Genomic DNA, 228,008 nt, shown 5'->3' on the forward strand with positions numbered 1-228,008 from the left:
AACGGTCTCCGTGAGGCCTGAAGCCATCGCTGAGGGCGGGCTTGGCGATCTGTTGTCGCCCGAGCCGGCGCGTGCCCGCGCTGCCCTCTCGCCTGCAGCCGAGCCCCCCGGGCCGTCCCTGGAGCGGATGATGGGCAAGGCCATGGACATCCTGACCATGATGCAGGCCGATCGCACAGGTGATGCGGATGCTCCCGAACCCGCCTTCGAAGTTGCGGAAGGCGATGCGGACATGGAGATGCTGTTTCAGACGCTTGGAATTCAGGGCAGCGAATCTGCCACGCGCGCCGATCTCGAAGCGGCCCGGCAGGAGCTCCCACCGGTGGGTGACAGTGCAGCCGAGTTGCTGCGTCTTCTCGGCGGCAGGGACGGGCCGGAGGAAGTCTGACCGCCTAGGGTCGTGCGCCCCGCGGTGGAAGCATCAGCAGTTCCGCCGCCACGAGCGCTGCGATGACGGCAGGCCGCTTGTCCTTGACGGCGTTGCCTCCGACCGGAAGGGTCAGATGGTCGAGAAGGGCGGGGTCACCACCCTCTCGCCGCCAGAATCCGGCAAAGCTCGCGCGCTTTGTCGCCGATCCGATCATGCCGACATAGGCAAGGTCCTGCCGCTCGAGCGCTTCCTTCGCTATCAGGAAATCCAGCGCATGGTCGTGGGTGAGGATGACCACCGCCGCGCCGGCCGGAACATCCCTCAGCACGGCTTCCGGCATGGGCGTCAGAACGGTGTCGACGCCATCGGGTAGCCCCTGCAACTCGTCGCTGCGGGTCTCGACGACGGTCACGCGGAAGGGAAGGGGTGCCAGCGCGCGCGCAAGCGCCTTGCCGACATGGCCCGCGCCGAACAGGACGACGGCGCGGTTCTCCGCTTCGGCCGCCTTCTCCTCCCGTATGAGTCGAGCCGCAAGATCCCCGTCCACCGGCCGGAAGTCGAGGGTGAGGCGTCCTCCGCAGCACTGGCCGGTATCAGGGCCGAGGATGATGATCTTCTGCCATGCGGTCTCGTTGCCGGACAGCAATGCCCGGGCATGGGCGATGGCATCGAATTCCGCGAACCCTCCGCCGATCGTGCCGAACAGCGCCTGCGGGCGCACCAGCATGAAGGTGCCCTCCTCGCGGGGAGCCGACCCCTCGACCCTGGCAAGGCGCACGAGCATCGTGTCTTCCGGCGTCTCCAGGAAGGCGCAGAGTGCGCTTGCCCTGCCGCCCGTGCCGCTGTCGGAGGGCCCCGCCAAGGCTCAGGTCCTCGCGGCCTTCAGCCGCTCCACGGCCATGAGGATGCGCTCCGGCGTCGCCGGTGCGTCGAGACGCGGGCAGATGCGGTAATCGGCAACGCTTGCCACGGCCATGGACAGCGCCTCAAGCACCGAGATTGCCAGCATGAAGGGCGGTTCGCCCACTGCCTTCGACTTGCCGATCGTCGCCTCGGTGTTTTCCGACCACTCCGCGAGACTGACGTTGAAGATCTTCGGGCGGTCCGACGCGAGGGGGATCTTGTAGGTCGAGGGCGCGTGCGTCCTGAGGCGGCCCTTGTTGTCCCACCACAGCTCCTCCGTGGTGAGCCAGCCCATGCCCTGCACATAGGCCCCTTCCACCTGGCCGATATCGAGGGCGGGGTTCAGCGACTTCCCGACATCGTGGAGGATATCCGCACGGTCGATGAGATATTCGCCGGTCAGCGTGTCGATGGACACCTCCGTGACCGACGCCCCATAGGCAAAATAGTAGAAGGGCGTGCCGCGGCCGGCGGCGCGGTCCCAGTGGATCTTCGGTGTCTTGTAGAACCCGGCGGCCGAGAGCTGCACCCGGGCGAAATAGGCAAGCCGGATGAAATCGGGGAAGGGGATGGTTTCCTTGTTGCCGATTTCCACCCGGTTGGGCGCAAAGCGGATGCTCTCGGGCGCGACGTTCCACCGCTCCGCAGCAAAGGCGATCAGCCGGGTCTTGATCTGGCGGGCGGCATCGTAGGCCGCTGCGCCGTTGAGGTCCGTGCCGGAGGAGGCGGCCGTTGCGGAGGTGTTCGGTACCTTGGCGGTGGTGGTGGCGGTGATCTTCACCTTGTCGATATCCACCTGGAAGGCATCCGCCAGCACCTGGGCCACCTTGGTGTAGAGCCCCTGGCCCATCTCCGTGCCACCGTGGTTCAGGTGGATCGAACCGTCCGAATAGACATGCACCAGGGCTCCTGCCTGGTTGAAGGCGGTCATGGTGAAGGAGATGCCGAACTTCACCGGTGTAAGGGCTATGCCCTTCCGGATCACGCGGCTGTTGCGGTTGAAGTCGATGATCGCGCGGCGGCGTTCCTGATAGTCGGAGGAGGCTTCCAGCTCCGAGACGACCCGGTCGATGATGTTGTCTTCCACCTGCTGATGGTAGGGCGTGACGTCGCGCCCGGAGCCCTTCGGCCCATAGAAATTCGCCTTGCGGATCTCCAGCGGATCCTTGCCGAGCGCATAGGCGATTTCCTCGATGATCCGCTCGCAGCCCACCATGCCCTGCGGTCCGCCAAAGCCGCGGAAGGCGGTGTTCGAGACCGTGTGGGTCTTGAGCGGCTTCGAGGTCAGGTGAACGTTCGGATAGAAGTAGCTGTTGTCGGCATGGAAAAGGGCGCGATCCGTCACGGGGCCGGAAAGGTCTGCGGAATAGCCGCAGCGCGCCGCATAGGTCGCGTCGACCGCGTGGATGCGCCCCTCGTCGTCGAAGCCGACATCGTAGGAGACGAGGAAGTCGTGCCGCTTGCCCGTCGCGGTCATGTCCTCGTCGCGGTCTGGGCGGAATTTCACCGCCCGCTTCAGCTTCTTGGCCGCCAGCGCGGCAAGGGCGGCAAACTGGTTGCCCTGGGTTTCCTTGCCGCCGAAGCCGCCGCCCATGCGGCGCGTGTTCACCGTCACCGCGTTCGAGGCAATGCCGAGCACATGGCCGACCATATGCTGCACCTCGCTCGGATGCTGTGTGGAGGACCAGACGGTCACGTCCTCGTCCTCTCCGGGAATGGCAAGGGCGATATGGCCTTCCAGATAGAAATGCTCCTGACCGCCGATCCGCATCTCGCCCTTCAGCCGGCGGGGTGCGTCCTCGAGCGCCGCCCTGGCATCGCCGCGCGACAGGGTCATGCCATCGGTGACGACGGGTGCTCCATTGGCGAGCGCTCCGTCGATGTCGGTCCAGAAGGGCAGGTCACGATAGGTAATCTTCGCGAGACGCGCGGCCCGCCGCGCGGCATCCCGGGTCTCGGCAATCACGGCAAAGACGGGCTGGCCGTGGAACTGTACCAGCCGGTCGGCCAGAAGCGGTTCGTCGTGCTTGCCGGAAGGGCTGACGTCGTTTTCCCCCGGAACATCGGCGCCGGTGAGAACGGCGACGACACCGGGATAGGCCGTAACGGCGGAAAGATCCATCGACAGGATCTCGGCATGGGCCCGGTCGGACAGGCCGAGTGCGCCATGCAGCAGGCCCGCCGGCTCCGGCATGTCGTCGATATATTCGGCGGTGCCGCTCACATGCTTGTGGGCGCTGTCGTGGCGAAGCGTCGAATGCATGGGGCCGCGAATTTCCAGGGGTGCGATGTCCAGGGCCTTGTTGTCCATGTCTCAGGCCTCCCCGGCCGCAAAGCGTTTCAGTTCCTGCGGCTCGCCGGTCGTTTCCAGATAGAAGCGGGTCAGCAGGTTTCTGGCCGTCAGCTGGCGATAGTCCGCGGTGGCGCGCCAGTCGGTCAGCGGCTGGTAGTCCTGATCGAAGGCGGCCTTGGCGGCTTCGATCGTCTCGACTGTCCAGGGCTTGCCCAGAAGCGCCTTCTCCACCGCGCGGGCCCGCTTGGGTGTCGCGGCCATGCCGCCGAAGGCGATGACCGCGTGCGAGACGCGACCGCCTTCACCGAGCACCACATGGAAGGCGCCGCAGAGGGCGGAGATGTCCTCGTCACGCCGCTTGGAGATCTTGTAGACCGCGAAATGCGCGTCGCGGGCGGGCCGCGGCACGGTGACCGCCTCGACGAACTCGCCCGGCTCGCGCGCCTGCTTCCCGTAGGCGATGAAATAGTTTTCGAGCGGCATGCTCCGCTGGCCGCCGGCAGCGGAGCGCAGATGCACGGTGGCGCCAAGCGCGATCAGCGGCGGGGGCATGTCTCCGATGGGCGAGCCGTTGGCGATGTTGCCTCCGATGGTGCCCATGTTGCGCACCTGCTCGCCACCGAGCCGCCAGAGAAGCGGCTGAAGGCCGGGGATGTTCCGGGCGAGCACTTCCATCGCCTGGCTGTAGGTGACGCCGGCGCCGATGCGGATGCCGTCCGACGAGAGATCGACCGCCTGCAGCTCTGCCAGATGATTGATGAAGACGACCGGATTGATCTGCCGCATCTGCTTCGTCACCCATAGCCCCACATCGGTGGAGCCGGCGACGACGGTGGCCTGCGGATTGTCTGCCAGCACCTCCGCGAGATCCTGTGCGGAGGAGGGGACGATCAGGCTCAGACCGTCCTTCGAGATGGTGACCCGTTCGTTCACCTGCATGGTCCACAGCCGTGCCATGATTTCCGTCCGCGTCTTTTCCAGCGGATCGAAAAGCACGCTCGGCCGGTCGCGCGTGACGGCCAGTGCCGCCTTCACGATCGGCTCGTAGCCGGTGCAGCGACAGAGATTGCCCTGAAGCGCACGCTCGATCTCCGGCCGGCCCGGGTTCTCGTGCGAAAGCCAGAGGCCGTAGAGCGACATCACGAAGCCGGGCGTGCAGAAGCCGCATTGGGAGCCGTGATAGTCGACCATCGCCTGCTGGATGGGGTGCAGCGCGCCATCGCTGCCGGCCAGATGCTCCACGGTCACCACATGGGTGCCGGAGAGCGAGCCGAGGAAGCGGATGCAGGCGTTCACTCCCTCATAGGCGAGCGCTCCGTCGACCAGCCGCCCGACCAGAACCGTGCAGGCGCCGCAATCGCCCTCGGCACAGCCTTCCTTGGTTCCCGTCAGGCGCTTCCTCAGTCTCAGATAGTCGAGAAGCGTATCGGTCGGCGCGATGTCGGACAGCGCGACTTCTTCGCCGTTCAGCAGAAACCGGATGATGGATGCCATGACGTTCCCTTGTTGTCGTTCCTGCTTGAGAGTGATCAAATCGCAAGGCAGATGCAATGGGCAGTGTGGGCCAGATTTCGGGGCAAATGAACCTGAAAAGACGATTAGCGGTATAAATTCTGGTGCAAAAGGAGGGGGGCGGGAGCCGGAAACGGGTCCCGTCGCCCGGTTTTTCGCGTTATTGCGCGGTCCACCCGCCATCGATGGAAAAGTGCGTTCCGGTGATCTGGCGGGCTTCGTCGGAGGCGAGGAAAAGCGCCGTTGCAGCCACCTCTTCCACGGAAACGAAGTCCTTTGTCGGCTGGAACTTCAGCATCACGTCCGATTTCACCTGCGCTTCGGTGATGCCGCGGGTGCGTGCCGTATCCGGGATCTGCTTTTCCACCAGCGGCGTCAGCACATAGCCGGGGCAGATGGCGTTGACGGTGATGCCGAATTCGGCAAGCTCCAGGGCTGCAGTCTTGGTGAGGCCCATGATGCCGTGCTTGGCCGCCACATAGGCGGCCTTGAAGGGCGAGGCGACCAGCCCGTGCGCCGAGGCGATGTTGATGATGCGGCCCTTGCCCTTCGCCTTCATCAAAGGAATGGCGGCCCGCATGGTGTGGAAGGAGGAGGAGAGGTTGATCGCGATGATCTGGTCCCACTTCGCCACCGGGAAGTCCTCGATCTTCTCCACATGCTGGATGCCGGCATTGTTCACCAGCACGTCGAGCGAGCCGAAATCCCTGTGGGTCCGGGCGATCAGGTCCTCGATCTCCTCCGGCTTCGTCATGTCGGCGCCGTGATAGGCCACGCGGCCGCCATGCGCCTTCAGCCGCGCCACGATGGCGTCGATCTCCTCGGCCGGGCCGAAGCCGTTCAGCATCACGTCCGCGCCGGATCTGGCCAGTGCCGTCGCGATGGCGAGGCCGATGCCGCTCGTCGAACCGGTGATGACTGCCGCTCTCTTCATCCTCGAACTCCTCTTCCTGCATCCGTTGTTGCCGGGCGCTTGCATCCCCGGTCCCATGATGGAAACTATGCGCAAAGCGGCGGAAGTGTCCATTGTCCAAACGTCCGGGCACGCAGGCGAGAGAACAACAGAGGTTTCGTTTCGTTTTCGTTTGACATTCGTTTTCGCAATTTGTTGAGTTAGGCGAAAATCAAGCCATTTGCATTCACGGGGGGAGGACCATGGCGAAATATGTGCTGGCAATCGATCAGGGCACCACGTCCAGCCGGGCGATCCTGTTCGACGACAAGATGAAGATCGTGGCCACCGGCCAGAAGGAATTCACCCAGATCTTCCCGAAATCCGGTTGGGTGGAGCACGATCCGGAGGAGATCTGGGAAAGCGTGGTCTGGTCCGTGAAGGAGGCGATGCGCAAGGCGGACATTGCCGCAGCCGAGATCGCGGCCATCGGCATCACGAATCAGCGGGAGACGGTGGTCGTGTGGGAGCGCGACAGCGGCAAGCCCATCCACAACGCCATCGTCTGGCAGGACAGGCGCACCGCGAGCTATTGCGAGAAGCTGAAGGGGCAGGGGCTCGAGAAGACCTTTACCCGGAAGACGGGCCTGCTGCTCGATCCCTATTTCTCGGGCACCAAGCTGTCCTGGATGCTGGCCAACGTGAAGGGGACCCGCTCGCGCGCGGCCAAGGGCGCGCTGTGCTTCGGAACCATCGATACCTTCCTCATCTGGCGCCTGACGGGCGGCCGGAGCTTCGTGACCGATGCCACCAATGCCTCGCGCACGCTGATGTTCAACATCGCAACCCAGGAATGGGACGACGAGCTGATCGAGATCCTGCGGGTACCGCGCGAGATGCTGCCGGAGGTCAAGGACTGCTCGGCGGATTTCGGGGTAACGGAGAAGGCGCTCTTCGGCGCGGAAATCCCGATCCTCGGGGTTGCCGGCGACCAGCAGGCCGCCACCATCGGCCAGGCCTGCTTCGAGCCGGGCATGATGAAGTCCACCTATGGCACCGGCTGCTTTGCACTGCTGAACACCGGCAAGGACATGGCGCGCTCGCGCAACAGGCTTCTCACCACCATTGCCTATCGGCTGGACGGCGAGGTGACCTATGCGCTGGAGGGCTCGATCTTCGTGGCGGGTGCTGCGGTCCAGTGGCTGCGCGACGGGCTGAAGGTGATCGGCAAGGCATCCGAAACGGGTGACCTTGCGGCCAGGGCCGATCCGACCCAGGAGGTCTATCTGGTTCCTGCCTTCACCGGTCTCGGCGCTCCCCATTGGGACCCGGATGCCCGCGGCGCCATTTATGGCATGACCCGCAATACGGGCCCCGCGGAATTTGCCCGCGCGGCGCTGGAGGCCGTCTGCTACCAGACCCGCGATCTTCTCGAAGCCATGCGCAAGGACTGGAAGAGCGAGGGCGAGGGCACGGTGCTGCGCGTCGATGGCGGCATGGTTGCCTCCGACTGGACCATGCAGCGGCTCGCCGACATTCTGGATGCTCCGGTCGACCGGCCGCAGATCCTCGAGACGACCGCGCTCGGCGCCGCCTGGCTTGCCGCCTGCCGCGCCGGCCTCTGGCCAGACCGGAAGGGCTTCTCGAAGCAGTGGGCGCTCGACCGTCAGTTCAAGCCCGAGATGGACGAGAAGGTCCGCCGCCAGAAAATCAAGGGCTGGAGCCAAGCGGTGAAACGCACGCTGAGCCAGGGCTGATCCCGGTTCCGGCCTTCGGTTGAACACAGCGTTTCGGGGGCGGGGCTTTGCCTTTCGCCCCCGTCCTGCTTATGTCCGTTGCGAACGAACAACGGAGAACGCCCGCCATGGAACTCGGCCTTTACACCTTCGCCGACGTCAATCCCGATCCCTCGGTGCCGAAGGGGCCGGAAGGGGCGCGTCGTCTGAAGGAACTGCTGGAAGAGATCGAACTGGCCGATCAGGTGGGCCTCGATGTCTTCGGGCTGGGCGAGCACCACCGTCCCGACTATGCGGCCTCGGCGCCGGCGGTCATTCTGGCGGCTGCGGCAGCCCGGACCAAGCGCATCCGCCTGACGAGTGCCGTCAGCGTGCTATCCTCGGACGATCCGATCCGCGTCTTCCAGCAATATGCCACGCTCGACCTTCTGTCCGAAGGCAGGGCCGAACTCATGGTGGGGCGCGGCTCCTTCATCGAGTCCTTTCCGCTTTTCGGCTACGATCTCGGCGATTACGACATGCTGTTCACCGAGAAGCTGGACATGCTTCTGAAGATCCGGGACAGCGAGAAGCTGACCTGGTCCGGCGAGACGCGTCCTCCGGTCAACGGCCTCGGCATCTATCCCCGCCCGCTCCAGGAGAAGCTGCCCGTCTGGATCGCCGTCGGCGGCACGCCGCAGTCGGTGGCCCGCGCCGGTTATCTCGGTATTCCGCTTGCCATCGCCATCATCGGCGGCGAGCCGCGCCGCTTCCAGCCGCTCTTCGACCTCTACCGCGAGGCGGGCAAGAAGGGCGGACACGATCCTGCGACGCTCAAGGCCTCCATCAACGTTCACGGTTTCATTGCCGATACGACGGAGAAGGCCGCGGACATCTATTACGGGCCGCATACGGAAGTGATGAATCGCATCGGCCGCGAGCGCGGCTGGGGCCCCTCCGGCCGCCGGGAATTCGATGCACAGCGGGGCCCTCACGGAGCCTACTTCGTCGGGGATCCCGAGAGCATCGCCGAGAAGATCGTTGCCCATCACCGTCTCTTCCGCAACGACCGCTTCCTGCTGCAGATGGCGATCGGTCCGATGCCGCACCGGGACATCCTCCGGGGCATCGAGCTTTTCGGTACGAAAGTGGCGCCGCTCGTCAGAAAGGCATTGACGGACGCGGCCTGACGGACCAAATCGCCCATTTTGGCAAGCGCGGCTTCCGCCCGCTGCAAGAGTGGGTATGCGCAATGATCGTGAAGACGGACGACGAACTCGAGAAGCTGAAGGCCATCGGCCGCATCTGTGCCGATGCGCTGAAGGCGATGAGCGAGGCGCTTCGCCCGGGGATCACGACCGCCGAGCTCGATCTCATCGGCCGGCGCGTTCTCGAGGGCCGGGGCGCACAGTCGGCGCCGGAATTCTGCTACCAGTTCCCGGGCGCGACCTGCATCAGTGTCAACGAGGAGGTGGCGCATGGGATTCCGGGACCGCGTGTGATCCAGCCGGGCGACCTCGTCAACATCGATGTCTCCGCAGTCAAGGATGGCTTCTTTTCCGATACGGGAGCATCCTTTGCGGTGCCGCCCGTGGCGGCGAAGACCTCCCGCCTCGTGCGCGACGGCAAGCGGGCGCTCTGGATCGGCCTCAACCAGGTGAAGGCCGGCCAGCCGCTGGCGCAGATCGGGCAGGCGATCGGCGCCTTTGCGAGCAAGAACCGCTACAGCCTGATCCAGAATCTCGCCAGCCACGGCATCGGCCGGTCCCTGCATGAGGAGCCGTCCGAGCTTTCCACCTGGCCGGACCCGGACGAGGACCGGATCATGGAAGATGGCCTCGTCTTCACCATCGAACCCTTCCTGTCGCTGGGCGGCCATTTCGCCGAAGATGGCGGCGGCGATGACCATTGGACGCTCTACAGCGCGCCGAAGGCGCTGACGGTGCAGTTCGAGCATACGATCGTCGCCACCCGCAACGGCCCGATCGTCCTGACGCTCGCCGACTGACAACCATCAAATTTCCTGAGAGCGGGTTCATCGAAAGGCGTTTGCCAGACGCGCTCCGAGAGCGCAGGGATAGGCCATGAACCGCGCAGACGCTCCACCCTTTCCCTTCAGCCTCGGGCTTGCCGGCGCGCTGTCGCTTGCCTGCTTCATGGGGTTCGGTCGCTTCTCCTTCACGCCGATCCTGCCGGGAATGATGGCGGACCTCGGTCTGTCGGCGGGCGATGCGGGACTGATCGCGGCCGCCAATTTCGCGGGCTATCTTGCCGGTGCCTTTCTTGCCGCCGGAACCTGGGCGCAGGGCATGGAGCGCCGAATCGTCATGGCTGCCCTTACTTTGACCGCCGCACTTCTCGGGGCAATGGCGCTTGTCTCCTCCCTTTCCGCCTTCATGGCGATCCGCTTTCTCGCGGGGCTGGCAAGCGCCTTCGGCCTCGTCTTCACCTCGGCACTCGTGCTGTCTGCCGCACGCGGCGATGCGCGCGTGCAGGCCATGCATTTCGGCGGGGTCGGCTTCGGCATTGCGCTGTCGGCCTTCGTCAGCTTCGTCGCGGTGCCTCTCCTCGGAGCAGAGCCGCCGCACTGGCGTTCTGAGTGGCTGGCGGGGGCGGGACTGGTCCTTGCGGCGGGTGCAGCGATCCTCTTCCTCTTGCCGAAGGGGCAGGGCACGGCAGGGCGGGGCGGCGCGGAACCGCCGATGCTCTGGACGGGGGCCATGCTGCGGCTCATCCTCTCCTATGCCTTCTTCGGCTTCGGCTATGTGGTCGCGGGCACCTTCCTGGTGGTGATGGCGCGCGAGGGTGCGTCCGGCCATTCGGTGGAGTTCCTCTGCTGGCTGATCTCGGGGCTTGCAGGCATGGTATCGCTCTTCCTGTGGCAGCCGATGCTTTCCACCCGGGGCGTCAACACCACCTACCGGCTGGCGCTGGCTCTGGAAGCGCTGGGCAGCGTCGCGATGGTGCTGCTGCCCGCAGCCATCGCGCCCGTCATCGGCGGGCTGCTCTTCGGCGGCACCTTCATCGTGGTGACGGCCTATGCGCTTCAGATCGGGCGCGCCCTTTCGCCCGAGAGCCCGCGCCGGGTCATGGCGCTGATGACGGCGGGTTTCGGCATCGGCCAGATCGTGGGTCCCGTCGCTGCCGGCCATCTCGTCGATCTGACGGGAGATTATCTCCTTGCCAGCCTCATTGCCGCGGCCGTGCTGGGGCTGGGTGCGCTGGTGGCGCCGGGGCGAGGCTCCCATTAAAAAACCGAAAGGTACGGCCGGGCAATATTGCTGAAACCGGGGCGTTTCTCTAGGGTCTGCGGCCAAACGCCGGAAGTCATCCGGCCAAGAGCAAACCATAGCTGGGCCGCCCCGTGTTCAAATCCTTCTTTCCCAATCCCCGCCTGTTCTTCACCTCCGCCGTTGTCTGGGCAATCCTGTCGATCGGGCTCTGGTACGGGCTCGTCGCCGAATGGGGTGCCGCGCTCGGCATGGGGGCACCGGCGCCCGATGCCCCGCCCGTCATCGGCGTCACCACCTTCGTGCAGCCGGATTTCCTCTGGTTCTATCTGTATTTTGCCCTCATGGCGGGCGCGTTCTACCTGGCCTGGGCAAGGCTCTCGCCCCATCCCTGGCAGCGCTGGTCGGTACTCGGCTCGATCGCTATCCTCTTCGTCACCTATTTCCAGGTTCAGGTGAGTGTGGCCATCAACAACTGGTACGGTCCCTTCTGGGACATGATCCAGGCTGCCGTTTCAAAGGCGCGGGTGGTGACGGACGGTGAATTCTACGGCCAGATCTGGATCTTCCTGTCGATCGCCCTCATCGCCGTCGCGGTTTCGGTGGTGACCCGCTTCTTCGTCAGCCACTACGTGTTCCGCTGGCGGACCGCCATGAACGACTACTACATGTCCTACTGGCCGAAACTGCGCAGCGTGGAAGGTGCCTCGCAGCGTGTGCAGGAAGACACCATGCGCTTTGCGCGCACCACAGAAGACCTCGGCGTCAGCCTGATCGACAGCGTCATGACGCTGATTGCCTTCACCCCGGTTCTGATCCGGCTTTCGGCAAACGTGACCGAACTGCCGCTGGTGGGTGCCATTCCCTATCCGCTGCTCTCGGCTGCGATCTTCTGGTCGCTTTTCGGAACCGTTCTCCTGGCCGTCGTCGGCATAAGGCTTCCCGGCCTGGAATTCCGCAACCAGCGGGTCGAGGCGGCCTACCGCAAGGAGCTGGTCTATGGAGAAGACAGGGCGGACAGGGCCGATCCCATGACGGTCGCCGAGCTCTTCGACGATGTCAGGAAAAACTATTTCCGCCTCTACTTCCACTATCTCTATTTCAACGTCGCCCGCAGCTTCTACCTGCAGATCAACAACGTGTTCTCGATCCTGGTGCTGGCGCCCTCGATCATTGCGGGCAAGATCTCGCTCGGCGCGCTGAACCAGATTTCGGGCGCCTTCGGTCAGGTCGCCTCGTCCTTCCAGTACCTGGTAAGCGTCTGGCCGACGATCATCGAGCTGCTGTCCATCTACAAGCGTCTGCGCGCCTTCGAGGCGCAGATCGAGGACAAGCCGCTCGATGCCATCGAAGACGAGCCGGTAAACGCCTGACGTTCAAACAGGATCAGAGCGGGGAGGCGGCGCGGACATCCGTGCCGCCTTCCGCCTTTTCGACCGGAAGACGGGCATTCAGCCGCTCGAGGGCTTCCCGGTAGGACACGCAGGCCACGCCCGGCTTGCGGCAGGTTTCGGCGAGGAAACGGTCGAGCGCGCGCCAGTAGGCGCCGCCATTCATCTCCACGAAATGGAAGCCGAGTTCCAGCGGACGGCGGCCGCCCTGAAACTCCCGGTCGAAGGCCGCGCGGTAGGCGGCCAGCGTCCGTTCCTCGAATTCCGAAGAGCGTGCCGGCTCCTCGCGAAGGCCGGAATGACGGGCATAGAGATTGTAATCCATGGCAATGACCGGCTTGCCCCTGGGGCCTTCCGGGATCAGCGGCAGTGCGAAGCGCGGCAGGCCGCGGTCCATCACCGGAAGGGATGGTTTCTTGGCGATGAGGCTCGCGTCATAGGCAAAGCCCGCGGCACGCACCGCTTCCGGCAGGGCCTCGCCCGGCGCAAGATAAGGGGCGCGAAAGCCGACGATTTGCCTCGACACGAAATCGCGCCATTCCTTCGGCTCCCATTGCGGGATGCCGGCCACCTTCCAGCCATCGAGGAGCGCCTGCCGGAAGCTTGCAAATTCATTCAGCCAGTCGGCCTTCGTCCAGGTGCTGCCGTCGAAATGGCCGCAGACATGGCTTGCGATCTCATGCCCTTCGAGATGGGCGTTCCAGAGGTGATCCAGGCGAATCCGGATTTCGCGGTCCGTCTGGGCAAACCCCGTTGCCGATTTGCCGGCCGAGTGATGCGGCGCACGATAGGACAGCTGCTCGGGCGAACCCCAGCGCTTGAGGAAGGTGCAGGAGAAGAAATAGGTGAAATGGGCACCGGTGCGCTTCGCCATCGCGCGGCTCTTCACCCACAGCGCATTGTCGTGGGCACCATCGAAGGACACGATGACGAGCTGCTCGGGCCGCTCAGAAGACAGGGCCGGCGAGGCCAGCGCCAGGAGGGGAACGGCATACTTGACGAAACGCAACGGAAAAACCTTTCAAATGACAAGCGGACAATGCCGCTTGATTGCGGCAAAGCTTTGATCAGGCTTTCCTTCCCTGCCCGGAGAAGGTACGAAACGAAGTGAATGGCGTGGCGCCGCCCGCCCTGTCGCAGGATCAGGAAAACATGGCTCTCCTCATAATCGGACTCATCGCATTCTTGGGCTTTCACATGCTGCGCGTCGTGGCGCCCGGCCTTCGTCAATCGCTGATCGCCTCGATGGGCCGCCCTGCCTACATGGGCCTCTATTCGGTCTTGTCGATCGCCACGCTGGCATTGCTGGTCTACGGCTTCGGGCAGGCGCGCCTGGAAAGCGGCGAGCCGCTCTATGTCGCGCCGGCATGGATGGTGCACCTCACGGTAACGCTCATGCTGATCGCGCTGATCCTGGCGGTGTCGAGCGTTCTGCCGGCCGGTTACATTGCCACGAAGACGCGCCATCCGCTCATTACCTCGGTCAAGGTCTGGGCGCTTGCCCACCTGCTGGTGAACGGCGAGGCCTATTCCGTCGTCACCTTCGCGGCCTTCCTTGCCTGGGCGGTCGTGCTGCGCATAGCCGTGAAGCGGCGGGCCCGTGCCGGCGAGGTCACCGAGCGAGCCTATGTGGGCTGGATCTGGGATCTCGTCGCCGTGGTGATCGGTCTCGGCCTTGCGATTGCGCTGATCAAGGGCCTGCATCTCTGGCTGATCGGCGTGCCGATTCCGATGGCTGGCTGAAGGCCTCAGGAAAAGGGCTTACAAAGCCGGGAAAATATGGGTAGAACGCGCCAAGGACTTTGGCCCGACACGGGCATGCGGAGACAGGAATGGCATTCAACGACGATAGTTTTATTCGCGAAGTAAACGAGGAGCTCCGGTCGGACCAGTTCAAGACCGCCTGGCAGCGCTATGGTCGTTTCGTCATCGCCCTTGCCGCCGTCATCGTGATCGGTACGGCCGGCGAGCGCATCTATGCCTATTGGCAGTCCAGCCAGGCATCCGCCTCCGGCGATGCATTCCTCGCCGCCAACGATCTTGCCAAGGCCAACAAGCAGGATGAGGCGCTGGCTGCTCTCTCCAAGCTCGAGCAGGACGGTTTTGCCTCCTATCCGGTGCTGGCGCGCATGCGCGCTGCCGCACTGAAATCCGAGAAGGGCGACACCGCCGGTGCGATTGCCGATTTCCAGGCGATCGCCAAGGACAGCGGCATCCAGCCCGCCATCCAGGATGTCGCCCATCTGCGTGCCGCCTGGCTGCTGGCCGATACGGGGACCTACGAGCAGGTTTCGGCAGAGGCCGAGGCGCTGACCGCCACCACCAATCCACTGCGCCATTCGGCCCGCGAGGTTCTGGGGGTGACCGCCTACCGGCTCGGCGACTACAAGCGTGCCAAGGAGTGGTTCACGGCCATTGCCGACGATCAGGAAACGCCGCGCAATGTCGGCCGCCGGGCGCAGATGCTGCTCGACGTGATTGCCGCTTCCGGCAAGGCCCAGTAACCGCCGGTCATCGACGCCGCCGTTCCGTCCGGAAACGCCGGGCGGGCGGCCAAGAACAAGAAGAGCCCTCGCGGCCAAACACGAAAGAAATCCGATGAGCTTTACCGTTGCCATTGTCGGGCGCCCGAATGTCGGAAAATCCACGCTTTTCAACCGGCTGGTTGGAAAGAAGCTTGCGCTGGTGGATGACACGCCCGGCGTTACCCGCGACCGCCGCCCGGGCCAGGCAAAGCTTGTCGACCTTCGGTTCGAGATCATCGATACGGCCGGTCTTGAAATCGCCGCCCCCGACACGCTGCAGGGCCGCATGCGCCAGCAGACGGAAACGGCCATAGACGAGGCTGATCTGACGCTGTTCGTGGTCGATGCCAAGAGCGGCCTGACGCCGGTCGATTCCATGCTGGCCGAAATGCTGCGCAAGCGCGGCAAGCCGGTGGTGCTCGTTGCCAACAAGTCTGAAGCCCGCGGCTCCGACGGTGGCTTCTACGATGCCTTCACGCTCGGCCTCGGCGACCCCGTTCCGATTTCTGCCGAACACGGACAGGGCATGCTCGACCTTCGCGATGCGATCGTCGAGGCAGTGGGCGAGGAGGTTGCCTTCCCGGAGCCCGAGGACGTGGCAGAGACCGATGTGGTCATTCCCCGCCCGGAAGAGGGCGAGGAGGAGGCTGAGGAAGAACCCGCCTATGACGAGACGAAACCGCTGCGCGTCGCCATCGTCGGCCGCCCGAATGCGGGCAAGTCCACGCTGATCAACCGGTTCCTCGGGGAAGACCGGCTGCTCACCGGCCCGGAAGCGGGCATCACCCGCGATTCCATTTCGGTCGAATGGGACTGGCGCGGCCGCACCATCAAGATGTTCGACACCGCCGGCATGCGCCGCAAGGCGAAGGTGACCGAAAAGCTGGAAAAGCTTTCCGTCGCCGATGGCCTTCGCGCCATCCGCTTTGCCGAGACGGTCGTGATCGTCTTCGACGCCACCATCCCCTTCGAGAAGCAGGACCTGCAGATCGTCGACCTCGTGCTGCGCGAGGGGCGCGCGGCAGTGCTTGCCTTCAACAAGTGGGACATGATCGAGGATCGCCAGGCGGTGCTTGCCGATCTTCGCGAAAAGACGGAACGCCTTCTGCCGCAGGCGCGCGGCATCCGCGCCGTGCCGATTTCCGGCCAGACGGGCGAGGGCCTCGACAGGCTGATGCAGAGCGTCATCGATACGGACCGGGTGTGGAACAAGCGCATCTCCACCGCCCGTCTCAACCGGTGGCTGGAACAGCAGCAGATCCAGCATCCGCCGCCGGCCGTTTCCGGCCGTCGCCTCAAGCTCAAGTACATGACGCAGGTCAAGGCGCGCCCGCCGGCCTTCATGATTTCCTGCACGCGGCCCGAAGCCCTGCCGGACAGTTATACGCGCTTCCTGATCAACGGTCTGCGCAACGATTTCCAGATGCCGGGCGTGCCGATCCGCATCCATTATCGCGCCTCGGACAACCCGTTCGAGAACCGCAAGAAGAAGCGTTGATCCTCAGCGGCCCGCCGTGCCGGACCGCTTGCGGATGACCCGCGACACGACCCGCTTCAGACCCGTCCGGTTGCGCGGCATGACATCGTTCGCCTCGAGGATATTGTCGAGAAACTGCCGGCTTGCGGCTTCCCAGCTGTAGGTTTCCGCCACGCGGCGAGCGGCTTCCGGCGCGCAGGAGAGCGCCCGGAGGCAGGCCTGGCGAAGATCCTCGTCGAGAGCGCCTGCCTGCCGGTGGTCGGCCAGGATGTCGATCGGGCCGGTGACCGGATAGGCCGCCACGGGAACGCCCGAGGCAAGCGCCTCCAGGATGGTGTTGCCGAACGTATCCGTCCTGCTGGGGAAGACGAACACATCGGCCTCCGCGAACAGCCTTGCAAGGTCCTCCCCATGCTTCACGCCGGTAAACAGCACGTCGGGATACCGTGCCTCGAGCTGCCGGCGCGCCGGTCCGTCGCCGACGACCATTTTCGAACCGGGGAGGTCGAGGTCGAGAAAGGCGGGCAGGTTCTTTTCGGGCGCGACCCGTCCGATGCTGACGAAAAGGGGGCGCTTGAGGCCGAAGGGCTCCGGCGTCTTCTCGCGCGGCCGGAAGCGGTCGGTATCGATGCCGCGGCTCCAGCGGACGAGGCGCTTCAGCCCCCTTGCCGCAAGCTCGTCCTCAAGGCTTTGCGTTGCGACCATGCAGGCCGCGCCCGCATTGTGAAACCAGCGGACGAAGCGATAGAGCCATGCCTCCGGCACCGGAAAGCGCGCCGCCACATACTCAGGAAAGCGGGTGTGATAGCAGGTGGTGAAAGGCCGGCCGTTCTTCAGGCACCAGCGGCGCGCCAGCAATCCGAGCGGCCCCTCCGTGGCGATGTGGACGAAGGACGGACGGCAGCGCTCCAGCGCGGCCGCCACCTTTCCGTAGGTCGTGACCGAAAGCCTTATCTCGGGATAGGTGGGGCAGGGAATGCTGCGAAAGCCGGAAGGGGTGATGAGGCGCACGTCGGCCCCGAGATCGCTCAGATGAAGGATGGTGTTCTCGATCGACCGCACGACGCCGTTCACCTGCGGGTGCCAGGCATCCGTGACGATGGTAATTCTGTGCATGCGCATCCCCACTCGGCGAGAGGCCCGTGCCGGATAAGCCCGGCTCGCGACCGGCATTGTGCCGCGGGAATGTAAGGGGCATGTGACAGCCGGTTCAGACCTTGCGATGCTTCTGCAGCCGCATGCTGATGCGCACGAGCGCGCCCCGCTGGCCGATGACCTCCGAGGCAACGATGGCTGCCTTGCGGGCCGCACGATCCAGGCCGTCGCCCTGCATCAGGCTTGCCAGCACCGCACCGTCGAAGCTGTCGCCGGCGGCAGTGGTATCGATGATACGGGGCGCAAAGGCCGGCGGAATGGATGTGGTCGCGCCATCCTGATGGACCGTCGCTCCCTCGCTGCCCTTCTTGAGAACGATGTTCGCAACGCCGAGGCTTCGGTAGCGGTCGATCGCTTCCGCCTCGCTGGCGACGCCGAAATGGGTTACCTCCTCGTCAAGGCCGGGCAGAAGCAGCGTGGAAGCCCGCGCGGCGGCCTCGCAGGCTTCGCCCATGGCTTCCCGGCTTTCCCAGAGGCTTGGACGTACATTCGGATCGAAGGAGATGAGCGCACCCGCGGCCTTTGCCCGCCGCAGCTCGGCAAGCAGCGATTCGCGGTCCCCCGGCGGCAGGATCGCCAGCGTGATGCCGGAAAAGTGGATGACGCCGGCCCGCTCTATCGCCCTTCTGAGATGGGCGGGATCCGCCGCCAGCTTTCGCGCGGCCGACGTATCGCGCCAGTAGATGAAGCTTCGCTCCCCGGCCTCGTCCAGCCGGATCATGTAAAGGCCGATACGGGCGTCGCGGATGATGCGGACGGCGCTGATGCCTATCCCGGCATCATGCATGAAGTTGACGAGCCCCTCCGAAAGCGTGTCGCTTCCGAGGGCGGTGGCATAGTCCACATGCATGTCGGGCGGCAGAAGTTCCCGCGCGTACCAGGCGGTGTTGAAGGTATCCCCGGCATAGGAGGATTTGTACTGGCCGCCATCGACGGGCGCCAGTTCCACCATGCATTCGCCGATTGCCAGCAGCCGGTTGCTCTCCATGTGATTCCCCTCGCGCAGCCATGGCCGTTCTACCCTGAAGTGCTGCGCCCGATCCATCCACAGCCTTTCATCACGTCCGATGAATAAACCAGCTTTTTCGGAAATGGCACCGGTTTACGGGACCCAGGCAGGTGGTTAGATGGTTATCCTGTTGAAAACCGTATTCACCGACGGGCCGGTCCCGGTCCGCCACAGCACGACATGCACGAGGAGTAGCCGATGACCGAGACGAAGCGTGTGTCCCGCGGTGCGGACTGGTGGCGCGGTGCCGCCATCTATCAGGTCTATCCGCGTTCCTTCCAGGACACCACCGCTGACGGCATCGGCGACTTGCAGGGCGTAACCCTGAGGCTGCCCTACATCGCCTCGCTCGGCGTCGACGCCATCTGGCTCTCGCCATTCTTCAAGTCGCCACAGGCCGACATGGGCTACGACGTATCGGATTACTGCGATGTCGATCCGATGTTCGGCACGCTTTCTGATTTCGACGAAATGCTGGCGGAAGCCCACCGCCTCGGCCTCAAGGTGATCATCGACCAGGTGATTTCCCATACGTCGGACCAGCATCCCTGGTTCAAGGAAAGCCGGGAAAGCCGCACCAACGCCAAATCCGACTGGTATGTGTGGGCCGACCCCAAGCCCGATGGCAATCCGCCCAACAACTGGCTGTCGATCTTCGGCGGTCCTGCCTGGGAGTGGGACGGCGTTCGCCGCCAGTTCTACATGCACAATTTCCTCACCTCGCAGCCCGACCTCAACTTCCACAACCCCGATGTGCAGGATGCCGTGCTGCAGGTGCTGAAGTTCTGGCTCGACCGCGGGGTGGACGGTTTCCGGCTCGATACGGTCAACTACTACTTCCACAGCAAGGGGCTGGAGAACAATCCGCCCGCCGATCCCGATGCCGAAATGGGCAACGATGCGCCCGAAACGAACCCCTACGGCATGCAGATCCACCTCTATGACAAGAGCCAGCCGGAGAACGTCGCCTTCATGACGCGCATCCGCTCGCTGCTCGATCTCTATCCCGACCGCGCGACGGTGGGAGAGGTGGGCGACGGTACCCGCTCGCTGCAGACGCTTGCCACCTATACCAGCGGCGGCGACAAGCTGCACATGTGCTACACGTTCGACCTGCTTGGCCCGGAGTTCAGCGCCGCGCATTTCCGCAAGTGCATCAGCGCCTTCGAGACGAGAGTGCGGGATGGCTGGGTCTGCTGGGCCTTTTCCAACCACGACGTGCAGCGCCATGTCTCGCGCTTCATCGCCAATCCGGGCGAGCGCGACCACATGGCCAAGCTCTGCATCACCCTGCTTTCCGCCATGCGCGGTTCGATCTGCCTCTATCAGGGCGAGGAGCTCGGCCTGCCGGAGGCGGAACTCGCCTTCGAGGACCTGCGCGACCCCTACGGCATCCGCTTCTGGCCGGCCTTCAAGGGTCGCGACGGGTGCCGCACGCCGATGGTATGGGACTCGACCGCCCGCCACGCCGGTTTCACCGCCGCCGACAAGGCCTGGCTGCCGGTATCGCGCAGCCATACCGGCCTCTCCGTCGACAAGCAGGATCACGATCCCGCCTCGGTGCTCAATCATTACCGGCGGATGCTCGCCTTCCGCAACGAGCACGACGTGCTGCGCGACGGCAGCTTCCGGTTCGTCGACACCAATCAGGACGTGCTGATCTTCGAGCGGGAAAAGGGGGAGGAGCGGCTGCGCTTCTACTTCAACCTGACCCGCGCACCCGTGACCATCGAGGCGGATGCGACGCTTGCAAAGGCGGCACCGGTCGCGCTTCCGGGGTTTGCGGTCGAGGAGGCGGGAGACAGCCTGATGGTGCTGCCGCTCAGCGTCCAGTGCTACCGCATTCCAGTCGAAAAGTAAGATATTCGAATATTCTTTACAAAAGCGCAATCGCACGCCATGCTGAAGCCATCCTTGAATTGCGGAGGGTTGTCTCATGCGTGGGTTGGCATTGCTTGTTTCCGTGGGGCTCGGCTTTGTCGTCGGCATGGCCTTGCCGGCGGGGGCAATGAGCCTCAAGGACTGCAGCGCGCTTTATCAGGCGGCCAAGAAGAACGGCACGCTCGGCACCCGTAACTGGTCCGAATTCCGCACGGGCACCTGCACCGAAGCCGGACCGACCACCGGGAGCGCGGCGGCAGCGCCGGTTGCCGCGCAACAGGGCGGCTCAACCGCGGCTGCGGCGACGCCGGCAGCGCCTGCACCTGCCGCCGTCGTTGCTGCCATGCCGGCAGCGATCGACCCCAAATATGCGGCGGAGAAGCCCTCGCGTGCCCGGCTTCACACCTGTTCCGATGCCTATCGGGCCGCAAAGAAGGCGGGCGCGCTGAACGGCCTTCGCTGGATCCAGCCGGGCGGCGGTTTCTACAGCCTCTGCAACCGGAAGCTCAAGGCAGCGGGATAGTTTCAGATCCCCTCGTCAGGAATGTTGAGCAGGTGCCCGCATGCCTTGCAGTGCACCGCGTCCGTGTCATGGCGGGACAGGCCGCATTTCGGGCAGGGATAGGTGACCTTGAACGGCCGGACCAGTGCCTGCGCCAGCCGGACGAAAAGGGAAATCCCGACGATCATCATGATGATCGATGTCAGCTTGCCCGCGGTTCCCGGCAGCGTGATGTCGCCGAACCCCGTCGTCGTCATGGTCGTGACGGTGAAATAAAGAGCATCGACGAAGCCGTTGCCGGATTCGCGCTGCTGGAAGAAGAAGGTGTAGACAAAGCCCGAAGCGGTGAAGAGGAACACCACCATGTTGATGGTGGCCCGCACCACATCCGTCCACATCGAAAGATGGAAATGCCGGAGCGCTGCCTTCAGGATGGGACGCCGCGCGATTGCCCAGATCCGCATGGCGCGCAGGAAGGCGAAGCTGACCAGCATGTGCGGCAGGAGCAGCGTGGCGAGGATCGCGATGTCGACATAGATCATCGGCGACAGCAGGAACCGCCGCCGGTCGCGAGCAACGAGATACTGCGCCAGAAGATCGCCCATGATCCACAGGGCGAAGGCATAATCGAGCAGCAGGAAGCTCGCCTTGTCCCTCAGGTATGGCTGCGCCAGGAAGAAGGCGATGATGCCGATATCGACCACGGCCATGAAGGCCTGGAAACGCAGGGCCGCGCGGTGCTGCCCCTGATACAGGCTCCTGAGATGACGCACGAAGCGGCTGCGGTGATGATGTCCGTTGCGATGCATGATCATTCACAGAAGAGCGAAACGGTCGACATCGACCATGCCGCGGTCGGATATCTTGAGATGGGGAATGACGGGAAGCGGCAGGAAGGCCACCTGCAGGAAGGGTTCGGTCAGGGTGGTGCCGAGCGCATAGGCAGCCTGCCGCAGGTGGTGGAGTGTATCGCGCACGCTCTCGTAGGGCTCGAGGCTCATCAGGCCGGCCACCGGAAGGGCAATTTCCCCCGTGACGCGCCCATCCTCGACCACCACGAAGCCCCCCTTGATCTCCGAGAGGCGGTTTGCCGCAAGAGCCATGTCATCCTCGCTGACACCCACGACGCAGATGTTATGGCTGTCGTGACCGACGGTAGAGGCGATTGCACCCTTCTTCAGCCCGAAACCCTGGACGAAGCCATTGGCATGATTGCCGTTTTTCCCGTGCCGCTCGATGACGGCGACCTTGATGATGTCGTTCGCGAGATCGAGGCTCGTCTGGTTTCCGCGGGCGGGCAGGCTATAGCGCCGGTGCTCGGTGATGATCTTTCCCGGCAGAACACCGATCACCGGCACCTCGCCCTCGCTGGCGGGCACCGCGAAATCGGCTGCTGTCACGGCAGGCGCGCGCACGCTGTCGAGGCCGACCGGGGCAACCGGCTTGCGGGCATCGAAGAGGGCGGGGGTCACACGCCGTCCCGCCGCCATGACCATCTCCGCCTTGCAGTTTTCCAGGTTGTCGATGACGACGAGGTCGGCGCGCCATCCCGGCGCGACCAGACCACGATCTCTCAGGCCGAAGGCCCGGGCGGCGGAAATGGAAGCGGCGCGGTAGATGGCAAGCGGCTCCACGCCATGGGCGATGGCGGTGCGGATCATGTAATCCAGATGCCCTTCCTCGGCGATGTCGAGCGGGTTGCGATCATCCGTGCAGAGCGCGAGAAAGGGCGAGAGCCGTTCGGTGATGATCGGCATCAGGGCGTGAAGGTCCTTCGAGACCGAGCCCTCCCGCACGAGGATATGCATGCCCTTGCGGATCTTCTCGAGCGCTTCCGGCACGTTGGTGCATTCGTGCTCCGTACGGATGCCGGCGGAAAGATAGCCGTTGAGATCCCGGCCGGAGAGAAGCGGCGCATGGCCGTCGATGTGATCGCCATAGAAGGCGTCGAGTTTCGCCAGGCAGGTGGGGTCCTTGTGGACGACGCCCGGGAAATTCATGAATTCGGCAAGCCCGATGACCTTCGGATGGTTGCGGAAGGGCAGGAGCCGCTCGATGGGCAGGTCCGCGCCGGACGTTTCGAGATGGGTTGCCGGCACGCAGGAGGACAGCTGCACGCGGATGTCCATGATCGTCTCGACAGCCGAATCCAGAAAGAACTGGATGCCTTCCGTCCCGAGCACGTTGGCGATCTCGTGGGGATCGCAGATCGCGGTGGTGACACCGTAGGGCAGCACGCAGCGATCGAATTCGTGAGGCGTGACGAGCGAGCTCTCGATGTGGAGGTGGGTATCGATGAAGCCGGGTACCACGATGCGCCCGGAGATATCGATCTCCTCCCGCCCCTCATAGGATTCGCCGGTGCCGACGATGCGGTCGCCCGCGATTGCGATGTCGGAAGCCACAAGCTCGCCCGTGACCAGATCGAAGAAGCGCCCGTTCTTCAGCACGATATCCGCAGGCATGCGGCCCGTGCCCTGATCGATCAGCCTCTCCAGTCTTTCGCTCATGCCGGCCTGCTTCCTTCGATTGTGCGATTCACCGCGACTCTAGCCATGAATGGGCGCGGTGGGGAAGGGGTCAGGCCGCAGATCGGTCTTCAAGTGTGACGGCCACCTTGTAGCCGGCTCCGTCTGCCATGCCCCTCAGAAAGAGGCGCCATCCACCTTGTGGAGGCTGAGTGCGTCGAGATCGCAGGCCGGTACGCAGCGAAGATTGACGGCGGCCATGGGCTTGCCGTCCGGGCCGCTGCCATAGGCGAAGCCTTGGGTTCCGCAGGTCTTGCAGAAGAGATGTTCCAGCCGGTGGGTATTGAAACGGTAAGTCTGAAGGGCGTCCTCGCCAGCCGTGAGCGTGAACTGTTCCCGGGGAAAGAAGGCCAGCAGGAAGCCCTTCCGGCGGCAATGGGAGCAGTTGCAGCTGATGGCGGTCGTCGGCATGTCGCCTTCTACCGAATAGGTGACCTTGCCGCAGTGGCAGCTGCCTTCGAATGCCATGATTCTTCCTCCTGGTTGTCCGGCGAGGCTAGTGCGTCAACCTGCGGGTATCAAGCGCCGGATCAGGGGAGTTGACAGCGCCTTTCCCTCTGCGGGTGGCGGGCGTTTTCTTGATCGAGACGACCGGAACGAAGAACGGCCCCTGAAGGGGCCGCTCCGAATGCCGTTTGGGAGGCATCAGATATTGTTCATCAGCACGTCGCGCAGCTTGGTGAACAGCTCGTCGATCTGCGCCTTCTCGATGATCAGCGGCGGCGAAAGCGCGATGATGTCGCCGGTGGTGCGGATCAGCAGACCCTTCTCGTAGGCCTTGAGGAAGGCGGAGAAGGCGCGCTTGGTGGGCTCGCCGGCAATCGGCTCCAGCTCGATCGCACCGATGAGGCCGATGTTCCTGATGTCGATGACATTGGGGCAGTCCTTCAGCGAATGCAGCGCATCTTCCCAGTAGCCGGCGAGTTCGGCCGCGCGGGTCAGCAGGCCTTCTTCCCGGTAGGTATCGAGCGTACCGAGGGCGGCGGCGGAGGCGATCGGATTACCCGAATAGGTGTAGCCGTGGAAGAACTCGATCATGTGCTCCGGGCCGGTCATGAAGGCATCGTGGATCTCGTTGGTAACGAAAACCGCCCCCATGGGGATCACGCCGTTGGTGAGGCCCTTGGCCGTGGTGATGATGTCCGGCTTCACGTCGAAATACTGGGCGGCGAAGGGCGCGCCGAGGCGGCCGAAGCCGGTGATAACTTCGTCGAAGATCAGCAGGATGCCGTGCTTGGTGCAGATTTCGCGCAGTTTCTGGAGGTAACCTTTCGGCGGGATGAGAACGCCCGTGGAGCCTGCCACCGGCTCGACTATGACGGCAGCAATGGTCGAGGCATCATGCAGCGTGACGATCCGCTCGAGCTCGGTGGCGAGATCGCCGCCATGCTCCGGCATGCCGCGGGTAAAGGCATTCTTCGCGAGGTTGTGGGTGTGCGGCATGTGGTCGACGCCGGTCAGCAGCGTGCCGAACATCTTGCGGTTTGCCACGATGCCACCGACGGAGATGCCGCCGAAGTTCACGCCGTGATAGCCGCGCTCGCGACCGATGAGGCGGGTGCGGCTGCCCTGGCCCTTCACGCGCTGGTAGGCGAGGGCCACCTTGAGCGCGGTCTCGACGGATTCGGAACCGGAATTGGTGTAGAGAACGTGGCCCATGCCCTCGGGCGCGATGTCGATCAGCCGGTTGGCCAGCTCGAAGGCCTTGGGGTGGCCGAGCTGGAAGGCGGGCGCGTAATCAAGCTCGCCTGCCTGCTGGCGGATCGCCTCGGTGATCTTGGGGCGGCAGTGGCCGGCATTCACGCACCAGAGGCCTGCGGTGCCGTCGAGAACGGTGCGGCCGTCATGGGTCGTGTAATACATGTCCTTCGCCCCGACGAAGAGGCGCGGCTCCTTCTTGAACTGGCGGTTCGCGGTGAACGGCATCCAGAAGGCGCGCATGTCATTGGGCGTGGCATTCATACGGTCAGACATTCATCTTCTCCTTGGCCTCATCTGCGGGTGGCCAATTTTCCCCTCGTTGTCAGCGCCTGCCTGCCGGGGTCCTCGCGCGTTCCGGAGGCTCCGGTTCCGTCGCGGCAGGCTGCAATCTGCGGAATTGTCAGAGTCGCCCGATGCAATGTCAAAGCAAAAGGTGAAATGGGTCCATCGAAACCAGTGATTCCGCAAGGCGCCGGCCGGATGGCTCCTCGGCAGCTCACCGACGGTGCGTCCCGGGCGTTATCACGAAAATAGTCACATTCTTATCAAGAAATATGCGTTGCAATGACTGGTGGCAAGCCTTGCACAAGTTGTGACTGCCATCTCTCAAGCGCGGGTAGGGGCGTCGATTTCGACAGGGCTAGAAGGGATCTTCGGCTCCGATCCACTGACCGGCGGTCAAACAGAAAGGCCCCTGACGCGCAAGCATCAGGGGCCTCCTTGTTTCCGGGGGGGGGGCGAGCGGAGGGCACGAAAGGGCAGGATGCCTCGTCAGGCGCCCGCCTCTTCCATTTGTCCGCCCATGGGATCAGGCCGCAGAGCGGGCCTTCTCCGGCTGGCTGTAGATGCCTTCGAGCGTCTGCAGCAGGCTGATCACCGCTGCGGAGTCGCAGGAATAGTAAATCGTCTGGGCGTCGCGACGCGTGTTGACCAGGTGCTGAGCACGCAGCTTGGAAAGATGCTGCGACAGAGCCGACTGGCTGAGACCGACCTGGTTCGCAAGCACGCCGACGGGTACCTCGTCCTTCACAAGAGCGCACAGGATCATCAGACGCTTCGGATTGGCCATGGCAGACAGGAGGCCGGCGGCGGCGGCGGTGTTGTTGTCGAGTGTCTTTGTCATCATCTCTTTATCTCTCCAACGCTGGCGGTCGTTGGTGGTTGGATGGTTACAGTGCACGAATGTTGCACTAGGCATAAGATACTAGATGCAACATAATTGGTATATCACTAAAATTAGGGTATTGTACATCCTACTTTTCGAATGTCCGAAACGATCCGAGCCATGCTCACATCCTCAAAGGCAATCTCCAGCCTTTTGAGAACGTCCTTCCCCGAAATATCAATTCCAGCTGTGTCGATTGCAGAAATTTTCCAGTCAAGCGTGCCTTTTTGGAACGCTGTTTTTGCTACACTATTGGCCAGATCGGTCTCCGAGCGGGAAATTTCCTCCAGAATTTCAGTTTCCTGGCGTGCGAGCCGAACAATGTCCGGGTGACGGATGACGAGGTCTTGGCCGTCGATCCGATAGGCTTTTCCGAATCCCCCGTTGAGATTCGCAAGCACCGGTTCGAGGGTGAGAAATCGGAAATCGCCGAAGTCGATATAGAGCGCCGCCTTGGGGTGCCGGCGCAGGAAACGCGACCTCAGCCAGCCGTGCATTTCGCTCTCGCGCTCGACGGGAACGGCGCGGGCCTGCAGGCTGAGACGCGGATGGGCGAGGGGGTCGCCCTTGCCGGGTTCGCCCGTCAGCAGCGAGCAGCGCGGGTCGGCGTCCAGCGCACGGGTATGGGTGGAGAGAGAGGAAACGAGGATCGCGGGCGTGCCATAGGGCGTCGTGGCCAGAAGCACGCGGCTGGCATTGGGAAATCCAGTCTCCGGATCGAGGACCGCAAGAGTGCCGAAGCGCGCACCCCGCATGAGGGTACGCGCTTCGAGGAGGGCGTTTTCATCTGTTTCACGCAGGACCGACGGCCGCTCGTTCATCTCGCTGCCCCTTCAAGGGCTGCCGAAACGTCAGCCGTCCTTGCGGCGATGGCGGGTCAACCCTTCGATGATGTTCTGGGCGTTGATTGTGCCGATAATTGCGCCGTTGTCCACTACCCCGATGTTTCCCGGTTTGCGTGCAAGGGCATCGAGAATGTCGACCAGCGGCGTGGTGGGCGCCGCATTGCCCGAGACCGGCGTTTCCGAGGCGCTGGCCGCTATACCGGTTTCCATCACGTCGCCTGCCGTCAGCATGTTGATGGGGTTCATGTTGGCCACGAAATCCGCCACATACTGGTTTGCCGGGTTCTTGACGATCTCCTGAGGCGTGCCGCACTGGATGATGCGCCCGCCTTCCATGATGGCGATGCGGTTTCCGATGCGGAAGGCTTCGTCGAGGTCGTGGCTGACGAAGAGGATGGTCTTCTTCAGCCGCCGCTGGAACTCCAGAAGCTCGTCCTGCAGGCGGGTGCGGATGAGAGGATCGAGCGCCGAGAAGGGCTCGTCCATCAGCAGGATGGGGGCGCCGGTGGCAAAGGCGCGGGCAAGGCCGACACGCTGCTGCATGCCGCCCGAAAGCTCGTTCACCTTGCGGTTTGCCCATTTGGTGAGGTTCACCAGCTCCAGCTGTTCGGCCACGCGCCTGCTGCGCTCCTCCTCGGGCACATTGGCGAGCTCCAGTCCGAAGCCGACATTCTCGGCCACGGTGCGCCAGGGCAGCAGCGCAAACTGCTGGAAGACCATCGAGACCACATGCATGCGGAAGTCGCGCAGCGACTTGGCGGAGGTCTTGTAGGGGTTGATCGGGCCGGCCTTGGTGGCAACGGCCACGTCGCCGCGCACCACCGGCGCGAGCCCGTTGACCGCACGCAGAAGCGTGGACTTGCCGGAGCCGGACAGACCCATCAGCACCAGGATCTCGCCTTCCTCGATGGTGAGGGAGGCATCGGCAACGCCCAGAACCATGCCGGTCTCGTGACCGATCTCGTCGCGGCTCTTGCCCTGGTCGACCAGCTTCAGCGCAGCATCAGGGTCCTTGCCAAAGATGATGGAGACATTGTTGAAGGTAACCGCAGCCGTCATGCCACATCTCCTGCGTCGGAAGTTCTGAAGACGCGGTCGAGAATGATCGCCAGGATCACGATGCACAGACCCGCTTCGAAGCCCTTGGCCACGTTGACCGAGTTGAGCGCGCGCACGACCGGAACGCCAAGTCCGTTGGCGCCGACGAGCGCGGCAATGACCACCATCGACAGCGAGAGCATGATGGTCTGCGTCAGGCCGGCCATGATCTGCGGCATCGCGAAGGGCAGTTCCACCTTCTTCAGCACCTGGCCGGGCGTCGCGCCGAAGGCCTGGGCGGCTTCCACCAGCGAAGGCGGCGTCGAGATGATGCCGAGGCGGGTGAGGCGGATCGGCGCCGGAATGGCGAAGATCACGGTCGCGATCAGCCCCGGAACCATGCCGAGACCAAAGAGGATCAGCGCCGGAATGAGGTAGACGAAGGTCGGGATCGTCTGCATGAGGTCCAGGATCGGGCGCATGATCGCATAGATCCAGGGGCGCCGGGCGGCGGCAATTCCCAGCGGGATGCCGACCGTCATCGAAACGGCGCTGGCTGCCAGCACGAGGGCCAGTGTCTCGGTCGTTTCCTTCCAGTATCCCTGGTTCACGATCAGCAGCAGGCCCAGCGCCGTGAACAGCGTCACCCCGAGGGACCGGCGCATGTACCATGCGAAGGCCGAGATCAGGACGATGATCAGCAGGGGGTAGAGCTGCTCGAAGGCGGTGCCTTTCAGGAACGGTCCCTGAAGGAGGAAGAGCAGAAGGTCGATGCTCGCCTGGAGCACGGCGGAAAGTGCGTTGAACAGCCATTCGCCGCTGGTGGTCAGCCAGTCGACAAAGGCCTTCGCTCCCTGTCCGATCGGAAGTTTGTAAGAAGAAAGCCAGTCCACGGTTCTAGCCTGTCTCGGTTGTGGGTCGCACGCTCGCGGGGGTCAAGCGGGCGCGGAGCCTGTGCCAGATTGTTAAGGTGGAGCCCTGTTGCAGAAGGGGCGGGCCCTTTCCGGTTCCCGCCCCTTGCAGAAGGGTTTTCTCAGAGGCCGAGCGCGGCCTTGACGGCCGCGAGGCCGTCCTTGCCGTCCAGCGTGGTCACGCCGGCAAGCCAGGGCTCGATGGTGGCCGGGTTCGCCTTCAGATACTCGGTGGCAGCGGCCTCGGGCTCCTTGCCCTCGTCCGAGATCTTGCCCATCACGTCAGCTTCCATCGGAAGGGTGAAGGCGAGGTTCTGGAGGAGCTTGCCGACATTCGGGCACTCGGTGGTGTAGCCGCCGCGCACGTTGGTGTAGACGGTGGCGCCGCCGTAGTTCGGTCCGAAGATGTCGTCGCCGCCCGACAGGTAGGTCAGCTTGAAATTGTTGTTCATCGGATGCGGCGCCCAGCCGAGGAAGACGACCGGCTTGCCTTCCTTTTCGGCACGGGCGACCTGCGCCAGCATGCCCTGCTCGGAAGACTCGACCACTTCGAAATCCTTCAGGCCGAAGGTGTTCTTGTCGACCATGTCGAGGATGAGGCGGTTGCCGTCATTGCCCGGCTCGATGCCGTAGATCTTGCCTTCCAGTGCTTCCGCCTGGCCGGCGATGTCCTTGAAGTCCTTGATGCCGAGTTCGGCGCCCTTCTCGTTGGTGGCGAGCGTGTACTTCGCGCCCTCGAGGTTTGCGCGGACGACCTCTACCGACTTGTCTTCGCGGTAGGGCTTGATGTCGGCTTCCATGGTCGGCATCCAGTTGCCGAGGAAGACGTCGATGTCCTTGTTCTTCAGCGAGGTGTAGGTAACCGGGACCGAGAGGACCTTGACGTCCGTCTGGTAGCCGAGCGCCTTCAGAACCACCGAAGTCGTGGCGGTCGTGGCGGTGATGTCAGTCCAGCCGACGTCGGCGAAACGGACGGTTGCACAGCTTTCCGGATCGGCGGCAAAGGCCGGAGCGGAGGCAAGGGCGGCAAAGGAAATGGTGGAGGCAAGCGCGAGTTTCAGCACAAATTGCTTGTTCATTGTTGTGGGCTCCCAGTTTTTTATCCCTACACGTTAGACCATACGACAGATTTCCGGAAGGTGCGCGGTGCATTTGCGCCAATATGGCAGTCCCGATTGCGACATCGGCTATTTCAGCTGAGAAAACCGTCAAAATACTGGCTTTTATCAATTTATCGCCTGTGGATTGCGGGTAGCGGCGGGCGGAATGCACGCCATTTTCGTTGCAGAGCCTCCGTTTCCCCGGCAAATGAGGCGGCATGGCCAAGCTCTATTTCAGTTACACGGCAATGAATGCCGGAAAGTCCACCCTGCTTCTGCAGGCCTCCTACAACTATCGGGAGCGGGGGATGCGGACGGCGATCTTCATCGCCTCCTTCGACGACCGCGCGGGCCGGGGACGCATCTCTTCCCGGATCGGTCTGGAAGCCGACGCCTATCCCTTCGACAGCAGCGAAGATCTCTTCGCCATCATCTCCCGGATGCACGCCGAGGGGGCGCTGGCCTGCGTCTTCGTCGACGAGGCGCAGTTTCTGGCGGAGGCGCAGGTCTGGCAGCTGGCCCGCGTTGCCGACGAGCTGCACATCCCGGTGATGACATACGGCCTCAGGACGGATTTCCAGGGCAAGCTCTTTCCGGGTTCGCGCGAGCTTCTCGCCATCGCCGACGAGCTGCGCGAGGTCCGGACCATCTGCCATTGCGGTCGCAAGGCCACTATGGTCGCCCGCCTCGACAGCGATGGCCGCATCGTGCGGGAGGGGGCGCAGGTGGATGTGGGCGGCAACGAGAAATACGTCTCCTACTGCCGTCGCCACTGGTCGCAGATCATGCGCTGCGAGGCGGATCCCGCCTGATCCTCCCTGTCATTGACTTTTGTCATGGGCGCGTCATTCCGTCGTGCGGCAATCCCGCGCGAGGCTGGTATATCCTGCCGGATGACGCGGAACCTTCCGGTTTCGTGCACCAGGAAGAGGAAAACACCATGAAAATGATGACTGCCATGCTTGCCGCAGCCTTCACGCTGACGGCCGGCGCAGCGCTTGCCGATGGCGATGCCAAGGCCGGCTCTATCGTGTTCAAGAAATGCGGCGCCTGTCACACGGCGACGGAAGCCACCAACAAGGTCGGCCCGTCGCTGATGGGCGTCGTCGGCCGCCCGGTCGCCTCCGTCGAAGGCTACAGCTACTCCCCGGCCATGAAGGCCTTCGCCGCCGGAAAGACATGGGACGACGCCACGCTCACCACCTATCTCGCCGACCCGAAGGGCGTGGTGAAGGGCACGAAGATGGGCTTCGTCGGCCTCAAGAAGGCCGAAGACGTTGCCAATGTCATCGCCTATCTCAAGGATCCTACTGCCGCCAAGTAAGCGGTTGCCGTGATCGGGAAAGCGGCGCGCGGGCCGCCGGCGGCGCTTTCCCGGGGCATTTCGTCCATTTTGTCGCACCCCGCCCTTGCGCTGTCTCCCGGACTTCCCACATTCGAGCGGTACGGGCCGGGCCATGTCGCCAGGCTCCGGGTTGCGGTTGCAGGGCACGTTGCGCATGGGTTGCGGAACCGGTTCGGCAGGCGCTAGGTTCTAGGCCCAACAACGAACGGGGAGTTCCACCACATGGCCAGCTTGCAGTCCTTCGACCAGCAGATCGAAAGCACCCGTACGATGGTGCAGGAGATGAGGGGCAAGCTGGATCAGTCCGGACAGTTGCTCGACCAGTTCGCCAAGGCGGACACCAAGATCGGCGATGCGGCCTTCGACATCGAGAACGCCCGCATCAAGGACGTCATCAACCAGCAGAAGGTGATGGAGGCAAACATCGCCGACCTCATCATCGGGCTGGAAGATGCGACCAATGTCTTCGGCTCCGAATTCGAGAGCATGAAGAACTATACGGGCATGGAGAAATTCATCGGCATCTTTTCCAAGCAGAAGATGCAGCGCATGCGCACGGATCGCGTGCGCAACATGTCGCTTGCCGGAAACCTCCAGGAGCTTCTGTCGAAATCCGACACGATCGTCGGCATCCTCAAGGAGCAGCGCGCGGTTCTGGACCAGCGGTACAAATCCTCGGAGGCAAGCCTCGTGGCGGTGATCGAGCGCCGCAAGCAGGCGGTTGCCGCGCTCGGCGAGACGCAGAAGAAGATCGAGACGCTGAACCCCCAGCTTCTCGACATCGAAAACCGCATTGCCGCGTCGACGGACCAGAACGAGCGCACGCAGCTCGAGGCGGAGCGTTCGCGTCTGGCCACCGACTACAATCAGGCGCAGGCGCGCGAGCAGGAGCTGCTGGCCGAAAGCCAGACGCTGGAGCGCTACACCTCGATGTTCCAGACCTTCGTCGATTCGCTGAACAACCAGATCGCGGCGCAGAACACGCTGATCAACAAGCTCACCATCGACACCGAGCAGCGCATCGTTCTCTACAAGGCGCTGGAAGACTCGCTGAAGACGGCAGCACAGCAGGACGTTGCCCACAAGATCAACACCCTCGGCGCGCAGGTGGATACGGCCGCGGAGGAAACCATGGCCGGCATCGGTTCCGCGGCGCAGCGTCATATCGGCGACCTTCTGGAACTGCACGAGAAGAACATGCTGGCCACGCAGGACATCCAGCGGCGCAAGAAGCTCGCGGACGAGGCCTTCGCTCGGCGCTTCCAGGCGGTGATGGACAAGCATAATTCCGCCAACTACGTGAAGTCGTGACATCGGCTGCCACCCGACCGGACAAGCCAGAAAGGTGCCGCTCCGCATGCAGACGCCCAATCACGCGGTCGCGCAATATTTCTCCCGCATGGCAGCGGCGCTGACGGGTCTCGAAACCCTCGCTTCGGCGGGGTCGGGTCGCCAGTCGCTGCCCGGGGAGGAGTTTGCCGCGGGTGTCATGGCGCCTTATCTGCGGCGCCTGAAATCGTCCTTTGCCGCCTGGGAAAGCCGGATCGGCTTCATGGAGCAGTTCCGCATTTCCCGTGCCGAAAGCGGGTTCCCGGTTTTCCAGACGGTGCTCGAGCTCGAGAACGACCGCGCCGCGGCGAGGGACCGGCTGACGACCATTCCCGATGCGGCGGCGCTGAAGCGCGAGATGGCAGACTTCATCCTGACCCGTCGGGCCTTTCCGGCGGCGCTGCAGTCACGGCTTGCCGAGCGGATCTATCTCGAACGGCTGATGGACGGCCAGTTCTTCCAGCCGGTCGTCCTGCCGGAAACGCTGCACGTCACCGTCAATCCCGAAAACCGCAGGCCCTCCTACTTCGTCTGCTGGGCCGCCTATGACGGCACGGCGACCCTGCCGATGGTCTACACCGCGCGGATCGAGGACTCGTCCGAGAATGTCGGTCGCCTTCTGGTGACCCCGGATGGCCGCCTTGATCCGGATGTGGCGATCCCCCTGCCGGTCGGCGGGCTGCTGAACCCCGAACTCGCGGTGCCCTTCGACAAGTTCGTCGGCGCCAACAGCGGCTACTCGCTGACGCCGGCCACGATTGCAACCTCGCTCGATCGCGATTTCCCGACGCTGCATCCCAAGCGGCTCACGCGCTTCGTGCTGGGGCCCTTCTATGCGAGCGGAATCACCGAAAACAACACGCTCATCAACGACATTCTCGCCCGGGTGCGGCGCGAGGAAAACGCCTGGCTGATGACCTGGACGGTGCAGGACCTGGTTTCGGCGCGCGAGCGGCCGGAAAGCCGGGGCTTCTTCTCCTCCTCGCCGGCGCAGCAGGAATTCCACATCGATACGGGCGATCTCGAGGCGGCGCGCATGGGCGTCAGCGCCTATGCCAAGCATGCGCTGGTGCCGCACGAAGCCTATCAGGCCCTCTACGCCTCCGGTGAGGCGGACACCATCTTTGCCGGGTTCAAGGTCCATGTGATCTCCGGCGACAACGTCATCAGCGAGGTATGACCGGAATGGCAGCGCCCACAGGACAGGATGCGGGACTGACTTTGATCCCCGAGGCCGATCTGCAGCGCCACCGCCAGACGGCGCAGGCGCTGATCACCCGCTTTTCCCTGGTGGGGCCTGCGGATGCGCCCGGTGCCACATCCATTGCCGGCACCGGCCGGCGCTTCGTTCCCACGGTCTCGACGGCGGGGCTTTCCCGTACCCGGGAGATCGAACTCGCGAAGACGGTCGCTTCCCGGCGGCCCGACGACCCGCTTCTGTCACCCGAGGCCCATGCGCTTCTTTACCGGGCGCGACGCGGCGTCGAGGTGGCGCTCGCCGTGTCGGGGATCTTCGCCCGCCAGACAGACCTGGAAATCCTGCAGTCCCGCAATGCCCAGGCACCGCTTGCCGGCGAGGAGGCCGAGCGTTTCCGCTCGCTCCTGTCCGCATCGGCCTATGTGGCCGCCTTTGTCTTTTCCGCCTATGTCAGGCGCATGCTGCCGGGCGACGGGGAGGCTGCGGGGGATCTGCCCGCGCCGGATTATCTCTTCGAGACGCCGCAGGATGCGCTGAAGGCCATGATTGCGGGGCTTGACCGCGCGATCGCGACCGCCCCCGACGATGCGGCCATGGGAGCGGCGGCCCGACGCTATGCCGCGGAGGCGCTCGAGGGCCTCATCGAGCGGAAGAGCCGGTTCACAGGCCTGGCGGCCTTCATGTCGTCCCATCTGAAGCTCGAGACGGAGGACTTTGTCCTCGACGGTTTCGACCGCCCGCCGGCGGAGCGTACCCGTCCGCTCACGATGACCTTCCGCAAGCCGGAAGAGATCGTCGGCAACCATGTGGCAAAGCATCAGGCCATGCGGCTGGCGCGCATGCTGGTCGCCTATGATTTCGAACGGCGGATGAACCCCTTCGTCGAGCTCGGGGGCTTTCTCTTCACCTTCATCGGCGACGGCATGCCGGGCACGGGCAAGACCATGCTGATCCAGATGATGGCGGGCATGATCAACGATTACTGCCAGATGGCGGGCTACCCCTTCCATTACGAGAATTTCGGCGTCGACCAGATCTCGTCCTATCAGGGCAAGTCCGGTCAGAACTGCAAGGAGTTCGTCCGCGCCGTTCTCAACCCGGATGTGATCGGCTTCGGGACCATCGACGACGTGGACCAGGTGGCGGCGCGCCGCAGCGACGACCGCGCCTCCGCCGGCCAGCAGGAGGTGACCGCCGTTCTGATGGAAAGCCTTGCGGGTGCTTCAACGGTGGTTCGCGGCAATGCCAGCTTCGGCATGTTCTCGAACTATCCCGAAAACGTCGACGATGCCTTGCGGCAGCGTGCCGGCGCCCGCTGGCTGGTCGACGGACCGCAGACCCGCGAGGACTATATCGACATCTTCTCCATGCTCGTCGGGAAGAACCATTCCATTCCGCCCGGGGAGCATCAACCCCTGGCCGGGCAGGCGATCCGGAAGCCGGTCGCGGAAGCCTACGAGCGCTTTTCCGTGCCACAGGAGGAAGCCCTGCTGGCCGTCTGGGACCGGTTCCAGAAGGAGACGGGCGGCATCCGAACCCTTGCAGACATCGGCACCTATCTCTATCGGATACGGCAGGCCGAGCCGCGCTTCACCGGCCGCGCGATCAAGAACATCGCCGATGCCGTCAAGATGCGGGCGATGGACGTGGAGCTGCCGGACGATTGGTTTGCGACCCCGGAGGCCTTCCTCCACAAGCCCTATGACGAAAAGGTTGCGATGATCTCGGCGCTGCGCGGTCCCGTCACCATCGAGATGGTGCTGCAGGAGATCAACCGGTACGCCGAAAGCGAGCTGCGCTACTCGGACAAGGCCGATGCCGCCGCCGTGGCCGAGATCGTTCGCCGGGAACGCCAGCGCGAACGCGCGGTGAGGGAAATCGAAACCTTGAAGCAGGACGGACGTTGGGAACCCTGAGATGATCGACCCTGCGCCATCGCCCCCGAAGGCATGCACTTCATGAAGCACCTACTGGAATCCGAGCTCGTCTATGGACGCCTCCTTCTCATCGAGGAGCCCCATCTCGTTCAGCGTTACAACAAGGCGCTTGCGGGATTCGGTCTTCCGCCGGTGACGCTGGAGCGCTTCCGCATCGACATGATGGGCTTCTCGCCCGAAGTGGCACAGGCGCTGGGCGATCTGGATTATCTCGATCCGCTCAAGGTCAACCGGCGCTTCATCATCCTGACGCCGGAGCAGGAGCGGTTGCCGCTGGCCCATTCCAGCTTTTCGAACACGGGTGCGCTGATGCACCGCTTCTTCGAGGCGAATGCACGGGCGCTGCATGCCATCACCATCAAGGATGCGGTCTACGGGGAGATCGAGGACTCGGTGGCGGCGGTCGACACGCTGGACGATCTGCTTTCGATCAACGAGGTGCGCTTCCGGGTTCTTTCGGCAGACGACCTGCTGGGCAAGGCCGCCGATCTGCGCGGTCTCGTCGACCGGCTCGTTGCCGAGGACGATCTCTGGCGGGACGACGAAACCCTGAACCGCATGGTGGAGCTGGCCAGGGTGACCGGCGACATCCGCCAGAACGCGCTGGTGCCCGATCAGCTGGTCTTCCGGCACGAAGCCTTCTGGGCCAATCATTTTGGCGGCGTCTATGTCTTTCTCGACGAGAAAACGGCAACGGTGATCTGCGATCCCGAAGCGCCTGGCTTCCGGCGCTCGCGGCCCTGGCAGGTGAGCTATATCCCCGCGAACGACCCGAAGCTGATCTTCGACTTTCTGGCTCGTACCGGCAGGTTACAGCTGCCCCGTGCCAGCTGGGTGACGCAATCGGGCCTGATCGAACACCGCCGCGCCATGGCGGTCGAGGACCTGATCGCCCACGCTCTGCCGGAGACCGATTTCTCCCGGCTGGATCCCGTCTTTATCCAGACCTTCCTGCAGCGCAATGCATCGGCGGTGACGGCGGAGGGGACCTACCCCTTCCTGACCGAAAAGCTGCGCGAGCTTGGCGAGACCGGAGAGGTGCGGCTCGATCTCGTTGCGCCCCGTCAGCGCTTCCTGCTTGTCAGGGCCGAGCCCGGCCACCGGGACGCCTGGCTGACGAACCGCCTGATCGCGGCGCAAATACCGCAGGACTATCTGTCCCGCTTCATCTTCGACCGGGAGGGCTTCTATCTCAGATATGAGGAATACAGCGATAATTTTCGCGCCCATGTTGTCTCACGGCTGACAAGCTCATATCTCAGAAACAAGCGAGCCATTCGCGAAAAACTCTACGCTATGGGAGACGAGGACCATGCTTGACCCGATCATCGCCTTTTTCGAGCGCGTGTTTCGCGCCATCGGCCGGGGCTTCGGCCTGGTGATCGCCTGGCTCGTATGGCCCTTCATGGCTGCCCATGGCTGGTACAGCGGCCGGAGCTTTCTGGTGCGCATACCGATTGCGGCCTTTCTGGTCGCCCTGGTTGGCCTCTACGGCTACTTCATCTGGCAGACGCAGGTCTGGACCAGTTTCAACCCCAACTTCATCGACCGCTACAAGCTGGGCGAGCGAAATCTTTCGGCCGGACTGGAAAAGCCCGCGGCCTCCGGCGCCGCCAGGACCTGCCAGCGCTCGGCGATCGTCGACGTGACTGCCGAACTCATCGACGACAACGTCAACAGGAACGCATGGATTTCCTCCATGCTGCTCTACAAGCTCGGGCTCTTCGGCACGGACTGGGATCACACGCCCTTCCTAGACAACAAGGCCTCCTTCCAGCGCGGCGTGAACGAGGCGGTGCGCCGCACGACGGTGGAACTGGTGGATACGCTGGTGCGCATGCGCGGCACCTCGGCCATCAACAACAACCTGCAGAGCGCCCGCAGCAAGCTGCAATATGAGGAGAGCAACTGGTACTTCGGCCTCTCGCCCTTCGGGCCGCTCACGCCGACGCCGAGCCAGTACCGGGCTGCCATCGACGACCTCAAAGCCTTCAACACCGAGCTGGAGAGTTGCGCGGCCAATTTCGATACCCGCGCCGACAATCTGCTGGTTTTCGTGGATCGCGTCGCCAACTCGCTCGGCGGCACGTCCGCCATCCTCAAGGAGCGGGCGGAGAAGCATGCCAATGGCTGGTTCGACACCCGGGCGGACGATCGCTTCTGGTTCGCCTACGGGCAGCTTTACGGCTATTACGCCATCCTGTCTGCGGTGCGGGCCGATTTCGACCAGGTGCTGAACGAGCGTAACCTGAAGCCGATCTGGATCGAAACACTGAAGCAGTTCCAGGCGGCGCTTGCGGTGCAGCCGGCTATCATCTCGAACGGGCGGGAGGACGGCTGGATCATGCCCAACCATCTCTCGACGATGGGCTTCTACATTCTGCGCGTGCGTTCGAACCTCGTGGAAATCCGCTCGATCATCGACCGCTGATCCGAGGTCCGGCTAACCGGCACAAAAAAACCGGCGCACCGCGCCGGTTTTTTCCTGTCTGGATTCGGTGTTGCGTTCAGGCGATGAGCTTGAGGCGGAGCGCCTTCGCCACCAGCTGGGTACGGTTCACGCAGTCGAGCTTGCGGATGGCATTGGTGAGATAGGCATTCACGGTGTGGTCGGAGAGGGTCAGGATCTGGCCGATCTCCACCGAGGTCTTGCCCTGTGCCGTCCAGCTCACCACCTCCAGCTCGCGCGCCGAAAGCGGATTATGCTGTGCGTCGCGGCTCATGGTGATATGGCCGAAGACTTCGAGCGCCTGCAGCGACAGCATCGAGAGCTCGTTGATCTCGCTCTGGGTGAGGGCACTGCGGGCACCATCGAAGCGCAGGCCGTAGCGATGTCCGTCGCTCAGGAAGAACGAAATGATCACCCCCGAGCTCAGACCGTGGCGGCCCATGAGGTCGCAGAGCTCCACCACCGGCTGCTTCGAGCCCGGACCCTTCAGATCGTCCACCGTCCAGGAGATCGGCAGCATGGAGCGCCTGACCTTGATGGATACAGGGCAGTGCGTCAGCATCTGGCCCCGGTCGAAGTCGCGCAGGAACGCCTGCGGCAGCGTCGACTCGTGGATGAGCGGCCCGAGGATCTTCTCCTGCTCGGAAGGGATCCTCAGCAGCGAGACAAAATCGTAATTGAAGGATTGGCGCATGTTTCCGAGCGCTATCCTCAGTGCCTCCCGGCTCTTGGCTGCTGCAAGTTCCCCAGTCAGCAAGGTTTGGCGTCCGGTATTGATCATTGAACCATTCCGGCCCGGACCGCGAACCATGGCAACGGCAGCCCGAGACTCAATCATGTTGCGGTTGTACAGCTTTGCACGCGGCGGATTTAAGACGTAAGTCGAAACCTATGCAATGCTAAATCTTGTATCAAGACATGATGCTGTTCTAAAACGGTCGCCAAATGGCCGCTAAATGCCTCAAACAGGCAAGAGAGCCGTGCCCTTTACCTCTTCCATTACCGCGTAGGTATGGGTCTCCCGGACGCCCGGAAGCGGGAGAATCACTTCGGACAGGAACTGGCGGTAGGCTTCCATGCCTGCGACTCGCGCCTTTACGAGATAATCGAAGCCGCCTGCAATCATGTGACATTCCATGACGTCGTCCGAACGTTTCACGGCGGCATTGAAGCTGTCGAAAACATCGGGGGTGGTGCGGTCGAGCTTGACCTCGACGAAGACCAGAAGGTTGCGGCCGAGCTTCTCGGGCGAAAGGATCGCCATGTAGCCGGTGATGTAGCCGTCGCGCGTGAGCCGCTTGACCCGCTCGGCCGTGGCGGTCGGGGAGAGATTGACCCTCTCGGACAGCTCGATGTTGGACAGACGGCCTTCCTTCTGGAGTGCCCGGAGGATTTTGCGGTCGAGCCGGTCAAGTTCCTTCATTTTTCCCTGTCCCTTTTCTGCCCAGCCATTTTTGCAACCAGAAAACCTTACAAAAACCCGCGGCAAGATCAACTCGCAAGGCGCCCGCCGGGCACGCGGCCCATTGACGCCCGCAGGCCGGTGACGCCCCCGGGGCTCAGCCTTCCGGGCTCGCCTTCTTCTTGGCCACCATCTTTTCCAGAACGCCGAGCATCAGCGCCGACAGCACGAAGGCGAGATGGATGATCGTGAACCACATGAGCTTGTCGTTTTCATACTGGCTCGCGTTCATGAAGACCTGCAGCAGGTGGATCGAGGAAATCGCCACGATCGAGGACGCGACCTTGATCTTGAGGCTGCCGCTGTCGAGCTTGCCGAGGAAGGAGACCTCGTTTTCCGTCTCCTTGTCTTCCGCTTCCTCGAATCGCGACACGAAATTCTCGTAACCGGAGATCATCACCATCACGATGAGGCTTGCGACGAGCGCGGCGTCGATGAGGCCGAGGATCGCCAGGATCATCCCCGCTTCGTCATAGTCGAAGACATGGATCGCGACCTTGTAGAACTTCCCCAGGAAGGACAGCGCATAGATGGCCAGGGCCCCCACCAGGCCCATGTAGAACACAACCAGCAGCCAGCGGCTTGAGAGGATGATGCGTTCGATGATCAGCTCGATCGACTTCATGGAGATGCAAATTCCCGTTGAACGGCAGATTTGCGGTGCATTTGGCACGGGAGGGGCCCGCTCTTCAAGCGCTCCGGAGCGTTCGCGGCCGAAAAGCGACATGCATGCCGCTTATGAAAGACACCCTCCGATCCGACCGCGAACTTCCGGTTCAGGCGGCGGCAGCGGCGTGGACAGAATGTCGCAATTGATCAACAAGGTGGCTGAACCCGGCGTGGATTTCATCTCCGATTGGGGCTCTATTGCGCCCATCTTGCCTTTCCATCTGTTTGCCTAGGGAGCGAATTCAAATGGCAGAAGTGAAGTCCGATATCGAAATCGCGCGCGCCGCGAAAAAGAAGCCGATCCTCGAGATCGGTGCCAAGCTTGGCATTCCGTCCGAGCATCTGCTGCCCTACGGTCATGACAAGGCGAAGATCTCCGCCGAATTCATCGCCCAGCAGAAGGACAAGAAGAACGGCAAGCTCGTTCTCGTGACCGCCATCAATCCGACGCCGGCAGGCGAAGGCAAGACGACGACGACCGTTGGCCTCGGCGACGGCCTGAACCGCATCGGCAAGAAGGCCGTGATCTGCATCCGCGAAGCTTCGCTCGGGCCCTGCTTCGGCGTGAAGGGTGGCGCGGCTGGCGGCGGTTATGCCCAGGTCGTTCCGATGGAAGACATGAACCTGCACTTCACGGGTGACTTCCACGCCATCACCTCTGCCCATAACCTACTGGCAGCACTGATCGACAACCACATCTACTGGGGCAACGAGCAGAACATCGACATCCGCCGCATCGCATGGCGCCGCGTGATGGACATGAACGACCGCGCGCTGCGCGAGATCGTCTGCTCGCTCGGCGGCGTTGCCAACGGCTATCCGCGTGAAGCCGGCTTCGACATCACCGTCGCTTCCGAAGTGATGGCGATTCTCTGCCTTTCCAACGACCTGAAGGACCTGGAAAAGCGTCTCGGCAACATCATCATCGGCTACCGCCGCGACAAGACCCCGGTCTTTGCCCGCGACATCAAGGCCGATGGCGCCATGACCGTTCTGCTCAAGGACGCCATGCAGCCGAACCTCGTGCAGACTCTGGAACACAACCCGGCCTTCGTGCATGGCGGTCCGTTCGCCAACATCGCCCACGGCTGCAACTCGGTCGTTGCCACCACCACCGCGCTGAAGCTCGGTGAATATGTGGTCACCGAAGCCGGCTTCGGTGCCGACCTCGGCGCGGAAAAGTTCTTCGACATCAAGTGCCGCAAGGCCGGTCTCTCGCCTGACGTTGCCGTCATCGTCGCGACCGCCCGCGCCATGAAGATGAACGGCGGCGTGAAGAAGGAAGACCTCGGCAAGGAAAACATCGACGCGGTCAAGAAGGGCTGCGCCAACCTCGGCCGCCACATCCAGAACGTGAAGAAGTTCGGCGTGCCTGTCGTTGTCGGCATCAACCACTTCTACTCGGACACCGACGGCGAAATCCAGGCGATCAAGGACTACGTCGCCACGCTTGGCGCCGAAGCCATCCTCTGCAAGCACTGGGCCCACGGCTCTGCCGGCATCGAAGACCTCGCCCGCAAGGTCGTCGAGCTTGCCGAATCCGGCCAGTCGCAGTTCGCTCCGCTCTATCCGGATGAAATGCCGCTGTTCGAAAAGATCGAAACCATTGCCAAGTCCATCTACCATGCCGGCGAAGTCATCGCCGACAAGTCGGTCCGCGACCAGCTGCGTTCGTGGGAAGAGCAGGGCTACGGCAACCTGCCGATCTGCATGGCCAAGACCCAGTACTCCTTCTCGACCGACCCGAACCTGCGCGGCGCGCCGTCGGGCCACACCGTTCCGGTCCGTGAGGTTCGCCTCTCCGCCGGCGCCGGCTTCATCGTCGTCATCACCGGCGAGATCATGACCATGCCGGGCCTGCCGAAGGTCCCGTCCTCGGAAAAGATCTACCTCAACGAACAGGGCTACATCGAAGGCCTGTTCTAAGAACCGGTTTCGAAGGTTCAGAAACAAAGAGCCCGGCGCAGCGATGCGCCGGGTTTTTCAATCAGCCCTTATGGTTTAGAGGGGGCTGCCAACGAGAGATCAGATCGCTTTCGATAGATTTTCTGACTTCATCATCTGCGGGCGCAAGCATAAGGTGAATTTCGTTTACCCCCAACTGAAGTGCGGGGCGTAGTTTCTCATGATTTCTCAGTCGCCGCTTCATGTCGATGGCCTGGCCGATGTATATTGCTTCACAGCCCTCACGCGTGGCTTTTGATAGTATATAGATGCCCGGTAGCTCTGTTGGTTCGTTTCCTGCCTGCAGGACCTCAAATCGGTATTGAATTCCGGAGGAGCCTTTCCAATTAACATAACTGTACACGGTGAAATCCTTCATTGGGGAGGGTATGTTCACGAAACGTTTCGAGAACAATGACGTTATACTGCTTAGCTTGTGATAAAGTAAATGCGAAAATTAGTGGATTATAAATTGTGTTCATTTATCGGATTGGCTTGCCTAAGTTTTCGACTGCGATATGGGCTAGATCATATAGCGAAGTGGGCAGAACTTCATGGCTGAACTGACGGACGAGCAGTTCACCCCCGCGATGGAACGCGGTGTTGAAGCAGACAGGGCGGAACCCCGGGCTTCTGCCGTGCACTATGACGATGCTGGCCGACGGGTGCAGGTGGCGTTGCGCAACGGCTGCACCTTCACCTTCCCCGTGTCGCTGGTGGCCGAGCTCGCAGAGGCCGCCCAGGAAGATCTGAAGGAGGTACGCGTTGCCGGCACAGGGACAGGCATCCGCTTTCCGAAACTGGATGTAGACCTCTCGGTTCCCGGCTTCTGATGGGTCTTTTCGGCACCCGGCGCTGGCTGGCACAACAGGCGGGCTCGGCCCGCTCGGAAGCCAAGGCGCGTGCTGCCCGCGATAATGGCCGAATGGGCGGGCGACCGAAGAAAAGCTGACGCTTTTCCCTTGCGCCGCATCCAATCTGCCGCTAGAAAATACGGCCATGAACACGTCCTTGAACATGATTGCAAACTGGTGGTGGGCTCGCTGAGGCGGCCTTGACCAGTCATGTCCACAAGGGACGAAAGACCAAGCCGCCCGAAAGTTTCGAGGCGGCTTTTTTGTTACCCGCCTCCAGCCCGGGCAGAGAGCAGAAGGGGAATGCGAGAATGGCCACGATCATCCGGGATGACGGCGCTGAGATCTACGAGACGAAGGGGGGCATCACCGTCACCCGCCAGCGGCGCTCCACGCCCTATGCGGATGCGGTCTCGTCCTATGTGGACCGGCTCGACGAACGGCGCGGCTGCGTTTTCTCCTCGAACTATGAATATCCGGGCCGCTACACCCGCTGGGACACGGCGATCATCGATCCGCCGGTCGGGCTGTCGAGCTTCGGGCGCCGTGTCTGGCTGGAGGCCTATAACGAGCGGGGCGAGGTGCTGCTCTCCTTCATCAGCCGCAAGCTGGAGACGGTGGACGAGATTTCCATCACCGGCGTTGCGCCCCGCCGCGTCGATCTCAAGGTGAAGGATCCGGATCGGGCCTTTACCGAGGAGGAGCGCTCGAAGATCCCGACCGTCTTTACGGTCCTGCGCGCGATCACCGATCTCTTCCACTCCTCGGCCGATGCCAATCTCGGCTTCTACGGTGCCTTCGGTTACGATCTCGCCTTCCAGTTCGATGCCATCGACTTCAAGCTCGAGCGCCCGGCCGACCAGCGCGACATGGTGCTCTACATCCCGGACGAGATCCTCGTGGTGGACAACTACGCCGCCAAGGCGTGGATCGACCGCTATGATTTCGAGATGAACGGCCAGACGACGGCGGGCAAGGCGGGCGATATCGCGCCCGAGCCCTTCCGCATGACCGACACGATCCCGCCCCGTGGCGATCATCGTCCGGGCGAATATTCCGAGCTGGTTGTCAAGGCGAAGGAGAGCTTCCGACGCGGCGATCTCTTCGAAGTGGTGCCGGGCCAGAAGTTCATGGAGCGCTGCGAAAGCAAGCCTTCGGCGATATCCAAGCGCCTCAAGGCGATCAATCCGTCGCCCTATTCCTTCTTCATCAATCTCGGCGCACAGGAATATCTGGTCGGCGCCTCGCCCGAAATGTTCGTGCGCGTTTCCGGCCGCCGGATCGAGACCTGCCCGATCTCCGGCACGATCAAGCGCGGCGACGACCCGATCGCCGACAGCGAGCAGATCCTCAAGCTGCTCAACTCCAAGAAAGACGAATCCGAGCTCACCATGTGCTCGGACGTGGACCGCAACGACAAGAGCAGGGTCTGCGAGCCGGGCTCGGTGAAGGTCATCGGCCGCAGGCAGATCGAGATGTATTCCCGTCTCATCCACACAGTCGACCATATCGAAGGGCGTCTGCGGGATGGCATGGATGCCTTCGACGGCTTTCTCAGCCATGCCTGGGCGGTGACCGTCACGGGTGCGCCGAAGCTCTGGGCGATGCGCTTCATCGAGGCGCATGAGAAGAGCCCGCGCGCCTGGTATGGTGGCGCCATCGGCATGGTGGGCTTCAACGGCGACATGAACACGGGGCTCACGCTGCGCACCGTTCGCATCAAGGATGGCATTGCCGAAGTGCGGGCGGGCGCTACCTTGCTCAACGATTCCATTCCGCAGGAAGAAGAAGCCGAAACCGAACTGAAGGCCTCCGCCATGATTGCCGCGATCCGTGATGCCAAGAGCGCCAATTCCGAGAGCAAGGGCCGCGATGCGGCCAAGGTCGGGACGGGGGTCAACATCCTGCTCGTCGATCACGAGGACAGCTTCGTGCACACGCTGGCGAATTATTTCCGCCAGACGGGCGCCACCGTTTCCACCGTGCGCACGCCCGTGCCGGAGGAAATCTTCGACCGGCTGAACCCGGATCTGGTCGTGCTGTCGCCCGGGCCGGGCAGCCCCAAGGATTTCGATTGCAAGGCGACGATCAGGAAGGCGCGGGCCCGCGATCTGCCGGTCTTCGGCGTCTGCCTCGGTCTGCAGGCTCTGGCGGAAGCCTATGGCGGGGAGCTCCGCCATCTGGCGATCCCCATGCACGGCAAGCCGTCCCGCATCCGCGTGCTGGAGCCGGGCATTGTCTTCTCCGGTCTCGGCAAGGAAGTGACGGTCGGGCGCTATCACTCGATCTTCGCCGATCCGACGACGCTGCCGCGGGATTTCGTGATCACGGCGGAAACCGAGGATGGCACGATCATGGGTATCGAGCACACGAAGGAGCCGATTGCGGCGGTGCAGTTCCATCCGGAATCGATCATGACGCTCGGCGGCGATGCCGGCATGCGGATGATCGAGAACGTTGTGGCCCATCTTTCGCGCAAGGCAAAGACCAAGGCCGCCTGAGAGACCCTATCTCCCGAAAGGGATTGGCGTTAAAGGAAGCCGCGCCGGCCTGTCTTGCCGGCGCGGTTTTTTGTTTGGCGCCTGTCTTGCGCCATAACGTCAAAGGAGAATGCTCATGGGCAAGACCGACGTGTCAGGCCTCTCCCAGCTCGGCCAGAATGTGGAAGCCCCCAAAAACCCCGAGGAGGCCGTGCTGGAGCGCGTTCCTGCCTCGCATGCGGGCACCGATTACGTGGTGCGCTTCACGGCACCGGAATTCACCTCCATCTGCCCGATGACGGGCCAGCCGGATTTCGCCCATATCGTCATCGATTACGTGCCGAACGAGTGGTTGGTGGAGTCGAAGTCGCTGAAGCTCTATCTGCATTCCTTCCGCAATCACGGTGCCTTCCACGAGGATTGCTCGATCGACATCGCCAAGCGGCTGGTCGCCCTTCTGGAGCCCAAGTGGCTGCGGATCGGTGCTTACTGGTATCCGCGCGGCGGCATTCCCATCGATGTCTTCTGGCAGACCGGTGCGCCGCCCGAGAATGTCTGGCTGCCGGATCAGGGGGTGGCGCCCTATCGCGGGCGCGGCTGAGACCGGAGGAGGGGGCGCTGCCCCCTTTTTTCTTACCGGATGGCGGGCAGGAGAACGGGGCTTGCCCGGCGCAGCAGACGGCCGGCGAGGAAGCCGGTTGCAATCAGGGTGGCGGAGGTCACCAGGAAGCCCAGCGCGAAGCTCGCGGGGTCGCCACTCGTTTCCAGACCGTGGGCGTGCCCATGGAAGAGGGCGAAGCCGGCGAAGAGGGCGAGCGAGGCCGGATAACGCTGCGGGAGGAGGGCAAGTCCTGCAATGACGGCAACGGACAGGAGGATCATGCCCTCAACGGCCGGTAGTGCCACGCCGCCCAGCGCCACGGCGAAGCCGCCTGCCATGGCGGCCAGAAAGGCGGCTGCCAGCCCCGCGGCGAACTTCGACCGGAAGGACGAGGCGGCAAGCCCGGCCGCCATCATCGCGGCCAGGTGATCGAACCCGGTCAGCGGGTGCAGGAGCCCGGCGGCCAGTCCGGCCTCCGCCCCGTGGCCTCCATGGGCAAAGGCAGGCGAAGCGATGAGAAGGGGGATGAGGAAAGCCAGTTTTTTCATCGACAGGGTTCCTTCGTGCAAGGGATCGGCAGCCGGCGCGCATGTTGCGTTGCACAAGAAGAGCCGCATCGGGGCGGCCTGTCCATACCCTGAACAAGATTTTTTTGGCATTGGCGGGTCTCCCTGTGCAGTGCCGAAGCCGGTTCTGCGGGATAAGCATTCCTTCACCCTTTGGCCGCTTGCCGCTTTCTTCCATTGTCATCCCCCCTGACTCGCATTATCTGCTTTAGGACTGACATCTGGAGATGGTTGATGAGCGAAGAAGACGACAAGAAGACCGAACTGCCGCTGGGCAAGGAAACGGAAGCGAACCTGTTCAAGTCCCGTTCGATCTTCATTTACGGCCCGATCAACATGGAACTGGCGCAGAAGGTGTGCTCGCAGCTCGTGGCGCTTGCCGCGGCCAGCGACGAGGACATCCGCATTTTCGTCAACTCCCCGGGCGGCCACGTGGAGTCGGGCGATTCGATCCACGACATGATCAAGTTCATCAAGCCGAAGGTCTGGATGATCGGCACCGGCTGGGTCGCCTCTGCTGGCGCCCTGATCTATGTCAGCGTTCCCAAGGAGCGCCGGCTGTGCCTGGCCAACACCCGCTTCCTGCTGCACCAGCCGTCCGGCGGTACGCGCGGCATGGCCTCGGACATCGAGATCCAGGCCCGCGAAATCATCAAGATGAACGAGCGGCTCAACAAGATCTTCGCGGCCGCAACCGGCCAGCCGATCGAAAAGATCGCCAAGGACACCGACCGCGACTACTGGCTTTCCGCCGAGGAAGCCCGGGAATACGGTCTGGTCTCCAAGGTCATTTCCTCGCAGGACGAAATCGGCGCCTGAGCCGGACGTCCCCCTCGACATCTCAAGGGCGCGCCGAAAGGGGCGCCCTTTCCCGTTTGTCGGAAAGCTCTTGTAACGGAGCGCTATTTATCGGAATAGTCCCGCGGGTGAAGGCGCGCTAGATCTGGCCTTTGGAACAGGCCGGGAGGCATCGATGAGCTTATCGACACGGGAAGATACGGAAGGCAGGAGCCGCAGGTCCGCTGGCGCGCGATGGATCGCTGCAGCGGGTCTTTCGGCGATGCTCCTCGGGGCGCTCCCCGCCATGGCGGGCGAGACGACCGTGACGCTGAACGGGGGCATTGCCGCCACGCTCAACATTCCCGATTCGGTGAAACCGGAATCCGCGCCCGCGCCGGCGGTCCTGATGCTGCATGGCTTCGGCAGCAGCCGCAATGAGGTGGGCAACCTCTTTGCCCGGCAGGCGGAAGCGCTCGCAGCCCGGGGCATCGCCTCGCTGCGCATCGATTTCCGCGGCTTCGGCAAGAGCGACGGTGACACCGGGTCCACCACGATCGACAGCCAGCTGGAAGATGCGAAGGTCGGTCTCGCCTATCTCACCAAGGTGAAGGGCATCGACAGCGCCCGTGTCGGCGTGCTCGGCTTCAGCCTTGGCGGGGGTGTTGCCATGCTGGCCGCCGCCGACGAGCCCCAGAAGATCAAGTCGCTCGCAACCTGGTCTTCGGTTGGCGATTTCAAGGCGGATTTTCTTGCCAGCCTCGGCCAGAAGGCCTTCGACCGGGCGAAGGAAGATGGCGTCGTCGGTCTCGATCTCGGCTGGCGCACCATCGCCCTCAAGCAGGCGTTTTTCGACAATCTGGAACAGCACCGGCTGGACGATGCCATTGCGAAATATCCCGGCGCCTACATGGCGATTGCCGGTGCAAAGGATGGCTCTGCGGCCTATCTGGTGAAATTCGCGAGCCTCGCCAAGGGCCAGACCAAGCTGACCCACGTCATTCCCGAAGCCGACCACATCTTCAACGTCCTTGGCGACGACCAGTCCAAGGCGGAGGATGTGCTCGCGAAGACCACCGACTGGTTCGCCCGTACTCTCTGACGACATAACCGCCCCTACGGACCGTCCGCCCATGCTGAAAGATCTCTCCCCGCAGGCCTTCTTCATGGGCCTTCTCACCGCGTTCGTTGGCTTTGCGAGCTCCTTTGCCGTCGTGCTTCAGGGCCTCAAGGGCGTCGGCGCTAGCGATGCGCAGGCTGCTTCCGGCCTGATGGCGCTTTCCATTTCCATGGGCCTCTGCGCCATCGTGCTCAGCTTCTCGACACGGCTTCCGGTCAGCATCGCCTGGTCGACGCCGGGCGCGGCCCTGCTCGTCAGCGCAGGGGCAGCCGTGGGTGGGTTCAATGCGGCCGTCGGCGCCTTCATCGTCTGCGCGATCCTGATCGTCATCGCCGGGCTGTTCAAGCCCCTCGGCCGCGCTGTGGCGGCCATTCCGGCGCCGCTTGCCAATGCCATGCTGGCAGGCGTGCTGGTCGGCCTCTGCTATGCGCCGGTCAAGGCTGTGTCGTTCAACCCGGCCTTCGGCCTGCCCATCGTGCTTGCCTGGCTCGTGGTGGGCGCCTGGAAGCGGCTTTATGCGGTGCCGGCAGCGCTGATCGCCTTTGCCGGCGTGCTGGCCTTCGGTGTCGACATACCCGAGGGGGCTTTTGCCAGCTGGGCTCAATCCCTTGGCCCGACGGTTCTTCTCGTGAAGCCGGAATTCCACCTCGCCAGCATCGTTTCGATCGGCCTGCCGCTCTTCATCGTCACCATGGCCTCGCAGAACATTCCCGGCATTGCCGTGCTGAAGGTCAATCAGTACGAACCCAATCCCGGCCCGCTTTTCGCGACCACAGGCCTGTTTTCGCTGTTCTCGGCCCCTTTCGGCGGCCATGCGGTGAACCTTGCGGCCATCACGGCGGCCATGTGCGCGGGCGAGGATGCGCATCCGGATCCCGCGCGGCGCTATTGGGCGGCCGTCATCGCCGGGATCGGCTATGTCGTCTTCGGCCTTCTGGCCGGTGCGGTGACGGGTTTCGTGGCGCTCGCGCCGCCGGTTCTGATCCAGGCCGTCGCCGGGCTGGCGCTGGTGGGCGCCTTCTCCGGTTCGGCATTTGCGGCGCTGAAGGAGCCCGAAACCCGCGAAGCAGCGGCGGTGACCTTCATCGTCACCGCCTCGGGCGTCACCTTTGCCGGCATTTCCGGCGCCTTCTGGGGCCTTCTCGCCGGCGGCCTCGCCATGGGTCTGGCGCGGGTGGCGCGGCGCTGAGCAGCGCCCTGATCAATAGGGCGAGGGCAGCAGGATCGCATTCGGGTTCTGGCGGAACACCTGCACCTCGCGCTCCGCATCCTGCAGATCGAATTCCGCATCGCGCAGATAATCGCGAGACCAGCGCATCTGCCGGTCGAGGTCATCGATCTCGGCCCGGATGCGCCGATACTCCGCCTCGTCCTTGGTTTGCTTCAGGAGCGCATAGCGCTCGTCCATCTGCGATCGCTTGGAGGAGATGTCGTTCCTGAGCTCCGAGACACGGTTGCGCGCCTTGTGGGCGTTCTGGCCGATGCCATAGCCCTTGAGGAAGCCTGCCGAGCGATCGGGCGGGCATACGTTGTAATAGGCATCCCCGGCCTCGCCACGGGCAAGACCGTTCATCGGAGTGCAATAGCGCAGCACGCCGACCTTGTAGCCTTCGTTCCATTGCGACTGGTCGGGCACGACCTTGATGCGGGCGCAGGACTTCGTGTGGTCGGCAAAACGGCTCTGCGGATCATAGCCAGCCGCGCCGTCGGATTCGCCGATGACACGCCAATCGGCGGCGGCGCATTCTTCCTTGGTGAGCGAGTAACAGGATGCGAGGCCGAAAAGACACAGCCCCATGGCGAAAGCGAGAAGAATACGCATGATGATCCCCTGGAAGTTGAGAAAAGCTAACGGCTTTTCCCGGAGGCGCAAAGGGCAAATTCTGGACTAATCCATGCGCGGATTTGCAGGGCGACACACTTGACCCGGGGCCCGATGCCGCTGTAGGTTTCGCCCCATGAACACAGGGACCGCTTTCATTGCTGTCATGTCCGCCTCCGGCTCCGTACCGGCGGCGATGCCTTCGCGTGTTCCAAACTCGCTTCTTCTTCTCGGCCTTATCCGCGGTTGCCGGGTCCGTTGAGGAGCGCCCGGCGGCCGGGCAAGCCGTTTGGCTAAGAGCTCCTCACCAGAAACCTTTCGCTGAATTAGACCTTTGAGGGTCCCGCAGCCTATCGCCAGCCGCTGTCAAACAGGGTATGAGCGGTGCCGAAACTGCGGTCCAAGATGATGAGACGAGACTGACATGGACGCCAAGACTTCCGTTGCCCGCAAGAAGGGCATGCCCGAAGCCGCCAACAAGTACCAGCCCTATCCGCAGGTCAACCTGCCGGATCGCACCTGGCCGTCGAAAGCGATCACCAAGGCGCCGATCTGGTGCTCGGTGGACCTGCGCGACGGCAACCAGTCGCTGGTCAACCCGATGGGCCACGACCGCAAGGCAAGGATGTTCAACCTGCTGCTCGACATGGGCTTCAAGGAAATCGAGATCGGGTTCCCCTCCGCGTCCCAGACCGACTTCGACTTCGCCCGCTGGTGCGTGGAAGAGGGCAATGTGCCTGACGACGTGTCGCTGCAGGTGCTGGTGCAATGCCGCCCCGAGCTGATCACCCGCACCTTCGAGGCACTCGAAGGCGCTCACCGGCCGATCATCCACTTCTACAATTCCACGAGCGAGCTGCAGCGGCGCGTGGTTTTCGGCAAGGACGTCGCGGGCATCAAGCAGATTGCCGTCGATGCCGCAAAGATGATCACCGACATGGCCGCCAAGGCGGGTGGCAACTATCGCTTCGAGTATTCCCCCGAAAGCTTCACCGGCACGGAGCTCGAGGTGGCGCTGGAAATCTGCAATGCCGTGATTGCCGAGGTCCGGCCGACGGCGGACAACAAGCTGATCCTCAACCTGCCGTCCACGGTGGAGATGTCGACGCCCAACATCTATGCCGACCAGATCGAATGGATGTGCCGCAACATCGACAATCGCGAGAACATCATCGTCTCCCTGCATCCGCACAATGACCGCGGCACCGGCATCGCCGCCACCGAGCTCGGCCTGATGGCGGGTGCGGACCGCGTGGAAGGCACGCTCTTCGGCAATGGCGAGCGCACCGGCAATGTCGACGTGGTGACGCTGGCGCTGAACATGTACACGCAGGGCGTCGACCCGCAGCTCGACTGCTCCGACATCGAGCGCATCAAGGCCGTCTATGAATATTCCAACGAGATGGCCATTCCGGAGCGCCACCCCTATGTGGGCGAGCTGGTCTACACCGCCTTCTCCGGTTCGCACCAGGATGCGATCAACAAGGGCATGAAGGCGATCAAGACTGCCAACAAGCCCACCTGGGAAGTGCCCTACCTGCCGATCGACCCGCGCGACGTGGGCCGGACCTACGAGGCGATCATCCGCATCAACTCCCAGTCGGGCAAGGGCGGCATCGCCTATGTGCTGCAGGAGGATTACGGCCTGAACCTGCCGCGCAACCTGCAGGTCGAGTTCCGCGAAGACATTCAGCGCATCACCGACGAAGAGGGCAAGGAGCTTCCCTCGAAGGCGATCTACGAGCGCTTCCTCGAGCGCTACGTGAACCAGCCGGGAGCCCGCATCCAGTTCGTCGACCATCACACCTTCGCCGACCCCGACAACAAGGGCCAGCGGATCGTGGATGCCGAAATCATCGACAACGGGGTTTCGAAGCGCATCGAAGGCCGGGGCAATGGCCCGATCGACGGTTTCGTCAACGCGCTCTCGACCTATCTGGGCGTCGAGATGAGCGTTCTGGACTATTCCGAGCACTCGCTGCAGCATGGCTCCAACGCATCGGCCATCTGCTACATGGAAATGGCGCACAAGGGCGGCAGGCTCTTCGGTGTGGGCATCAATACCAACATCGTGGCAGCCTCGCTGGAAGCGGTCGTCTCGGCCGCGAACCGCGTGCTTTCGGAACAGTCGGCAAAGGGCTGATCGATGGGGCTGCACGCCGAAAGCTTCGGCCGGAAAGGGGGCGAAACGCCCCTGATCCTGCTCCATGGCTTCGGTGGCGTTTCCGCCGTGTGGGGGGAGGTCGCGGACAGGCTTTCCGAACGGGTACCCGTTCTTGCCTACGATCTACCCGGCCACGGCCGCTCCCTGTCCGAGGCTCCGGGCGGGGCAGGACGCATGGCGAAGGCCCTTCTCGCCGATCTGGCAGCACGCGGCGTCACGGAGTTCCATCTCGCCGGCCACTCTCTCGGGGGAGCGGTCGCCGCCCTCATGGCCTTGCGCGAGCCGGAGCGTGTCCGCTCTCTCACGCTGCTCGCCCCCGGCGGCTTCGGACCGGAGATCAACGGCACAGCCCTTTCTGCCTGGCGGGATGCGGCCGATCCCGACGCGCTCCGGGCCGCACTGACGCCCATGGCCGCGGACGGCTTCTCCTTTCCGGCCAGGATCATGGAAACCCTTGCGGTGGCTCGCGCCTTGCCCGGCGCCCGTGATGCCCTGTGCTCCATCTTCGACGCGATGTTCGTCGGGGAGGGGCAGCAGGGCGTTCTGCCGGTCGCGGAACTCGGCAAGCTGCCGATGCCGGTTTCGGTCTTGTGGGGAGGGGATGACGCCATTCTGCCCACGCGGCAGGCCGGCGCCTTGCCGTCAGAGGTGCGCGTGCGGGTGCTGCCCGGTCACGGGCACATGCTGATCGAGGAATGCCCCGACGCAGTTGCGGCAGCCCTGGCAGAGGCCGTGGCCAGCAAGGCCATCAAGGGGCGCTTCCCCCGAAGCGAGGAAGCGCCTTCCTCGTATCAATAGGTCCGGTAGCCGTTCAGCGCCTGGAGAAGCGACCGGTAGGCCCAGGTATCTTCACCGCCGCGATCGCGGATTTCCACGAGCTGCACCTTGGCGGCATTCACGTCACCCTGCTCGATCAGCGCCTGCCCCATGTAGGAGCGCGCAAGAATGTAGTTCTCGTCCGCCTGGAGCGCCTTCTTGTAGTACTGCATCCCGAGCTCCATGTGGCCCGACTTGCGGTTGGAATAGCCGAGGTAGTTCAGGATGCGGGGATCGTTCTGGTTCGCGGCGAGCTGCAGGACGCGGATCGCATTCTCATACTGGCCGGCATAGGCGAATTCGCGGGCGGCGCGGTAGAGATCGTCGTCGTTGAAGCCGCTCTGCTCGGGCGTCACGCATTCCTTCTTCTTCTTGTCCCAGACCTTTCCATCCTTGCACTCGGTGGTGGTTTCGGTCTTGGGGGGCGGAGAGGTCTCGTCGGTTTCCTCGCCGGCTGCGAAGGCAGGGGCCGCGAAGCCTGCGGCAAGGCCGGTGATGAGCGCAAGGGCGGCAAGCCCGGGCAGGGTTCTGGTCATGGTGGTCCTCCTCCATCTGGCGATGCAGGAAGAATAGGCCGCTTCGGCCTGCCGTCAAATGCGTCCGATGCCGGCCGGGCGATGAACTTCCCGTGATCGGCTCAGCGATGGGGCAGGAGCGGCAGGTTGGCGGTCAGTTCCATGCCGGTTCCAGCCTGGTTTAGCTGGTGGCGTTCGTGCTGGAGATGCCAGTGCCCGGGCGAGCCGGTAATGCGGAAGAGATTATAGCCGGCGCGCGGCTTGTGGCCGCCCGGCCCCTGGCTGGCCGAGGCAATGCCGGCGACCGGTATGCGACCGTCCGCTCCGTCCAGCCAGAACAGCGAGTTCACATGCGTATGCCCGTGGATGACGAGCTCCGCGCCCGCTTCCTGCATGACCTCTGCGAAGCGGCCGATGCCCACGAGACGCTTGTGTGTTTCGGCAGCCCCGCGCACCGGCGGGTGGTGGATCATCACGACGCGGAAGAGGCCCTCTTCCCGCGCTGCTTTCAGGAGCTTCGCCGTCTCGCGCGCCTGCCGCGGACTGAAGAAACCGGCGGCGGAGAAGGGTGGCGTCGCGATGGCGCTCGAGCAGCCGATGAGCGCCACGGGCCCGCGGCGGCGAATATAGGGAAAGAGCTTCCGTTCGGGATCGTACACCGCAGGCGTCGAATCGCCCCGGACATAATCATGCCAGAGACCCATGGCGCGTTCGTAGGCGCCGCGGACATAGGCGTCGTGATTGCCGGGCACGACAGAGGTGTCGAGCGGCTTTCCGGTCATCTCCAGCCAGTCGCGCGCGCTCAGAAGCTCGCTCTTCGTGGCGAGGTTCACGAGGTCGCCGGTGATCGCCAGGTGATCCGGCTGCTTCAGGCGGATATCCTCCAGCACCTCGATGAGGGCGTTGGGAAAAAGGTGCTTGCGCCGGTTCCGGTGCCAGTTCACAAAGCCGGTGATCCGCTTCGAGGCCAGCTCCAGAAGGGTGAGCTTCGGCAGCGGGCCGAGGTGGATGTCGGAAATGTGCGCGAGCGTGAACATGGCAGACACATAGACACCAGAGTCGATTGGGGCAAGAAGAATGGGTCAGCGCGGCATTCCGGAACTAGAGGGGCGGCTTCGGCGTATGGCCATCCGGATGCTGCACGTCTACTACCGCATGCGGCGCGGCATGACCCTTGGCGTGCGCGCCGCCTGCTTCGACGAGAGCGGCCGCATCTTCCTCGTACGCCACACCTACGTGCCCGGATGGTACATGCCGGGGGGTGGCGTGGAGCGCGGGGAAACAGCGCTTCAGGCGCTGGAGAAGGAATTGCGGGAGGAGGGAAATCTCGAGCTCCTCGAGCCGCCCGAGCTGTTCCATGCCTATTTCAACACCCGCATCAGCCGTCGCGACCACGTGCTGCTCTACCGCGCGCGCGTCCGGCAGACGGCTCCGCGAAAGCCGGACCGGGAGATTGCCGAAAGCGGCTTCTTCGCTCTCGATGCCCTGCCGGATGGCATCACCCAGGCGACGCTCGACCGGCTGGCGGAACTGGCCGGGAAAATCCCGCCCAGCCACCACTGGTAGGGCCCGCGCGTCAGTCTGCCTTCAGTGCCGAAGACAGCGCCTCGATATGCTCGGGCCCGATGCCGCAGCAGCCGCCGATCATGCTGGCGCCGGCCTTGACCCATTTCTCGGCAAAGCGGCGGTAGTTGTCGGGCGTGAGGTCGGGACGGATGTCATGCAGGTCGGCATTGGCATCCGTATCGTCCGCCTCGGTGGCGAAGGCATTGGCATAGATGCCGATCCGGATGGAGGCGGGCAACTCCCTGCGGGCGGCCCTGACGGCGGCTTCCATCACTTCCGGCTGGCTGCAATTGAAAAGCAGGGCCTCCGCTCCGCAGGCGCGCGCGGCCTCGGCGGCCGCGGCAATGCTCTCACCCGAGCGCAGCGAGGGAGCGATCGCACCGGCCTCGACCTCCTTCGCGCGGGCATCGTCGAGCGTGAAGGAAATCCACAGGGGCCGCCGGTCGTGGCCGAGAAGCGCGCGCACCAGCCGCGCCTCGGCCGTTGAACTCAGCGTTTCGGCAAGCCACAGATCGGCGGAAGGCGAAAGCGCCTCGATCAGCACCTTGAGGATCGGCGTGGCCTCCGCCTCGGTGAAGAGATCCGGCCGGTAGGACCCGAGTACCGGGGGAAGGGAGCCCGCCACACGCACGCCCGAGGCGTCGGCCACCTCGCGCGCTATCTCTCCGGCAAGCCTCGCCAGACGGAACCCGTCCGTGCGGAACCGTTCCTCTCCGATGTGGAAGGGCACGACCGCATAGGAATTGGTGGTGATGACGTCCGCCCCGGCGCTGGCAAAGGCCGCGTGGGCCTTGCCGACGTGTCCGGGCGATTCGATCAGCGCCAGTGCCGACCATTCGGGCTGGCGAAAGGGCGCCCCGGAGCGGGCAAGCTCCCGTCCCATGCCCCCGTCCAGAAGGGTGATCTCGTGGCGCATTCTCTTGTCCCCCGCGTTCAGAGAGCCTCCCGCCCATGGGGACCTTCGAGGTCCAGCACTGGCCCCACAGGCACGACGCCGGTCGGATTGATGGTGCGGTGGCTCCGGTAATAATGCTCCTTGATGTGCCGGAAATTCACCGTCCCGGCAATGCCGGGATGCTGATAAAGGTCCTTCAGATAGGCCTGCAGGTGGGGATAATCCGCGATGCGGCGGATGTTGCACTTGAAGTGCCCGACATAGACCGGATCGAAACGCACGAGCGTGGTGAAGAGGCGCCAGTCGGCTTCGGTCAGTTCCGCGCCCATCAGATAGCGCTGCGTCGAAAGCCGCTCCTCCAGCCGGTCCAGCATGGCAAACAAGGCCGCGACGCTTTCCGCATAGGCGTCCTGGGTCGTTGCAAACCCGGCCTTGTAGACGCCATTGTTCACGGCATCGTAGATCTCGGCATTCAGGGCATCGATATCCTGCCGCAGAGCCTGCGGGTAGAAGTCCAGCCGGTTGCCGGTCAGGTGGTCGAAGGCGGAATTGAACATGCGGATGATCTCCGCCGATTCATTGGAAACGATCGTGTTGCGATGCTTGTCCCACAGCACGGGAACCGTCACCCGACCCGAATAGGCCGGGTCCGCCCGGGTATAGATCTGCCAGAGGAAGGACGAGCCGAAGAGGGTATCGAGCGTGCCGCCATCGGTGCCCTTGAACTCCCAGCCGTTCTCCACCATCAGCGGATCGACTACCGACACGTCGATAAGGTCTTCAAGGCCTTTGAGCTTGCGGAAGATCAGCGTGCGGTGTGCCCAGGGGCAGGCCAGCGAGACATAGAGGTGGTAGCGCCCGGCCTCGGCCTTGAAACCCGCTTCGCCGGACGGACCGGCGCTGCCATCCGCCGTCACCCAGTTGCGAAACTGCGATTGCGCCCGCCTGAAATGGCCCTTGGTCTTTTCCGTATCGTACCAGACATCGTGCCAGACGCCTTCGATGAGCATGCCCATTTTGTGTTTCCCGATCTTTTCGTGTTGGCGGCAAGCATAGGGCGTGGAAAGGCGAAAGCGAGTTGCGATGCGGTGAACACTGCGTTTTTTGTTGGCGAAGCGTGAATTTCCTGCTATCGGCCTTTTCCACCAGAAACATCCCGGACGGCACCGCCCTCATGAACACCCGGTCCCTGCGACGACGCTGAAGGAACTCCGCACGCGGATTGCACCGCGTGACCGCACCTTTACGTCTGCCCGCTCGACCGGACCCATTCATGAAAAAGCATGATTTTGCCTACCTCACCGAGGATGCCTCCCACGACGCCATCATCGAATTCATCAATGACGAGGCTTTCGGCCCCGGCCGTTTCGCGCGTGCGGCGGCGCGGATACGCGAGCAGGGACCGCATGACCGCAGCCTGTCCTTCGTCTGCACCGATCATGGCGAGGTGATCGGCTCCGTCCGCATGACCCCGGTCGCTGCGGGCGCGGTGAGGGGCCATCTGCTCGGTCCGCTGGCGGTGCGGCCGTCCCACAAGAACCTTGGAATCGGACAGAAGCTTTGCCGGCTTGCCATCGAGGCGGCCCGCGCGGCTGGGTCAGAAGGGGTCATCCTCGTCGGCGACCCGCCCTACTACCAGCGGATCGGATTTGAACGGGTGCAGCCGAAATCGCTCGAATTTCCGGGCCCGGTGGACCAGCACCGGGTGCTCGTGGTTCCGCTGGCAGACCAGGTCCATGAAAGGCTGAAAGGCATCATTGCCTGGCGTGCGGACTGAGAGGCGGCTAGCGCCCCTCGCGCCACCAGTTAAAACCGAGGCCCAGAAGCAGCACCAGCACGCCCGCATAGCCGCCGAGAAGCGGCAGGGTCGAGACGCCCTTCAGAACGGTTTCCGTGCTCATGCGCACCAGCACCCGCCCATCCGCTTCCACGCGCGCATTGCCGCGCACGGGCAGGATGTCGGGGATGACGGGCTTTTGCGGGTCGCCGAGCCGCGCCACGATGCCGCCGGTCTCTTCGGCGACGGGGCGAAGCCGCTCCTCCGTCGAGATCATTGCCTTGAACTCCGGCGCATCCGGTGTTCCCACATGGACGAGGGCCGTCAAGTCGCCGTTCACAACCTCGAAGAGGCCGGTCTCGTCCACCTTGGCCTCTGCGCGGAACAGGCCCGGCTCCGATTCCGTCAGGGTAAGCGGCACGTCCTTGCCGGAGGGGGTACGCAAGGTGGCGGCACCCGGATTGCCTTCCATGGTCTGCCGGGTCACGAAGATACTGCGGCCGGAGGCACTCGCCCTCAGGGCTTCCTCTTCCAGATCGGGATCCTTCATCAGCCAGTGGGCGATTCGGCGGTAGAGGGCTGCGTGCGGGCCGCCTCCTTCGAAATTCCGCGCCCAGAGCCAGCCCTGATCCGACAGGAGCATGGCCACGCGGCCTTCCCCGGCACGGTTCAGAACGAGAAGGGGTCGCTCGTCCGGCCCTTCCATGACGACGCGCCCTGCGGGTTGCTCCACACCGATGGTCCGGAACCAGCGGCCCCAGCGCGGCGGTTCGCTTGCGCCGCCCTCGAGGCCCCGCGTGACGGGATGCTTCCGGCCTTCCGCAGAGATGCGGGGATAGAAGCCGCGCTCGATCACCATTCCGTCCGGCGCTGCCGGCAGAACGCCTTCCAGCGGTGTCAGCGCAATCGAGTCCTCGCCCGCATGCTCCGGTCCGGCCGCAATCAGCAGTGCGCCGCCCCGGTCCACATATTGCGCGATGTAATCGTAATAGAGCAGGGGCAGCACGCCCCTGTGCTGGTAGCGATCGAAGATGATCAGGTCGAACTCGTTGATCTTGTCGACGAACAGCTCCTGGGTGGGAAAGGCGATCAGCGACAGCTCGTTGATCGGCGTTCCGTCCTGCTTCTGCGGCGGGCGCAGAATGGTGAAGTGAACGAGATCCACCGATGCATCCGATTTCAGGAGGTTGCGCCAGGTGCGCTCGCCCGCATGCGGCTCCCCGGAGACCAGCAGCACCCGCATGTTCTCGCGGATGCCTTCCACCACCTGGATTGCCCGGTTGTTGGTATCGGTGATTTCGCCCTGAAGCGCTTCCGCCGAGAGCTCCACCACATTGGCGCCAGCCCTGCCGATCTCGAAGCGGAAGGGTGTCGGTGCACCCGTCACGGCCTCCAGCGTCGCTGCCTCGCTGCCATTGACGCGCACGGTGACCCTGGCTGGCCTGCCCGGATCCGCGCCATCGTCGGTGACGCGGAAGAGAACCTCCACTTCCTTGCCCTTCAGGCCGAAGCGGGGTGCCTTCAGCACCTCTATCCGCCGGTCGGTTTCGCCCGCGCGGCCGGTGATGAGGCTCGACACCGGAACCGAGAGCCCCGGCGGACGGCCATTGGCCGGGATGTCGTGTACCTGGCCGTCGGTCAGGAAAAGGGCGGCACCGACACGGCCCGCCGGAACATCCGCCGTCGCGTCGGCGAGGGAACCGAACAGCCGGGTGGAGGGCGTGTCCGATGCCGGATCGGCTTTCGCTTCCACGATGCGCGGTTCGACGCCGGGAATCCGGGAGAGCCGTTCCTTCAGGGCTTCGGCGGCGATCTTCGTCGCCTGCTGGCGCTCGGGCAGCTGCTGGCTCTGGCTCTGGTCGACGATGACGGGCACGATGGTGGAAAGCGGCTCGCGCTCCTCCTGCCGGAGCACCGGATTGGCAAGCGCCAGCACGAGCGCCAGCCCGATCAGCACGCGAAGGGCGGAACCCTTCAGCGAACGGTAAAGACCGAGCGCCCCCAGCACCACCACCGCCAGCGCGGCGAGCGAGACGATCGGCCAGGGCACCAGCGGCTGGAAGACGAGATCCATCAGTTGCCCAGCCTTTCGAGCAGTGCAGGCACGTGAACCTGATCGCCCTTGTAGTTGCCTGTCAGCATGTACATCATGATGTTGACCCCGGCCCGGTAGGCAAATTCGCGCTGGTTCTCATCCGGCGGTACGGTGGGAAGCTGGGGATTGCCCATCTCGTCGATGGCCCAGGCGCCGGCGAGATCGTTCGCGGTGATCATGATCGGCGTCACGCCATCGGCAGAAACAGGCGCCGCCTCGCTGGTCTTGTCCGTGCCCTGTCCGGCTTCGACCCACAGCGGCGAATCCGCATAGCGTCCCGGGAACTGGCTGAGCAGATAGAAAGACCGCGTGAGCACATGTCCGCGCGGGACGGGTTCGAGCGGCGGGATGTCGAGATCGGCGAGGATTTCCCGCAGCCGTTCGCCGTTGGCGGTTGCCACGCCATTGCCGCCGAAAGCCTGTTCCGACTGGTCCCGCGTATCGAACAGCACCGTGCCGCCGGAGCGCATGTAGGCACCGATGCGGCTGATGGCATCTGCACTCGGCATCGGCGCGGAGGCGCTCACGGGCCAGTAGATCAGCGGAAAGACCGAGAGTTCGTCCCGGGCAATGTCGACTCCCTCCGGTTCGCCCGGCTCAAGGGCAGTGCGGAAGGTGAGAAACTGGGTAAGCCCGTAAAGCCCCATGCGGGAGACGTCGTCCACCTCCTTTTCCCCTGTCAGCACATAGGCGAGGTGGGTCGTGTCGAGCCGCTTCAGCAGCACATCGTCGCCCGGTTTCGCATCGTCGGCCCGGGTGTGGGCGGGGGTCAGGCCGAGAGCAAGTCCGAGCGCGAGCGGCAGCAGAAGGCTGGCGGCAGCCTTCCGCGGCAGGCGAAGACCGCCGTTGATCCACAGCATGGCAAGCCCGTCGAGCAGAAGCAGCACGATGGCTGCCCCGATGAAGGCGGGCACCATATTGGCCGGCTGCGGGCCCGTGACGGGCAGGCGCTTAAGCCACGGAGCGGCCCCGGGACCTGGGTCGAGCGGGGACAGCTTCGCCCCCTCGGGCAGGAGATTGTGGGCCACAAACCCGTCCTCGGTTCCGTAGAGACCGGGTGGGTGATTGAGATCGGCCATGCGGGAAAGGTCTTTCGCAGGGTTCAGCGGTCGGGCGGATGCGGTTTCTGCCGAAAGGGCGCCATCGGCAGCCAGCAGGCGCCAGGGCGGCAGCAGCGCCACCTTGCCGTCGGCCTCCGGGCGCCCGACAGGCGCGCGCGCCATCTGGACAAGGGCGCGGAGCATCTCCACGAAGTGACCCGAAAGCGGAAGATCCGACCAGCTCGTCTCGGCGCTCACATGGAAGAGCACGATCTGCCCGCGGCCCTTCTGGCGCATCGTCACGAAGGGGGTGCCGTCGGCAAGGCTCGCGATAGTCTGGCCTGCGAGCTCCGGTGACGGTTCCGCGAGAACCTGGCGGCGCACCTTCACGTCTTCCGCCCGCGCAAGGCCTGCAAAGGGGCCGGTCTCCGGGAAGGCCGCAACCGCTTGCGGCTCGCTCCAGGACAGCACGCCCCCGAAGCGGCGCTCGCCTTCCCGCAGCGGAACCGTCGCAAACGGATCGTCCTTGCCCGCGGCGGCGAGCTGCGGCCCGGCAAAGCGGATAAGCGTGCCCCCGCTTTCGATATAGTCGGAAAGCGGCTTCACCGCGGCTGCCGGCACCTTGCCCACATCCGCCATCACGATGGCCGACGGACGGAGCGAAAGGAGTTCCTTCAGGGCAGGCTCGATCCCGACGGAACGGGACTCGCTGATATCGGCAAAGGGCGAAAGCGCCCGGCGGATGTAGTAGATCGACGAGAGCAGCGGGCGCTCCGCGTCCGCCGCATCGCCGCCGATCAGGGCGACGCGCCGCCTTTTCGCGCCTTCGTCGAGAAGGTGTACCGTTCCGGCATTCAGCCGGTCGCCGAGCGCGATGCGGGCAAAATCGTTGCGGATTTCCAGCGGCGCCTTCAGCACGGCCCGCGCTTGGCTGGCGCCGGGCACAAACTGCAGGCGATCCCCGGCAATGGCGCGGCCCTGGCGGTCATAGGCCACGAGCGGCAGATCGGCGATGCGCCCGGTATCGAGCCGGGCAGCCTGCACCTCGACGCCGTCCGCGACATTGCGGACCGAGGTGATCGCGAGCGCGGCCGTGCTGTCGCCGGAAAGCAGGCGGAACTCCGCCGGCTTGAGCGTCGTCAGCGTCTCCAGCGTCCGGTCCCCCGCCTCCGTGCCGATGCCGTCGGTGATGAAGGCAAGCGTACCGGGCGCCGTGCCATCGAGGCCGGCCCGGATACGCTGCGGCAGATCGGTGCGCTGTGCCATGACGGGCCGTGGCCTTGCCGCGAGAAGACGGGTGCGGGCCGTGGACGCGTCAACCGGCGTGGCATCCGGCTTGTCCTCTGCCGTCAGAACGAGCGCGACGGGGCGGTTTTCCGATTCCGCCTCCTCCAGCAGGTCGCGGGCGGCGGAGACACGCTCTTCCCAGTCATTGGCGGCGGCCCAGCTGTTGTCGACGACCAGCACGAGCGGCCCATCGGGCGAAAGGCTCGCCTGCCTCGGGTTCAAGACGGGTCCGGCCATGGCAAGGATGACGGCTGCGGCGAGCAGAATGCGCAGCGCCGTGAGCCACCAGGGACTTTGCGCCGGCGTTTCCTCGCGCTTCATCAGCTGTGCGAGAATCCGGAAGGGCGGGAAAACCTCCCGCTCCGGCTTCGGCGGAGTGATCCGGAGCAGCCACCAGATGGCAGGCAGCGCAAGGAGTGCGGCCAGAACCGCCGGTGTTGCAAAACCGATCGCGCTCATGACCGGACCTCATGTGTGGCAAGGCCGCCGCCCGAGAGCAGAAGATGCAGTTGGGTCAGCGGTTCCGAGGCCGGGCGGTCCGTGCGGTGGGTGATGAAATTCCAGCCGAGGCGGCGCATTTCGGTGCCGAGTGTTTCGCGTCGCGCCTCATAGGCTCGGCGATAATCTTCCGCGATGCTGTCGGCGCGGCCGGCCGTCAGGCTCTTGCCGGTTTCCGGATCCACGAATTCTGTCCGGCCCGTATAGGGAAAGCTCTCCTCGGCGGGATCGGCAATCTCCACCAGATGGCCGCGCACGCCGCGATGGGCGAGCGGCTTCAGCCGCGCAACGGTGTCTGCGGGATTGTCCAGGAAGTCGCCGAGAAGGATGAGGTCCGCCGTGCTTCTGACACCCGCCACCTGCGGCAGGGCGGGAAGGGCGCCGGCATGGGAAAGCGCCGCGGCGATCCGCTCCGCCGCCTGCCGGCTGGCCTGCGGTTCCAGAAGCCCGGGAACGCCGATCCGCTCGCCCGACCGGGACAGCGTTTCGGCCAGCGCCAGCATCAGCACCAGCGCGCGGGCTTCCTTGGAGGTGTTGCTCATGCGGGAGCGATAGCGCATCGACGGCGTGAGGTCCGCATGCAACAGGATGGTGTGCGCGGCCTCCCATTCCCGGTCCCGGACATAGGTGTGATCGTCGCGGGCGGAACGGCGCCAGTCGATGCGGCTGAGGCTTTCCCCCTCGGCATAGGGGCGGAACTGCCAGAAGTTCTCGCCGATGCCGCGCTTGCGGCGGCCGTGCCAGCCGGAGATCACCGAGTTTGCCACCCGCCGGGCCTCGACGAGGCAATCCGGCATCAGGGCGGCCCGCTCATGGGCCAGCCGAAGCGCCTCGCGGGAGGCCAGTGCCGGTGTCGTCTCGCCGATGGGGCTCACGGCTTACTTCCCGATCTCCGCCGAAAGCTCGGCGATCACCTGGGAGACCGTGATGCCTTCCGCGCGCGCGGCAAAGGTCAGCGCCATGCGGTGCTGCAGGACGGGAGCGGCCAGGGCGCGCACATCGTCGAGCGAAGGGGCAAGGCGACCCTCGAACAGGGCGCGTGCGCGCACGCAGAGCATCAGCGCCTGACCGGCGCGGGGGCCGGGGCCCCAGGCGATATGCCGGGCGGCACCCTTTGCGCCGGCTTCCGGGCGGGCCGAGCGCACGAGGTTGAGGATGGCGTCCACCACGCTTTCGCCGACCGGCATCTGCCGGATCAGCTTCTGGATCTCGATCAGCCGCGCGGCATCGATCACCGCTGCGGCCGCCGCCTCTCCGAGACGCGTGGTTTCGATGAGGATGCGGCGCTCGTCCGCACGGTCGGGATAGCCGATGTCCACCTGCAGGAGGAAGCGGTCGAGCTGGGCTTCGGGCAGCGGATAGGTGCCTTCCTGCTCCAGCGGGTTCTGTGTCGCAAGCACATGGAAGGGGGCTGGCAGGTCGAGCCGTTTTCCCGCCACCGAGACATGATATTCCTGCATGGATTGCAGGAGCGCCGACTGGGTGCGCGGCGAGGCGCGGTTGATCTCGTCCGCCATCAGCAGCTGGGTGAAGACCGGCCCTTCGATGAAGCGGAAGGAGCGGCGGCCATCGTCTGCCTGTTCCAGCACTTCCGAACCCAGGATGTCGGAGGGCATGAGGTCCGGGGTGAACTGGATGCGGGCGGACTGGAGGCCCAGCACGGTGCCGAGCGTGGTGACGAGCTTCGTCTTTGCAAGTCCGGGCACACCGACCAGAAGGGCATGGCCGCCGGCCAGCACGGCCACCAGCGTGCTCTCGACCGCCGCAGCCTGCCCGAAAATGACCTTGCCGACTTCCAGCCGGATCGCCGCGATGTCCTCGAGCGCCTTTTCCGCGAGCGCCACCATCTCTGCCTCTGCAAGGGGCGCGCTGCCGCCGGTCGTCACATCCATGCTGGTCTCCGCTTCACAATCGGCGGCGCGAATCGCCGCCTTTCCGCCATCTGATTAACCCATGACCGCTTATAGCAAGTTGACGGCTGACAAGCTTGGATCAAATGACTATCTCATGGGTCCTAGACATAAAGCGAGACGCAATCATGGCAACCGAAGGAATTCAGGCGACGGGCGATGCGGCAGGGCTTGCCGCACTGATTTCGCGGGCGGCGGCCGATACCAATGCGGGTGCCGGCGGCCTGCCACCCGTCGAGCGCTGGAACCCGCCCTTCTGCGGCGATCTCGACATGGAAATCCGTGCCGACGGAACCTGGTTCTATCTCGGCACGCCGATTGGCCGTGCACCCCTCGTTCGGCTCTTCTCCACGGTTCTGCGCCGCGACGAGGACGGCAGGACCTATCTGGTGACGCCTGTGGAAAAGGTGGGCATCCGCGTGGTGGATGCCCCGTTCGTCGCGGTGGAGATGCAGCGCACGGAGGAGGAGGGCGAGCCGGTCCTCACCTTCCGCACCAATGTCGGGGACGTGGTGCGGGCCGATGCCGCGCACCCCTTGCGCTTCGTCATCCACGGGGAGAACCGGGAGCTGAAACCCTACCTTCTCGTGCGCGGGCGGCTCGAGGCGCTGGTGTCCCGCGCTGTGATGTATGACCTCGTGGAGCTCGGGGAGACGGTGGAGATCGATGGCACGGCCATGTTTGCCGTGCGTTCGGCGGGTGCGGTCTTCCCGATCATGCCGGAGGCCGAACTCGACGGTCTGGCAGGCTGATGGACAAGGCTGAAACCATCCTTCCCTTCAGCGCCGAGGATTTTCGCGCCCGCGCCTTTACCCAGTCCGGCGGGCCGGTGGAACTCGCCTGGCGGGACCATGGCGACCACATCCTCAATCCCGATTCCATCCGTCACATCGAAGGGCTGAACCTGCGGGATGCTGCGGTTCTGGTGCCCGTGATCGATGATCCCGATGGTGCCAAGGTGCTCCTCACCCAGCGGACGGCCTCGCTTCGCAAGCATTCCGGGCAGATCGCCTTTCCGGGCGGAGCGATCGACCGGGAGGACGGCTCGCCGGAGGTCGCGGCGCTTCGCGAGGCGGAGGAGGAAATCGGCCTGCCGCGCCACTTCGTGGAAACCGTCGGCCGGCTGCCCGATTACTATGCGATGACCGGCTTTCGCATCACGCCCGTGCTGTCGGTCGTCCGCCGGGGCTTCGAGATACGCCCGAACCCGCACGAGGTGGAGCATGTCTTCGAGGTGCCGCTTTCCTTCCTGATGGACCCGGACAACCACCAGCGCGACAGCGCGGTCTGGCAGGGCAGCGAGCGGCATTTCTACCGCATGCCCTATGGAAGCTGGATGATCTGGGGTATCACCGCCGGCATTCTCAGAACACTGTATGAAAGGCTTTATGCATGAGCGAGGGCACCCATTCCACCGTCTCCGTGGCGGATGAAGCGTGGTTCAACGGGCCGTCCCTCCGAAGGGTGATGGCGCTTCTGAACGGGGAGGGTGCCGAAACGCGGATTGCCGGTGGAGCCGTCAGGAACAGCCTGATGGGCCGGCCGGTGGCCGATGTGGATCTCGCCACCACCCTTCTGCCGGAGCAGGTGATCGCGCTTGCCGGGCAGGCAGGGATCAAGGCGGTTCCGACCGGTATCGAGCACGGCACGGTGACGCTCGTCGTCGAGGGAACGCCATTCGAGGTCACGACCCTCCGCCGGGATGTGGCGACCAACGGACGGCATGCGGAGGTCGCCTTCGGCAGCGACTGGCAGGAGGATGCCAACCGCCGCGACCTCACCATCAACGGCCTCTATGCGGACCGGGAGGGCCGGGTGATCGACCTCGTGGGCGGTCTGCCCGACATAGAACGCGGGCTCGTGCGCTTCATCGGGGATGCGGCGGAACGCGTCGCGGAGGATTATCTGCGCATTTTGCGCTTCTTTCGCTTCTTTGCCCATTACGGTCAGTTTCGGCCCGACGCGGACGGGCTCCGGGCCTGCGCCCGTGCGCGCGACAAGCTGAAGACGCTTTCGGCGGAACGGATCTGGTCCGAGCTGAAGAAGCTGCTCGCGGCGGAGGATCCGGGCCGGGCGCTGCTGTGGATGCGGCAGGCCGGTGTCCTCACGGAGATCCTGCCGGAAAGCGAGAAATGGGGCATCGATGCCATCCCGGGGCTCGTTGCGACCGAAGCCATGCTTGGCTGGCCGCGCGAGCCGATGCTCCGGCTGGCCGCCATCGTGCCGCCGGATGCAGAGCGGCTGGACGAAATGGCTCGCCGGTTGCGCATGTCGAGGGCCGAAGCCGCCTGGTTGCAGGCCTTCGCCTCGGCTCCCGCGGTCAAGCCGGATCTCGCCGGGACGGCGCTGGACCGCATGCTCTACCGGAGCGGGGAAACGGGAGTGATCGCCCGTCTGAAGCTGGCCGTTGCCGCCGCGCGGGCGGACATCGACAGCCCGCCTGCCGACCTCGAGAAAAGCCTGCTCCTGAAAGGGCTTCTCAAGCGCGCGGAAGCTTTCCGCAAGCCGTTGCTCCCCGTGAGCGGAGCGGATCTTATCGCGGCGGGCGTTGCCCCCGGTCCGAAGCTCGGCGAGGTTCTGTCGCTGATGGAAAGCGACTGGGTGGAGAAGAACTTTGCTCCTTCAAAGGATGATCTCCTTTCCCGGCTGGCGGACTTCCAGTCGCGGATATAGCGGACGCATCCCGCTCGATGCGCCCTATACTTTTCACGCGGCGTTCGGCTCAGGCCGCTGCCGTATTCGAGGGCGTGGTGATGCGTTCCTTGATGCGATCCACCATGCTCTCGCGGATCATCTCCTCGCCATGGGCGCTGCGCATGTGCTCGACGGCGCGGCGCACGATTTCCGCATCCTCGTCAGCCCGCGTATGCCAGGCACATCCGGGAACGAGGGATCCGCATTCGAACAGTCTCATCTCAATCCTCCTGTTTATGCATGACATCAACAGAATAGGGTCGAAGACATCGGCGGCCATGGCCAGATCTTGCCCCGGCCGCCGGGCTTGCGGTCAATCCCGGATGGCCCAGGCTTCGAAACACGCCGCGCTCTGATAAGTGGCGGCGCGCCGGGCTGCCCGCGTTTCGGGCTCGGAAAGGGATTTGTCGAAGGCCGGGCTTCCGGCCAGCTGTAGTTTGACCTGCTCCACGAAATAGGCATGCGGCAGGTCGAGGCCGCTTCTCAGCCGCATGGCATGTGCCAGGCGGTCGATCATCTCGGCACGGCCCAGAAGACGCGATCCATCGGCGGATCCATGCGTGTCAGGGGCATTCGGCTTGACGGAAACCGGAGCAGAATCCGTCTCATGCACGGTCGTATCCATGAGGCCCTCCCAAAAATGGATTCATGCAACAAGGATATTGGCAACCGCAGCTTACGACCGAATCAGCAGATCACACAGTAAAAAATCCGTGGTTGCGTTTTTCGGGCCTGCCCGTCAGGGCCAGCGCGCCAGCGGAGGCAGGGAGGACAGGATGGAATCCACGTTGCCGCCGGTCTTCAGTCCGAAGATCGTGCCGCGATCGTAGAGAAGGTTGAACTCCACGTAGCGGCCGCGCCGGACGAGCTGCTCCTCCCGGTCTTCCTCCGTGAAGGGATTGTTGAAGTTGCCGCGGACGATCTTCGGATACACCATCGCAAAGGCGCGTCCGACGTCGCGGGTGAAGGCGAAATCGGCCGCCCAGCCGCCCAGATCCGCGCCGGAATGCAGCCAGTCGTAGAAGATGCCGCCGATGCCGCGCGGTTCGTTGCGGTGCTTCAGGAAGAAGTAGTCGTCGCACCAGGCCTTGAAGCGCGGATAGTCTGCAACGCCGTGGCGGGCGCACACGATTTCCATGGCCTTGTGGAACAGCTCGGTGTCGGGATCGTCCTGGGTGCGGCGGCGATCCAGAACGGGCGTCAGGTCGGCGCCGCCGCCGAACCACTGGCTGGTGGTCACGACCATGCGCGTGTTCATGTGGACCGTCGGTACGTTCGGATTGCGCGGATGGGCGATCAGCGAGATGCCCGACGCCCAGAAACGCGGGTCCTCCGACGCGCCGGGGATCTGGTTGCGGAAATCGGGCGAGAACTCTCCGAAGACGGTCGAGGTATGGACGCCCACCTTTTCAAAGACCCGCCCCTCCATCATCGACATCAGGCCGCCGCCGCCCTCGCCGCCGTCGCGCAGCCATTCCTTCTGCACGAAGCGCCCGGGCGCGAGATCGCTGAAGGGGCCGGCAAGCTCGTCTTCCAGGGTCTCGAAGGTGAGACAGATATGGGTCCTCAGATGTTCGAACCACTGGCGGGCGGCGAGCTTCTTCTCCTCGATGTCATCGGGCAGGCCGCGCGGCAATTCCGGTCTTTCCATACCGATCTCCAAATTCCTTTTTTGGTCGATTGCTAAAATATCTCAGGGCAGGTCTACCAGCGCAAGCGGGACCCTGTCAGCAACCGCGTGCGCGATATTAACTGTTTTTGACTCGCCTGCCGACCCTTCCCACATTATCCTTGTACCGGAAAGGAAGGGACGCGATGGCAAGAGTACCCGGACCGCCACCCTTGAGCGGCCTGAAGCGCCGCATCGCCGATCACCGCGCCGGACAGAAGGCGCCGAAGAGCACCTTTGTCCGCGAGACCTTTTGTCTCAGCCGCGAGGAAGCGCGCCGCAAGGCGCGCGAATGGTTCGAGGCCTTTCCGAAAGCCGCCTACTGGACCGAAGTGGAAAGCTGGCGCCAGCTCGAGGGCGACCGCATCGAATTCACCATGCGACGCCTGCCGACAGCCGACTGAAGAAGCGCTGATCAGGCCGGTCGGCCGGCCCGCTTCTTGGGCATGTCCATGGCGCCGAGGGGCTCCCATGCGAGCGCGAAGTGTTCGAATTCCCGGGGCGGCAAGGGCTTCGACCAGAGATAGCCCTGGGCCCGCGAGCATCCGATCATGGCAAGCCTTGCCGCTGCGGCGGGCGTTTCCACACCTTCGGCGACGGCCTCCAAACCGAGCCGGCGCGTGAGGCCGACGATGGCTTCGAGCAGCGCCAGCCCCTTGTCGTCCTCCTCTATGTTGTGCAGGAAGAAGCGGTCGATCTTCAGTGTCTGGATGTCCAGTTCGCCAAGTCTGGCGAGGTTCGAGTAGCCCTTGCCGAAATCGTCGATCGCCACCCGTACGCCGGTGGCGGCGATCCGCGCAATCTGTCCGCCCGTGTCGCTGTCCTCGAGGGCGCGGCTTTCCGTCAGCTCGATCTCCAGCAATGCCGGATCGAGACCGGACCCCAGCAGGGCGCCTTCGACCACCGATTCCAGGTCGCCCCAGCGGAACTGGACTGCCGACACATTCACGGAAACAGGCAGTCCGGCAAGCCCGATCTGCTGCCATCGGCGACAGTCACGGCAGGCTGCCTCGAGAACCCAGGCGCCGATGGACCGGATGAGGCCCGTCTCTTCCGCTTCCGGAATGAAGTCATCCGGGGCCACCAGGCTGCCATCTGGCTGCTGCCAGCGAAGAAGTGCCTCCGCCGATACGATCCGACCGGTGTCTATGTCGATCCTGGGCTGGTAATGCAGACGGAACTCGCCCCTGGCGCCGGCGCGGGAGAGACGTCCGCGGAGCGTGTCTTCATGATCGTCCGGCAAGGAAGCCGTTCCGCTGGCGCTTCGAAGCGGAAAAGCCGTGCGGAAGGGCATGCAGGCCGCGGCCACCATCATGGCCATCAGCCAGGTCTCCACCAGCCGCTCCGTCGTCGGCAGGCTGAGCACCCAGGCGCCTGCCATCACGAGCACCCCCCTGGCCACCTGCTCCGCGGCTTTCTGCAGGAACCGGCGCACACGCGCCGCCCGGGTGGCTGGTGCGGGCGGATTTGCTGCAGCGTCGCTGCGGGCGTGGCGGGATCGGGTCGGCATCCGGCAAAGGGTCCATGTTCAAATCGGAACATGAACTATCAGTGATATCTAAATAAATAAAGAACCGCTTCTGCCCAATTTTAGCCGCTGGCGAAACCGCCGGTCTGGCGCAATGCCTCACCCACGATCATTCCGACCGATACGGCGAGATTGATCGAACGCTGGCCCTGCATCATCGGTATCAGGACGCGGGCATCGGCCCTCTGATGCACAGCCTCGGGCACGCCGGCACTTTCTCTGCCGAAGAGGATGACGTCCTGCGCCTCGAAGCGGAAGTCGGCGTAAGGCACGGATGCCTTGGTGGATGCCAGTATCAGCCGTCGCCCGGAGGCTCTCACGCTTTCGTCGAAGCGGTCGAAGGTCACGTGCCGGGTGAGGGAGGCCATGGCCAGGTAGTCCATGCCCGACCGCTTGAGGTTGCGGTCGGAAAGGTCGAAGCCGGCCGGCTCGATGATGTCGACCTTGAAGCCAAGGCAGGCGGCCAGCCTGAGGATCGTGCCGGTATTGCCGGGTATATCGGGTTGGTAAAGGGCTATGCGGAGGTCGCTCATGGCGGGCGTCTCTAGAGAATCTGTGGTCCGGAAGCAACATCGAGCCGACGAAACGCAGGCCTCCCAAATCTCGCAGTTTCCAAAAGCGGCAACCCGCGATAGGTTTTGCGTCATCTTTCGGCACGAAACAGGGAGGCTGCAATGAAATTTTCGTCTGCGTTCAGCCTCCTGGCATGGCGACCAGCCACACCCTGACCCCGTTCAGGTTCACTGCCGACTTTCCAACCCTTTCGTTTTTTCGGGCGCCCTGCGTCCACCGGTGTGTTCCCCTTCTGCCGCGGATGCCCATCCGCTCTTTCAGGCGCCGGTTCGTTGCTTGAGGATTAATGACATGTTCGCGTGGTTTGAAAACCGCCTCAATCCCTTTCCCGCCGAGGCACCCACAGCGCCTCCGCGCGGTCTCGTCGCCTTCTGCTGGCATTACTCCCGGCCCGCGGCACCCTGGCTTCTTCTGCTGGGCACGCTCACGGCGCTGATCGGGATCGGCGAAGTGCTGATGTTCAAGTTTCTCGGCGCGATCGTCGACTGGCTTTCGACCTCGAGCCGGGAGACCTTCCTGGCCGACAACCGGAACATGCTGATCGGGATGGCCTCCGTCCTCGTCATCATGCCGCTGCTCAGCCTCTTTCACAGCTACATCATGCATCAGGTGCTGCTCGGCAATTACCCCATGATTGCCCGCTGGCAGATGCACCGGTTCCTGCTGCGCCATTCGATGAGCTTCTTCGCCAATGATTTTGCCGGCCGTGTTGCCACCAAGGTCATGCAGACGTCGCTCGCGATCCGCGAAACCGTGATGAAGCTTCTCGATGTCTTCATCTATGTGGTGTCCTATTTCGCATCGATGATCTTCGTGGTGGCGAGCGCCGACTGGCGCCTCGTCCTGCCGATCCTGGTCTGGCTGGTGATCTATGTGACGCTCATCGGGTTCTTCATCCCGAAGCTGCGCAAGAGCTCCTCCGATCAGGCGGATGCCCGCTCGACCATGACCGGCCGCGTTGTCGACAGCTACACCAACATCGCAACCGTCAAGCTTTTCTCCCATGCGGGGCGCGAGGAAAGCTATGCCCGGGAGAGCATGAACCTGTTCCTGCAGACCGTATACCGGCAGTTCCGGCTGGTGACCTGGTTGCAGACCCTGGTGGAGATCAACAATTATGTGACCCTCTTCACGGTGTCTGCGCTGTCGATCTGGTTCTGGCTGACCGGCGATGCGACGACCGGTGCCATCGCCATCGCGATCGGCCTGGTGATGCGGATCAACGGCATGTCCCACTGGATCATGTGGGAGGTTTCGGCCCTCTTCGAGAACATCGGCATGGTCTATGACGGAATGGACATGCTGGCCAAGCCGCATGACATCGTCGACGAGAAGGGCGCGACCCAGCTCAAGGGGCAGAAGGGCGAAATCCGCTTCGAAAACGTCCGCTTCCACTACGGGAAGAACAAGGGCGTGATCGAGAACCTCTCGCTGACCATCAGGCCGGGCGAGAAGATCGGTCTCGTCGGTCGCTCCGGCGCCGGCAAGACGACGCTGATGAACATGCTGCTGCGCTTCTACGATCTCGAGGGCGGGCATATTCTCATCGACGGGCAGGATATCTCCAGGGTGACCCAGGACAGCCTGCGCTCGATGATCGGCGTGGTGACGCAGGATACATCCCTGCTGCACAGGTCGATCCGCGAAAACATCGCCTATGGCCGCCCCGAGGCGACCGACGAGGACATCATCACGGCTGCAAAGCGCGCCAATGCCTGGGAGTTCATCCAGCAGCTGGAGGATCTCCAGGGCCGCAAGGGCCTTGATGCCCACGTCGGTGAGCGTGGCGTGAAGCTTTCGGGCGGGCAGCGCCAGCGCATCGCGATCGCGCGTGTCTTCCTCAAGGACGCGCCGATCCTCATTCTCGACGAGGCGACATCCGCGCTCGACTCGGAAGTGGAAGCCGCCATCCAGGAGAACCTCTTCTCGCTGATGGAGGGCAAAACCGTGATCGCGATTGCCCACCGGCTCTCGACCCTCACGGAGATGGACCGCCTGGTGGTGCTGGACAAGGGGGCGATCATCGAGACCGGCACCCACACGGAACTGGCCAACGGAACCGGCATCTATGCCGATCTCTGGGCCCGCCAGTCCGGCGGCTTCCTCGCCGATCAGGTGGATCACGAGGAAGAGGCCCGCAAGAAGGCGCGCGCCGAAGCCGAAGCGGAGTTCGAGACCGAAGAGGAGTGGGACTGAGCGCCTGCCTCCCCCCGCAAGGCTACCAAGCGACGCCGGCTCCCGATGGGGCCGGCGTCACGCCTTCTGGCGGCGCTTGCGAACGGGTGCTCCGATCGAAACGTGCTCTTCTTCCTTCGGCACGACCGAAAGACGCAGCCCCATGGCATCGAGGACCGCAAGAACGGACTTCAGCGTCGGATTGCCGTTTTCTGTCAGCGAACGGTAGAGAGCCTCCCGCGACAGCCCCGCCTTGCGCGCAATGTCCGTCATCCCTTCGGAGCGCGCGGCAATGCCCAGCGCGTGAGCGATTTCACCGGCATCGGTGGTATCGAAGGCGAGGGCGAGGAAGACGGCGAGATCTTCGTGATCACGAATTCCTTCAGCGAGATCGTAGGGGGTTATGTCACTCCGCATTACCCAGTTCCCTCTTCAGCCTCTTTGCGAGGGTGATGTCGCGGCTTTGGCTGTCCTTGTCTCCCGCGCACAGCAGGAGGACGATCTCGCTGGCGCGAAGGGTGAAATATATCCGATAGCCCGGACCATGCTGAATGCGAAGCTCCAGAACAGTCTCGCCCACGCTGCGACAATCGCCGAAATTCCCTTGCTCAAGGCGAGCCAGACGCCTCAGAACGGTCATGCGGCCCATACGATCGCGCAACAAGGCTTCCCACCGCTCCTAGTGACTCGTCCTGAATATCCTGTACACCGAAAACTCGTGATTTAAAAGCTACATTTCTGAAATTAAGAATGTTCTTTTATATCCCGCGGTGGCAGGCGTGGCAAGAAAGGCTCAGCTGCAGGGTAGGCTTTTCAGGCTCTTGCCGATCCGCTTGATCAGTCCGTCATAGCTGATCTTGCGCAGTGCCGGATATTCGAAGCGAAAGGTGATGACGGCGCCGTCGCATCCGCGGATGGTTCTTGCATAGAAGATGGTCCTGTCCCGGATGCCGGATGTGACGAACCAGGATTTCCCGGAGGCAAAGTAGCGGCCTGCAGGGTCCGCTTTGGCGGCTGCCTTTTCCGCGTTAAAGGTCGTGCCGAGACTGCCAAAGGCGATCAGCTCCGCATAGCCGTCGGGTGTCGTCCATTTCTGCCCGTCGCCATTGTCGGGAGCGGGCTTCGCGACAAAGCCTTCCGGAACGTCGATCACAAAGCGGAAGCGGGCATTTTCGTAGTGTTCCCAGCCCTCTGCAAGGGCAGGCGCTGCGATGCCCGTGGCCAAAGCAAGGGTGAGCATGGCGTGTTTTCTCATCGGGAGACCCCTGTTCAAGCGTGAACGATGCGTGCGTCATCATTACACGAAATTCAGTTGGACGGCGAAGCGATCAGTCCTATATGGCGGGCATGCTGATCCGTTCCGTCCTGAAAATCTTCGAAAGCTGGATTGACCCCTTCGAGCCGCGCGCCGACCTGACGCCGCCGGGCTCGCTCTGGGCTTTCGTGTGGTTCTACATATCGCCCGCCCGCTGGCCCTTTTTCGCCATGCTGCTTCTGGGCGGGATGGTCGCCATGCTGGAGGCGGGGCTCTTCTATTTCGTCGGACGGCTCGTGGACATGCTCGGGACCGTGTCGCCCGGTGGCGGCTGGCAGGGGCTGATTGCCCTTCATGGAACGGAGCTCGGCTTCATGCTGGCAGTGGTCGTGCTCGTGCGCTTTCTTGCGGTCACCGTAGGAGCGCTGGTCGAGGAACAGACGGTCATCCTCGGCTATTACACCATGTCGCGCTGGCAGGCCTATGCGCATGTGGCGCGCCAGTCCGTCGGCTTTTTCCAGAACGATTTTTCGGGGCGCATCGTCACCAAGGTGCTGGCCGCCGGTCAGGCGACGGGCGATCTCATGGTCGCTCTCCTGCAGAATGTCTGGTTCATCGTCATCTATACCGCGTCCACCATTTTCCTGTTCGCGCAGGTCGACTGGCGGCTCGCGGCCATCGTCATGGTTTGGGTGCTGGGCTTCCTGGCGATCTCCCGCTTTTTCGTGCCGCGCATCCGCAGGCTCTCCCGCGGCTCCGCGGAGGCGAACTCGGCGCTGACAGGCCGCATCGTCGATGCCTATGCCAATATCCAGACGCTGAAGCTCTTCGGGCGTGAGGAAGACAACGACAACTACGTCAAGGCCGGGTTCCAGAAGGTACATGATGCGGTGAAGCATTTCGCCCGGCACATCACCGGGGTCAGAGCCTCGCTCGCGCTGCTTTCCGGCATCATGATCGCGGCGGTTGCGGCTTATTCGGTCGATCTGTGGTTTTCGGGTGCCATCACCGCCGGGGGCGTTGCCGTGACGCTGGGGCTCGTGCTGCGCCTCAACATGCTGCTCAGCCGCATGATGACCCATTTCAACTCCGTCATGCGCAATATCGGCACGATCCAGAACGCGGCGGAAATGCTCTCCGAGCCGATCCGGCTGCAGGACAGGCCGGACGCCCATGTCATTCGCCCCGAATCGACGGAGATCCGCTTCGAGGACGTGACCTTCCATTACGGTCGCGGCAAGGGCGTGATCGAGGGGCTGAACCTCGTGATCCGTCCTGGCGAGAAGGTGGGGATCGTCGGCCGTTCGGGCGCCGGCAAGTCGACGCTCGTCAATCTCCTCCTGCGGTTCCACGACGTCGAGGGAGGGCGCATCCTTCTTGGCGGAGAGGATATCGCGGCTGTGACCCAGACCTCGCTGCGCGCGCAGATCGGCATGGTCACCCAGGATACCGCACTTCTCAACCGCTCGATCAGGGACAACATCCTGCTTGGTCTGCCCGATGCCACAGAGGAGCAGCTCAACCGCGCCATACGCCTGGCTGAGGCCGATCTCTTCATCGCCGGACTGCAGGACCAGAACGGGCGAAAGGGGCTCGATGCCCATGTGGGCGAGCGGGGCGTGAAGCTCTCCGGCGGCCAGCGCCAGCGCATCGCCATTGCCCGTGTTCTCCTGAAGGATGCCCCGATCCTCGTTCTCGACGAGGCGACATCCGCCCTCGATTCCGAGGTCGAGGCGGCCATCCAGGCCAATCTCGACCGGCTGATGGAAGGCAAGACGGTGCTGGCCATCGCCCACCGGCTCTCGACCATTGCCGCTCTCGACCGGCTGGTGGTCATGGACAGGGGGCGGATCATAGAGCAGGGGAGCCATTCAGAGCTGATTGCGGCTGGTGGCCTCTATGCCGAGCTCTGGGCGCGTCAGTCCGGTGGCTTCATCGCGGTCGACGAGGCTGCGGAATAGGGACTTTGCAGGCCATGCGGAGAGCCGCATGTCGGTTATGAAACAGGCCGTCGCCGGGAACCGCCGCTTGCTGCCGGCTGCGCCCGTTTGTCACCAAGAAAATCCCGCGACAAACCGTCCTTATCTCCTTGCCAAGGCTGGACATAAACGCTGATCAGGCATAGAACGCGCCGGATTGCCGGGGAATCTGTGGCTAAACTATGGCCACGGGATTGATTCGGCGGGGGCACTACGGATCAATCGCAGACTTATTGCGTGAGAGGATGGTTAAGCCGTGAGCGAACACGACATCAAAAGCGAAACCTTGGGCGAGCCAACTCGCCGCGATTTCCTTTATCTGACCACAGGAATGGCCGGCGTTGTCGGCGCCGCGGCCGTTGCATGGCCGTTTATCGACCAGATGCGGCCGGACGCTTCGACGCTCGCCCTCGCTTCTATCGAAGTGGACGTTTCCGCACTGCAGCCGGGCATGTCGCTGACGGCGAAGTGGCGCGGCAAGCCGATCTTCATCCGCAACCGCACGGAGAAGGAAATCGAGGAAGCCAAGGCCGTCCAGCTCGCCGAGCTGAAGGACCCGGTTGCCCGCAATGCCAACATTGCCGCCGATGCCGAAGCCACGGACATTGCCCGCTCCGCTGGCGAAGGCAAGGAAAACTGGATCGTGATGATCGGCTCCTGCACCCATCTCGGCTGCGTGCCGCTCGGCCAGGCGGGGGATTTCGGCGGCTGGTTCTGTCCCTGCCACGGTTCGCACTACGATACGGCCGGCCGTATCCGCAAGGGCCCGGCACCGATGAACCTCGCCGTACCGAACTTTTCGTTCATTTCCGATACAGTGATCAAGATCGGTTAAGGGGATACTGATTATGAGTGGTCATTCGTCTTACGAACCATCGACCGGGCTTGAAAAATGGATCGACGCGCGCCTTCCGCTGCCGCGTCTGATGTATGACAGCTTCGTCGCCTATCCGGTGCCGCGCAACCTGAACTATGCCTACACCTTCGGCGCCATGCTGTCGGTCATGCTCATCGTTCAGATCCTGACCGGCGTCGTGCTCGCGATGCATTACTCGGCTGAAACCACCGTAGCCTTCAACTCGGTGGAAAAGATCATGCGCGACGTCAATCACGGCTGGCTGCTGCGCTACATGCACGCCAACGGCGCATCCTTCTTCTTCATCGCGGTCTACCTGCATATCGGCCGTGGCCTCTACTACGGCTCCTACAAGGCTCCCCGCGAAATCCTCTGGATCCTCGGCGTGGTCATCTACCTGCTGATGATGGCGACGGGTTTCATGGGCTACGTTCTGCCCTGGGGTCAGATGTCCTTCTGGGGCGCTACGGTTATCACCGGCTTCTTCTCGGCCTTCCCGTGGGTCGGCGAGTGGATCCAGCAGTTCCTGCTGGGTGGCTTTGCGGTGGACAACCCGACCCTGAACCGCTTCTTCTCGCTGCATTACCTGCTGCCCTTCATGATCGCCGGCGTCGTCGTCCTGCACATCTGGGCCCTGCATGTGACCGGCCAGACCAACCCGACCGGCGTCGAAGTCAAGACCAAGACCGACACCGTGCCCTTCACGCCCTATGCGACGCTGAAGGATGCGCTCGGCGTATCCGTCTTCCTGATGGTCTATGCCTGGTTCATCTTCTACATGCCGAACTACCTCGGCCATCCGGACAACTACATTCCGGCAAACGCCCTGAAGACACCCGCTCACATCGTTCCGGAATGGTACTACCTGCCGTTCTACGCGATGCTGCGCGCCATCACCTTCAACATCGGCCCGATCGACTCCAAGCTCGGCGGCGTTCTGGTGATGTTCGGCTCGATCATCATCCTGTTCTTCCTGCCCTGGCTCGACACCTCCAAGGTCCGATCGGCTGTCTACCGTCCGTGGTACAAGCTGTTCTTCTGGATCTTCGTGGCCAATGCCATCATGCTCGGCTGGCTGGGTTCGCGTCCGGCAGAAGGGCTCTATGTCGTGCTCTCGCAGCTCGGCACGCTCTACTACTTCGGCTTCTTCATCGTGATCATGCCGCTTCTCGGTCTGTTCGAGACCCCGCGTCGCATCCCGAACTCGATCACCGAAGCCGTGCTCGAGAAGAGCGGCAAGGCCGCGGCAAGCGCCTGACACGAAGCGACAGAGAGGGACTGAAAACAATGAAAAAGCTTGTTGCAAGCATTCTGTCGCTGGGGATCCTCGCAGGCGCCGCGTCCATCGCGGTTGCCGAAGAGGGGCACGACCTCAAGGCCGCGGTAGAGCATGCCGAAAAGGCGCTGCACTACCCCGTCCTGAAGCCGAAGCACATCAACTGGTCCTTCGCCGGCCCGTTCGGCAAGTACGACAAGGCCCAGCTGCAGCGCGGCCTGAAGGTGTACAAGGAAGTCTGCTCGGCCTGCCATTCGATGAACCTGGTGGCCTTCCGCACGCTGGAAGATCTCGGCTACTCGGAAGAGCAGGTAAAGGCCCTCGCTTCGGAATACGAAGTGCAGGACGGACCGAACGGCGACGGTGAAATGTTCACCCGCAAGGCCATTCCGTCCGACCACTTCCCGTCGCCCTACCCGAACACGGAAGCCGCTGCTGCCGCCAACAATGGCGCCGCACCGCCGGACTTCTCGCTGATCGCCAAGGCACGCGGTGTCGAGCGTGGCTTCCCGACCTTCATCTTCGACATCTTCACCCAGTACCAGGAAAGCGGCCCGGATTACATCTACTCGCTGCTGACCGGCTACCAGGAGCCGCCGGCGGGTGTCGAAGTTCCGGAAGGCACGCATTTCAACCCGTACTTCATCGCTGCCAAGTCGCTGGCGATGCCGAAGCCGATCGAAGACGGTCAGGTGACCTACGACGACGGCTCGCCGCAGACCCTCGACCAGTATGCGCAGGACGTTTCGGCCTTCCTCATGTGGGCAGCCGAGCCGCACCTGCCGGAGCGCAAGCGCACCGGCTTCATGGTGATGGTCTTCCTCGCGATCTTCACCGCGCTGATCTACGTCACGAAGAAGTCGGTCTACGCGAACAAGGAACACTGATCCGTTCCCCGATCCATCACCGAAGGGCGGCCTCGAGCCGCCCTTTTTTATGGCGGGTCATCGGCCGAGTTGCTACGATCCGCTCCTGTATTTCCCCAGCCTACGGATACCCCATGTCTTTCAGCCGCCAGGAACTCGCCGATACCATCCGCTCGATCCCCGATTATCCGAAGCCGGGCATCATCTTCCGGGACATCACCACGCTGCTCGGCAATCCGCGCGCCTTCCGCAGGGCTGTCGACGAACTGGTCAATCCGTACGTAGGCATGAATGTCCGCAAGATCGCGGGCATGGAGGCTCGGGGCTTCATCCTGGGCGGGGCCGTTGCACACCAGCTTTCGGCCGGCTTCGTGCCCATCCGCAAGAAGGGCAAGCTTCCGCACGAGACCGTGTCGATTGCCTACAGCCTGGAATACGGGGTGGACGAGATGGAAATCCACCGCGACGCTGTCCTGCCCGGCGAGAAGGTCATCCTGGTGGATGACCTGATTGCGACCGGCGGCACCGCCGTCGGTGCCGTGCAGCTTCTGAGGCAGATCGGCGCCGAGGTGGTGTCCGCCTGCTTCGTCATCGACCTGCCCGATCTTGGCGGCCGGGCCAAGCTGGAGGCGCTTGGCGTCGAGGTCCGCACGCTGGTGGAGTTCTCCGGTCACTAGTGGGCGATACAACCTGTGAATTCATTCGGGCCGGGGCTTCAATCCCGGCCTTTGCATGTGTTAAGTGTCTAAAGAAAGGAATATCTAAATAAAAGAACGTCGTTCGGAGGAGGAATTTTCATGAAGTCGATTGCAAGACATTTTCTCTTGGTGGCCGTCGTTGCAGCTGGCGCGTGTCAGGCGCATGCCGGCCCCGCGGATGACGTGGCTGCGACGGCAACTGCGTTCTTCAATGCGCAGAATGCCCATGATCTGGAAACAGTCAGCAGCATCATGGCGAATTCCGAGGATTTCCTGCTGGTCCGGGGGCCTGCCCTGGTGTGGGGGCACGACGCGGTCGTGAAGCAGTATGCGGAGCTCTACAAGGGTGTCTGGGCCGTCAAGACCGATGGGAAGCCGCCGAAAGTGGTGATGTTCAACGACACTGCAGCGGAGACATTTGTGCCTGTCACCTTCACGGTCGGCCCCAGGGAAGGGGAGACGAAGGAGTTCGCGCTGAACGTCACCCAGATTTGGGTCAGGAACGGCGGCAACTGGCAGATTCAGAGCATCCTCGCCACACCCGTCAAGCCGCTTTGACGATTCCGCCGTATCTTGGGCTTAGAACGGAGCGCAGGTTTAAGAGGCGAAGCGAAGCGGGCCTCGGGCCCGCGTGGCTCACGCAAATTCAACGATCGCGCTCTCGAAGCTGACGACGGGCTCGCCCCGCTGGTTCACGCCTTCGCATAACACCTGGTTCATGATCCAGCCGGGCCTTGAGGCAAGCGTCCTGTGGCCGAGCGGCGTTACCGAATAGGTGATGGTGTCCCCGGCAAAGACGGGCCGCAGCCAGGAGAGTTTCTTGAAACCGGGGGAGGGACCCATCTTCGGTGGCTCCTTGCCTTCCGCTCTCAGCCGTTTTTCCTCGGCGTCGAAGAAGGAAACATAGCTGCGCATCCACCCGGCGCAGGTGTGCCACCCGGAGGCGCACAGCCCGCCGAACAGGGACTGTTTGGCCGCTTCCGCATCCACGTGGAAAACCTGCGGATCGAAGCGCTGGGCGAAGCGGACGATGTCCTCGGCAGCGAAATGCACCGTTCCGATATCGACCTTCTGGCCGACCGGATAAACCTCCGTCAGTCTCATGCAGCGTTCTCCCGGGCGGTGCGCATGCCCATCATGATGGCGTTTTCGCCGGTGCAGACGGGTTCGCCCTTCTGGTTTACGATCTCGTGGCGGAAGCGCACCAGGCCGATGCCCGGACGCGACTTCAGCGGGCGGGCTTCCACAACGGTGGTCTTGCCGGATAGCGTGTCGCCGGCAAGGACGGGATTGCGCCATTCCAGAAAATCGATGCCGGGCGAGCCCTGCGACGAGGAGTCCAGCAGGAAGCTGTCGGTGAGCATGCGCATCATCATGCCGCTCGTATGCCAGCCGGAGGCCGAGAGGCCGCCCAGAATGCTCGCCCGCCCATCCTCTTCCGACAGATGCATGGGCTGTGGGTCAAATTCCCGGGCAAATTCGATGATCTCTTCAGCCGTCACGTGGCGCGGTCCCAGCGCGAACGAACGGCCCACGGTGAAATCTTCATAACAATATCGCTTTTCGGCCATAACTCTTCCCCCGGCGAAATTTGCGCTGCACAATGGCGAGCAAATTCAGGCTTTTCAAGGTGAAATCATGCCCGATTGGTTCTCCGCGCTCGGAATTTCGGAGGATGCCGGCACGGCTGTCCGGGACGAATTGCGCCGGCTTGCCCTGCATCAGGTTCCGGCCGGAACGGTGCTGTTCCGGCCCGGTGATGAACCGCGCGGCTTCATCGTTCTCCTCACGGGCAGGATTCACGTATACCTCACGGGAAGGAATGGTCGCGAGCTTCTGCTCTACCGGGTGGAGCCGGGGGAAAGCTGCCTGCAGACCACGCTCGGACTTCTGGGAGAAAGCGTCTATCAGGGCGAGGGCGTCGCCGAGACAGCGCTTGCGGGCTACGTCATACCGCCCGGGCTTTTCCTGCGTCTCATGTCCTCGTCCGAAGGGTTTCGCGGTTTCGTCTTCCGTGCCTTCGCAAACCGGCTGTCCGATGCGCTTTTCGTGCTGGAGCAGGTCGCCTTCGTGCGGGTGGAGGAGCGCCTGGCCCGGGCCCTGCTGGAGGCGGCCGGGGAAAACGGCCTTGCACGCGTCACGCATCAGCAGCTTGCCGTTGCCATCGGCTCTGCCCGCGAGGTGGTCTCCCGGCGTCTCGAGGCTCTTGCCTCCAGCGGCCTCATTGCACTCGAGCGCGGCGAGATCAGGATCATGGACGGCGAGGGGCTGAGACGGCTTTCTGCGCCGGTTCGTGACTAAATCACCGACAGCCAGACGAGCCGCGGCCTATGCTCTTTCCACGCCCGCCATTCGGGCCTGATCGGAAAGGACCAGCATCATGTTCAAAACCAATGTCGGCGGCCTGGACCGCTTTCTGCGCATCGCCGCGGGGATCGTGCTTCTTGCCCTCTTCTTCCTCTATCCGGAGGCATCGTGGCGTTACCTGGCGCTGATCGGCATCGTGCCGCTGCTCACCGGGATTTTCGGCACATGCCCGCTCTACAGCATGATCGGACTTTCGACCTGTCCGGTGAAGCAGCCCTGAGCCTCCCCAATTCCGCCGCAACGCTCCGCTGAACTGGGGATGCATGCCGGGCGGACCATTTCCGTTCGCTCCGGCTTGCTCTAGAATTCGGACATGGACCGAGGGACGGGATGGGGATGGACATCATCATGAGGCAGGACCTCGCCGCAGCTGCCGGCGAGGGCATCATAACCCCGGAGCAGGCGGACAGGCTGGGTGCTTTCCTTGCCGCGCGCCGCAGCGCCACGGGCGAACCCGGCAGTGGCGCAGACCCGGCATCCAATCCGCTCGAGGATTCGGAAATGCCCCGCTTCGTGCGGGGATTTCACGACATCCTGATCACGATCGGCATCCTCATCCTGCTTGCCGGCATCTCCGGGCTCAGCCATCCCGCGCTGGCCCTCGTCGCCATCATTCCCCTCGCAGAACTGCTGGTGCGCCGGCAGCGACTGGCCTTGCCGGCCTTCACGCTCACCCTGGCCTATGGCGGAAGCGTGACTGCGCTGCTGATGCTCCTGATGCCCTCCTTTTTCGAGACGCAAGGAGAGGAGGGGCCGAGCGTGTTCTTCTTCTTCCTGGCGGGCTATGTGCTCACCTTCGTGCCGTTCTACTGGCGCTATCGGGTGCCTGTTGCCCTTGCTGTCATGATCGTCCTCGCGGGAGGGACCTTCGTTCTCATGCTGGCGGCCATCGCCGAGCTTGCGCTTTACGACAAGGTGGGCAGCCACCCGCTGCTCACCATGGCCTTCGGCCTGGCAGGCGCTCTTGCGATCCTGGCTGTTGCGCTGCGTTTCGATCTCTCCGATCCCGGGAGGGTCACGCGGCGTTCCGACGTGGCCTTCTGGCTGCATCTCGTGGCCGCCCCGGCGCTGCTCTATTCCCTGCTGGCGGTATTGTTCTTCCTGCGGGCGCCGGAAAACGACTCGGACATCAGTGCGGTAGCCACGTCCCAGCCGGTAACGGTGGTGCTGCTTGTCGTGGCCTTCATTCTGTTCGGTCTCGTCTTCGACAGGCGCGCCTTCGTCACATCCTCCCTGCTGTCGCTCGGCCTTTCGCTCGGCACGCTCTTCCGGCAGGGCCTCTCCGGCCTCGACAGCGTGTTCTTCGTCGTGCTCCTTGCCCTCGGGCTGATCGTTCTGGTGATCGGGGTATCCTGGCCGCACCTGCGCCGGCTCGTCATCGGCGCCCTTCCGCCGGACCTGAAAACCAGACTGCCGCCTCTTCGATGAAGGGCGGCAGCTGTTACTTCTTGCCATTGTGCTTTCCTGGGTGCGATAGGAGGGCAAGGCTTAAGGGGGAAATGCTGAGTGAGTGAACACCGCTTCAGGCTCGATATACAGGGCATGCGGGCTATTGCGGTCGCGCTGGTTGTTACGTTCCACATCGACAAGGATTTTCTGGGGGGAGGCTTTGTCGGCGTTGACTTCTTTTTCGTCATTTCGGGCTTCATTATCGGATCCCTGCTGCAGGAGCAGTTTGGCGCTCATACATTCTCTTGGCACCAATTCTTGCTAGCGCGCGTCAGGAGAATCGTGCCGGCTTATGGCTTTCTGCTGGCCGCGACATCTGTCATAGCGCTGGTCCTGTTTCTTCCGCGCGACTTCGAAACATTTATCGGCAGTCTCCAATCCGCGGCTTACTTTACCAGCAATAGATTTTTCGCGGCACAAGCCGACTATTTTGCTCCCTCATCCCACGAGCTTCCGCTATTACACACTTGGTCGCTTGCCATAGAGGCGCAGTTTTATCTTCTATTTCCGCTGCTATATCTGATCCCCTCTAAACGTTGGCGGGCCACCTTAATGGTATTGGTTGCCATGGCACTGTTAGGCCGGTCTGCCCTAAAGCTGAATGAGGGAAACCATCAAGCAGAATATTTTGCTCTTTATGGACGCATCCCGGAGTTCCTTGCGGGCGCCTTAGCGGCGATGGTGCCGAACACTAATCTGGGTGCTAGAGGTGTCCAATCCTGGAGGGGCGGTCTGGGTTTGATGCTGATCTTGGGAAGCGCGTTCTTGCTGAACGAGGAAACTGCTTTTCCGGGCGTTAATGCTCTCCCGTTGGTACTGGGCGCAGTAATGATGATCTGCTCGCCTCAGGGACGGGTCAACGCAATGCTCAAGCACCCTGTCTTCCTATCGGTGGGCAACATTTCTTACTCGCTGTACCTGTGGCATTGGCCGGTCTTGAGTTTTTGGCGGTATTGGAACGGCGTTTACCATATCCAGCTGCTCCCCCTAGTTTGCCTGTTGATCATCATCCTTCTGCTGTCTTTTGCCTCGTACGCATGGATCGAGAAACCGTTCCGATCAAGAAGCGGTATTGGACTCAGTGGGTGGTCGCTTGCCAGCGCGATACTCGCTGCCGTGACCGTTGGAGCAGTTGTAAGTAAGAGCCATATTGCACCACCGCTGCCGATCGAATGGAGCCGCTATGCAGATCCAACGACTATATGCCATGGGCAGATTGTCGGCGACTGTGTCCGCGGCCTGCAAAACGCGCCAAGGGAGATATTGCTGCTGGGAGACAGTCACGCAGCGCAGCTAAATCTGGCTGCTTCCGCCATGGGAAATGCGGCCAAGGCCCGCATCCGTGTTATCTCCGCAAGCAGTTGTGTGCCTGTGGAGGGCTTCGATGTGGATAGACTTCCTTATTGGGCTCAAAAGCCATGCCGCCAGGCGATAGAGCAAGCAAACACCTATCTTTCCAAAGCTGATGCGGTGATCGTAGCGGGTATGTGGACCTATCAAGTCGAGAGCCCAAGGTTCCTCAGCGCCTTCGCTGCGTTTCTGGACCAGGTTCATTCCCGCGGGCTGCCAGTTATGGTCCTCGGTCAAATTCCCAAGTTCGAGCAGAACCCGCTTCGCGTCCATAGATTCGCTCAAGTGGGGCTGCCGACTCCTGAAATGATCCGAGACCCCGCGCTAGAGAAAAGCAACTCGGTCATTCGCGGCCTTGCTCATGCTCATGGTGAGGCATTCTTCGTGGAAGTCGGCACCCTTCGCATGTTCCGGAATGCGCCCTACCTCAACGGAGCGCTCATCTATCATGACAGCCATCATCTGAATGAAGTTGGCGCTCGCGAGTTTGGAAATGAGGTAGGTCCTCTTGTAGCCTCGTGGACCTACCGTGTTTTTCGCTGAACGTATCAGGTGTTGAACTTGAAGTGGATGACGTCGCCGTCCTGCACGACGTATTCCTTGCCTTCGTCGCGCGCCTTGCCGGCTTCCTTGGCGCCGGTTTCGCCGCCATACTTGACGAAATCGTCATAGGCGATGGTGTTGGCGCGGATGAAGCCGCGCTCGAAGTCGGAATGAATGACGCCGGCGGCCTGCGGGGCCTTGGTGCCGCGGACGATGGTCCAGGCGCGCGTTTCCTTCGGTCCTACCGTGAAGTAGGTGATCAGGTCGAGCAGGTGATAACCCGCGCGGATCAGGCGGTCGAGGCCAGCCTCGTGCAGGCCGAGCGCCTCCAGGAACTCCCTCGCTTCCTCGTCGGGAAGCTGGGCCACTTCCGCCTCGATGTTGGCGGAGATGACCACGCATTCCGCGCCCTGTTCCTTTGCCATGGCTTCGACGGCGCGCGTATGGGCGTTGCCCGTTGCGGCATCGGCCTCGGCCACGTTGCAGACGTACAGGACCGGATGCGAGGTCAGGAGGTTCAGGCCGCGCAGGATCTTCACCTCGTCCGCTCCGAGTGTCGGCACCAGAACGCGGGCGGGCTTGCCTTCGGAAAGCAGCTTCTGGACCGCTTCCATGATCGGTAGCTGCGCCATGCTGTCCTTGTCCTTGCCGGTGGCGCGCTTGCGCGTCTGCTCCACGCGGCGTTCCAGGCTGTCGAGGTCGGCAAGCATCAGCTCCGTCTCGATGGTTTCGGCGTCGGCAACGGGGTTGATGCGGCCTTCCACATGGGTGATGTCATCGTCCTCGAAGCAGCGCAGCACGTGCACCACCGCGTCGACTTCACGGATGTTTGCGAGGAACTGGTTGCCCAGCCCTTCGCCCTTCGAAGCGCCGCGAACCAGGCCCGCGATGTCGACGAAGGAGATGCGGGTCGGGATGATTTCCTTCGATTTGGCGCTGTCGGCCAGCACCTTCATGCGGGGATCCGGAACGGCCACTTCGCCTGTATTGGGCTCGATGGTGCAGAAGGGGTAATTGGCGGCCTGAGCGGCAGCCGTGCGCGTCAGCGCGTTGAAGAGGGTGGACTTGCCGACATTCGGCAGCCCGACGATACCGCATTTGAAACCCATGGCAGGTCCTGTCTTCGTCTGATGTATGGCGTTGGAAGCCTTTTGCGGAAAGGGGCAGGGAAGGTCAAGGGTGGAAGGACAAAACCCGCCGCATTCGCGGGGAATGCAGCTCTTTGCGCCTCCTTGCCCGCACGGTTCATCCTTTTTTAATTCCGAACTTGCTTTCGTACCATGAGGAGAGATGCCGTGACGCCGGAGGGAATTGATGCCGCTCTATTACTACATCTTAGCCGTGCCGGTTTTCTGCCTGTTCGGCGTCCTGCATCATGTCGTGCGTGCCGTCTTCAATCTTTTCCCGGACCGGGGCTATACCAATACCTCGCGCGAAGACTACAGCTTCACGGATGACATGCTGAGCGGCAATTACGACATCACCGACCACCTCGTGGGGACGGAATATGACGAGAACGGCTACTACGACCTGCACAGCCTGAAGAACGTCAGGATCGCCTGTCAGTTTGCGGTCGGCGGGGGCGTCGTTGCCCTGCTTGTCGTGCCGGGCCTGGACCAGATCTTCCGGCAGGCGGTGGATGCCCTGGCGCTCGCGGCGTGGAACCTGTTTCTGTTCCGGCTTGCGAACCTCGAACTCTTGTGAAACTCAGCCGTCCTTCTTGCCCAGCAGCTTCTTCAGCATTTCTGCCATGGGGCCGGTGGCGGGCAGCGCCTTGGGTTGTGCGTGGTTGCGCGCCTGGTGGATATGGGACTTGCCGACGGGCTTTGCTTCCCTCGCGTTCCCGGTTGCATCGGAGGGCTTGCCGCCGGTGGCCAGCGCAATCTTGTTCTGGAACTGGCTGTCTTCTCCCCTCACCAGCATGTCCGCATTGTCGGCGATGGTGTCGAGCAGCGGCTCCAGCCAGGTCCGGTCGGCCTTGGCGAAATCCCCCAGCACGTGATTGTGCACCTGCTCCTTAGATCCCGGATGGCCGATGCCAAGGCGCACGCGGCGATAATCCTTGCCGCAATGGGCATCCATGGACTTGATGCCATTGTGTCCGCCGTGTCCGCCGCCCACCTTCACCCGGACCTTGCCGGGTGGCAGGTCGAGTTCGTCGTACAGCACGACGATGTCGGCCGGCGTCAGCTTGTAGAAGCGCATGGCTTCGCCGATGGACTCGCCCGACAGGTTCATGAAGGTCTGCGGCTTGATCAGGAGCACCTTCTCCCCGCCGATCTCGCCTTCGGCGATCTCGCCCTTGAACTTCTTCGACCAGCCGGAGAAGGAATGGCGGCGGTGGATGGCATCGACGGCCATGAAGCCGATATTGTGCCTGTTTCCGGCGTATTTGCTGCCCGGATTTCCAAGACCCGCGATCACCCGCATCGTTTCACCTTGCCTGAAGAGCCGCTCCCTGCGGCGGCGCGAGCCTTACTTGGCGTCGGCGGCACCGTGCGTCAATCCGTTTTTTTGATCAGGCTCTGGAAGCGCTGCTCCGGCATGCCGTGCTGGACATAGATCCGGTCCTGCTCGCCGCTCAGCACGATCTGGTCCAGCTCCTTCTGCAGAGCCCTGATGGTGGCATCCGGCACATCCAGGCTGCAGGCGAGCGCATAGATCGCGGTCGGCATGGAAAGCACCTCTTCAAGCGGCTGGCCCTTGGCAAGCTCCGCGCGATAGGCTGCTTCCGAGGTCATGGCCAGATCGATGCGGCCGCTGATGAGTTTCTTGAGAGTCAGCCCGAAGTCGGAGGCGAGATCGAGCTTGGTGAAGCCCTGCTTGGTGAGATAATCGGCCGCGTAGTCGCCGCGCTGCACGCCGACGATGTAGTTCTTCGCCTCGTCGACGGTGCGGGGCGACACGCCGCTTCCGGCCCGGCGGATCAGAAGCACCTTGCCGCCTCCCAGCGGTTCCACCCATTTGAACAGCTTGTCCCTTTCGGGTGTATGGGCGGCGGCGAAAATGCAGGTCATCGGGTCTCGCGTCGCCATCTGGTAGGCGCGCGCCCATGGCAGCATGTGCATCTTGTAGGCGATGCCGGCGCGCTTCATCATGGCATGAACCTGATCTGCCCCGGCGCCGACGATCTCGTCGCCACGCATGTATGTGTAGGCCGGATAGGGCTCCGTCAGCACGGTCAGCGGTTCAGCGGCCGCGGGGCTGCCAAACCATGCGGCGAAGACGGCCGCAATTGCGAGCTTTCGCTTCATGCCACCCTCCCAAGGTGTGCTCATGAAACTCCGCGGGCGCTCAACCCGGTCACGAAGGCCGGTCTCATGCCGGCTCTTGTCTCCGTTTCCTGCAAGCCACCGGTTGCCTGTCCCCTGTCTTTTCTCGTGTGTAAGGCACCGGTCAGATCACGCCGGAGTTTCTGGTGTGAACGATATCACTCTGCATCAAGGCTTCCAGTTCATGGGCGGGGAGCGGCCGGCTGAAGAGATAGCCCTGGCCGCAGTCGACACCCATCTCAAGAAGTATGCGCCACTGTTCCTGAGTTTCAATACCCTCCGCGATCACCGTGCATGCCATCTTGTGAGAAATCGTTGCGATGCCTTCCACCAGCATCCGGCTCTTGTCGTAGACCTCGCCGCCTGCCGTGAGCGCCCGTATGAAGGACTGGTCGACCTTGATGATGTCGACGGGGAAGCGATTGAGATAGCTGAGTGACGAGTAGCCCGTGCCGAAATCGTCGAGAGCCAGCCGGCAGCCGTATTTGCGGATCTGGCCGAGGATCTGGGATACTTCCGGATTGTCCTGCATCAGAACGGCCTCGGTGATCTCCACCACCAGCGCATCCGGCCGGATGCCGTGGCGTTCGATCACGGTGGCGAGCCGTGCGGGCAGTCCGGGTTCGATCTGGAGCGACGAGAAATTGATGGCGACATAGGCATCGGGAAGGTCCTGATCCTTCACCATGCGGGCAAAGTGCGCCACGGCCTTGTCCAGCATGCGATTGCCGATGCGGATGATGCTGCCGGTGTCTTCGGCAACGGAAATGATCTCCGCCGGCGGCAGCACGCCGCGCGTGGGGTGGATGAGGCGCAGCAATGCCTCGAAACCGACGATCTGGCCGGTGGTGAGGTTGATCAGCGGCTGGAAGTAGGCATCCAGCCAGTCATTGGCGAGACCCGCCTCGATGAAGTCCTCGATCTCGGCCCTGCGGCGGGTCTTGTCGGTCATCGAGGGATCGTAGACCTGTGCGCCGTTCTTGCCGTCGCGCTTGCGGGAATACATGGCCATGTCCGACATCTGCAGCAGCTCCGCGCCGGAGCGGGCATGCAGCGGATAGAAGGCAATGCCGATGCTGGCGGAAAGCCGGGCCTCCATGGAGCCCGCATCGAAGGGGTGGTCGAACATGTCGGTCAGCCCCTTCGCCAGCTGGAAGGCCGAGTGCTGGGCCTGCGGCGCCATGCGCAGGATGGCGAATTCGTCACCGCCGAGGCGCGACACGCAGTCGTCGGGCCGCAGGAGCGGCTGCATCTTCGACACCACATCGCACAGAACCGTATCGCCGGCCGCATGGCCCAGATTGTCGTTGATCCACTTGAACCGGTCGAGATCGATGAAAAGGCAGGCAAGTTCCTGCCCGGTCTCGTCGGCCTGCCGGATCTTCTCGTCGAGCGCGGCCTCGAAGCCCTTCCGGTTGGTGAGGCCGGTCAGATGATCCGTCACGGCCTGACGGCGAATATGGGCCTCCGATTCCTTCAGGGCGGATACGTCGGTCATGACGCTCAGGGAGAAGGAGCTGCGCAGGTCGCCCGCCCCGGGCGGTGTCTCCACGATCAGCACGTCCATCCGCTCGCCGTTCGCCTTGATGAAGCGGACCGTCACACCCTTCGTCGCCACGTCCTCGCTGCCCTGGTCCGAGCGGCGATGATAGGCCTCCAGATCCGCCGGATCGACCATGCTGGCAAAATAGCGGTCGATGACTTCCGCCCGGCTGTAGCCGGTCGCGACCAGCCAGTAATCGCTGACGGCGGTAATGCGGTCGTCCGCGTCGATGGAATAGAGCATCGCGGGCGTGCGGTTGTAGATGTCCGTGGCGCGGCGGTGCGCGAGACGGAGCTCCCGCTCCTCCTGCTCGAGCTTGCTCTGCATCTCGTTGAAGCGGGCGGCCAGATCGCCCATTTCATCCCGCGAATCCCAGTTCACCCGCTGGCGGGAGCCGAACTTGCGCGTCGCATCGACGGCGGCCGTGAGGCGCATCAATGGCGTGATGATCATGATGCGATTGCCGATGATGGCCGCAGCAGAGACCGCCATCACCGCAAAGGCGAAGATCGAGATGAAGCCGAGCTCGATCGGCTTCAGCGAAGAGAAGAGACCGACTTCGGGGTAGTAAACGGTGAGTTGCCCGATCCGCTGAAGGCCGTTGGGGCTGTCGTGATAGATCGCTTCGCTGACCGAATCGAGCCGCTGCTCGCCCTGGAACCCCTTGGCGGTGCGGGTCAGCTGAAACTGGTTGGCATCGCGGATCACCACCCGCGCGATGGCCGGATCGGAGACGATGGTTTCCGCGATCTGTCCGACGCTGACGCCGTCGAAATCCCAGAGCGGCTGCGAAAGCGCCTTGGCATTGCTGGTTGCGACGATGCTGGCGTGATTGACGATGTCGGTGCGGGCGCGCGCCGAAGACAGAAACAGAAAAAGGACGAAAAGGGGGGCAACGAAAATCAGCAGAGCGCCGCTCAAAATGGCGAGGAAGCGACTTTCGACCGAATGGGTCATGCAGAAGAACCGGCAGAGGCAGGTAGACCGGCCTTGGGGCAGGGGGCTGTCGTCGTGCAATGATGTGTCGTGCTCATCGCCATGTCCAATCCCGGCTTCAGCATGAATAAAGGCCTGGTTCCCTATCTGCGTAAGTCTCGTCTCCGGCAGGAATCAACAAATCACCGGGGACAGCCTTCAGTTTTAGGAAAAACCTAATTCAGGTCAAAACTAAATTTCGGGCTAAGGGGCTTAACAATCACAAAAAAATTCCCGCAAGCTTTCGCCGCGGGAATTTCTTGCAGTTCACCTTAGGGAAGTCTTTCTCCCCGGGATACTGTCGATCAGGCTTCTTCGCCAGAGGTGCCGCCAGCCGGAGCAACCAGGGTGGCGATCGTGAAGTCGCGATCGGTGATGACGGGCGTGGAGCCAGCCGGCAGCTTCACATGCGAGATGTGGATGCTGTCACCGATCTTGTGGCCTTCGAGGTCGACAGTCAGGAATTCCGGAATGTCGTTGGCCGGGCAGTGCAGCTCGACTTCGTGACGAACGATGTTCAGCACGCCGCCGACCTTGATGGCCGGGCACTTTTCCTGGTTGATGAAGTGAACCGGCACTTCCACGGTGACCTTGCTGTCCGCGGAAACGCGGATGAAGTCGACGTGCATGGTGAAGTCACGGACCGGATCGAGCTGGTAGTCCTTCGGCAGAACGGAGATCTTCTGGCCGTTGAGGTCGATCGTGGCGACGGTGGTCATGAAACCGCCGGCGTGAATGCGCTTGGTCACCTCATTGGTGCTGAGCGCGATGGAAATCGGGGCCTGCTTGTCACCATAGATGACAGCGGGGATCTGGCCATTGCGGCGAAGTTCACGGGAGGACCCCTTACCAACCCGTTCGCGCGCCTCGGCCTTGAGCTCGTAAGATGCGTGGCTCATGGCATTTTCCTTTCGAGGTTATATGGAGAGTTCAGGGCGGCGGGCCGCCAGGAACGGAAGTCCCCCGGGGGAGCCTTCATCCGCGGTGCCTCCAAGGGTGTCTGCGCGGACCGGGGCGCTATAGACCATCAGCGCCCGCTTGGCAAGCGAGGCACCCGGCATATCCGCCCTGCGGGCCAGGCGCATGCAGGCGGAGGTTGACAGGACGGGGCGGGCAAACCACCATCGGCCCGAATTCTTGATCCGGAGACCCCCCATGAAATACCGTTCGTTCCTGCTCGGCACCGTTGCCGCCCTGAGCCTGTCCACCGCTGCCGTGGCAGCAGGGCCGACCCCGGAGGGCGCCGCGGCCATCGTGAAATCCCTCACGGGTTTCCTGCCGGACAACGTGATCAAGACCGGTTTCATTGCGGCGATCCCCGAGGGCGATCACTATCGCCTGAGCGTGGATCTCGGCAAGCTCGCCGGACTGCTGAAGCCGGAAAAGGGCCAGTTCGACCTGTCCGCGCTCTACGAGATGCAGATCTTCCCGCCGGCGGGCGATGAGGGGTTGATGGCGGTGAAGCGGGAATCCGGGCCGCTCAGCATCAATGCGAAGTGGAGCGTGGGTGACCAGAAGGGCGATGTCTCCTACCTGATCAAGGATCTGGTCTTCAATGGCGATTTCGATCCGGCGATTTCCTACTTCCGGTCCGGCATGGGACATGCCAGCGGCGGCTCGATCACATCCTATGACGGCAAGCAGAACCTGACGGCGAGCTTCGGTCCGTCCGATTATACGATGTCGGGCGCACGCAACGGCCAGGGATCGGTCGATCTCGTCAGCAGTGCCCGGATCTCCGAACTCGCCGAGACGATCAGTGGCCCCGAAATGCCCCTGACGACCCTCACGATGGGCAATATCGGCATCGACGGCAAGGTGACGGGCATCAAGATCCAGGAGATCTCGGCCCTGTTGAACTTCGTGCTTGCCCATGCGGACGAGAAGACGCTGACGCCCGAACAGCGCCGCTCGCTGGCGGACCTCGTGCGCAAGGCAATGCCGCTGATGACCGCCTTCACGGAAGAGGTGCGCGTGGACAACCTGGCCGTGACCACGAGCGGCATTACCGGCAGGGTGGACAATCTGACCTATCACCTCGGCATGGCCGGACTGACCGACGATTCGGAACTGCATTTCGGCATGTCGCTGAAAAACCCGCAACTCATCGGTCTGCCCCAGGTGGTCGCCTACGGCGATCTGATCCCGAAGGACATTTCGATGACCATGTCGCTGGGCGGGCTGAACTTCGAAACCGTCATCAACAGCATCCTCGACCAGGCGGACTATGATGCAAAGGAGCCGCTCACCGAGGCGCAGTGGGACGCGATCGGGAAGGCCTTCCTCAAGGACGGCCGCCTGAAGGTCGAGCTGCCCGAGTTCCAGGCGACGTCGCCGCTCTATTCCATCTCGGTCAAGGGCCACGTGTCCGCCGAAACACAGGCCGAGCCCGCAAAGGCCAATGCCGAGTTCGACGTGACCGCCAGGGATCTCGACAAGACGATTGCCGGCATCCAGAGCCTTGCCCAGTCGGTGCCCGATCTCAACACGGCATCCTTCGGCCTGATGATGGCCAAGGGCATGGCGAAGAACGACCCGGACGGCACCAGCCGCTGGAAGATCGAGGTGGCGGAAGACGGCCAGGTGAAGATCAACGGCCAGGTGATGCCGCACTGAGTGCGGCATCAGGCAAGCGCAACAAAGGAAAACCCCGGTGCCGCAGGCGCCGGGGTTTTTCAATAGGGGTCTCGCCTCGAGGGTATCAGTCGAAGAGGCTCGATACCGACTCTTCGAGGGCCGTGCGGTTGATGGCTTCGCCGAGAAGGTTGGCTGTCGAGATCACGCGGATGTTCGGCGCGGTCTGAACGGCGGTGGTCGGCTGGATGGAATCGGTGATGACCAGTTCCTTCAGCTTCGACGAAGACACGCGAGCCACCGCGCCGCCGGACAGCACGCCATGGGTGATATAGGCGGTGACGCTGGTTGCGCCGTTCTTCAGCAGGGCTTCGGCCGCATTGCAGAGCGTGCCCCCGGAATCGACGATGTCGTCGATGAGGATGCAGTCCTTGCCGGACACGTCGCCGATGACGTTCATCACTTCGGATTCGCCCGGACGGTCGCGGCGCTTGTCGACGATGGCGAGCAGGCAGTCGAGGCGCTTGGCCAGCGAGCGGGCGCGCACCACGCCGCCGACGTCCGGCGACACGACCATGACGTTCTGCAGGTCGTAGTGTTCCTTCACGTCGCGGGCGAGGATCGGAACGGCATAGAGGTTGTCGGTCGGAATGTCGAAGAAGCCCTGGATCTGACCCGCGTGGAGATCGAGCGTCAGGACGCGGTCCGCTCCGGCTTCCGTGATCAGGTTTGCCACCAGCTTGGCCGAGATCGGGGTGCGGGGACCGGGCTTGCGGTCCTGCCGGGCGTAGCCGAAGTAGGGAATGACGGCCGTGATGCGGCGTGCCGAGGAGCGACGGAATGCGTCGATCATGATCAGCAGTTCCATCAGGTGGTCATTCGTGGGGAAGGAGGTGGACTGCACGACGAAGACGTCCTCGCCGCGCACATTCTCCTGAATTTCCACGAAGATTTCCTGGTCTGCGAACCGCCTGACCGAGGCCTTGCCCAAAGGTACGTTGAGATATTTGCAGATCGCTTCGGCCAGCTGCCGGTTCGAATTGCCTGCGAAAACCTTCATCTTGCCCCGCCTGTTCAGGTCAGCGCGACGCGTCTGGACGACGCCCCGTAGACGCTGCAAACTTTAGAGTAGCACATGGCCCTGATGCTGAACCCTAGAGCCGGTGTCGGCTGCCATGTGCGAGCTTTTGGCGCTTTTTAGCGCCCCGTCGCCCGATTGCAAGAACAATAAGGCACGTTTCCCGAATTTATTCTCCAAAAGAACGAGGACCTCACGGACCTGCAGCCCATTGGGTGTAGCTGTCCATCGTCTTGGTGGCGATGGTCTGCATCACCGAGGGCGGAACCGCCGCCCACGGATCGGCCGCATTGCCGGGGAAGCTCTCCTGTCCCTGGATGCGGTTGAGCCTTGCGCCATTGCCGTCCAGCACGTCCCACACATAGGTGATCGTGATGCTGCCGCCGCCCGAAACGGCCGAGAAATAGCCCTTCAGCACGTGTCTGGCGCTCTTGTCGGCGGAGCTTCGGATGGTGATGCCGCGCGCGCGGGCCTCTGCGCCAAGCTGGCGGGAGAGGGGCGTGACAGCGGGGAGCGGCGCGCCGATGATCGGCAGGAACCGGAGGGTCTGCGCGCTGGACGCTTCGGCGCTTGCGGGTTGTTCGGGGGCGGGTGCCGTCTCCGCGGGGGCGGCGAGCTGCGGCGTGCCACCCCGATTGCTGCCGTTCGGCGTTGCCGGTTGTTCGTCTGCGCCGCGACCGAGGGAGGCGGCCTGTTCGTCGAGCGTTGTCGGCGGAGCCCCGGTGCCTGCGGGCGCCTGCTCCTGCGGATAGGCAGGGGACGGAGGTGGCCTCAGCGTGTTGCTGGCGACGGGTGCCGGGGAGGCCACGGGGGCTGCCTGGGGCTGGGAAGGATAGACCGGCTGTTGCGTCCGGGCCATCTGGTCGAGATCCTGGTCGGTCACCGGACTGGAGTTGGGGAAACGGCCGCCGCCCACATCCACCTGCGGGGTCAGCGCATCGGTGGTGTTGCAACCGGAAAGAACGAGAGCGACACATAGAACGCCGATGGCTGTTCTCGCGTGCTGCATCGTCGGGCCATCCCTTCCTTTGGTGCGCTTCCCCGGGCGCAATCGCGAGTGTAAGGACCCCGGCGCGCGCCTGTCAATTGCCGAGCATGCGGGAGCTGTCCTAACGGACGGGCAGCTCCAGCGAATGACGCGAGAGGCTTCGCGGCGCGTCGGCCGTGGTCAGATAGGTCTGGCCCAGCGTCATCGCGGTTCCCGTATCCGAATCCATGATGATCATGTGCACGAAGAGCGACATGTCGGCCTCGATCGGCTGCGGGTTGCCCGCATGGAACATCTGATGCTCCATCCAGGAGGGCGAGAAGCGGGCGCCCAGCGAATAGCCGCAGGCATTCAGCCGGTGACGGGCGAGATCCCTCTCGTCCATGATGCGGGCATGGACATCGAAGACGTCGCCGAAGGTATGCCCGGGCCTGAGCACGGCCTCGATGGCCTGGATGGTTTCCCGGCAGGCCTCGTAAAGCTCCACATGGCGCGGTGTCGGTGCGCCGATCACCACCGTGCGCATCATGGCGGCGTGATAGTGCGCGCTCGCCCCGGCCCATTCGAGGGTCAGCTGGTCCTGGACATCCAGCGTGCGCCGGCCGGCCTTGTAGCGGCAGAGCAGGGCATCTGCACCCGAACCGATGATGAATTCGTTTGCGGGATAGTCGCCGCCACCCAGAAAGACCGCGCCCTGCATGGCCGCGAGAATGTCCGCTTCGCTCGCCCCGGCACGGATCTGCTCCAGGCCTGCATCATAGGCGTCATCGGCCAGTTCCGCTGCCCGTTCCACATGGGCGATTTCGGCCGGCGACTTCACGAGCCGCAGCTGGCTGACGAGATAGGACGCGTCGATCAGCTGGCAGAAGGTCATGAGCTGGTTGTCGATCAGCCGCGCCGCCCGTCCGGTCATGCCGTGCGTGTCGTATTCGATGCCGATGCGGCAGCCGAGGAGATCCATGTCGGAGAGCAGGTTGCGAAGGTCTACCGCCGGGTCGGCGTTGACGCGGTCCACCCAGATCGAGATGTTCTCGATCACCGACGTATGGCGCGCCTGCCTGAGGTCAGCCGAGCGGGTCAGCAGCGTCATCGTGCCATCGGCCTTCACGACCAGCGTCTGGAAGAAGCAGTATCCGAAGGTGTCGTAGCCCGTCAGCCAGTACATGCTCTCCTGCGCGAAGAGCAGCAGCGCATCCAGCTTGTCCTCCTTCATCCTGGCGGTCAGCCGGGAAAGGCGGTCGGCATATTCTGCGGTCGTGAAGTGCAGTCCCATCAGCCGTTCTCCTCAAGTGCTATCGCGGAAATCTGCCGGCCGTAGTCCGGCTCGTTCCGATGGGTCGTGCGCCGGTAGGAGAAGAAGCGCTCCGCATCGGGATAGGTGGAAAGACCGACCGACGATGCCTGCACGCCGGCAGCCGAAAGCCGGTCGACGGTCAGTCCGGGAAGATCGAACATGGAGTGATCGGGCTTTTCAGAGGGAATGAAATAACGGGCATCTGCGGGATTGCGCGCAAGGAAGCGCTCCACGAATTCCGGGCCGACCTCGTAATGGGGCTGGGCTATGGATGGACCGAGCGCCGCAACGATGCGCTCGCGTTTCGCGCCGAGTGCCTCCATCGCCGTGATCGTATTCTCCAGCACGCCGTCGAGCGCGCCCTTCCAGCCGGCATGGGCGGCGCCAATCACGCGCGCCTCGGGATCCGCAAACAGGATGGGGCCGCAATCGGCGGTCAGAACGCCAAGGACGATGCCCGGCCGGTCGGTCACCATCGCATCCGCATGATTGCGGGGAAGGCTGGCGGGGTCGGTGATGACAGTAACGTCAGGCGAATGCACCTGGTGCTGGGTGGCCAGGCGTTCCACGCCAAGCCCGAACCAGCGCGCAACGCGCCTGCGGTTTTCCTCCACCCTTTCCCGTTCGTCCGACGAGCCGAGCCCGACATTGAGGCCGGCGAAAATGCCGGTGGAGACACCGCCTTCGCGGGTGAAAAAGCCGTGTCTGATGACCGGAGAGAGAGCCGAAAGCGCTGGCGATTCAACGGGCTTGGGCTGGGGAATCTCGTTCAAGGGGCACTCCTGGTGTCGTTCGGACCGCGCTGCGCCGGAGCGCCGCAGACCGGATGCGCGCAACACCGCGCAAGCGAGAGACATATGCGCAAGCGCGCGGTCTTCAAGCCCGCGCGCTGCCTTCTCAATGGGGAATGGGCCGGAAGGGCAGGAGGTCTACCGCCGGGCTGGAGACCACGAGCACCTTGAAAAGCTCGCCCATCTTGCCTTCGCCTTCGTCGGCGAGGCGGCTCGCCGCGGCGCGGATCATCGAGGCCACGGCCGGGTCGCGTCCCTCCGACAGCGCGTTCACCCGCTGCTGGATGCCGAGACCGTATAGGAAATCCCCCTGGCGAAGGCAGCCATTGATCGCCACGCCGTTCGCCTTGGCCACTTCCGCCAGGTGCTGGAAATCCACATGGCTGGTCAGATCCGCCTCGCCGGGATGGGCAAGCGGCGGATCGTAATCGTGGCGAAGCACCGCCTGAAGGGTATCGCCGAACCCGGTCACCATGGTGCCGTAGTCGATGATGATGGCGGTGCCGCCGGAATTCTTCAGTCTTTCGCAAAGCGTCGTCATGACCGCCTGACGAGCGGGCGCGATCTCGAAGACCGTTCCCTCGGGAACCGCACCCGGATCGACGGGCAGCAGGGCCGGATCGATGCCGGCGACGCCGACGCCGAAGGCGAGTTCGTCGCGGTCGTCCAGGATCACCATGCGCTCGCGAAAGCCGATCGGCGTCTTCACGAACTGGCGGATCGGTATGGCATCGAAGAGCTCGTTGGCCGCGAGCAGCGTGAAGCCAGGCGGCACGGTGTCGAAGCTCTCGTGCCAGTGGATGCGGCCGTCATGGGCGGCCAGCGTTTCCTGCTGCACGTCCTGAAGGCGCGCGCTCGTCTCGACCAGGTGGATGCCCGCCGACTGGTAGAGCGGCGGGGCAAGCTTTGCCACCACGCGCAGGATGTCGGACATCATCGTGCCGCGACCCGGTCCGATCTCGACGATCCGCGCATTGGCGGGCATGCCGTGCCGCTGCCAGGCGTGGACCAGGAAGATGCCGATCATCTCGCCGAAAAGCTGGCTGATCTCGGGCGCGGTGATGAAGTCTCCGTCACGGCCGAAGGGCTCGCGGGTCTGGTAGTAGCCATGCTCGGGATCGGCAAGGCACAGGGAAAAGAAGTCGGTCACCGAAATCGGACCATTGACCCGGATCAGCGCCTTGATCTTCTCCGCAAGTGGCGTGCTCGTCATTCCTGTCCCCCATTCCCTCGGGCGGCTTCGCCTTTCGGCGGTGCCTGCCTTCCTGCCTGCACCATGGCCCAGATGCCCGCCAGAATCAGGGGCAGGGACAGGATCATGCCCATTGTCAGCCATCCCCCGCCGAGATAGCCCAGGTTTGCATCCGGCTCCCGGAAGAATTCCGAGACGATGCGCGCCAGGCCATAACCGCAGGCGAAGATGCCGGCGAGGCGACCCGGATGCTTGAGCACATCGGTGCGCCAGGCAAGAACCTGCAGCACCAGAAGAAGCAATACCCCTTCCATACCCGCTTCGTAAAGCTGGCTGGGATGCCTGGGAACAGGCCCGCCTGTGGGAAACACCATGGCCCAGGGCACATCGGCCGCGCGGCCCCACAATTCGCCGTTGATGAAATTGGCGATGCGGCCGAAGAAGATGCCGACGGGGGCGACCGAGCAGACGGTATCGATCAGGCTCCAGGTGCGGATGCCGTTTCTGCGCGCGAAGAGGAGCATGGCGATGAGCGTGCCCGCGAGGCCCCCGTGGAAGGACATTCCGCCATGCCAGATCTGCAGGGCGCTGAGCGGGTCGGAAAGGGTCCGGTCGAGATCATAGATCAGCACATAGCCGAGACGGCCACCCAGCACGATGCCGAGGGTCGCCCAGACGATGAAATCGCCGAGGGCGCCCTTTTCCATGGGCAGCCGGTTGTCGGGCCAGAGGCGTTCGCTTGCGACCATGCGCTCGGCGATCTGCCAGGCAAGCAGGATGCCTGCAACATAGGCCAGGCCGTACCAGCGGACCGAAACCGGCCCTATCGAAAAGGCAACCGGATCGAACACGGGGTAGGGCAGGAGGGCGAAAAGTTCGGCAGCTGTCTGCAATTGATCCAAATCCCATCTATCCGCGCGGAAGATGACTTCCGCGACCCCTCCGGTCAAGCTGCTTGTTCCGGCAGCCCGCCTCCTCCGCCGGCACCGCGGCCTGCGGCTTCAAATCACTTGCATCTGCCCGCCTCTCACCCTACCTCAGAACGCAAGCGAGGTTTCGGGCGGCACCGCGTGGCGCGAGAGGCCAGCAGCACCCGACGAAGGAGAGAGCCATGACCACAGGACCGAACCGCATACTGGACGATTTCGCCAAACTCATGACCGACGCCGCCGGTGCCGCGCAGGGCCTGCGCAAGGAGGTCGAAACCGCCTTCCAGGCACAGGCGGAACGCTGGCTGAACGCCATGGACATCGTGAAGCGCGAAGAGTTCGAGGTGGTCCGCGAGATGGCGATCAAGGCGCGCGACGAGAACGAGGCGCTCAAGGCCCGCATCGTCGCCCTCGAGGCGAAGCTGGCCGAAAAAAGCGCCTGATCGCGCCCGAGCCGCATCAATCCGGCCGCCCTGTCCTGACGCAGGGCGGCTTTTTCATTTCCGGGCTCTGCCGGGGTGTTTCTTAACCTTTTGTTAACCTTTGGCTGCCGCGACCGATTCATGAATCGCCTGGCCCCCTGTCCATAGTTAAAAAAATCATAATTTTTTGCGCCTGTGGACATCTCCGAAAAAGCCAATCGCATGAGTCATTTATGACTCAACGCTGAATCGGATTCCGAACTGCTTTCCACAAGGCTTGCCCGCAAAACGCCCGGGGAGGGCTGGCGCTCGGATTCAGGCGTTATACACTGATTTTAAATGATGATTCGAAACGGCCCCGGTCAGCCTCGTGCAGGGTCCGAACAGCAAAATCGAGATCCGTTTCGACCGTCATCCTGAAATGAGTATCCGGTATTCCTGCGTCTGTGGCGTGCCTTGGGCACGAGGGGGATGCTTTTGCCGGTTGAAAAGGTGCCGCATGAGCTTGATGGAAATGGAAGTTCAACGCCAGTCAAACCCGGTCGACATGATCGAGTTCGTGGCCGCCAGCAATGACTGGTCGTTCGAAAGGTCCGGCGAGGACGAAATCGCCATGACCGTGGAAGGGCGCTGGACCGATTACCACGTGTCCTTTTCCTGGATGGAGCAGTTCGAGGCCCTGCACATCGCCTCCGCCTTCGACATCAAGGTTCCGGAGAACCGGGTGAACGAGGTCATCCGGCTTCTGTCGATGATCAACGGTCAGGTTCTCATGGGTCATTTCGATCTGTGGCGGGCCGAGGACGTGGTGATCTTCCGCCAGTCGCTGCTGCTGGCGGGCGGTGCCGAGCCGAACAACCAGCAGGTCGAGGTTCTGCTCTCCAACGCGCTCGAATCCTGCGAGGCCTACTACCAGGCATTCCAGTTCGTGGTGTGGTCGGGCATGGAGGCCAAGGCCGCGCTCGATGCCGTTCTTTTCGAAACTGCCGGGGAAGCCTGACAATGACCGCCTTCCCCTCTGGTCCCATCGTTCTTGTCGGAGCCGGAAACATGGGGGGCGCCATGCTCACCGGCTGGCTGAAGAGCGGCATCCCCGGTTCTTCCGTGATCGTGGTCGATCCCCGCCCTTCCGATTCGCTTCTGCAGATGGTCAATGATGCCGGTGCCCGCCATGTGGTGGAGGCACCCGCCGGCGTGACCGCAGGCATCTTCTTCATCGCGGTAAAGCCCCAGGTCATGGACAGCGTTCTGCCGCCGCTGCGCTCGCTGGTCGGGCCGCAGACGGTCGTGGTTTCCGTCGCCGCGGGCAAGACGCTCTCGTTCATCGAGGACAAGCTCGGCGCAAAGGCCATGGTGCGCGCCATGCCGAACACGCCCGCCATGATCGGGCGCGGCGTGACGGGTGCCTATGCCAACGCGGCCGTGAGTGCCGAGCAGCGCAATGCGGTTCAGGCCCTGCTGAAGGTCAGCGGGCCGGTCGAGTGGGTTGAGTCCGAAGCGGATATCGATGCAGTCACGGCCGTCTCCGGCAGCGGACCGGCCTATGTCTTCTATCTCGTGGAGTGCATGGCAGAGGCAGGGCGGAAAGCGGGCCTGCCGGCGGACCTCGCCATGCGTCTTGCGCGAGAAACCGTCTCGGGGGCCGGTGAACTTCTTCACCGGTCCCCCGACGATGCGTCGCGTCTTCGGCAGAACGTGACCTCACCCGGCGGCACTACGGCGGCCGCGCTCTCGGTGCTGATGGCGGAGGACGGCATGCAGCCGCTTTTCGACAAGGCGATCGAGGCAGCGAGGCTGCGTGCCGGCGAGCTGGCAGGCTGAGGCATTCCATGGCAGACGAGATTACCTTTGCCGACTTTGAGAAGGTCGAAATCCGGATCGGTACCATCATCGAGGTGACACCCTTTCCGGAGGCGAGAAAGCCTGCCTGGAAGCTGAAGATCGATTTCGGCCCCGAGATCGGGGTGAAGAAGTCGTCCGCCCAGATCACCGTGCATTATGACGAGGCGGCCCTGCTCGGCCGCCAGATCATGGCCGTGGTGAATTTCCCGCCGCGGCAGATTGGCCCCTTCCGCTCGGAAGTGCTCACACTCGGCTTTGCCGATGCTAACGGTGACATCGTTCTGGCCATGCCGGAGCGGGCCGTTCCCAATGGCCGCAAGCTGATCTGACGACAGCCTATCCTCAAACGGGCACCCGCACGATGGCGCGAAGGCCGCCGAGCGGGCTGTCTTCCAGCGTCACGTTGCCCCCGTGGCTGCGGGCGATGTCCCGGGCAATGGCAAGCCCGAGCCCTGTCCCGGAGTCATCGAGGTTGCGGGCCTCGTCCAGACGATAGAAGGGCTTGAACACGTCCTCGCGCGATGCGGCGGGAATACCGGGCCCATCATCGTCAAGCGTGATCGTCAGCCAGCGGCCGCCCTGCGTCGCGGCCAGCTGCATGCGGCTGGCGTATCGCAGGCTGTTGGAAACCAGGTTCGCCACCAGCCGCGAGAAGGCATTCGGCCGTACATTGGCGATCCGCTCCCCGCTGAGCGACCAGGAGAGCGTCTTGCCGTGCATCTCCGCCTCCGATGCGAGCTTGGCGAAGAGATCTCCGAGATCGAGCTTGCCGAGATCCTCCTCCGCTTCGCCGCGGGCAAAGGCCATGTAGCCCTCCAGCATCGACTGCATGTCTTCCACATCCTCGTTGAGACCCGCCAGATCCGGATTGTCGCCGGCAAGGGCAAGCTGCAGCTTGAAGCGGGTGAGGATGGTGCGCAGATCGTGGCTCACGCCGGTGAGCATCGCCGTGCGCTGCTCCATCTGCCGTTCGATGCGCTCGCGCATGAGGATGAAGGCGAGACCGGCGCGGCGGATTTCGTCCGCGCCCCGGGGGGAAAAGCTCTCCGGCATCTTCTGGCCCTTGCCGAAGGCTTCGGCCGCCTTGGCCAGCGCCACGATGGGGCGGATCTGCCCGCGCAGGAAGAGCACCGACAGGGTGATCAGCACCGCAGCCGTGCCCACCATCCAGAGGATGAAGATATGGGTGTTGGAGGCATAGGTCTCGTTGCGCTTGACCAGCACCCGAAGGATCTTGTTCTCGTGCAGCAGGATGCGGATGTCGACCAGGCTCGGCGTGTTCGGCTCGTCCAGGATATCGATCCAGTAGGGCAGGCCGATCTGGGTCTCGATCTCGTCGCCCAGCGTCTGCTCGAGCAGCCCGAAGATCGGGATCTGTCCGCCGGGCGGCAGCTCCGTGCCGGGTGAAATCGACACGAGAAGGCCGAGCCGGTCGCGGGCGAGGCGGATCGTTTCGTCCACCTCGTCCGGCGCCGGATGCCGGGTTATGAGGTAGATGATGGCAGCGATGTCGCGGGTCGTCGCATTCGTCAGGCGCTGGGTCACCATGTGCCAGTGCCGTTCCATGAAGACGATGGAAACGGCGACCTGCAACAGCACCATCGGCAAAACGATGATCAGCAGGGAGCGCGCATAGAGCCCCGTCGGCAGCCGCCGGCGAATCCAGCGCGCCATGGAGGCGTAGAGCGAGGGCGAATGCCTCTCGGGTTCCGGGCGTATGGTATCGAAGCTCGCCATGGCCAATCCTGGTTGTCTGGGCAGCGCTTGCCGCCCGATGCCGGACTATAGAGGCCCCGCAGGCCTCAGTCGATGCAGAGCCGGTAGCCGATGCCGCGCACCGTCTGGAGATAGACGGGGTTCGCGGGGTCGTCCTCGATCTTGCGGCGAAGGCGGTTGATCTGCACGTCGATGGTGCGCTCGCCGATCTCGCCGTCTGCGCCGGCGAGTTCATGGCGGGCAACCGTTTCGCCGGCGCGGGCGGCGAAGAAGCTCATGATTTCCGTCTCGCGGTCCGTCAGGCGCACGAGGACCGATGCCTTCTTCAGCTCCTTGCGGGGGAGAGAGAAGGTGTAGGGGCCGAACATCACCTGATCGGCGCCGGTCTGGTCTGCCCCGGGGCTGCGCTTCAGGATGTTGCTGATGCGCAGAACCAGCTCGCGCGGATCGAACGGCTTGGACACGTAATCGTCGGCACCCGCTTCCAGCCCCTCGATTCGCGACGGCGTTTCGGCAAGCGCCGTCAGCAGGATGATCGGGACCTTGCGGATTTCCTTGAGGCTCCGGGTGAGCGACAGGCCGCTTTCGCCCGGCATCATCACGTCGAGGATGATGAGATCGAATTCCATCCCCTCGAGCTTGCGGCGCGCCTCTGCCGCATCGGCGGCGACCGTGACACGAAAGCCGTTCTCCGCCAGGTAGCGGTTGAGAAGGGCCCGGATGCGGGTGTCGTCGTCGACGACGAGGAGATGCGCCGCATTGTCGGCCAGTGTCGCGGGTTGCACGCTCATGCCTTCTCCGCCTCCCTGTTCTGCATGCCCGCCAGAAACTTCACCACGCCGGCGCGCTGGTCAGCGCTCAGGCCCTGGAAGGCCCGGGCAATGCGGCGGGACTGGGGTTCGGCAAGCGCCAGCGCAAGTTCCCGGCCGGCGAGCGTCGGGTAGAGCTTGCGCTGCCTGCGGTCCGAATGGCCGGCCATCTGGCGGATGTATCCGCTGTCGATCAGCTGTTTCAGCACCCGGGAGAGGCTCTGCTTCGTGATCTGCAGCGTGTCGAGCAGATCCGCCACCGTCATGCCCGGATACCGGTTGACGAAATGCACCACGCGATGATGGGCGCGCCCGAATCCGCTGGATGCAAGGATCTGATCCGGGTCCGAGACGAAATCGCGATAGGCGAAAAAGAACTGTTCGATCGTGTCGAAATCGATGTGGTTGGCATCCGCCATCGGCGCATCCAGCACCTCGGGTTCCGCACTCTTTCGTTTGCCTGCTTGCCGTGCCACGTGCAGCTTTCCCTTGATCGACCGCAGCTTTTGCCGCCGCGTTGGGCCCTTTTTGCCGGTATTCGCCGGCAGAAACGCCAGATTCCCGGCAAAAGGGATAGACCGTATCGCCGCCGCAAATCAACTCTTGGTGCAGGGAATTCGCCCTTGCAAACGGCTTTCCCCCGTGACGCGGCCTGCCGTCTCGGTCTAAGAGGGAGGGGGCGGCAGTCGTCCGCCGGATCGTCATTACCAAGCGAGGCAACCGATGGGCATGTTGCAGGCGGGTATCATCCCCGTCACCCCCTTCCAGCAGAACTGCACCGTCCTGTTCGATCAGGATACCAAGGAAGGCGTCATCGTCGATCCGGGCGGCGACGTGGAAACGATCCTCCAGATCATTCACGAGAACGGTCTGACGCTTCGCGAAATCTGGCTCACGCACGGACATATCGATCACGCAGGCGGCGCCGACGAACTGCGCGAAAAGCTTTCCATCCCCGTCGTCGGGCCGCACAAGGATGATCTTCCGCTTCTGGAACGGATCGAGAAACAGGCGGCGACCTACGGCATTCCGGGCGAAGTGCGCAACGTCGTGCCCGACCGCTGGCTGGAAGACGGCGACAGCGTGTCCTTCGGCGATCACGTTTTCGAGGTGCGTCACTGCCCCGGGCATGCCCCGGGCCATGTGATCTACTACAACCGGGCGCAGGGTTTTGCCCATCTGGGCGACGTGCTGTTCAACGGCTCCATCGGCCGCACCGATCTGCCGGGCGGCGACCACGCGACGCTGCTGCGGTCCATCAAGGAAAAGGTGCTGCCTCTCGGGGACGAGGTCGGCTTCATCTGCGGGCACGGTCCGGGAAGCCGGATCGGCGACGAACGGCGGACGAACCCTTTCCTGCGGGGTCTTTGACGGACATGAAAAAAGGCGGGACCCGGTCCCGCCTTTTCCGTTCTGGCTGCCGCTGATCAGCCGCGGCAGAAATGTTCCTGGCCATCATAGCCGACGAAGGTGCCGGTCGACGGGTCGAAGGTGCGATACCGCTGGCTGCAATAACGCAGCCAGGACTGGGTCCAGGGGCGAAGGCCCGGCTGCTCGACGACCACCCGGCGGCGCTCCACATAGGTCGGCTGCTCCACGATCACGCGGTTGGTGCGGTAGACATAGGTGGGCTCGTCGTAGACCGGTTCGTCATAGACCGGATAATCCTCGACATAGGTGCGGCGGGGCGGAGAGCTCAGTGCGGAGCCCAGGATGGCGCCCACGGCGAGGCCGGCAACACCGGCGGCAACGGCATCGCCGTCGCTGTGGTGATGGCGGCGCCAGCCATCCGCCGAAGCGGTGCCTGCGGAAACCAGGGCGGTGGCTGCGATGGTCGCCGAAATCACGAGAGTCTTGAAAAGCTTGGTCATCGCGTAATCCTCTTTGCTCCGTCGGCGGCAGCACGCTTGCTGTTCATCGCCGCCGGTTATGGTGAGACGATACGGCCCGCAAGGTGAATGCAGCCTGAATGCAACTGAGGGGAAAACGGTTCAACCGGAGGAGGGGTTCCGCGCGCACCGCGCATGCCCGGCTCGCCGTGCGGCCGGGCCTGCCCCCTCTGGAACTGGCGGGGGCGAGCCACGTGTTCGGGTCATGAAGGACAAGGCCCGGACGGGTCCGGACCCTGCAGATCACTCAAGCTCTGGCAAGGCGGTGGCGGCCTGAGGCCATTTGCTCCGTGCGGGCGAGGCGCGGAGCGTCCGCGATGCGGCTCGTGCGGCTAGTCGATCAGCCGGCAATGTGAAGGTTTACGGCCTTCGGGCCCTTGCCGCGGCGATCCGGCTCGGTGTCGAAGGTCACCTTCTGGTTCTCGGAAAGACCAGAAAGGCCGGAAGCCTGGACTGCGGAAATGTGAACGAAGATGTCAGCCCCGCCATTGTCCGGCTTGATGAAGCCGAAACCCTTGTCGGTATTGAAGAATTTTACAGTGCCACTCTCGGCCATGCGTCAAGTCCTTTTCTCTCTGCCCGTGTCAGACCAGGCAGCATCGCTAAATTGCCCTTGCGGGGCGTGGGGCAGGCAATTCTCGAATATGGAGGAAAGGGTCCCGTGTTACCGCGGCCAAGGAAGGGTAACATTGGAGTTCAGCCCTGCCGTTGTCCGCCCGAGGTATTACGACTTCGGCGCGCTTTATTTATAAGGTCTTCCCGTGTTCGCTAAATGCCCGAACGCCGGGTAGATTGCTGTGTTTGCGCGAAATTGGCAAGCGAAAGTTTTATGCCCGGGAGAGCCAGAAAATCCCCCTTAAAAATTGACAGGAATGAGTATTTCCAGGTTTTATTTTATGTGTTTCCGGCTCCGTTTGCTCCTTCAGCGTGCAGAAATCGACTTTCGCTTCAGCAGCTCCGGAACAGTCTCGACCATAATCATTGCGACAAAAATTATTCCGCAACCGACGTATCCGGCCGTCGTCAGCGTCTCGTTGAGGAGCAGCGCGCCGAACAATCCGCCGAACAGGGCTTCGGCGGAGAGGAAGATCGCAGCCTGGGGCGCGGTGGTATAGCGCTGGCCGATGACCTGCAGCACGAAGGCGAAGCCGGACGAGAAGATACCGACATAGAGGATTTCGGTCAGGGCGCCGCTGATCGCGTCCAGGGTCAGGTGCTCGGTCGCCGCACCGACCAGCATGCCCCCGATGGCGCAGACGGCAAACTGCACGGTGGAGAGCAGCAGGGGGCGCCCGCTGTCTCCGACAAAGAGGCCGACGAGCGTCAGCTGGATAGCCCAGAAGAATGCGCAGATGATGGTGAGGCCGTCGCCGATCGTCAGCCGGTCGAGCGCGCCGCCGGAAAGCAGGAAGATACCGGCCAGAGACATCAGCGCTGCGGGCCAGATGATCCAGTGCGGCGCCTTGCGGAGGAAAATCACCGAGATTGCCGGCACGAAGACGACATAGAGCCCGGTGAGGAAGCTCGAATTGGTCACCGTCGTATAGCGCAGCCCCACCTGCTGGGTGGCAGCCCCGAGGAAAAGGGCAAGGCCGATCATCAGGAAGCCTTTCACGTGGCGCTCGCTGAGCGGCTGCGAGGCGCGCCGGCCTTCGTTGATCGCAAAGGGCAGGACGCAAAGGGTTGCAATGGCGAAACGCAGGCCGATGAACCAGAAGGGACCCAGCGTCTCCATCGCCGTTGCCTGGGCAACGAAGCCACCGCCCCAGATGGCGGCGGCAAGCAACAGAACGAGATTGGCCTGCATGCGGTTCATGAATGCACCCGGATGATGGAAGGGGGAGCGGAAAACATCGCTCGAGAGTGGTGGAGAGAGCCTCTTAGGCGAATTCCGGCAGTTTTTCAAATCTCAGGAATGGGCTATCCCGTTCCTTTCCCGAACCGCTTCCGACGGAGAACACGCATGCCCGGACCCGCCCTAGTTCCCTTTTCCGGCGATATGGATCTGCCGTCGCGCGTGGATATCGCGGTGGTCGGCGGTGGCGTGGCCGGTGCGTTCACGGCGCTCGAACTCGCCGAGCGCGGGCATCGGGTGCTGCTCATCGAGAAGGGCATGATCGGCGGCGAGCAGTCCAGTCGCAACTGGGGCTGGGTGCGCATCGGCATGCGCGATCTGCGCGAGGCGCCGATGATGCTCGACGCGATCCGGCTGTGGCAGGGGCTCGACGAGCGCATCGAGGCGCGGAGCGGCTATGTGCGTTCGGGAATCGTGTTTGCCTGCGAGACCGAGAAGGCGGTCGAAAGCCATGAGGCCTGGCTGCGGGATTTTCGCGCGGCCGGTTACCTCGCCGCGCTCGGAAACGGGCCGGGCATGGAGATGATCGGCAAGTTGCAGATGGAAGCCTTGTTTCCCGGTCTCGCCGTCCATGCCCGTGCCGCGCTGCATGCGCCGGTGGACGGGCGGGCGGAGCCGCAGAAGGTCGCCCCCGCGGTCGCCGAGGCCGCCAGGCGCAAGGGCGCAGCGGTGGTTACCGGATGCGCCGTTCTCGGCATCGACTGGCAGAACGGACGGGTGTCGGGGATAGAGACGGAGCGCGGACACGTGCGCTGCGATGCCGTGGTTCTTGCGGCAGGGGTTTGGACCAGCGGCATGGCCCGGCTGGAGGGTATCGATCTGCCCCAGCTGAAGGTCCTGAATACGGTGGTCCGCACCACGGCGCCGCCGGCCGGCGAGGCGGCTCCCGATCAGGCCTTGTGGACGGACCGCTATGCCTTCCGCCGGCGGGAGGATGGCGGCTACTCCATCGCCTCCGCAGCGGAGAACATCTTCGAGATCGTGCCGGATTCCTTCCGCTACGCCAAACCCTTTTCCGCCATCCTGAAGCAGGACTGGAAGTCGCTGCGGCCACGCCTTTCGCGCTTCTGGCGGGACGAGTGGCTTGCCTGGGCGGGCGGTGCAGATGGCTTTCTCTCGCTCCTGCGCAAGCATCGCGTGCTCGATCCGGTTCCGGCCACCGGCACGGTCATGCGAGCGCTCGCCGCGCTCCGGCAGGACTACCCCGTCTTCCGTTCGCTTCGCATCGAGCAGGAATGGGCCGGCATGATCGAGGTGGTCCCGGACGCGGTGCCGGTCATTTCACATGTGGAGGGACGGGACGGGCTGGTGATCGCAACCGGCTTCAGTGGCCATGGCTTCGGCATTTCGCCCGGTGCGGGCCGACTTGCGGCGGATCTTGCCTGCGGCGATGACCCTTGTGTCGATCCGCGGGACTTCCGTCTGGCGCGGTTCTCGGACGGCTCACCCATTACTGTGATGGGTGGAGTATAGGCAAGTATATTGGCCGGGTTCCTGCCTGCGGTCAGGCGACGGAGGAAAGAGCCCCGGCCACCGTCGCAAGGCAGGCGACCAGCGTGGTGACAACGATCAGCACCACCGGGAAAGGGCTTTCGCGGCGGTGGCGTTCTGCGAGAATTTCGTCATCTATGAACATGGCGGGTATTCCACGAGCGTTTCGAAAAATTGCCTTGACAAGCAATCATGGCAATAAAACGCAAAAGTTCTGAAAAAGACGCATTTGCCTCAAAAAAAATCCGGAAGCGGTCTGTTTTGCGGGGTCGTGGGCAGCGAATCGGGAGATTGCCCGGGGCTTGCGAGGGGGCCGTGAGGCAAAGAGGGTGGGGCTTCGGCAGTCTAGTTCGCCTCGGCCAAGACTAGACTGCCGTTGTTCTGTCGCTCTCGATCAGCCGACGAGACCCCGCTTGCCGAATGCGGGCGCCGGCCGGCGCGGGTTTGCCATGCGCACCGGCGGATGGGCGACAGCGGGTGCCGAGGCGACCAGTGACGGTGCCGGTATCCGGGACCGTTCCTGGATGGGCGGTGCCTGTGTCGGCAGGAGCCGGGCGGGGAGATTGGCGGGAAAATCGGGATGGGCGAGTGCGTGGCCCTGGATACGGGGCATCTGGATGCGCTCCAGCTGGCGGGCCTCCTCTTCCTGATCGATGCCGCCGGCAATCGGGATGATGTTGCGTTCGGCGAGCTGGCGAATGATGACGCGCAGCAGCGCCACGCCGGCGGTGTTCATCAGGAAGCCGCGAAGCCAGTTCGTGTCGAAACGCACGTAGCTTGGACGGATTTCGTCGAGCCGCTTCATGTCGCGCTCTTCCCCCGCATAGCCGTCGATGGCGACAAGCATGCCTGCGCGGCGAAGATGGGCCGCGAAATGGACCGTCCTGTCGAGGTCATCGAAGTCACGCATCTGCAATTCGCACACGATGTTGCGCGGGTTTATCCGGGCCGTGTCGACCGAGCGCCTGAGGCGTTCCGCATCGGCGCGCATGTCATGCGAGGTGTAGAAATGTCGGGGATCGCGGGGAATGTGGATCCGCGCCTCGGTGCCGGCGAAGAACTGGCCGTTGAGGGCGTGGAGGCTTGCCAGGCGGCCATCGATTTCCGAGAGATCGCGCGGATCGACCGCATTCAGGAATTCGCCGGGCGAATAGCTGTCTCCCAGGCGGTCTATCCGCACGAGGCCGTGGAAGCCGGCAACGGTTGTTGCGCCGAGGCCTGTCTGGAAGATCGGCTGAAAGGCCGAGCGAAGGGTATAGGGCCCGTAGGCACAGGTGAAGGATCCGTCCGCGTCACGGACAAAGGCGTCGAAGGTCTTGCGAGCCGTCATGGCGAGAGTTCCATCCGGTGAGTCATTCACTGAATGATTTCTAATTATATGCAATACCTTACTCACCGGTGAACGGCTGCCACAATGTCCGCTTCGCTCCGGTTCCGGCAAAAGCTCCGCAATCCTGTCCCGGTGACGCCTTTTTCCTTGAAAATGCGGGGCGTTTTCGACATAGAGCAGGACGCCGGAACCGTGGGCTTCTGCCGGTTCCCCCGTTCAACCGTTTCAGGATAAAGTCCGATGGCTTTTCTCGCCGATGCCCTTTCCCGCGTAAAACCCTCCGCCACCATCGCCGTCTCGCAGAAGGCGCGCGAACTGAAAGCGAAAGGCCGCGACGTCATCGGTCTTGGCGCCGGCGAGCCGGACTTCGACACGCCTGACAACATCAAGCAGGCCGCCATCGAAGCGATCAACCGCGGCGAGACGAAGTACACGGCCGTTGCCGGTATTCCGGAGCTGCGCGAGGCCATCGCCCGCAAGTTCAAGCGCGAGAACAATCTCGAATACACCGCTGCCCAGACCATCGTCGGCACCGGCGGCAAGCAGATCCTGTTCAACGCCTTCATGGCCACCATGAACCCCGGCGATGAAGTCGTGATCCCGACTCCCTACTGGGTGTCCTATCCGGAGATGGTGGCGCTGTGCGGCGGCACCCCGGTCTTCGTTGCGACCACGCAGGAAAACAAGTTCAAGCTGACTCCCGAGGCGCTGGACAAGGCCATCACGCCGAAAACCAAGTGGTTCGTGTTCAACTCGCCGTCCAACCCGTCCGGCGCTGCCTACAGCCATGCCGAACTCAAGGCGCTGACCGACGTGCTGATGAAGCATCCGCATGTCTGGATCCTCTCTGACGACATGTACGAGCACCTGACCTACGGCGACTTCAAGTTCGTCAGCCCCGCAGAGGTCGAGCCCGGCCTCTATGACCGCACGCTGACGATGAACGGCGTGTCGAAGGCCTATGCCATGACCGGCTGGCGTATCGGCTATGCTGCCGGCCCGCTGGCGCTGATCAAGGCGATGGACATGATCCAGGGCCAGCAGACCTCGGGCGCCTGCTCGATTGCCCAGTGGGCGGCCGTCGAGGCCCTGAACGGCCCGCAGGATTTCATCGAGAAGAACAAAAAGATCTTCGAAGCCCGCCGCGATCTGGTCGTTTCCATGCTGAACCAGGCGACCGGCATCGAGTGCCCGTCGCCGGAAGGCGCCTTCTACGTCTATCCGTCCTGCAAGGGCCTGATCGGCAAGACCGCTCCGTCCGGCAAGGTGATCGAGACCGACGAGGACTTCGTGTCCGAGCTTCTGGAGAGCGAAGGCGTCGCGGTGGTCCATGGCTCGGCATTCGGCCTCGGCCCCAACTTCCGCATCTCCTATGCCACCTCCGAGGCGCTGCTCGAGGAAGCCTGCAAGCGCATCCAGCGCTTCTGCGCGGCCTGCAAGTAAGGCAATCGCTGTCTCAAGCTTCTGGGCCCGCCGGCAACGGCGGGCCTTTCTGCTTCCGGAGGGGCCTTGCAGGGCTCGCGAGCCAAACGCGCGGACGCGTGAACCGAATTGCCCGTCGCGGCGTTTGGTGGAATACTGGGACCGGACCGGAAGGTCCAATGCCTTCCGGCCCGGCAGCTTCAGGTGGCTGCCGCAAGGACGACTGCCGCATGAAGTCCGGCGGATGCAGGCCACAGCCTGCCGTCGTCCCGGTTCAATGGGTTACGCGGAGGCAATGATGACCAAGATCATCTATGAAGTGGTACCGCATGACGGAGGATGGGCCTACCGTCTGGGCGACGTATACTCGGAAACCTTTCCCAGCCATGACGAAGCCCTGGAGGCTGCGCGCATCGTCGCGACGGAGCAGCAGCTGGGCGGCGACAGCGAGGAAATCAGCTATCAGGACGAAAAGGGCGTCTGGCACGAGGAATATTCCGACGGCGGCGATCGTCCGGAGATCGAGGTTCTCGATACGCGCGACCGGACCGTCTGGGCGGTTTCCGGCTCCCGCGACGCATCCTGACCCCGTCAGCCCCCGGCGCGCCTGTTGTCCACCAGCCGCTTCAGGCCCTTTGCCAGGGCCTGGAAGACGATGTAGCAGCGCGGACTGTTCCTGAGGTCCTCGTGCATGGCGATCCACGTGGGAAGGGGCAGGGCGAAATCCGGAAGGAGGCGGGTGAGGGCAGGCGGCCGCTCCGCCAGCCCGGTCTGGCAGAGGCCGATGCCGCAGCCGGCACGAATGGCGGATAACTGGGCGAGATTGCTGTCGGCCCGGAAATGGAAGTGCACGCTGGCCATGTCGGGCAGGCGGTGCGCCATGGCCCGGATATAGGCCGTCTGGCGATCGAAGCCCACGAGCCGGTGATCCTTGAGATCCCCCAGCGTTTCCGGAGCGCCATGGCGGGAGATGTAGTCCTCGCTCGCATGAAAACCCAGGGTGATGTTGCCGATGAAGCGCACCAGAAGCGCCTCCTGTTGCGGCTCGGCCATGCGCACGGCGATATCCGCCTCGCGCTGCAGCAGGTCTTCCACCGCATCGGAGGCGGAAAGCTCGATCTCGAGCCCCGGATGTTCCTCCTGAAGGCCGGCGATGATGGAGGGCAGGATTTCCACGCCCACCACTTCGCTTGCGGAGATGCGCACCGTTCCCTCGACCTTTCCCGCCAGCCCCGACAGCGTGCGTGCGGCCGCCGATGCGGCAAAGGCCATGCTGCGGGCATGGGGCAGCAGTGCTTCCGCCTGTTCCGTCGGCAGCAGGCCGCCGGAGGAGCGGAGGAAAAGCGCCTGCCCGGTTGACTCTTCCAGCAGGGCAACATGCCGCCCTGCCGTCGGCTGGGTTATGCCGAGCGCCCGCGCGGCGGCGGACAGCGACCCATGCTCCATGACGGCAAGAAAGGTACGAAGGTAATCCCAGCTTAAATGGTCCATGCATTTATTTATAGTGCCGGTAGAAAATCAGTCAATTTTCTTTAGCGGGTCGCCGCGTCATTCTCCTCTCATCGCTTTTGAAGGAGACAGACGATGACGACTTCCTTGGACAGACCTCTTGCGCTGGTGCTCGGTGCGACCGGCGGCATCGGCGGCGCCATGGCCGACAGGCTGCTGGCCTCCGGCTACCGTGTTCGCGCCATGAACAGGAACCCCGCCAGAGGTGCAGCCGACCGGCCCGCGCTCGAATGGGTCAGGGGCGATTGCATGCGGGCGCAGGACGTGCGCGCGGCGGCCGAGGGCGCCGGCATTATCGTTCATGCCGTCAATCCTCCCGGCTATCGCGACTGGGAAAGCCTGGTGCTGCCCATGATCGACAACACGATTGCAGCGGCAGCCGAGGTCGGCGCCCGTATCGTTCTTCCGGGAACGATCTACAATTACGGGCCGGACAGCTTTCCCGTCATCGAGGAGGACAGCCCTCAGAACCCGTTGACCTCGAAAGGCAGGATCCGGGTTGCGATGGAGGCCCGTCTGGCGGAGGCTGCGCGCAGGGGCGTTCCGGTTCTCATCGTCCGCGCAGGCGATTTCTTCGGCCCAGGTGCGGCCAACAGCTGGTTCAGCCAGGGCATGATAACGCCCGGCAAGCCCGTCACGGCCATGTCCCTGCCGAACCTGCCCGGCGTCGGACATAGCTGGGCCTTTCTGCCGGATGTGGCGGAGACCATGATGCGCCTGCTGGCACTGGGCGAAAAATTGCCGCGTTTCGCCCGCTTCCACATGCGCGGTGTGTGGGACGAGGATGGGACAGCCCTGCTGGATGCGGTCCGGCGGGTTGCCCGGCGTCCCGTGAAGGCAAGCCGGTTGCCGTGGTGGGCGCTCCGCCTTGCGGCTCCCTTTCACCGGCTTTCCCGTGAACTCGTGGGCATGCGCCATGTGTGGTCGGAGCCGATCCGCCTGGATAACAGCCGCCTGGTGGCGACGCTCGGCGAGGAACCGCACACGCCGCTGGACGAAGCCATCCTCAGGACGCTCGTGGCATTCAAGGCCCTTTGAAAACGCCGAAGGGGGCCCTTGCGCCCCCTTCGGTCCATTCCTTCTGCGGTGTCTTCAGGCGACCAGCAGGAAGTCGCTGCTGTCGATCACCGGCTTTGTATCGAAGCTTGCGATCACCACCTTGTCGAAGCCTTTCCCCGATCCGTCCGCATCGTAGTAGAGCTTGCTCGACGACTGATCGTAGATGATCCGCGTATTGGCGGTGTAGGAGCCCTTCGTCCACAGCAGGAAGCTGTTCTTGGCGAGGGTGGTGCCGCTGTTCAGTGCCGCGAAAGCCGTGCGGCTGAGCACGATGACATCTTCCAGATGAACGAAATCCCTGACAACATCGGAGGAGGCGTTGAGCGTGCCCCAGCTTGAGCCGCCGGATGCGCTCTTCGGAAAACCGACGCCGAAGACGAAGGCATCGTTGCCCTCGCCCCCGGTGAGGGTATCCCTGGCGTAGCCGCCGTCCAGCCAGTCGTCTCCCGTCCCGCCCTCCAGCGTGTCATTGCCCGCACCGCCCCAGAGACGGTCCGATCCCTCCATGCCTTTCAGCACGTTGTTGTTGCCATTGCCGGTGATCAGGTTGTTCAGGCTGTTGCCCGTGCCGTCGAGGCGCTGGTTCCCCGTCAGCACCAGCACCTCCAGGTTGTCGCCGAGGGTGTAGTCGATCGATGCATAGACACGGTCGTTCTGCTGGGAGGCGGGCGCCTTGAGATAGGCGATCCAGTCGCTTGCCTTTTTCACGATATCGGCCCCGGCGGGATTGCCGGTGTGGAATTCGGAAACCTGGTCCTGTTCGCTGTCGACATAGTAATCGTCGGCGCCCTGGCCACCCTCCATGCTGTCGTTTCCGGAGCCGCCCCTGAGCACATCGTTGCCGTCTCCGCCGTAGAAGCTGTCGTTACCCTCGCCGCCCTCGAGGATGTCGTCGCCGTCATTGCCTTCGAGATAGTCGTCGCCCGCTCCGCCGAGCAGCGTGTCGTCGCCCATGCCTCCGTAGAGCATGTCGTTGTCACCGAGGCCGTTCAGCATGTTGTCGGCGTCGTTGCCGTGAATGATATCCATGAGCTGGCTGCCCCTGGCGTCTTCGATGATGGTGCCACGGGCAATCGAGACATTGCCGGTATGACCGCCGATGTCGGAAAAATGGCCGGGCCTGAGATCGATGACGTTGCCCCGCAAACCCCAGCCAAGCTCGCGTCCGGCCTGCACGTTGCTGAAGTCGACCAGATCATGGCCGTCGGTATCGTTGATGCAGTAGGTGGTGTTCGGATGCTTGCCGAAGTCCGTCCAGCCCTTGAGGACGCTCTCGCCCGCGCCATAGAGCGTATCGCCCGCATTCACGGTCAGAGGGCCGTAAAGCTTCCTGATCGCCTCGATATCGGCAATCATCGGGCCGATCAGGAAAAGGTCGGTCGCATATTCCATCCAGTTGTTCGACTGGGAGAAGTAGGACATCACCGAATATTGCCATGTGTCCGAGCGGAAAAGCGCGTCCCGGTCATAATCGGGGGCGCCCCCGTTGTAATTGCCGCCATGTTCCAGGCCGAGTGCATGTCCGATCTCGTGAATGAAGGTCTGAAGGCCATAATAGCCGGTCTGCCACGGATCGGTGCCAGAGGGGGCGCCGGTGTACCAGAACTGGGTCACGTTGACCAACATCTTCCCGGACGGGCTTGCGTAATCCTGGGTGGTGAAGGCACCCGGATACCGGTTGGTGATGTCGATCTGTGCCGAACCATCATGCACGAGAACGAATTTGAGCCCGGTGAAGGCTGACCACATGTCGAGCGCCTGCCGGGCGGCATTATACTGGCCCGGATTGTTCAGAAGGCCGTCGAGGTTGACCGTGATGGTCGTGCTGCTCAATCGGTCGCCGGTTATCTTGTCGACGAGGCCGTCAAAGTCGGAATTGAAAGTATTAACCATACGCATTCTCCCCATTTATTTGGTTTTATATGCGTAATATACGATACTCCATTTAACATTAGATGAATCGAATTGGATGGGCGGAACACGGAATGCGGTCGGAGGAGGGCAGACGATTTCTGTTGTCCGGATCTACTATGCGAGGCCCTCCGGATTACTGCCCGGTTCCCCCTGGCAGGCGCCGAACGTGCCTCTCTCGCCTTGCCTTGAGGCGGGAATGAAGAAGGGGGCCAATGGCCCCCTTCTGTCGTTCGTCAGGCGTTTTCGTTTTCCATCACGGGGTAGTCGGTATAACCGGTCGCTCCCCCGCCATAGAAGGTTGCCTGATCGGGTTTGTTGAGCGGCGCACCGCTCTTCAGACGCTCGACAAGATCGGGATTGGCGATGAAGGGACGACCGAAGGCGACCAGATCGGCCTCGCCGTTGTCGACGACCTTTTCGGCCAGGGCCTTGTCATAACCATTGTTGACCATCCAGGCGGCCTTGCCGCCGGCCTTCTGGTAGGCCGCGCGCAGCGCTGCCCAGTCGAAGGCCTTCGCGCCCTGCGAGAAGGCGCGATCCCCGCCCGTTGCCCCTTCAATGACGTGAACATAGGCCAGGTCATAGCCCGCCAGAATTTCGACGACGCGGGTAAAGAGCGGCTGCGGGTCGCTGTCCGAGGCGTCGTTTGCAGGGGTGACCGGCGAAATGCGGATACCGGTCCGTTCAGCGCCGATCTCCGCGGTGACCGCATCGAGGACTTCCTTCAGGAACCGGGTCCGGTTCTCGATCGAGCCGCCATAGGCATCCGTGCGCTTATTCGTGCCGTTGCGCAGGAACTGGTCGATCAGGTAGCCATTGGCTGCATGCACCTCGACGCCGTCGAACCCCGCATCGATCGCCGCCCGTGCCGCCTTGCGGTAATCCTCGACGATGCCCGGTATTTCGGACAGCTCCAGGGCGCGGGGCTCGGACGTGGGCACGAACTGGCCCGCACCGCTTTCGTCATAGATGAAGGTCTTGGATTTGGCAGTGATGGCCGATGGCGCGACCGGCTGGCCGCCATCCGGCTGCAGGCTCGTATGGGATATGCGGCCCACGTGCCACATCTGCACGACGATCCTGCCGCCAGCCTCGTGAACCGCATCGGTCACCTTCTTCCAGCCCGCAAGGGATTCCGGCAGGTAAAGACCGGGGACATCCGCATAGCCCTGGCCCTGATGGCTCACCGGCGTGGCTTCCGTGATGATCAGGCCTGCGCCGGCGCGCTGACGGTAGTATTCGACGTTCAGATCGTTCGGCACGGCATGCGGCGAACGATTGCGGGTGAGGGGCGCCATCGCGATGCGGTTCTTCACCGGAATCGCACCGATCTGGGCGGGTTCGTAGAGCTTCGTCATGCAACTTCCTTTTCTGGGGTGGTGGCCGGGCGGGGAGGGCGCGCGGCCGGGTTGGAGAATTGGGCGCCGGACATCACAGTTCCGTTGCCAGCTTCTGAAGAAATGCGGCGATCACGTCTTCGTTGCGTTTGTAGAAGACCCATTGGCCGATCCGCGTCGATGTGACCAGGTTTGCCCTCTGCAGCGTGGCGAGATGGGCCGAGACCGTCGACTGGGACAGGCCGCAGCGCTCGAACTGTCCCGCGCAGACGCCGTTTTCCAGTGGCATGTGCTGCCCGGAGAAGTGCTTCTCCGGCTCCTTGAGCCATTGCAGGATCTCCACCCGGGTAGGGTGGGACAGCGCCTTCAGGATGTCGTCGGTGTTCATGAGCCGGCCCCATATCGGGATATCGCGTTTCATCGATATACTTATGCCCGCCCTTGCCGGGGTCAAGATGCGCGTATGTGAATTCGCCTGATGATCGATGCAGTTTGCCTGACGCCTGCCCGCTTCGCTGCACCGGCAGACAGGGCAAAAAAAAGGGCCTCAGGATTTCTCCGAGGCCCGTATAGTTTTGAAGGTCTAATAAAACCTCCAGAGGGGAACAGCTGATGCGGTGGCACTGGGAGGAAAAAACCACCGGGTGCATCAACTGCGTGCGATATGATACTTTTTTGTGCGGTGAACAATGCACGAAAACGCATGACTGCTATGCGGGAGGGCATAGCTTGCCTCATTCGGTGGCATAAGAGGCCTTGCCGTGGATGAAAAAACCCGTTTCTGCCGAATTTTCCCCTCATGTTATCCGGTTGTGCAACAGCTGTCCCTGACAGGAGTCAAGTCGTTCGCACTTGCAGCATTGGCGCAAAAAGAGGCAGAGTTTCAATGACCTTGGCTGTGCAACCGCAGCAAGGGACGCCCTTCGGCGCGCATCGGTTGCGCTCCGCGGGCAAGGCCCTGGCGTGGTGGGAGGGGGTTAGGGGGCATCCTCGGCCCCCTTGCCCGAATGGCGGTCGCGAGGATCAGAAGCTCCAGTTGCGGGCCTTCGCCACGATGAAATCGCGGAAGGCTTTCAGCTTTGCCGCATTCTTCATCTCGTCCGGATAGCAGAAATAGGTGTCGAAGGACGGCACGTCGGCATTCGTCACCAGCTGGACAAGGCCGGGATCGCGTCCGACGATATAGTCCGGCAGCATGGCAATGCCGATCCCGAGCAGGCAGGCGCGCTTGATGGAGGTGAGGCTGTTGATCTGCAGGATGGGCACGCGCGGATTGTCCGCGGGCCGGCCGGCCGTTTCCAGCCAGTTCACGTCGAGCAGGTAGCTGGGAGCGGGCTCGCCGAAGGAAATGATGCGATGCTTGTCGAGGTCTTCGAGGCTCTTCGGCTCGCCATAGCGGTTCAGGTAGGAGGGCGCGGCATAGACGTGCATGTGCACGGTGAAGAGTTTGCGCTGGATGAGATCGGACTGCTGCGGCTGGCGCAGGCGGATCGCGCAATCGGCTTCGCGCATGCGCACGTCCAGTTCCTCGTTGTCGAGGATCAGCTGGATCTGCACGTCGGGATGCAGCTGCAGGAACTCCTGGATCTTGTCCGTCAACCAACCCTGCCCGAGGCCGACGGTGGTAGTGACGCGCAGCTTGCCCGTCGCCGTTTCCGTGGTTTCGGTCAGCTGCATCTTCACGGTTTCGAGCTTCAGCAGCACGTCGTGGGCGGTGCGGTAGAGCAGCTCGCCCTGCTCGGTAAGGATCAGGCCGCGGGCGTGCCGGTGGAAGAGCTTGACGCCCACATCCTGCTCCAGCGCACTGACCTGCCGGCTGATCGCCGACTGGGACAGGTGCAGCGTGTCCGCCGCATGGGTGAAGGAGCCGGCTTCCGCCGCGGCGTGGAATATGCGTAGCTTGTCCCAGTCCAGCGGCATGCCTGCTCCCCTCATGATGATGTCAGCCCCTTATTCGGCAGCGATGGCAGCGGGCATGTGGCCCGCGAGGTAGCGCTCTGCCTCGAGCGCTGCCATGCAGCCCATGCCTGCCGCCGTGATGGCCTGGCGGAAGATGTCGTCGGTCACGTCGCCGGCCGCAAAGACGCCCGGCACATCGGTGGCGGTGCTGTCTGGTGCGGTCCAGAGATAGCCGTTCGGCTTGTGCTTCAGCTTGTCCTTGAAAAGTTCGGTGGCCGGAGCATGGCCGATGGCCACGAAGACGCCGTCGATCGGCATTTCCGTGATCGCGCCGGTGCGGGTGTCGCGCAGCTTCACGCCGGTGACATAGGGCGGCATCGGCGGCTTGGCCGGCTCCCCGGTATATTCGGCGATCTCGCTGTTCCAGAGCACGCGGACGTTCTCCTTGGCGAAGAGCCGCTCCTGCAGGATCTTCTCCGAGCGGAAGCTGTCACGCCGGTGAACGACCGTCACGGATTTCGCGATGTTAGACAGGTAGAGCGCTTCCTCGACCGCCGAATTGCCGCCACCGACCACGATCACGTCCTTGTTGCGGTAGAAGAAACCGTCGCAGGTGGCGCAGGCGGAGACGCCGAAGCCCTTGAAGACCTTCTCGCTGTCGATCTCCAGCCATTTGGCCTTCGCGCCGGTGGCAATGATCAGCGTGTCGGCGGTCCAGGTGGTTCCGCTGTCGGTGCGCGCGACGAAGGGCCGGCGCGCGAGATCGACCTCGGTCACGAGATCGTTGACGATTTCCGCGCCCACATGCTCGGCCTGTGCCAGCATGGCCTGCATGAGCTCGGGGCCCATGATCGGCTGCGCAAAGCCGGGATAGTTTTCCACATCAGTGGTAATCATCAGCTGGCCGCCCTGTTCCATGCCGGCGATCAGGACCGGCTGCAGCATTGCGCGTGCGGCATAGATGGCTGCCGTGTACCCGGCAGGGCCGGAGCCGATGATCAAAACTTTGGTGTGGCGGGCAGTCATCTTCAGTCCTTTCAGTCCGCCGGAAACGGGCGGCAACATGCCGGCTTTGCGCACGGCCTTCCTTCATTCGCCATTTAGGAGTGCCGGCACCTTCAGTTCAAGGGGAGGCATGCGTTTCCAACAAGGCAAGTTTTTGTCGGGGAAACAATGATGCGGTATTCCGACACAATCTTGCGCCCTTCGCGCACTAGGGTAAAGAATAATTACGAGGTAACAGGGAGAACCTATCCAAGTGTTGCGTGCAGAACTCGATGCCATCGACATCAAGATCCTACGGGAATTGCAGCGGGATGGCCGCATGACCAATGTTGAGCTGGCAGACCGCGTCGGCATCTCCGCGCCGCCCTGCCTGAGGCGCGTGCGCAAGCTCGAGCAGGCCGGCGTGATCGAGGGCTATCATGCGGCCCTGAACGGGCCGAAGCTGGGTCTCGATCTGGTGGCCTTCTGCATGGTGGGTCTCAAGCACCAGTCCGAGGCAAATCTGAAGGCCTTTGCTCAGTCGACCGCCGAATGGCCGCTGGTGCGCCAGGCCTGGATGGTGTCGGGCGACAGCGATTTCCTGCTTCACTGCGTGGCCGAGAACCTCACCCAGTTCCAGGATTTCGTCATCGAAGTTCTGACCGCGAACGAACATGTGGATACGGTGCGCACCATGCTCACCATCCGGCAGGTCAAGAAGCTCGGTCTCGCCGAGGTCTGAGTATCGTATATAAAAATCCACTAAATAAGTTTTGACAAAATAACGGCGGCATTTTCTCTGGACGGACCTTCATGCCGGGGTCTTCCGTCCATGCCGTTTTCCGCAGGTTTCATCCTTGCCGTTCTTGCCGCCGCATTGGCCTCCATGGCCGCTCTTGCAGGCATGCCGGGCCGCGACATCGCCACGATGATGCTGCTGCCGGTCCTGATGGTGCTCATGCCCCTGGGGCTTCGCCTCCTGGGGCAGGCGGCAGGCAGGTTCGGCGCTGCTCTTTACGGCCTGTGGCTCGCCGCCTGGTTTGCCGGTTTCGTGACGGCGCTCGGATTGCGCCTGCGCTACGGCCTCGGGCCCATGGACGAGCGTGTCGTCCAGGCCCTTGCCGGCACCGATGGCAGGGAGGCACGGGAATATGCGCTCGAGCTTGCACCTCTGATAGGGCTTGTGGTGCTGGGCTGCGGCCTCGCGGGCATCTGGGGCGGTCGCTACGTGTGGCGCGTCCTTGCCCCGCTTCCGGGACCGGCCTTGCGGACGCGTCTTCTCCTCGGTCCGCTGCTTGCCATCCTGCCTCTCGCCCTTCATGGCAATGCGGTCGTCGAACGCTCGGACCCGCTGACGCTCGCGCGCGTGGTCGGCGACGAGGTTTTCAGCCATGCGACCGAAACCTCGGCCCTTCGCGCAGACAGACAGGAGGCGCAACGCCATGTGGCCGAATGGCGACCAATCTACCGGGGCCCTCAGGAGCGCGTGGTCGTGCTCGTGATCGGAGAAAGCGCGAACCGGGCTAATTGGTCGCTCTATGGCTATCCGCGCCGGACCAATCCGCGGCTTGAAGCGCTTTCGGACGAGCTGCTGGTTTTCCGCGACGTGATTTCATCCTATGGCAGCACGGCGGTCGAACTGCCGCGCATGCTCACCCTTGCGGACCGCGAGGGCGAGCATGACTGGCGCCGTCAGCCGAGCGTGATCAATCTCGCGCGGCGGACAGGCTATCGCACCTGGTGGATCACCAACCAGAGCTTCGTGCTTGCGGCTGCTGCCTTCGGCCAGGATTGCGATCGTTTCGTCTCGGTCTACGAGGGCCGTTACGGCCGCCATGACAGGAGCCTCGACAGCAAGCTCATCCCGCCGCTCGAGGCGGCATTGGCCGATCCCGCCCCGCTGAAGTTCATTGTCCTCCACATGCTGGGCTCCCATCCCGATTACGTCAGGCGCTACCCGCCGCTGTTCGACATCTTCGGCCACGAGCACGATGCGGTGGATGACATGCTGGCAAACCGTTGGTTCTGGGTACGGCAGAAGCGGAACGAGTACGACAATTCCATTCTCTTTACCGACTGGGTACTGGCATCGGCCATCGAAGCCCTGCGACAGGCACCGCAAGCGGAGGCCTCCCTTTTCTTCCTGTCCGATCATGGTCAGGACGTGGGCCACTTCACCAGCTCCTGGGGGCATCAGTTCCACTACGAGTCCGGCTTCACCATTCCTGCGCTTTTCTGGAAGAAGGGGCAGGTGCCGGACAGGAGCTTCGAGAGGCGGCCCTACCAGAGCGATCGTTTCGATACCACGCTTCTGTCCCTTCTGGGGATCCGCACGCTGAAGGATGACCCCCGGTATGACCTGATGGGAGCGGCTTTCCGGCCCTGGCAGCGCAAGATCGACGGGGTCGATTATGTTCCCGGCGTTTCGAACGTTCCGGGAGGCTGAGGTCAGCCGGTCGTCACTCGTCCGTCAGCAGGCGGTCATAGATCTTCTTCAGGGCCAGCGCCTCGTTTTCCAGGGCGAAGGTGGCGCGCACATGGGTGAGGGCGGCTTCCGCCGTGCGGGCGGTCATGGCCGGATCGGCCAGGTAGGGCACAAGGGCTGCCTCCAGCGCCTCGTAATCACCCGCGGGAACCACCTGGCCCGTGGTGCCGGGCAGGATCATCTCCGCATAGGCGCCGGCAGTGCTCGCAACCACGGCCGTGCGCGATGCCATCGCTTCGAGCGGCGTCAGGCCGAAGCCCTCGTTGCGGGAGGGGGCGACATAGAGCGCGAGGCGGCGATACCAGACCTTCACATCCGGCACCTCTCCCAGAAAAAGGATGCGGTGGGAAAGGCCGGCCTCCCGAACCCGCCGCTTCAGCTCCTCGCCGAAGGCCGTGTGCTCGACGGTCACCCGCCCGCATATGACCGCGGTCCAGTCGGGATGGCGAGGCAGCAGCTCCACCATGGCCCGAACGAAAAGATCCGTGCCCTTCTGGTGCCGGATGCGGCCGAAGCAGCCTATGAGGTATTTTCCCGGCAGGCCGGCGCCCTCTATCGTGTCCTCCGCCGTTTCCGGCGGGTGGAAGACTGCGAGATCGACGCCATGGCGTATGACGGTGTAGGGCACCTTCAGGAAGGCGCCGGAGCCGGCGCTCGTCGCGACCACCGCATCCATCCGGCGGATCATCCATTTGGTGAACGGCTTGTGGTCGCGCTGGGCGGCGGAGGTGAAGAGCAGCTTCAGCCGCATGCCGAGAAGATATTTCAGGATGATTCCCGTCAGCATCTCGTTGTTGCGGCGCGCGTGCCAGACACGGGCGCTTGCGCCCCGGGGCTTTCGCCAGAGCTGCCAGAGAGATGCGAAGGAGATGGAGGGCAGGCCATCAGGCAGGCCCGGACCCAGCGTCGCCACCCGGTGTCCCAGCCGATGCTGCACGGGCACCAGCTGCACGATGGTCGACGTCACGCCGGACAGCCGGCGCTTGAAATTGGGCGCGATCACGAGAACATCACGGATGTCGACCACGCCCAACTCCCTTTCTTCGGACGCCCGGGATCAGCCCCAGGTGACCGCGAGGATCTCATAGGCGCGGGAGCCGCCGGGAGCGACGACTTCGATCGAATCGCCCACTTCCTTGCCGATCAGCGCACGGGCGATGGGCGAGGAAATGGAAATGCGGCCGGCCTTCACGTCGGCTTCCTGGTCACCGACGATCTGGTAGACCTTCTCTTCTTCGGTGTCTTCATCCACGAGCTTGACGCGGGCACCGAACTTCACCTTGGAACCCGACATCTTCGACAGGTCGATCACTTCGGCACGTGCGATCAGGTCTTCGAGCTCGCCGATGCGGCCTTCGTTGTGGCTCTGGGCTTCCTTGGCCGCATGGTACTCCGCGTTTTCCGAGAGATCGCCATGGGCTCGCGCTTCGGAAATTGCCTCGATGATGCGCGGCCGCTCTTCCTGCTGGCGCCAGCGCAGCTCTTCCTGAAGCTTCGCAAAACCCGTCTGCGTCATCGGTACTTTTTCGACCATTTCCTTGTCCTTCAGCTTTATGCCGCGGTCGCGCGGACACAAAAGAAAACAGGTCCCGAAGCGTTACCTCGGAACCATGCCATCGTCACGAAGCATGGCTTATAGCAGAAGCAGCAAATGAATATCCAGCAAATTTCAGGTTGCCCCCAGAACCCGGGTATCGCCCGCTTTGACAATCGGCAAGCCTGGGCTCAGAATGCCGCCTGCGCGAAGCGGCCGATGCATGAGGGTATGCGGCCGCAGGGTAACCGGAAGCCGTTGGGGAACGGCATATCGTCGCGCGGGGGATGAGCCAATGTGGAAGGCATTGAAGTATGCCGTGGCGCTGTTGTTCGTCGCGGCGGTGCTGGTAGTCGGATTTGCCTCGTTGCAGCCGGACACGTTCTCGGTTGTGCGCCAGACGACGATCCAGGCCACGCCGGAGGAGATTTATCCCCTGCTGGTGAATTTCCGCGAATGGGCGCGGTGGTCTCCGTGGGAGAAGCTCGACCCGAACCTGCAGAGGCAGTTTTCCGGGCCGGAGGAGGGCGTGGGGGCTGCCTATGCGTGGGAGGGCAACGACGATGTCGGTGCCGGCAGCATGGAGATCCGCGAGGCGGTTCCGTGGAGCAGGGTCTCCATCCGCCTGAAGTTCAAAAGGCCGATGGAGGCAGACAACACAATCGTGTTCATGCTGACGCCGCGGGATGGAGCCACCGACATCGAATGGGCCATGACCGGAAACCAGCCGCTCGTGGGCAAGATTTTCGGCCTTTTCTTCAACATCGACCGGATCGTCGGACGCGACTTCGAGAAGGGGCTCGCCACCCTGAAGGCGGAAGCGGAAAAGTCCTAGGCGAGGACGGCGCGGGCTGCGACCGCGCCATCTCTCGGGTCAGGTGCCACGCTCGGCGAGATAGGCATCCAGCCGGGCCAGCGTCTGCTGTCCGCCGGCCACCGCACCGTAGGATTTGGCCGTTTCCACGGCCTCAAGCGACGGGAATACCAGCCGCAGTGTCACGCGCGTGTGGCGTCCTTCCTCCTCGAAGGTGATCTCGCCGTGAAAATGGGCGGGCTCGGACAGTTCGCCGCCATGATCGTAGACGAGCCGCGCCGGCCGCTCGATCAGCCTGTAGCGGATCCAGTTCGGCCAAGCCTTTCCGTCGGGGCCATGCATGGTGTAGTGCCAAAGCCCGCCCACCGAAAAATCCATGGAATGGGTTTCGTTGCGGAAACCATCGGGCCCCCACCACTGGTCGATGTGTCTTGCGGTGCTGAACACCTCGAAGACGAGGTCACGCGGGGCGTTCACGACCCGGCTCACTTCCAGCGTGCGGGCGCGTTCATCGGCTTCTGTCATGCTAGTGTTCCCTGTGTTCGGCGAGCACGCGACCAAGCCGGTCGAAATTCTGCTCGTTGGCGGCGGCGATGAATTTCTTGAGTTCGAGATTTTCCCGGTTGCGCTCCATCGTCATCCGCCATGTCAGGCGTGCGTGTTCCTCGGCGGAGGCGAAGTGCATGTCCATGGTGAAGACATGCATGGGCTCATGGTGCAGGTAGAAGATGCGGGCACCGGGCTCGACGATCTCGAAGGTGCACCGGTTGTGAAAATCCGTGCCGTCGGAATTGGTCATGGTAATATGCCATTCGCCGCCGGGAACGAGATCGAAGCGGGTAATCCTGTTGGTGAAGCCATCGGGCCCCCACCAGCGCTCCAGAAGCGACGGCTCGGCAAAGGCGGCATAGAGTTTCGATACCGAAACCGGGAAGACCCGGCTGGACAGGATTTCGATCCCGCCATCAATCCGCGTTGTCATCGGTCTTTTCCTCGTCATTCTGCAGGTGGTCTAGATAGGTCTGGAGCCGGTCGAACCGCTGCTCCCAGATCGTCCGGTATTCCGCCAGCCAGCCGTCCAGCGTGCGCAGGGGCTCCGTCTCCAGCCGGCAGGGCCGCCACTGCGCGGTCCGACCGCGGGAGATGAGGCCGGCGCGCTCCAGCACCTTCAGATGCTTGGAGATGGCCGGCAGGCTGATGTCGAAGGGTTCTGCCAGTTCGTTGACCGTTGCCTCGCCCTTCGAAAGCCGCGCCAGGATTGCCCGACGTGTCGGATCGGCCAGCGCGGCAAGCGTTTCGCTGAGAGGGTCGGAACCGTGCATGATGAACCACTTGGTTAATTATCTAGATGGTTAAATAAAGCAGCGCGCTGCTGCCGTCAAGCGTCTCGTCGCACAGACGGACCATATCGTTTCCCTGTCCTCGCGACTCATGAAGACCATCGGACGAGCCGGGAGCCGATATCTCAAAAAAATCCGCCACCCGGGTGGGTGGCGGATCGGGACGTTCGGGAGCGCGTCGGTGCGGATCAGAAGTAGCTCTGCAACGGGCGGACTTCGAGGTTGCCGGCCTTCAGGGCGCGGATCGCTTCGGCTGCGGCATGGGCGCCTGCCATGGTCGTGTAGTAGGGCACCTTCTGCATCAGCGTCGCGCGACGCAGCGACTTGGAGTCCGAGAGCGCCTTGGTGCCATCGGTGGTGTTGATCACCAGGTGGACCTGGCGGTTGCGGATGGCATCCTCGATATGGGGACGGCCTTCCAGCACCTTGTTGATCTTGGTTGCCTCGATGCCCTTTTCCGCGAGGAAGCGGGCGGTGCCGCCGGTTGCGAGAACCTTGAAGCCGATGCCGGTCAGGATCTCGATGGCGGGCAGCACGCGTTCCTTGTCCTCGTCGCGGACGGAGACGAAGACCGTGCCTTCACGCGGCAGGTCGACGCCGGCGCCGAGCTGCGACTTGGCGAAGGCCAGCGCGAAGTCGGTGTCGAGGCCGATGACTTCGCCGGTGGAGCGCATTTCCGGGCCGAGCAGCGTATCGACGCCCGGGAAGCGCGCAAACGGGAAGACCGCTTCCTTGACGGCGATATGCTTGAGGTGGCGCGGGTCCGGCTTGGCACCGTAGACGCCGATCGCATCGTCCAGTCTTTCGCCGGCCATGATGCGGGCGGCAATCTTGGCGATCGGCGCGCCGATGGTCTTTGCGACGAAGGGCACGGTACGCGAAGCGCGCGGGTTCACTTCGAGAACATAGATGGTGCCGTCCTTGATGGCGAACTGCACGTTCATCAGGCCGCCCACCTTCAGGGCCTTCGCCAGCGCGATCGTCTGGCGCTCGAGTTCGTCGAGCAGGTCTGCCGACAGCGAGCGCGGCGGCAGCGAGCAGGCCGAGTCGCCCGAATGGATGCCGGCTTCCTCGATATGCTCCATGATGCCCGACACGAAGACGTTCTCGCCGTCGCAAAGCGCGTCGACGTCCACTTCCGTGGCGTTGGTCAGGTAGCTGTCGAACAGCAGCGGGTTCTTGCCGAGCAGGGTGTTGATCTGGCCGGTCTTGTCGTTCGGGTAGCGCTGCTTGATGTCCTCCGGCACGAGCTCCGGAACCGTGTCGAGCAGATAGGTCTGGAGCTGGCCTTCCGAATGGATGATCTGCATGGCGCGGCCGCCGAGCACGTAGGAGGGGCGAACCACCAGCGGGAAGCCGATTTCCTGGGCCACGAGGCGGGCCTGCTCGACGGAATAGGCAATGCCGTTGTTCGGCTGCGCCAGATCGAGCTTCATCAGCAGCTTCTGGAAGCGGTCGCGGTCCTCGGCAAGGTCGATCATGTCGGGCGCGGTGCCGAGGATCGGGATGCCGTTCTTCTCGAGGGCTTCGGCGAGCTTCAGCGGCGTCTGGCCGCCGAACTGAACGATCACGCCGTGCAGCGTGCCGTTGGTCTGCTCGGCCTTCATGATCTCGATCACGTCTTCCGCGGTCAGCGGCTCGAAATAGAGGCGGTCGGAGGTGTCGTAGTCGGTGGAGACGGTCTCGGGGTTGCAGTTGACCATGATCGCCTCATAGCCCGCTTCCTTCAGCGCGAAGGCCGCATGGCAGCAGCAATAGTCGAACTCGATGCCCTGGCCGATGCGGTTCGGACCGCCGCCGAGGATCACCACCTTCTTGCGGTCGGAAATTTGCGCTTCCGAGCGGGTCACGCCGGCGAAGGGCGTTTCGTAGGTGGAATACATGTAGGCGGTCGGCGAGGTGAATTCGGCCGCGCAGGTGTCGATGCGCTTGAAGACGGGGCGGACGTCGAGCGCGTTGCGGAGCTCGGCCACTTCCTTCGGGCGCTTGCCGGTGAGCGTCGCAAGGCGGGCATCGGAGAAGCCCATGGCCTTCAGCATGCGGAGATTTTCCGCATCTTCGGGCAGGCCGTGCTCGCGGATGCGGGCTTCCATGTCGACGATGGCCTTGAGCTGGGCGATGAACCACGGATCGATCTTGCAGCCCTGGTGAACGTCTTCCGGGCTCATGCCGAGGCGCAGCGCCTGGGCGACCATGCGCAGGCGGTCCGGCGTCGGCGTGCCGATGGCGGCGCGGATGGCGTTCTTGTCGTCGCCCTGACCGAGGCCGGGGATCTCGATTTCGTCGAGGCCGGTGAGGCCGGTCTCGAGGCCGCGCAGCGCCTTCTGCAGCGATTCCGCAAAGGTACGGCCGATGGCCATGACTTCACCGACCGACTTCATGGCGGTCGTCAGCGTCGGCTCGGCGCCCGGGAACTTCTCGAAGGCAAAGCGCGGGATCTTGGTGACCACGTAATCGATGGACGGTTCGAAGGAGGCGGGCGTCGCGCCGCCGGTGATGTCGTTCTCCAGTTCGTCCAGCGTGTAGCCGATGGCGAGCTTGGCGGCGATCTTGGCGATCGGGAAGCCGGTCGCCTTCGATGCCAGAGCGGAAGAGCGCGACACGCGCGGGTTCATCTCGATGACGACGAGGCGACCGTCCTTCGGGTTGACGGCGAACTGCACGTTCGAGCCGCCGGTTTCCACGCCGATCTCGCGCAGCACCGCAATCGAGGCGTTGCGCATGATCTGGTATTCCTTGTCCGTCAGCGTCAGCGCCGGCGCAACGGTGATGGAGTCGCCGGTATGCACGCCCATCGGATCGATGTTCTCGATCGAGCAGATGATGATGCAGTTGTCCGCCTTGTCGCGGACCACTTCCATTTCATACTCCTTCCAGCCGAGCACGGATTCCTCGATCAGCACTTCGGTGGTGGGGGAGGCGTCGAGGCCGCCCGAGACGATCTCGAAAAATTCGGAGCGGTTGTAGGCAATGCCGCCGCCGGTGCCGCCAAGCGTGAAGGAGGGGCGGATGATGGCCGGCAGGCCCACATGGTCGAGCGCCTGGGCGGCAATCGCCATGGCATGGCTCATGTAGCGCTGCTTGCGGTCGGTCTCGCCGAGGTTCCACTGGTTTTCCAGCTCGTCCAGGGCCTTGTCGAGCTCCGCGCCGGAAAGGGTTGCCTTCAGTTCCTGGCGGCGGGCTTCATGTGCCTTGCGGTCCTGATCCTTGATGTCGGTGGCATTGGCCAGCATCGACTTCGGTGTCTCGAGGCCGATCTTCGCCATCGCCTCGCGGAAGAGGGCGCGGTCCTCGGCCTTGTCGATGGCGGCCGGCTTCGCGCCGATCATTTCCACATTGTAGCGCTCCAGCACACCCATGCGCTTCAGCGAAAGCGCCGTGTTCAGCGCCGTCTGGCCGCCCATGGTCGGCAGGAGGGCGTCCGGGCGTTCCTTGGCGATGATCTTGGCGACGACTTCGGGCGTGATCGGCTCCACATAGGTGGCGTCCGCGAGGCCCGGATCGGTCATGATCGTCGCCGGGTTGGAGTTGACCAGGATGACCCGGTAACCCTCTTCCTTCAGCGCCTTGCAGGCCTGGGTGCCGGAATAATCGAACTCGCAGGCCTGGCCGATGACGATCGGCCCCGCGCCGATGATGAGGATCGATTTGATGTCTTGGCGCTTCGGCATGGTGCGGTCCTGTCGTATCTTACGTTGCGCGAAAAACCGGCCAGGGTGGGAGGTCACCGGCCGGGTCTCGATGCTTATGCTGATTAAAGGCTAGACCGGGCTTATAGGCGAAGGTTCCGCCGAACGGAACCCTCTATTTTTCGCTTTTCGAAGAAACTGTGGATGCCCGTTGCTGCCATTGCTGTCAGCGTCCGCCGGAGGTGCCTGCACCCGTTTGCGGAAGGTCGCGAAGCTGGTCCTTGAGTGCCTGGGCCTGCGCCCGTGAAACCGGCACCGCAACGCCATCCGTGGCGATCAGCATCAGTCGCCCACCGTCGCGCAGGACGCTCGTCACCTGATCTGACGCAACCCAGTGCGATCGATGAACCTTGAGCCCCGGCGCGGGTCCCAGCTCGGCGAGTGCGTCGGCGAAGCGCAGCAGCACCAGTTCGTTGCCCGCCGTGGTCACGACGCGGGTGTAATGGTCTTCCGCTTCGAGCCGCACGAGCCGCCCCCGATTCTCGGGCCGAAGCCGCTTCAGCAGAGGCACTGCCGCCGGCTGACCTGCGCCGGGTGGGGCCGGGGAGGGTTCCGGGCGCGCCGCTCCGATCGCCGGTTCCGGCTGGGGCGGCTCCTCCTGGTCGCGGCCAAGCGTCATGTAGGTCAGCAGGCAGAAGAGAAGGCTGAGGGGAAGGGTAACCAGCAGGTTCGACAGGAAGTGGCCCGGGTCCGGTCGGACCGGCAGCACCAGGCCATTCAACCATTCCACCTCCAGCGCGATCGGTAGAGCGGCGACGCCAGAGCCGATCATCATGCGGGTCAGTGGCGAGGAAACATAAGCGGCTAGAAGTCGCTCCGCGATCAGCGAGAGGCCGATGGCCGTTGCCCACGCAAAGGCGTGAACCGCAAGCCAGTAGCCGAAGCGCATCCAGGCATTCAGCCTGTCGAGCGTGCCGAAGGGGCCGGTCAGGGTGAAGAGGGACACGACGATTGCGAAGGTAACCCAGAGCCTGGGGGATGCAATCAGTGCCTTCCATTCACGAAGCGTGGGTTGCCGACCGTTTCCGTTCACGAATTGCCTCTGCCGCCTGGCGCAGTTTCAGTTGCCACAAAAACAGTCATCGCCGACACGGATCGAAAGATCAATCGTTCCCGGAGATGACCGTCGATGACACTCGAACCGCTGCTTTCCGCCCCGCTGGCCGTCCAGCTGCATGTGGCCACTGTCCTGCCTGCAGCCGTGCTGGGGGCCTACCTGCTGGCAAGGCCCAAGGGGACTCCAAGGCACCGCTTCCTCGGGCGGATCTGGATGGTGTTGATGGTTCTGACGTCCCTGTCGAGTTTCTTCATTCACACGATCCGTCTGGCCGGACCCTTCAGCCCCATCCATCTTCTCTCCCTGATGACCCTTGCGGGCTGCGTCCAGGCCATCCGCGCCGCCCGGCGCGGCGACATCCGCGCCCATCGTCGCGCCGTCACCTGGATGTATGCCGGGGGAATCGGCGTTGCGGGGCTCTTCACGATGCTGCCTGGCCGCATCATGCATGCGGTGGTGTTCGAGGGCAGCAGCACGCTTGCCCTGGCCGCAGCGCTTGCCTTTCTGCTCGTCCTCTCGCTTGCAACGATGCGCATGCGCCCCCTGAAAACCGGAGGTTGACTTCAAGACGTCTTGTCTTTTTGCACGCGCGCCCTGTTTACCGACTGACGTAATTCAATGTAAAAGTTGTGTTCTATAAGACAAAGGGCGCCCCGAAGTGCCCAAGGGAGACGTCAGCATGAAGTGGAGAGGCCTGCCCCAATCCGACAATGTGGAAGATCGCCGGGGCGACAATGCGCCGGGCGGTGGGCTTGGTGGCGGCTTCGGCGGCGGGATGGGTGGCGGCCCGTTCGGACGCGGCGGTGGCGGCGGGATCCGCCTCGCAGGCGGCAGCTGGAAGATGATGCTGTTCCTGCTCGTCCTTTTCTTCATCCTCAAGGCACTGGGTATCGATGCCACGCAGCTGCTCGACGGCGGAACGACCACCGGATCCAACTCCGGCTACGAACGGCAGATCGGCAACGAAGGCGAGACATCCTCCCGCGCCAATGACGAGATGACGGCTTTCGTCAGCACCGTCCTGAAGACCACGGAAGACGCCTGGACGGGCATCTTCAAGGCAAGTGGCGATACCTACGAGAAGCCGAAACTCGTTCTCTTCGACGGGCAGACGGAAAGCGCCTGCGGCTTTGCTTCGGCAGCGACCGGTCCGTTCTACTGCCCGGGTGACCGCAAGGTCTTTCTCGATACCGCCTTCTTCCAGGAAATGGCCGATCGCTTCGGCGCCTCCGGCGAATTCGCCGATGCCTATGTGATTGCCCACGAGGTCGGCCATCATGTGCAGAACCTCCTGGGGATCCTGCCCAAGTTCAACAAGATGCGGCAGTCGATGAGCGAGGTCGAGGCAAACCGCATGTCGGTGCGCGTCGAACTGCAGGCCGATTGCTTCGCCGGCATCTGGGCGCGGTATGCCGAAGGGCGCGGCATCGTCGAGGCCGGAGACATGGAAGCCGCCCTGAATGCGGCCAAGCAGATCGGCGACGATACGCTGCAGAAGCGCTCGCAGGGTTATGTGGTGCCAGAGAGCTTCAACCACGGAACCTCCGAGCAGCGCATGCGCTGGCTGAAGCGGGGCTTCGATACCGGAGACCTCAACGCCTGCGACACGTTTTCCAACAAGATCTGAGGCGGCATCCTCCGGCTGATGCATCCATGGCGAGTATCTGACCGGCAGCTCCAAAAGTTTGGCCTATCATAAGCCGAATTCATCGATGGATGAATTCGGCTTTTCTTTTCCGGTTTTCGCTTTGCGGCGGGGCAGTTTTCGCTTAATCCGACAGTCTTTCGCCCATTTCCGGCATATTTTGATCCGTTTTTTGAGGTTACTGCGATGCACGCCCCCGTGGACGCAACAGGCAACGAGAGCGATTTCCGGGACAATTCCTGGATGAGCCACATCAAGGCAACGCTGGCGCTCGGCATTCCGCTGATCGGCGCGCAGCTGGCGCAGCTCGGCATTCACACCACGGATGTGGTGATCGTCGGCCAGCTGGGCGCGGAAAAACTGGCAGCCATGGTGCTGGCGGGCCAGTTTCTGTTTACCGTCTTCATCCTCGGCTCGGGCATATCCATCGCGGTCATGCCCATGGTGGCACAGGCCTTCGGGCAGAATGATGCCGTTGCCATCCGGCGCTCCCTGCGCATGGGGCTCTGGGCATCCATCGGCTACTGGGCCCTGGCACTGCCGGTTTATCTGAGCGCGGAGCCGATCCTGCTCCTGCTTCAGCAGAAGCCGGAGATTGCCCGCCTTGCGGGCGATTACATCCACATCGCCGCCTTTGCGATGCTGCCCGGCCTTCTGTTCCTCGTGTTGCGCAGCCTGGTGAGCGCGGTCGGCCGGGCAGGGGTGATCCTCTGGGTGACGATCGCCGAACTGGTGCTCAATGCCTTTCTCGCCTATGCCCTGGTGCTTGGCCATTTCGGATTTCCGAAGATGGGCATGCATGGCGCGGCCTATGTGAACGTGATCGTCCAGGTGACCGGTCTCGTGGTGCTGGTTGCCTATATCCAGATGATCGAGACCCGGAAGTACGAGCTCTTCGTGCGTTTCTGGCGGCCGGACTGGCATGCCCTGTTCGAGGTGGTGAAGCTCGGCCTGCCCATCGGCATTACCGTTCTGGCTGAGGTCAGCCTGTTTTCTGCGGCCTCGCTGATGGTCGGCTCCATCGGCACGCTGGAACTGGCGGCCCACGGCATTTCGCTGCAGCTTGCCTCCATCGCGTTCATGATTCCGCTCGGCCTGTCGCAGGCGGCGACCGTGCGCGTCGGGATTGCCCATGGCCGTGGCGATCTGGCAGCCCTGATCCGCGCCGCGGTGACCGTGCTGGTCATTGCCGGGATCATTGCCGCCATCGGTGGCACCATGCTGGCTGTCGATCCCTTGTTCTTCGCGAGTTTCTACGTCAGCGAGGACAGCCCCGAAACGCCGCAACTGCTGGCGATTGCCTCCCGCCTGATCGTGGTGGCCGGGATCTTCCAGATGGTCGACAGCATTCAGGCGATCGCCAGCGGCCTTCTGCGCGGGTTGAAGGATGCGAGCGTGCCCATGGTGCTCGCGCTCATCGCCTATTGGCCGATCGGCTTCGGACTGGCCTGGGTCTTTGCCTTCACGCTCGATTATCGTGAGCTGGGCGTGTGGATCGGCTTCCTGATGGGCCTCGGCTCGGCTTGCGTCTTCCTCTGCGCGCGCTTCTATCTGCTGGTGCAAAGAGAAAAGGCGCTGATTGCCTGATCTGAAAAATGGCCAATGAAAAAGCCCGCTTAGGCGGGCTTTTTGCTGCGCTTCAGGTTTTGGCTCAACGCTCGGCCAGAGCCGGCTCTCCCTTGCGCTCGCGCACCAGGTTGATGAAGCGGCGGAAGAGATAGTGGCTGTCCTGCGGACCCGGAGAGGCTTCCGGGTGATGCTGCACCGAGAAGACCGGCTTGCCGACGAGGCGGAGACCGCAGTTGGTGCCGTCGAAGAGCGAAACGTGAGTCTCCTCAACGCCTTCCGGCAGGCTGTTGGAGTCCACCGCGAAGCCATGGTTCATGGACACGATTTCCACCTTGCCCGTGGTGTGATCCTTCACCGGATGGTTTGCGCCGTGATGGCCCTGGTGCATCTTGGAGGTCTTGGCGCCGAGCGCGAGACCCAGCATCTGGTGACCGAGGCAGATGCCGAAGAGCGGCAGACCGCTGTCGATCAGCTTGCGGATGACCGGGACTGCATATTCGCCGGTGGCGGCCGGGTCCCCCGGGCCGTTCGACAGGAAGATGCCGTCCGGCTTCATGGCCAGAACCTCTTCCGCAGTGGTCGTGGCGGGAACCACGGTAACCTTGCAGCCGAGACCGGCGAAGAGGCGGAGGATGTTGCGCTTCACGCCGAAATCCATGGCGACCACGTGATAGGCCGCATCCGCGTCACCAAGCGTCGAGGTGCCTTCGTTCCACACCCACGGCTTTTCGGTCCAGGTCGAGGACTGGCCCGAGGTCGCGACCTTGGCGAGGTCGAGGCCTTCGAGGCCGCTCCAGGCCCTGGCTTCCGCCTTCAGCGCCTCGATGTCGAACACGCCGTTCGGATCGTGGGCGATGACGGCATTCGGCATGCCGTGCTCGCGGATCCAGGCGGTGAGCGCGCGCGTATCGATGCCGCAGAGCCCGATGATGCCGCGGGCCTTCAGCCAGGCGTCCAGATGCTTCAGCGCACGATAGTTCGACGGGTCGGTGATGTCGGCCTTGAAGATCACGCCGACGGCGCCGTGGCGGGCTGCGGGCGTCAGGTCCTCGATATCCTCGTCATTGGTGCCGACATTGCCGATATGGGGGAAGGTGAAGGTGACGATCTGTCCGAGATAGGACGGGTCGGTGAGGATTTCCTCGTAGCCGGTGAGGGCCGTGTTGAAGCAGACTTCGGCCTGCACCTTGCCGGTGGCGCCGATGCCCTTGCCCTCGATGACGGTGCCGTCTGCGAGAACGAGCATCGCGGTGTGCTTGGGAGTGGTCCAGGGGGCTGTCGCGGTCATTGTCATCCCTTTCCGGCCGCGTGCCGCCGTCCGGGAGGAAACGGCGAGGCAGCCCATGTCCGAGTGGTCGCAGGAAAATGCGCGTGGTCGGGCGCGCGGAAAGACCGCGGTTGGTTCGCCTGATGCCGATTTTCGTGCAGGTGACGGTAGATAGTCACATCAGGACCGGGGGTCAATGACCGTTGCCTCAATAATGCGCATTCTCCGGCGCTATTTTCCCGATCCTGGCGCAGCGGACCGCCTTCGGGGCCTGCCGGTTGCGGTTTGGCGGCGGCCCGCCTATGTAGGAGCCCTGTCCGGTCAACTGGCGCCGACCGCCCGATGTGCGCCCCGGTTCGAAGGGAGATCGCCATGCGCGAAGAACTTACCGCAGCCCTCAAGGACGCCATGAAGGCGAAGGATTCGCTGCGGCTTTCCACCATCCGCCTCATTCAGTCCGCGATCAAGGATCAGGACATCGCCCAGCGCACCGCCGGCAAGGAGCCGCTTTCCGACGGAGAAATCCTGCAACTGATGGCAAAGCTCATCAAGCAGCGCGAAGAATCGGCCAAGATCTACGAGCAGAATGCCCGCCCGGAACTTGCCGAGAAGGAACGGCAGGAAATCGCCGCCATCGCGTCCTTCATGCCGAGGCAGCTTTCCGACGACGAGACGAAGGCCGCCATCGAGAAGGCGATTGCCGAGACCGGCGCTTCCGGCATCAAGGACATGGGCAAGGTGATTGCAGCGCTGCGTGCCGCCTATGCCGGCCAGATGGATTTCGGCAAGGCGTCCGGCATGGTCAAGGCGATGCTCGGCTGATCCCGGTGAGGGGAGGCGGCTATTCGGCCGCCTTTTTCCTGCTTTCCATATAGAAGCGCAGGACGTCGTTCATCCGGCTCTGATAGCCCGGCCCCTCCTTCTTGAAGAATTCGATGATGTCGCTGTCCAGGCGAATGGAGATGGCGCGTTTTACCCGCGGCACAACCCAGACCGCCTTCGACCAATCGATGTCCTCCCAGCCTTCCCAGTCGGGATCGTCCTTTATGGCCGCCTCGATCTCTTCATCGGTCATGGCCTCGACGCGGGCCCAGTCGGTCTTCGACTCGCTGTTTGCGATCATCCGCTCGATATCCTCAATCGAAAACCGCTTTATATTTTCTTCGCTCACTGCGATTTGCCTTTCTTGCAGATATGATCCGCGCAGCGCTCCCGCGTGGAGTGTAAACGATTGACAGCAACTTTCCGGAGTCCGGGCATATAGCGAGAATGCGCAGTTCGCTTCCTCTGGGAGAGACGATTGCGTAATGGGGACGTTGGAGCGCGTGCGCTGCATCCACAAAGTCTATGTCGTGCTTGCGAATATTGGACTGGCATTTGTTGTCATCCCATTCGAAGCCGGTAAACTGCGGTTCGTCGACGATCATTCATATTGTCCATACAAGTGTATATACAGCAACTTCAATGTCAAGCGAGTCTAAAATACGGAAATTCTAATATGATTTGCCCGATGTGAATAGCGGGTACAGGCGATGACGCTTTTCTGGCGCATTGGCGCGTTCCTTCCTATATGGTGGGCGCTTGACCCGAGGTGCCCATGCGTTTTTCCAACAGTTTCCTGGACGAGATCCGAGACCGCGTTCCGATATCGGACGTGATCGGACGGCGCGTGACCTGGGACCGGAAGAAGACCAATGCCTCGCGCGGGGATTACTGGGCCTGCTGCCCCTTCCATGGCGAGAAGTCTCCGAGCTTCCACTGCGAGGATCGCAAGGGGCGCTACCACTGCTTCGGTTGCGGGGTATCGGGCGATCACTTCCGCTTTCTCACCGATCTCGAAGGCCTGAGTTTTCCGGAGGCGGTGCAGCAGATCGCCGATCTCGCGGGCGTCGCCCTTCCCCAGCCCGATCCGCAGGCGGAGCGTCGGGAAAAGGAGCGTACCTCCCTTCTCGATGTGATGGAGCTTGCGACCCGCTTCTTTCAGGATCAGCTGCAGACGGCACAGGGAGCGAAGGCGCGCGCCTATCTGCGCGAACGCGGCCTGACGGGGCGGACGATCGAGACGTTTCGTCTCGGCTATGCGCCCGACAGCCGCAATGCCCTCAAGGAGTTTCTGGCGTCGAAGGGGGTGCCGAAGGAGCAGATCGAGGCCTGTGGCCTCGTCGTGCACGGAGAGGGCATTGCCGTTTCCTATGACCGCTTTCGGGACCGGATCATGTTTCCGATCCTTTCCGCGCGGGAGCGGGTGATTGCCTTCGGCGGGCGCGCCATGTCGCCGGATGCCCCTGCCAAATACCTGAATTCGAACGAAACCGAACTCTTCCACAAGGGCAACGTGCTCTACAATTTTGCCCGGGCGCGCAAGACCACGCAGGGTGCCGACGGTGCCGGCACCGTTATTGCCGTCGAAGGCTACATGGACGTGATCGCACTGCATCAGGCAGGCATACAGAATGCGGTGGCGCCTCTCGGTACCGCGCTCACGGAAAACCAGCTCGAGCTCTTGTGGAAGATGACCAGCCAGCCCGTTCTCTGTTTCGACGGGGACGGAGCGGGCCTGCGCGCCGCCAGCCGCGCGGTCGATCTCGCCCTGCCGCATCTGAAGCCGGGGCGATCGGTCCGCTTTGCCCTGCTGCCCGACGGCAAGGATCCTGACGACCTCGTGCGCCATGACGGTCGCGAGCCTTTCGACCGGGTGATGGAACAGGCAAAGCCCCTGGCAGAGATGCTCTGGTCGCGGGAAACGGCCGGCACCGCCTTCGACACGCCCGAAAAGCGTGCGGAACTCGAGGCGCGGCTCAAGCAGATCGTTGCGGTGATCGGGGACGAGAATGTCCGGCGCCACTACCAGCAGGACATCCGCGATCGCCTGAACGCCTTCTTCCAGGCCTCATCCTCCGCCAGGCAGCCCATGCGCGGCGGACGTGGCGGCGGGGGCGGACGAAATGCCGGGCGCGGTGGCCCGGGCCAGCCGGCTCTCGGTCCGCAGGCTGCCGGCACCGGGGTTGTTTCCGATCGCCTCACAAGCTCGGGTCTCGTGCGCGGACATGGCGAGCAGCCGAAACTGCGGGAAGCGGTTCTGGCGCTGACCGTGGTCAACCATCCGCAGCTCCTGCGCGAAGATTACGACGACATCGCCCACATCGATTTCAGCCACAAGGAGCTGCAGAAACTGTGGTCCGCCCTGCTGGGAGAGGCGGCCCATGCCGGCCACAATCTCTCGCGCGACTATCTTCGCGAGCGGCTGGAGGGGCAGGGCTTCGGGGCGCTTCTGAAGGCGCTCGACCAGCAGATCCGCAATGCCCGTCTGTGGACTGCAACCGAAGATGCCGCTCCGGAAGATGCGCGCGAGGGCTACAATCAGGCCATGGCTCTGCACAAGCGCACCAAGGCGCTGCGCTGGCACAAGATCGAGCTGGAGCGCGAGATTGCGGAGGCAACGGAGGCCGAGGATGGAGAGCGTGTGCAGCGCCTGATGGATGCACTCCACGAGGTGCATCTCGAAGGACTTCGCCTCGAAAACCAAGATGCCATCATCGACGGTTTCGGCATCCTGTCCGGCCGTGTGAAAGGGGCCGCCACCAGCAGCGGCGGCCACTGATCGCCAGGGCGGGTTCGCCTAGCCGCTGCCGGCATAGAAATCGCGGAAACGCTCGCGCAACGTCAGTTTCGAAATCTTGCCGGTGGCAGTCATCGGCAGGGCCTCGATGAAGACGACATCGTCGGGCACCTGCCATTTTGCCATGCGTGTGCCGATATGGGCGCGGATGGTGTCCTGATCCACCGGGGAGCCCGCTTCGCGCACGATGCAGAGCAAAGGACGTTCCGACCATTTCGGGTGATTGACGGCAATCGCCGCCGCGCCCGCCACGCCTGGGCAGGAAAGCGCTGCCGATTCCAGTTCCAGCGAGGAAATCCACTCGCCGCCGGATTTGATCAGGTCTTTCGAGCGGTCGACGATTTCCATCTCGCCGGTCGGATGGATCACCGAGACATCGCCGGTGCGGAACCAGCCTTCTTCGTCGAAGGCGGCGGCGGTGGCCACGGGGTCATTGTAATATCCTGCGGTCACAAACGGGCAGCGGATCAGCAGATCCCCGCGCGACACGCCATCATGCGGCAGGCGATGGCCGTTTTCATCAACGAGTTTCAGCTCCGTTGTCCAGGTAGGCACGCCCTGGCGGAGCTTTCGCGGATTGGCGTTGGCGGGGCCATTGATGATGTCGGCGGTCGTGGTTGTCGAGACCGGGCTCGTCTCCGTCATGCCCCAGCCATGGGCGGCGCGGATGCCGAATTCCTCCATCGCCTTCAGAAGCGGTGCCGTCAGCGCCGCTCCGCCAATCAGTCCATATTCCAGCGTCTGCGGCTTGCGGCCCTTTCTGCGCACCTCTTCCATGATCATGCCCCAGACTGTCGGGACACCGAAATTGGTCGTAACGCCTTCCTCGTCCATCAGGTTGAAGACCGAAACACCGTCCAGTTTCGGCCCGGGCAGCACCATGGACGTGCCGGTGAGGAAGCAGGAATAGGGAAGGCCCCAGGCATTGACATGGAAGAGAGGCACCACCGCCAGCACGCATTTGTCCTGTCCGAACAGCTTGAAGAAGGCCATTATCTCGGCAAAGGCATGCAGGATCTGCGAGCGGTGGCTGTAGAGCACGCCCTTCGGATTGCCTGTCGTGCCGGATGTGTAGCAGAGCGCGCAGGCCGTATTTTCGGAAAACTCCGGCCAGTCGTAAAGCCCGCTGTCTTCCTCTGCCGCGAGAAGCGTCTCGTAATCGAGCGTGGCTGCCGGTGCTTCCGCCGGCATCGGCCCATCGGCAAGGGCCACATAGCGAATACCCTTCGGCATCGAGGAGACCAGGCCCGCGACCTGCGGCGTGAGAACCGTGTCGAAAAACAGGAGACTGTCTTCCGCGTGGTTTGCGATCCAGCTGATCTGCTCGGGAAAGAGCCGCGGATTGATGGTGTGGCAGACGGCGCCGATCCCCGCCGTTGCGTAATAGAGTTCGAGATGCCGGTTGCTGTTGAAGGCGAGCGTGGCCACCCGATCGCCGGGTTTCACGCCAAGCTTCACCAGTGCATGCGCGAGCCGATGCACTCTCTTATGGATTTCGGCAAAGCTGCAGCGGCTCCGTTCGCCCGCTGCATTGGCCGATACGACCGTGCTCTGCGGGTATGCACGGGCGGCGTGTTCCAGGATGCCGCTTACCAGAAGCGGCCTGTCCATCATCAGTCCCTGCAGCATGATCTCCTCCCTTTTGTTGTGAAAATTCTTATACAGAAAATACTCAAGTTCAACCACGGGTAAGAGCTGGGTGATCACGGACCGTCGCAGCTGGTAACAAAATCTTGCTGAAAGCGACATTTTTGCCGTGCGCTTCGCCGCGCCGGCTTGTATCGGTAGCGGGCATTCGTGCTAGGGTTCGTGGCAATTCCCAGCGGATTCCACGCGAATTCCGGTGAAAGAGACGGCGTGAACGGAGCTTTTTGAGATGACGCAAGCCTTTTTGAACCATTTGCGCAGCGAACTGGCCGGTTTGAAGGAAAACGGCCTCTACAAGAACGAGCGCGTGATCACCTCCAAGCAGGCCGGCGCGATCGATACGGCAGACGGGCGGCATGTGCTGAACTTCTGCGCAAACAATTATCTCGGCCTCGCCGACAATGCCGAAATTGCCGAAGCCGCAAAGAAGGCCCTCGACCGCTACGGCTACGGCATGGCCTCCGTGCGCTTCATCTGCGGCACGCAGGAGGAGCACAAGCAACTGGAGGCGCGGATCTCCCGCTTCCTGGGGCTCGAGGATACCATCCTTTATTCCTCCTGCTTCGATGCGAATGGCGGTCTCTTCGAGACGCTGCTCGGCGAGGAGGATGCGATCATTTCCGATGCGCTCAACCATGCCTCCATCATCGACGGCGTGCGTCTCTCCAAGGCAAAGCGCTTCCGCTACGCCAACAATGACATGGCGGCCCTCGAGGAAGAGCTGAAGAAGGCAGAAGGCAGCCGCTTCAAGCTGATTGCTACCGATGGCGTGTTCTCCATGGACGGCATCATCGCCAATCTTCAGGGCGTGTGCGATCTCGCGGAAAAGTATGGTGCGATGGTCATGGTGGACGACAGCCATGCGGTTGGCTTCGTCGGCAAGCACGGGCGCGGCTCTGCCGAATATTGCGGCGTGGAAGGACGGGTCGACATCATCACCGGCACGCTCGGCAAGGCGCTCGGCGGAGCGTCGGGTGGCTATACGTCGGGCAGGGCGGAGGTCATCGATTGGCTGCGCCAGCGCTCGCGCCCCTATCTCTTCTCCAACACGCTGGCGCCGGTCATCGCTGCCGCCTCGCTCAAGGTCTTCGACATCATCGATAACGGCGATGCGCTGCGCCAGCGGCTGCAGGCCAATGCCGAGCTGTTCCGCAGCGAGATGACGAAGCTCGGCTTCACGCTGGCGGGCGAGGGGCATCCCATCATTCCCGTCATGCTCGGCGATGCGAAGCTCGCGCAGGACTTTGCCGCACGGATGCTGGAAAAGGGTGTCTATGTGGTCGGCTTCTTCTTCCCCGTGGTGCCGCGCGGCCAGGCCCGCATCCGCACCCAGATGTCGGCCGCCCATAGCCGCGCCGACGTGGAGAAGGCGATTTCCGTGTTTGCCGAGGTCGGCCGGGAGCTGGGTGTCATCTGAACGGGGTGCGGAGGCCCCTCACCCCCTCTCGAACCCTCTCCCCGCTGGGGAGAGGAGGCGTGGGGCAGGCGGTTTCGGACCATTTCTTCTCCCCGGCGGGGAGAAGGTGGCGGCACGCACGACCCGCCCTGTAGCAATTTCAAGAAGGATCAATCGCATGACCAACATGATGCGTGCACTGGTGAAGGCAAGGCCCGAAGTGGGGCTGTGGATGGAGCATGTGCCCGTTCCCGAGGTCGGGCCGAACGATGTGCTCATCCGGGTGAAGAAATCGGCGATCTGCGGCACGGACGTGCATATCTGGAACTGGGACCAGTGGGCGCAGAAGACCATTCCGGTGCCGATGGTGGTGGGCCACGAATTCGTCGGCGAGATTGCCGAGATCGGCTCGGCGGTCACCAAGTTTCATGTGGGCGAGCGGGTGTCCGGCGAGGGCCACATCGTCTGCGGCAAGTGCCGCAACTGCCGGGCGGGCCGCGGCCATCTCTGCCGCAACACGCAAGGGGTGGGCGTCAACCGCCCCGGTTCCTTCGGCGAGTTCGTCTGCATTCCGGAAAACAATGTCGTGCCGATCCCGGAAGACGTGCCGGACGAGATCGCGGCGATCTTCGATCCCTTCGGCAATGCCGTGCACACGGCGCTCTCCTTCGATTGCGTGGGGGAGGACGTTCTGGTCACCGGTGCCGGGCCGATCGGCATCATGGGGGCGATGGTGGCGAAGCGGGCGGGTGCCCGCAAGGTCGTCATCACCGACATCAATCCCGTCCGGCTCGAACTCGCCCGCAAGTGCGGGATCGATCATGTGGTCGATGCCTCCTCGCAGAAGCTCGAGGACGTGATGCGCGAGATCGGCATGAAGGAAGGCTTCGATGTGGGGCTCGAAATGTCGGGCGCGCCGCCGGCCTTCCGCTCGATGATCGATACCATGAACAATGGCGGCAAGATCGCCATCCTCGGCATCGCGCCGGAGGGGTTCGGCATCGACTGGAACAAGGTGATCTTCAAGATGCTTCACCTCAAGGGCATCTATGGCCGCGAGATGTTCGAGACCTGGTACAAGATGATCGCCTTCGTGCAGAGCGGGATCGACCTTTCGCCGCTGATCACCCACCGCATCTCCATCGACGACTTCCGCGATGGCTTCGAAGCGATGCGCTCCGGCAATTCCGGCAAGGTGGTGATGGATTGGAGCCGCTGACCCGGCCGCCCGCAACGCCTGCATTCACCGCTGCGTGCCGCGGATCCGGAAGGGCCGGGCCGCTGCCCAGCGGAGGTGCGGACGGGGCGGGCAAAGCTTGCACGGCACCCCTTGTTTTTCCCTTTCCCGTTCCTAAATAAGCCTCGTGGAAAAGCCCGGCTGGCTGCCACGAAAGCCGATAATTGCGGGCTTCCGTCCGGATTTTTTTCGAATCCGGCAAAATAGCGTCGGAATCGCTTGACGGGGCCGAAATTTCTGGGAATCACCATGACAAGCAGAATTGGTGGAACTGGCCGGGCTCGTCGAGGAATTATGACCGGGGAAACGGATTCGCATTTTTGTCCGGACCTTGGATCCGGGCTCGTGGTTAATCGTCGATTAAAGGTCCTCCTTTTAGGTGGTGGATGGTGATTCGCGGCGGCGCGCCCGGCAGGGTGGCCGAGTCCGGCGGGGACTTTCGCGAATGAGGAATAAGGCGTCAGGGAAAGCGACTGAAAATGGCAACCAAAGTCAAAGAAAACGAAGAAGCTGAAGTCGAACGCGATGGCGCGACGGACGGACCGCTTCTCGACCTTTCCGACGACGCGGTCAAGAAAATGATCAAGGCCGCGAAGAAGCGCGGCTATGTGACCATGGACGAGCTGAACTCGGTTCTGCCTTCCGAAGAGGTGACCTCCGAGCAGATCGAAGACACCATGGCCATGCTGTCCGACATGGGCATCAACGTCGTCGAGGACGACGAGGTGGACGAAAACGCCGTTGCCGACGATGTCGACGACGAACCGGATGCCGATGGCGACGGTGGCGAAATCGTTGCCTCGACCGGTTCGGCGCTCGCCACCACCAAGCGCAAGGAACCCGCCGACCGTACCGACGATCCGGTGCGCATGTACCTGCGCGAGATGGGCTCGGTGGAGCTTCTGTCGCGCGAGGGCGAAATCGCCATTGCCAAGCGCATCGAAGCCGGCCGCGAGACGATGATCTCGGGCCTGTGCGAAAGCCCGCTCACCTTCCAGGCGCTGATCATCTGGCGTGACGAACTGAACGAAGGCACGACGCTGCTGCGCGAGATCATCGATCTCGAAACCACCTATTCCGGTCCCGAGGCCAAGGCTGCCCCGCAGTTCCAGAGCCCGGAGAAGATCGAGGCGGACCGCAAGGCTGCCGAGGAGAAGGAAAAGGCACGCCGCAGCCGTCAGCCGAATGGCGAAGACGACATCACCAATGTCGGCGGCGAAGGCCTGCCGGTGGAGGAAGAGGAAGAGGACGACGACGAGTCCAACCTGTCGCTGGCGGCGATGGAAGCGGAGCTTCGTCCGCAGGTCATGGAAACCCTCGACCTTATTGCCGAGACCTACAAGAAGCTGCGCAAGCTGCAGGACCAGCAGGTGGAGGCGCGTCTCGCCGCCACCGGCGCGCTGTCCTCCACGCAGGAGCGCCGCCTGAAGGAGCTCAAGGATCAGCTGATCACGGCCGTCAAGTCGCTGTCGCTCAACCAGAACCGCATCGACAGCCTCGTCGAGCAGCTCTACGACATCTCCAAGCGCCTGATGCAGAACGAAGGCCGCCTGCTGCGCCTCGCCGAAAGCTATGGCGTGAAGCGGGAGAGCTTCCTCGAGCAGTATCAGGGCGCAGAGCTCGACCCGAACTGGATGAAGTCCATTGCCAACCTCGCCGCCCGGGGCTGGAAGGAATTCGCCAAGGCGGAAAACAACACGATCCGCGAGATCCGCCAGGAGATCCAGAACCTTGCGACCGAAACCGGCATTTCCATCGCCGAGTTCCGCCGCATCGTTTCCATGGTGCAGAAGGGCGAGCGCGAGGCGCGCATCGCGAAGAAGGAGATGGTGGAAGCCAACCTCCGTCTCGTGATCTCGATCGCCAAGAAATACACGAACCGCGGCCTGCAGTTCCTCGACCTGATCCAGGAAGGCAACATCGGCCTGATGAAGGCGGTGGACAAGTTCGAGTATCGCCGCGGCTACAAGTTCTCCACCTATGCGACATGGTGGATCCGGCAGGCGATCACCCGTTCGATCGCCGACCAGGCCCGCACGATCCGCATTCCCGTGCACATGATCGAGACGATCAACAAGATCGTCCGCACCTCGCGCCAGATGCTGCACGAGATCGGCCGCGAGCCGACCCCGGAGGAACTGGCCGAAAAGCTTGCCATGCCGCTGGAAAAGGTGCGCAAGGTGCTGAAGATCGCCAAGGAGCCGATCTCGCTCGAAACCCCCGTGGGCGACGAGGAAGACAGCCATCTCGGCGATTTCATCGAGGACAAGAACGCGCTTCTGCCCATCGATGCCGCGATTCAGGCGAACCTGCGCGAGACGACCACCCGCGTTCTTGCCTCGCTTACCCCCCGCGAGGAGCGCGTTCTGCGCATGCGCTTCGGCATCGGCATGAACACGGACCACACGCTGGAAGAAGTCGGCCAGCAGTTCTCGGTTACCCGCGAGCGCATCCGCCAGATCGAGGCAAAGGCGCTGCGCAAGCTGAAGCACCCGAGCCGTTCGCGCAAGCTCCGGAGCTTCCTGGACAGCTGATCCAGCTCCGGTCTGCCGCTCTCACTGACGCCACGGCGCCCCGCCGTGGCGTTTTGCGTTCAGGGCCCCCAATTTTCACGTAGGCCGTAGCGCCCTGCCGCAGGCTTCGCCTCCGCTATGCCTTCTTCTCTCCGAAAAATGGACCGCTTCGTCTGCGAATGGGACCGAAAGGCGGTTTCGCGCGTTATAGCGAGCGACGGGGAGGCGGCAGTTTCCTTAACCTTTGATGAACACCAGGTTCCGGTTCCGTTCAGTCGGGCTGACCTAAGGTGGAAACATTCCAATCCGGGGCAGATGCCCCGCCAGGACGGAGAAGAACGATGAAAAAGCTTTTTGCCCGTATGGGACTTGCAACCTTGATTGCAGGGGCGACCCTTGCCGGACTGGCCCCCGCAGCTGCGCAGGCGGACGATTTCGGTATCGAATTCCGCTTTGGCGGCGATGACGGTTACAATCGCGAATACCGCCATCACCGCTGGAACAACCGTTACGAAGGCCGTCGTGGCTGCCGGCCGGACCGGGCGCTGGAGATCGCCCGCTACGAAGGCCTGCGTCGGGCCCATATCAGCCGCGTTACCCCGCGCGTCGTGGTGGTGAAGGGCCGTGGCCCCTATGGTTGGGAGCGGATCGTGTTTGCGAATGTCCGCGGTTGCCCGATTGTCGACCGCTAAGGATCGGACGACAGCGCAAGACAAAGAAAGCCCGCGGCGACGCGGGCTTTTTCGTGTGCGCTGGGGCAGGTGGTTGCCGGGGCTGAGTGGCCCCGGCGTTGCCCTGCGGCTTTTACTGCTTGATCGCGAAAGTCACGTTGACGGTGACGTTATAGGCGTTCTCGCCGGGGGCCATCGGCACCATGCGGTCGCCTGCGGCCTCCTTGGGGGCGGCCATCATGGCTATGGGCATGGGCATCGGATTGGAGACGGATTCGGAAATGTCGACGAGACGGCCGATCTCCACCCCGGCAGCCGCGGTCAGTTCGCGTGCCTTTGCGATTGCATCCTTCATCGCCTTCTCGCGGGCTTCCTTCATCACCGCGTCGGTGTTCTCGTTGACGAAGCGGATATCGCCGCCCTGATTGATCCCGAGGGTGACCGACTTGTCGATGAGCGCACCGGCCTTGGAAATGTCGCGCAGCCTGACGGTAAGGGAATTGGTCGTCTGGTAGCCGACGAGTTCCGGGGGCTTCTGGCTTCCGTCGCTGTTCTGGCTGTAGTTATAGACGGGCTGGATGGTGAAGCCCGAGGTCTGCAGGTCCCGGTTTTCGATACCATCCGCCTTGAGCGCCTCGAGCACGGCGGTCATCGCCTTGTTATTGGCGTCGAGCGACTCGCGCGCGGTTTTCTCCTGCTTCGTGACCGAAAGCGTCACGACTGCCATGTCGGGCGTTGCCCGTGCCTCTCCATTGCCGGAAACGGTGATGGTGGCCTCGCGGGGGGCATTGTCGTCGGCGAGCGCTGCGGATGCAGCAAGGCAGGCGCCGGCGGCAAGAGCCAGGGCGAGGGGACGGGCGTTCAGAAATCCCATGGCGGATCCTCATGTGGTGCCCGCCTGCATTGGCAATCATCGCCGTGGCCAGAGCGGGCCGGTTGGGGGAAGGGCGGGCAAGCGTATCGAAACGTTCATCCCGCCACTGGACACGACTGTTGCGCGAGATTGTGAAGCGATTACGGCAGTCTCTTGCCGCTCGATGGAAATTCCGCTAGACGGGACCGGCCCGCCGGAGACCATTGCGGCGTGCGAGGGCATATGCCCGAGGGCCTGTAGCTCAATGGTTAGAGCCGGCGGCTCATAACCGCTTGGTTGGGGGTTCGAGTCCCTCCGGGCCCACCAGTTCTTTCATGCAACTCTCAGGTTGTTGCTCCGCGCCGTTTTCTCCCGCCGGGGGCTCCAAACCCGTCGACCTGCGGCAATCGGAGGGGCAATGGCGGTCTTTCTCACACGGCTGCGCTTCTCCGGCTCTTTCCCCGCTGCTGCGCCGTGCCTATATGCGTGAATGAAATCAGGGCAGGAAAGGGCAGGTCATGGCAGGGGTCGCAGATCAGGCGTTTCGGTTTGACAATTCCTATGCGCGGCTGCCCCGGCGGTTTTATGCGGAGACCCAGCCTTCGCCCGCATCCGGGCCGCGTCTGGTGGCATTGAACACCGCGCTGGCCAGGGAGATGGGGCTCGCGCTCGAGACCATGCCGGCCGAAGACCTCGCCGCCATCTTTTCCGGCAATCGTCTTCCGGAGGGCGCGCTGCCGATTGCGACGGCCTATGCGGGCCATCAGTTCGGCGGCTTTTCCCCGCAGCTCGGCGACGGGCGGGCGGTGCTTCTCGGCGAGGTGGTGACGCCCGATGGACGACGGCTGGACATCCAGCTGAAAGGGGCGGGCCGCACGGTGTTTTCGAGGGGCGGGGACGGGCGCGCCGCCCTCGGTCCCGTCCTGCGGGAATTCCTCGTCTCGGAAGCCATGCACGCACTCGGCATTCCCACGACACGGGCGCTCGCCGCCACCACCACGGGCGATCCGGTCTACCGCGAGACGGTGCTGCAGGGTGCGGTCCTCGCGCGCGTTGCCTCCAGCCACATCCGCATCGGCACCTTCCAGTATTTCGCTGCCCGACAGGATCACGAAGCGCTCCGGCTGCTGGTGGATCATGCCCTGGAGCGGCATTATCCCGAGAGGGTCGATGCCGAAAACCGGGCTCTTGCGCTGTTCGAAGGGGTGATCGCCCGGCAGGCGGCCCTTGTCGCGGAGTGGATGCGCGTGGGCTTCGTGCACGGGGTGATGAACACCGACAACATGTCGATTTCGGGCGAAACCATCGATTACGGTCCCTGCGCCTTCATCGATGCCTACGATCCCGCCGCGCGCTTTTCCTCCATCGATACCGGCAGCCGCTATGCCTTTGCCAATCAGGGTGCGGTTGCGGAATGGAACCTCGCGCGGCTCGCCGAAGCGCTGCTGCCGATCCTCGATGCGGATGAAAACCGCGCGGTGGAGATTGCGACGACGGCGCTGCGGACCTTCTCGCCGCAGTTTTCGCAGCACATGCTTGCGGCGATGCGGGCAAAGCTCGGCCTGCTGGCATCCGAGGACGAGGATGCGGCTCTGATCCGCGATTTCCTCCGGGCCATGCACCAGGGGTCGGCCGATTTCACGCTCACGTTCCGGGCGCTCGGCAGGGCGGTGCGCGAGGGCCACGGCTTTGCCGAGGTCGAGGCCCTGTTTGCCGATGCGACCGGCTTGCGGGATTGGCTGCCCCGTTACGAGGCGCGCCTTTCGCGGGAAGAAGCCACGGCTGCAGCGCGTGCGGAGCGGATGGATCGGGCAAACCCGCTCTACATTCCGCGCAACCATCAGGTGGAAACCGCGCTCGCAGCGGCTGCCGAAGGCAGCTTCGACGTGTTCAACGACCTGCGGGACCTGCTCAGGCATCCCTATGAGGAGCAGCCGGGCAGGGAAGCCTATGCCGCGCCTCCACCCTCGGACTTCGGGAACTACCGCACCTTCTGCGGCACCTGAGGGGATCGGCGCCTGCCGTCACTTTCCACGGCAAATTACGCTTCGGCCCTTTTCCTCGCCGTCCCGCTCGGCCATTCTGGCCGGGACCAAGGGAGGGCAGGCATGACCATCGACAAGGATCTCGATTGCATCCAGCGCCAGGAGCAGGCGCTGCAATTCGATCACTTCAATCTCGAAACCGCCTGGCAGGTGGGCTCGCTGATCCATCAGATGGCGGCCAGCCGTCGGCTGGGCGTGGTGATCGACATCACCCTGCATTCCATGCCCGCCTTCTACGCCGCCTTGCCCGGCACGACGGCGGACAACGCCAACTGGGTGCGGCGCAAGCGCAACCTCGTTCTCCGCTTCCTGCGCAGCAGCTACGCGGTGGGGCTGCAGCTGCAGCGCCAGGGCGTGACGGTGGAGCAGAAATGGGGGCTTTCGCCCGCCGATTTCGCGCCCCATGGCGGCAGTTTCCCGATCCATGTGCGCAATACCGGCGTCATCGGCGCAATCACCGTATCAGGCCTTCCCCAGCGCGAGGACCACGCGCTCGTCGTGGAGGCGCTCGCCATCTTCCTCAAGCAGGACCCCATCGATCTGAAACTGCCCGATCAGTGACCGGGCAGCGTTCTCCGCCCCGTCAGAGACGGTTTGCCTCGATGATCATCTTCGTCAGGCTGCCTTCCGAAGGATAAAGCGGAATGAGGCAGGCCTGCAGGGCATGATAGATGTCCGCCTTGCCGGTGAAGAGCGTGTATTCCGGCTTGAGATCCTCGCTGAGCTGCTCATGCCAGCCGCCATTCTCGCGGTCGATGAAGGAGGCGGCGATGCGGTTCCAGATGCGGCGGTAGCTCTGTTCGTGGAAGTCGCTCGGGAAATGGGCGTTGAGGAAGGCCGCGGCGCCTGCGCCTTCACAGAGCGGCCACCAGAGCTTGGCGGTGCGGGAGGGTCGGTTCTCCCAGTCCAGCGTGTAGTAGAAGCCGCCATGCTCCCGGTCCCAGCCGAGCGACATGGCCTGGAAGAACAGGGCGCGTGCGGCTTCCGTCATCCAGTCGCGATCCTTGCCGGTCAGCGCCCAGAGCTGCAGGATGAGCCGTGCCCATTCCAGCGAGTGGCCGGGTGTGGTGCCGGAGGGGCGGAACATCTCGTGTCCGCTATAGGCCTCGTCGAGCTGCCAGTCTTCGGTGAAGTGTTCCGGAAGGCGATAGCCGCAGGCCTGGGCATGGCAGCGGATGATCAGCTCGGCGATGCGCTCCGCCTTGTGGAGGTAGTCGCGCTCGCCGGTCGCCTCATAGGCGGCCATCAGCGCTTCCGTCAGATGCATGTTGGAGTTCTGGCCGCGATAGGGGCCGATGGGGGACCAGTCGGTCCTGAACTCCTCGGCAATCGCGCCGTGTCCGTCTTCCCAGAAACGGGTGTTGAGGATTTCGGTCACGTCCGCCAGCATGGAGAAGGCAAGCGGATGCCCGACAAGGCTGGCCGAGGATGCCGCAAGCAGGACGAAGGCGTGGCCGTAGCCCTGCTTGGTCGTGTCGGCGGGACCATCGTCGCGGATCGCCCAATGATAACCGCCGGCATCCGGGTCCCTGTGCCTGTTCCAGATGGTCTGCATGCCGTGATCGATCATGTCCTCGAGCCCGGGGCGGCCCATGAGATCGCCGATGACGGCGCAATGCACCATGCGCGCGCTCATGTGCACGCCACACGCGGCAGAGGGGTCGACCTTCACCGCACCCTTCGCATCGCATTCGCGAAATCCGCCGGCGGGGTTGATGGTGCGCGGTCCGAAAAAGGTGAAGAGCCGCTCGGCCTCGTTGAGCAGCCAGGTGCGATGAACCGGGCGCCGGGCCCAGGGCAGGGTGTCGGTGATTGCGTCTGACATCGTGGCTCCTCCTCGAACGGAACGGTTTTAATCGATTGGCGCCGGGCTTTGAAGCGCGATATCGTTCCGCACGGTTCCGCTTCACAGTTTGATTCATGCGCTTGGCAAAGACGGTGTAAAGGCGAAGCAAACCATTTGAAAAAATTCGGATTTCGGGTGGACGGACAGTCGGACCGAAAGGCAGCCGGCGGGGAGGCGGAGATGACGGGAGAATCCAATCTTTCGAGTCTTTTGAAGGGGATGGAGCCTGTTCTTCAGAAGGAGATTCTGGTCTTTGCCACCGTTCCTGAAGAGCGAGAGGCCCTGCTTCCCCAAAGGCTCTCCGTTGTGGGGCAATTCCGCGAGGCGGAGGGGCTGACCCTGATCCTCCCGCAGAGCGAGGCGCGGGATGCCGGCCTCGCCTGTTCCGGACCGATGCGCCAGATCACGCTGACCATCCATTCCTCGCTGGAAGCCATTGGCCTGACGGCCGCCTTCTCAGCGGCGCTGACCCGCGAAGGCATCAGCGCCAATGTGGTCGCAGGCTTTTATCACGACCACATCTTCGTGCCGGAAAAGGATGCGGAGCGAGCCATGGCGGCGCTTCTCGCCCTTGCCGCGCAGGGCGGGCAGGCCGCTCCGCCAACCCGGGCACCATCTACATGAAGTCGCGGGCGATCTTCTTTTCCCAGGATTTTTCGAACACCTGACGATCGTCCTCGAAGGCGGTCACGCGGGCTGACAGCAGCCAGTCCGTTTCCGTAGCCCTCAGGGACGCGCGGCATTCGGTGCGCACCGACCAGTCCGTGCGTCTGGCCTCGGTCGTCCAGTGGCAGTTGCCGGAGACGGAGAGCGGATCGTCGGGGGCGATGCTCCAGGTTTCCCTGCGGCATTCGCGCGTGGCAAGCCCGGTCGCTGGATGCTCGTTGAGACCGGTATCCTCCAGAATGCGATACTCCACCCGGTTGCGCGTCAGGTCGCGATAGACGCCGCGCTGGGTGGCCGAGGGCGAACGGCTGATGTATTTCGGCAGCGGATCCGGGTTTTCAGGCTCCTTGACCGAGATGCGCCGGTGGCTTCCCAGAAGCGGCAGTCCGACCGTCAGCGAGCCCTGATCGAAGGTCACGCCGGGATCGGAGGGCGGCGGCAGGATGAGCGGCCAGTAGGCCGTCGAGAGCGAAAGGCGGATCCTGTGGCCGCGGCGGAAGCGGTAGCCGCAGGCATCCAGCACCATGCGCACCTCCACGAATTCCCCCTGCGGCATTGCTTCCGGCTTCGCATAGGAATTGCGATGGGCGAGGTTGAGCACGCCGAAGCTCACGCGGGTTGCGGTCCCGTCGGGATGAATGTCGACCAGCCGCGCGGCGAGATTTGCAAAGGCCCCCTTGGTCGAGACACGGAAGGTGAGCACGGGCTCGCCGAGATAATCCCTGTCCTCTTCGAGAACGGGCGTTTCGAACACCAGCGAACCGGCGTCATCGATGCGCTGGTCGCCCGCCATTTCCGCATCCGGCTTCAGCGTGAAATATTCCCCGGCCATGATGCCGGTGTCGAGCGGGGATCGAAGATAGGCCGGGCGCACCGCATTGGCCAGCGCAGGGCCCTCGGCCAGCCTCCCGTCCGCATCGATGTGGAGCAGCTGCTGTTCGGGCTTCGACCAGCTGTCCTTCGACACCCAGAAGCCCGGATCCGCATCGCGACGCACCGCCGGGCGGGGCGCGTCGAGAATGTAGGCGCGCATCTGCGGCCAATGTTCGACGCCCGTCTGTTCGTCGCGCAGCCAGCGGTTCCACCAGGCGATTGCCTCGCCGTGGAAATCCGCGCGCGGCTTCGGGAAGGCAAAATGCGGGTACTTGTGCACCCAGGGGCCGATGAGCGCCTTCGCCTTGGAACCCATGCCTTCGATCGCCTTGATCGGAGTGTTGCGATAGCCATCCGCCCAGCCGGCGATGACGAGCGCCGGAATTTCGATGTTGTCGAAGGCTTCGCAGACCGATCCATGCTGCCAGAATTCGTCGCGTCGCTGGTGCTGCAGCCATTCCTCGAGGAAGAAGGGCTCGTCCCGCAGGCGCGTCATCCACATGTCGCGCCATTTGTCGCCCACCAGTGCCGGGTCCGGCGAGCGTGACTGGTAGGCGAGCATGGTCGCCGCCCAGGAAAGCTGGGCCGAGAGGTGGCAGCCGTTCTTGTAATGGATGTCGTCGTTGTAGCGGTCGACCGTGGAGGCAATCGAGATGACGGCCTTCAGCGCCGGCGGCTTCATCGCGGCAACCTGCAGACAGTTGAAGCCGCCCCATGAGATGCCCATCATGCCGACCGAGCCGTTGCACCAGGGCCGGGCAGCGATCCAGGCGATGAGTTCGCAGGCATTGGCGAGCTCGAGCGGGGTGTATTCCCCGTCGATCACGCCCTCGCTCTCGCCCGATCCGCGGATGTCGACGCGGACGCCGGCAATGCCGGCGGCGGCGAAGACCGGATAGGTGGACTCGTCGCGCGGGGCCGTTCCGTCGCGCTTTCGGTAGGGCAGGAATTCGAACACGGCCGGGACCGGGTTCAGCTCGGCATCATCGGGCAGCCAGATGCGGGCCGCAAGGCGTGTCCCGTCCGCAAGGGTGATCCACTGGTTTTCGATGACGGAGAAGGGGCGGTTGCTCATGGCCGGCTTTCGTAGACGATGGTTTTGCTGGCGCATTCAATCCGCGGCACAGTCCGCTTGCAAGGCCGGCAAGCGGCTCTGCCCAGCCTTTTTCCGACTGGAGCTGGCCGCTGTAATCTGAAGGTGAAAAAAGCCGGACTTTTCCAATGGAAGGTTGCTCGAAATGCGCAGACAGCCATCGTATCCACCGGCCCGGTGATTGAGCGGCCCCTTTGCGGATGCTACGGACACGGCAGGGAATCAAGGGGGTGACCGTGGAACCGTGGCGCAACGGGCTGGCCGGCTTGTCGATTGCCGGGCTTCTGCTGCCGGAGGCCGTGGCTTACGCGGCCATTGCCGGTCTGCCGCCCGATCGCGCCATCATTGCGGCCATCGTCGGCTGTCTCGCCTATGCGCTCGCCGGCCAGAGCCGCTCTGCAATCGTCGCGCCGACTTCGTCCTCGGCAGCCATGCTGGCCGCCACGCTTGCGGCCATCCCGGGAGATGCAGCAGCGCGCGACGCCTTTGCCACATCGGTGGTGCTGATGACCGGCGGGCTTTTCGTCCTTGCATCGCTGTTTCGGCTCGGCGGCCTGACCGGTTTCATCTCCCGTCCGGTTCTGCGCGGATTCTCCTTCGGCCTTGCGGTCACGATCATCCTGCATCAGTTGCCGGATCTCCTCGGAATCCATGCATCCGGCACCAATCTCGCTTCCTTTCTTGCGGACCTCTTCCGCCAGCTGCCGCAGGGGCGCCCAAGCGTGGTGGCACTCGGATGCCTGGCACTTGCTCTCCTGCTGTTCCTCCGGCGGTGGACCTGGTTTCCGGGACCGCTTCTGGTGATGCTGGCCGGCCTTCTGCTCGGCCACTTTATGGAGCTGGAAAAACTCGACATCCTCACGGTGGGGCGGATCGACTTCGCGCCGGCCCTTCCGGGCCTCGACCTGCTGCCGCCGGCGATCTATGCGGAACTCGGCCGCTACAGCCTTCCGCTGGTGCTCATCCTGTTTGCCGAATCCTGGGGAACCGTCCGCTCCCTCGGGCTTCGTGACGGCGGCGATCTCAGGGCCGACCGCGAGCTTCTGGCCTTCGGCCTCGCCAATCTTGCAAGCGGTCTCCTTCGCGGCATGCCCGTCGGGGCCGGTTTCTCGGCAGGCAGTGCGGCGCAGGCCGCGGGGGCGAGCAACCGCCTGGCCGGCGCATTCGCGGCTCTTTCCGTCGGGCTGATGGTGCTTTTCGCCGGGCACGCCATCGAGACCATGCCCCGTGCCATTCCCGCCGCCGTCGTCATCGCGGCTCTCGTGCATGCGCTTGATCCCAAGCCCTTCCTGCGCCTCTGGAAGATTGGCCGCGACAACTACCTCGCAATGGGCACGGCTGCCGGCATTCTCGTCTTCGGTGTGCTGAACGGCATGTTGCTGGCCGTCGTGCTGTCGCTCGTCGCCATGTTGCGCCGGCTCTCGCATCCGCATGTCGCGCGGCTGGCGCGTCTTCCGGAAAGCCGCGATTATGTGGATGCTGCCCGCCATCCGGACGCCCAGCTGCCGGTGGGTCTGGTGATCCTGCGGCCGGCAGCCCCCCTTTTCTACGCCAATGCCGATACGGTTCTCAGCGCCGTTGCCCGCATGGCACTCGAAGAGCCGCTCGCCCGCAATGTGGTGCTGAGCCTGGAGGAGAGCTTCGATCTCGATACCACCGCGCTGGACCAGCTGGTCGATTTCGATCGCCGGCTTTCCGGCAGCGGGCGGGTGGTTGCCTATGCCCGCGTTCATGATCACGTTCGCGATCTGATGCAGCGGGCGGGGGAGGACGGGCTTCTGATGCGATGCCACTATAGCGTGGACGATGCAGTGCGGGCGCTCACCGGAACCGGGAACTGAGACCTGCAGACAGAGGCGGGTCAAGAAAAGCCATTTTCGCAGTTTCGCTCATGAACTGTCAGCCCGGTGAGGCGTCTTCGGGGTTGCATTTCTTGATATAAACACATGTTTATATAATTTAGATACCTTTTCTACCTTAGTATTATTTCTTTTCTACTGCTTGGTAACAATTGATAGATTCCTCTTCACGGATCTTTAACCCTTTGCCCCAAGATTCACCGGATGCGGTGACCAGCAATCCCGGGAGGATGCAGATGGGCGAGCGCGCTTGGAATCTGGACGTGGATACGGATGACGAGGTTGCCTCCGCCGTGGAGGACAGTCTGGCCCTGCCGGCTCATTCGTCCGCCTTTCTCCAGGAGACAATCCAGAAGCTCTTCCAGGGCGCTTCCGAGCTCGGCATCGACATCGTCGACATTGCGGGCAATATCCAGCAGACGGCCACCCAGACCAAGCAGCAGGCGGACAGTCTGCAGCAACTGACGCGGGATGCGGAAGAGATTGCGCTTTCCAACCAGTCTCTGGCTTCGGGAATGTCAGAGGCGGATGCGTCTGCCGTGCGGGCCCGCCAGTTGCTTGCCCAGTCCTCCGGCAATCTTTCCGCCTCCATTGCCGAAATCGACCAGATGCTCGGGACAACAGCCGGGATCGGCTCGGAGATTGCCTCCTTTGCCTCCTCGATTGCCGATGTCGACAAGGTGGCCACGGAAATCAGCTCCATTGCGCGGCAGACCAATCTTCTCGCGCTCAACGCTGCCATCGAGGCTGCCCGTGCCGGCGAGGCCGGCAAGGGCTTTGCGGTGGTGGCTCAGGAGATCCGGGCTCTCTCGCTTCAGACCTCGCAGGCTACGGCCGCCATTCTGGAAACGCTGAAGGTATTGCGATCAGGCATTTCCCAGCTCGGAAAGGCCGGCAAGGACGTGACGGGCTGCGCCACAACGGTCAAGCAGCAGTCGATCAGCATGAGCGCATCGTTCCAGGAAATGGAGCAGGGCATTCTCAGCATTCTCGACGGCACCAGCACGATGGCCGGCACCACGAGCCTCATCAATCAGCAGGCCCAGGGCTTCGTCAGCGCGATCGAGCGGATTTCCGCCGATGTGGCCATGTCGAACGAGGCGCTGCAGAATGCGGCGAAGGGCGCCGACCGCGTGGTCGGGCTTTCGGAGCGAATGATCCAGCTGACGGGCAGCACCGGTGCGCGCACCGAAATCAGCCCGTGGGTGGATATGGTCCGTTCCACCGCGCAGCAGCTGTCGGAACGCTTCGCCGAGGGACTGCACACCGGAAAGCTCCATCCGAGCGAACTCTTCGACCACCGCTATCAGCCGATACCGGGTACGGACCCGCAGCAGTTCCTGACGGGCTTTACCCGCTTCACGGATATGGTCGTCCCCGAAATCACGGAGCCCGTTGTGGCGTCTGATGGGCGGATCGTGTTCTGCGCGCCCGTGGACGTGAACGGGTACCTGCCGACCCATAACCGGAAGTTCTCCCAGCCACAGCGGCCGGGCGACCCTGTCTGGAACAATGCAAACTGCCGCAACCGCAGGATCTTCAACGACCGCGTCGGACTTGCCGCCGGGCGGAGCACGGAGCCCTTCCTCGTCCAGACCTACCGTCGTGACATGGGCGGCGGCGTCTTTGCCATGATGCGGGACATCTCGGCCCCCATCTTTGTCGAAGGCCGCCACTGGGGCGGCCTCCGGCTAGCGGTCAAGCTATAAGCGGGACCGGAAATCCCTCACTTGCCCTTCCAGACGGGATCGCGCTTCTCGGCAAAGGCGCGGGCGCCTTCCAGCTGGTCTTCCGAACCGTAGAGAATGTCCACCGTGCGCAGCTGGCGCTTGGTGATGCGGTTCATCGTGTCCTGGAATTTCGCGCCTTCCGCCTCGCGCACCACTTCCTTGATGGCGGCATAGACGAGCGGCGGGCCGCTTTCGAGCAGGCGGGCGAGCTCCCAGGCGCGATCCAGCAGCTTGTCGGCAGGCAGGATCTCGTTGACGAAGCCCCAGCGGTGGCCTTCCTCCGCGTCCAGCCAGCGGCCGGTGAACAGCATGTCCATGGCAATGTGATAGGGAATGCGCTTCGGCAGCTTGATCGAAGCCGCATCCGCCACCGTGCCGGAGCGGATTTCCGGCAGCGCAAAGGTCGCGTGTTCGGCAGCAAGGATCATGTCCGTCGAAAGCGCGATCTCGAAGCCGCCGCCGCAGCAGATGCCGTTGATCGCCGCGATGATCGGCTTGTTGAGGTCGCGCAGTTCCTGCATGCCGCCGAAACCGCCGACGCCATAGTCCCCGTCGACGGCATCGCCGGCCGCGGCGGCCTTCAGGTCCCAGCCGGGGCAGAAGAACTTTTCGCCAGCACCGGTGATGATGGCGACCCGCAGGGTGTCGTCGTCGCGGAAATCCTGGAAGATTTTGCCCATGATGCGGGAGGTGACGAGGTCGATGGCATTCGCCTTCGGCCGGTCGATGGTCACTTCCAGAATGCCGCCTTCGCGGCGGGTGCGGATCGGTCCCTCGGTCATGCTTTTCTCCTCCTGATCAATGCGTCTGCCGCCACGGCGCCCTGGCCTTCCGGCAGCACCATCACGGGGTTGATGTCCAGTTCCTCGAACGTCTCGGCATGGGCCGTCACATAGGCCGCGGCGCCGGCGACCGTCTTCACCAAGGCTTCCACGTCGCCCTTTGCCTGGCCGCGATAGCCGGACAGCAGCTTGTTCACCTTCAGCCCTGCTATAGCCGAGCGGATTTCCTCCTCGGTGGTGGGCAGCGTCAGGATCGCCGCATCCTCGATCAGCTCGACGAGAATGCCGCCGGCACCGACGGTCAGCACCGGTCCGGCTACCGGATCGCGCATCGCGCCGATGATGATTTCAGCGACCGGCTTTGCGACCATCTTTTCCGCAAGATAGCCCTTGGCCACATGGGCCATGCCTTCGGCTGCCTCCAGCACCTCCTCACGGGTCTTCAGGTTGAGCTTGACGGCACCGGCTTCCGTCTTGTGGGCGACGCCGAGGCCCTTCAGCGCCACCGGCAGCCCCATGCGGGTTGCGGCATCGGCAATGGCTGTCGGCGTCGGGGCCACGACGCCTTCCGGCACGGGCACGCCGAAGGCCTTCAGGGCAGCCTTGGCATCCGCCTCGGTCAGGGTTTCGCTTTCCCCCTCCGCGTCCGTCACCTTGATCAGCGGCGCTGGCGCGGGTGCGGCCCAGGCAGCGCCGATGTCGGCGGCAATCTCGGCGGCGGAAAGCGCTTCGTCGATGCCGCAGAGCGGCACCATGCCCATTTCCATGATCTTGAAGGCCACGTCCTCGTGCATGTTCTCGCTGATCGAGGCGACGAAAGCGGCCGGCACGCCCGCATTGGCGCGGCTTGCATTCTGCATGGCCTGGACGGTGATCCACCAGTCCTCATAGGTGCAGCGGTCGGCCCGCGGGAAATCGAGGATGATCATGTTCAGCGCGTAACCACCGGCCATCATGGCGGTGAAGGCGGCGGTCTGGCGCTCCAGATTGCCCCAGACGAAGGTGTGGTAATCGAGCGGGTTGGCGAGCGTCACCATCTCGCCCAGGCTTTCGCGGAGCGGCTTCAGCTGGAAGTCCTTCAGCGCCCGGAAGTGCACCTTGCGCCCGACGGCCGTATCCGACACCAGCGAGGCCTCGCCGCCCGAACAGCTCATGGAGGAGACCTCGTAGGAGGCAAGCGGCCCGTAGACATGCAGCAGCTTCAGCGCTTCCAGCATGACGGGGAGGCTTGAGACCTGGCCGATGCCGAGCCGCTTCAGCACGGCGGAGGAGACGGCGTGGTTGCCCGCAAGCGATGCTGTGTGGGAGACGGTCGCCTTCTGCGCGGCTTCCGACTTGCCGACCTTCAGCGCCACGACGGGCTTCTTCAGCGCGCGCGAACGCTGCGCCAGCCGCTCCAGCGCCTCGATGCTGTCGATGCCCTCGATATGGAGTCCCAGGGCGGTGACACGGGGGTCTTCGAGCGCGGCAATCGCCATTTCCGACAGGCCGGTCTGCGCCTGGTTGCCTGCGGTCATGATATAGGCAATCGGCAGGCCGCGGGTCTGCATGGTGAGGTTCAGCACGATGTTGGAGGACTGGGTGAGGATCGCCACACCCTTCTCCACCTTGATGAGCCCGTGCTGGTCCGGCCAGAGGAGCGCGCCGTCGAGCGCGTTCACGAGCCCGTAGCAGTTGGGGCCGATGATGCGCATCGAGCCCGCCGCCTTCACCAGTTCAGCCTGAAGATCGGCACCGTCTGCCAGCTCCGACTGGGCTTCGAGAAAGCCCGACGCATAGCAGATCGCCCCGCCCGCACCCCGTTCGGAGAGCTGGCGGACGATCTCGACCGAAAGGTTGCGGTTGACGCCGACGAAGGCGGCATCGGGCGCGGCCGGCAGGTCGGCCACCGAGCGGTAGCACTTGCGGCCGTAGATTTCGTCTTCCTTCGGATGGACCGGCCAGATCTCGCCGGCAAAGCCCATCTTGTCGCACTGGTAGATCACGCGGCGCGCCTCCTTGCCGCCGAAGACCGCAATGGTCTTCGGACGCAGCAGGCGGTCGAGGCTGTTCAGCTCGGTCATCGGGTCACGCTCCGAAGGGACGCAGCAGGTCGCGGCTGATGATGTGCCGCTGGATTTCCGAGGTGCCGTCCCAGATGCGCTCCACGCGCGCATCGCGCCAGAAGCGGGCAAGCGGCAAATCGTCCATCAGGCCCATGCCGCCATAGATCTGGATCGCCTCGTCGGTGACGCGGGCGAGCATTTCGGACGCGTAGAGCTTCGCCGAGGCGATCTCGCGGTTGGCCGGCAGCTTCTGGTCGAGCCGCCATGCGCCATGTAGCGTCAGGAAATCGGCGGCGTCGATTTCGGTGATCATGTCGGCGAGCTTGAAGGAGACACCCTGGTTCGCGCCGATCGGCTTGCCGAACTGCTTGCGCTCCGCCGCATAGGAAACCGCATAATCGAAGACGCGGCGCGCACGGCCGACGCAGGAGGCGGCCACCGTCAGGCGCGTGCCGTAGAGCCATTCGTTGGCAAGATCGAAGCCCTTGTGCAGCTCGCCGAGGATCTGGGCGGAGGGCAGGCGGCAATCGGTGAAGTTCAGGATGCAGTTGTGGTAGCCGCGATGCGAGACCGAGGAATAGCCCTCGCGGATCTCGAAGCCGGGCGTGCCGCGATCCACCAGGAAGCAGGTGATCAGCTTCTTCGGACCCTTCGGCGTCTGCTCCTCGCCGGTCGCGATGAAAACGATGACGAAATCGGCGATGTCGGCATGGGAGATGAAGTGCTTGGTGCCGTTGACGATCCAGTCGTCGCCGTCCTTTTTCGCGAAGCATTTCATGCCGCGCACATCGGAACCGGCATCCGGTTCGGTCATGGCGAGCGCATCGAACCTGTCGCCCTTGACGGCGGGGATGAGGTAACGTTCGCGCTGCTCGTCATTGCAGCCCATCAGGATGCCCGAGGGGCGGCCGAAATAGGCGGCGAGACCCATGGAGGCACGGCCGAGCTCCCGCTCCACCAGCGTGAAGGTCAGATTGTCGAGGCCAGCGCCGCCGACTTCCTGCGGGAAGTTGCAGGCAAAGAAACCGAGTTCCTGGCTCTTGCGCTTGATCTCCTGGCCGATTTCCTTCGGCACGATGCCGGTGCGCTCCACCTCGTTTTCATGCGGGTAGATTTCCGTTTCCACGAAATTGCGCACGGTGGAGACGATCATCTCCTGTTCTTCGGTAAGGCCGAAATGCATCCGTCTGTTCCTCCAACATGCTTTCTGCCGCCTGTCGCGGCCTGTTCAATTCCTCTGGTCGCTCCTGCGTGCTCTGGGACAGCACGGGCGGTAGGGACGCCCTGCAGGAGCGGCCAGGGGAATTCGAGAGTCGCGTATGCCGAAACCTACCCCCCTCTGTCCCTGCCGGGACATCTCCCCCTCAAGGGGGGAGATCGACCGTGGGTTCTTGGTTTCCTCAAACAACTAGCGTCTCACCTGCCGATACGTTGGCTGGGGACTACCCACAAAAACCCCATCCCGATCTCCCCCCTCGAGGGGGAGATGCCCGGCAGGGCAGAGGGGGGTGCCGCACTGCAAACTCGACGCCGCGCAGGGCAGAGGGGGTGCCGCACGGCAAACTCGACGCCGTGCAGGGCAGAGGGGGGCACATCGCCAAACTCCCCGCCCAGCAAGCAACCTCAACGCCTCGCGGTTACCCCTTCTTCTGCCCCACGTGCCTGCCAAAGCCTTCCGGCACCGGCAGGCTCGCATGGGCGTCGGCGATTTCCTTGACCTTGGCGAGAACATGGGCGGGGGCAGGGCAGGCCTTGGCGGCCTTGCTGTCCACGTGCACCATCATCTGCTCGGCCGTGGCGAGGATGTCGCCGGTCTTCGCGTCGTGAATGCGGCTGAAGTAATGCAGGCGCTTCTCGTCGTGGGAGACGAGCTGGAGCGTGGAATAGATCTCCTGGCCGAGCTTGGATTCCCCGAGATGGCGGATATGGGTCTCGACCGTGTAGTAGGAGTGGCCGGCTTCCACATACTCCATGTCGACGCCGATCAGCCGCAGCAGCGCGTCCGAGGTGTCGCCGAAAACCTGCAGGTAGCGGAATTCGGTCATGTGGCCGTTATAGTCCACCCAGGCGGGCGAGACCTTGATGTCGAGCAGGCGGAGCGGCTCGACCTTCACCTCGACCTTCGCCTTCGGTGCGTTCTTCCAGAGATGCTCCTCGAATTCGGCGAGCAGCTTGCCGGCACCCCAGCCGCGGCCTTCGTCGCCGGCCTTCAGCGCCTGCATGATGCCGCAGAGGTTCTGGTCGCGGATGCGCTCCAGCTCGCGGATCCCGCGTGCGCCGGACTGGGCGTCGGACTGGTTGGCGATCTTGTCGATGAGCTCGTCGGTGAGATCGACCACGTCCGTCAGCTTGGTCCAGGGCCAGGAAAGGCAGGGGCCGAACTGGGCGATGAAGTGGCGCATGCCCGCCTCGCCGCCGGCGATGCGATAGGTCTCGAACATGCCCATCTGCGCCCAGCGCATGCCGAAGGAGTAGCGGATCACGTCATCGAGCGTCTCGGTGTCGCAGATGTCGTCCTTGATCAGCCACAGGCCCTCGCGCCAGACGGCTTCCAGCAGGCGGTCGCCGACGAAGGCCTCGATTTCCTTGTTGATGATGACGCCCTTCATGCCGATGGGCTTCAGGCGGTCGCGGGCGGTTTCGAGCGTTGCGCGCGAGGTCTTCTCGCCGCCGACCAGCTCGGCGAGCGGCAGCAGGTAGACGGGGTTGTAGGGATGGGCGACGAAGAGCCGCTCGGGATGCTTCATGTCCCGCTGCAGGTCGGTCGGCTTCAGGCCCGAGGTGGAGGAGCCGATCAGCGCATCGGGCTTGGCCGCTGCGTCGATCTTGGTCAGCACGCCGCGCTTCAGGTCGAGCCGCTCGGGCACGGATTCCTGAATCCAGTCAGCGCCTTCCACTGCTTCTTCAAGGCTCTGGCAGAAGGTGAGCTTCCCCTTCGGCGGCAGCGGGGCCATGGTGAGCAGCCTGTAGGCGCGCTCGGCATTGGCGATGACTTCGCCGACAATGCGCTGTGCTTCCGGATGCGGATCGAAGACCTTGACGTCGATGCCGGCGAGCAGGAAGCGGGCAATCCAGCCCCCGCCGATGACGCCGCCGCCGATGCAGGCCGCTTTCTGGATCTGAGTGGTCATGGGTTTATGTCCTGTGTTCTCAATGCGTTTAAACAATCGGGCGGTTCGGGCGTGGCCACCTCATCCGCCTGCCGGCACCTTCTCCCCGCCGGGGAGAAGAGACCTGGGGCGGCTGCCTCATGCTCCCTCCCTTGAAGGTGCTACCCCCACCCCTGGCCCCTCCCCACAAGGGGGAGGGGGATATGGGCGACGGGCTCAACCTGCTCCCTCCCCCTCGTGGGGAGGGCCGGGGTGGGGGTCCCAAAAAGCTTGGGATGCTTTCCTTACCGCTTCGTCAGCTTCAGCTTCTTACGCACTTCATCCGGTCCGATGACGCGGGCGCCCATGCCTTCGATGACCGTGACGGCCTTTTCCACGAGCTGGGCATTGGTGGCGAGCTGGCCCTTGCCGACATAGAGATTGTCTTCGAGGCCGACGCGGACATTGCCGCCGGCAAGCACGGCGGCCGCCGGATAGGCAAGCGCGTTGCGGCCGATGGAGAAGGCGGAGAAGGTCCAGCTGGCGGGCACGTTGTTGACCATGGCCATGAAGGTGTTCAGGTCATCGGGTGCGCCCCACGGAATGCCCATGCAGAGCTGGATCAGCACCGGATCCTCGATCAGGCCTTCCTCGACCAGCTGCTTGGCGAACCAGAGATGACCGGTATCGAAGGCCTCGATCTCCGGACGCACGCCGAGATCCGTCATCATCTTGGCCATGGCGCGCAGCATGGACGGCGTGTTGGTCATCACGTAGTCGCCGAGCGAGAAGTTCATCGTGCCGCAGTCGAGCGTGCAGATTTCCGGCAGGCACTGGGCCACATGGGCGACGCGCTCGGTGGCGCCGGCCATGTCCGTGCCCTTCGGGTTGACCGGGAAGGGGGCTTCCACATTGCCGAATACCAGGTCGCCGCCCATGCCGGCGGTGAGGTTCAGCACCACGTCGATCTCGGCGGAACGGATGCGGTCGGTGACTTCCTTGTAAAGCTCGAGGCCGCGGGCGGCAGCACCGGTTTCCGGATCGCGCACATGGCAGTGCACGACGGCTGCACCGGCCTTGGCGGCATCGATGGCGCTTTCGGCGATCTGCTTCGGCGTGATCGGCACATGCGGCGACTTGGAGGTGGTGTCGCCGGCGCCGGTGATCGCGGCGGTGATGAAGACTTCGCGGTTCATGGAAAGGGGCACGGTGTTCTTCTCCCAATGTTCGATGCGGTCATTTCGTCGGAAAGCGGCCGTCCATGCTTTCCGTTATCGGAGACAGATTTGACATTATCGGAACAGTGCCCCAGAGTGCCCGGATGCTGTCGCCCGCTGACGAACGCCTCGATGTCGACCTTCTGGTCGTGCCCGACACCAACCTGCTCCTGGTTGCCTCGGTGATCGAACCCATGCGCGCGGCCAACCGCATTGCCGGCATGGACCTCTATCGCTGGCGCATCTTTTCCCCTGACGGCCAGCCCATCGAGACGCGCTCGCGCATTCCGATCCCGGTCGACGGCGCCTTCCGGCCGGAACGGGAAACGGAGCCGCTTTTCGTCATCTCCTCCTACAGCTGGAAGGATGCGGCGACCTCTTCGCTGAAACGCCTGCTTTCCCGAACGGCGCGTTACCGCTCGATGATGGCGGGCATCGAGTCGGGCACGTGGCTGCTGGCGGAGACGAGCCTGCTCGACGGGTTCCAGGCGACGGTTCACTGGGAGGATTTTGACGATTTCGCCGCCGCCTACCCGGCAATCGCAGTCACCCGGGAGCGCTTCGTCATCGACCGGAAACGCATTACGACAGGCGGATCCCTGCCGACGCTCGATCTGATGCTGGAGATCATCCGCCGGCGGCAGGGCTATTCGCTGGCGCTGGAGGTTTCCCGCATCTTCACCTACGAACAATCGGGCTTCCGCCCGGAAACGACGGCGATGCCCTCGACGGGCAGCCTGCGCATGGTGGACGAAAGGGTGAGCCAGGCCATCCGCCTGATGGAGGAAAACATCGAGCAGCCGCTTCTGCTGTCACGGCTGGCGAGGCGGGTGGGCCTCAGCGCCCGCCACCTGCAATCGCTGTTCCACGCGATGATCGGCGTTGGGCCGCATGTGCATTATCTCGCCGTCCGGCTGAATGCGGCGCGGCGCAAGGTGATCGAGACGCGCACGCCCTTCGCCGACATCGCACTCGCCACCGGCTTCAATTCCGCGTCCGCTTTCTCAAGGGCCTACAAGGCCCATTTCCGCGAAAGCGCCAGCGAAACCCGGAAGCGATTGCAACGGCAGGGACAGGCTGCGGACGGCAAGTGAGGCGAAGGAACGGGGTAGGAGAGGCGGCGGGCCTGCCCGCCACCCCGTCAGCGCTTCAATCCCGAATGACCAGCAGATCGCGCGCGGCGAAATGCAGGGTCACCTTTTCGCCGGCGGCAAGCGGCGTCAGGCCCGGATCGTTGAACATGTCGAAGGAAATGGTGTTGCCACCGACATTGAGCCGCGTGCGGACCACCGAGCCGAGGAAGCTCGAGGCGACCACCTCGCCGGGCAAGGCGGTATCGGTGCGGGCCGTTGCCTGGAGTGACGCGGCTTCCGGGCGAAGCGCGACGGCCACCTTGTCGCCACCCCGCGACTGGGCCAGCGAATCGCGGATCTGGATGGCATGTTCGCCGATGCGAATGCGGTTTGCCTGCGGATCCTCGACCGTTGCCTCGATCAGGTTCAGGGTTCCGACGAAGGACGCGACGAAGCGTGTGGCCGGGCGGTTGTAGATGTCGGAGGGCGTCCCGATCTGGTCGGCGCGGCCCGCGTTCATCACCACGATGCGGTCGGAGATCGACAGCGCCTCCTCCTGATCGTGGGTCACGAAGACGGTGGTGATGCCGAGCTGCTGCTGGATGAGGCGGATTTCCTCTCGCAGCGATACGCGGATCTTGGCATCGAGCGCCGAAAGCGGTTCGTCGAGCAGCAGAACCTGCGGCTTGACCGCAAGCGCGCGTGCCAGCGCCACGCGCTGCTGCTGGCCGCCGGACATCTGGTAGGGATAACGCTCGGCGAGATGCTCCAGATGGATCAGCGCCAGCATCTCCTTGACCCGCCTGTCGATGTCGGCGCGCGCCATGCCGGCGACCTTGAGGCCGAAGGCGACGTTCTCGTACACCGTCATGTTGGGGAACAGCGCATAGGCCTGGAACACCATGCCGATGTTGCGCTGGTTGGGCTTCAGCGTGGTCTGGTCGACGCCATTGATGCGGATCGTGCCGCCCGAGGGCGTTTCGAAGCCGGCGATCATGCGCAGGATCGTCGTCTTGCCGCAGCCGGACGGGCCGAGAAAGGAAACGAATTCCCCCTTTTCGATCGCCATGTTGAAGTTATGGACGACCTGCACCGGGCCGAAGCTCTTTTTGATCTCAGAAAGCGCGAGAAAGGACATGGGTTTACTCTTGTTCGGTCAGGGCTTGGCGGGACGCGCCTTGTTGAAGCGGGACAGGAACTGCAGGATCCCGATGCTGAACCATGTGATCGCAAAGGCGATGATGGCCAGCGCCGGCGGCTCGTAGGCGCGATTGGCGCCAATGAGCTGCAGATACGGGCCGAAGGCCGGGCGGTTCAGCAGCGACGGCATGGTGAACTCGCCGATCACGATGGCGAAGGTGATGAAGGCGCCGGAAAGCACCCCGCTCATCACGTTCGGGAAAATGCAGCGGAAGAGGATGGTGCGCCAGGGCGCGCCAAGGCTTTGCGCCGCTTCAGTCAGCGTGTTCACGTCGATCGTCCGCATGGCGGTATCCACCGAGCGGTACATGTAGGGCAGCGACAGCGTCATGAAGGAGAACATCAGCAGCAGGTCCGTGCCCCGGGTCGACCCGGTGAAGGGTATCCAGGAAGACGAATTGTAAAGCCGGAGATAGCCGAAGACGATGACGATGGCGGGGATGACCAGCGGCAGGAGGGTGACGAACTCCATCACCGGCCGGAACTGGGGCAGCCGCAGGCGGACCCAATAGGCGGTGGGCACGATCAGCAGGACGCCGAAGACGATGGTCAGCACCGCCATGATGATCGAATAGGTGAAGGATTCCTGGAACTGGCTGTCGGTGAACACCGAGCGATAGGCATCGAAGGAATACTCGCCGCGGCGCATGCGCAGCGAGAACTCGAAGGTCGCGATGAGCGGCAGGATGAAATAGGTCGCACCGAAGAGGATGGCGATCCAGGCGCCGATTTTCTGTGTCTTCATTTCTGCCACCGTTCGGCGCGGATGCGCATCCAGATATAGATCAGGTTGGAAAGTCCGGTGATGACGATCATGCCGAGCGCCAGCGCATAGCCGAGGTTCGGATTGTGCAGCACGTCACCGCGGATCTGCGCGTAAAGCTGGATGGGCACGATGTTGAAGGTGCTGCCGGTCAGCGAATAGGCGGTCGCGATCGCGCCGAAGGCGTTGGCGAAAAGCAGCAGGAACGTGCCGAGGATCGACGGGAAGAGGATCGGCAGGGCGACGCGCGTCCAGTACTGGAAGGTGCTGGCGCCGAGCATTTCCGCCGCCTCGCGCCATTCCTTCTTCAGCCCGTCCAGTGCCGGCGTGATGATCAGCACCATCAGCGGAATCTGGAAATACATGTAGGTGAGCGTCAGACCGAAGAAGCTCAGCAGGTTGAAGCCGGTGGCATAAAGGTTGAAGCCGAACCAGTCACGCAGGATGATCGTCACCAGGCCGGTGCGGCCGAGCGTTGCCAGGAAGGCGAAGGCGAGGGGGACGCCGGCAAAGTTGGAGGCCACGCCGGAAAAGGTCATGATGGCCGAGCGGATCCAGGAGGGCACGCCGCCCAGCACCACCGCCCAGGCCAGAAAGAAGCCCACCAGCGCGCCGCCGAAGGCAGAGGCCAGGCTGATCTTCAGCGAGATGGAGTAGGAGGCGAGGATCTTCGGGGTGAACAGGCCCGCGATGTTCTCGAGCGTCGGCTGTCCCTCCGCATTCATGAAGGCGCCCGTGACGAGATAGAGCGTCGGCGCGATCAGGAACATCACGGCAAACAGGGTGAAGGGCGCGACGCCCACCCAATCGGTCAGCCGTTTGCGGTTCAGAAGTGTAGTCGAAGAGGATGCCGTCATGGTCCCGACAATTCCCTGCATGAAAAACGGCCCTCCCGCACGAAGGCGGGAAGGCCAGGTTGATGGGCATGCTTACTGCACGTTGGCGCCGACGACGGAATCCCAACCCTTGGTGATGGTTTCCTTGTAGGCGGCCTGCTGGTCGAGCGTCGGGAAGACAGCCTTTTCATAGGCTTCTGCCGGCGGCAGCTTGTCGAGCAGATCCTGCGGAACCTTGCCGTTCTTCACGAGGTCGTTGAAGCGGATCGGGTGCAGTAGCCCTTCAGCCAGCCGAGCTGACCTTCGTCGGAATACAGGTATTCCATCCACAGCTTCGCAGCATTCGGATGCGGAGCATAGGCGGAGATCGCCTGCACGTAGACGCCGGCAACGACGCCGGTTGCCGGAATGACGACGTCCACATCCGGGTTGCCCTTCAGCGTGTCGCGGTCGGCGAGCGCGTTGTAGTCCCAGCGGATGATGATCGGCGTGGTGCCCTGGGCGAGCGGGGCGGACTTGCCGATGACGGGCACGAAATTGCCCTTCTCGTTCAGCTCCTTGAAGAAGTTCAGGCCGGCTTCGCCTGCCTTGGCGACATCGCCGCCCGAGGCGGAGAGACCGGCAGCGAACACGCCGGAGATCGCCTGGTTTGCGGTGCGCGGGTCACCGGCAAGCGCCACCATGTTGGCATATTCCGGCTTCTGCAGGTCGGCCCAGTCCTTCGGGCTTTCCTTGACGATGTCCTTGTTCACTTCGAAGGCCATCACGCCGTAATAGTCGCCATACCAGTAGCCTTCGGCGTCCTTGGCGGTATCCGGGATCGTATCCCAGGTGGCGACCTTGTAGGGCTGGATCAGGCCTTCGGCCTTGGCCGAGGGGCCGAAGGAGAGGCCGACGTCGATCACGTCGGGAGCCTGGTCACCCTTGTTGTCCTTGTTGGCCTTGATGGCTTCGATTTCGTCGCCGGAGCCCGCATCGGGGTTCAGTTCGTTGACCTTGATGCCGTACTTGGCCTTGAAGCCCTCGATCAGGGCACCGTAGCCGCACCAGTCGTGGGGGAGGGCGATGGTGGTCAGCGTACCTTCGGCCTGTGCGGCCTTCACGAGGTCCTCCATCGAATCCGCAGCGGCGATCGAGGTCGATGCAATGAGCACCGCCGTCGAAAGCGACAGGATCTTGCGAGCGTTGGAAAGCATTTTGTTCTCCTCTTGATTGACAGCGACCCGCTGTTACTTCCCTTGCATGAAAGTCATGTGACGGTCCCCTGCGCTTCATAAAGCCTTGGCTTTACTGGTTTTCGGGGGCCGGTTGGGCCTCGCCCTAAGGCGAGGACCCGGTGCGCGTATGACAGGCCGGGGGTCTTTTCTAGCCTGGCTTGCGGAAAAGGCGCGTCTGTTCGAAGAGCCCTTCCAGTGTCTTGATCCTTTCCCGGGTCTCGTCCCAGGTGGCGTTCTGAACCGCCTCGATGAGCGCCTCGACGACGAACAGCGTCACCACGGAACTGTCCCATGCGGAAGGCGCCTCGATCCGGCTGCGGAAGGTATGACGGGCGTGCTTGGCGATCGGCGATACCCACTGATCGGTAAAGAGCACGATCTCCACCCCGCGCGCCCTGGCGATCTCCGCCAGGGTCGCCATCTCCACCTCGTAGCGGCGAATGTCGAAGACGACGAGCACGTCGCCCGGATTCATGTTCAGCACATATTGCGGCCATGAGCTGGAATTGGCCGAGATCATCACCGCGTTCTGGCGGATGACCTGCATGTGATTGAAGAAGTATTCCGCGATCACGCGGGTGATGCGGCCGCCGGCGAAATAGATGGCGCGCTTGCGGTCTGCGAGAAGCGCTGCCGCCTGGTCGAAGGATTGCGGATCGATGTCGCCCAGCGCTTCGCGCAGGTTGCTCATGATCGCATCGGCAAACCGGTTGAGCACATGGGTGCCCGGTGCGTTTGCCGCCCATCGGTCATGCTTGGCGATGGGATTGGAAAGGGTTGCCTCCAGCTCCTGATGGAGATGGGCCTGGAATTCGGCATAGCCCTTGTACCCCAGCTTCTGCACCATGCGCGCAACCGTGGGAGTCGAGACGCCGGCGTTTTCCGCCACCGTCGTGATGCTGCCCAATCCCGAAACGGGATAGTTGTCGAGCAGGCTTTCCGCCAGCTGGCGCTCGGCGCGCGTCAGCGTGTCGAAGTGACCGTGAATGACGTCTGAAACTGTTTTTGCCGCGCTGGACAAGGCAATTTTGCTCCCCCGGACCGATCTGACGTCGGCCTCTGTCGCAAATTAAAAAACCGGATTGTGACAGGAGTCAATTCCGGTTTTGAAAAGAATCTTTCAGTACCCCCGTTGACAGCGGGCCGAACCTGAAGAATTCTTTTCTCCATTCATGAACTCTTAACGTTTGGGTAGGGCGTTGCGGCATGCATGAGAGTGCGGAGCTTCTGACGAAGGCCGAGGGTTCGCCGGCTGCAGTCGTCAATGCCGGTGGCAAGGGCCCGGTGGTGCTTGTCTGCGAGCATGCCTCCCGCCGCCTGCCGGAAACGGTGGGCACGCTCGGTCTGTCCGAGGAGGCGCTGGTCAGCCACATTGCCTGGGATCCCGGTGCACTGGCGGTTGCGGAGCACCTGTCGTCCCTGCTCGATGCGCCGCTCGTCTACCAGCGCTTTTCCCGCCTGGTCTATGACTGCAACCGCCCGCCGGAAGCGCCTGGCGCCATGCCCGAGACGAGCGAGATCTACGACATTCCCGGCAATCGCGCCCTTTCGCAGCACGAGAAGGACCGTCGCACGCGCGGTCTCTACCTGCCTTTCCACGCGGCGGTTTCCGATCTTCTCGACGAGCGCGGGAAGGCCGGGCTGGAAAGCATCATCGTCACCATGCATTCCTTCACTCCCGTCTACATGGGCCGGGAACGCGCGGTCGAGATCGGCATCCTGCACGACGAGGACAGCCGCGTCGCCGATGCGATGCTCATCGCCGCGGAAGGCAACACGGATTACGACATTCGCCGCAACGAGCCCTACGGGCCGGCGGACGGCGTTACCCACACCCTCATAAAACACGGTCTTGCCCGCGGGTTGAAGAACGTGATGATCGAGGTGCGGAACGACCTTATACGAGATGAGGACGGCCAACGGGTCATGGCCGGACTTCTGGCGGAGCTTCTGGGCAGTGCCCTGAAGGACCGACCGAACACATAAAGACCCGGGGAGCAGTAATGCGGACGGCGGGGATGAACCTCGCCGCACTTGGAAGAGGAAGTTTTCGCAATAGGGCGGAAACCTGAGGGAATACAGGGGCATTCATGTCAGACTATTCCGATATAGATAAGAAGCAGGATACCCATATCCTGCATTCCATGGGCTATGCGCAGGAACTCGAACGGCGCATGAGCTCGTTCTCGAACTTTGCCATTTCCTTCTCGATCATCTGCATCATGTCGGGCGGGATCAATTCGCTGGCGCAGGCCACGTCCGGCGCGGGCGGCATCGCCATCGGCATCGGCTGGCCGCTGGGCTGCGTGATGTCCGGGCTTTTCGCCCTGGCGCTCGCACAGATCGCCTCGGCCTATCCGACGGCCGGCGGCCTCTATCACTGGGGCTCGATCCTCGGCAACCGCTTCACCGGCTGGCTGGCCGCATGGCTCAACCTGCTCGGTCTGATCACCGTTCTCGGTGCGATCAACATCGGCACCTACTACTTCGTGTTCGGCGCCTTCGGTCCGACGCTGGGCATGGAAGACACGCTCACCATGCGCATCGGCTTCCTGGCGGTCATCACCGCGGTCATGGCGCTGATCAACCATTTCGGCATCGGCCTCACCGCCAAGCTTACCGACATGTCGGGCTACCTGATCCTCGCAACCGCCGTGCTGCTGACAGTGACCTGCCTGGTATCGGCTCCGTCCTACGATCTGGCACGGCTGTTCACCCTCACCAACTACTCGGGCGAGGCCGGCGGCAATGTCTGGCCGCAGGTTTCCGACAGCTGGGTCTTCGCGCTTGGTCTGCTGCTGCCGATCTATACCATCACGGGCTATGACGCCTCGGCCCATACGTCGGAAGAAACCGTTCGTGCGCAGTATTCCGTGCCGCGCGGCATGGTTACCGCCGTGATCTGGTCGGCCGTGTTCGGCTACGTGATGCTCTGCGCCTTCGTTCTGATGATCCCGGACATGAACCAGGCTGCCGCACAGGGCTGGAACGTGTTCTTCTGGGCCATGGACACGCAGGTCAACCCGACGCTCAAGGTCATCCTCTACATCCTGATCGCCGTGTCGCAGTTCCTCTGCGGTCTTGCCACGGTGACGTCGGCATCGCGCATGATCTTCGCCTTCTCGCGTGACGGCGGTCTGCCCTTCTCCAAGGCACTTGCCAAGGTCAGCCCGAAATACCGCACGCCGGTTGCCGCGATCTGGACCTGCTCGATCCTCGCCGTCCTCTTCGTCTGGGGTTCCAACGTGATCTCCATCGGCGAAACGCCGGTCTACACGATCGTCGTCTCGTGCACGGTCATCTTCCTGTTCCTCTCCTTCGCGCTGCCGATCGCACTGGGCCTCTTCGCCCATGGCACGCCGAAGTGGAACACGATGGGTCCCTGGGACCTCGGCCCCGGCCTCTTCAAGCTGGTTGCCGTGCTGTCGATCATCTCGATGATCGTGATCTTCTTCATCGGCGTGCAGCCGCCGAACGACTGGGCACTGTGGATCACCGTCGGCTTCCTCGTCCTCACGGCCATCGTCTGGCTGGGCTTCGAGAACAAGCGCTTCAAGGGTCCGCCGATCGGCGAGGAAGTGGCTCGTCGCCAGGCAGAGATTGCCGCCGCCGAGCGCGCCGTCGGCGAAGCCTGAGCAACGCCACGCATGAAACCGGAAGTCGCGCTGCGGCGCGGCTTCCAGACTTGAACAACTGGGAGCAGGCGGGAGAAAAGACCGCCGGCATGGTCCTCCATATGCCCGGCTTTGGGGCAGGGACCCATGAAGAGGGCGAAAACACACCATGAGCACTTACACGTTTGACAATCTGAAGAAGGATGTCGCCGAAGGCCGCATCGATACGGTTCTCGCCTGCCTGGTGGACATGCAGGGCCGCCTCATGGGCAAGCGTTTCCAGGCGGAATATTTCGTCGAGAGCGCCTGGGAAGAGACCCACAGCTGCAACTACCTGCTGGCAACCGACATGGAGATGGAAACGGTTTCGGGCTACAAGTCGACGAGCTGGGAGAAGGGCTACGGCGACTATACGATGAAGCCCGATCTCTCCACCCTTCGCCGCATTCCGTGGCTCGAAGGCACGGCGCTGGTTCTCTGCGACGTCCTCGATCACCACACCCACCAGGAAGTGCCGCATTCGCCGCGCGCCATCCTGAAGAAGCAGGTCAAGCGCCTCGAAGCCATGGGCATGAAGGCCTTCATGGCCTCCGAACTCGAATTCTTCCTCTTCGACCAGACCTACGAGGATGCGCGTCTGTCCGGATACCGGGACCTGCATCTCGCCTCCGGTTACAACGAGGACTACCACATCTTCCAGACCACCAAGGAAGAGGATGTGATGCGGGCGATCCGCAAGGGTCTGCAGGGCGCCGGCATTCCGGTGGAAAACTCCAAGGGCGAGGCATCCGCCGGCCAGGAGGAAATCAACGTCCGCTACGCCGAGGCGCTCGACATGGCCGACCGCCATTCGATCATCAAGAACGGCTGCAAGGAAATCGCCTGGTCGCGCGGCAAGGCCATCACCTTCCTTGCCAAGTGGAACTACAATGCAGCCGGTTCCTCCTCCCATATCCATCAGTCGCTGTGGAGCCTCGACGGTACCCCGCTGTTCTTCGACAAGAATGCCAAGTACGGCATGTCGGAGCTGATGAAGAACTACGTGGCCGGGCTGCTGACCCATGCGAGCGAGATCACCTATTTCCTCGCGCCCTACATCAATTCCTACAAGCGTTTCATGGCCGGCACCTTCGCGCCGACCAAGGCGGTCTGGTCCAAGGACAACCGCACGGCCGGCTACCGCCTGTGCGGCGAGGGCACGAAGGGCATCCGCATCGAGTGCCGCGTCGGCGGTTCGGATCTCAACCCCTATCTCGCCATGGCGGCACTGCTGGCAGCCGGCATTGACGGCATCGAGAAGAAGATGGAGCTCGAGCCGCAGTTCGAGGGCGACGCCTATGGCGGCAAGGGTATCCGCGAAATCCCGCGCACGCTGCGCCACGCCACGGAAGAGCTGAAGGGCTCGGCCATGCTGCGCGCGGCTTTCGGCGACGAGGTGATCGACCACTATGTCCGCGCCGCCGAATGGGAGCAGGAAGAATATGACCGCCGCATTACCGACTGGGAGGTGGCGCGCGGCTTCGAGCGGGCGTAATGTCCGCTTGCCTTCGGTGCAGGCCGGGGGATGAGCTTGAGAGACGGGCAGGGGCATGGGCCGTTGCCCGTTCGGCCGTCAGGGAGCCCGCGACATCATGCTGCGGGCCGGAATGGGCGGATCGGGGCTGGCGCCGCTTGAATGCACGCCGCCCTTGACCCATCAGGACGGCGGAAGGATTTCGATTGGAGCACGTGAGATGACCATGATTCAATGTATCTCCCCGGTAAACGGGGAAGTCTATGCCGAGCGCGAGGCCATGAGCTTCGAGGCCGCCAAGGCAGAAGTGGCCCGCGCCCGGAAGGCGCAGAAGGCCTGGGCCCGCCGCCCGCTCGAGGAGCGCGTCCAGCTGGTTCTGAAGGGCGTGGCCCGGCTGAACGAGATGGCCGACGAGGTCGTGCCGGAAATCGCTTGGCAGATGGGCCGTCCTGTCCGCTACGGCGGCGAGTTCCGCGGCTTCAACGAGCGTTCCAACTATGTCGCCTCGATCGCGGCCGACAGCCTGAAGCCGCTGGTCATCGAGGACAGCGCCAGCTTCGAGCGCCGCATCGAGCGCGAGCCGCACGGCGTCGTCTTCGTCATCGCGCCGTGGAACTATCCCTACATGACCGCGATCAACACCATCGCGCCTGCGCTGATGGCCGGCAACACCGTTGTCATCAAGCATGCCGCGCAGACCCTGCTGGTCGGCGAGCGCATGGTGCGCGCCTTCGTGGAAGCGGGCGTGCCGGACGACGTCTTCATCAACGTCTTCCTCACCCATGACGTGACCTCCGCGCTGATTGCCGACGGCAACTTCAACTTCATCAACTTCACCGGCTCGGTGGAGGGCGGTCGCGCCATCGAGCGGGCGGCTGCGGGCACCTTCGCCGGCGTCGGTCTCGAACTCGGCGGCAAGGACCCGGGCTACGTGATGGAAGACGCCGATCTGGAAGCCGCCGTCGACACGCTGATGGACGGCGCCTTCTACAATTCCGGACAGTGCTGCTGCGGCATCGAGCGCGTCTACGTGAACGAGAACCTGTACGACGCCTTCGTCGAAAAGGCCGTCGCCTTCGTCTCGGCCTACAAGCTCGGCAACCCGCTGGAGCAGGACACCACGCTTGGCCCGATGGCGAACAAGCGTTTTGCCGCGACCGTTCGCGCCCAGACGGCGGAAGCGATCGCAGCCGGTGCAAAGCCGCTCGTGGATCCCAAGCTCTTCCCGCAGGACGATGGCGGCGCCTATCTTGCGCCGCAGGTGCTGGTCAATGTCGATCACTCCATGCGCGTGATGCGCGAGGAGAGCTTCGGTCCCGTCGTCGGCATCATGAAGGTGAAGAACGACGAGGAAGCGCTCGCCCTGATGAACGACAGCCCCTACGGCCTCACCGCCTCGCTCTGGACCAGGGACCCGGCGCGCGCCGCCCGTCTTGGCCGCGAGATCGAAACCGGCACCGTCTTCATGAACCGCGCCGACTATCTCGATCCGGCGCTTTGCTGGACGGGCTGCAAGGAAACCGGCAAGGGCGGCTCGCTCTCGGTCATCGGCTTCCAGAACCTGACCCGTCCGAAATCCTACCACCTCAAGAAGGCACTCTAAATGACCATCACCGCCAACTGGAGCTATCCGACCGCCGTCAAGATGGGCGCGGGCCGGATCAAGGAACTGGCAGACGCCTGCAAGAGCCTCGGCATGAAGAAGCCGCTGCTGATCACGGATCGCGGCCTCGCTTCCATGGCGATCACGCAGAACGCGCTCGACATTCTCGATGCAGCCGGCCTCGGCCGCGCGCTCTTCGCCGATGTCGATCCCAACCCGAACGAGATCAACCTGGAAGCCGGCATCAAGGCCTATCGCGACGGCGGCCATGACGGCGTCGTTGCCTTCGGCGGCGGCTCGGGCCTCGATCTCGGCAAGTGCGTCGCCTTCATGGTCGGGCAGAACCGCCCGGTCTGGGATTTCGAGGATATCGGCGACTGGTGGACTCGCGCCTCGGTCGAGGGCATCGCGCCCATCGTTGCCGTGCCGACGACGGCCGGCACCGGCTCCGAAGTGGGCCGCGCGTCGGTCATCACCAACTCGAAGACCCATGTGAAGAAGATCATCTTCCATCCGAAGTTCCTGCCCGGCGTCGTCATCTGCGATCCCGAGCTGACCGTCGGCATGCCGAAGATCATCACCGCCGGCACGGGTATGGATGCCTTTGCGCACTGCCTCGAGGCCTATTCCTCGCCCTTCTATCACCCGATGTCCCAGGGCATCGCGCTGGAAGGCATGCGCCTCGTCAAGGAATATCTGCCGCGCGCCTACAGGGACGGTTCGGATATCGAGGCACGTACCAACATGATGTCGGCTGCCGCCATGGGTGCCGTTGCCTTCCAGAAGGGCCTCGGCGCCATCCATGCGCTCTCGCATCCGATCGGCGCGGTCTACAACACCCATCACGGCATGACGAACGCCGTTGTGATGCCGCCGGTGCTGAAGTTCAACCGCTCGGTCATCGAGGAGCGGATCGCCCGTGCGGCCGCCTATCTCGGCATCTCCGGCGGCTTCGACGGCTTCTACGATTACGTGCTGTCGCTGCGCGCCGAGCTTGGCGTTCCGGAAAACCTCACCGCATTCGGTGTCGCGAATGACCGGATCGACGAACTTGCCGCCATGGCGATCGAAGACCCGAGCGCAGGCGGCAACCCCGTTGCCATGACGCTCGAAAACACCAAGCAGCTCTTCCGCGACTGCTTCTGAGCGCAACCCCCGCGCTTGGATCTGACACTCGCGAGCCCGGCAGTCCCTGCCGGGCTTTTTTTCGTCATCGTCCGCCCCATGGCCCGACTCGCTACTGTTAAAAATAGCTTATAAAGTACGACCTTTAGCTTAGGACTTCATTAACCATAATTCGTAAGACTGTGTTTACCAGCACCAAGTGGGCGGGTGCAGCAGGGGCGATGACCCGGCTCCGGTACGAAATCAGGGGTTAGACTTTCATGGCAATCATTTCATTGGCCAATGCCAAGGGCGGGGCAGGCAAGACGACGGCGGCGCTCATTCTGGCAACCGAGCTGGCCCGGCAGGGCAATCGCGTCGTCATTCTGGATGCAGATCCGCAGCGCTGGATCACGAACTGGTCCGAGCTGACGGGCGCTTTGCCCAACATCACGGTCATTTCCGAGGTCACGACGGCGTCGCTGCCGTATCACATTCTCGATCTCAAGGCGAAGACGGACTATTTCGTCATCGATCTCGCCGGCGCCCGGGACGCGCTGGTGACGACGGCGCTCGGTCTGTCCGACCATGTCCTCATTCCGGTGCAGGGATGTGCAATGGATGCGCGGGGGGCTGCGCAGATCCTCGACCTCATCCGCATGCTGGAAGAGAAGGCGGGCATTTCCATTCCCCATTCCGTGGTGCTGACGCGCGTCAGCGCCATGGTTACCACCCGGGGACTGCAGACCATCAAGGGCCTTCTGGCCACCCGTGGCGTCAACGTGCTGAACACGATGATCGCCGAACGGACCGCCTATCGCGACATCTTCGATTGCGGTGGCAATCTCTACGGCATGGATCCCCAGCGGATCAGCAATCTGGATCGTGCCCAGGAGAATGCCCAGGCGCTTGCCGCGGAGGTGAGAAGCCTGCTTCCGGCACGGTCCGTGGCTGCGCCGAAGACGAGATCGTTCTTCCGCATCGGCCGGCAGGCGGCGTAAGGCGTCCCTCTCGACAAGGGTACGGGACGGGCCGGAAGCGGGGGCTTTCCGGCCCGTTGCCGTGATTTGACTGGATCTGCACAAAGTTACTTAACATGTGAAGAGATTGATCTCGGTCAAGGCGCCGCACCCGAACGCGCGTTAGCTTCCCCTCCATCATCAAGGAGGAGGAGCCCTCATGAGCAACCTGAAACTGGCAGCCAAGATCACGCATGTACCGTCCATGTTCATTTCCGAACAGCCGGGCCCGAATTTCGGTTGCCGGTCGGCGGCGATCGAGGGTCTGAAGGAGATCGGGCGCCGGTGCGACGCGCTCGGTGTCGATACCATCGTCGTCTTCGACACCCACTGGCTGGTGAACACGGCCTATCACATCAATTCCCGCGCCCGGTACAAGGGCATTTACACCAGCAACGAGTTTCCCCACTTCATCCAGAACCTGGAATACGACTACCGGGGCGCACCCGAGCTTGGCGACGACATCGCACGCCGGGCGGCGGAAAAGGGTGTGCGGATGCTCTCCCACCACGTCGATACGCTCGAGGTGGAGTATGGCACGCTCGTGCCGATGCGCTACATCAATGCCGATGGCCGGTTCAGGGTTCTTTCGATTGCCGCCTGGTGCCCCTGGCACGAGATGGAAGACAGCGCGAAGATCGGCGCTTCCGTTCGGGAGGCCATCGAGGCCGGAAACGCCAATGTCGCGATACTCGCCTCCGGTTCGCTGTCGCATCGCATTCATGACAACAACGAAGCGGTTGCCGGCATCCACACCATCTCCGACGAGTTCTACAAGCAGGTGGATCTGCGCGTCCTCGACCTCTGGAAGCACGGCCAGAACAAGGAGTTCGTCTCCATGCTGCCGCTCTATTCGAAGGTCTGCCACGGAGAGGGTTTCATGCACAACACCGCGATGCTCTTCGGTGCGCTGGGCTGGGACGGCTATGCCGGCAAGGCGGAAATCCTGACCGATTACTTCACGTCGTCGGGAACGGGACAGGTGAATGCCGTCTTCCCGCTGGCGGCCTGAGCGGACACGCCCTCTCGAAAAAAATGCCCGGAGTTCGCTCCGGGCATTCTTCATTCAAGGCAATGTCAGGCGAGGCGACCCCCGCAACTGACCGGACCTGCGCTCAATCCACGAATTCGACGGTCACGCCGGGCTTTACCATCTTGCCGAGCTCGGTTGCGTCCCAGTTGGTGAGGCGGATGCAGCCGTGGCTCTGCGTCTTGCCGATCTTGGACGGTTCCGGCGTGCCGTGAATGCCATAGGTGGGCTTGGAAAGCGCGATCCAGACGGTGCCCACGGGGCCGTTCGGGCCCGGCGGAATGTTCAGGATCTTGTCGTTGTTGCCCTGCTGGAAGTTGATCTTCGGGTTGTAGGTGTAGCCCGGATTGAAGGCGATGCGCTGCACCTGCACCACGCCGGACGGCGAGGGCGTGTCGGAGGAGCCGATGGATGCAGGGTAAGCGGCGATCAGTTCGCCGCTCTCGCCATAGGCGAAGACCTGCTTGCGCGCCTTGTCTGCCAGAATGCGGGTTACCGTGCCGGTCTTCGGCGTGCCGGGATTGACCACCTTCACGATGGTTCCGGGGATGGTGAAATCGACGCCGGGATTGATTTCCTTCAGGTAATTCTCGTCCATGTGGAAACGTTCTGCGAGCATTTCCGTCACGGAGGTGTAGTTCAGCCCCGGCAGAAGGGCCTTCTGGGAGTAATCCTCGGGAATGGCCGCGACATAGGGGCCCGCGGCATCGGCGGGCGTGATCGTGTAGGTCGTGAAGGGCAGGCCGCCGGACAGGCGAAGCCGCTCCAGGATGTCCTCCATGTTGTTCGGATCGAGCTTCTCGCCGTTCACCTGTTCCCAGGCGGCCAGAGCCTTCGCAACATTCGAGCCGTTCTTGCCGTCGATGACACCGGGGGAAGAGCCCCCGCGATCAAGCAGGACCTGAAGGGCGGCAATCTCCGCCTTGTTCTTGCTGGTGATCGGCGCCGAGGCTTCCGGCGGAATGTCGAGCCCCGTGGAGTTGGGATCTATGCGCGTCGTATCCAGCGGCAGGCTGCCCTCCTCGGTCGGACCGAGGTCCGGGAGGGGCTGCTCGTCCAGCGGCTGCCGCGTGACCGCATCCGGTATGGCACCGGTCGAAAAATCCGGGTCGTCGGGATAGGCCGAGGCCTGCTCGTTGACCGAGCCGTCGTCCACGCCCGGGAGGTCGCCATTGAAGTAGCGGTCAGCCGGGACCTCGATCGCGACGAGGTTTCCATAGCCATCGACCAGAACGCGCTGTCCGTTGCGGTTGTAACGCACCCGCACCTCGTCCGGCGCGGGGACGTAATCCAGCAGCGTGCCGTCCGGCGCCATCAGCACCACGTCGCCGCGGGCATAGGCTTCCTGCGCCCGCGCCGGCGGGGCGGCGAGAAGGGCGGTGCTTCCGATCAGGGCAACGAGCAAGCTGGTTCGAGCGCGACGCATCACTTGTCTTTCTTCATTCACGTTTTGTTAAGCTAAGACACAGCAATTTGGACGCTAATATGGTAATCGTGAAAACTTGGTGAACAAAGTTTTAATCCCCGGCCTGTAGGCTCCTACAGGTCATAAATAATCGAGGGCGCCGCCGGGTTCCAGGCGACGGCCGGAGAGCGTTCACAAATGTCTGAAGCGGTGGGGGCTGCGCTCCCGTTCGACCTCGAGCAATTCCTGCCTTACCGCATGCAGCGGCTGACTGCGCTGCTCGCCGCAGATTTTTTTGCCAGCGCCGGTGACCGGGGCATGCTGGGATGGAACGAATGGTACGTGCTGACCGCCCTGCTTCGCGAGGAGGGGCTGACAGCAACGGACATCCACACGCGCTCCGGCCTCGGCAAGACCGCGATCAGCCGCGCCGTTTCCGCGCTGGAGGAGGCCGGCCTGATCAGCCGGGAGCGCGATCCCGCCGACAGGCGGGTGGAGCGCCTCGCCATCAGCGCCAGCGGCCGGTTGGAACAGGCCGACCTCGCCCGTCGCGCAACCGCCTATGCAAACCGCCTGCTTTCCCTGTGCGGCGCAGACGACATCCGCCGCATGGTGGCCCTGCTTGCGGCGATCGAGGAAAGCCTTGTCGCCAGCCGCGCCATCGGCCTGTGAGGCAGGATCCGTGAGCGCGCCGCTGCTGCTGTCCGGTCCCGACAACCTGACCATCGAGCTCGATCCGGGCTCGATGCTCGATCTGCGCCGTGTGATTGCCGGGGGCGTCGACTGGTCTCCCGGCCTGGCGATCGTCGATGATGGCGACCCGCGCATCCGCCATGCGCTTCAGGGCTTTCTGTTCACCTGCGGACCCGATCATGTCAGGCATCCTGAGCCGATTGCCTCGGGCGCGGGGCACTATCCGCTCCACGGCTCGGCGGCCGGGCATCGCGCGGTTGGAATCGAAAGCACTGCCGGTTCCTGCCGGGGCTCGATCCGCATCGGGCTGGCCGATGGCGGCGAGGCGCTCGTCGAGCGCCAATGGGAGATCGGTTCGGACGGATGGGTTTCGCTGCGGGACCGCCTGACCAACAGCGGCGGTGCGCCTTTTGCACCCATGATGATGTATCATACGAATATCGGCGGCGGCCTGCTCGGGCCGGAGACCCGGCTTGAGGGGGAGATGTTTCCCGATGGCGGGATGGCCTGGGATTTCTTCGACGATCCCGGCGGTGTCTTTTGCGTTCCCGCATCTCCGGTTGCGGAAATCGGCGGCGAGGCGGTCCTGCGCCTCGGTCCGGTGGCGCAGGCGGACGGGCTCACGCTCGAGGTCCGCTTTCCCACGCCTTCGCTTCCCCATCTGCAGATGTGGCGCGCCCGACGCGAAGGCGTGAACGTCCTGGGCATCGAGCCCTGCAGCCACCGCAGGGCAAAGCGGCAGGCCCTTGCCGAAGCGGGGGAACTTGCCGTTCTCGCTCCGGGGGAGATGCTGTCCTGCGGGCTTCGCTTCCGCTTTTCCCTTGCGGCCCGGCCTTCATCGCGTTGACGCGCCCGCCTGCCGCCATTAGATGGATGCAACCATTTCCAAGCGGAGGACGACAGCATGGATATCCGGCCCATCGATTCTGAATATTCCGTGAGCGGACAGATCACCGTCGAGGATCTCGATGCGATCAAGGCTCAGGGCTTCAAGTCCATCGTCTGCCACCGCCCGGATCACGAGCAGCCCGACCAGCCGGAATTCGCGGCGATCGCGGCCCGGGCAGAAGAGCTCGGCCTTTCCATCACCCACATTCCGGTAGGCCCCATGGGTGTGACGGCGGATGCCGTCCAGGCCATGGTGGATGCGCTCGATACCATGGAGCGCCCGATGCTCGGCTATTGCCGCTCCGGCGCCCGCTCGACGGCGATCTACCAGCAGACCGCCCATATCCGGAACTGATTTGACCATAAGCCCCAGAAGGAGCATTTCATGACCATCAAGCGTATCGAAGCCGGTCCCCGCATGAGCCAGGCCGTCATCCACGGCAACACGGTTTATCTCGCCGGTCAGGTTGGCGAAGGCGCCACCGTCACCGAGCAGAGCCGTTCGGCACTGGCCGAGGTCGACCGTCTTCTGGCCGCTGCCGGCACCGACAAGTCGAAGATCCTGCAGACCATCATCTATCTCTCCGACATGTCCACCTTCGCCGAGATGAACGCGGTCTGGGAAGCCTGGGTCGATCCCAACAACACGCCGGCCCGCGCGACCTCGCAGGGCGCGCTCGCAACGCCGGACTACAAGGTCGAATTCATCGTGACCGCCGCCCTCTGAGGCCGGTTCCGACGAACGGAAAACGAGAAACGCCCGGCCAAGGCCGGGCGTTTTTGCGTCTGGAATCTGCTCAGCGCTTGAGGCTGCCAAGGATGCCGCGCACCAGTGCACGGCCAACGGAGGAGGCAACGGAGCGGGCGACGCTCTTCATCGCGGCTTCCACCACCGTCTCGCGCTGGTAACCGGAACGGGGGCGAGGCTGCTCCCGCTCGTCATCCGCGGGCTTGTCGCCGAAGCCCGGAAGCGTCCAGCGTCCGCCGGCGGTTCCGTTGTCCTGCCCGGGCTGCGGTGCGCTCTGCTGGGGGGCGGGTTCCGGCTGGGCCGTCTTCGCCGCCCGTGCCATCAGGATCTCATAGGCCGACTCACGGTCTTCGTCGACGTCGTACTGGTTGGCGACCGGGCTCATCTGCATGACCTTCTGCCGCTCCTGATCGGTGATCGGTCCGAGGCGCGAGGACGGCGGACGGATGAGGGTGCGCTCCACCATCGAGGGCACGCCCTTCTCTTCCAGCATGGAGACCAGCGCCTCGCCGGTTCCCAGCGCCGTGATGGCGGTTGCGCAATCGAAGGTCGGGTTGGGGCGGAAGGTTTCCGCCGCGGTCTTCACGGCCCGCTGTTCGCGCGGGGTGTAGGCACGCAAGGCATGCTGCACGCGGTTGCCGAGCTGGGCCAGAACCGTTTCCGGCACGTCCATCGGGTTCTGCGTGACGAAATAGACGCCGACGCCCTTCGAGCGGATGAGGCGCACGACCTGCTCGACCCGCTGTATGAGCACCGGCGGCGCGTCGTTGAACAGGAGATGGGCCTCGTCGAAGAAGAATACCAGCCGCGGCTTTTCCGGGTCGCCCACTTCCGGCAGTTCCTCGAAAAGCTCCGAAAGCAGCCAGAGCAGGAAGGTCGCGTAGAGGCGGGGATTCATCATCAGCTTGTCTGCCGCCAGCACGGAGATCGCGCCGCGGCCGTCATTGGTGACGCGCATCATGTCGCTGATCTTCAGCGCCGGTTCGCCGAAGAAGTGGGCAGCGCCCTGCTGCTCGAGCACCAGGAGGGCGCGTTGCAGCGATCCGACGGATGCCTTGCTCACGAGACCATACTGGGCGGAAATCTCCTGCGCGTTCTCGGCCATGTAGTTCAGAAGGGCCTGCAGGTCCTTGAGGTCGAGAAGTGCCAGCCCGCCCTGGTCGGCCAGCTTGAAGGCAATGTTCAGCACGCCTTCCTGCGCTTCGGAGGCATTCATCAGGCGGGCGAGCAGCAGCGGCCCCATTTCCGCGATGGTGGTGCGGACACGATGGCCCTTCTCGCCGTAGAGATCCCAGAAGATGACCGGAAATTCCTCGAAGCCATAGGGGTCGAGGCCGATCTGCTCAGCGCGCTTGGCCAGGAAATCCTTGGCTTCGCCCATCTGCGAGATACCGGAGAGATCGCCTTTCACGTCGGCGCAGAAGACGGGCACGCCCGCATCGGAGAAGCCTTCGGCAAGCACCTGCAGGGTAACCGTCTTGCCGGTACCGGTCGCGCCGGTCACCAGGCCATGGCGGTTTCCGTAGCGCAGGTCGAGATATTCGCCCTTGTTGTTGGTGTCGTCAGGCTTGCGGCTCGTGCCGATGTAGATCTTTCCGTCCTGAAGCAGCACCGGTATCTCCCTTTCGTGTCCGGCAGCCGTCATGGCTGCCATTATGTGTTGAACAGGTTATAAATAACCCTGACGCGCAAGCAAGCATCTCTGCATCGCCACAGGCGACCGGACCGGCAATTGACAGGCGGCCTGAGTCGCCGTCACCCTGCGACAGGAATTCAGGGTCGGAAGGCTTGAGTTTCCCGCCGGGGTTCTTTACCTTGACGTTAACGTAACAGTTCAGCCTTGGGAGATTTGCATGAACGAACTCGTGACTCAGGTAGCCGATCGTGTGGGTATCGATCCGGCGACAGCGGAAAAGGCCATCGGCATGATGCTGGCCTTCCTGCAGAAGGAAGGCGATGGCGATGCAGTGGCAAAGATGATCGCCGCCATTCCGGGTGCGGCCGATCTTGCTGCCAATGCCTCCGGCGGCGGCGGCATGCTCGGCGGCCTGATGAGCGCCATGGGCGGAGGCGTGATGGCTCTCGGCCAGCAGCTGATGTCCCAGGGCCTCGGCATGGGCGAGATCACCGGCCTTGCGCGCGAAACCATGGCCGTTGCCCGGCAGTATGCCGGTGCCGACGTGGTGGACGAAGTCGTGGCCTCCGTTCCGGGCCTCAGCCAGTTCGTCTGATACGGCGTTCCCTGCTGACTATCACGGCATGACCAGCCCCGGATGCGCCCAACCGCGCAGCCGGGGTTTTTCGCATCCTCAGTCCCGGGCCGCCACGACGAAGAGGCGCGGCATCGCCAAGAGCACCGAGCCATCGCCGAGTGGGGGATAGGCCTCGCCGATGGCCGCGCTGTAGGCTGCGAGATAGGCCTGCACACTCGATGCCCCTGCCTTTTCCTCCAGACGGTCGAGATAGGGCCGCAGGCCTGCGCCGCGCACGAAGTCGACAATGCCTTCCGAACCGGCAAGGCGATGGTAATAGGTCGTCCGCCAGACGGTGACCGAGAACCCCTCGCTTCCCAGGACCTGCACGTACTCCCGCGGCTGCGGAAGGGGTGTCCGCGTCGGCGGCTTCCCTTCGAAGGCCTCCAGAAATTCGGGGCTTCCCGCAATCTCCTCCATCAGCCGATGGGTCGGCTCTTCCAGATTGTCGGGCATCTGGATCGCGAGCATGCCGCCGGGCGCGAGGCAGGTGCCAAGTTCCCGGAGAAGCGGCAGGTGGTCCGGAACCCAATGGAAAACGGCATTGGAAAAGAGAAGATCGACCGGACTGTCCGGTCTCCATGAGGTGACATCCGCCTGCGTGACCGTGATGTCCGGAAGCCTGCGCCGCGCCGCGTCCACCATGGCGGCATCGCTGTCGAGTGCGAGAATCGCCGCTCCTGGAAACCGCCGTGCCAGCGCCTCCGTCGAGTTTCCCGGGCCGCAGCCCATGTCGACGATACGCTGTGGCTTCGCATCGCCAAGCGCCCGGATGAGGTCCGCGCAGGGGCGGTTCCGCTCCTCCTCGAAGCGGCTGTATCGGACAGGTTCCCAGCTCATGCTTCGCCCTCGCGCAGGGCCGAAAGGCCCGTCAGCGACGGCAGCACGTGCCGGGGAGGAAGGTCCCGGTATTCGAGCGGCAGCCCCTGCCGGTTGATCCAGACGCAACGGAAGCCGAAGGCGGTCGCTCCCGCTATGTCCCACCCATTGGACGACTGGAAGGAGATCTGCCCGGGCGTGCATCCGAAACGGGACGTGGCAAGCTCATAGGTCGCCGGCACGGTCTTGAAGCGGGAAAGCCCGTCCACGGAAAGAATGGCATCGAACTGGGGCGCGAGGCCCGCGCGCGTCACGGCTTTCTCCAGCATGGCCGGCGTGCCGTTGGAAAGGATTGCCAGCTTTGCCCCCGCCGCCTTCAGGGCCTCCAGCTCCGCCTTCGCTTCGGGAAAGGCATCGAGCGTCGCGTAGGCATCGAGCAGCGCCGGCTTCAGGGCCCTGTCGGCTTCCGGGAAGCGTTGGAAGCAGTAATCGAGCGCATCTTCCGTGATGTGCCAGAAGTCACGATACCGGCCGGACATGGTGCGGATCCAGCTGTATTCCAGCTGGCGTGCGCGCCAGAGGTCGGAGAAGGGCTGGAGCGACGGCCCAAGCCTCTCCCCGACGCGGCGGACTGCGGAATGCACGTCGAAAAGCGTGCCATAGGCATCGAAGACATAGACGGGAAAGACGGCTTGGGCTGGCATGGCGGTTTCCTCCTCGGAAGGCCGAGGATAGACCGTGCTCCGTCGACCGCAAGCCGGAACCGGAATGCCCGCCGAAAGTATCAGGCAAAGACCGGCGCGGCTTCCCCGCGATAGGCCGGCTTTGCCTGTCCCTCCGTCATCCGCCAGACGATCTCGTCGAGCAGGGCATCGTTTTCGGCAATGATGCGGTGTCCGTCCTCGATGAGCGCGCGGATGTTTTCCGGCCGCAGGTCGTTGATGGCGAGGTTGCCCTGGCGCAAGGCTCCGTTCACGCGGTAGTAGTTCAGCGAATGACGGTTGGCCGGGGTCAACCGGGTCGCGATGCCGTCGAAGCTGGTCGCATCGCGGTTGATCAGGCTTGTCAGCAGCTGCGGCGCCGGGCATTCGAGCTCTCGGGCAAAGCCGACGAGCGGCGGCGTGACGGAGGCCAGCGACTGGCCATGGCTTCCGGCATGCAGGGCATCGAAATAGGGAAGCGGCTGCCGGTCGAGGCCGACGCCGAGCGAAACGAGGATCACTTCCGAGCCGGGGATGGTCCAGCGCACCCGGTTTGCCTCCACATACGCGCACATGGAGGGGTCGGTGGCCATGGTACCCCCGCTCATGAAGGGGATGAGCGGCGTGCCGCGCGGTTTTTTCTTCGAGAGGTTTTCAACCATGGCCGGAGCGAACATTTCCGGCGTGGCGCAACTGCCCCGCAGCGCCTGCCACACGTAGAAATCCGAATAGCCGCCTTCGAGATTGCTGAAGATCACGGCGCGGCGGTTCATCATGTCATAGGCGGGAATGAGAAGGCCGGTCTTGGCGGCGGTGAACGTCGTCTGCTCGCCGAATCGCCAGCGCAGGTTGCTTTCGAACACGTCGGGCGAATAGGGACCCGGTCCTGAAACCTCTTCCGGGTGATCGAACATGAAGCCGTGGTCATGCTGGAACATGTCGAAGATCTCGTCCGCCGTGCTGGTGGCGAAATCGGCGGGGTAGGGCTTCTCGACGCAGAGTGCCGCTGCGATCACGGCGCTGAGACCGCAGCCGGACACCAGATCCACATAGTGGTGTAGGCTCTCGCGCATGCTCGCCCGGCGCAGCCGCTTTTCCAGTTCCATCAGTACCATAACGGGCAGGATGCAGCGAATGCCCGCATTGTCGATGGACAGAATGACCCTCTTGCGCATGAGATTCCTTTCAAATTGATTTTCGTGATAAAATCCTTATAATCTAAAGTATAAGTGTGCGCGTCCCGATTGCAAGCCTTTGCTTTAGGAAAACGTTTTAAAATCTGGTGATGACCGAAATTCCGTTTTCCGTCGCGCGATCGAGCGCGGTGAGGAGGGGAACGGCTTCTTCCAGGCTGACATGCCGGCCGATCAGTTTACGGGGGTCGAGCTTGCCGCCGGTGATCATGGCCAGCATGTCCTCGTAGCGCCAGGCCTGCATGCCGTGGCTGCCGTAGATCTCAAGTTCGTGGGCAATGACCTGTCCCATGGGGATCTGAGGTGCGGAATGGCTGCCGAGCATCAGGCCGACCTGCACATGGCGACCCCGCCTGCGAAGGTTGCGGATGGAATTGCAGCAGGTCGTGGTATGGCCGAGCGCGTCGATGGAGACATGCGCGCCGCCGCCCGTGATTTCGCGCACGGCCTCCACCACATCGGCGGACCCTGCACCATTGATGGTGGCGGCTGCGCCGGCGCCGCGCGCCAGCGCGAGCTTGTCCTCGGCGATATCGACGGCAACCACATTGGCACCGAGCGCGGAGGCGATCATGATGGCGGACAGGCCGACTCCACCGGCCCCGTGAACGGCGACCCATTCGCCGCCGCGGACCTTGCCCTGATCGGCAATGGCCCGGAAGGCCGTGGCGAAGCGGCATCCCAGGCTGGCGGCCGTGGCGTAGTCCACTTCTTCGGGCAGCTTCACCAGATTGGTGTCGGCATAGGCGATGGCAACATATTCCGCAAACGAGCCCCAGTGGGTGAAGCCCGGCTGGAACTGGTAGGGGCAGACCTGATGATTGCCGGAATGGCACTCGCTGCAGCGGCCGCAGCCCGAGACGAAGGGCACGGTCACCCGGTCTCCCAGCTTGTAGCGCATGACGTTCTTGCCCTTGGCGACGATGCGGCCGGCCAGCTCGTGTCCGGGCACGTGGGGCAGGGTGATGTCGGGATCGTGTCCCATCCATCCGTGCCAGTCCGACCGGCAGAGGGCGGTCGCTTCCACCTTGATCACGACGCCATCCTCGGTCGGCTCGGGATCCGGCAGGATGCGGATCTCGGGTGTGACGCCAAAGGCTTCGTAATACATGGCTTTCATGACTTCATCCTCTGCTGTGAGGGTCGAGGATTGCACGGCCCATCCGCGACAGAAAGCGACAAAGGTGCCATCTCCTGTCGCAAAGCCGACACGTCGTGCCGGCCCGGACGGCGTTATTTCGCGATCTTCAGCAGGTCCGGCCCAAGCTCGCTTCCCACCTCCGCCTTTCGGCTCTGCTTGTCGAAGACGCAGATGACGGAGCCCGTGCCTCCTGCCTTCAGCTTGCCGGTGACGATGGCAAGACCGTAGCGCTCGCTGCCATAGGGGTCGACGACGACCCGCGGCTTGGAAAAGCTGTCGCCGGTCGCCGCCTTGCAGGCCGCGGCGACCTCCTTGCCGAAGGCTGCCCAGGAATCATCGGAGGAGGCGCGGGCGGAGAGCGTGCCGAGGCCGAGCGAAAGGCCGGCCAGCATCAGAAGCGAACAGGGGCGGGCTGAGAACAGGGTCATCATCATGCCTTCCTTGAAATCGTGTGGTTCTCGTGTCCCGACGGCCCGGGACCTGCGCATACGGCCACGGAGGCCCCCGCCGGTCAAGCGGAGCGCACGGGAGGGGCCAACCGCTCGCACCGGTCGCCGAAACGGGGAATTTTGACGTTTGGAAGGTTGCCTCGTGGACATTCCGCACCTATGTTCCGGCACGACCGATGCCTCTTTAACGCATCCTGTTGCCAAAGGAGAAAACCATGGCCTTCGAATTGCCCGAACTTCCCTATGATTACGATGCGCTCGCCCCGTTCATGTCGCGCGAGACCCTCGAATATCATCACGACAAGCACCACAAGGCGTATGTCGACAACGGCAACAAGCTGGCTGCTGAAGCCGGCATGGAAGGCCTTTCCCTCGAAGAGATCGTGAAGCAGTCCTTCGGCAAGAATGCCGGCCTGTTCAACAACGCCGGTCAGCACTACAACCACATCCACTTCTGGAAGTGGATGAAGAAGGGCGGCGGCGGCAACAAGCTGCCGGGCAAGCTGGAAGCAGCCATCAATTCCGACCTCGGCGGCTTCGACAAGTTCCGCGCCGATTTCATCGCTGCCGGCACCACCCAGTTCGGTTCGGGCTGGGCATGGCTCTCCGTCAAGAACGGCAAGCTCGAGATCTCGAAGACCCCGAACGGCGAAAACCCGCTGGTCCACGGCGCATCGCCGATCCTCGGCGTCGACGTCTGGGAACATTCCTACTACATCGACTACCGCAACGCCCGTCCGAAGTACCTCGAAGCCTTCGTCGACAGCCTGATCAACTGGGATTACGTGCTGGAAATGTACGAAGCTGCCGCGAAGTAAGTGCGACAAAGCCCGGGATTTTCCGAAACCGGCGGCCCTTGGCCGCCGGTTTTTTCGTTTGTGCGACAGACGGCGCGTCTCTTTTCACTCCCGCCTCATCCATCAGCCGCGCGCACGGTAATCATAAAATCATTTCATCCTTCCGCGCCTGTTGTTTGTTCACGTTTTGTGCCAGAACAATACGCAATCAGGAGTGAGGGAAAACAATCATGAGTTACGCCGCCAACCTGTGGCTCTTCTTCGTGCTGCTGTTCGGGATCATTCTGGTGCCCGGCATGGACTCGCTGTTCGTGCTGGCAAACGGCCTCAACGGCGGACGGAAGGCGGGTCTCGCGGCCGTCGCCGGCATCGTGGCCGGCGGGGTCTTTCATTCCGTCTATGGTGTCTTCGGCGCCGGGCTGGTGGCGCAGAAGCTACCGGCGCTCTATCTCGTCATGCTGCTGGCGGGCGGCGGCTACATGCTGTGGATCGGCTTTTCGCTCATCAGAAGCTCCATCCGCGTGGACCATGTGCCCGATGAACTGATCACCCGCCGCGGCTGGTGGGGCATCTTTCGCCAGGGCATGATCACCTGCCTGCTGAATCCGAAGGCCTATCTCTTCACGCTGGCGGTCTTTCCCCAGTACATCAAGCCGGCCTATGGGCCGCTCTGGGCGCAGGCGGTGGTGATGGGCCTGATGGTGGCGGGAACCCAGCTCGGGGTCTACGGCTCGCTTGCACTGGCCGCCGGCAAGGCAAGGAGCTTCCTGCTGGGAAAGCCGCAGGCCACGGTCTGGACCGGGCGGATCGCCGGAGCCGTCCTGATCGTGGTCACGCTCTTGACCTTGTGGAATGGCCTGAGCGGCCACTGGTAATCGCCCCTCCCGCCCGCCACGGGCGGGAGCGCTTGACTTTCCCGGCCTATCCAATAGCGTTCACCGCCTTTCCAGAAGGACGATTTTCATGACCGAAGCCCGTTATCCCGGAGGAGCCGGCCGGGGCCGCTCTCCAGCCTTCATCTTCATATTTCTGACCGTGCTGCTCGACATGCTGTCGATCGGGATCATCATTCCGGTCCTGCCAAAGCTGATCCTTCACTTCACCGGTGGCGAGTTCAACCGCGCGGCCGAGATGCTGGGGATCTTCATGTCCGTCTGGGCCCTCATGCAGTTCATCGCATCGCCGGTGATCGGCGCGCTCTCCGACCGGTTCGGTCGCCGGCCGGTCATCCTGGCATCCAATCTCGGTCTCGGTCTCGACTATCTGCTGATGGCGCTTGCGCCCGCGCTGTGGGTGCTGTTCGTGGGGCGGGTGCTCGCGGGCATCTTTTCCGCCACCGTCTCGGCGGCGCAGGCCTATATCGCCGACATCACGCCGCCGGAAAAGCGGGCTGCGTCCTTCGGCATGCTGGGTGCTGCCTTCGGCCTCGGTTTCGTGCTGGGGCCGGCGGTCGGCGGTATTCTCGGCCACTACGATCTGCGGCTGCCGTTCTTTGCCGCGGCGGCCATGAGCCTTGCCAATTTCCTCTACGGTTTCTTCGTGCTGCCGGAATCGCTGAAACCCGAGCTTCGTGCGCCCTTCAGGCCGCGCTCGGTCAATCCCGCCACCACGCTCGCGCTCCTCAGGCGCACGCCGGAGCTCGGCCGTCTCGGCTTCATCACCTTCATCATCATGCTGGCGCATCAGGTGCTGCCGGCCTGCGCGGTGCTCTACATGGGGCTGCGGTATGGATGGCAGGAGCGGGAAGTGGGCTTTCTGCTGGCCGGGGTGGGCGTTGCCGGCATGATCGTGCAGGGAGGGCTCGTGCGACCGGTCGTCAAGGCGATCGGCGAGAAGAAGGCGATGCTGCTGGGCCTGACGGCCGGGGCCATGGGCTTTGCACTCTACGGCTGGGCGCCGACGGGAGCGGTTTTCATGATGGGCGTACCGGTCATGGCCCTGTGGGGCTTTGCCCAGCCGTCCGTCACCGCGCTGATGACCAAGGAAGTGTCTGCGGAGGAGCAGGGCCGACTGCAGGGCGCAAGCGCCAGCCTTGGCGGTCTCTCCGGCATGATCGGCCCCTGGGCCTTCGCCTATGCCTTTGCCTATGCGGTCGATCCGGTGAACGGCCTGAACCTGCCGGGACTTCCCTTCTTCGCGGCATCGGTGCTGATGGTTCTGGGGCTTGCCGCAGGTCTTGGCGTGCGAGCCAGTCTTCGGCCGGGACCGGAGCTCGCCGGCAGCGCAGAGCGGGTGGAGTAACCCTTTTCCAGCAGCCCGTGCTGCCCGCCATCACAGGCTTGTGACTTCAACGCATCGTTGTTCCTTGCCATCATGGCGCGGCATAACAACTCGGGGGCGTCAGCAGCAGTAGCGCGAACCGATAGAGGAGAGGAACTCATGAAGCTGAAAACCCTGATGGCTGCCGCCATTGCCGTGAACTTCGCGGGCGTTTCGCTTGCGACCGCCGCCGAACCGCAGGAAATGCGCAAGGAGATGATGGAGAAGATCGGCAAGGCCATGGGGGGCCTGGTCGGGATCGTCAAGGGCAAGACCGCCTATGACGCCGAGGTCGTGAAAGCCTCCCTCACCACCATCTCGGAGAACATCAAGGCGTTCCCCGACCAGTTCCCGAAGGGCTCCGAGACCGGACACAAGACCGAAGCCTCGCCAAAGATCTGGGAGAACTTCGATGACTTCAAGTCGAAGGCAGCCAAGCTGCATGACGATGCCGAAGCCCTGCTTGCAGCGCTTCCCGCCGATCAGGCTGCCGTCGGCGCTGCGGTAAAGACGCTCGGAGCCGATTGCGGCGCCTGTCACGAGACCTATCGCCTGAAGGACTGACCGGTTCTTCGGCCTGAATTTACGTGGCGCGCCGGCTTCCCTGCGAACCGGCGCGTTTTCATGACGGGAGGGTTTCATGGCATCGAAGCTTGCGAAACTGGCGGGAGCCGCCGTGCTGGCCGTTGCGGCCGGCGCGGGGGTGTTCTGGTTCATCACCGCACCGAAACCCCTTCCGGAGCAGGTTTTCGCCGATCTCGGTCCGCCGGATCTCGCCCATGGGGAGCGGCTTTTCTGGACCGGAGGCTGCATCAGTTGCCATGCGCCGAAGGGAGCGTCGGACCGCAACGATCTCACGCTTTCCGGCGGAGAGCCCCTGCAGACACCCTTCGGCACCTTCCATCCGCCGAACATTTCCCCCGATCCGAAGGCCGGTATCGGCGGCTGGTCGCTCGCGGTCTTCGGCAACGCGATGCTGCGGGGGATCGATGACGAGGGTCGCCATCTCTATCCCTCTTTCCCCTACGGGTCCTACGCACGGATGAGTGCGAAGGATGTGAACGACCTCTTCGGCTATCTCAAGACCCTGCCGCCGAGCAATGCGGTGGCGCCCGATCATGAACTTGCGTTCCCCTTCAACCTTCGGGTTCTGCTGGGAGGGTGGAAGTTCCTCTATCTCAACGACCGGCCCCGGGTGGCGCTCGCCGAAGCGGATGAAAAGGTCAAGCGCGGGCAGTATCTGGTGGAAGGCCCGGGTCATTGTGGCGAATGCCACACGCCCAGGGACAGCCTCGGCGGCTTCTCCTCCGGCCGCTGGCTGGCCGGCGGCCCCAACCCGGAAGGCAAGGGCAGGATCCCGAACATCACGCCCGGTGGAGAAACCGGCTCCTGGAGTGCCGAGGACATTGCCGCATATCTGGAAACGGGGATGACACCCGACTTCGATTCCGTCGGCGGCACCATGGTCGAGGTCCAGAAGAACATGGCCCGCCTGCCGGCGGAGGACCGCGAGGCGATCGCAGCCTATCTGAAGGCTGTGCCCGCAGTCCGCTAGCGCCGGCGTCAGCGGGTCAGCGCCTCCATTTCCCGGGCAAAGAGGCTGAGGAACCCGTCGAGTTCCGGGCTGGCGGCACCAAGGCCGGCGAGGATTTCGCGGGCGAAGGTGAGGGGCGCCGTGCCGGGAGCGGTGACGATGCCACCGTCACGGCAGGCCATCGGCTGATCGCGATAGAGATGCGCGCCGCGATAGCCCGTCGGGGCCAGCGTCTCCCGGCTGTTCGACGTGTGGTTCACCGCGTCCAGCAATCCCGCCCGGGCCAGTGCCACGGTGGCTCCACAGATCGCTGCGATCAGGGTGCCCGCTCCATGATGCCGGTTGAGGAGGTCGCCGAGGGCGGGTGCCTGGGGACTTTCCCATGCGGTGCCGCCGCAAAGCACGAGCGCATTCGCGTCCCCCGGCACGAGGTCCCCGATGTCCAGGTCGGGCGTGATGTGCAACCCGCCCATGGAGCGGACGGGATGTCCGCCCGGCGTCGCGACTCGTACCTCGAAGCCGAGATGCGCCCGTGCGGCCGCAAAGAGCAGCGCGGTTTCCCAGTCCGCATGGTTTTCCGTAAGCAGCAGGGTGAGGGATGCCATGTGCCTGTCTCCTTCCTGATAGAGGGCGTGGCGGAACGTCAGCCGGCGAGGGCCTGATTGTATCGCATGCCTGTAACGGGGCGCGGCTTGAAGGACAGGGTTTCGTAGAAGCGGTGCGCGCGGAAATTGCCGGTTGCAGCGCCGACGGTCATGTAGCTGCAGCCGAGCCGGCGTGCCTCCTCCCGGGCGATGGAGACGAGGCTTTGACCGATACCCTGGCTTCTGAAGGTTGGCCGAACGTAAAGCTGGTGGATTTCCATGCCCCGCGCCCCCTCATTGGCGCGGTAGACGGGGGTGAGGATGGCGTAACCCATGGCATGGCCTGCGCTTTCGGCAATGAGGGCGCGGATCCAGGGTGTGGGGCCGAAGAGATCCCGCTCCAGTGCGCCTTCGGAGAGGCAGGCGGAATCGCCGTGATGGGCGGCGAGTTCCGTCACCATGGCTGCGAGCACGGGCAGGTCTTCACGCTTCGCATTGCGGATCCGGACCACGGGCGGCCGGCTATCGAGGATCATGTCGTTCATGGTTCCGTCTCTTTCGGTTGGGCCTCGGGCGGACGGTTACCCGGAAAAAGAAAAACCGCCCTGGAGGCGGCTTCTTGTCATGGGATGACGGGCCGCTCCTATCGGAACAGCCAAAAATACTTCTGTGCGTGGGTCAGCTTCGTCATCATGTCCGCAGCATGCGTGGAAGCATCGCCCCTGTCAAGGGGGAGGCGACTGCGGATCGCGCCTCCCGTTCATGCTGGAGACAGGTTGCATGGCCTATTGTCCGTTCTGCCATCAGTTGACCGGATTACGCCATGCGCCTTCCTTCCTGCCTGTCCCGCCTGTTCCTCGTCGCGGCTGCCGCCGGGGCAACGTTTCCACCTCCGGCGCAGGCGGCGGAGGCCTGCCCCATCGTTTCATCGCGCAACTGGCATGCCTGGATCGACCGTTTCCCCGGCAAGGGAGTCAACCGGATCGTGGTAACCGGACGGATCGCCTTGCCTACTGCCGGCTATGGCTGGCGGCTCGTGAAGGCGGGCGGTCTGCGCGGGCGGCCACCCCTGCAGGAGTTTCGGCTCGAACTCGTGCCCCCTTCGGGCATGGCGGCCGAGGTGATCACAGAGGTGGACGTTCGGGGCGAGGCGAAAACTCCCTTCTCCAACCTGCGGGTCATGGTGTCCTGCGGCGGCAAGCGGATTGCCTTCTTCGACCAGGTGGTCGTGACGGATTGAAGCCGCGCGGCGGGTCAGTGACCGTGATCGCAGGCGCTGTGGTCCGACAGCGATTCGATCACACGGCACTGGCCGATCGTGTGGGCCTGCGGCTGGTCGAGCATGCGCGCCAGTTCCTCTTCCAGTTTCCTCAGGCGAGCGATTTTCAGGCGAATCTGCCGGAGGTGATCCCGGGCGATGTCATCGGCATCGGTGCAAGGCCGTTCCGGATGCGCCGACAGGCGCAGGAGATCGCGAATCGCATCAATCGAAAAGCCGAGGTCACGGGAATGCCGTATGAAGGCCAGCCGGTCGAGATCGGCCCGGCCATAGCGACGCTGGTTCGAGCCGGACCGGTCCGGCTCCGGCATCAGCCCAAGCTGCTCGTAGTAGCGGATTGTGGGTATCTTCACGCCCGCGCGGCGGGACAGTTCTCCAATGGCCATCATCAGCGTTACTCCAGATGCGCTCCCCATGACTAAGGAGGGCCGGAGCAGGCGGCAAGCCGCAATAAAGGGGGGCTTAGCCCTGATCCCCCGTAAACTCCAGATAGAGCTGGCGAACCTTGTCCGCACTCTCCTCGTCGGTCGCGCCCGGCATGGGAGCCGGGCCGGGAGCTGCCACGCGGCTGCCGACGTCGCCGGTTTCAAGGGCCCAGAGGGCATTTGACAGGGAGTTGGAGAGCACGGTGCTGCTTTCCACCAGCGGAGAGAAGCCGGGGGTGCGCGTCTGCTGCGGCTGGGCCTGCGGGGCAGGCTCGTCCGTGTCCATGTCGGGGCGGCGGAAGCGCCCCTGATCGTAGTAATAGCCCTGAAGACCACTGTCGATACGCATTTCAGCTCTCGCTTGCTGATCCTGTTAACCATTTGTTAACGAATTTGGCTTGCGCGAAGCTTGCGGCCGCGCCGCGGACCTACTTGACAGACGGGGCGATATGGAGGGCTGTTCGCGCCGTTCCCAGACGGCAGCGTCGCTGCGTCCTCCTGTTGCCACGATGTTCCTCCGGCGAGGCGCTGCGACATCGTTAATGAACGTATAATCGTTATATTCGAACAGTTTAAATTAGCGGTAACGAATCTTTGAAACACTGATTTCGTATTCTTGCGAGATCATGCTTCATGCCGGCAACCATCTACCAGAACAGCGATCCGAACAATCCGCGGGTTAACCAGCCCTCGATGACGGCGGTTGCTGAGACGGTTACCGGTTCGGCGGCGGACGATATTGTCGATGTGCAGCCGGACGGCCTCAGTGCCAACGATACCATCGACCTGCTGGGCGGCACCAGTGACACGCTGCGGCTGATCGCTGCCGGCACCATGAACCTTACCCTGCCGACCAGCATCGCAGGGGTGGAAAATCTCCTCGGCAGCGGTGGCGACGACATCTTCATCCTGTCCCAGATCCAGCTCAACCGCTTCATCCGGCTGGACGGTGCGGCGGGCTACGACATCCTCCAGTTCAGCACTGCCGGTACCTATAACCTCGGCGCGCTCGGGCTCCAGGTCCTGAACATCGAGGAGTTCAGGGGCTCTGCGGGCGTCGACAGCATCACCGGCACCAATGCCGCCGACCGCATCAACGGCGATGCCGGCAACGACACGCTGACGGGCGGCGCCGGCAACGACTTCCTCGACGGCGGCGCGAACAACGACACGATGTTCGGCGGCGTCGGCAACGACATCTATGTCGTCGACACGACGAGCGACATCGCCAACGAAACCGGCGACACCACCGGCGACGACGAAGTCCAGTCCTGGATTACCTTCAGCCTGGCCAATGCCTTGAGGGCCATCGGGGATATCGAGAGGCTGACGCTTCTCGGCACGGGCAATATCAACGGCACCGGCAATGCGTTTGCCAACGTGATCACCGGCAACGTCGGCAACAACACGCTCGATGGCGGCGCGGGAGCCGACCGCATGATCGGCGGTCTTGGCGACGACACCTATGTGATCGATAACGCCGGCGATGTGATCGTGGAAAACGCAGGCGAAGGTACAGACACCATCCGCGTCGCGATGACCTTTTCCCTTGCGAACTTCGCCAATGTCGAAAAGCTGGTTCTGACCGGTACCGGTGCCTTCGATCTTGTCGGCAACGATCTGGACAATACCCTTATCGGCAACAGCGCCAACAACCGCCTGGAGGGGGGGCTTGGCAACGACACGCTGACCGGCGGCGCCGGCAACGACACCATGATCGGCGGTGCCGGGGACGACGTCTATGACGTGACCGAAGCCGGCGACACGATTCAGGAAGACGCAAACGCCGGAACGGACATCGTTCGTCCCACCTTCGACTACACGCTCGGCGCCAATCTCGACAGCCTCTATCTCCAGGGTACCGGCAACATCAACGGCACCGGGAACGAGCTCGGAAACGGCATTTCCGGGACCGCGGGCAGCAACATCCTGACGGGCCTCGGCGGCTCGGATACGCTGAATGGCCGTGGCGGCGCCGATATCATGATCGGGGGCGTCGGCAATGACATGTACATGGTCGATGACGCGGGCGATCAGACGAACGAGGTCGCCGGCGAAGGCTACGATTATGTCAGAAGCTCGATCAGCTGGACGCTGGCGCGCGGCAACAACATCGAAAGCATCGGGCTTCTGGATGTCGCGGTCGGCAACAACGACATCGACGCGACCGGCAACGAACTTGACAACGCCGTCAGCGGCAACAGCGGGCGCAACACGCTCAGCGGCCTCGAGGGAAACGACACGATCGACGGCGGGCTGGGAGACGACATCCTGCTCGGCGGAGATGGCGACGACATCCTGCGCGGCGGAGATGGCAACGATCGGCTGGACGGCGGGAACGGGATCGATACCGCCGATGGCGGACTGGGCGACGACACCTATGTCGTGACCGACAATGCCGACACCATCTCCGATACCGGAGCGACCGGCACGGACACGGTCGAGGCCTATCTCAGCTTCACGCTTCTGAACAACCCGCAGATATCCGGCGTCGAGAACATCACGTTGGGCGGGAATGCCCATATCGACGCCACCGGTGATGCGAATGCCAACGTGCTTACGGGCAATGTGGGCAACAACGCTCTGGACGGCGGTGCCGGCGCAGACCGGCTTGTCGGCGGTGCCGGCAATGACGTCTACACCGTCGACAACGCGGGAGATGTCGTGGTCGAAAACCCCGGCGAGGGCGACGACGAGGTGCGGTCGAGCATAACCTGGGTGCTTGCGGCCGAGATCGAGCGCCTGACCCTGATTGCCCCCACCGGCAACCTTAACGGCACCGGCAACGCCCTGGACAACACCCTAACCGGCAATGGCGGCAACAATCGCCTGGATGGCGGAGCGGGCAACGACCGGCTCGTCGGCGGGGCCGGCAACGACACCTACGTGGTGGACAGTCTCCTTGACGTCATCGTCGAGAACCCGGGACAGGGGACGGATACGGTCGAAACGGCACTCGGCTATTCGATCGCCCTGCTGGCAGATGTCGAAAACCTGACGCTGACCGGTGCCGGTAACGTCGACGCAACCGGCAACAGCGCCGTCAACCTCCTGATCGGCAACAGTGGCAACAACCGGCTGGATGGCGGCGCCGGTGCCGACACCATGCGCGGCATGCAGGGCAACGACGTCTATGTGGTCGACAACGCGCTCGATGTCGCGGACGAAACGGGAGGCGGCGGCACGGACGAAGTCGTCGCCTCCGTCTCGTACACGCTCGGTCAGAACCTCGAAAACCTGACGCTCGCCGGCGCCCAGGCCATCACGGGCACCGGCAACACGCTGGACAACATCATCGCCGGCAACAGTGCCAACAACACGCTGACCGGCCTCGGCGGCAATGACCGGCTGATCGGAAACGGGGGCACGGATACCCTTGCTGGCGGCATCGGCGACGACACCTACGTCATAGATGCCAACGACATCCTGCAGGAAGGCATCGGCGAAGGCACGGATACCGTCGAGGCCAACTTCTCGTATACGCTTCTCGCGAACTTCGAAAACCTGACGCTGACCGGCGTCGACAACATCGACGGCACGGGCAACAGTGCTGGCAACACCATCACCGGCAACGACGGAAACAACCGGCTGGATGGCGGGGCGGGCGCGGATACCCTTCGCGGCGGCCGCGGCAACGACATCTACGTCGTCGACGATGTGAACGATACGATCGTCGAGCTGGCGGGCGAGGGATACGATACCGTCTTCACGTCGGTGACCTTCAATGCCCCCAACACGATCGAACGCGTGATCCTACAGGGCACGGCCGATATCAACATCACGGCCGATGCCGGTGACAATACCCTGACCGGTAACGACGGGAACAACCGGCTGGATGGCGGCGCGGGCAACGATACCATGGCCGGCGGACGCGGCAACGACACCTATATGGTCGACAGCCTCCAGGACACGGTGACGGAGAACCCCGGCGAAGGCGAAGATACCATCGAGTCCTGGCTGACCTACTCGCTGGCAAACCTGCCGGACATCGAGAATCTCACGCTTCTCGGGACCTCAGACATCGATGCCACGGGAAACGGGAGCCGCAATGTCCTGACCGGCAATTCGGGTGCGAACCGGCTGGATGGCGGCGCCGGCGCCGATACCATGCGTGGCGGCCGCGGCAACGACATCTATATCGTTGACGACGGCAACGATGTTGTGGACGAAACAGGCGGCAACGGGACCGACGAAGTCCGCGCCAGCGTCTCCTACACGCTCGCCGCGGGCGTCGAGCACCTGACCCTCACCGGCACTGCCGATATCGACGGCACGGGCAACGCCGGCGACAACACGCTGACCGGCAATAGCGGCAACAACGTGCTGACCGGCATGGCGGGCAACGACCGCCTCATCGGCAATGGCGGCACGGATACGCTTGCCGGCGGCCTGGGCGACGACACCTACGTCATCGATGCGAACGATGTGCTTCGGGAGGGCGTCGGGGAAGGCACCGATACCGTCGAGGCGGACTTCGGCTACACCTTGCTTGCCAACTTCGAGAACCTGACGCTGACGGGCAACGGCAACATCGACGGCACCGGCAATGCGGCGAGCAACATCATCACCGGCAATGACGGCAACAACACCCTCGACGGCGGTGCCGGTGCAGACACGCTACGCGGTGGGCGCGGCAATGACATCTACATCGTCGACGATGCCGGGGATGTGGTCGACGAGACGAACGGAGACGGGGTGGACGAAGTCCGCTCTTCCGTCAACCATACTCTGCTGGCCGGCTTCGAGAACCTGACGCTGACAGGCAATGGAAGCATATCCGGTACAGGCAATGCGGGCGACAACATCATCACCGGCAATGACGGCGACAACCGTCTGGACGGCGCTGGCGGTGCCGACACCCTGCGCGGCGGTCTGGGCAACGACACCTATGTGATCGACGCCACCGACACGATCCAGGAAAACGCCAACGAGGGTACCGACACCGTCGAGGCCGGCTTTGCCTACACCCTTGGCGTCAATCTCGAGAACCTGACGCTGACAGGCAATGGCCACATCTCCGGCACGGGCAATGCGGCCGACAACATCATCACCGGCAACGGTGGAAACAACCGGCTGGATGGCGGTGCCGGGGCAGACACCCTTCGTGGCGGACTGGGTGACGACACCTATGTGGTCGATGCCGCCGATACGGTCGAGGAAAATGCCAACGAGGGCACCGACACCGTCGAGGCGGGCTTTACCTATACGCTGGGTGCCAATCTCGAGAACCTGACGCTGACGGGCAACGGCAACATATCAGGCACGGGCAACACCCTTGCGAACACCATCACCGGCAATGACGGCAACAACACCCTCGACGGCGGTGCCGGGGCGGACACGCTGAGAGGCGGACGCGGCAACGACATCTACGTCGTCGACGATGCCGGCGATGTGGTCGACGAAACCGGTGGTGACGGAAACGACGAGGTCCGTTCGTCGCTCAGCTACACACTCGGTGCCGGCATCGAGAACCTGACGCTGACGGGCAATGGCAACATATCAGGCACGGGCAACACCCTCGCAAACATCATCGCCGGCAATGACGGCAACAACACTCTCGACGGCGGGGCCGGGGCGGACACGCTGCGCGGCGGACGCGGCAACGACATCTACGTCATCGACGACGCCGGTGATGTGGTGGACGAAACCGGTGGCGACGGCGATGACGAGGTCCGCTCTGCCATAACCTATGTTCTCGGGGCCGGCATCGAGAGGCTTACCCTTCTGGGGGTAGACGACAAGGACGCCACCGGCAACACTCTTGCCAATACCATCACCGGCAATGACGGCAACAACACCCTCGACGGTGGTGCAGGTGCGGACACGCTCCGTGGCGGTCGTGGCAACGACATCTACATCGTTGATAACGCGGGTGATGTCGTGGACGAGACCGGTGGCGACGGGGTGGATGAGGTCCGCTCTTCCGTCAGCTACACGCTAGGCGCCGGGCTCGAGAACCTGACGCTGACGGGCAACGGCAACATCGACGGAACTGGTAATACCCTCGCCAACACCATCACCGGCAATGACGGCGACAACCGTCTCAATGGCGGCGGGGGGGCGGATACGCTGAGAGGCGGACGCGGCGACGACACCTATGTGGTCGATGCCGCCGACACGATCGACGAGACGGCTAACGAGGGCACCGACACCGTCGAGGCCGGCTTTACCTATACGCTGGGTGCCAATCTCGAGAACCTGACGCTGACAGGCAACGGCAATATCGACGGCACGGGCAACACCCTCGCCAATACCATCACCGGCAATGACGGCAACAACACTCTCGACGGCGGTGCAGGTGCGGATACCCTTCGTGGCGGGCGTGGCAACGACATCTACATTGTCGACGATGCGGGCGATGTGGTGGACGAGACCGGTGGCGATGGAAACGACGAAGTCCGCTCTTCCGTCAGCTACACGCTCGGCGCCGGCATCGAGAACCTGACCCTCACGGGCAACGGCAACATCTCCGGCACGGGCAATGCAGCCGACAACATCATCACCGGCAACGATGGCAACAACACGCTCGACGGTGGTGCAGGCGCCGACACGCTCCGCGGCGGGCGCGGCAATGACATCTACATCGTCGACGATGCCGGCGATGTGGTGGACGAAACCGGTGGTGACGGAAACGACGAAGTCCGTTCATCGATCAGCCACACGCTTGGCGCCGGGCTCGAGAACCTGACCCTCACGGGCAACGGAAACATATCAGGCACGGGTAACACTCTCGCAAACACCATCACCGGCAATGACGGCAACAACACCCTCGACGGTGGTGCGGGTGCGGACACGCTCCGGGGCGGGCGTGGCAACGACATCTACATCGTCGATGATGCAGGTGATGTGGTGGACGAGACCGGTGGCGACGGGAACGACGAAGTCCGTTCGTCGATCAGCTACACACTCGGTGCCGGCATCGAGAACCTGACGCTGACGGGCAACGGCAATGTCGACGGCACCGGCAATGCGGCGAGCAACATCATCGTCGGCAATGACGGCAACAACACCCTCGAAGGCGGGGCAGGCGCCGACACCCTTCGTGGAGGGCGTGGCAACGACATCTACATCGTCGACAATGCGGGCGACGTGGTGGACGAGACGAATGGAGACGGGGTGGACGAAGTCCGCTCTTCCGTCAGCTACACGCTTGGCGCCGGCATCGAGAACCTGACGCTCACGGGCAACGGCAACATCTCCGGCACCGGCAACACCCTCGCAAACACCATCACCGGCAATGACGGCAACAACACCCTCGACGGTGGGGCGGGGGCGGACACGCTCCGCGGCGGTCCAGGCAACGACATCTACATCGTCGACGATGCCGGCGATGTGGTCGACGAAACCGGTGGTGACGGGAACGACGAAGTCCGTTCGTCAATCAGCTACACGCTCGGTGCCGGCATCGAGAACCTGACGCTGACGGGCAATGGCAACATCGACGGGACCGGCAACACCCTCGCAAACACCATCACCGGCAATGACGGCAACAACACGCTCGACGGCGGGGCTGGTGCCGATACGCTCCGCGGCGGGCGTGGCAATGACATCTACATCGTCGACGATGCTGGGGATGTGGTGGACGAGACCGGTGGCGACGGGAACGACGAAGTCCGTTCGTCGATCAGCTACACGCTCGGCGCCGGCATCGAGAACCTGACGCTGACGGGCAACGGCAACATATCAGGCACCGGTAACACCCTCGCAAACACCATCACCGGCAATGACGGCAACAACACCCTCGACGGCGGTGCAGGCGCCGATACCCTCCGGGGCGGGCGCGGCAATGACATCTACATCGTCGATGATGCCGGGGATGTGGTGGACGAAACCGGTGGCGATGGCGATGACGAGGTTCGCTCTGCCATAACCTATGTTCTCGGGGCCGACATCGAGAACCTGACGCTCACGGGCAACGGCAACATCTCCGGTACGGGCAACACCCTCGTAAACACCATCACCGGCAATGACGGCAACAATACCCTCGACGGTGGTGCGGGTGCGGATACGCTGAGAGGCGGGCGCGGCAACGACATCTACATCGTTGATAACGCGGGTGATGTGGTGGACGAAACCGGTGGCGACGGCGATGACGAAGTCCGTTCGTCGATCAGCTACACGCTCGGCGCCGGCATCGAGAACCTGACGCTCACGGGCAACGGCAACATATCAGGCACGGGCAACACCCTCGTAAACACCATCACCGGCAATGACGCCAACAACACCCTCGACGGCGGGGCGGGGGCGGACACGCTGCGCGGCGGGCGCGGCAACGATATCTACATCCTCGACGATGCCGGCGATGTGGTGGACGAAACGGGCGGCGATGGCGTGGATGAGGTCCGTTCCTCCATCAGCTACATCCTGCTGGCCGGGATCGAGAACCTGACGCTCACGGGCAACGGCAACATATCAGGCACGGGCAATGCAGCCGACAACATCATCACCGGCAATGACGGCAACAACACCCTCGACGGAGGCGCGGGGGCGGATACGCTGAGAGGCGGGCGCGGCAACGACATCTACATCCTCGGCGCCGGCGATACGGTCGAGGAGAGCGCCAACGAGGGCACCGACACCGTCGAGGCAGGCTTCACCTTTACGCTGGGTGACAACGTCGAGAACCTGACGCTGACGGGCAACGGCAATATCGACGGCACCGGCAATGCGGCCAACAACATCATCACCGGTAACGGCGGCAACAACAGGCTGGAGGGCGGAGCAGGCGACGACACCCTGATCGGGGGGGCCGGAAACGACGTCTATGTCGTGGACAGCGCCGGAGACAGCGTCGTTGAAAATGCTCGTGAAGGCACCGATACCGTCCTGGCCTCGGTGGGATTTTCTCTCGCAAGCCTTCCCGATGTCGAAAACCTGACGCTGACCGGTTCCGCCAACATCGACGCCACAGGCAATGGGCTGGACAACACCCTGATCGGCAATGACGGCAACAACCGCCTGGACGGCGGGGCCGGTGCCGATGTGATGAAGGGCGGCAAGGGCAACGATACCTATATCGTAGACAATGCCGGCGACGTCGTGGACGAGACGGGTGGCAATGGGTCTGATGAGGTGCTTTCCTCGGTGAACTACACGCTGGGGACGGGCGTCGAGAATCTCACCCTCACGGGCCATGGCGATATCGATGGCACTGGCAACGTACTGGACAACGTCATCACCGGGAACGACGGGAACAACACCCTTGACGGCGGAGGCGGTGCGGACCGTCTTGTGGGCGGCGACGGTGACGACGTCTATTATGTCGATGACATCAACGATGTGGTGGTGGAGGAAGATGACGGCGGCGAGGATACCGTCTACACCACCGTTCCGTTCGATGCCGGCCCGAACATCGAGCACGTGATATACCTGAACGCCCAGAACCTCGATTTCACCGGGGGCGCCGGGCCTGACCGCCTGTTCGGAACGGACGGCGACAATCTCATCGACGGCGCGGGTGGCGACGATGTCATGATCGGCCGCAAGGGCAACGACACCTATGTGGTCGACAGTGCCGGCGACCAGGTGGTCGAAAGGGCGGACGAGGGCACCGACACCATCGAGGCCCGGGTCAGCTTCACGCTGAGCGCCAATGTCGAAAATCTCAGGCTGATGGGTACCGGGGATCTCGATGGAACGGGCAACGAGCTCGCCAACATCATCACCGGCAATGACGGCAACAACACGCTCGACGGCGGGGCGGGTGCGGATACGCTCCGCGGAGGCAAAGGCAGCGACATCTACATCGTCGACGATGCCGGCGACGTTGTGGACGAGACCGGTGGCGACGGGGTGGACGAGGTCCGCTCTTCCGTAAGCTACACCCTCGGTGCCGGGCTGGAAAACCTGACGCTGACAGGTGCCGGCAACAACTCCGGCACGGGCAACGACCTTTCCAACATCATCATCGGCAATGACGGCAGCAATCTGCTCGACGGCGGGGCCGGTGCCGATACGCTCCGGGGTGGCCTGGGCGACGATATCTATATCGTCGACAACGAGGGCGATGTCGTCGACGAAACCGGCGGCGACGGGGTGGACGAGGTGCGCTCCTCCCTCACATATCGCCTCCAGGCAGATATCGAGAAGCTGACCCTCCTCGGCAGCGGCAATATCGGCGGAACGGGCAACGGGCTCGACAATGTCCTGACCGGCAACGAGGGCGACAATGTCCTTGATGGCGGTGCCGGTGCTGACCGCATGAAGGGCGGACGCGGCAACGATACCTATTTCGTCGACGATGCCGGCGATACGGTCGACGAAAGCGACGGCAGCGGCGTGGACGAGGTTCGCTCGTCGGTTGGTTTCGTACTGGGTGCGGGGCTCGAGAATCTGGTACTTCTCGGCACGGTCCAGATCGACGGAACCGGCAACGATCTCGACAACCGCCTGACCGGAAACAGCGGTGACAACCACCTGATCGGGCTTGAAGGCAATGACACGCTTGATGGCGGCGGCGGGCGCGACGTTCTGGAAGGCGGCAACGGGGACGATACCTATGTGCTGCGCAGCGGTTCCGAAACGATTGTCGAGGGCGCCGATGCAGGAAACGATACGATCAGCGCCGCCATCACCTGTTCGCTGCTGCCCTACGGCACCGTGGAGAACCTGACGCTGACCGGTTCGGCCGCCATCAACGGCACCGGAAACGCCCTTGCCAATGTCCTCATCGGCAACCGGGGCAACAACCGGCTCGACGGGGGAGCCGGTGCCGATCTTCTCAAGGGAGGCCTCGGAAACGACACCTATGTGGTCGACCGGCAGGACCGGATCGTCGAATTCGGCAACGAAGGCAGCGATACGGTCTTCGCCGATTTCAGCTACGTTCTCGGCGCAAACCTGGAGAACCTGGTGCTCACGGGGCGTTTCAACCTCACGGGCACCGGCAACGAGCTGGACAACCGGCTTACCGGCAACAGCGGCAGGAACCTGCTGTCCGGCGGGCTCGGCAATGACTGGCTGGACGGACAGCTGGGCGCGGACCGGCTGATCGGCGGCCGCGGCAACGATACCTATGTCATCGACCGCAGCGACGTGATCGTGGAGAAGGCCGGCGAGGGAACGGATACGGTGATCGTCGGCACCAGCTACACGCTGTGGGGCAGTCTCGAGAACCTGATCCTCGCCGGCAGCTCCTCGATCAACGGCACCGGTACGGCCGACAACAACCGCATCACCGGAAACAACGGCGAGAACCGGCTGACGGGTCTTGCCGGCAACGATACGCTGATCGGCAATGGAGGCAGGGATACCCTGATCGGCGGTCGAGGAAACGACGTCTACGTTATTGACGCAAGCGATGTTATTGTGGAAAACGCTAATGAAGGAACGGATACTATAATATCCGGCCGATCCTACCGGTTGTTGGCCAATTTCGAAAACCTCACACTCTCCGGTACACAAAACCTCAGCGGCACAGGTAACAGCGTGGCGAACATCATCAACGGCAATGCCGGCAACAATGTGCTCGATGGCGGAGCCGGGGCAGATGTCCTGCGCGGCGGCAGGGGCAACGACACCTATATCATCGACAGCGTGCTTGACGTGATCGACGAACGCGGCGGCAATGGCGTCGACTGGGTTACGGCGACGGTTTCCGTCTCCCTGGACGGCCGGAGGGTGTTCGGCGATGTGGAGCATGTGCGATTGACCGGAAACGGAGACATCTCCGCGTCAGGCAACGCGCTGAACAACACGCTGATCGGCAATGGCGGCAAGAACGTGCTCTCGGGCGGTGAAGGCAACGACTGGCTTTCCGGCGGCGGCGGGGAGGACCGGCTCATCGGCGGGAAGGGCAACGACACCTACGTTGTGGATGCCCTGGACGGGGTTCGGGAAAAGGCCGGCGAGGGCCTGGATACGGTTATCGCGGACTTCAGCTACCGGCTGTTTTCCAATTTCGAGAACCTGGTGCTGGCCGGCAAGAAGGCAATCAACGGCACGGGCAACGAGCTGGCGAATGTTATCCGCGGCAATGATGCGGCCAATGTGCTCGACGGGCGAGGCGGCAAGGACACGCTGATCGGCGGGCGGGGCAACGATACCTATTTCGCCGACGCACAGGATATCCTGATCGAAAAGGCCGGCGGCGGGGTGGATACCGTCATCGCCCGTTTCGATTGCCGCCTTGCAGACCAGATCGAGAATCTCGTGCTCCTGGATCGCGGGAGCTTCCGGGCAACGGGCAACAATCTGAACAACGTCATTACCGGCAATTCCGGCGGCAACCGCCTCGACGGTGCCGGCGGTAACGATACGATCATCGGGGGTCGCGGCAAGGACATCCTCATCGGCGGGCTCGGCAACGACGTGCTGACCGGTGGAATCGGCAAGGACACCTTCGTCTTCGACGCCCGGCCGAATGCCGTCAGCAACATCGACCGCATTCTGGACTTCAACGTTCAGGACGACACGATCCAGCTGGAGAACCGGATTTTCACCCGGCTCGGCGTCGAAGGGGCCCTGAGCAAGGCCTATTTCACCGCCAACTCCGCCGGTGTGGCAAGGGATTCCAACGATTACCTGATCTACAATACCAAGACCGGAGCGTTGCTCTATGACGCCGATGGCAACGGCAGCGGGTCGGCCGTGCAATTTGCGTGGCTGAGCAAGGGGCTTTCCCTCACGCACGCCGATTTTTCCGTCATCTGATCCGCCAGAATGCTCCTCCAGGGGCCGGTCGCCCATCTGCGGCCGGCCGCTTATCCATGTCCGATATTGGACTAGTCCAATGCCGCAAGGGCAGCCGGACTTGATGCGGGGCTTCTCAACTCTCTAAGTTCATCATTCCTAATATTATATATTCAGGCCGCGGGGCAGGTGATGACCTGCCCCGAAAGGCTGCCTTTCATTTGAGGTGAAACATGCCCTACGTCGCAGAAACCGAAACCCTCGTGAACACGACTGCCGCAGGGGAACAGACCTCCTCCTCCGCAACCGTGCTGAAGGATGGCAGCTATGTGGTCGTCTGGACTTCGGCTGGCGCGGTCATGGCGCAGCATTTTGCGGCGGACGGCAAGAAGATTGGCAGCGAATTCACGGTCATTGCTCCGGCCCGGCTCACCGGCAGCCCGGTCGTGACCGCCACCGATGACGGCGGATATGTCGTGACCTGGCAGACGTTTGGCGAGGCTGTCAATTCCATCATCAACCTTACCCGCCAGTTCGGTGCAGACGACGCGCCGAAAACCGAAAGCGGGATCCAGATCGGAAGCCTTTCCAAAGTGGGCGCGCAGGTGAGCGTGACATCTTTCGGATCGCAAATCTTCTATTCCTGGGATGTGGGCGAGAACACAACCCGGTCTATCAAGGGGCGCTTCTACGATACCAAGACGGGCCTGTTCGGAGCGGAATTGACCCTCGCACCGGCAGGGGGCTATGGAAAATCCATGCCTGCAGTCACCGCCCTGAAGGACGGGACCTTCGTTCTCACCTACAGCTCGGCCATGGAGGACGGAAGCGGCCTCGGGATCTATGCTCTCCGTTTCAGAAGCGACGGCACGCCTGTCACCACCGGCAACCCGGCGTCCCAAAGCGTGACGGGCGGCTTTCGGGTGAACACGACGGTTACCAACAACCAGACAAATCCATCCATTGCCGCGCTCGAGGACGGCGGCTTTGTCATCGTGTGGATGTCGGGTGCCGCCATCATGGCACAGCGTTACGGTGCGGACGGGAATGCAGTCGGAGGTGAGGTGAACATTGCCACCATCGGCAGTACGCTCATGCCCTTTATGATGAAGGTCGTCGCGCTGAAGGAGGGCGGCTTCTTCGTTGTCTGGCATGAGTTGGGCAAGGACGCAAACGGCGCTGCCGTCATGGGCCAGTTTGTGGATGCAGGCGGGCGACTTTCCGGAGCCTCGTTCGTGGTCAACAAGTTGACAGCGGGCGACCAGTATCTCGCTTCGGCAACCCAGAAAGGTTTCGATATCCTGCTCACCTGGAGCGATTCCACGCAGGACGGGGACGGGCTCGGCGTGATGAAGCAGGTGATCCGCAAGCAAGCCGATCTTACCGACCAGGACGAGACGATAACGGGGACATCCTCCGACGAAACATTCGTTACCGATCCCGGCGGGGTTTCCGCCGGCGACAGCATCAATGGCGGCGGCGGGACCGATACGATCGTGCTGGCCGCGGCGGGCACGATGGACGTGACGCTGCCGCGGGTCTTTTCCGGTATAGAGCGCTTGACCGGCTCCCCTGGCAACGATGTCTTCATCGTCAGCGCCGAGCGGCTCGAAGGGCTCCAGAAGATCGACGGGGCCGGCGGAAACGATATCCTCCGCATGAAGAACACCGGCACGCTCGATCTGTCGATGATGGAACTGGTTTCCATCGAGAAGATCGAGGGCACCGCCGGCAACGACACCATCGTCGGGAGTGCGGGACGCGACATAATCGACGGCGGTGCCGGCGAGGATGGCATGACCGGCGGCGCAGGCGACGATACCTACTATGTCGACAACGCGTCAGACAGTGTCACCGAGCGCGAAGGGGGCGGATTTGACGACATCGTCGCTTCCGTCAGTTACACGCTTCTCGCCCATATCGAGCGCCTGACTCTTTCGGGGACCGGCGATCTGACGGCGAGAGGAAACGAGCTCGACAACGTGCTTGTCGGCAATGACGGCAAGAACACGCTGACGGGCGGCCTCGGCAATGACGACCTCGATGGAGGCAAGGGTGCCGATCTGATGGTCGGCGGCCAGGGCTTCGACCGTTACCACGTGGACGATGCAAAAGACATCGTCGACGAAGCCGCCGACAATGGCGGCGGCAGGGATACGGTCGTGTCCACGATCAGCTTTTCGCTTTCCGGCCCCGCTGTCCGCGGCGAGGTCGAAAACCTGACTCTTGCCGGCGAGGATGATCTGGATGGCATCGGCAACGCGATTCGCAACTTCATCACCGGCAACAATGGAGAAAACGAGCTGCGCGGTCTCGCGGGCAACGACCAGCTGGACGGCGGCGACCGGGGCAGGGCCCGCGATATTCTTGTCGGGGGTGCCGGCGACGATTTCTACATCGTCTATGGCGAGGAAGACATCATCGACGAGCGCGCCGATGGCGGTGAGGGCAGGGATTCCGTCAGCGCATCATGCAGTTTCGACTTCGAGAGCGACAATATCCGCGGAGATGTCGAGGATCTCTTCCTGACCGGAGCGGGCGATTTCATCGGCGCCGGAAACCGTCTCGCAAATGATATCTACGGGAATGAAGGCAACAACATCCTCATGGGTCGCGACGGCGACGATCTTCTTGACGGTGGCCTTGGAAATGACGTGCTGATTGGCGGAACGGGCAACGACACCTATTTCGTCTCCGACCAGAACGATATCGTCGACGAGCGCGACGGGAACGGCACCGATACGGTCGAAAGCTTTATCAGCTACAGCCTGAATGCCAGGTCCAATGCAAATATCCTCGGAGCGGTCGAGAACCTCATCCTCTCGCGAAGCGCCTCGAACATCGACGGAACGGGAAACGAGCTGGCCAATCAGATCACCGGCAATGCCGCCAGCAACACCCTGACGGGACTTGGCGGAGACGACCGGCTGGACGGTGGAGGGGGTGACGACCGGCTCGTCGGAGGGGTCGGGAACGATACCTACATCGTGGATTCTGTCGGCGATGTCGTAAGCGAGGCCAACGGGCTCGGCCGCGATCTCGTCCTGTCATCCGTGTCCTTCAGCCTGTCCGACGCGACCCGCGCCATCGGCGCCATCGAAAACCTGACTTTGACGGGCACGGCTGCCAACGGGACCGGAAATGCGCTCGACAACGTGCTGACCGGCAACGACCTCCAAAACGTGCTGACGGGGCTTTCGGGCAACGATATCCTGAATGGCGGCAAGGGCGCCGACGTCCTTCTCGGCGGCAAGGGAAGCGACATCTACTACGTCGACAACATGGCTGACCTGGTCGACGAAACCGGGGGGCGGAAGGGGGAAACGGATACCGTCTATTCCTCCGTCTCCTTCGATTTCAGCGACCCGATGCAGGCTGCTGGTGCGGTCGAAAATCTGGTGCTGACGGGGACGGCCGTTTCGGGTACGGGCAATGGCTTCGACAATGTCCTGACCGGCAACGGAATGAACAATATTCTTTCCGGCGGTGCCGGAAACGACCTGCTGATCGGCGGCCTCGGCAGCGATACGCTGACCGGCGGCTCCGGTGCGGACACCTTCCGGTTCGATACGATGCCCAACGCCCGTACCAACGTCGATACCATCACCGATTTCAGGTCCGGGGAGGACACGGTTCTTCTGGAGAACGCCATCTTCACCAGCCTGCGCGCCACGGGCAAACTCGGCAAGACCTTCTTCGCCGTCGGCACGGACGGGCTTGCCAAGGACAGGGACGATTTCCTGATCTACAATTCCAAGACCGGTGCGCTGATGTATGACGCCGATGCCAACGGCAAGGGCGCCGCCATGCAGATTGCCTGGCTCGGCAAGAACCTGCAGGTGAGCAGCACGGATTTCACGGTGATCTGATCGGACGGGACCGGAGCGGCATGCTCTTTTCTGCCGCTCCGTTTTCCGGCTTCACGCCTTTCCCATGACCTTCAGCGCGAAGGCATATTCGAGGGCCGTTTCCTCCAGCCGTTGGAAGCGGCCGGAAGCGCCGCCATGGCCCGCATCCATATTGGTGCGCAAGAGGATCGGGGCCGAGGACGTGGAATGCTCGCGCAGCCGCGCCACCCACTTCGCCGGCTCCCAGTAGGTCACGCGCGGATCGGTGAGCCCCGCCAGCGCCAGGATCGGCGGATAGGGGTGCGGTCCCACGTTGTCGTAGGGGGAATAGGCGGCGATCCATCCATATTCCTCCGCAGAGGCAATGGGATTGCCCCATTCGGTCCATTCCGGGGGCGTCAGCGGCAGCGTGTCGTCGAGGATGGTGTTGAGCGCATCGACGAAGGGGACGGCCGCGATGATGCCGCCGAAGGTTTCCGGCGCCATGTTGACGACGGCGCCCATGAGGAGACCGCCGGCCGAACCGCCTTCCGCGACGATCCTGCCCTTTGCGGTGAACTTTTCGGCGATCAGATGATCCGCAGCGGCAATGAAATCCGTGAAGGAGTTCATCTTCTGCTTCATCTTCCCGTCTTCATACCACTGATATCCCTTATCCTTTCCTCCGCGAATATGGGCAATCGCATAGACGAAACCCCGGTCGACCAGGGACAGGGCATTTGTGTTGAAGGAGGCGGGAATGGTGATCCCGTAGGCGCCATAGCCGTAGAGCAGGCAGGGAGCGGAGCCGTCGAGCGGGGTATCCTTCCGATAGAGCAGGGAAACCGGCACCAGCGCGCCATCGGCCGCGGGCGCGAAGACGCGGCGCGTGACATAATCCGCCGGATCGTGCCCCGAAGGCACTTCCTGCGTTTTCAGCAAGACGCGCTCCCGCGTCGCCATGTTGTAGTCGAAGAGCTGCTGCGGGGTGGTCATCGAGGAATAGGTGAAGCGGATGACATCGGTGTCATATTCCGCCGCGCCCTGAAGCCCGAGCGAATAGGCCTCCTCCTTGAAGGCGATGGCGTGTTCCGCTCCTGTCTGCCGGTCGCGGATGACGATGCGGGGCAGGCTGTCCCGGCGTTCGAGCCAGACGAGATGGCGCGCATAGGCAGAGTGCGACAGGATCAGCCGCCCCGGCTCGTGTGGCACCAGCTCCTGCCAGTTATCCTTGCCCGGTTTGTCGAAGGGCGTGACCATGATCTTGAAATCCTTGGCCCCGTCCGCGTTTGTGAGGATGAAGAAGACATCACCGCCTTCCGTCATCGAATATTCGATGCCCGGCTCGCGCGCGGCGACGAGCGACGGCTCCGCCGTGAGGTTGGAGGTCGGGATCAGGCGGATTTCGCTCGTCTGGTGATTGCTGGAATGAACATAGATCACGTCGTCCAGCATAGAGCCGCCAACACCGGCGAAATAGGCGGGATCCGGCTCCTCATAGACAAGCCGGTCCTCGGATTGCGGCGTGCCGATGACATGGTGGAAGATCTTCGACGGCCGGTGGTTCTCGTCCTGCATGGCATAGAAGAAGCTCTTCCCATCCGGTGCGAAGACGCCCCCGCCATCTGTATTCTCGACGAGATCGTCGAGATCCTGCCCGGTCGAAAGGTCCCGGATGCGAACCGTGAAGAATTCCGAGCCCTTGTCGTCGAAGCTCCAGATGCCGCGCGCGTGATCGGCAGAGGTATCGATGCCGCCGATGCGGAAATAGGCCTTGCCTTCCGCCTCCCTGTCGCCGTCGAGCAGGATCTGCTTCTCGCCGCCCTCTCTCGGGGTGCGGAAAAAGTGCGGATGCTCGCCGCCGGTCACGTAGAGCGAGCCGTAGGCATAGGGGCCGTCCTTGACGGGCACGGAGCTGTCGTCTTCCTTGATGCGCCCGCGCATCTCCGAAAAGAGGGTTTTCTGCAACGCCTCCGTATCGGCCATCGCCGCCTTCATGTAGGCGTTTTCCGCTTCCAGATGGGCGCGGATTTCCGGCTCCAGGATGGAAGGATCGTGGAACATCTCCTGCCACTCGGCGGCACGCATCCAGGCATAGTCGTCGGTTCGGGTGATGCCGTGGCGGGTATCGGAAACCGGCCTCTTCTGCGGGCGCGGCGCGGGGGGCAAGGACTTGAATACAGACATGATCGTCTCTCTTTGGCGCAATCGATTGGCGGGACAAATTCCATCCAGAGATAAGCCCCGGCTTGAACGGGATCAAGGGACACCGGGACCGCATCCCCACGTCCCAAATTTTATGTAAGCGATGCTGAAAATAACGGTTGAAATTGCACGCTTGGCAGGTCATGAAGAGGCATGCCGAAGCTGCTTTTGATCGATGACCATGCAATCCTGCGTTCAGGTGCCCGCGCGCTGATCGAGCGGCATGTGGTCGGGGCGGACATTCGGGAAGCGGGCAGCATTGCCGAAGGATTGCAGCAGGTTGCCGGCGGGTTCGAAGCGGATATTGCCATCCTCGACATCGTTTTGCCCGATGCGGCGGGAGGCGAGGGCATCCGGCTGTTCCGCCGCGAGAATCCCACCGTCCCCGTGATCGTTCTCTCCGGTGCCGAGAGCATGAAGTCGACGGTTCTTTCGCTCGGCGCCGCGGCCTTCGTGCCCAAGAACGGCGAAGCGCTGGAGATCGTATCCGCTATCCGGGCCGTCCTCGAGGGCGAGTGCTACGAGCCCGGAAGACCGGGTGTTGCGGCAACCTGGGGTACGCTCAGCATCCGCCAGCGCGAGATCGCCCGTCTTTGCTCCGAGGGCCACACCAACAAGGAAATCGGCCGTTTGCTGGGGATCAGCGACAACACGGTGCGAGCCCATCTGACGCTCATCTTCCGCCGCTTCGGCCTGAAAAGCCGGACAGACCTGGCCATGCTCGCTTCGGAGCCAACCCTTGGTGTTGCGGAGTAGGCGCGAAACCGCGGTCCACGCACCGGTCTTCCGCCGGCCGGGTGCCTGTTCGACACGCCGTGCCGTCACTCGCGCATTCACAGCACCGCTTCAAGCCATGCCTTGAGACGACCCGGCAGAAGCGGCTTCTTCATCAGCGAGATCGCTTCGCTGGCGGCCTGCGGCACTGCATCGGCAGCCCCGGTAACGATCAGGGCGGGAATGGCGATGCCGGTTGCGGCGCGGATCGCCCGGATTGCGTCGATGCCGTCCTCGTTCCCGGGAAGCCGAAGGTCGCTGACGATGGCCTCCGGCGCGGGGCCGGAGCGGACGAGCTCCAGCGCGGCGCCTGCATCTGCCGCCTCGGTTACCTCGCATCCCCAGCGCATCAGCAATCCCACCGTAACGGCCCGCAATCCGGCTTCGTCCTCGATCAGAAGAACACGCCTTCCGGCAAGCATGGCCGCTGCAGTCGCCGGAGCATCGGCGGCGGGGCCATACGGCGCGGCAGACCGGGGCGTCTCCGCTCGCGGACCGGGGGCCGTTGCAGGCGGCACGGTGAGATGAAAGACCGAGCCGTGGCCGGGCCTGGAGCAGAGGCCACGCTCCGCCCTGAGCACGCGGGCCATCCCCGCGACGATCGCAAGACCCAAGCCACGGCCGCGGGCGGGGTCGCGCTCCGGATTGCCGATCTGGTAGAAGGCCTCGTAGATGGCCTTGTGCTGGTCTTCCTCGATACCGGGACCGTCATCCCACACCTCGATGCGGATTTGCCCGTTCCGGCGTCGTACGGCGACCAGGACACGGCTTCGGGCGTGGCGCAGCGCGTTGCTGACATGGTTGCGCAGGATCTGCGTGAGGATCAGCGCATCCGACGTCACCCAGGCCCCGTTGGCCCGGAAGCCGATCCTGATGCCGCGCAGCGAGGCTTCCGCGGCGCTCTCGAACTCCAGATGGGCAAAGAGCGCCTCCATGTCCACCGGCCCGAGGGCGGGCTCCACCAGCCCCGAGCCCGCAAGCGATGCTTCCAGAAGCCGGTCCAGAAGATCCGCAAGCGATTGAACCGATGCCAGCCCCTGGTTGACTTTCGGCTGCAGCGAGGCGGGCAATTGATCCGCAAGGTCTGCGAGCGTGAGGGTGACGGCGTGCAGCGGCTGGCGCAGATCGTGGCTGGCCGACTGGAGAAACCGTGTCTTCTGGGCGCTTTCGGCCTCCGCGCGGCCGCGGGCCTCCTCCAGGCTGCGGATGAGCCCCGCATTCTGGAAACGCAGCGCAATGCTGTCGGCCAGCGTGCGGGAAAAACTCTTCGCATAGCCGAGATTGACGCAGAGATAGACGAAGGCCGCAAAGGCATAGGCGGTGTTGGCAAGGCCTCCGCACAGGAAATAGACGATCACGACCGGAAGAACGGCCGGGATGGCGAAGGCGGCATAGGCGCGCGGAAGGGCCGAAAGAGAGCCGATCGCACCGGAAACCATGCCGCACAGGAACATCAGCGCGTAAAGCGGCTCCAGTTCCCGGCCGGCGGCGATGGTGGCCCCGCCCATGAGGCCCCAGAGCAGGCCGGAGGCCAGCGAGCCGAAGATGTATCCCCGCGCCTCGATGCGGTGATCCCTGCCGCTCCCCTCCATCTGGCGCCGCAGCCATATCCAGCGCACCAGTGTCAGGGTTTCCAGGGCAAGGCACCATGCAATGGCGCCGTTGACGGTCAGCGATTCGCTGACGACCGCCGCAACGAATGGCACCACCGCGACATTGGCGCCCAGCACGAGAGGCATCTGGCGGCGAAGATGGGCGACGCATTCCGCCTGGACGGCGGCCACTTCCCGGTATGGGCCGGGCATCACCGCGTCGTCCGTAGGGCAGAAGCTTTCCAGTGCTTCCATATGAGTCATGCAGCCCACCTGCCTGCAACGTTAAAGCAAGGCGGACTATGACCCCTGACGGTAGAAGCTGTCGAGATGCCGCGAGCAACTAGTCCAACGACAGGAACCGGCGAGGGGTGGCCGGCGCGCCGGCTTTACATCAGGCGAATGTCCGGTTCGCGCTCTTCGCGGAAGAGGCCGATGATGGAGAGCGCCCGCACATTGGCGATGGCGAGTGCCTGGATGGCCAGCTGCTGCTGGGCCTTCAGGGCCAGCAGGCGCACGCTTTCGCCATCGAGATCGTCCCGAAAAAATACGTCTGTCCCGCCGTCCGGCATTTCCGGTGCCGGGGCCGTATCCGTTTCTCCGAGGCGGGCGATCAGTCCGGACCGGTAGGTGGCGTCGAAGCCGCGTGTTGCCTCTGCCGCCGTTTCCCCATCTCCCTGGGCCTTGCGCACTGCACCGGAACGCCAGTGCGCATCCGCCCCGATCGGCTCGCTGGTGTCGGATTTTGGCGTTTCTACGCTGTTGAGCGCCTCGAGCGCCCCGCGAAGGATGACGATGCCGGACATTGAAGAACTCTGGACTGGTTGACTTTTGTCATTCCACTGCCGGATTCGGGGTCGGCTGTCTCCTCATGACGATTTTATGTGGTGAAGAACTAGTAATCGGGATTTATAAATTTTTTCATAATGGTGGCGTTTCCAACCAAAACTTGTGAAAGGTCAAGGCGTGTTTTCGAAGCCGAATCGCGCTTCCCGCATCCGTTTCTGCTGAAGTCGCCTCCTTGAAGGCGGGTTTTCGGCTTTCGGTGCGGATCGCTCGGCAGTTATCCTCGCATTCATCCGAATCCGGCACCATGCCGGCAAAGTTATCAACAGGCGGCACACCTCTGGATGGAGGCTGTGCCACTCCATCGAAAGGACGGGCATGTCGGTCGCCAGCGATCTATCGGGTTACAGCGATGCGATGGTGGTACTGGCCATTGCCGGTGTGGTCGTGCCGCTGATCCGGCGTCTGGGCGTCAATCCCATTCTCGGCTTCATCGGTCTGGGCGCCATACTCGGGCCGCATGCCCTCGGCGGGCTGCTGCGCGAGATGCCGTTTCTGTCCTGGTTCGTGGTGGTCGATGTTCACAGGGTTGAGGGAATAGCCGAGCTGGGCATCGTCTTCCTTCTGTTCCTCATCGGTCTCGAGCTCTCCTTCGCGCGCCTCATGACCATGCGGCGGCTGGTCTTCGGGTTCGGATCGCTGCAGATCCTGCTTTCTCTCGGGCTGCTTGCCGGGCTGATGCGCCTTGGCGGCATCGAAACCACGCCGGCCATCATTCTCGGCGCATGCCTGGCGCTGTCCTCGACGGCCATCGTGATCGAACTCCTCTCCGAGCGCGGCAAGATGACGACGGCCACGGGGCGGGTCGGCTTCTCGGTGCTCCTCGCACAGGATATCGCCGTCATCCCGATCCTGCTCCTCATCGGTCTTCTGGCAAGCGGCGGCGGCGGAAGCCTGTCGGCGAGCATCGGGAAAGCCCTCGGACAGGCCACCGCTGCTCTCGTCGTGATCGTCGTGGCCGGACGGTTCTTCATCCGGCCGCTTTTCCGGGTCGTGGCATCGCTCAAGTCGGCGGATGTCTTCCTGGCGACCGTTCTCTTCGTCGTGGTGGGCTCAGGCTTCGTGGCGGCGCTCTTTGGCATGTCGATGGCACTCGGCGCCTTCGTCGGCGGGCTGCTTCTTTCGGAGACCGAATATCGCAAGGCGGTCGAGGCGCTGATCGAGCCGTTCAAGGGCCTGCTGCTCGGGATGTTCTTCTTCACGGTCGGCATGAGCATCGATCTGTCCAGCGTGGTGGTAGCCCCCATGCTGCTCGCCTTCACCGTGCTTTCCATCATCATCGCCAAGACGGTGGTGGTGATGGGGCTCGGCCGTGCCTTCGGCATCTCGCGGGGCGCCAGCCTGGAGGCGGGCCTGCTGCTAGCCCCGAGCGGTGAATTCGCCTTCGTGGGGATCGGTGCGGCAACGGCCGCAGGGCTGGTCGATCCGGCGCTTTCCCGGGTGGCGCTCACATCCGTCGCGCTCACCATGGTGGCACTGCCCTTGCTTGCCGCCATCGGCCACCGCATCTCGGCCCGCCTGTCGCGCAAGCTTTCGGCGGAAACCCCGCCAGAACCGCCACCGGAAATGAAGGGCCATGCCATCGTCATCGGTCACGGCCGGGTCGGCAAGGTGGTGACGGGCATGCTGGAGCGCCACGGGATCCCCTTCCTCGCCGTCGAAGGCAATGCGGCGGAAGTGGCGCGCGACCGGCGCAATGGCCGGGACGTCTATTTCGGCGACGCGACCAACCCGGTCTTTCTCCATGCCTGCGGACTGGAGCAGGCAACGGCGGTTATCATCACCACAGGTGCGCGCGGAACCGTGGACCGCGTGACCGAAATCGTGCGGGGCATGCGCGAGGATCTTCCCGTCATTGCCCGCGCGACGGATGCAGCCCACGCCCGGCATCTCTACAAGATGGGCGTGACCGATGCGGTGCCCGAGACCATCGAGGCGAGTCTGCACCTCTCGGAGGCCACGCTTGTCGAGCTCGGTGTGCCGATGGGTCTCGTCATCGCCAGCATCCACGAGCGCCGCGACGAATTCCGCGCGGAGCTCAGGGAAAGTTCGGGCGGCCGCCCGATGCCCGGGGACCGGGCGCGCAACAAGCAGGCCGCCGCGACGACCGGCCGCGACTAGCAGCATCCCCCCAAAAAAAGCGGCCGGTACAGGGACCGGCCGGGAGGAGGAGGGGATGGGCGCATGCCCGGCTTTCAGCCGGAGATGCATTCCTCGCACAGCGCCGCGTGCGGAACCGCCTCGAGCCGTGCTTCGGAAATCTGGCCGCCGCATTTCGGGCAGGTGCCGTAGGTGCCGGCCCTGATCCGCCCGATGGCGGCGTCGATCGCGGCCAGCTCCTTCTGGCCGACATCGCCCATTTCCTCGAGCACCTCGTCGTTCTCGCGCTGGATCGCCTGATCCTCGAGATCGCGATCCGCAGGCTGCTCGAGATCCGTCTCGATGCGGCCGAGCCGCTCGTTGAGCTCGCGCTTGCGGGCGAGAAGACGCTGTTCGAAATGGGCGATATCCATGATTGACTTTCCTTTCCATTCGGGAGGCGCGGCTCTGGCCGACGCCGGTAATCTGTGCCGCCCGCCGTCAGCGGTCGACGAGCACCGCGCAGGCGGCATGGCGAACCACGCGATCGGCGGTCGAGCCGAAGATGTAGTTCGACAGGTCCGGGCGATGCGAAGCGATAATGACGAGGTCCGCGGAATGTTCCTCGGCGGCGGCCAGGATTTCGCGGGCCGGCTGACCGGTGCGAAGTTCGATGTGGGCGCGACTGGCGCATTTGGCCTTGAGAGCCGTCAGCTTTTCCCGGGCTTCCTTCAGGGCGCCCTCGATGAGGCCGGTCGGCACGTCGATGGCGAGATAGGACGGCAGATCCTCAACCACGTTGAGGAGCACGATTTCGCCTTGCGGATCGGACAGCACCTCTGCCCGGTGAAGGATTGCCTCGCCGCGGTCCAGCTGGGCGATGTCCACGGGAACGAGGATCTTGCGATACATGGCCATTTCTCCCTTTCCGGGTCGGCCGGTCGGCGGCTCGATCACCCGTTGCGGCGAGATTGGATCGCTTCGCTCCCCGCCGCATTGATCAGGATCAAGAATGGATGGGCCTGGAGAACGCGTTTGTTCACTTTCGCTGAACGGTTCTTCATGAATTTCCGGACTTCATGAAACGATCCTGTTGCGCCAAGTTACCGGGATGAACTCCGGGAGTATGTTTCCTTGACTGCTGTCTCTTCCATACCGACCTCCACCTTCGCCTTCGATCGGCCCGCCCATGTCGGGGAGACGCGTCTTGCTGTGCGCGATCTCGACCTGATCGTCCGCTACTACGAACAGATGATCGGCCTTGGCGTTCTGGAGCGCGGCGAGCATGGGGCCGTGCTGGGAGCAGGCGGCCAGCCCCTGCTTCATCTCCAATCGGGCAAGGACGTGCGGCCGGCACCGCAGCGCAGCTCCGGCCTTTTCCATACGGCGTTCCTTATGCCGGACCGGCAGGCGCTCGGCCGCTGGCTGGTTCATGCGGCCCATTCCGGCGTGCGCCTGGATGGCGCAGCGGATCACCTGGTCAGCGAGGCGATCTATCTCTCCGATCCCGAGGGCAACGGCATCGAGATCTATGCGGACCGTCCCCACGGGCGCTGGTCCTACGGCGCCGATGGAACGGTGGCCATGGACACGCTGCCTTTCGACCTGCAAGCCCTTTACGACGAAACGCCGAAGGATCGTTTCGGCGGCATGGATGATCGCGTCGCCATCGGTCACCTGCATCTGAAGGTGGGCAATCTGCCGGATGCCGATGCCTTCTTCGAAAACGTCCTCGGACTGCGCAAGATGTGCACCTATCCCGGCGCGAGCTTCTATGCCACCGGCGGCTATCACCACCATGTGGCGGCCAATATCTGGCAGAGCCGGGGAACCGGCGCGCGGGAGGCCAATCAGGCGGGGCTTTCGCGCTACAGCCTGCACTTCAATGACAGGACCGCCTTCGAGGGCGTGAAGAATGCTCTTGATACGCTGGAGATCCCCACCGTGCGCGAGGGGAACGCCGTCCGCTTTACCGATCCATGGGGCATGGATGTGGTTCTGACGGCCTGACGGAACAGCATTCAGTGGCCGGTCTTGCCGCCGGCCTCTTCAGCAGCATCGGCGAGGCGCACGAAGGTGACGCCGCGCGCCTTCAGCGCCAGGATGCCGCGCGCCACACCGGCACCTGCTGCCCGGTCCGGCTGGTTGATATGGGCAATGACCACCGCGCCATCGCGGGCGCCGGCGAGACGCTTTTCCGCCGTCGCCGCGGCGACGGAAGCGCCGTCGTCCCCGTTCAGGGAATAGCCTGCCACCCGATATCCCATGGTGCCGATCGCTTCCATCGCGGTCGGCGTGTAACGGGCCGTTGCGCCACGGAACCAGCGGGGGGCCGGAAATCCCGCCTTCTCCAGCGCATCGGCGCCGCCGGCAACCTCCGCTGCGACCGCGTCCGGAGAACCTGCCGCCCTGATCCCGTAAACGGTGCCCGGCCTGTCCACCGCAGGCACGTGCATGGCACCGTGGTTCTCGACCTCGAACAGGTCCGGGTTTGCCTTCAGCAGCGCTGCGGTATCCGGGTTGCGCTTCAGCCATCGGGCGGTCGCGAATATGGTTGCGGGAATACGGTTGGTAACCAGCACCGACAGGATGCGGTGGTCGGTCTTGCCGCTGCAGGCATCGAAGGTGAGGGCGACGCGAACGGGCGAACCGACCTCGGAGGAAAGCGCAAGCCGCGGCTCGACAAGGCCTTTCATCGTTGCCGCGCGTTTCGGCTCCGTCCCGGCAGCCGCGACGGATGCGCCCGGCCGCTCTCCGACGGGCGGTGCCGCGCCCACGGTTGCGGGCAGGATCGCGAGGAGGGCGGCAAGAAAGAGCGGTCGCATGGGAAGTCCGGAAAACGAAGCGGGCATTGGCGGTTCCATCGGCGCCAAATGTGATCGCAGCATGGCACAAAGGCATGAAGCGCGCGTGAAGCGGCAAAGACTTTCGGAAGACGAGCGAATCTGGTCTTTGCTCGTGGGAGCGCCGAAGGCAAAGGAGACACGGGCATGAGTGGCAATCTGGTAATCCGCGAGGCCAGGGAGGCCGACCTGCCCGCAATCCTGGAGATCTATAACGACGCCGTGCGCGACACGACCGCGATCTTCAACGAGATCATCGTCGATCTCGACAACCGCCGCGCCTGGATGGCGGAGCGGCAGGGACGCGGCTTTCCGGTCCTCGTGGCCGAGCTCGATGGCCGCACCGTGGGCTATGCAAGCTATGGCGACTGGCGGCCCCATGACGGCTATCGCAATACCCGCGAGCACTCCATCTATGTGCATCAGGGCTGTCGCGGGCAGGGGATCGGCAAGGTGCTGCTCGAAGCCCTCATCGGGCGCGCCCGGGAGAACCGGGTGCATGTGCTGATCGGCTGCATCGAGGCGGGCAACAGCACCTCGATTGCGCTTCACACGCGGCTCGGCTTCCGGCTGGTCGGCACCTTCCGCGAGGTGGGCCACAAGTTCGGCCGCTGGCTGGACCTTGCCTGCGTGGAACTGGTTCTGGACTGAACATGTCAGCTCCTCCAGCCTCCGTCTGAAAACCGGTAAACTGCTTGCGCAATTCCGGCCACCTGCCGCTTCGTCCTTCTATGGCTTTCGTATGAGCCGTTGCGGCTTGCGCTTGGGGAAGGGCTCTGCCTAAACTCGTCCCACGGTAAAAGGGCAGGCAGACGATCAGGGGGAGGATCGCGCATGGCATTCAGACCGGCAGCTGCTAAGGCGCGCGAGATCACTGCGGAGGAGGCAGCGAAGCTCGTCACGTCGGGCATGTGGATCGATTACGGCACGACGCTGGTGCAGCCCGATGCCTTCGATCGGGCCCTTGCCGCCCGCAAGGAAGAGTTGCGCGACGTCAAGATCCGCTCCTGCCTTTCGATGCGCCCGCGCGCGGTACTGGAGGCGGATCCGGAGGGCGAGCACTTCCACTGGTTCTCGATCCATTTCTCCGGCTATGACCGGAAGAAACACGATGCGGGCATCGCGCATTACCTCCCCGTCAATCTGGGGGAGATACCCGACTACTACCGCCGTTTCGTCGAACCCGTTGACATTGTCGTCTTCAAGACCTGCCGGATGGACGAAAACGGCTATTTCAATTTTTCTGCTGCCAATCTGTGGCACCGGGCCGTCATCGAGCGCGCGCGCTGCGTGATCGTGGAGGTCACGGACGGCAATCCCTATGCCATGGGGGAGACGAACGGCATCCACCTGCGCGAGGTGGACTATATCATCCAGGGCGACAACCAGCCTGCGCCGGAGCTTCCCAATCCGCCGCCCACGGAGGCTGATCTTGCCGTCGGCAGGCTCATAGCAGCCGAAATCGGCGATGGCTCCGGCCTTCAGATCGGCATCGGCGGCATGCCGAATGCGGTGGCTGCGGCGCTGCGCGAATCCGGCGCCCGCGATCTCGGCGTCCACACCGAGATGATGACCGACGGCTTGCTCTCGCTGTACGAGGCGGGGCTCATCACCGGCACGCGCAAATCGCTCCATGCCCGCAAGGTCGCCTATTCCTTCGCGCTCGGATCGAAAAAGCTCTACGACGCCATACACCGCAATCCGGATTTCTGGTGCTGCCCGGTGGAGCAGACCAACCTGCCGCACAACATCATGCGCAACGACCGCGTCGTGGCGATCAACAACACCACCCAGATAGACCTGCAAGGCCAGGCCGCTTCCGAAACGGATGGGCACCGGCA

At 63.4% G+C, this 228,008-nt stretch carries 204 protein-coding genes, 1 tRNA gene and 1 pseudogene (2 of these 206 only partly in view); 100 read left to right on the top strand and 106 right to left on the bottom strand.

The window, feature by feature from the left end; translation table 11 throughout:
- Positions 1-388: the 3' portion of a hypothetical protein gene (locus tag GGR23_RS02365; protein WP_183364508.1), read on the top strand. Its footprint begins 41 nt before the window's first position; the window shows 388 of its 429 coding nt (coding positions 42-429); the start codon falls outside the window, past its left edge; it ends in the stop codon at positions 386-388.
- 4 nt (positions 389-392) lie between these two features.
- Here the strand turns inward: GGR23_RS02365 and xdhC are convergent, their stop codons facing one another.
- The 4 genes from xdhC to GGR23_RS02385 form a co-directional block, all read right to left on the bottom strand.
- Positions 393-1,232, bottom strand: coding sequence for a xanthine dehydrogenase accessory protein XdhC (gene xdhC / locus GGR23_RS02370; RefSeq protein WP_246364851.1), 840 nt, complete (start codon positions 1,230-1,232; stop codon positions 393-395).
- Between the two features lie 3 nt (positions 1,233-1,235).
- Complete coding sequence (gene xdhB / locus GGR23_RS02375) at positions 1,236-3,584, bottom strand: xanthine dehydrogenase molybdopterin binding subunit (RefSeq protein WP_183364509.1); 2,349 nt, start codon at positions 3,582-3,584, stop codon at positions 1,236-1,238.
- Between the two features lie 3 nt (positions 3,585-3,587).
- Positions 3,588-5,060 (bottom strand): xanthine dehydrogenase small subunit, encoded by a 1,473-nt coding sequence (gene xdhA, locus GGR23_RS02380; protein WP_183364510.1) that lies wholly within the window; start codon positions 5,058-5,060, stop codon positions 3,588-3,590.
- A gap of 178 nt (positions 5,061-5,238) precedes the next feature.
- Positions 5,239-6,012 carry a 3-hydroxybutyrate dehydrogenase gene (locus GGR23_RS02385; protein ID WP_183364511.1) on the bottom strand — a complete coding sequence of 258 codons (774 nt, stop codon included), beginning with the start codon at positions 6,010-6,012 and terminating at the stop codon, positions 5,239-5,241.
- Positions 6,013-6,233: 221 nt separating this feature from the next.
- Here GGR23_RS02385 and glpK point away from each other — a divergent pair, with 221 nt between their 5' ends.
- The 5 genes from glpK to sbmA all read left to right on the top strand — a co-directional run bounded on the left by glpK (position 6,234) and on the right by sbmA (position 12,288).
- Positions 6,234-7,727 carry a glycerol kinase GlpK gene (gene glpK, locus GGR23_RS02390; RefSeq protein ID WP_183364512.1) on the top strand — a complete coding sequence of 498 codons (1,494 nt, stop codon included), beginning with the start codon at positions 6,234-6,236 and terminating at the stop codon, positions 7,725-7,727.
- Between the two features lie 107 nt (positions 7,728-7,834).
- Positions 7,835-8,875, top strand: a complete 1,041-nt coding sequence (locus GGR23_RS02395) for an LLM class flavin-dependent oxidoreductase (protein ID WP_183364513.1) — start codon at positions 7,835-7,837, stop codon at positions 8,873-8,875.
- Between the two features lie 62 nt (positions 8,876-8,937).
- Positions 8,938-9,693, top strand: coding sequence for a type I methionyl aminopeptidase (gene map / locus GGR23_RS02400; RefSeq protein WP_183364514.1), 756 nt, complete (start codon positions 8,938-8,940; stop codon positions 9,691-9,693).
- Positions 9,694-9,769: 76 nt separating this feature from the next.
- The gene (locus tag GGR23_RS02405; RefSeq protein WP_183364515.1) at positions 9,770-10,936 is read left to right on the top strand and encodes a YbfB/YjiJ family MFS transporter; all 1,167 of its coding nucleotides are present in this window, start codon (positions 9,770-9,772) and stop codon (positions 10,934-10,936) included.
- 113 nt (positions 10,937-11,049) lie between these two features.
- Positions 11,050-12,288, top strand: coding sequence for a peptide antibiotic transporter SbmA (gene sbmA / locus GGR23_RS02410; RefSeq protein WP_183364516.1), 1,239 nt, complete (start codon positions 11,050-11,052; stop codon positions 12,286-12,288).
- Positions 12,289-12,301: 13 nt separating this feature from the next.
- Here sbmA and GGR23_RS02415 read toward each other — a convergent pair whose 3' ends face one another.
- Positions 12,302-13,315, bottom strand: a complete 1,014-nt coding sequence (locus GGR23_RS02415) for a polysaccharide deacetylase family protein (protein ID WP_183364517.1) — start codon at positions 13,313-13,315, stop codon at positions 12,302-12,304.
- 143 nt (positions 13,316-13,458) lie between these two features.
- Here GGR23_RS02415 and GGR23_RS02420 point away from each other — a divergent pair, with 143 nt between their 5' ends.
- The 3 genes from GGR23_RS02420 (at position 13,459) to der (ending at position 16,329) form a co-directional block, all read left to right on the top strand.
- A complete protein-coding gene (locus GGR23_RS02420) occupies positions 13,459-14,049 on the top strand; it encodes an NnrU family protein (protein WP_183364518.1) in 591 nt (196 codons plus the stop codon).
- A gap of 89 nt (positions 14,050-14,138) precedes the next feature.
- On the top strand, positions 14,139-14,810 hold the full coding sequence (locus GGR23_RS02425; protein ID WP_183364519.1) for a tetratricopeptide repeat protein: 672 nt from the start codon (positions 14,139-14,141) through the stop codon (positions 14,808-14,810).
- A 94-nt stretch (positions 14,811-14,904) separates the two neighbouring features.
- On the top strand, positions 14,905-16,329 hold the full coding sequence (gene der, locus GGR23_RS02430; RefSeq protein ID WP_183364520.1) for a ribosome biogenesis GTPase Der: 1,425 nt from the start codon (positions 14,905-14,907) through the stop codon (positions 16,327-16,329).
- 3 nt (positions 16,330-16,332) lie between these two features.
- Here the strand turns inward: der and GGR23_RS02435 are convergent, their stop codons facing one another.
- Both GGR23_RS02435 and GGR23_RS02440 read right to left on the bottom strand, forming a co-directional pair.
- A complete protein-coding gene (locus GGR23_RS02435; protein WP_246364854.1) occupies positions 16,333-17,424 on the bottom strand; it encodes a glycosyltransferase family 4 protein in 1,092 nt (363 codons plus the stop codon).
- 94 nt (positions 17,425-17,518) lie between these two features.
- Entirely contained in the window at positions 17,519-18,451 is a 933-nt protein-coding gene (locus GGR23_RS02440; protein ID WP_183364522.1) for a sugar kinase, read from the bottom strand.
- A gap of 219 nt (positions 18,452-18,670) precedes the next feature.
- Between GGR23_RS02440 and bglA the strand changes: the two genes are divergently transcribed.
- Positions 18,671-20,332, top strand: coding sequence for a beta-galactosidase BglA (gene bglA / locus GGR23_RS02445; protein WP_183364523.1), 1,662 nt, complete (start codon positions 18,671-18,673; stop codon positions 20,330-20,332).
- 76 nt (positions 20,333-20,408) lie between these two features.
- The gene (locus GGR23_RS02450) at positions 20,409-20,876 is read left to right on the top strand and encodes a hypothetical protein (protein ID WP_183364524.1); all 468 of its coding nucleotides are present in this window, start codon (positions 20,409-20,411) and stop codon (positions 20,874-20,876) included.
- A 2-nt stretch (positions 20,877-20,878) separates the two neighbouring features.
- Here GGR23_RS02450 and GGR23_RS02455 read toward each other — a convergent pair whose 3' ends face one another.
- The 9 genes from GGR23_RS02455 to GGR23_RS02495 all read right to left on the bottom strand — a co-directional run bounded on the left by GGR23_RS02455 (position 20,879) and on the right by GGR23_RS02495 (position 30,122).
- Entirely contained in the window at positions 20,879-21,664 is a 786-nt protein-coding gene (locus GGR23_RS02455; RefSeq protein WP_246364857.1) for a potassium channel family protein, read from the bottom strand.
- Between the two features lie 6 nt (positions 21,665-21,670).
- The gene (gene ade / locus GGR23_RS02460; protein ID WP_183364526.1) at positions 21,671-23,365 is read right to left on the bottom strand and encodes an adenine deaminase; all 1,695 of its coding nucleotides are present in this window, start codon (positions 23,363-23,365) and stop codon (positions 21,671-21,673) included.
- 135 nt (positions 23,366-23,500) lie between these two features.
- A complete protein-coding gene (locus GGR23_RS02465) occupies positions 23,501-23,851 on the bottom strand; it encodes a GFA family protein (protein ID WP_183364527.1) in 351 nt (116 codons plus the stop codon).
- A 177-nt stretch (positions 23,852-24,028) separates the two neighbouring features.
- On the bottom strand, positions 24,029-25,357 hold the full coding sequence (gene aptA, locus GGR23_RS02470) for an omega-aminotransferase AptA (RefSeq protein WP_183364528.1): 1,329 nt from the start codon (positions 25,355-25,357) through the stop codon (positions 24,029-24,031).
- Between the two features lie 535 nt (positions 25,358-25,892).
- Complete coding sequence (locus tag GGR23_RS02475) at positions 25,893-26,210, bottom strand: ArsR/SmtB family transcription factor (protein WP_183364529.1); 318 nt, start codon at positions 26,208-26,210, stop codon at positions 25,893-25,895.
- 110 nt (positions 26,211-26,320) lie between these two features.
- The gene (locus GGR23_RS02480; RefSeq protein ID WP_183364530.1) at positions 26,321-27,070 is read right to left on the bottom strand and encodes a HugZ family pyridoxamine 5'-phosphate oxidase; all 750 of its coding nucleotides are present in this window, start codon (positions 27,068-27,070) and stop codon (positions 26,321-26,323) included.
- A 30-nt stretch (positions 27,071-27,100) separates the two neighbouring features.
- A complete protein-coding gene (choV, locus tag GGR23_RS02485) occupies positions 27,101-28,153 on the bottom strand; it encodes a choline ABC transporter ATP-binding protein (RefSeq protein WP_183364531.1) in 1,053 nt (350 codons plus the stop codon).
- Entirely contained in the window at positions 28,150-29,025 is an 876-nt protein-coding gene (gene choW / locus GGR23_RS02490) for a choline ABC transporter permease subunit (protein ID WP_183364532.1), read from the bottom strand. The genes choV and choW overlap by 4 nt, the downstream gene beginning before the upstream one ends.
- 140 nt (positions 29,026-29,165) lie before the next feature.
- Positions 29,166-30,122, bottom strand: a complete 957-nt coding sequence (locus tag GGR23_RS02495; protein ID WP_183364533.1) for a choline ABC transporter substrate-binding protein — start codon at positions 30,120-30,122, stop codon at positions 29,166-29,168.
- Positions 30,123-30,361: 239 nt separating this feature from the next.
- Here GGR23_RS02495 and GGR23_RS02500 point away from each other — a divergent pair, with 239 nt between their 5' ends.
- The 7 genes from GGR23_RS02500 (at position 30,362) to GGR23_RS02530 (ending at position 38,383) form a co-directional block, all read left to right on the top strand.
- Positions 30,362-30,955 (top strand): thymidine kinase, encoded by a 594-nt coding sequence (locus GGR23_RS02500; RefSeq protein WP_183364534.1) that lies wholly within the window; start codon positions 30,362-30,364, stop codon positions 30,953-30,955.
- A 128-nt stretch (positions 30,956-31,083) separates the two neighbouring features.
- Positions 31,084-31,467 carry a c-type cytochrome gene (locus GGR23_RS02505; protein ID WP_183364535.1) on the top strand — a complete coding sequence of 128 codons (384 nt, stop codon included), beginning with the start codon at positions 31,084-31,086 and terminating at the stop codon, positions 31,465-31,467.
- A gap of 243 nt (positions 31,468-31,710) precedes the next feature.
- On the top strand, positions 31,711-32,799 hold the full coding sequence (locus GGR23_RS02510) for a coiled-coil domain-containing protein (RefSeq protein ID WP_183364536.1): 1,089 nt from the start codon (positions 31,711-31,713) through the stop codon (positions 32,797-32,799).
- Positions 32,800-32,845: 46 nt separating this feature from the next.
- The gene (locus tag GGR23_RS02515) at positions 32,846-33,997 is read left to right on the top strand and encodes a hypothetical protein (protein ID WP_183364537.1); all 1,152 of its coding nucleotides are present in this window, start codon (positions 32,846-32,848) and stop codon (positions 33,995-33,997) included.
- A gap of 5 nt (positions 33,998-34,002) precedes the next feature.
- Complete coding sequence (locus tag GGR23_RS02520) at positions 34,003-35,931, top strand: AAA family ATPase (protein WP_183364538.1); 1,929 nt, start codon at positions 34,003-34,005, stop codon at positions 35,929-35,931.
- A 42-nt stretch (positions 35,932-35,973) separates the two neighbouring features.
- Entirely contained in the window at positions 35,974-37,272 is a 1,299-nt protein-coding gene (locus tag GGR23_RS02525; protein ID WP_183364539.1) for a DUF6638 family protein, read from the top strand.
- Entirely contained in the window at positions 37,265-38,383 is a 1,119-nt protein-coding gene (locus tag GGR23_RS02530) for a DUF2333 family protein (RefSeq protein WP_183364540.1), read from the top strand. The genes GGR23_RS02525 and GGR23_RS02530 overlap by 8 nt, the downstream gene beginning before the upstream one ends.
- Before the next feature lie 76 nt (positions 38,384-38,459).
- On the opposite strand, the gene GGR23_RS02535 is transcribed toward GGR23_RS02530, so the two are convergent.
- The 3 genes from GGR23_RS02535 to GGR23_RS02545 all read right to left on the bottom strand — a co-directional run bounded on the left by GGR23_RS02535 (position 38,460) and on the right by GGR23_RS02545 (position 40,488).
- Positions 38,460-39,182, bottom strand: coding sequence for a LuxR C-terminal-related transcriptional regulator (locus GGR23_RS02535; RefSeq protein ID WP_183364541.1), 723 nt, complete (start codon positions 39,180-39,182; stop codon positions 38,460-38,462).
- A gap of 180 nt (positions 39,183-39,362) precedes the next feature.
- The gene (locus tag GGR23_RS02540) at positions 39,363-39,824 is read right to left on the bottom strand and encodes an Lrp/AsnC ligand binding domain-containing protein (protein ID WP_183364542.1); all 462 of its coding nucleotides are present in this window, start codon (positions 39,822-39,824) and stop codon (positions 39,363-39,365) included.
- A gap of 136 nt (positions 39,825-39,960) precedes the next feature.
- Positions 39,961-40,488 carry a TIGR00645 family protein gene (locus GGR23_RS02545; protein WP_183364543.1) on the bottom strand — a complete coding sequence of 176 codons (528 nt, stop codon included), beginning with the start codon at positions 40,486-40,488 and terminating at the stop codon, positions 39,961-39,963.
- On the opposite strand from GGR23_RS02545, the gene GGR23_RS02550 reads away from it, so the two are divergent.
- Complete coding sequence (locus tag GGR23_RS02550) at positions 40,466-40,765, top strand: hypothetical protein (protein ID WP_183364544.1); 300 nt, start codon at positions 40,466-40,468, stop codon at positions 40,763-40,765. The two genes, GGR23_RS02545 and GGR23_RS02550, sit on opposite strands and share 23 nt — an antisense overlap.
- Before the next feature lie 13 nt (positions 40,766-40,778).
- Positions 40,779-42,458: a formate--tetrahydrofolate ligase gene (locus GGR23_RS02555; protein ID WP_183364545.1), complete on the top strand. Its 1,680-nt coding sequence runs from the start codon at positions 40,779-40,781 to the stop codon at positions 42,456-42,458.
- A 61-nt stretch (positions 42,459-42,519) separates the two neighbouring features.
- Here the strand turns inward: GGR23_RS02555 and GGR23_RS02560 are convergent, their stop codons facing one another.
- A complete protein-coding gene (locus GGR23_RS02560) occupies positions 42,520-42,855 on the bottom strand; it encodes a GIY-YIG nuclease family protein (protein ID WP_183364546.1) in 336 nt (111 codons plus the stop codon).
- A gap of 175 nt (positions 42,856-43,030) precedes the next feature.
- Here GGR23_RS02560 and GGR23_RS02565 point away from each other — a divergent pair, with 175 nt between their 5' ends.
- The 3 genes from GGR23_RS02565 (at position 43,031) to queF (ending at position 46,411) form a co-directional block, all read left to right on the top strand.
- The gene (locus tag GGR23_RS02565) at positions 43,031-43,309 is read left to right on the top strand and encodes a DUF2442 domain-containing protein (RefSeq protein WP_246364864.1); all 279 of its coding nucleotides are present in this window, start codon (positions 43,031-43,033) and stop codon (positions 43,307-43,309) included.
- A 332-nt stretch (positions 43,310-43,641) separates the two neighbouring features.
- Positions 43,642-45,831, top strand: a complete 2,190-nt coding sequence (locus GGR23_RS02570; protein ID WP_183364547.1) for an anthranilate synthase — start codon at positions 43,642-43,644, stop codon at positions 45,829-45,831.
- 115 nt (positions 45,832-45,946) lie between these two features.
- Positions 45,947-46,411 carry a preQ(1) synthase gene (gene queF / locus GGR23_RS02575; RefSeq protein WP_183364548.1) on the top strand — a complete coding sequence of 155 codons (465 nt, stop codon included), beginning with the start codon at positions 45,947-45,949 and terminating at the stop codon, positions 46,409-46,411.
- 32 nt (positions 46,412-46,443) lie between these two features.
- On the opposite strand, the gene GGR23_RS02580 is transcribed toward queF, so the two are convergent.
- Positions 46,444-46,959: a HupE/UreJ family protein gene (locus tag GGR23_RS02580; RefSeq protein WP_183364549.1), complete on the bottom strand. Its 516-nt coding sequence runs from the start codon at positions 46,957-46,959 to the stop codon at positions 46,444-46,446.
- 252 nt (positions 46,960-47,211) lie between these two features.
- Here GGR23_RS02580 and GGR23_RS02585 point away from each other — a divergent pair, with 252 nt between their 5' ends.
- The 3 genes from GGR23_RS02585 (at position 47,212) to GGR23_RS02595 (ending at position 50,063) form a co-directional block, all read left to right on the top strand.
- Positions 47,212-47,796 carry an ATP-dependent Clp protease proteolytic subunit gene (locus GGR23_RS02585; protein ID WP_183364550.1) on the top strand — a complete coding sequence of 195 codons (585 nt, stop codon included), beginning with the start codon at positions 47,212-47,214 and terminating at the stop codon, positions 47,794-47,796.
- Positions 47,797-47,950: 154 nt separating this feature from the next.
- Positions 47,951-48,856 carry an alpha/beta hydrolase gene (locus tag GGR23_RS02590; protein ID WP_183364551.1) on the top strand — a complete coding sequence of 302 codons (906 nt, stop codon included), beginning with the start codon at positions 47,951-47,953 and terminating at the stop codon, positions 48,854-48,856.
- A gap of 31 nt (positions 48,857-48,887) precedes the next feature.
- Entirely contained in the window at positions 48,888-50,063 is a 1,176-nt protein-coding gene (locus GGR23_RS02595) for a benzoate/H(+) symporter BenE family transporter (protein ID WP_183364552.1), read from the top strand.
- 12 nt (positions 50,064-50,075) lie between these two features.
- Here GGR23_RS02595 and GGR23_RS02600 read toward each other — a convergent pair whose 3' ends face one another.
- Positions 50,076-50,696, bottom strand: coding sequence for a DUF2799 domain-containing protein (locus GGR23_RS02600; protein WP_210296816.1), 621 nt, complete (start codon positions 50,694-50,696; stop codon positions 50,076-50,078).
- Between the two features lie 424 nt (positions 50,697-51,120).
- Between GGR23_RS02600 and leuA the strand changes: the two genes are divergently transcribed.
- The gene (gene leuA, locus GGR23_RS02605; protein ID WP_183364553.1) at positions 51,121-52,839 is read left to right on the top strand and encodes a 2-isopropylmalate synthase; all 1,719 of its coding nucleotides are present in this window, start codon (positions 51,121-51,123) and stop codon (positions 52,837-52,839) included.
- A gap of 3 nt (positions 52,840-52,842) precedes the next feature.
- Complete coding sequence (locus tag GGR23_RS02610; protein WP_183364554.1) at positions 52,843-53,658, top strand: alpha/beta fold hydrolase; 816 nt, start codon at positions 52,843-52,845, stop codon at positions 53,656-53,658.
- Here GGR23_RS02610 and GGR23_RS02615 read toward each other — a convergent pair.
- A complete protein-coding gene (locus tag GGR23_RS02615; RefSeq protein WP_183364555.1) occupies positions 53,652-54,212 on the bottom strand; it encodes a tetratricopeptide repeat protein in 561 nt (186 codons plus the stop codon). The two genes, GGR23_RS02610 and GGR23_RS02615, sit on opposite strands and share 7 nt — an antisense overlap.
- A 101-nt stretch (positions 54,213-54,313) precedes the next feature.
- On the bottom strand, positions 54,314-55,228 hold the full coding sequence (locus GGR23_RS02620) for a metallophosphoesterase family protein (RefSeq protein WP_183364556.1): 915 nt from the start codon (positions 55,226-55,228) through the stop codon (positions 54,314-54,316).
- A gap of 40 nt (positions 55,229-55,268) precedes the next feature.
- Here GGR23_RS02620 and GGR23_RS02625 point away from each other — a divergent pair, with 40 nt between their 5' ends.
- Complete coding sequence (locus GGR23_RS02625; protein WP_183364557.1) at positions 55,269-55,757, top strand: NUDIX domain-containing protein; 489 nt, start codon at positions 55,269-55,271, stop codon at positions 55,755-55,757.
- Positions 55,758-55,767: 10 nt separating this feature from the next.
- Here GGR23_RS02625 and GGR23_RS02630 read toward each other — a convergent pair whose 3' ends face one another.
- Together GGR23_RS02630 and GGR23_RS02635 are read right to left on the bottom strand one after the other, a co-directional pair.
- Entirely contained in the window at positions 55,768-56,673 is a 906-nt protein-coding gene (locus GGR23_RS02630; protein ID WP_183364558.1) for a homocysteine S-methyltransferase family protein, read from the bottom strand.
- 17 nt (positions 56,674-56,690) lie between these two features.
- Positions 56,691-57,668: a glutathione S-transferase family protein gene (locus GGR23_RS02635; protein ID WP_183364559.1), complete on the bottom strand. Its 978-nt coding sequence runs from the start codon at positions 57,666-57,668 to the stop codon at positions 56,691-56,693.
- A gap of 257 nt (positions 57,669-57,925) precedes the next feature.
- Between GGR23_RS02635 and GGR23_RS02640 the strand changes: the two genes are divergently transcribed.
- Complete coding sequence (locus GGR23_RS02640; protein ID WP_183364560.1) at positions 57,926-58,429, top strand: GNAT family N-acetyltransferase; 504 nt, start codon at positions 57,926-57,928, stop codon at positions 58,427-58,429.
- 7 nt (positions 58,430-58,436) lie between these two features.
- On the opposite strand, the gene GGR23_RS02645 is transcribed toward GGR23_RS02640, so the two are convergent.
- The 4 genes from GGR23_RS02645 to GGR23_RS02660 are packed head-to-tail and all read right to left on the bottom strand — an operon-like array spanning position 58,437 to position 65,241.
- Complete coding sequence (locus GGR23_RS02645; protein ID WP_183364561.1) at positions 58,437-60,503, bottom strand: hypothetical protein; 2,067 nt, start codon at positions 60,501-60,503, stop codon at positions 58,437-58,439.
- Entirely contained in the window at positions 60,503-63,310 is a 2,808-nt protein-coding gene (locus tag GGR23_RS02650; protein WP_183364562.1) for a DUF4159 domain-containing protein, read from the bottom strand. The genes GGR23_RS02645 and GGR23_RS02650 overlap by 1 nt, the downstream gene beginning before the upstream one ends.
- Positions 63,307-64,224 (bottom strand): DUF58 domain-containing protein, encoded by a 918-nt coding sequence (locus tag GGR23_RS02655; protein WP_382340472.1) that lies wholly within the window; start codon positions 64,222-64,224, stop codon positions 63,307-63,309. The genes GGR23_RS02650 and GGR23_RS02655 overlap by 4 nt, the downstream gene beginning before the upstream one ends.
- Before the next feature lie 3 nt (positions 64,225-64,227).
- Positions 64,228-65,241, bottom strand: coding sequence for an AAA family ATPase (locus tag GGR23_RS02660; protein WP_183364563.1), 1,014 nt, complete (start codon positions 65,239-65,241; stop codon positions 64,228-64,230).
- A gap of 146 nt (positions 65,242-65,387) precedes the next feature.
- Between GGR23_RS02660 and GGR23_RS02665 the strand changes: the two genes are divergently transcribed.
- The 3 genes from GGR23_RS02665 to GGR23_RS02675 are packed head-to-tail and all read left to right on the top strand — an operon-like array spanning position 65,388 to position 67,932.
- On the top strand, positions 65,388-66,011 hold the full coding sequence (locus GGR23_RS02665) for a DUF1285 domain-containing protein (protein WP_183364564.1): 624 nt from the start codon (positions 65,388-65,390) through the stop codon (positions 66,009-66,011).
- Positions 66,011-66,655: a CoA pyrophosphatase gene (locus GGR23_RS02670; protein ID WP_183364565.1), complete on the top strand. Its 645-nt coding sequence runs from the start codon at positions 66,011-66,013 to the stop codon at positions 66,653-66,655. Before GGR23_RS02665 ends, GGR23_RS02670 begins: the two co-directional genes overlap by 1 nt.
- Positions 66,652-67,932 (top strand): CCA tRNA nucleotidyltransferase, encoded by a 1,281-nt coding sequence (locus tag GGR23_RS02675; protein WP_183364566.1) that lies wholly within the window; start codon positions 66,652-66,654, stop codon positions 67,930-67,932. The genes GGR23_RS02670 and GGR23_RS02675 overlap by 4 nt, the downstream gene beginning before the upstream one ends.
- Before the next feature lie 49 nt (positions 67,933-67,981).
- On the opposite strand, the gene GGR23_RS02680 is transcribed toward GGR23_RS02675, so the two are convergent.
- The 3 genes from GGR23_RS02680 to hemF all read right to left on the bottom strand — a co-directional run bounded on the left by GGR23_RS02680 (position 67,982) and on the right by hemF (position 69,604).
- Positions 67,982-68,173 carry a DUF1059 domain-containing protein gene (locus GGR23_RS02680; protein ID WP_183364567.1) on the bottom strand — a complete coding sequence of 64 codons (192 nt, stop codon included), beginning with the start codon at positions 68,171-68,173 and terminating at the stop codon, positions 67,982-67,984.
- Positions 68,174-68,266: 93 nt separating this feature from the next.
- Positions 68,267-68,578 carry a hypothetical protein gene (locus GGR23_RS02685; protein WP_183364568.1) on the bottom strand — a complete coding sequence of 104 codons (312 nt, stop codon included), beginning with the start codon at positions 68,576-68,578 and terminating at the stop codon, positions 68,267-68,269.
- A 114-nt stretch (positions 68,579-68,692) separates the two neighbouring features.
- A complete protein-coding gene (gene hemF, locus GGR23_RS02690) occupies positions 68,693-69,604 on the bottom strand; it encodes an oxygen-dependent coproporphyrinogen oxidase (RefSeq protein ID WP_183364569.1) in 912 nt (303 codons plus the stop codon).
- Between the two features lie 164 nt (positions 69,605-69,768).
- Between hemF and GGR23_RS02695 the strand changes: the two genes are divergently transcribed.
- A complete protein-coding gene (locus tag GGR23_RS02695; RefSeq protein ID WP_183364570.1) occupies positions 69,769-70,026 on the top strand; it encodes a hypothetical protein in 258 nt (85 codons plus the stop codon).
- An 11-nt stretch (positions 70,027-70,037) separates the two neighbouring features.
- Here the strand turns inward: GGR23_RS02695 and GGR23_RS02700 are convergent, their stop codons facing one another.
- Complete coding sequence (locus tag GGR23_RS02700; RefSeq protein ID WP_183364571.1) at positions 70,038-71,132, bottom strand: putative bifunctional diguanylate cyclase/phosphodiesterase; 1,095 nt, start codon at positions 71,130-71,132, stop codon at positions 70,038-70,040.
- A gap of 80 nt (positions 71,133-71,212) precedes the next feature.
- Positions 71,213-71,683 (bottom strand): tRNA (cytidine(34)-2'-O)-methyltransferase, encoded by a 471-nt coding sequence (locus GGR23_RS02705; RefSeq protein ID WP_183364572.1) that lies wholly within the window; start codon positions 71,681-71,683, stop codon positions 71,213-71,215.
- Between the two features lie 331 nt (positions 71,684-72,014).
- Between GGR23_RS02705 and GGR23_RS02710 the strand changes: the two genes are divergently transcribed.
- A complete protein-coding gene (locus tag GGR23_RS02710) occupies positions 72,015-73,919 on the top strand; it encodes an ABC transporter ATP-binding protein (RefSeq protein ID WP_183364573.1) in 1,905 nt (634 codons plus the stop codon).
- A 57-nt stretch (positions 73,920-73,976) separates the two neighbouring features.
- Here GGR23_RS02710 and GGR23_RS02715 read toward each other — a convergent pair whose 3' ends face one another.
- The 3 genes from GGR23_RS02715 to GGR23_RS02725 form a co-directional block, all read right to left on the bottom strand.
- A complete protein-coding gene (locus tag GGR23_RS02715; protein ID WP_183364574.1) occupies positions 73,977-74,315 on the bottom strand; it encodes an addiction module antidote protein in 339 nt (112 codons plus the stop codon).
- Positions 74,305-74,562: a type II toxin-antitoxin system RelE/ParE family toxin gene (locus tag GGR23_RS02720; RefSeq protein WP_281375642.1), complete on the bottom strand. Its 258-nt coding sequence runs from the start codon at positions 74,560-74,562 to the stop codon at positions 74,305-74,307. The genes GGR23_RS02715 and GGR23_RS02720 overlap by 11 nt, the downstream gene beginning before the upstream one ends.
- A 129-nt stretch (positions 74,563-74,691) precedes the next feature.
- Positions 74,692-75,153, bottom strand: coding sequence for a hypothetical protein (locus GGR23_RS02725; RefSeq protein WP_210296818.1), 462 nt, complete (start codon positions 75,151-75,153; stop codon positions 74,692-74,694).
- Positions 75,154-75,245: 92 nt separating this feature from the next.
- On the opposite strand from GGR23_RS02725, the gene GGR23_RS02730 reads away from it, so the two are divergent.
- From GGR23_RS02730 to GGR23_RS02755, 6 genes are all read left to right on the top strand, one after another.
- Complete coding sequence (locus GGR23_RS02730; RefSeq protein WP_183364576.1) at positions 75,246-77,114, top strand: ABC transporter ATP-binding protein; 1,869 nt, start codon at positions 75,246-75,248, stop codon at positions 77,112-77,114.
- Positions 77,115-77,388: 274 nt separating this feature from the next.
- Complete coding sequence (petA, locus tag GGR23_RS02735; RefSeq protein ID WP_183364577.1) at positions 77,389-77,967, top strand: ubiquinol-cytochrome c reductase iron-sulfur subunit; 579 nt, start codon at positions 77,389-77,391, stop codon at positions 77,965-77,967.
- 13 nt (positions 77,968-77,980) lie between these two features.
- A complete protein-coding gene (locus tag GGR23_RS02740; RefSeq protein WP_183364578.1) occupies positions 77,981-79,246 on the top strand; it encodes a cytochrome b in 1,266 nt (421 codons plus the stop codon).
- 29 nt (positions 79,247-79,275) lie between these two features.
- Entirely contained in the window at positions 79,276-80,151 is an 876-nt protein-coding gene (locus GGR23_RS02745) for a cytochrome c1 (RefSeq protein ID WP_183364579.1), read from the top strand.
- 113 nt (positions 80,152-80,264) lie between these two features.
- A complete protein-coding gene (locus tag GGR23_RS02750; protein ID WP_183364580.1) occupies positions 80,265-80,807 on the top strand; it encodes an adenine phosphoribosyltransferase in 543 nt (180 codons plus the stop codon).
- Positions 80,808-80,927: 120 nt separating this feature from the next.
- Positions 80,928-81,386 carry a YybH family protein gene (locus tag GGR23_RS02755; protein WP_183364581.1) on the top strand — a complete coding sequence of 153 codons (459 nt, stop codon included), beginning with the start codon at positions 80,928-80,930 and terminating at the stop codon, positions 81,384-81,386.
- A 78-nt stretch (positions 81,387-81,464) separates the two neighbouring features.
- On the opposite strand, the gene GGR23_RS02760 is transcribed toward GGR23_RS02755, so the two are convergent.
- The gene (locus GGR23_RS02760; RefSeq protein WP_183364582.1) at positions 81,465-81,932 is read right to left on the bottom strand and encodes a MaoC family dehydratase; all 468 of its coding nucleotides are present in this window, start codon (positions 81,930-81,932) and stop codon (positions 81,465-81,467) included.
- Complete coding sequence (locus GGR23_RS02765; protein WP_183364583.1) at positions 81,929-82,399, bottom strand: MaoC family dehydratase; 471 nt, start codon at positions 82,397-82,399, stop codon at positions 81,929-81,931. Before GGR23_RS02765 ends, GGR23_RS02760 begins: the two co-directional genes overlap by 4 nt.
- Positions 82,400-82,466: 67 nt before the next feature.
- Between GGR23_RS02765 and GGR23_RS02770 the strand changes: the two genes are divergently transcribed.
- The 4 genes from GGR23_RS02770 to GGR23_RS23510 all read left to right on the top strand — a co-directional run bounded on the left by GGR23_RS02770 (position 82,467) and on the right by GGR23_RS23510 (position 86,537).
- Positions 82,467-83,129 (top strand): Crp/Fnr family transcriptional regulator, encoded by a 663-nt coding sequence (locus GGR23_RS02770; RefSeq protein ID WP_183364584.1) that lies wholly within the window; start codon positions 82,467-82,469, stop codon positions 83,127-83,129.
- A gap of 79 nt (positions 83,130-83,208) precedes the next feature.
- Positions 83,209-83,415, top strand: a complete 207-nt coding sequence (locus GGR23_RS02775) for a YgaP family membrane protein (RefSeq protein ID WP_183364585.1) — start codon at positions 83,209-83,211, stop codon at positions 83,413-83,415.
- Positions 83,416-83,531: 116 nt separating this feature from the next.
- Positions 83,532-84,623: a hypothetical protein gene (locus tag GGR23_RS02780; RefSeq protein WP_183364586.1), complete on the top strand. Its 1,092-nt coding sequence runs from the start codon at positions 83,532-83,534 to the stop codon at positions 84,621-84,623.
- A gap of 78 nt (positions 84,624-84,701) precedes the next feature.
- Positions 84,702-86,537 (top strand): acyltransferase family protein, encoded by a 1,836-nt coding sequence (locus GGR23_RS23510; RefSeq protein ID WP_183364587.1) that lies wholly within the window; start codon positions 84,702-84,704, stop codon positions 86,535-86,537.
- Between the two features lie 5 nt (positions 86,538-86,542).
- Here the strand turns inward: GGR23_RS23510 and ychF are convergent, their stop codons facing one another.
- Positions 86,543-87,646 (bottom strand): redox-regulated ATPase YchF, encoded by a 1,104-nt coding sequence (ychF, locus tag GGR23_RS02790; RefSeq protein WP_183364588.1) that lies wholly within the window; start codon positions 87,644-87,646, stop codon positions 86,543-86,545.
- Positions 87,647-87,851: 205 nt separating this feature from the next.
- Between ychF and GGR23_RS02795 the strand changes: the two genes are divergently transcribed.
- Positions 87,852-88,241 carry a hypothetical protein gene (locus GGR23_RS02795; protein WP_183364589.1) on the top strand — a complete coding sequence of 130 codons (390 nt, stop codon included), beginning with the start codon at positions 87,852-87,854 and terminating at the stop codon, positions 88,239-88,241.
- 3 nt (positions 88,242-88,244) lie between these two features.
- On the opposite strand, the gene pth is transcribed toward GGR23_RS02795, so the two are convergent.
- The 4 genes from pth to GGR23_RS02815 form a co-directional block, all read right to left on the bottom strand.
- Positions 88,245-88,967, bottom strand: coding sequence for an aminoacyl-tRNA hydrolase (pth, locus tag GGR23_RS02800; protein WP_183364590.1), 723 nt, complete (start codon positions 88,965-88,967; stop codon positions 88,245-88,247).
- Positions 88,968-89,038: 71 nt separating this feature from the next.
- Positions 89,039-89,791, bottom strand: coding sequence for a substrate-binding periplasmic protein (locus GGR23_RS02805; RefSeq protein ID WP_183364591.1), 753 nt, complete (start codon positions 89,789-89,791; stop codon positions 89,039-89,041).
- A 142-nt stretch (positions 89,792-89,933) separates the two neighbouring features.
- Positions 89,934-92,309 (bottom strand): bifunctional diguanylate cyclase/phosphodiesterase, encoded by a 2,376-nt coding sequence (locus tag GGR23_RS02810; protein WP_183364592.1) that lies wholly within the window; start codon positions 92,307-92,309, stop codon positions 89,934-89,936.
- A 323-nt stretch (positions 92,310-92,632) separates the two neighbouring features.
- Positions 92,633-93,226: a 50S ribosomal protein L25/general stress protein Ctc gene (locus GGR23_RS02815; RefSeq protein ID WP_183364593.1), complete on the bottom strand. Its 594-nt coding sequence runs from the start codon at positions 93,224-93,226 to the stop codon at positions 92,633-92,635.
- 256 nt (positions 93,227-93,482) lie between these two features.
- Between GGR23_RS02815 and GGR23_RS02820 the strand changes: the two genes are divergently transcribed.
- Entirely contained in the window at positions 93,483-94,943 is a 1,461-nt protein-coding gene (locus tag GGR23_RS02820) for a hypothetical protein (protein ID WP_183364594.1), read from the top strand.
- Positions 94,944-95,028: 85 nt separating this feature from the next.
- Here the strand turns inward: GGR23_RS02820 and GGR23_RS02825 are convergent, their stop codons facing one another.
- The 6 genes from GGR23_RS02825 to lgt all read right to left on the bottom strand — a co-directional run bounded on the left by GGR23_RS02825 (position 95,029) and on the right by lgt (position 101,137).
- Entirely contained in the window at positions 95,029-95,961 is a 933-nt protein-coding gene (locus tag GGR23_RS02825) for a ribose-phosphate pyrophosphokinase (protein ID WP_183364595.1), read from the bottom strand.
- A gap of 211 nt (positions 95,962-96,172) precedes the next feature.
- Positions 96,173-96,988, bottom strand: a complete 816-nt coding sequence (locus GGR23_RS02830) for a hypothetical protein (RefSeq protein WP_183364596.1) — start codon at positions 96,986-96,988, stop codon at positions 96,173-96,175.
- A 100-nt stretch (positions 96,989-97,088) separates the two neighbouring features.
- Positions 97,089-98,240, bottom strand: coding sequence for a M24 family metallopeptidase (locus GGR23_RS02835; RefSeq protein ID WP_183364597.1), 1,152 nt, complete (start codon positions 98,238-98,240; stop codon positions 97,089-97,091).
- Entirely contained in the window at positions 98,240-99,025 is a 786-nt protein-coding gene (pgeF, locus tag GGR23_RS02840; protein WP_343066605.1) for a peptidoglycan editing factor PgeF, read from the bottom strand. The genes GGR23_RS02835 and pgeF overlap by 1 nt, the downstream gene beginning before the upstream one ends.
- A 133-nt stretch (positions 99,026-99,158) precedes the next feature.
- On the bottom strand, positions 99,159-100,265 hold the full coding sequence (locus tag GGR23_RS02845; protein WP_183364599.1) for a class I SAM-dependent methyltransferase: 1,107 nt from the start codon (positions 100,263-100,265) through the stop codon (positions 99,159-99,161).
- Positions 100,262-101,137 carry a prolipoprotein diacylglyceryl transferase gene (gene lgt, locus GGR23_RS02850; RefSeq protein WP_183364600.1) on the bottom strand — a complete coding sequence of 292 codons (876 nt, stop codon included), beginning with the start codon at positions 101,135-101,137 and terminating at the stop codon, positions 100,262-100,264. Before lgt ends, GGR23_RS02845 begins: the two co-directional genes overlap by 4 nt.
- Before the next feature lie 218 nt (positions 101,138-101,355).
- Between lgt and GGR23_RS02855 the strand changes: the two genes are divergently transcribed.
- From GGR23_RS02855 to GGR23_RS02870, 4 genes are all read left to right on the top strand, one after another.
- On the top strand, positions 101,356-101,616 hold the full coding sequence (locus GGR23_RS02855; protein WP_183364601.1) for an accessory factor UbiK family protein: 261 nt from the start codon (positions 101,356-101,358) through the stop codon (positions 101,614-101,616).
- A gap of 478 nt (positions 101,617-102,094) precedes the next feature.
- Positions 102,095-102,595 (top strand): type III secretion system chaperone family protein, encoded by a 501-nt coding sequence (locus GGR23_RS02860; protein ID WP_183364602.1) that lies wholly within the window; start codon positions 102,095-102,097, stop codon positions 102,593-102,595.
- 2 nt (positions 102,596-102,597) lie between these two features.
- Positions 102,598-103,416 carry a pyrroline-5-carboxylate reductase gene (gene proC, locus GGR23_RS02865; RefSeq protein WP_183364603.1) on the top strand — a complete coding sequence of 273 codons (819 nt, stop codon included), beginning with the start codon at positions 102,598-102,600 and terminating at the stop codon, positions 103,414-103,416.
- 8 nt (positions 103,417-103,424) lie between these two features.
- Complete coding sequence (locus GGR23_RS02870) at positions 103,425-103,766, top strand: tRNA-binding protein (RefSeq protein WP_183364604.1); 342 nt, start codon at positions 103,425-103,427, stop codon at positions 103,764-103,766.
- A 13-nt stretch (positions 103,767-103,779) separates the two neighbouring features.
- On the opposite strand, the gene GGR23_RS02875 is transcribed toward GGR23_RS02870, so the two are convergent.
- The 3 genes from GGR23_RS02875 to GGR23_RS02885 form a co-directional block, all read right to left on the bottom strand.
- On the bottom strand, positions 103,780-105,174 hold the full coding sequence (locus tag GGR23_RS02875; RefSeq protein WP_183364605.1) for an ATP-binding protein: 1,395 nt from the start codon (positions 105,172-105,174) through the stop codon (positions 103,780-103,782).
- 65 nt (positions 105,175-105,239) lie between these two features.
- Positions 105,240-105,944, bottom strand: coding sequence for a response regulator (locus GGR23_RS02880; RefSeq protein ID WP_183364606.1), 705 nt, complete (start codon positions 105,942-105,944; stop codon positions 105,240-105,242).
- On the bottom strand, positions 105,941-106,438 hold the full coding sequence (locus GGR23_RS02885) for a MarR family transcriptional regulator (RefSeq protein WP_183364607.1): 498 nt from the start codon (positions 106,436-106,438) through the stop codon (positions 105,941-105,943). Before GGR23_RS02885 ends, GGR23_RS02880 begins: the two co-directional genes overlap by 4 nt.
- 247 nt (positions 106,439-106,685) lie before the next feature.
- On the opposite strand from GGR23_RS02885, the gene GGR23_RS02890 reads away from it, so the two are divergent.
- Positions 106,686-107,333: an MBL fold metallo-hydrolase gene (locus tag GGR23_RS02890; protein WP_183364608.1), complete on the top strand. Its 648-nt coding sequence runs from the start codon at positions 106,686-106,688 to the stop codon at positions 107,331-107,333.
- A 56-nt stretch (positions 107,334-107,389) separates the two neighbouring features.
- On the opposite strand, the gene GGR23_RS02895 is transcribed toward GGR23_RS02890, so the two are convergent.
- The 3 genes from GGR23_RS02895 to GGR23_RS02905 form a co-directional block, all read right to left on the bottom strand.
- Entirely contained in the window at positions 107,390-107,833 is a 444-nt protein-coding gene (locus GGR23_RS02895; RefSeq protein WP_183364609.1) for a BA14K family protein, read from the bottom strand.
- A gap of 358 nt (positions 107,834-108,191) precedes the next feature.
- The gene (locus GGR23_RS02900) at positions 108,192-108,407 is read right to left on the bottom strand and encodes a cold-shock protein (protein WP_183364610.1); all 216 of its coding nucleotides are present in this window, start codon (positions 108,405-108,407) and stop codon (positions 108,192-108,194) included.
- A gap of 366 nt (positions 108,408-108,773) precedes the next feature.
- Complete coding sequence (locus tag GGR23_RS02905; protein ID WP_183364611.1) at positions 108,774-109,667, bottom strand: DMT family transporter; 894 nt, start codon at positions 109,665-109,667, stop codon at positions 108,774-108,776.
- Positions 109,668-109,814: 147 nt separating this feature from the next.
- Between GGR23_RS02905 and GGR23_RS02910 the strand changes: the two genes are divergently transcribed.
- On the top strand, positions 109,815-111,179 hold the full coding sequence (locus GGR23_RS02910) for an NAD(P)/FAD-dependent oxidoreductase (RefSeq protein ID WP_183364612.1): 1,365 nt from the start codon (positions 109,815-109,817) through the stop codon (positions 111,177-111,179).
- 31 nt (positions 111,180-111,210) lie between these two features.
- Here GGR23_RS02910 and GGR23_RS23380 read toward each other — a convergent pair whose 3' ends face one another.
- Together GGR23_RS23380 and GGR23_RS02915 are read right to left on the bottom strand one after the other, a co-directional pair.
- Positions 111,211-111,342 carry a hypothetical protein gene (locus GGR23_RS23380; protein ID WP_281375647.1) on the bottom strand — a complete coding sequence of 44 codons (132 nt, stop codon included), beginning with the start codon at positions 111,340-111,342 and terminating at the stop codon, positions 111,211-111,213.
- Positions 111,343-111,591: 249 nt separating this feature from the next.
- Positions 111,592-112,527, bottom strand: coding sequence for an EAL domain-containing protein (locus GGR23_RS02915; protein ID WP_183364613.1), 936 nt, complete (start codon positions 112,525-112,527; stop codon positions 111,592-111,594).
- A 240-nt stretch (positions 112,528-112,767) separates the two neighbouring features.
- On the opposite strand from GGR23_RS02915, the gene GGR23_RS02920 reads away from it, so the two are divergent.
- Together GGR23_RS02920 and GGR23_RS02925 are read left to right on the top strand one after the other, a co-directional pair.
- The gene (locus GGR23_RS02920; RefSeq protein ID WP_183364614.1) at positions 112,768-113,970 is read left to right on the top strand and encodes a pyridoxal phosphate-dependent aminotransferase; all 1,203 of its coding nucleotides are present in this window, start codon (positions 112,768-112,770) and stop codon (positions 113,968-113,970) included.
- A gap of 277 nt (positions 113,971-114,247) precedes the next feature.
- On the top strand, positions 114,248-114,535 hold the full coding sequence (locus tag GGR23_RS02925) for a DUF2188 domain-containing protein (protein ID WP_183364615.1): 288 nt from the start codon (positions 114,248-114,250) through the stop codon (positions 114,533-114,535).
- 5 nt (positions 114,536-114,540) lie between these two features.
- Here GGR23_RS02925 and GGR23_RS02930 read toward each other — a convergent pair whose 3' ends face one another.
- Positions 114,541-115,440 (bottom strand): LysR family transcriptional regulator, encoded by a 900-nt coding sequence (locus tag GGR23_RS02930; protein WP_183364616.1) that lies wholly within the window; start codon positions 115,438-115,440, stop codon positions 114,541-114,543.
- Positions 115,441-115,533: 93 nt separating this feature from the next.
- Between GGR23_RS02930 and GGR23_RS02935 the strand changes: the two genes are divergently transcribed.
- Entirely contained in the window at positions 115,534-116,496 is a 963-nt protein-coding gene (locus GGR23_RS02935; RefSeq protein ID WP_183364617.1) for an NAD(P)H-binding protein, read from the top strand.
- Positions 116,497-116,550: 54 nt separating this feature from the next.
- On the opposite strand, the gene GGR23_RS02940 is transcribed toward GGR23_RS02935, so the two are convergent.
- The 5 genes from GGR23_RS02940 to trxB form a co-directional block, all read right to left on the bottom strand.
- Positions 116,551-118,410 (bottom strand): M10 family metallopeptidase, encoded by a 1,860-nt coding sequence (locus GGR23_RS02940; protein WP_183364618.1) that lies wholly within the window; start codon positions 118,408-118,410, stop codon positions 116,551-116,553.
- 254 nt (positions 118,411-118,664) lie between these two features.
- Positions 118,665-119,789 carry an alkene reductase gene (locus GGR23_RS02945; protein ID WP_183364619.1) on the bottom strand — a complete coding sequence of 375 codons (1,125 nt, stop codon included), beginning with the start codon at positions 119,787-119,789 and terminating at the stop codon, positions 118,665-118,667.
- Between the two features lie 73 nt (positions 119,790-119,862).
- Complete coding sequence (locus GGR23_RS02950) at positions 119,863-120,156, bottom strand: ArsR/SmtB family transcription factor (protein WP_183364620.1); 294 nt, start codon at positions 120,154-120,156, stop codon at positions 119,863-119,865.
- Positions 120,157-120,791: 635 nt separating this feature from the next.
- On the bottom strand, positions 120,792-121,688 hold the full coding sequence (locus GGR23_RS02955) for a LysR family transcriptional regulator VtlR (RefSeq protein ID WP_183364621.1): 897 nt from the start codon (positions 121,686-121,688) through the stop codon (positions 120,792-120,794).
- A 30-nt stretch (positions 121,689-121,718) separates the two neighbouring features.
- Positions 121,719-122,693 carry a thioredoxin-disulfide reductase gene (gene trxB, locus GGR23_RS02960; protein ID WP_183364914.1) on the bottom strand — a complete coding sequence of 325 codons (975 nt, stop codon included), beginning with the start codon at positions 122,691-122,693 and terminating at the stop codon, positions 121,719-121,721.
- 232 nt (positions 122,694-122,925) lie between these two features.
- On the opposite strand from trxB, the gene GGR23_RS02965 reads away from it, so the two are divergent.
- Entirely contained in the window at positions 122,926-123,393 is a 468-nt protein-coding gene (locus tag GGR23_RS02965; protein ID WP_183364622.1) for a winged helix-turn-helix transcriptional regulator, read from the top strand.
- Between the two features lie 90 nt (positions 123,394-123,483).
- Entirely contained in the window at positions 123,484-125,097 is a 1,614-nt protein-coding gene (locus tag GGR23_RS02970; protein WP_183364623.1) for a phosphoethanolamine transferase, read from the top strand.
- A 13-nt stretch (positions 125,098-125,110) separates the two neighbouring features.
- On the opposite strand, the gene GGR23_RS02975 is transcribed toward GGR23_RS02970, so the two are convergent.
- Both GGR23_RS02975 and greA read right to left on the bottom strand, forming a co-directional pair.
- Positions 125,111-126,163, bottom strand: coding sequence for a glycosyltransferase (locus GGR23_RS02975; RefSeq protein WP_183364624.1), 1,053 nt, complete (start codon positions 126,161-126,163; stop codon positions 125,111-125,113).
- Positions 126,164-126,193: 30 nt separating this feature from the next.
- Positions 126,194-126,670 carry a transcription elongation factor GreA gene (greA, locus tag GGR23_RS02980; protein WP_183364625.1) on the bottom strand — a complete coding sequence of 159 codons (477 nt, stop codon included), beginning with the start codon at positions 126,668-126,670 and terminating at the stop codon, positions 126,194-126,196.
- Positions 126,671-126,965: 295 nt separating this feature from the next.
- Between greA and GGR23_RS02985 the strand changes: the two genes are divergently transcribed.
- The gene (locus GGR23_RS02985; RefSeq protein WP_183364626.1) at positions 126,966-127,505 is read left to right on the top strand and encodes an SRPBCC family protein; all 540 of its coding nucleotides are present in this window, start codon (positions 126,966-126,968) and stop codon (positions 127,503-127,505) included.
- A gap of 39 nt (positions 127,506-127,544) precedes the next feature.
- Here the strand turns inward: GGR23_RS02985 and GGR23_RS02990 are convergent, their stop codons facing one another.
- From GGR23_RS02990 to GGR23_RS03010, 5 genes are all read right to left on the bottom strand, one after another.
- Complete coding sequence (locus tag GGR23_RS02990; RefSeq protein WP_183364627.1) at positions 127,545-128,009, bottom strand: SRPBCC family protein; 465 nt, start codon at positions 128,007-128,009, stop codon at positions 127,545-127,547.
- A gap of 1 nt (position 128,010) precedes the next feature.
- On the bottom strand, positions 128,011-128,466 hold the full coding sequence (locus tag GGR23_RS02995; RefSeq protein WP_183364628.1) for an SRPBCC domain-containing protein: 456 nt from the start codon (positions 128,464-128,466) through the stop codon (positions 128,011-128,013).
- Complete coding sequence (locus GGR23_RS03000; protein WP_183364629.1) at positions 128,450-128,806, bottom strand: ArsR/SmtB family transcription factor; 357 nt, start codon at positions 128,804-128,806, stop codon at positions 128,450-128,452. Before GGR23_RS03000 ends, GGR23_RS02995 begins: the two co-directional genes overlap by 17 nt.
- 206 nt (positions 128,807-129,012) lie before the next feature.
- Positions 129,013-132,495 carry a carbamoyl-phosphate synthase large subunit gene (gene carB / locus GGR23_RS03005; RefSeq protein ID WP_183364630.1) on the bottom strand — a complete coding sequence of 1,161 codons (3,483 nt, stop codon included), beginning with the start codon at positions 132,493-132,495 and terminating at the stop codon, positions 129,013-129,015.
- 184 nt (positions 132,496-132,679) lie between these two features.
- Positions 132,680-133,546, bottom strand: a complete 867-nt coding sequence (locus GGR23_RS03010) for a LytTR family transcriptional regulator DNA-binding domain-containing protein (RefSeq protein WP_183364631.1) — start codon at positions 133,544-133,546, stop codon at positions 132,680-132,682.
- Between the two features lie 96 nt (positions 133,547-133,642).
- Here GGR23_RS03010 and GGR23_RS03015 point away from each other — a divergent pair, with 96 nt between their 5' ends.
- The 3 genes from GGR23_RS03015 (at position 133,643) to GGR23_RS03025 (ending at position 136,802) form a co-directional block, all read left to right on the top strand.
- Positions 133,643-134,131: a DUF2306 domain-containing protein gene (locus GGR23_RS03015; protein ID WP_183364632.1), complete on the top strand. Its 489-nt coding sequence runs from the start codon at positions 133,643-133,645 to the stop codon at positions 134,129-134,131.
- Positions 134,132-134,249: 118 nt separating this feature from the next.
- The gene (gene ypfJ, locus GGR23_RS03020; protein WP_183364633.1) at positions 134,250-135,197 is read left to right on the top strand and encodes a KPN_02809 family neutral zinc metallopeptidase; all 948 of its coding nucleotides are present in this window, start codon (positions 134,250-134,252) and stop codon (positions 135,195-135,197) included.
- A 204-nt stretch (positions 135,198-135,401) separates the two neighbouring features.
- Positions 135,402-136,802 (top strand): MATE family efflux transporter, encoded by a 1,401-nt coding sequence (locus GGR23_RS03025; protein ID WP_183364634.1) that lies wholly within the window; start codon positions 135,402-135,404, stop codon positions 136,800-136,802.
- A gap of 64 nt (positions 136,803-136,866) precedes the next feature.
- On the opposite strand, the gene carA is transcribed toward GGR23_RS03025, so the two are convergent.
- Complete coding sequence (gene carA / locus GGR23_RS03030; protein WP_183364635.1) at positions 136,867-138,072, bottom strand: glutamine-hydrolyzing carbamoyl-phosphate synthase small subunit; 1,206 nt, start codon at positions 138,070-138,072, stop codon at positions 136,867-136,869.
- Positions 138,073-138,423: 351 nt separating this feature from the next.
- Here carA and GGR23_RS03035 point away from each other — a divergent pair, with 351 nt between their 5' ends.
- Entirely contained in the window at positions 138,424-138,873 is a 450-nt protein-coding gene (locus tag GGR23_RS03035; RefSeq protein ID WP_183364636.1) for a GatB/YqeY domain-containing protein, read from the top strand.
- A gap of 19 nt (positions 138,874-138,892) precedes the next feature.
- Here GGR23_RS03035 and GGR23_RS03040 read toward each other — a convergent pair whose 3' ends face one another.
- Both GGR23_RS03040 and GGR23_RS03045 read right to left on the bottom strand, forming a co-directional pair.
- The gene (locus GGR23_RS03040) at positions 138,893-139,174 is read right to left on the bottom strand and encodes a BrnA antitoxin family protein (protein ID WP_183364637.1); all 282 of its coding nucleotides are present in this window, start codon (positions 139,172-139,174) and stop codon (positions 138,893-138,895) included.
- A gap of 13 nt (positions 139,175-139,187) precedes the next feature.
- Positions 139,188-139,478, bottom strand: a complete 291-nt coding sequence (locus GGR23_RS03045; protein WP_183364639.1) for a BrnT family toxin — start codon at positions 139,476-139,478, stop codon at positions 139,188-139,190.
- Between the two features lie 170 nt (positions 139,479-139,648).
- Here GGR23_RS03045 and dnaG point away from each other — a divergent pair, with 170 nt between their 5' ends.
- Positions 139,649-141,652 (top strand): DNA primase, encoded by a 2,004-nt coding sequence (gene dnaG / locus GGR23_RS03050; protein ID WP_183364641.1) that lies wholly within the window; start codon positions 139,649-139,651, stop codon positions 141,650-141,652.
- Positions 141,653-141,670: 18 nt separating this feature from the next.
- Here the strand turns inward: dnaG and GGR23_RS03055 are convergent, their stop codons facing one another.
- A complete protein-coding gene (locus GGR23_RS03055; protein WP_210296820.1) occupies positions 141,671-143,299 on the bottom strand; it encodes a long-chain fatty acid--CoA ligase in 1,629 nt (542 codons plus the stop codon).
- Positions 143,300-143,546: 247 nt separating this feature from the next.
- Here GGR23_RS03055 and GGR23_RS03060 point away from each other — a divergent pair, with 247 nt between their 5' ends.
- From GGR23_RS03060 to GGR23_RS03075, 4 genes are all read left to right on the top strand, one after another.
- Positions 143,547-144,734: a glycine C-acetyltransferase gene (locus GGR23_RS03060; RefSeq protein ID WP_183364643.1), complete on the top strand. Its 1,188-nt coding sequence runs from the start codon at positions 143,547-143,549 to the stop codon at positions 144,732-144,734.
- Between the two features lie 157 nt (positions 144,735-144,891).
- Positions 144,892-145,932: an L-threonine 3-dehydrogenase gene (tdh, locus tag GGR23_RS03065; protein WP_183364645.1), complete on the top strand. Its 1,041-nt coding sequence runs from the start codon at positions 144,892-144,894 to the stop codon at positions 145,930-145,932.
- A 497-nt stretch (positions 145,933-146,429) separates the two neighbouring features.
- Positions 146,430-148,484 carry an RNA polymerase sigma factor RpoD gene (gene rpoD, locus GGR23_RS03070; protein ID WP_183364647.1) on the top strand — a complete coding sequence of 685 codons (2,055 nt, stop codon included), beginning with the start codon at positions 146,430-146,432 and terminating at the stop codon, positions 148,482-148,484.
- 320 nt (positions 148,485-148,804) lie between these two features.
- Positions 148,805-149,155 (top strand): hypothetical protein, encoded by a 351-nt coding sequence (locus GGR23_RS03075; protein ID WP_246364872.1) that lies wholly within the window; start codon positions 148,805-148,807, stop codon positions 149,153-149,155.
- A gap of 112 nt (positions 149,156-149,267) precedes the next feature.
- On the opposite strand, the gene GGR23_RS03080 is transcribed toward GGR23_RS03075, so the two are convergent.
- On the bottom strand, positions 149,268-150,008 hold the full coding sequence (locus GGR23_RS03080; RefSeq protein WP_183364649.1) for an SIMPL domain-containing protein: 741 nt from the start codon (positions 150,006-150,008) through the stop codon (positions 149,268-149,270).
- A 230-nt stretch (positions 150,009-150,238) separates the two neighbouring features.
- Between GGR23_RS03080 and GGR23_RS03085 the strand changes: the two genes are divergently transcribed.
- The 3 genes from GGR23_RS03085 (at position 150,239) to GGR23_RS03095 (ending at position 152,593) form a co-directional block, all read left to right on the top strand.
- Positions 150,239-150,314: transfer RNA gene (locus GGR23_RS03085), tRNA-Ile, on the top strand.
- 191 nt (positions 150,315-150,505) lie between these two features.
- Positions 150,506-151,993 (top strand): protein adenylyltransferase SelO, encoded by a 1,488-nt coding sequence (locus GGR23_RS03090; RefSeq protein ID WP_183364651.1) that lies wholly within the window; start codon positions 150,506-150,508, stop codon positions 151,991-151,993.
- Between the two features lie 102 nt (positions 151,994-152,095).
- Positions 152,096-152,593, top strand: a complete 498-nt coding sequence (locus tag GGR23_RS03095) for a heme-degrading domain-containing protein (RefSeq protein WP_183364652.1) — start codon at positions 152,096-152,098, stop codon at positions 152,591-152,593.
- A 22-nt stretch (positions 152,594-152,615) separates the two neighbouring features.
- Here the strand turns inward: GGR23_RS03095 and GGR23_RS03100 are convergent, their stop codons facing one another.
- Positions 152,616-153,857 carry an AGE family epimerase/isomerase gene (locus GGR23_RS03100; RefSeq protein ID WP_183364653.1) on the bottom strand — a complete coding sequence of 414 codons (1,242 nt, stop codon included), beginning with the start codon at positions 153,855-153,857 and terminating at the stop codon, positions 152,616-152,618.
- A gap of 201 nt (positions 153,858-154,058) precedes the next feature.
- Between GGR23_RS03100 and GGR23_RS03105 the strand changes: the two genes are divergently transcribed.
- Entirely contained in the window at positions 154,059-154,502 is a 444-nt protein-coding gene (locus GGR23_RS03105; RefSeq protein ID WP_183364654.1) for an ACT domain-containing protein, read from the top strand.
- Here the strand turns inward: GGR23_RS03105 and GGR23_RS03110 are convergent.
- A complete protein-coding gene (locus GGR23_RS03110) occupies positions 154,495-156,492 on the bottom strand; it encodes a CocE/NonD family hydrolase (protein WP_183364655.1) in 1,998 nt (665 codons plus the stop codon). The genes GGR23_RS03105 and GGR23_RS03110 overlap by 8 nt on opposite strands.
- Positions 156,493-156,740: 248 nt before the next feature.
- Here GGR23_RS03110 and GGR23_RS03115 point away from each other — a divergent pair, with 248 nt between their 5' ends.
- A complete protein-coding gene (locus tag GGR23_RS03115; protein ID WP_343066594.1) occupies positions 156,741-158,351 on the top strand; it encodes a SulP family inorganic anion transporter in 1,611 nt (536 codons plus the stop codon).
- A gap of 254 nt (positions 158,352-158,605) precedes the next feature.
- Positions 158,606-160,078, top strand: a complete 1,473-nt coding sequence (locus GGR23_RS03120; protein ID WP_183364657.1) for a methyl-accepting chemotaxis protein — start codon at positions 158,606-158,608, stop codon at positions 160,076-160,078.
- A 17-nt stretch (positions 160,079-160,095) separates the two neighbouring features.
- Here GGR23_RS03120 and GGR23_RS03125 read toward each other — a convergent pair whose 3' ends face one another.
- The 5 genes from GGR23_RS03125 to bcoG all read right to left on the bottom strand — a co-directional run bounded on the left by GGR23_RS03125 (position 160,096) and on the right by bcoG (position 167,223).
- Positions 160,096-160,881 (bottom strand): carnitinyl-CoA dehydratase, encoded by a 786-nt coding sequence (locus GGR23_RS03125; RefSeq protein ID WP_183364658.1) that lies wholly within the window; start codon positions 160,879-160,881, stop codon positions 160,096-160,098.
- Entirely contained in the window at positions 160,878-162,944 is a 2,067-nt protein-coding gene (locus GGR23_RS03130) for an acetate--CoA ligase family protein (protein ID WP_183364659.1), read from the bottom strand. Before GGR23_RS03130 ends, GGR23_RS03125 begins: the two co-directional genes overlap by 4 nt.
- Positions 162,945-162,948: 4 nt before the next feature.
- Positions 162,949-164,109, bottom strand: coding sequence for an acyl-CoA dehydrogenase family protein (locus GGR23_RS03135; protein WP_183364660.1), 1,161 nt, complete (start codon positions 164,107-164,109; stop codon positions 162,949-162,951).
- A 454-nt stretch (positions 164,110-164,563) separates the two neighbouring features.
- On the bottom strand, positions 164,564-166,057 hold the full coding sequence (locus GGR23_RS03140) for a carnitine 3-dehydrogenase (RefSeq protein ID WP_183364661.1): 1,494 nt from the start codon (positions 166,055-166,057) through the stop codon (positions 164,564-164,566).
- Positions 166,058-166,320: 263 nt separating this feature from the next.
- Positions 166,321-167,223, bottom strand: coding sequence for a 3-dehydrocarnitine:acetyl-CoA trimethylamine transferase BcoG (gene bcoG, locus GGR23_RS03145; RefSeq protein ID WP_183364662.1), 903 nt, complete (start codon positions 167,221-167,223; stop codon positions 166,321-166,323).
- 113 nt (positions 167,224-167,336) lie between these two features.
- On the opposite strand from bcoG, the gene GGR23_RS03150 reads away from it, so the two are divergent.
- The gene (locus tag GGR23_RS03150) at positions 167,337-168,326 is read left to right on the top strand and encodes a GlxA family transcriptional regulator (protein WP_183364663.1); all 990 of its coding nucleotides are present in this window, start codon (positions 167,337-167,339) and stop codon (positions 168,324-168,326) included.
- A 55-nt stretch (positions 168,327-168,381) separates the two neighbouring features.
- Here the strand turns inward: GGR23_RS03150 and GGR23_RS03155 are convergent, their stop codons facing one another.
- The 5 genes and pseudogenes from GGR23_RS03155 to GGR23_RS03175 all read right to left on the bottom strand — a co-directional run bounded on the left by GGR23_RS03155 (position 168,382) and on the right by GGR23_RS03175 (position 173,342).
- The gene (locus GGR23_RS03155) at positions 168,382-169,443 is read right to left on the bottom strand and encodes an ABC transporter ATP-binding protein (RefSeq protein ID WP_183364664.1); all 1,062 of its coding nucleotides are present in this window, start codon (positions 169,441-169,443) and stop codon (positions 168,382-168,384) included.
- A gap of 18 nt (positions 169,444-169,461) precedes the next feature.
- Positions 169,462-170,250, bottom strand: a complete 789-nt coding sequence (locus tag GGR23_RS03160; protein WP_183364665.1) for an ABC transporter permease — start codon at positions 170,248-170,250, stop codon at positions 169,462-169,464.
- Entirely contained in the window at positions 170,247-171,125 is an 879-nt protein-coding gene (locus GGR23_RS03165; protein WP_183364666.1) for an ABC transporter permease, read from the bottom strand. Before GGR23_RS03165 ends, GGR23_RS03160 begins: the two co-directional genes overlap by 4 nt.
- A 72-nt stretch (positions 171,126-171,197) precedes the next feature.
- A pseudogene (locus GGR23_RS03170) lies at positions 171,198-172,300 on the bottom strand (ABC transporter substrate-binding protein).
- A gap of 169 nt (positions 172,301-172,469) precedes the next feature.
- Positions 172,470-173,342 carry a MurR/RpiR family transcriptional regulator gene (locus GGR23_RS03175; protein ID WP_183364667.1) on the bottom strand — a complete coding sequence of 291 codons (873 nt, stop codon included), beginning with the start codon at positions 173,340-173,342 and terminating at the stop codon, positions 172,470-172,472.
- 185 nt (positions 173,343-173,527) lie between these two features.
- Here GGR23_RS03175 and GGR23_RS03180 point away from each other — a divergent pair, with 185 nt between their 5' ends.
- The 7 genes from GGR23_RS03180 (at position 173,528) to hpaD (ending at position 182,186) form a co-directional block, all read left to right on the top strand.
- Positions 173,528-174,307 carry an N-formylglutamate amidohydrolase gene (locus GGR23_RS03180; protein WP_183364668.1) on the top strand — a complete coding sequence of 260 codons (780 nt, stop codon included), beginning with the start codon at positions 173,528-173,530 and terminating at the stop codon, positions 174,305-174,307.
- Between the two features lie 104 nt (positions 174,308-174,411).
- Complete coding sequence (locus tag GGR23_RS03185; RefSeq protein WP_183364669.1) at positions 174,412-175,956, top strand: amino acid permease; 1,545 nt, start codon at positions 174,412-174,414, stop codon at positions 175,954-175,956.
- A 148-nt stretch (positions 175,957-176,104) separates the two neighbouring features.
- Complete coding sequence (locus tag GGR23_RS03190; protein ID WP_183364670.1) at positions 176,105-177,469, top strand: glutamine synthetase family protein; 1,365 nt, start codon at positions 176,105-176,107, stop codon at positions 177,467-177,469.
- Positions 177,470-177,668: 199 nt separating this feature from the next.
- The gene (locus GGR23_RS03195) at positions 177,669-179,051 is read left to right on the top strand and encodes an aldehyde dehydrogenase family protein (RefSeq protein WP_183364671.1); all 1,383 of its coding nucleotides are present in this window, start codon (positions 177,669-177,671) and stop codon (positions 179,049-179,051) included.
- Positions 179,052-180,197, top strand: a complete 1,146-nt coding sequence (locus tag GGR23_RS03200) for an iron-containing alcohol dehydrogenase (protein WP_183364672.1) — start codon at positions 179,052-179,054, stop codon at positions 180,195-180,197.
- A gap of 239 nt (positions 180,198-180,436) precedes the next feature.
- Entirely contained in the window at positions 180,437-181,156 is a 720-nt protein-coding gene (locus GGR23_RS03205) for a ParA family protein (protein ID WP_183364673.1), read from the top strand.
- Between the two features lie 178 nt (positions 181,157-181,334).
- Positions 181,335-182,186, top strand: coding sequence for a 3,4-dihydroxyphenylacetate 2,3-dioxygenase (gene hpaD, locus GGR23_RS03210; protein WP_183364674.1), 852 nt, complete (start codon positions 181,335-181,337; stop codon positions 182,184-182,186).
- A 103-nt stretch (positions 182,187-182,289) separates the two neighbouring features.
- Here hpaD and GGR23_RS03215 read toward each other — a convergent pair whose 3' ends face one another.
- Entirely contained in the window at positions 182,290-183,630 is a 1,341-nt protein-coding gene (locus GGR23_RS03215) for a L,D-transpeptidase (protein WP_183364675.1), read from the bottom strand.
- Positions 183,631-183,807: 177 nt separating this feature from the next.
- Between GGR23_RS03215 and GGR23_RS03220 the strand changes: the two genes are divergently transcribed.
- From GGR23_RS03220 to GGR23_RS03235, 4 genes are all read left to right on the top strand, one after another.
- Entirely contained in the window at positions 183,808-184,281 is a 474-nt protein-coding gene (locus GGR23_RS03220) for a MarR family winged helix-turn-helix transcriptional regulator (protein WP_183364676.1), read from the top strand.
- A gap of 73 nt (positions 184,282-184,354) precedes the next feature.
- Positions 184,355-185,149: a DUF4432 family protein gene (locus tag GGR23_RS03225; protein WP_183364917.1), complete on the top strand. Its 795-nt coding sequence runs from the start codon at positions 184,355-184,357 to the stop codon at positions 185,147-185,149.
- A gap of 57 nt (positions 185,150-185,206) precedes the next feature.
- On the top strand, positions 185,207-185,545 hold the full coding sequence (locus GGR23_RS03230) for a protein tyrosine phosphatase family protein (protein WP_183364677.1): 339 nt from the start codon (positions 185,207-185,209) through the stop codon (positions 185,543-185,545).
- 30 nt (positions 185,546-185,575) lie between these two features.
- On the top strand, positions 185,576-185,917 hold the full coding sequence (locus GGR23_RS03235) for a RidA family protein (protein ID WP_183364678.1): 342 nt from the start codon (positions 185,576-185,578) through the stop codon (positions 185,915-185,917).
- Positions 185,918-185,987: 70 nt separating this feature from the next.
- Here the strand turns inward: GGR23_RS03235 and GGR23_RS03240 are convergent, their stop codons facing one another.
- On the bottom strand, positions 185,988-187,547 hold the full coding sequence (locus GGR23_RS03240; RefSeq protein WP_183364918.1) for a helicase HerA-like C-terminal domain-containing protein: 1,560 nt from the start codon (positions 187,545-187,547) through the stop codon (positions 185,988-185,990).
- 244 nt (positions 187,548-187,791) lie between these two features.
- On the opposite strand from GGR23_RS03240, the gene GGR23_RS03245 reads away from it, so the two are divergent.
- Positions 187,792-188,169, top strand: a complete 378-nt coding sequence (locus GGR23_RS03245) for a hypothetical protein (protein WP_183364679.1) — start codon at positions 187,792-187,794, stop codon at positions 188,167-188,169.
- Positions 188,170-188,247: 78 nt separating this feature from the next.
- Here the strand turns inward: GGR23_RS03245 and tam are convergent, their stop codons facing one another.
- From tam to GGR23_RS03270, 5 genes are all read right to left on the bottom strand, one after another.
- Positions 188,248-189,030 (bottom strand): trans-aconitate 2-methyltransferase, encoded by a 783-nt coding sequence (tam, locus tag GGR23_RS03250; RefSeq protein WP_183364680.1) that lies wholly within the window; start codon positions 189,028-189,030, stop codon positions 188,248-188,250.
- Positions 189,027-189,713 carry a haloacid dehalogenase type II gene (locus GGR23_RS03255; RefSeq protein ID WP_183364681.1) on the bottom strand — a complete coding sequence of 229 codons (687 nt, stop codon included), beginning with the start codon at positions 189,711-189,713 and terminating at the stop codon, positions 189,027-189,029. The genes tam and GGR23_RS03255 overlap by 4 nt, the downstream gene beginning before the upstream one ends.
- Before the next feature lie 80 nt (positions 189,714-189,793).
- Entirely contained in the window at positions 189,794-190,885 is a 1,092-nt protein-coding gene (locus tag GGR23_RS03260; protein WP_183364682.1) for a patatin-like phospholipase domain-containing protein, read from the bottom strand.
- 97 nt (positions 190,886-190,982) lie between these two features.
- Complete coding sequence (locus GGR23_RS03265) at positions 190,983-192,023, bottom strand: zinc-dependent alcohol dehydrogenase family protein (RefSeq protein WP_183364683.1); 1,041 nt, start codon at positions 192,021-192,023, stop codon at positions 190,983-190,985.
- A gap of 113 nt (positions 192,024-192,136) precedes the next feature.
- On the bottom strand, positions 192,137-192,472 hold the full coding sequence (locus GGR23_RS03270) for a hypothetical protein (protein WP_246364875.1): 336 nt from the start codon (positions 192,470-192,472) through the stop codon (positions 192,137-192,139).
- 236 nt (positions 192,473-192,708) lie between these two features.
- On the opposite strand from GGR23_RS03270, the gene GGR23_RS03275 reads away from it, so the two are divergent.
- The 5 genes from GGR23_RS03275 to GGR23_RS03295 all read left to right on the top strand — a co-directional run bounded on the left by GGR23_RS03275 (position 192,709) and on the right by GGR23_RS03295 (position 197,104).
- Positions 192,709-193,311, top strand: coding sequence for a superoxide dismutase (locus GGR23_RS03275; protein WP_183364684.1), 603 nt, complete (start codon positions 192,709-192,711; stop codon positions 193,309-193,311).
- A 209-nt stretch (positions 193,312-193,520) separates the two neighbouring features.
- A complete protein-coding gene (locus GGR23_RS03280) occupies positions 193,521-194,165 on the top strand; it encodes a LysE family translocator (RefSeq protein ID WP_183364685.1) in 645 nt (214 codons plus the stop codon).
- An 88-nt stretch (positions 194,166-194,253) separates the two neighbouring features.
- A complete protein-coding gene (locus tag GGR23_RS03285; RefSeq protein WP_183364686.1) occupies positions 194,254-195,531 on the top strand; it encodes a TCR/Tet family MFS transporter in 1,278 nt (425 codons plus the stop codon).
- A 138-nt stretch (positions 195,532-195,669) separates the two neighbouring features.
- Positions 195,670-196,113 carry a c-type cytochrome gene (locus GGR23_RS03290; RefSeq protein ID WP_183364687.1) on the top strand — a complete coding sequence of 148 codons (444 nt, stop codon included), beginning with the start codon at positions 195,670-195,672 and terminating at the stop codon, positions 196,111-196,113.
- 76 nt (positions 196,114-196,189) lie between these two features.
- Entirely contained in the window at positions 196,190-197,104 is a 915-nt protein-coding gene (locus GGR23_RS03295; RefSeq protein ID WP_183364688.1) for a c-type cytochrome, read from the top strand.
- A gap of 8 nt (positions 197,105-197,112) precedes the next feature.
- On the opposite strand, the gene GGR23_RS03300 is transcribed toward GGR23_RS03295, so the two are convergent.
- On the bottom strand, positions 197,113-197,688 hold the full coding sequence (locus GGR23_RS03300; protein WP_183364689.1) for a type 1 glutamine amidotransferase family protein: 576 nt from the start codon (positions 197,686-197,688) through the stop codon (positions 197,113-197,115).
- Between the two features lie 38 nt (positions 197,689-197,726).
- Positions 197,727-198,212 (bottom strand): GNAT family N-acetyltransferase, encoded by a 486-nt coding sequence (locus tag GGR23_RS03305; protein WP_382340390.1) that lies wholly within the window; start codon positions 198,210-198,212, stop codon positions 197,727-197,729.
- A 278-nt stretch (positions 198,213-198,490) separates the two neighbouring features.
- Here GGR23_RS03305 and GGR23_RS03310 point away from each other — a divergent pair, with 278 nt between their 5' ends.
- The gene (locus GGR23_RS03310) at positions 198,491-198,907 is read left to right on the top strand and encodes a hypothetical protein (RefSeq protein ID WP_183364690.1); all 417 of its coding nucleotides are present in this window, start codon (positions 198,491-198,493) and stop codon (positions 198,905-198,907) included.
- 14 nt (positions 198,908-198,921) lie between these two features.
- Here GGR23_RS03310 and GGR23_RS03315 read toward each other — a convergent pair whose 3' ends face one another.
- On the bottom strand, positions 198,922-199,335 hold the full coding sequence (locus GGR23_RS03315; protein ID WP_183364691.1) for a MerR family transcriptional regulator: 414 nt from the start codon (positions 199,333-199,335) through the stop codon (positions 198,922-198,924).
- A gap of 73 nt (positions 199,336-199,408) precedes the next feature.
- Entirely contained in the window at positions 199,409-199,720 is a 312-nt protein-coding gene (locus tag GGR23_RS03320) for a hypothetical protein (RefSeq protein ID WP_183364692.1), read from the bottom strand.
- A gap of 284 nt (positions 199,721-200,004) precedes the next feature.
- On the opposite strand from GGR23_RS03320, the gene GGR23_RS23125 reads away from it, so the two are divergent.
- The gene (locus GGR23_RS23125; protein WP_281375651.1) at positions 200,005-212,022 is read left to right on the top strand and encodes a hypothetical protein; all 12,018 of its coding nucleotides are present in this window, start codon (positions 200,005-200,007) and stop codon (positions 212,020-212,022) included.
- Between the two features lie 212 nt (positions 212,023-212,234).
- Complete coding sequence (locus tag GGR23_RS23385) at positions 212,235-215,870, top strand: calcium-binding protein (protein WP_183364693.1); 3,636 nt, start codon at positions 212,235-212,237, stop codon at positions 215,868-215,870.
- Positions 215,871-215,921: 51 nt separating this feature from the next.
- Here GGR23_RS23385 and GGR23_RS03470 read toward each other — a convergent pair whose 3' ends face one another.
- Positions 215,922-218,015 carry a S9 family peptidase gene (locus GGR23_RS03470; RefSeq protein ID WP_183364694.1) on the bottom strand — a complete coding sequence of 698 codons (2,094 nt, stop codon included), beginning with the start codon at positions 218,013-218,015 and terminating at the stop codon, positions 215,922-215,924.
- Positions 218,016-218,186: 171 nt separating this feature from the next.
- Here GGR23_RS03470 and GGR23_RS03475 point away from each other — a divergent pair, with 171 nt between their 5' ends.
- Entirely contained in the window at positions 218,187-218,789 is a 603-nt protein-coding gene (locus tag GGR23_RS03475; RefSeq protein WP_183364695.1) for a response regulator transcription factor, read from the top strand.
- Between the two features lie 77 nt (positions 218,790-218,866).
- Here the strand turns inward: GGR23_RS03475 and GGR23_RS03480 are convergent, their stop codons facing one another.
- Positions 218,867-220,663 (bottom strand): hybrid sensor histidine kinase/response regulator, encoded by a 1,797-nt coding sequence (locus tag GGR23_RS03480; protein WP_183364696.1) that lies wholly within the window; start codon positions 220,661-220,663, stop codon positions 218,867-218,869.
- A gap of 125 nt (positions 220,664-220,788) precedes the next feature.
- Positions 220,789-221,205 (bottom strand): hypothetical protein, encoded by a 417-nt coding sequence (locus GGR23_RS03485; protein ID WP_183364697.1) that lies wholly within the window; start codon positions 221,203-221,205, stop codon positions 220,789-220,791.
- A 358-nt stretch (positions 221,206-221,563) separates the two neighbouring features.
- Here GGR23_RS03485 and GGR23_RS03490 point away from each other — a divergent pair, with 358 nt between their 5' ends.
- A complete protein-coding gene (locus tag GGR23_RS03490; RefSeq protein ID WP_183364698.1) occupies positions 221,564-223,366 on the top strand; it encodes a cation:proton antiporter domain-containing protein in 1,803 nt (600 codons plus the stop codon).
- A 74-nt stretch (positions 223,367-223,440) separates the two neighbouring features.
- On the opposite strand, the gene GGR23_RS03495 is transcribed toward GGR23_RS03490, so the two are convergent.
- Both GGR23_RS03495 and GGR23_RS03500 read right to left on the bottom strand, forming a co-directional pair.
- The gene (locus tag GGR23_RS03495; protein ID WP_183364699.1) at positions 223,441-223,758 is read right to left on the bottom strand and encodes a TraR/DksA family transcriptional regulator; all 318 of its coding nucleotides are present in this window, start codon (positions 223,756-223,758) and stop codon (positions 223,441-223,443) included.
- Positions 223,759-223,825: 67 nt separating this feature from the next.
- Positions 223,826-224,236, bottom strand: coding sequence for a universal stress protein (locus GGR23_RS03500; RefSeq protein WP_183364700.1), 411 nt, complete (start codon positions 224,234-224,236; stop codon positions 223,826-223,828).
- A 222-nt stretch (positions 224,237-224,458) separates the two neighbouring features.
- On the opposite strand from GGR23_RS03500, the gene GGR23_RS03505 reads away from it, so the two are divergent.
- The gene (locus GGR23_RS03505) at positions 224,459-225,334 is read left to right on the top strand and encodes a VOC family protein (RefSeq protein ID WP_210296821.1); all 876 of its coding nucleotides are present in this window, start codon (positions 224,459-224,461) and stop codon (positions 225,332-225,334) included.
- A gap of 11 nt (positions 225,335-225,345) precedes the next feature.
- On the opposite strand, the gene GGR23_RS03510 is transcribed toward GGR23_RS03505, so the two are convergent.
- Positions 225,346-226,149, bottom strand: a complete 804-nt coding sequence (locus GGR23_RS03510) for a polysaccharide deacetylase family protein (protein ID WP_183364701.1) — start codon at positions 226,147-226,149, stop codon at positions 225,346-225,348.
- 165 nt (positions 226,150-226,314) lie between these two features.
- On the opposite strand from GGR23_RS03510, the gene GGR23_RS03515 reads away from it, so the two are divergent.
- Both GGR23_RS03515 and GGR23_RS03520 read left to right on the top strand, forming a co-directional pair.
- Entirely contained in the window at positions 226,315-226,818 is a 504-nt protein-coding gene (locus GGR23_RS03515) for a GNAT family N-acetyltransferase (RefSeq protein ID WP_183364702.1), read from the top strand.
- A gap of 183 nt (positions 226,819-227,001) precedes the next feature.
- On the top strand, positions 227,002-228,008 hold the 5' portion of the coding sequence (locus tag GGR23_RS03520) for an acetyl-CoA hydrolase/transferase family protein (protein WP_183364703.1). Its footprint extends 286 nt past the window's final position; the window shows 1,007 of its 1,293 coding nt (coding positions 1-1,007); it begins with the start codon at positions 227,002-227,004; its stop codon lies off the right edge, out of view.

The organism is Gellertiella hungarica, from assembly GCF_014197145.1.
Taxonomy (GTDB): Bacteria; Pseudomonadota; Alphaproteobacteria; order Rhizobiales; family Rhizobiaceae; genus Gellertiella; species Gellertiella hungarica.

Excerpts from the sequence above, each read along its gene's own strand:
- GGR23_RS03230 (WP_183364677.1), top strand. The coding sequence starts at position 185,207 with ATGGATATCCGGCCCATCGATTCTGAATATTCCGTGAGCGGACAGATC.
- GGR23_RS03045 (WP_183364639.1), bottom strand. The coding sequence starts at position 139,478 with ATGATCGTCGACGAACCGCAGTTTACCGGCTTCGAATGGGATGACAAC.
- GGR23_RS03075 (WP_246364872.1), top strand. The coding sequence starts at position 148,805 with ATGAAAAAGCTTTTTGCCCGTATGGGACTTGCAACCTTGATTGCAGGG.
- GGR23_RS03270 (WP_246364875.1), bottom strand. The coding sequence starts at position 192,472 with ATGACCCTGTTCTCAGCCCGCCCCTGTTCGCTTCTGATGCTGGCCGGC.
- GGR23_RS02740 (WP_183364578.1), top strand. The coding sequence starts at position 77,981 with ATGAGTGGTCATTCGTCTTACGAACCATCGACCGGGCTTGAAAAATGG.
- GGR23_RS02590 (WP_183364551.1), top strand. The coding sequence starts at position 47,951 with ATGAGCTTATCGACACGGGAAGATACGGAAGGCAGGAGCCGCAGGTCC.
- GGR23_RS02515 (WP_183364537.1), top strand. The coding sequence starts at position 32,846 with ATGCAGACGCCCAATCACGCGGTCGCGCAATATTTCTCCCGCATGGCA.
- GGR23_RS02825 (WP_183364595.1), bottom strand. The coding sequence starts at position 95,961 with ATGAAGGTTTTCGCAGGCAATTCGAACCGGCAGCTGGCCGAAGCGATC.
- GGR23_RS02870 (WP_183364604.1), top strand. The coding sequence starts at position 103,425 with ATGGCAGACGAGATTACCTTTGCCGACTTTGAGAAGGTCGAAATCCGG.
- GGR23_RS03225 (WP_183364917.1), top strand. The coding sequence starts at position 184,355 with ATGCTCGATCTGCGCCGTGTGATTGCCGGGGGCGTCGACTGGTCTCCC.
- GGR23_RS02835 (WP_183364597.1), bottom strand. The coding sequence starts at position 98,240 with ATGGGACTGCACTTCACGACCGCAGAATATGCCGACCGCCTTTCCCGG.
- GGR23_RS03110 (WP_183364655.1), bottom strand. The coding sequence starts at position 156,492 with ATGAGCAACCGCCCCTTCTCCGTCATCGAAAACCAGTGGATCACCCTT.
- GGR23_RS02530 (WP_183364540.1), top strand. The coding sequence starts at position 37,265 with ATGCTTGACCCGATCATCGCCTTTTTCGAGCGCGTGTTTCGCGCCATC.
- proC (WP_183364603.1), top strand. The coding sequence starts at position 102,598 with ATGACCGCCTTCCCCTCTGGTCCCATCGTTCTTGTCGGAGCCGGAAAC.
- GGR23_RS02755 (WP_183364581.1), top strand. The coding sequence starts at position 80,928 with ATGAAGTCGATTGCAAGACATTTTCTCTTGGTGGCCGTCGTTGCAGCT.
- GGR23_RS02595 (WP_183364552.1), top strand. The coding sequence starts at position 48,888 with ATGCTGAAAGATCTCTCCCCGCAGGCCTTCTTCATGGGCCTTCTCACC.
- GGR23_RS03235 (WP_183364678.1), top strand. The coding sequence starts at position 185,576 with ATGACCATCAAGCGTATCGAAGCCGGTCCCCGCATGAGCCAGGCCGTC.
- carA (WP_183364635.1), bottom strand. The coding sequence starts at position 138,072 with ATGACCGCGACAGCCCCCTGGACCACTCCCAAGCACACCGCGATGCTC.
- GGR23_RS02385 (WP_183364511.1), bottom strand. The coding sequence starts at position 6,012 with ATGAAGAGAGCGGCAGTCATCACCGGTTCGACGAGCGGCATCGGCCTC.
- GGR23_RS02890 (WP_183364608.1), top strand. The coding sequence starts at position 106,686 with ATGGGCATGTTGCAGGCGGGTATCATCCCCGTCACCCCCTTCCAGCAG.
- ade (WP_183364526.1), bottom strand. The coding sequence starts at position 23,365 with ATGAGCGAAAGACTGGAGAGGCTGATCGATCAGGGCACGGGCCGCATG.
- GGR23_RS03205 (WP_183364673.1), top strand. The coding sequence starts at position 180,437 with ATGGCAATCATTTCATTGGCCAATGCCAAGGGCGGGGCAGGCAAGACG.
- rpoD (WP_183364647.1), top strand. The coding sequence starts at position 146,430 with ATGGCAACCAAAGTCAAAGAAAACGAAGAAGCTGAAGTCGAACGCGAT.
- hpaD (WP_183364674.1), top strand. The coding sequence starts at position 181,335 with ATGAGCAACCTGAAACTGGCAGCCAAGATCACGCATGTACCGTCCATG.
- GGR23_RS02940 (WP_183364618.1), bottom strand. The coding sequence starts at position 118,410 with ATGGTTAATACTTTCAATTCCGACTTTGACGGCCTCGTCGACAAGATA.
- GGR23_RS02405 (WP_183364515.1), top strand. The coding sequence starts at position 9,770 with ATGAACCGCGCAGACGCTCCACCCTTTCCCTTCAGCCTCGGGCTTGCC.
- GGR23_RS03095 (WP_183364652.1), top strand. The coding sequence starts at position 152,096 with ATGACCATCGACAAGGATCTCGATTGCATCCAGCGCCAGGAGCAGGCG.
- map (WP_183364514.1), top strand. The coding sequence starts at position 8,938 with ATGATCGTGAAGACGGACGACGAACTCGAGAAGCTGAAGGCCATCGGC.
- GGR23_RS02880 (WP_183364606.1), bottom strand. The coding sequence starts at position 105,944 with ATGAGCGTGCAACCCGCGACACTGGCCGACAATGCGGCGCATCTCCTC.
- GGR23_RS03215 (WP_183364675.1), bottom strand. The coding sequence starts at position 183,630 with ATGCGTCGCGCTCGAACCAGCTTGCTCGTTGCCCTGATCGGAAGCACC.
- GGR23_RS02905 (WP_183364611.1), bottom strand. The coding sequence starts at position 109,667 with ATGAACCGCATGCAGGCCAATCTCGTTCTGTTGCTTGCCGCCGCCATC.
- GGR23_RS02700 (WP_183364571.1), bottom strand. The coding sequence starts at position 71,132 with ATGCCGACCCGATCCCGCCACGCCCGCAGCGACGCTGCAGCAAATCCG.
- GGR23_RS02525 (WP_183364539.1), top strand. The coding sequence starts at position 35,974 with ATGAAGCACCTACTGGAATCCGAGCTCGTCTATGGACGCCTCCTTCTC.
- GGR23_RS02705 (WP_183364572.1), bottom strand. The coding sequence starts at position 71,683 with ATGAGCGACCTCCGCATAGCCCTTTACCAACCCGATATACCCGGCAAT.
- GGR23_RS03480 (WP_183364696.1), bottom strand. The coding sequence starts at position 220,663 with ATGACTCATATGGAAGCACTGGAAAGCTTCTGCCCTACGGACGACGCG.
- GGR23_RS02615 (WP_183364555.1), bottom strand. The coding sequence starts at position 54,212 with ATGACCAGAACCCTGCCCGGGCTTGCCGCCCTTGCGCTCATCACCGGC.
- GGR23_RS03295 (WP_183364688.1), top strand. The coding sequence starts at position 196,190 with ATGGCATCGAAGCTTGCGAAACTGGCGGGAGCCGCCGTGCTGGCCGTT.
- GGR23_RS02710 (WP_183364573.1), top strand. The coding sequence starts at position 72,015 with ATGTTCGCGTGGTTTGAAAACCGCCTCAATCCCTTTCCCGCCGAGGCA.
- ypfJ (WP_183364633.1), top strand. The coding sequence starts at position 134,250 with ATGAAGTGGAGAGGCCTGCCCCAATCCGACAATGTGGAAGATCGCCGG.
- GGR23_RS03000 (WP_183364629.1), bottom strand. The coding sequence starts at position 128,806 with ATGCACGGTTCCGACCCTCTCAGCGAAACGCTTGCCGCGCTGGCCGAT.
- GGR23_RS02955 (WP_183364621.1), bottom strand. The coding sequence starts at position 121,688 with ATGCCGCTGGACTGGGACAAGCTACGCATATTCCACGCCGCGGCGGAA.
- GGR23_RS02915 (WP_183364613.1), bottom strand. The coding sequence starts at position 112,527 with ATGACGGCTCGCAAGACCTTCGACGCCTTTGTCCGTGACGCGGACGGA.
- GGR23_RS02540 (WP_183364542.1), bottom strand. The coding sequence starts at position 39,824 with ATGAAGGAACTTGACCGGCTCGACCGCAAAATCCTCCGGGCACTCCAG.
- GGR23_RS02845 (WP_183364599.1), bottom strand. The coding sequence starts at position 100,265 with ATGACGAGCACGCCACTTGCGGAGAAGATCAAGGCGCTGATCCGGGTC.
- GGR23_RS03185 (WP_183364669.1), top strand. The coding sequence starts at position 174,412 with ATGTCAGACTATTCCGATATAGATAAGAAGCAGGATACCCATATCCTG.
- GGR23_RS02450 (WP_183364524.1), top strand. The coding sequence starts at position 20,409 with ATGCGTGGGTTGGCATTGCTTGTTTCCGTGGGGCTCGGCTTTGTCGTC.
- GGR23_RS02660 (WP_183364563.1), bottom strand. The coding sequence starts at position 65,241 with ATGGATGTGACGACCGGCGGCAGCGCGCCCCTTGCAGAGGCAGAGATG.
- bglA (WP_183364523.1), top strand. The coding sequence starts at position 18,671 with ATGACCGAGACGAAGCGTGTGTCCCGCGGTGCGGACTGGTGGCGCGGT.
- GGR23_RS02625 (WP_183364557.1), top strand. The coding sequence starts at position 55,269 with ATGGGTCAGCGCGGCATTCCGGAACTAGAGGGGCGGCTTCGGCGTATG.
- tdh (WP_183364645.1), top strand. The coding sequence starts at position 144,892 with ATGACCAACATGATGCGTGCACTGGTGAAGGCAAGGCCCGAAGTGGGG.
- GGR23_RS03245 (WP_183364679.1), top strand. The coding sequence starts at position 187,792 with ATGAACGAACTCGTGACTCAGGTAGCCGATCGTGTGGGTATCGATCCG.
- GGR23_RS03135 (WP_183364660.1), bottom strand. The coding sequence starts at position 164,109 with ATGCATTTCGGCCTTACCGAAGAACAGGAGATGATCGTCTCCACCGTG.
- tam (WP_183364680.1), bottom strand. The coding sequence starts at position 189,030 with ATGAGCTGGGAACCTGTCCGATACAGCCGCTTCGAGGAGGAGCGGAAC.
- GGR23_RS02910 (WP_183364612.1), top strand. The coding sequence starts at position 109,815 with ATGCCCGGACCCGCCCTAGTTCCCTTTTCCGGCGATATGGATCTGCCG.
- GGR23_RS02795 (WP_183364589.1), top strand. The coding sequence starts at position 87,852 with ATGCCGCTCTATTACTACATCTTAGCCGTGCCGGTTTTCTGCCTGTTC.
- ychF (WP_183364588.1), bottom strand. The coding sequence starts at position 87,646 with ATGGGTTTCAAATGCGGTATCGTCGGGCTGCCGAATGTCGGCAAGTCC.
- GGR23_RS02725 (WP_210296818.1), bottom strand. The coding sequence starts at position 75,153 with ATGAGAAAACACGCCATGCTCACCCTTGCTTTGGCCACGGGCATCGCA.
- GGR23_RS03260 (WP_183364682.1), bottom strand. The coding sequence starts at position 190,885 with ATGCGCAAGAGGGTCATTCTGTCCATCGACAATGCGGGCATTCGCTGC.
- GGR23_RS02730 (WP_183364576.1), top strand. The coding sequence starts at position 75,246 with ATGCTGATCCGTTCCGTCCTGAAAATCTTCGAAAGCTGGATTGACCCC.
- GGR23_RS02465 (WP_183364527.1), bottom strand. The coding sequence starts at position 23,851 with ATGGCATTCGAAGGCAGCTGCCACTGCGGCAAGGTCACCTATTCGGTA.
- GGR23_RS02990 (WP_183364627.1), bottom strand. The coding sequence starts at position 128,009 with ATGACAGAAGCCGATGAACGCGCCCGCACGCTGGAAGTGAGCCGGGTC.
- queF (WP_183364548.1), top strand. The coding sequence starts at position 45,947 with ATGGGCAAGACCGACGTGTCAGGCCTCTCCCAGCTCGGCCAGAATGTG.
- GGR23_RS02745 (WP_183364579.1), top strand. The coding sequence starts at position 79,276 with ATGAAAAAGCTTGTTGCAAGCATTCTGTCGCTGGGGATCCTCGCAGGC.
- GGR23_RS02995 (WP_183364628.1), bottom strand. The coding sequence starts at position 128,466 with ATGACAACGCGGATTGATGGCGGGATCGAAATCCTGTCCAGCCGGGTC.
- GGR23_RS03190 (WP_183364670.1), top strand. The coding sequence starts at position 176,105 with ATGAGCACTTACACGTTTGACAATCTGAAGAAGGATGTCGCCGAAGGC.
- GGR23_RS02685 (WP_183364568.1), bottom strand. The coding sequence starts at position 68,578 with ATGGATACGACCGTGCATGAGACGGATTCTGCTCCGGTTTCCGTCAAG.
- GGR23_RS03100 (WP_183364653.1), bottom strand. The coding sequence starts at position 153,857 with ATGTCAGACGCAATCACCGACACCCTGCCCTGGGCCCGGCGCCCGGTT.
- GGR23_RS03155 (WP_183364664.1), bottom strand. The coding sequence starts at position 169,443 with ATGTCCTTTCTCGCGCTTTCTGAGATCAAAAAGAGCTTCGGCCCGGTG.
- GGR23_RS02565 (WP_246364864.1), top strand. The coding sequence starts at position 43,031 with ATGGCTGAACTGACGGACGAGCAGTTCACCCCCGCGATGGAACGCGGT.
- GGR23_RS03105 (WP_183364654.1), top strand. The coding sequence starts at position 154,059 with ATGACGGGAGAATCCAATCTTTCGAGTCTTTTGAAGGGGATGGAGCCT.
- leuA (WP_183364553.1), top strand. The coding sequence starts at position 51,121 with ATGGACGCCAAGACTTCCGTTGCCCGCAAGAAGGGCATGCCCGAAGCC.
- GGR23_RS03300 (WP_183364689.1), bottom strand. The coding sequence starts at position 197,688 with ATGGCATCCCTCACCCTGCTGCTTACGGAAAACCATGCGGACTGGGAA.
- GGR23_RS02475 (WP_183364529.1), bottom strand. The coding sequence starts at position 26,210 with ATGATGACAAAGACACTCGACAACAACACCGCCGCCGCCGCCGGCCTC.
- GGR23_RS02640 (WP_183364560.1), top strand. The coding sequence starts at position 57,926 with ATGAAAAAGCATGATTTTGCCTACCTCACCGAGGATGCCTCCCACGAC.
- GGR23_RS02535 (WP_183364541.1), bottom strand. The coding sequence starts at position 39,182 with ATGATCAATACCGGACGCCAAACCTTGCTGACTGGGGAACTTGCAGCA.
- GGR23_RS02665 (WP_183364564.1), top strand. The coding sequence starts at position 65,388 with ATGGCAACCGAAGGAATTCAGGCGACGGGCGATGCGGCAGGGCTTGCC.
- GGR23_RS02950 (WP_183364620.1), bottom strand. The coding sequence starts at position 120,156 with ATGAACACCGACGACATCCTGAAGGCGCTGTCCCACCCTACCCGGGTG.
- GGR23_RS03320 (WP_183364692.1), bottom strand. The coding sequence starts at position 199,720 with ATGCGTATCGACAGTGGTCTTCAGGGCTATTACTACGATCAGGGGCGC.
- GGR23_RS03015 (WP_183364632.1), top strand. The coding sequence starts at position 133,643 with ATGACACTCGAACCGCTGCTTTCCGCCCCGCTGGCCGTCCAGCTGCAT.
- GGR23_RS03470 (WP_183364694.1), bottom strand. The coding sequence starts at position 218,015 with ATGTCTGTATTCAAGTCCTTGCCCCCCGCGCCGCGCCCGCAGAAGAGG.
- GGR23_RS02555 (WP_183364545.1), top strand. The coding sequence starts at position 40,779 with ATGGCAGAAGTGAAGTCCGATATCGAAATCGCGCGCGCCGCGAAAAAG.
- GGR23_RS02455 (WP_246364857.1), bottom strand. The coding sequence starts at position 21,664 with ATGCATCGCAACGGACATCATCACCGCAGCCGCTTCGTGCGTCATCTC.
- GGR23_RS02440 (WP_183364522.1), bottom strand. The coding sequence starts at position 18,451 with ATGGAGAGCAACCGGCTGCTGGCAATCGGCGAATGCATGGTGGAACTG.
- GGR23_RS02780 (WP_183364586.1), top strand. The coding sequence starts at position 83,532 with ATGGACATCATCATGAGGCAGGACCTCGCCGCAGCTGCCGGCGAGGGC.
- GGR23_RS02520 (WP_183364538.1), top strand. The coding sequence starts at position 34,003 with ATGGCAGCGCCCACAGGACAGGATGCGGGACTGACTTTGATCCCCGAG.
- glpK (WP_183364512.1), top strand. The coding sequence starts at position 6,234 with ATGGCGAAATATGTGCTGGCAATCGATCAGGGCACCACGTCCAGCCGG.
- GGR23_RS23125 (WP_281375651.1), top strand. The coding sequence starts at position 200,005 with ATGCCGGCAACCATCTACCAGAACAGCGATCCGAACAATCCGCGGGTT.
- GGR23_RS03200 (WP_183364672.1), top strand. The coding sequence starts at position 179,052 with ATGACCATCACCGCCAACTGGAGCTATCCGACCGCCGTCAAGATGGGC.
- GGR23_RS02770 (WP_183364584.1), top strand. The coding sequence starts at position 82,467 with ATGCCCGATTGGTTCTCCGCGCTCGGAATTTCGGAGGATGCCGGCACG.
- choV (WP_183364531.1), bottom strand. The coding sequence starts at position 28,153 with ATGACGGCTGCGGTTACCTTCAACAATGTCTCCATCATCTTTGGCAAG.
- GGR23_RS02395 (WP_183364513.1), top strand. The coding sequence starts at position 7,835 with ATGGAACTCGGCCTTTACACCTTCGCCGACGTCAATCCCGATCCCTCG.
- GGR23_RS02875 (WP_183364605.1), bottom strand. The coding sequence starts at position 105,174 with ATGGCGAGCTTCGATACCATACGCCCGGAACCCGAGAGGCATTCGCCC.
- GGR23_RS03490 (WP_183364698.1), top strand. The coding sequence starts at position 221,564 with ATGTCGGTCGCCAGCGATCTATCGGGTTACAGCGATGCGATGGTGGTA.
- GGR23_RS02420 (WP_183364518.1), top strand. The coding sequence starts at position 13,459 with ATGGCTCTCCTCATAATCGGACTCATCGCATTCTTGGGCTTTCACATG.
- GGR23_RS02930 (WP_183364616.1), bottom strand. The coding sequence starts at position 115,440 with ATGGACCATTTAAGCTGGGATTACCTTCGTACCTTTCTTGCCGTCATG.
- GGR23_RS03080 (WP_183364649.1), bottom strand. The coding sequence starts at position 150,008 with ATGGGATTTCTGAACGCCCGTCCCCTCGCCCTGGCTCTTGCCGCCGGC.
- GGR23_RS03160 (WP_183364665.1), bottom strand. The coding sequence starts at position 170,250 with ATGAAGACACAGAAAATCGGCGCCTGGATCGCCATCCTCTTCGGTGCG.
- GGR23_RS03165 (WP_183364666.1), bottom strand. The coding sequence starts at position 171,125 with ATGACGGCATCCTCTTCGACTACACTTCTGAACCGCAAACGGCTGACC.
- GGR23_RS02985 (WP_183364626.1), top strand. The coding sequence starts at position 126,966 with ATGTGGAAGGCATTGAAGTATGCCGTGGCGCTGTTGTTCGTCGCGGCG.
- GGR23_RS02635 (WP_183364559.1), bottom strand. The coding sequence starts at position 57,668 with ATGGGCATGCTCATCGAAGGCGTCTGGCACGATGTCTGGTACGATACG.
- GGR23_RS02645 (WP_183364561.1), bottom strand. The coding sequence starts at position 60,503 with ATGGATCTCGTCTTCCAGCCGCTGGTGCCCTGGCCGATCGTCTCGCTC.
- trxB (WP_183364914.1), bottom strand. The coding sequence starts at position 122,693 with ATGACTGCCCGCCACACCAAAGTTTTGATCATCGGCTCCGGCCCTGCC.
- GGR23_RS23380 (WP_281375647.1), bottom strand. The coding sequence starts at position 111,342 with ATGTTCATAGATGACGAAATTCTCGCAGAACGCCACCGCCGCGAAAGC.
- GGR23_RS02680 (WP_183364567.1), bottom strand. The coding sequence starts at position 68,173 with ATGAGACTGTTCGAATGCGGATCCCTCGTTCCCGGATGTGCCTGGCAT.
- GGR23_RS02805 (WP_183364591.1), bottom strand. The coding sequence starts at position 89,791 with ATGAAGCGAAAGCTCGCAATTGCGGCCGTCTTCGCCGCATGGTTTGGC.
- pth (WP_183364590.1), bottom strand. The coding sequence starts at position 88,967 with ATGCGGGTGATCGCGGGTCTTGGAAATCCGGGCAGCAAATACGCCGGA.
- GGR23_RS02585 (WP_183364550.1), top strand. The coding sequence starts at position 47,212 with ATGAGCGAAGAAGACGACAAGAAGACCGAACTGCCGCTGGGCAAGGAA.
- xdhB (WP_183364509.1), bottom strand. The coding sequence starts at position 3,584 with ATGGACAACAAGGCCCTGGACATCGCACCCCTGGAAATTCGCGGCCCC.
- GGR23_RS02495 (WP_183364533.1), bottom strand. The coding sequence starts at position 30,122 with ATGAACAAGCAATTTGTGCTGAAACTCGCGCTTGCCTCCACCATTTCC.
- GGR23_RS02560 (WP_183364546.1), bottom strand. The coding sequence starts at position 42,855 with ATGAAGGATTTCACCGTGTACAGTTATGTTAATTGGAAAGGCTCCTCC.
- GGR23_RS02750 (WP_183364580.1), top strand. The coding sequence starts at position 80,265 with ATGTCTTTCAGCCGCCAGGAACTCGCCGATACCATCCGCTCGATCCCC.
- GGR23_RS02570 (WP_183364547.1), top strand. The coding sequence starts at position 43,642 with ATGGCCACGATCATCCGGGATGACGGCGCTGAGATCTACGAGACGAAG.
- GGR23_RS03265 (WP_183364683.1), bottom strand. The coding sequence starts at position 192,023 with ATGAAAGCCATGTATTACGAAGCCTTTGGCGTCACACCCGAGATCCGC.
- GGR23_RS03305 (WP_382340390.1), bottom strand. The coding sequence starts at position 198,212 with ATGAACGACATGATCCTCGATAGCCGGCCGCCCGTGGTCCGGATCCGC.
- GGR23_RS02765 (WP_183364583.1), bottom strand. The coding sequence starts at position 82,399 with ATGGCCGAAAAGCGATATTGTTATGAAGATTTCACCGTGGGCCGTTCG.
- GGR23_RS03120 (WP_183364657.1), top strand. The coding sequence starts at position 158,606 with ATGGGCGAGCGCGCTTGGAATCTGGACGTGGATACGGATGACGAGGTT.
- GGR23_RS03495 (WP_183364699.1), bottom strand. The coding sequence starts at position 223,758 with ATGGATATCGCCCATTTCGAACAGCGTCTTCTCGCCCGCAAGCGCGAG.
- GGR23_RS03475 (WP_183364695.1), top strand. The coding sequence starts at position 218,187 with ATGCCGAAGCTGCTTTTGATCGATGACCATGCAATCCTGCGTTCAGGT.
- GGR23_RS02505 (WP_183364535.1), top strand. The coding sequence starts at position 31,084 with ATGAAAATGATGACTGCCATGCTTGCCGCAGCCTTCACGCTGACGGCC.
- GGR23_RS02435 (WP_246364854.1), bottom strand. The coding sequence starts at position 17,424 with ATGCACAGAATTACCATCGTCACGGATGCCTGGCACCCGCAGGTGAAC.
- GGR23_RS02945 (WP_183364619.1), bottom strand. The coding sequence starts at position 119,789 with ATGACGAAGCTCTACGAACCCGCCCAGATCGGTGCGATTCCGGTGAAG.
- GGR23_RS02500 (WP_183364534.1), top strand. The coding sequence starts at position 30,362 with ATGGCCAAGCTCTATTTCAGTTACACGGCAATGAATGCCGGAAAGTCC.
- GGR23_RS02610 (WP_183364554.1), top strand. The coding sequence starts at position 52,843 with ATGGGGCTGCACGCCGAAAGCTTCGGCCGGAAAGGGGGCGAAACGCCC.
- GGR23_RS02425 (WP_183364519.1), top strand. The coding sequence starts at position 14,139 with ATGGCATTCAACGACGATAGTTTTATTCGCGAAGTAAACGAGGAGCTC.
- GGR23_RS03195 (WP_183364671.1), top strand. The coding sequence starts at position 177,669 with ATGACCATGATTCAATGTATCTCCCCGGTAAACGGGGAAGTCTATGCC.
- GGR23_RS23385 (WP_183364693.1), top strand. The coding sequence starts at position 212,235 with ATGCCCTACGTCGCAGAAACCGAAACCCTCGTGAACACGACTGCCGCA.
- GGR23_RS03025 (WP_183364634.1), top strand. The coding sequence starts at position 135,402 with ATGCACGCCCCCGTGGACGCAACAGGCAACGAGAGCGATTTCCGGGAC.
- GGR23_RS03510 (WP_183364701.1), bottom strand. The coding sequence starts at position 226,149 with ATGCGACCGCTCTTTCTTGCCGCCCTCCTCGCGATCCTGCCCGCAACC.
- GGR23_RS02650 (WP_183364562.1), bottom strand. The coding sequence starts at position 63,310 with ATGAGCGCGATCGGTTTTGCAACACCGGCGGTTCTGGCCGCACTCCTT.
- greA (WP_183364625.1), bottom strand. The coding sequence starts at position 126,670 with ATGGTCGAAAAAGTACCGATGACGCAGACGGGTTTTGCGAAGCTTCAG.
- GGR23_RS02580 (WP_183364549.1), bottom strand. The coding sequence starts at position 46,959 with ATGAAAAAACTGGCTTTCCTCATCCCCCTTCTCATCGCTTCGCCTGCC.
- GGR23_RS02830 (WP_183364596.1), bottom strand. The coding sequence starts at position 96,988 with ATGCAGCACGCGAGAACAGCCATCGGCGTTCTATGTGTCGCTCTCGTT.
- hemF (WP_183364569.1), bottom strand. The coding sequence starts at position 69,604 with ATGGAAAGACCGGAATTGCCGCGCGGCCTGCCCGATGACATCGAGGAG.
- GGR23_RS02820 (WP_183364594.1), top strand. The coding sequence starts at position 93,483 with ATGAAATACCGTTCGTTCCTGCTCGGCACCGTTGCCGCCCTGAGCCTG.
- GGR23_RS02855 (WP_183364601.1), top strand. The coding sequence starts at position 101,356 with ATGACCACAGGACCGAACCGCATACTGGACGATTTCGCCAAACTCATG.
- aptA (WP_183364528.1), bottom strand. The coding sequence starts at position 25,357 with ATGTCTGACCGTATGAATGCCACGCCCAATGACATGCGCGCCTTCTGG.
- GGR23_RS02695 (WP_183364570.1), top strand. The coding sequence starts at position 69,769 with ATGGCAAGAGTACCCGGACCGCCACCCTTGAGCGGCCTGAAGCGCCGC.
- carB (WP_183364630.1), bottom strand. The coding sequence starts at position 132,495 with ATGCCGAAGCGCCAAGACATCAAATCGATCCTCATCATCGGCGCGGGG.
- GGR23_RS02895 (WP_183364609.1), bottom strand. The coding sequence starts at position 107,833 with ATGACCAAGCTTTTCAAGACTCTCGTGATTTCGGCGACCATCGCAGCC.
- GGR23_RS02935 (WP_183364617.1), top strand. The coding sequence starts at position 115,534 with ATGACGACTTCCTTGGACAGACCTCTTGCGCTGGTGCTCGGTGCGACC.
- GGR23_RS02920 (WP_183364614.1), top strand. The coding sequence starts at position 112,768 with ATGGCTTTTCTCGCCGATGCCCTTTCCCGCGTAAAACCCTCCGCCACC.
- GGR23_RS02550 (WP_183364544.1), top strand. The coding sequence starts at position 40,466 with ATGATCAGCTCGATCGACTTCATGGAGATGCAAATTCCCGTTGAACGG.
- GGR23_RS03275 (WP_183364684.1), top strand. The coding sequence starts at position 192,709 with ATGGCCTTCGAATTGCCCGAACTTCCCTATGATTACGATGCGCTCGCC.
- xdhA (WP_183364510.1), bottom strand. The coding sequence starts at position 5,060 with ATGGCATCCATCATCCGGTTTCTGCTGAACGGCGAAGAAGTCGCGCTG.
- GGR23_RS03055 (WP_210296820.1), bottom strand. The coding sequence starts at position 143,299 with ATGCTGCAGGGACTGATGATGGACAGGCCGCTTCTGGTAAGCGGCATC.
- GGR23_RS02510 (WP_183364536.1), top strand. The coding sequence starts at position 31,711 with ATGGCCAGCTTGCAGTCCTTCGACCAGCAGATCGAAAGCACCCGTACG.
- GGR23_RS02715 (WP_183364574.1), bottom strand. The coding sequence starts at position 74,315 with ATGCGGAGTGACATAACCCCCTACGATCTCGCTGAAGGAATTCGTGAT.
- GGR23_RS02900 (WP_183364610.1), bottom strand. The coding sequence starts at position 108,407 with ATGGCCGAGAGTGGCACTGTAAAATTCTTCAATACCGACAAGGGTTTC.
- GGR23_RS02815 (WP_183364593.1), bottom strand. The coding sequence starts at position 93,226 with ATGAGCCACGCATCTTACGAGCTCAAGGCCGAGGCGCGCGAACGGGTT.
- GGR23_RS02925 (WP_183364615.1), top strand. The coding sequence starts at position 114,248 with ATGACCAAGATCATCTATGAAGTGGTACCGCATGACGGAGGATGGGCC.
- GGR23_RS02620 (WP_183364556.1), bottom strand. The coding sequence starts at position 55,228 with ATGTTCACGCTCGCGCACATTTCCGACATCCACCTCGGCCCGCTGCCG.
- GGR23_RS03285 (WP_183364686.1), top strand. The coding sequence starts at position 194,254 with ATGACCGAAGCCCGTTATCCCGGAGGAGCCGGCCGGGGCCGCTCTCCA.
- GGR23_RS02545 (WP_183364543.1), bottom strand. The coding sequence starts at position 40,488 with ATGAAGTCGATCGAGCTGATCATCGAACGCATCATCCTCTCAAGCCGC.
- der (WP_183364520.1), top strand. The coding sequence starts at position 14,905 with ATGAGCTTTACCGTTGCCATTGTCGGGCGCCCGAATGTCGGAAAATCC.
- GGR23_RS02810 (WP_183364592.1), bottom strand. The coding sequence starts at position 92,309 with ATGACCCATTCGGTCGAAAGTCGCTTCCTCGCCATTTTGAGCGGCGCT.
- GGR23_RS03125 (WP_183364658.1), bottom strand. The coding sequence starts at position 160,881 with ATGACCGAGGGACCGATCCGCACCCGCCGCGAAGGCGGCATTCTGGAA.
- GGR23_RS03500 (WP_183364700.1), bottom strand. The coding sequence starts at position 224,236 with ATGTATCGCAAGATCCTCGTTCCCGTGGACATCGCCCAGCTGGACCGC.
- GGR23_RS02970 (WP_183364623.1), top strand. The coding sequence starts at position 123,484 with ATGCCGTTTTCCGCAGGTTTCATCCTTGCCGTTCTTGCCGCCGCATTG.
- GGR23_RS03515 (WP_183364702.1), top strand. The coding sequence starts at position 226,315 with ATGAGTGGCAATCTGGTAATCCGCGAGGCCAGGGAGGCCGACCTGCCC.
- GGR23_RS03290 (WP_183364687.1), top strand. The coding sequence starts at position 195,670 with ATGAAGCTGAAAACCCTGATGGCTGCCGCCATTGCCGTGAACTTCGCG.
- GGR23_RS03315 (WP_183364691.1), bottom strand. The coding sequence starts at position 199,335 with ATGATGGCCATTGGAGAACTGTCCCGCCGCGCGGGCGTGAAGATACCC.
- GGR23_RS03140 (WP_183364661.1), bottom strand. The coding sequence starts at position 166,057 with ATGACCACTCAGATCCAGAAAGCGGCCTGCATCGGCGGCGGCGTCATC.
- GGR23_RS02775 (WP_183364585.1), top strand. The coding sequence starts at position 83,209 with ATGTTCAAAACCAATGTCGGCGGCCTGGACCGCTTTCTGCGCATCGCC.
- GGR23_RS03280 (WP_183364685.1), top strand. The coding sequence starts at position 193,521 with ATGAGTTACGCCGCCAACCTGTGGCTCTTCTTCGTGCTGCTGTTCGGG.
- GGR23_RS02860 (WP_183364602.1), top strand. The coding sequence starts at position 102,095 with ATGAGCTTGATGGAAATGGAAGTTCAACGCCAGTCAAACCCGGTCGAC.
- GGR23_RS03310 (WP_183364690.1), top strand. The coding sequence starts at position 198,491 with ATGCGCCTTCCTTCCTGCCTGTCCCGCCTGTTCCTCGTCGCGGCTGCC.
- GGR23_RS02760 (WP_183364582.1), bottom strand. The coding sequence starts at position 81,932 with ATGAGACTGACGGAGGTTTATCCGGTCGGCCAGAAGGTCGATATCGGA.
- GGR23_RS03180 (WP_183364668.1), top strand. The coding sequence starts at position 173,528 with ATGCATGAGAGTGCGGAGCTTCTGACGAAGGCCGAGGGTTCGCCGGCT.
- GGR23_RS03255 (WP_183364681.1), bottom strand. The coding sequence starts at position 189,713 with ATGCCAGCCCAAGCCGTCTTTCCCGTCTATGTCTTCGATGCCTATGGC.
- dnaG (WP_183364641.1), top strand. The coding sequence starts at position 139,649 with ATGCGTTTTTCCAACAGTTTCCTGGACGAGATCCGAGACCGCGTTCCG.
- GGR23_RS02600 (WP_210296816.1), bottom strand. The coding sequence starts at position 50,696 with ATGCGTATTCTTCTCGCTTTCGCCATGGGGCTGTGTCTTTTCGGCCTC.
- GGR23_RS03220 (WP_183364676.1), top strand. The coding sequence starts at position 183,808 with ATGTCTGAAGCGGTGGGGGCTGCGCTCCCGTTCGACCTCGAGCAATTC.
- GGR23_RS02630 (WP_183364558.1), bottom strand. The coding sequence starts at position 56,673 with ATGCGCCACGAGATCACCCTTCTGGACGGGGGCATGGGACGGGAGCTT.
- GGR23_RS03090 (WP_183364651.1), top strand. The coding sequence starts at position 150,506 with ATGGCAGGGGTCGCAGATCAGGCGTTTCGGTTTGACAATTCCTATGCG.
- GGR23_RS03150 (WP_183364663.1), top strand. The coding sequence starts at position 167,337 with ATGCTGTCGCCCGCTGACGAACGCCTCGATGTCGACCTTCTGGTCGTG.
- GGR23_RS03060 (WP_183364643.1), top strand. The coding sequence starts at position 143,547 with ATGACGCAAGCCTTTTTGAACCATTTGCGCAGCGAACTGGCCGGTTTG.
- GGR23_RS02670 (WP_183364565.1), top strand. The coding sequence starts at position 66,011 with ATGGACAAGGCTGAAACCATCCTTCCCTTCAGCGCCGAGGATTTTCGC.
- GGR23_RS03130 (WP_183364659.1), bottom strand. The coding sequence starts at position 162,944 with ATGACCGAGCTGAACAGCCTCGACCGCCTGCTGCGTCCGAAGACCATT.
- GGR23_RS03035 (WP_183364636.1), top strand. The coding sequence starts at position 138,424 with ATGCGCGAAGAACTTACCGCAGCCCTCAAGGACGCCATGAAGGCGAAG.
- GGR23_RS03485 (WP_183364697.1), bottom strand. The coding sequence starts at position 221,205 with ATGTCCGGCATCGTCATCCTTCGCGGGGCGCTCGAGGCGCTCAACAGC.
- GGR23_RS02480 (WP_183364530.1), bottom strand. The coding sequence starts at position 27,070 with ATGAACGAGCGGCCGTCGGTCCTGCGTGAAACAGATGAAAACGCCCTC.
- GGR23_RS02675 (WP_183364566.1), top strand. The coding sequence starts at position 66,652 with ATGAGCGAGGGCACCCATTCCACCGTCTCCGTGGCGGATGAAGCGTGG.
- GGR23_RS03040 (WP_183364637.1), bottom strand. The coding sequence starts at position 139,174 with ATGATCGCAAACAGCGAGTCGAAGACCGACTGGGCCCGCGTCGAGGCC.